At 47.2% G+C, this 230686-nt stretch carries 190 protein-coding genes, 12 tRNA genes, 9 rRNA genes, 2 other RNA genes, 1 pseudogene and 2 riboswitches (1 of these 216 cut by a window edge); of the genes and pseudogenes, 27 read left to right on the top strand and 187 right to left on the bottom strand.

Annotation, left to right across the window (positions count from 1 at the left end; translation table 11 throughout):
• The 9 genes from AC3ITG_RS01070 to AC3ITG_RS01030 form a co-directional block, all read right to left on the bottom strand.
• On the bottom strand, positions 1 to 1923 hold the 5' portion of the coding sequence (locus AC3ITG_RS01070; RefSeq protein ID WP_489252544.1) for a glycoside hydrolase family 3 C-terminal domain-containing protein. The gene continues 864 nt to the left of window position 1, outside the view; 1923 of the gene's 2787 nt are visible here — the first part of the coding sequence; it begins with the start codon at positions 1921 to 1923; the stop codon falls past the left edge of the window.
• Positions 1924 to 2146: 223 nt separating this feature from the next.
• Complete coding sequence (locus tag AC3ITG_RS01065; RefSeq protein ID WP_489252543.1) at positions 2147 to 3235, bottom strand: low temperature requirement protein A; 1089 nt, start codon at positions 3233 to 3235, stop codon at positions 2147 to 2149.
• Between the two features lie 60 nt (positions 3236 to 3295).
• Positions 3296 to 4258 carry a ring-cleaving dioxygenase gene (locus tag AC3ITG_RS01060; protein WP_489254389.1) on the bottom strand — a complete coding sequence of 321 codons (963 nt, stop codon included), beginning with the start codon at positions 4256 to 4258 and terminating at the stop codon, positions 3296 to 3298.
• Positions 4259 to 4326: 68 nt separating this feature from the next.
• On the bottom strand, positions 4327 to 4554 hold the full coding sequence (locus AC3ITG_RS01055) for a DUF896 domain-containing protein (RefSeq protein WP_489254388.1): 228 nt from the start codon (positions 4552 to 4554) through the stop codon (positions 4327 to 4329).
• Between the two features lie 201 nt (positions 4555 to 4755).
• Positions 4756 to 5772: an SPFH domain-containing protein gene (locus AC3ITG_RS01050; protein WP_489252542.1), complete on the bottom strand. Its 1017-nt coding sequence runs from the start codon at positions 5770 to 5772 to the stop codon at positions 4756 to 4758.
• A 71-nt stretch (positions 5773 to 5843) separates the two neighbouring features.
• Positions 5844 to 6623, bottom strand: coding sequence for a TPM domain-containing protein (locus AC3ITG_RS01045; RefSeq protein ID WP_489254387.1), 780 nt, complete (start codon positions 6621 to 6623; stop codon positions 5844 to 5846).
• Positions 6624 to 6646: 23 nt separating this feature from the next.
• On the bottom strand, positions 6647 to 7678 hold the full coding sequence (locus tag AC3ITG_RS01040; protein WP_379448649.1) for a TFIIB-type zinc ribbon-containing protein: 1032 nt from the start codon (positions 7676 to 7678) through the stop codon (positions 6647 to 6649).
• Positions 7679 to 7724: 46 nt separating this feature from the next.
• Positions 7725 to 8429 (bottom strand): PspA/IM30 family protein, encoded by a 705-nt coding sequence (locus AC3ITG_RS01035; protein ID WP_489254386.1) that lies wholly within the window; start codon positions 8427 to 8429, stop codon positions 7725 to 7727.
• A gap of 204 nt (positions 8430 to 8633) precedes the next feature.
• On the bottom strand, positions 8634 to 9587 hold the full coding sequence (locus tag AC3ITG_RS01030) for an alpha/beta fold hydrolase (RefSeq protein ID WP_489252541.1): 954 nt from the start codon (positions 9585 to 9587) through the stop codon (positions 8634 to 8636).
• A gap of 54 nt (positions 9588 to 9641) precedes the next feature.
• Between AC3ITG_RS01030 and AC3ITG_RS01025 the strand changes: the two genes are divergently transcribed.
• From AC3ITG_RS01025 to pdxA, 5 genes are all read left to right on the top strand, one after another.
• Positions 9642 to 9791 carry a hypothetical protein gene (locus AC3ITG_RS01025; protein ID WP_489252540.1) on the top strand — a complete coding sequence of 50 codons (150 nt, stop codon included), beginning with the start codon at positions 9642 to 9644 and terminating at the stop codon, positions 9789 to 9791.
• A gap of 180 nt (positions 9792 to 9971) precedes the next feature.
• The gene (locus AC3ITG_RS01020) at positions 9972 to 11654 is read left to right on the top strand and encodes a sigma-54-dependent transcriptional regulator (RefSeq protein WP_489252539.1); all 1683 of its coding nucleotides are present in this window, start codon (positions 9972 to 9974) and stop codon (positions 11652 to 11654) included.
• A 166-nt stretch (positions 11655 to 11820) separates the two neighbouring features.
• Positions 11821 to 12807, top strand: a complete 987-nt coding sequence (locus AC3ITG_RS01015) for a 2-keto-3-deoxygluconate permease (protein WP_063566472.1) — start codon at positions 11821 to 11823, stop codon at positions 12805 to 12807.
• 62 nt (positions 12808 to 12869) lie between these two features.
• Positions 12870 to 14165, top strand: coding sequence for a four-carbon acid sugar kinase family protein (locus AC3ITG_RS01010; protein ID WP_489252538.1), 1296 nt, complete (start codon positions 12870 to 12872; stop codon positions 14163 to 14165).
• Positions 14162 to 15163: a 4-hydroxythreonine-4-phosphate dehydrogenase PdxA gene (gene pdxA / locus AC3ITG_RS01005; RefSeq protein WP_489252537.1), complete on the top strand. Its 1002-nt coding sequence runs from the start codon at positions 14162 to 14164 to the stop codon at positions 15161 to 15163. The genes AC3ITG_RS01010 and pdxA overlap by 4 nt, the downstream gene beginning before the upstream one ends.
• Before the next feature lie 122 nt (positions 15164 to 15285).
• Here the strand turns inward: pdxA and AC3ITG_RS01000 are convergent, their stop codons facing one another.
• From AC3ITG_RS01000 to AC3ITG_RS00980, 5 genes are all read right to left on the bottom strand, one after another.
• The gene (locus AC3ITG_RS01000) at positions 15286 to 16416 is read right to left on the bottom strand and encodes a glycoside hydrolase family 88 protein (RefSeq protein WP_489252536.1); all 1131 of its coding nucleotides are present in this window, start codon (positions 16414 to 16416) and stop codon (positions 15286 to 15288) included.
• A gap of 33 nt (positions 16417 to 16449) precedes the next feature.
• A complete protein-coding gene (locus tag AC3ITG_RS00995) occupies positions 16450 to 18783 on the bottom strand; it encodes a helix-turn-helix domain-containing protein (protein ID WP_489252535.1) in 2334 nt (777 codons plus the stop codon).
• Positions 18784 to 18835: 52 nt separating this feature from the next.
• Positions 18836 to 19720, bottom strand: coding sequence for a carbohydrate ABC transporter permease (locus tag AC3ITG_RS00990; protein WP_062326636.1), 885 nt, complete (start codon positions 19718 to 19720; stop codon positions 18836 to 18838).
• A gap of 29 nt (positions 19721 to 19749) precedes the next feature.
• Complete coding sequence (locus tag AC3ITG_RS00985) at positions 19750 to 20676, bottom strand: ABC transporter permease (RefSeq protein WP_489252534.1); 927 nt, start codon at positions 20674 to 20676, stop codon at positions 19750 to 19752.
• An 80-nt stretch (positions 20677 to 20756) separates the two neighbouring features.
• The gene (locus tag AC3ITG_RS00980) at positions 20757 to 22334 is read right to left on the bottom strand and encodes an extracellular solute-binding protein (protein ID WP_489252533.1); all 1578 of its coding nucleotides are present in this window, start codon (positions 22332 to 22334) and stop codon (positions 20757 to 20759) included.
• 349 nt (positions 22335 to 22683) lie between these two features.
• Here AC3ITG_RS00980 and AC3ITG_RS00975 point away from each other — a divergent pair, with 349 nt between their 5' ends.
• On the top strand, positions 22684 to 23835 hold the full coding sequence (locus AC3ITG_RS00975) for a glycosyltransferase family 2 protein (RefSeq protein ID WP_413374467.1): 1152 nt from the start codon (positions 22684 to 22686) through the stop codon (positions 23833 to 23835).
• A 168-nt stretch (positions 23836 to 24003) separates the two neighbouring features.
• Here the strand turns inward: AC3ITG_RS00975 and AC3ITG_RS00970 are convergent, their stop codons facing one another.
• The 3 genes from AC3ITG_RS00970 to AC3ITG_RS00960 all read right to left on the bottom strand — a co-directional run bounded on the left by AC3ITG_RS00970 (position 24004) and on the right by AC3ITG_RS00960 (position 27943).
• A complete protein-coding gene (locus AC3ITG_RS00970) occupies positions 24004 to 24858 on the bottom strand; it encodes an aldo/keto reductase (RefSeq protein WP_489252532.1) in 855 nt (284 codons plus the stop codon).
• 169 nt (positions 24859 to 25027) lie between these two features.
• The gene (locus AC3ITG_RS00965; protein ID WP_489252531.1) at positions 25028 to 26272 is read right to left on the bottom strand and encodes a macrolide family glycosyltransferase; all 1245 of its coding nucleotides are present in this window, start codon (positions 26270 to 26272) and stop codon (positions 25028 to 25030) included.
• A gap of 417 nt (positions 26273 to 26689) precedes the next feature.
• Positions 26690 to 27943: a mechanosensitive ion channel family protein gene (locus AC3ITG_RS00960; protein WP_489252530.1), complete on the bottom strand. Its 1254-nt coding sequence runs from the start codon at positions 27941 to 27943 to the stop codon at positions 26690 to 26692.
• Positions 27944 to 28210: 267 nt separating this feature from the next.
• Here AC3ITG_RS00960 and AC3ITG_RS00955 point away from each other — a divergent pair, with 267 nt between their 5' ends.
• Positions 28211 to 28867 carry a hypothetical protein gene (locus AC3ITG_RS00955; protein ID WP_489254385.1) on the top strand — a complete coding sequence of 219 codons (657 nt, stop codon included), beginning with the start codon at positions 28211 to 28213 and terminating at the stop codon, positions 28865 to 28867.
• Positions 28868 to 28993: 126 nt separating this feature from the next.
• Here the strand turns inward: AC3ITG_RS00955 and AC3ITG_RS00950 are convergent, their stop codons facing one another.
• The 11 genes from AC3ITG_RS00950 to AC3ITG_RS00900 form a co-directional block, all read right to left on the bottom strand.
• Positions 28994 to 32926, bottom strand: coding sequence for an S-layer homology domain-containing protein (locus AC3ITG_RS00950; protein WP_489252529.1), 3933 nt, complete (start codon positions 32924 to 32926; stop codon positions 28994 to 28996).
• Between the two features lie 360 nt (positions 32927 to 33286).
• Positions 33287 to 33651: a transfer-messenger RNA gene (ssrA, locus tag AC3ITG_RS00945) on the bottom strand.
• A gap of 630 nt (positions 33652 to 34281) precedes the next feature.
• Positions 34282 to 34764 carry an SsrA-binding protein SmpB gene (gene smpB / locus AC3ITG_RS00940; RefSeq protein WP_062326656.1) on the bottom strand — a complete coding sequence of 161 codons (483 nt, stop codon included), beginning with the start codon at positions 34762 to 34764 and terminating at the stop codon, positions 34282 to 34284.
• A gap of 180 nt (positions 34765 to 34944) precedes the next feature.
• Complete coding sequence (rnr, locus tag AC3ITG_RS00935) at positions 34945 to 37710, bottom strand: ribonuclease R (protein ID WP_489252528.1); 2766 nt, start codon at positions 37708 to 37710, stop codon at positions 34945 to 34947.
• Positions 37711 to 38161: 451 nt separating this feature from the next.
• Entirely contained in the window at positions 38162 to 38395 is a 234-nt protein-coding gene (gene secG / locus AC3ITG_RS00930) for a preprotein translocase subunit SecG (RefSeq protein WP_053782964.1), read from the bottom strand.
• Between the two features lie 218 nt (positions 38396 to 38613).
• Positions 38614 to 39900: a phosphopyruvate hydratase gene (gene eno, locus AC3ITG_RS00925; RefSeq protein ID WP_024629499.1), complete on the bottom strand. Its 1287-nt coding sequence runs from the start codon at positions 39898 to 39900 to the stop codon at positions 38614 to 38616.
• Positions 39901 to 40139: 239 nt separating this feature from the next.
• Positions 40140 to 41684 (bottom strand): 2,3-bisphosphoglycerate-independent phosphoglycerate mutase, encoded by a 1545-nt coding sequence (gene gpmI / locus AC3ITG_RS00920; protein ID WP_413374459.1) that lies wholly within the window; start codon positions 41682 to 41684, stop codon positions 40140 to 40142.
• Positions 41684 to 42436: a triose-phosphate isomerase gene (gene tpiA, locus AC3ITG_RS00915; protein ID WP_063566490.1), complete on the bottom strand. Its 753-nt coding sequence runs from the start codon at positions 42434 to 42436 to the stop codon at positions 41684 to 41686. The genes gpmI and tpiA overlap by 1 nt, the downstream gene beginning before the upstream one ends.
• 33 nt (positions 42437 to 42469) lie before the next feature.
• Positions 42470 to 43651 (bottom strand): phosphoglycerate kinase, encoded by a 1182-nt coding sequence (locus AC3ITG_RS00910; RefSeq protein WP_489252527.1) that lies wholly within the window; start codon positions 43649 to 43651, stop codon positions 42470 to 42472.
• A gap of 149 nt (positions 43652 to 43800) precedes the next feature.
• Positions 43801 to 44808, bottom strand: coding sequence for a type I glyceraldehyde-3-phosphate dehydrogenase (gene gap, locus AC3ITG_RS00905; protein WP_024629503.1), 1008 nt, complete (start codon positions 44806 to 44808; stop codon positions 43801 to 43803).
• Positions 44809 to 44916: 108 nt separating this feature from the next.
• Entirely contained in the window at positions 44917 to 45942 is a 1026-nt protein-coding gene (locus tag AC3ITG_RS00900; protein ID WP_413374457.1) for a sugar-binding transcriptional regulator, read from the bottom strand.
• A gap of 483 nt (positions 45943 to 46425) precedes the next feature.
• On the opposite strand from AC3ITG_RS00900, the gene AC3ITG_RS00895 reads away from it, so the two are divergent.
• Both AC3ITG_RS00895 and clpP read left to right on the top strand, forming a co-directional pair.
• Positions 46426 to 46500: transfer RNA gene (locus AC3ITG_RS00895), tRNA-Arg, on the top strand.
• 179 nt (positions 46501 to 46679) lie between these two features.
• Positions 46680 to 47276: an ATP-dependent Clp endopeptidase proteolytic subunit ClpP gene (clpP, locus tag AC3ITG_RS00890; RefSeq protein ID WP_064641202.1), complete on the top strand. Its 597-nt coding sequence runs from the start codon at positions 46680 to 46682 to the stop codon at positions 47274 to 47276.
• Between the two features lie 285 nt (positions 47277 to 47561).
• Here the strand turns inward: clpP and AC3ITG_RS00885 are convergent, their stop codons facing one another.
• The 58 genes from AC3ITG_RS00885 to rpoE all read right to left on the bottom strand — a co-directional run bounded on the left by AC3ITG_RS00885 (position 47562) and on the right by rpoE (position 102498).
• Entirely contained in the window at positions 47562 to 48659 is a 1098-nt protein-coding gene (locus AC3ITG_RS00885; RefSeq protein ID WP_489252526.1) for a PdaC/SigV domain-containing protein, read from the bottom strand.
• A gap of 365 nt (positions 48660 to 49024) precedes the next feature.
• On the bottom strand, positions 49025 to 49780 hold the full coding sequence (locus tag AC3ITG_RS00880; RefSeq protein ID WP_413374455.1) for an SIMPL domain-containing protein: 756 nt from the start codon (positions 49778 to 49780) through the stop codon (positions 49025 to 49027).
• 147 nt (positions 49781 to 49927) lie between these two features.
• Complete coding sequence (locus tag AC3ITG_RS00875) at positions 49928 to 50197, bottom strand: HPr family phosphocarrier protein (RefSeq protein ID WP_017691248.1); 270 nt, start codon at positions 50195 to 50197, stop codon at positions 49928 to 49930.
• A gap of 256 nt (positions 50198 to 50453) precedes the next feature.
• The gene (whiA, locus tag AC3ITG_RS00870; protein ID WP_413374454.1) at positions 50454 to 51392 is read right to left on the bottom strand and encodes a DNA-binding protein WhiA; all 939 of its coding nucleotides are present in this window, start codon (positions 51390 to 51392) and stop codon (positions 50454 to 50456) included.
• 6 nt (positions 51393 to 51398) lie between these two features.
• Complete coding sequence (locus AC3ITG_RS00865) at positions 51399 to 52385, bottom strand: gluconeogenesis factor YvcK family protein (protein ID WP_063566496.1); 987 nt, start codon at positions 52383 to 52385, stop codon at positions 51399 to 51401.
• 13 nt (positions 52386 to 52398) lie between these two features.
• Positions 52399 to 53298, bottom strand: a complete 900-nt coding sequence (rapZ, locus tag AC3ITG_RS00860) for an RNase adapter RapZ (RefSeq protein WP_053782949.1) — start codon at positions 53296 to 53298, stop codon at positions 52399 to 52401.
• A 51-nt stretch (positions 53299 to 53349) separates the two neighbouring features.
• Positions 53350 to 54300, bottom strand: coding sequence for an ROK family glucokinase (locus AC3ITG_RS00855; protein WP_489252525.1), 951 nt, complete (start codon positions 54298 to 54300; stop codon positions 53350 to 53352).
• Between the two features lie 492 nt (positions 54301 to 54792).
• Positions 54793 to 55824, bottom strand: coding sequence for an AI-2E family transporter (locus tag AC3ITG_RS00850; protein WP_413374449.1), 1032 nt, complete (start codon positions 55822 to 55824; stop codon positions 54793 to 54795).
• A 160-nt stretch (positions 55825 to 55984) separates the two neighbouring features.
• Complete coding sequence (trxB, locus tag AC3ITG_RS00845; RefSeq protein ID WP_413374448.1) at positions 55985 to 56944, bottom strand: thioredoxin-disulfide reductase; 960 nt, start codon at positions 56942 to 56944, stop codon at positions 55985 to 55987.
• Between the two features lie 170 nt (positions 56945 to 57114).
• Positions 57115 to 58848: a tetratricopeptide repeat protein gene (locus AC3ITG_RS00840; protein WP_489252524.1), complete on the bottom strand. Its 1734-nt coding sequence runs from the start codon at positions 58846 to 58848 to the stop codon at positions 57115 to 57117.
• A gap of 193 nt (positions 58849 to 59041) precedes the next feature.
• The gene (locus AC3ITG_RS00835) at positions 59042 to 60796 is read right to left on the bottom strand and encodes a hypothetical protein (RefSeq protein ID WP_489252523.1); all 1755 of its coding nucleotides are present in this window, start codon (positions 60794 to 60796) and stop codon (positions 59042 to 59044) included.
• A 94-nt stretch (positions 60797 to 60890) separates the two neighbouring features.
• On the bottom strand, positions 60891 to 61763 hold the full coding sequence (locus tag AC3ITG_RS00830) for a carbohydrate ABC transporter permease (protein WP_413374445.1): 873 nt from the start codon (positions 61761 to 61763) through the stop codon (positions 60891 to 60893).
• Between the two features lie 62 nt (positions 61764 to 61825).
• Positions 61826 to 62722, bottom strand: coding sequence for an ABC transporter permease (locus tag AC3ITG_RS00825; protein WP_063566506.1), 897 nt, complete (start codon positions 62720 to 62722; stop codon positions 61826 to 61828).
• Positions 62723 to 62854: 132 nt separating this feature from the next.
• On the bottom strand, positions 62855 to 64456 hold the full coding sequence (locus tag AC3ITG_RS00820) for an extracellular solute-binding protein (protein WP_489252522.1): 1602 nt from the start codon (positions 64454 to 64456) through the stop codon (positions 62855 to 62857).
• A gap of 331 nt (positions 64457 to 64787) precedes the next feature.
• Positions 64788 to 67040, bottom strand: a complete 2253-nt coding sequence (locus AC3ITG_RS00815) for a helix-turn-helix domain-containing protein (protein ID WP_489252521.1) — start codon at positions 67038 to 67040, stop codon at positions 64788 to 64790.
• A 291-nt stretch (positions 67041 to 67331) separates the two neighbouring features.
• Entirely contained in the window at positions 67332 to 68279 is a 948-nt protein-coding gene (locus AC3ITG_RS00810; RefSeq protein ID WP_063566509.1) for a ribose-phosphate diphosphokinase, read from the bottom strand.
• Between the two features lie 81 nt (positions 68280 to 68360).
• The gene (gene hisJ / locus AC3ITG_RS00805; protein ID WP_489252520.1) at positions 68361 to 69185 is read right to left on the bottom strand and encodes a histidinol-phosphatase HisJ; all 825 of its coding nucleotides are present in this window, start codon (positions 69183 to 69185) and stop codon (positions 68361 to 68363) included.
• A gap of 11 nt (positions 69186 to 69196) precedes the next feature.
• A complete protein-coding gene (hisIE, locus tag AC3ITG_RS00800) occupies positions 69197 to 69925 on the bottom strand; it encodes a bifunctional phosphoribosyl-AMP cyclohydrolase/phosphoribosyl-ATP diphosphatase HisIE (protein WP_489252519.1) in 729 nt (242 codons plus the stop codon).
• Entirely contained in the window at positions 69918 to 70679 is a 762-nt protein-coding gene (gene hisF / locus AC3ITG_RS00795; protein WP_489252518.1) for an imidazole glycerol phosphate synthase subunit HisF, read from the bottom strand. Before hisF ends, hisIE begins: the two co-directional genes overlap by 8 nt.
• Before the next feature lie 68 nt (positions 70680 to 70747).
• On the bottom strand, positions 70748 to 71482 hold the full coding sequence (gene hisA / locus AC3ITG_RS00790) for a 1-(5-phosphoribosyl)-5-[(5-phosphoribosylamino)methylideneamino]imidazole-4-carboxamide isomerase (RefSeq protein WP_489252517.1): 735 nt from the start codon (positions 71480 to 71482) through the stop codon (positions 70748 to 70750).
• A 114-nt stretch (positions 71483 to 71596) separates the two neighbouring features.
• On the bottom strand, positions 71597 to 72217 hold the full coding sequence (gene hisH, locus AC3ITG_RS00785) for an imidazole glycerol phosphate synthase subunit HisH (protein WP_489252516.1): 621 nt from the start codon (positions 72215 to 72217) through the stop codon (positions 71597 to 71599).
• A 3-nt stretch (positions 72218 to 72220) separates the two neighbouring features.
• Positions 72221 to 72850 carry an imidazoleglycerol-phosphate dehydratase HisB gene (hisB, locus tag AC3ITG_RS00780; protein WP_063566514.1) on the bottom strand — a complete coding sequence of 210 codons (630 nt, stop codon included), beginning with the start codon at positions 72848 to 72850 and terminating at the stop codon, positions 72221 to 72223.
• Entirely contained in the window at positions 72843 to 74147 is a 1305-nt protein-coding gene (hisD, locus tag AC3ITG_RS00775) for a histidinol dehydrogenase (RefSeq protein ID WP_072735751.1), read from the bottom strand. The genes hisB and hisD overlap by 8 nt, the downstream gene beginning before the upstream one ends.
• Positions 74148 to 74254: 107 nt before the next feature.
• A complete protein-coding gene (hisG, locus tag AC3ITG_RS00770; RefSeq protein ID WP_489252515.1) occupies positions 74255 to 74914 on the bottom strand; it encodes an ATP phosphoribosyltransferase in 660 nt (219 codons plus the stop codon).
• 1 nt (position 74915) lies between these two features.
• Positions 74916 to 76109 carry an ATP phosphoribosyltransferase regulatory subunit gene (locus tag AC3ITG_RS00765; RefSeq protein ID WP_400349239.1) on the bottom strand — a complete coding sequence of 398 codons (1194 nt, stop codon included), beginning with the start codon at positions 76107 to 76109 and terminating at the stop codon, positions 74916 to 74918.
• Between the two features lie 476 nt (positions 76110 to 76585).
• Positions 76586 to 77113, bottom strand: coding sequence for an acyltransferase (locus AC3ITG_RS00760; protein WP_413374435.1), 528 nt, complete (start codon positions 77111 to 77113; stop codon positions 76586 to 76588).
• Positions 77110 to 77760, bottom strand: a complete 651-nt coding sequence (gene ppaX / locus AC3ITG_RS00755) for a pyrophosphatase PpaX (protein WP_489252514.1) — start codon at positions 77758 to 77760, stop codon at positions 77110 to 77112. Before ppaX ends, AC3ITG_RS00760 begins: the two co-directional genes overlap by 4 nt.
• 6 nt (positions 77761 to 77766) lie before the next feature.
• Positions 77767 to 78804, bottom strand: coding sequence for a prolipoprotein diacylglyceryl transferase (gene lgt, locus AC3ITG_RS00750; protein ID WP_079697259.1), 1038 nt, complete (start codon positions 78802 to 78804; stop codon positions 77767 to 77769).
• 126 nt (positions 78805 to 78930) lie between these two features.
• On the bottom strand, positions 78931 to 79869 hold the full coding sequence (hprK, locus tag AC3ITG_RS00745; protein WP_063566521.1) for an HPr(Ser) kinase/phosphatase: 939 nt from the start codon (positions 79867 to 79869) through the stop codon (positions 78931 to 78933).
• 262 nt (positions 79870 to 80131) lie between these two features.
• On the bottom strand, positions 80132 to 81256 hold the full coding sequence (locus tag AC3ITG_RS00740; RefSeq protein ID WP_063566522.1) for an ABC transporter ATP-binding protein: 1125 nt from the start codon (positions 81254 to 81256) through the stop codon (positions 80132 to 80134).
• Between the two features lie 103 nt (positions 81257 to 81359).
• On the bottom strand, positions 81360 to 82556 hold the full coding sequence (locus AC3ITG_RS00735) for a PucR family transcriptional regulator (RefSeq protein WP_489252513.1): 1197 nt from the start codon (positions 82554 to 82556) through the stop codon (positions 81360 to 81362).
• Positions 82557 to 82718: 162 nt separating this feature from the next.
• Positions 82719 to 82791 (bottom strand) — tRNA-Lys (locus tag AC3ITG_RS00730).
• Positions 82792 to 82798: 7 nt separating this feature from the next.
• Positions 82799 to 82884, bottom strand: a tRNA-Tyr gene (locus AC3ITG_RS00725).
• Between the two features lie 9 nt (positions 82885 to 82893).
• Positions 82894 to 82969 (bottom strand) — tRNA-Phe (locus tag AC3ITG_RS00720).
• A 20-nt stretch (positions 82970 to 82989) separates the two neighbouring features.
• Positions 82990 to 83067: transfer RNA gene (locus AC3ITG_RS00715), tRNA-Asp, on the bottom strand.
• Between the two features lie 9 nt (positions 83068 to 83076).
• Positions 83077 to 83152: transfer RNA gene (locus AC3ITG_RS00710), tRNA-Thr, on the bottom strand.
• Between the two features lie 5 nt (positions 83153 to 83157).
• Positions 83158 to 83233, bottom strand: a tRNA-Val gene (locus tag AC3ITG_RS00705).
• A 9-nt stretch (positions 83234 to 83242) separates the two neighbouring features.
• Positions 83243 to 83319: transfer RNA gene (locus tag AC3ITG_RS00700), tRNA-Met, on the bottom strand.
• Between the two features lie 47 nt (positions 83320 to 83366).
• Positions 83367 to 83458: transfer RNA gene (locus tag AC3ITG_RS00695), tRNA-Ser, on the bottom strand.
• Positions 83459 to 83543: 85 nt separating this feature from the next.
• Positions 83544 to 86469 (bottom strand): 23S ribosomal RNA (locus AC3ITG_RS00690).
• Between the two features lie 204 nt (positions 86470 to 86673).
• Positions 86674 to 86749, bottom strand: a tRNA-Ala gene (locus AC3ITG_RS00685).
• A gap of 22 nt (positions 86750 to 86771) precedes the next feature.
• Positions 86772 to 86848, bottom strand: a tRNA-Ile gene (locus AC3ITG_RS00680).
• A gap of 36 nt (positions 86849 to 86884) precedes the next feature.
• A 5S ribosomal RNA gene (gene rrf, locus AC3ITG_RS00675) occupies positions 86885 to 87001 on the bottom strand.
• Positions 87002 to 87103: 102 nt separating this feature from the next.
• Positions 87104 to 88655 (bottom strand): 16S ribosomal RNA (locus AC3ITG_RS00670).
• Together the 16S, 23S and 5S rRNA genes with 10 tRNA genes alongside form the textbook arrangement of a ribosomal RNA operon.
• A 359-nt stretch (positions 88656 to 89014) precedes the next feature.
• Entirely contained in the window at positions 89015 to 89284 is a 270-nt protein-coding gene (locus AC3ITG_RS00665; protein ID WP_413374432.1) for a pro-sigmaK processing inhibitor BofA family protein, read from the bottom strand.
• Between the two features lie 36 nt (positions 89285 to 89320).
• Positions 89321 to 89596 (bottom strand): DUF2508 family protein, encoded by a 276-nt coding sequence (locus tag AC3ITG_RS00660; protein WP_413374431.1) that lies wholly within the window; start codon positions 89594 to 89596, stop codon positions 89321 to 89323.
• Positions 89597 to 89894: 298 nt separating this feature from the next.
• Positions 89895 to 90494 (bottom strand): recombination mediator RecR, encoded by a 600-nt coding sequence (recR, locus tag AC3ITG_RS00655; RefSeq protein WP_053779059.1) that lies wholly within the window; start codon positions 90492 to 90494, stop codon positions 89895 to 89897.
• A gap of 34 nt (positions 90495 to 90528) precedes the next feature.
• Positions 90529 to 90840, bottom strand: a complete 312-nt coding sequence (locus AC3ITG_RS00650) for a YbaB/EbfC family nucleoid-associated protein (RefSeq protein ID WP_024628773.1) — start codon at positions 90838 to 90840, stop codon at positions 90529 to 90531.
• Positions 90841 to 90888: 48 nt separating this feature from the next.
• Complete coding sequence (gene dnaX, locus AC3ITG_RS00645; protein ID WP_489252512.1) at positions 90889 to 92637, bottom strand: DNA polymerase III subunit gamma/tau; 1749 nt, start codon at positions 92635 to 92637, stop codon at positions 90889 to 90891.
• A 173-nt stretch (positions 92638 to 92810) separates the two neighbouring features.
• Positions 92811 to 93078, bottom strand: an RNA gene (gene ffs, locus AC3ITG_RS00640) — signal recognition particle sRNA large type.
• Between the two features lie 149 nt (positions 93079 to 93227).
• Positions 93228 to 93425, bottom strand: coding sequence for a 50S ribosomal protein L31 (gene rpmE / locus AC3ITG_RS00635; protein ID WP_024628775.1), 198 nt, complete (start codon positions 93423 to 93425; stop codon positions 93228 to 93230).
• Between the two features lie 103 nt (positions 93426 to 93528).
• Positions 93529 to 94803, bottom strand: a complete 1275-nt coding sequence (locus tag AC3ITG_RS00630) for a radical SAM family protein (protein WP_489252511.1) — start codon at positions 94801 to 94803, stop codon at positions 93529 to 93531.
• Positions 94804 to 94902: 99 nt separating this feature from the next.
• Positions 94903 to 96228 carry a transcription termination factor Rho gene (gene rho / locus AC3ITG_RS00625; RefSeq protein ID WP_076292185.1) on the bottom strand — a complete coding sequence of 442 codons (1326 nt, stop codon included), beginning with the start codon at positions 96226 to 96228 and terminating at the stop codon, positions 94903 to 94905.
• Between the two features lie 469 nt (positions 96229 to 96697).
• Positions 96698 to 97951 carry a UDP-N-acetylglucosamine 1-carboxyvinyltransferase gene (murA, locus tag AC3ITG_RS00620; RefSeq protein ID WP_063567653.1) on the bottom strand — a complete coding sequence of 418 codons (1254 nt, stop codon included), beginning with the start codon at positions 97949 to 97951 and terminating at the stop codon, positions 96698 to 96700.
• A gap of 149 nt (positions 97952 to 98100) precedes the next feature.
• A complete protein-coding gene (fba, locus tag AC3ITG_RS00615; RefSeq protein WP_024628780.1) occupies positions 98101 to 98955 on the bottom strand; it encodes a class II fructose-1,6-bisphosphate aldolase in 855 nt (284 codons plus the stop codon).
• 260 nt (positions 98956 to 99215) lie between these two features.
• Positions 99216 to 99602, bottom strand: coding sequence for a response regulator (locus AC3ITG_RS00610; protein ID WP_024628781.1), 387 nt, complete (start codon positions 99600 to 99602; stop codon positions 99216 to 99218).
• A gap of 220 nt (positions 99603 to 99822) precedes the next feature.
• The gene (pyrG, locus tag AC3ITG_RS00605) at positions 99823 to 101427 is read right to left on the bottom strand and encodes a CTP synthase (RefSeq protein ID WP_076292186.1); all 1605 of its coding nucleotides are present in this window, start codon (positions 101425 to 101427) and stop codon (positions 99823 to 99825) included.
• A 492-nt stretch (positions 101428 to 101919) separates the two neighbouring features.
• Positions 101920 to 102498: a DNA-directed RNA polymerase subunit delta gene (rpoE, locus tag AC3ITG_RS00600; protein ID WP_489252510.1), complete on the bottom strand. Its 579-nt coding sequence runs from the start codon at positions 102496 to 102498 to the stop codon at positions 101920 to 101922.
• A gap of 463 nt (positions 102499 to 102961) precedes the next feature.
• On the opposite strand from rpoE, the gene AC3ITG_RS00595 reads away from it, so the two are divergent.
• Positions 102962 to 104116 carry a S8 family peptidase gene (locus tag AC3ITG_RS00595; protein ID WP_489252509.1) on the top strand — a complete coding sequence of 385 codons (1155 nt, stop codon included), beginning with the start codon at positions 102962 to 102964 and terminating at the stop codon, positions 104114 to 104116.
• A 242-nt stretch (positions 104117 to 104358) separates the two neighbouring features.
• Here the strand turns inward: AC3ITG_RS00595 and argS are convergent, their stop codons facing one another.
• The 7 genes from argS to speE form a co-directional block, all read right to left on the bottom strand.
• Positions 104359 to 106038 carry an arginine--tRNA ligase gene (argS, locus tag AC3ITG_RS00590; RefSeq protein ID WP_489252508.1) on the bottom strand — a complete coding sequence of 560 codons (1680 nt, stop codon included), beginning with the start codon at positions 106036 to 106038 and terminating at the stop codon, positions 104359 to 104361.
• The gene (locus tag AC3ITG_RS00585) at positions 106035 to 106460 is read right to left on the bottom strand and encodes a YwiB family protein (RefSeq protein WP_413374423.1); all 426 of its coding nucleotides are present in this window, start codon (positions 106458 to 106460) and stop codon (positions 106035 to 106037) included. Before AC3ITG_RS00585 ends, argS begins: the two co-directional genes overlap by 4 nt.
• Positions 106461 to 106725: 265 nt before the next feature.
• Positions 106726 to 107019: a DUF6171 family protein gene (locus AC3ITG_RS00580; RefSeq protein ID WP_489252507.1), complete on the bottom strand. Its 294-nt coding sequence runs from the start codon at positions 107017 to 107019 to the stop codon at positions 106726 to 106728.
• Positions 107020 to 107023: 4 nt separating this feature from the next.
• Positions 107024 to 108505: an alpha-N-arabinofuranosidase gene (locus tag AC3ITG_RS00575; protein ID WP_489252506.1), complete on the bottom strand. Its 1482-nt coding sequence runs from the start codon at positions 108503 to 108505 to the stop codon at positions 107024 to 107026.
• Positions 108506 to 108721: 216 nt separating this feature from the next.
• Positions 108722 to 109909 (bottom strand): WD40/YVTN/BNR-like repeat-containing protein, encoded by a 1188-nt coding sequence (locus AC3ITG_RS00570; RefSeq protein WP_489252505.1) that lies wholly within the window; start codon positions 109907 to 109909, stop codon positions 108722 to 108724.
• A 914-nt stretch (positions 109910 to 110823) separates the two neighbouring features.
• The gene (speB, locus tag AC3ITG_RS00565; RefSeq protein ID WP_489252504.1) at positions 110824 to 111693 is read right to left on the bottom strand and encodes an agmatinase; all 870 of its coding nucleotides are present in this window, start codon (positions 111691 to 111693) and stop codon (positions 110824 to 110826) included.
• 14 nt (positions 111694 to 111707) lie between these two features.
• Positions 111708 to 112535 carry a polyamine aminopropyltransferase gene (gene speE, locus AC3ITG_RS00560; protein ID WP_063567640.1) on the bottom strand — a complete coding sequence of 276 codons (828 nt, stop codon included), beginning with the start codon at positions 112533 to 112535 and terminating at the stop codon, positions 111708 to 111710.
• A 299-nt stretch (positions 112536 to 112834) separates the two neighbouring features.
• Here speE and AC3ITG_RS00555 point away from each other — a divergent pair, with 299 nt between their 5' ends.
• A complete protein-coding gene (locus tag AC3ITG_RS00555; RefSeq protein WP_489252503.1) occupies positions 112835 to 114913 on the top strand; it encodes a transglycosylase domain-containing protein in 2079 nt (692 codons plus the stop codon).
• Positions 114914 to 115058: 145 nt separating this feature from the next.
• On the opposite strand, the gene AC3ITG_RS00550 is transcribed toward AC3ITG_RS00555, so the two are convergent.
• Positions 115059 to 115562 (bottom strand): YwhD family protein, encoded by a 504-nt coding sequence (locus tag AC3ITG_RS00550; RefSeq protein WP_063567638.1) that lies wholly within the window; start codon positions 115560 to 115562, stop codon positions 115059 to 115061.
• A 102-nt stretch (positions 115563 to 115664) separates the two neighbouring features.
• Between AC3ITG_RS00550 and AC3ITG_RS00545 the strand changes: the two genes are divergently transcribed.
• The 5 genes from AC3ITG_RS00545 (at position 115665) to AC3ITG_RS00525 (ending at position 120768) form a co-directional block, all read left to right on the top strand.
• A complete protein-coding gene (locus tag AC3ITG_RS00545; RefSeq protein WP_489252502.1) occupies positions 115665 to 117656 on the top strand; it encodes a M1 family metallopeptidase in 1992 nt (663 codons plus the stop codon).
• A 10-nt stretch (positions 117657 to 117666) separates the two neighbouring features.
• Entirely contained in the window at positions 117667 to 118509 is an 843-nt protein-coding gene (locus tag AC3ITG_RS00540) for a hypothetical protein (protein WP_489252501.1), read from the top strand.
• Positions 118510 to 118761: 252 nt separating this feature from the next.
• Positions 118762 to 118899, top strand: a riboswitch (cyclic di-AMP (ydaO/yuaA leader).
• Between the two features lie 3 nt (positions 118900 to 118902).
• Entirely contained in the window at positions 118903 to 119373 is a 471-nt protein-coding gene (locus AC3ITG_RS00535; RefSeq protein WP_024628797.1) for a C40 family peptidase, read from the top strand.
• A gap of 391 nt (positions 119374 to 119764) precedes the next feature.
• Positions 119765 to 120259, top strand: coding sequence for a GNAT family N-acetyltransferase (locus AC3ITG_RS00530; protein WP_489252500.1), 495 nt, complete (start codon positions 119765 to 119767; stop codon positions 120257 to 120259).
• Between the two features lie 149 nt (positions 120260 to 120408).
• Entirely contained in the window at positions 120409 to 120768 is a 360-nt protein-coding gene (locus tag AC3ITG_RS00525) for a c-type cytochrome (RefSeq protein ID WP_063567633.1), read from the top strand.
• 331 nt (positions 120769 to 121099) lie between these two features.
• Here the strand turns inward: AC3ITG_RS00525 and rbsK are convergent, their stop codons facing one another.
• The 3 genes from rbsK to AC3ITG_RS00510 form a co-directional block, all read right to left on the bottom strand.
• Positions 121100 to 122086 carry a ribokinase gene (gene rbsK / locus AC3ITG_RS00520; RefSeq protein WP_489252499.1) on the bottom strand — a complete coding sequence of 329 codons (987 nt, stop codon included), beginning with the start codon at positions 122084 to 122086 and terminating at the stop codon, positions 121100 to 121102.
• A gap of 44 nt (positions 122087 to 122130) precedes the next feature.
• Complete coding sequence (locus AC3ITG_RS00515; protein WP_062329625.1) at positions 122131 to 122427, bottom strand: 4a-hydroxytetrahydrobiopterin dehydratase; 297 nt, start codon at positions 122425 to 122427, stop codon at positions 122131 to 122133.
• Positions 122428 to 122680: 253 nt separating this feature from the next.
• Positions 122681 to 122974, bottom strand: coding sequence for a hypothetical protein (locus AC3ITG_RS00510; protein WP_063567630.1), 294 nt, complete (start codon positions 122972 to 122974; stop codon positions 122681 to 122683).
• Between the two features lie 234 nt (positions 122975 to 123208).
• Here AC3ITG_RS00510 and motA point away from each other — a divergent pair, with 234 nt between their 5' ends.
• Positions 123209 to 124009 (top strand): flagellar motor stator protein MotA, encoded by an 801-nt coding sequence (gene motA / locus AC3ITG_RS00505; protein WP_024628803.1) that lies wholly within the window; start codon positions 123209 to 123211, stop codon positions 124007 to 124009.
• Positions 123996 to 124811 carry a flagellar motor protein MotB gene (motB, locus tag AC3ITG_RS00500; RefSeq protein ID WP_489252498.1) on the top strand — a complete coding sequence of 272 codons (816 nt, stop codon included), beginning with the start codon at positions 123996 to 123998 and terminating at the stop codon, positions 124809 to 124811. Before motA ends, motB begins: the two co-directional genes overlap by 14 nt.
• Positions 124812 to 124943: 132 nt before the next feature.
• Here motB and rluF read toward each other — a convergent pair whose 3' ends face one another.
• Both rluF and AC3ITG_RS00490 read right to left on the bottom strand, forming a co-directional pair.
• Entirely contained in the window at positions 124944 to 125645 is a 702-nt protein-coding gene (gene rluF, locus AC3ITG_RS00495; RefSeq protein WP_413374410.1) for a 23S rRNA pseudouridine(2604) synthase RluF, read from the bottom strand.
• 18 nt (positions 125646 to 125663) lie between these two features.
• On the bottom strand, positions 125664 to 128003 hold the full coding sequence (locus tag AC3ITG_RS00490) for a PAS domain S-box protein (RefSeq protein ID WP_489252497.1): 2340 nt from the start codon (positions 128001 to 128003) through the stop codon (positions 125664 to 125666).
• Positions 128004 to 128338: 335 nt separating this feature from the next.
• On the opposite strand from AC3ITG_RS00490, the gene tadA reads away from it, so the two are divergent.
• Together tadA and AC3ITG_RS00480 are read left to right on the top strand one after the other, a co-directional pair.
• Positions 128339 to 128839 (top strand): tRNA adenosine(34) deaminase TadA, encoded by a 501-nt coding sequence (tadA, locus tag AC3ITG_RS00485; protein ID WP_413374408.1) that lies wholly within the window; start codon positions 128339 to 128341, stop codon positions 128837 to 128839.
• A 34-nt stretch (positions 128840 to 128873) separates the two neighbouring features.
• Positions 128874 to 129443, top strand: a complete 570-nt coding sequence (locus tag AC3ITG_RS00480; RefSeq protein ID WP_489252496.1) for a GNAT family N-acetyltransferase — start codon at positions 128874 to 128876, stop codon at positions 129441 to 129443.
• Positions 129444 to 129528: 85 nt separating this feature from the next.
• Here AC3ITG_RS00480 and AC3ITG_RS00475 read toward each other — a convergent pair whose 3' ends face one another.
• From AC3ITG_RS00475 to AC3ITG_RS00455, 5 genes are all read right to left on the bottom strand, one after another.
• On the bottom strand, positions 129529 to 130623 hold the full coding sequence (locus tag AC3ITG_RS00475; RefSeq protein ID WP_489252495.1) for a hypothetical protein: 1095 nt from the start codon (positions 130621 to 130623) through the stop codon (positions 129529 to 129531).
• A 267-nt stretch (positions 130624 to 130890) separates the two neighbouring features.
• Positions 130891 to 131043 (bottom strand): small acid-soluble spore protein P, encoded by a 153-nt coding sequence (locus tag AC3ITG_RS00470; protein WP_091002006.1) that lies wholly within the window; start codon positions 131041 to 131043, stop codon positions 130891 to 130893.
• A gap of 23 nt (positions 131044 to 131066) precedes the next feature.
• Positions 131067 to 131243 (bottom strand): hypothetical protein, encoded by a 177-nt coding sequence (locus AC3ITG_RS00465; protein WP_175382032.1) that lies wholly within the window; start codon positions 131241 to 131243, stop codon positions 131067 to 131069.
• A 25-nt stretch (positions 131244 to 131268) separates the two neighbouring features.
• The gene (locus tag AC3ITG_RS00460; protein WP_064641367.1) at positions 131269 to 131610 is read right to left on the bottom strand and encodes a hypothetical protein; all 342 of its coding nucleotides are present in this window, start codon (positions 131608 to 131610) and stop codon (positions 131269 to 131271) included.
• Between the two features lie 193 nt (positions 131611 to 131803).
• Positions 131804 to 131892 (bottom strand) — tRNA-Ser (locus AC3ITG_RS00455).
• A gap of 208 nt (positions 131893 to 132100) precedes the next feature.
• On the opposite strand from AC3ITG_RS00455, the gene AC3ITG_RS00450 reads away from it, so the two are divergent.
• Positions 132101 to 132610 carry a YheC/YheD family protein gene (locus AC3ITG_RS00450; protein WP_489252494.1) on the top strand — a complete coding sequence of 170 codons (510 nt, stop codon included), beginning with the start codon at positions 132101 to 132103 and terminating at the stop codon, positions 132608 to 132610.
• Entirely contained in the window at positions 132589 to 133419 is an 831-nt protein-coding gene (locus AC3ITG_RS00445) for an S-layer homology domain-containing protein (protein ID WP_489252493.1), read from the top strand. Before AC3ITG_RS00450 ends, AC3ITG_RS00445 begins: the two co-directional genes overlap by 22 nt.
• A gap of 153 nt (positions 133420 to 133572) precedes the next feature.
• Here AC3ITG_RS00445 and serS read toward each other — a convergent pair whose 3' ends face one another.
• The 9 genes and pseudogenes from serS to AC3ITG_RS00400 all read right to left on the bottom strand — a co-directional run bounded on the left by serS (position 133573) and on the right by AC3ITG_RS00400 (position 145823).
• On the bottom strand, positions 133573 to 134856 hold the full coding sequence (gene serS / locus AC3ITG_RS00440) for a serine--tRNA ligase (protein WP_413374402.1): 1284 nt from the start codon (positions 134854 to 134856) through the stop codon (positions 133573 to 133575).
• Positions 134857 to 135122: 266 nt separating this feature from the next.
• Positions 135123 to 135713, bottom strand: a complete 591-nt coding sequence (gene pdxT, locus AC3ITG_RS00435; protein ID WP_489252492.1) for a pyridoxal 5'-phosphate synthase glutaminase subunit PdxT — start codon at positions 135711 to 135713, stop codon at positions 135123 to 135125.
• Positions 135714 to 135770: 57 nt separating this feature from the next.
• Positions 135771 to 135848, bottom strand: a pseudogene (locus AC3ITG_RS00430) (hypothetical protein); the annotation flags it as partial.
• Between the two features lie 295 nt (positions 135849 to 136143).
• A complete protein-coding gene (locus tag AC3ITG_RS00425; RefSeq protein ID WP_489252491.1) occupies positions 136144 to 137532 on the bottom strand; it encodes a D-alanyl-D-alanine carboxypeptidase family protein in 1389 nt (462 codons plus the stop codon).
• 431 nt (positions 137533 to 137963) lie between these two features.
• A complete protein-coding gene (gene guaB, locus AC3ITG_RS00420) occupies positions 137964 to 139421 on the bottom strand; it encodes an IMP dehydrogenase (protein ID WP_413374399.1) in 1458 nt (485 codons plus the stop codon).
• A 355-nt stretch (positions 139422 to 139776) separates the two neighbouring features.
• Positions 139777 to 139893 (bottom strand): 5S ribosomal RNA (gene rrf, locus AC3ITG_RS00415).
• Positions 139894 to 139973: 80 nt separating this feature from the next.
• A 23S ribosomal RNA gene (locus AC3ITG_RS00410) occupies positions 139974 to 142900 on the bottom strand.
• Positions 142901 to 143208: 308 nt separating this feature from the next.
• Positions 143209 to 144760, bottom strand: a 16S ribosomal RNA gene (locus AC3ITG_RS00405).
• Positions 144761 to 145265: 505 nt separating this feature from the next.
• Positions 145266 to 145823, bottom strand: coding sequence for a hypothetical protein (locus tag AC3ITG_RS00400; protein ID WP_489252490.1), 558 nt, complete (start codon positions 145821 to 145823; stop codon positions 145266 to 145268).
• Between the two features lie 77 nt (positions 145824 to 145900).
• Here AC3ITG_RS00400 and AC3ITG_RS00395 point away from each other — a divergent pair, with 77 nt between their 5' ends.
• The gene (locus AC3ITG_RS00395) at positions 145901 to 146500 is read left to right on the top strand and encodes a TetR/AcrR family transcriptional regulator (protein WP_489252489.1); all 600 of its coding nucleotides are present in this window, start codon (positions 145901 to 145903) and stop codon (positions 146498 to 146500) included.
• A 153-nt stretch (positions 146501 to 146653) separates the two neighbouring features.
• On the opposite strand, the gene AC3ITG_RS00390 is transcribed toward AC3ITG_RS00395, so the two are convergent.
• From AC3ITG_RS00390 to pth, 37 genes are all read right to left on the bottom strand, one after another.
• Positions 146654 to 147991 carry a TrkH family potassium uptake protein gene (locus AC3ITG_RS00390; protein ID WP_489252488.1) on the bottom strand — a complete coding sequence of 446 codons (1338 nt, stop codon included), beginning with the start codon at positions 147989 to 147991 and terminating at the stop codon, positions 146654 to 146656.
• A gap of 190 nt (positions 147992 to 148181) precedes the next feature.
• On the bottom strand, positions 148182 to 149699 hold the full coding sequence (gene lysS / locus AC3ITG_RS00385; protein ID WP_413373819.1) for a lysine--tRNA ligase: 1518 nt from the start codon (positions 149697 to 149699) through the stop codon (positions 148182 to 148184).
• Between the two features lie 121 nt (positions 149700 to 149820).
• The gene (greA, locus tag AC3ITG_RS00380) at positions 149821 to 150297 is read right to left on the bottom strand and encodes a transcription elongation factor GreA (RefSeq protein ID WP_053778901.1); all 477 of its coding nucleotides are present in this window, start codon (positions 150295 to 150297) and stop codon (positions 149821 to 149823) included.
• Positions 150298 to 150541: 244 nt separating this feature from the next.
• Positions 150542 to 151561 carry a tRNA dihydrouridine synthase DusB gene (dusB, locus tag AC3ITG_RS00375; protein ID WP_063568396.1) on the bottom strand — a complete coding sequence of 340 codons (1020 nt, stop codon included), beginning with the start codon at positions 151559 to 151561 and terminating at the stop codon, positions 150542 to 150544.
• 112 nt (positions 151562 to 151673) lie between these two features.
• Positions 151674 to 151877 (bottom strand): helix-turn-helix domain-containing protein, encoded by a 204-nt coding sequence (locus tag AC3ITG_RS00370; protein ID WP_063568397.1) that lies wholly within the window; start codon positions 151875 to 151877, stop codon positions 151674 to 151676.
• Positions 151829 to 152377, bottom strand: coding sequence for a 2-amino-4-hydroxy-6-hydroxymethyldihydropteridine diphosphokinase (gene folK, locus AC3ITG_RS00365; RefSeq protein WP_024633743.1), 549 nt, complete (start codon positions 152375 to 152377; stop codon positions 151829 to 151831). Before folK ends, AC3ITG_RS00370 begins: the two co-directional genes overlap by 49 nt.
• 9 nt (positions 152378 to 152386) lie before the next feature.
• Positions 152387 to 152749, bottom strand: coding sequence for a dihydroneopterin aldolase (gene folB, locus AC3ITG_RS00360; RefSeq protein WP_053778905.1), 363 nt, complete (start codon positions 152747 to 152749; stop codon positions 152387 to 152389).
• Positions 152750 to 152850: 101 nt separating this feature from the next.
• Positions 152851 to 153714, bottom strand: coding sequence for a dihydropteroate synthase (gene folP, locus AC3ITG_RS00355; protein ID WP_489252487.1), 864 nt, complete (start codon positions 153712 to 153714; stop codon positions 152851 to 152853).
• Complete coding sequence (locus tag AC3ITG_RS00350) at positions 153711 to 154595, bottom strand: aminotransferase class IV (protein ID WP_413373821.1); 885 nt, start codon at positions 154593 to 154595, stop codon at positions 153711 to 153713. The genes folP and AC3ITG_RS00350 overlap by 4 nt, the downstream gene beginning before the upstream one ends.
• A gap of 2 nt (positions 154596 to 154597) precedes the next feature.
• Positions 154598 to 155173: an aminodeoxychorismate/anthranilate synthase component II gene (gene pabA, locus AC3ITG_RS00345; RefSeq protein WP_079347471.1), complete on the bottom strand. Its 576-nt coding sequence runs from the start codon at positions 155171 to 155173 to the stop codon at positions 154598 to 154600.
• Positions 155174 to 155221: 48 nt separating this feature from the next.
• Positions 155222 to 156793, bottom strand: a complete 1572-nt coding sequence (locus AC3ITG_RS00340) for an anthranilate synthase component I family protein (RefSeq protein ID WP_413379843.1) — start codon at positions 156791 to 156793, stop codon at positions 155222 to 155224.
• Positions 156794 to 156934: 141 nt separating this feature from the next.
• Entirely contained in the window at positions 156935 to 157873 is a 939-nt protein-coding gene (cysK, locus tag AC3ITG_RS00335; protein ID WP_413373822.1) for a cysteine synthase A, read from the bottom strand.
• Between the two features lie 337 nt (positions 157874 to 158210).
• Positions 158211 to 159161, bottom strand: coding sequence for a peptidyl-prolyl cis-trans isomerase (locus AC3ITG_RS00330; protein WP_413373823.1), 951 nt, complete (start codon positions 159159 to 159161; stop codon positions 158211 to 158213).
• A 24-nt stretch (positions 159162 to 159185) separates the two neighbouring features.
• Entirely contained in the window at positions 159186 to 160076 is an 891-nt protein-coding gene (hslO, locus tag AC3ITG_RS00325) for an Hsp33 family molecular chaperone HslO (RefSeq protein ID WP_413373825.1), read from the bottom strand.
• Positions 160077 to 160171: 95 nt separating this feature from the next.
• Positions 160172 to 160942, bottom strand: coding sequence for a type III pantothenate kinase (locus AC3ITG_RS00320; protein WP_413373826.1), 771 nt, complete (start codon positions 160940 to 160942; stop codon positions 160172 to 160174).
• Positions 160943 to 160948: 6 nt separating this feature from the next.
• Positions 160949 to 161815, bottom strand: coding sequence for a carboxylating nicotinate-nucleotide diphosphorylase (nadC, locus tag AC3ITG_RS00315; protein WP_413373828.1), 867 nt, complete (start codon positions 161813 to 161815; stop codon positions 160949 to 160951).
• Complete coding sequence (gene nadB, locus AC3ITG_RS00310; RefSeq protein ID WP_489252486.1) at positions 161812 to 163431, bottom strand: L-aspartate oxidase; 1620 nt, start codon at positions 163429 to 163431, stop codon at positions 161812 to 161814. Before nadB ends, nadC begins: the two co-directional genes overlap by 4 nt.
• Before the next feature lie 36 nt (positions 163432 to 163467).
• Complete coding sequence (gene nadA, locus AC3ITG_RS00305) at positions 163468 to 164406, bottom strand: quinolinate synthase NadA (RefSeq protein WP_489252485.1); 939 nt, start codon at positions 164404 to 164406, stop codon at positions 163468 to 163470.
• Between the two features lie 297 nt (positions 164407 to 164703).
• Positions 164704 to 166749 carry an ATP-dependent zinc metalloprotease FtsH gene (gene ftsH, locus AC3ITG_RS00300; protein WP_489252484.1) on the bottom strand — a complete coding sequence of 682 codons (2046 nt, stop codon included), beginning with the start codon at positions 166747 to 166749 and terminating at the stop codon, positions 164704 to 164706.
• Positions 166750 to 166850: 101 nt separating this feature from the next.
• The gene (gene hpt / locus AC3ITG_RS00295) at positions 166851 to 167390 is read right to left on the bottom strand and encodes a hypoxanthine phosphoribosyltransferase (protein WP_024633729.1); all 540 of its coding nucleotides are present in this window, start codon (positions 167388 to 167390) and stop codon (positions 166851 to 166853) included.
• Positions 167391 to 167443: 53 nt separating this feature from the next.
• Positions 167444 to 168883: a tRNA lysidine(34) synthetase TilS gene (tilS, locus tag AC3ITG_RS00290; protein ID WP_489252483.1), complete on the bottom strand. Its 1440-nt coding sequence runs from the start codon at positions 168881 to 168883 to the stop codon at positions 167444 to 167446.
• Between the two features lie 44 nt (positions 168884 to 168927).
• Positions 168928 to 169875 carry a serine/threonine protein kinase gene (locus AC3ITG_RS00285; protein WP_024633727.1) on the bottom strand — a complete coding sequence of 316 codons (948 nt, stop codon included), beginning with the start codon at positions 169873 to 169875 and terminating at the stop codon, positions 168928 to 168930.
• Positions 169859 to 170611: a hypothetical protein gene (locus AC3ITG_RS00280; RefSeq protein ID WP_489252482.1), complete on the bottom strand. Its 753-nt coding sequence runs from the start codon at positions 170609 to 170611 to the stop codon at positions 169859 to 169861. The genes AC3ITG_RS00285 and AC3ITG_RS00280 overlap by 17 nt, the downstream gene beginning before the upstream one ends.
• Before the next feature lie 84 nt (positions 170612 to 170695).
• The gene (gene spoIIE, locus AC3ITG_RS00275) at positions 170696 to 173203 is read right to left on the bottom strand and encodes a stage II sporulation protein E (RefSeq protein WP_413373835.1); all 2508 of its coding nucleotides are present in this window, start codon (positions 173201 to 173203) and stop codon (positions 170696 to 170698) included.
• A 501-nt stretch (positions 173204 to 173704) separates the two neighbouring features.
• The gene (locus AC3ITG_RS00270; RefSeq protein WP_024633724.1) at positions 173705 to 174232 is read right to left on the bottom strand and encodes a S1 domain-containing RNA-binding protein; all 528 of its coding nucleotides are present in this window, start codon (positions 174230 to 174232) and stop codon (positions 173705 to 173707) included.
• Positions 174233 to 174431: 199 nt separating this feature from the next.
• Positions 174432 to 174767 (bottom strand): FtsB family cell division protein, encoded by a 336-nt coding sequence (locus tag AC3ITG_RS00265; RefSeq protein WP_413373836.1) that lies wholly within the window; start codon positions 174765 to 174767, stop codon positions 174432 to 174434.
• 12 nt (positions 174768 to 174779) lie between these two features.
• Positions 174780 to 175349 carry a spore cortex biosynthesis protein YabQ gene (yabQ, locus tag AC3ITG_RS00260; RefSeq protein WP_024633722.1) on the bottom strand — a complete coding sequence of 190 codons (570 nt, stop codon included), beginning with the start codon at positions 175347 to 175349 and terminating at the stop codon, positions 174780 to 174782.
• A complete protein-coding gene (yabP, locus tag AC3ITG_RS00255; RefSeq protein WP_053778920.1) occupies positions 175346 to 175630 on the bottom strand; it encodes a sporulation protein YabP in 285 nt (94 codons plus the stop codon). The genes yabQ and yabP overlap by 4 nt, the downstream gene beginning before the upstream one ends.
• Positions 175631 to 175809: 179 nt before the next feature.
• On the bottom strand, positions 175810 to 176088 hold the full coding sequence (locus AC3ITG_RS00250; protein ID WP_024633720.1) for an RNA-binding S4 domain-containing protein: 279 nt from the start codon (positions 176086 to 176088) through the stop codon (positions 175810 to 175812).
• Positions 176088 to 176360 carry an HU family DNA-binding protein gene (locus AC3ITG_RS00245; RefSeq protein ID WP_017691362.1) on the bottom strand — a complete coding sequence of 91 codons (273 nt, stop codon included), beginning with the start codon at positions 176358 to 176360 and terminating at the stop codon, positions 176088 to 176090. Before AC3ITG_RS00245 ends, AC3ITG_RS00250 begins: the two co-directional genes overlap by 1 nt.
• A 303-nt stretch (positions 176361 to 176663) precedes the next feature.
• Positions 176664 to 178157 (bottom strand): bifunctional methyltransferase/pyrophosphohydrolase YabN, encoded by a 1494-nt coding sequence (gene yabN / locus AC3ITG_RS00240; protein WP_489252481.1) that lies wholly within the window; start codon positions 178155 to 178157, stop codon positions 176664 to 176666.
• A 251-nt stretch (positions 178158 to 178408) separates the two neighbouring features.
• The gene (locus tag AC3ITG_RS00235; RefSeq protein WP_489252480.1) at positions 178409 to 180106 is read right to left on the bottom strand and encodes a putative polysaccharide biosynthesis protein; all 1698 of its coding nucleotides are present in this window, start codon (positions 180104 to 180106) and stop codon (positions 178409 to 178411) included.
• A gap of 190 nt (positions 180107 to 180296) precedes the next feature.
• The gene (gene spoVT, locus AC3ITG_RS00230) at positions 180297 to 180839 is read right to left on the bottom strand and encodes a stage V sporulation protein T (RefSeq protein ID WP_024633717.1); all 543 of its coding nucleotides are present in this window, start codon (positions 180837 to 180839) and stop codon (positions 180297 to 180299) included.
• A 318-nt stretch (positions 180840 to 181157) separates the two neighbouring features.
• Complete coding sequence (locus tag AC3ITG_RS00225) at positions 181158 to 182303, bottom strand: peptidylprolyl isomerase (RefSeq protein WP_413373839.1); 1146 nt, start codon at positions 182301 to 182303, stop codon at positions 181158 to 181160.
• Positions 182287 to 185814 (bottom strand): transcription-repair coupling factor, encoded by a 3528-nt coding sequence (gene mfd / locus AC3ITG_RS00220; RefSeq protein ID WP_489252479.1) that lies wholly within the window; start codon positions 185812 to 185814, stop codon positions 182287 to 182289. Before mfd ends, AC3ITG_RS00225 begins: the two co-directional genes overlap by 17 nt.
• A gap of 278 nt (positions 185815 to 186092) precedes the next feature.
• Positions 186093 to 186323, bottom strand: coding sequence for an anti-sigma-F factor Fin (locus AC3ITG_RS00215; protein ID WP_413373841.1), 231 nt, complete (start codon positions 186321 to 186323; stop codon positions 186093 to 186095).
• 98 nt (positions 186324 to 186421) lie between these two features.
• A complete protein-coding gene (gene pth, locus AC3ITG_RS00210) occupies positions 186422 to 186982 on the bottom strand; it encodes an aminoacyl-tRNA hydrolase (RefSeq protein ID WP_063567548.1) in 561 nt (186 codons plus the stop codon).
• 325 nt (positions 186983 to 187307) lie between these two features.
• Here pth and AC3ITG_RS00205 point away from each other — a divergent pair, with 325 nt between their 5' ends.
• Complete coding sequence (locus AC3ITG_RS00205) at positions 187308 to 187508, top strand: hypothetical protein (protein WP_024633712.1); 201 nt, start codon at positions 187308 to 187310, stop codon at positions 187506 to 187508.
• Positions 187509 to 187616: 108 nt separating this feature from the next.
• Here AC3ITG_RS00205 and AC3ITG_RS00200 read toward each other — a convergent pair whose 3' ends face one another.
• The 13 genes from AC3ITG_RS00200 to AC3ITG_RS00140 form a co-directional block, all read right to left on the bottom strand.
• Positions 187617 to 188570, bottom strand: a complete 954-nt coding sequence (locus AC3ITG_RS00200; protein WP_017691370.1) for a ribose-phosphate diphosphokinase — start codon at positions 188568 to 188570, stop codon at positions 187617 to 187619.
• A gap of 101 nt (positions 188571 to 188671) precedes the next feature.
• Positions 188672 to 190063, bottom strand: a complete 1392-nt coding sequence (gene glmU, locus AC3ITG_RS00195; RefSeq protein WP_489254384.1) for a bifunctional UDP-N-acetylglucosamine diphosphorylase/glucosamine-1-phosphate N-acetyltransferase GlmU — start codon at positions 190061 to 190063, stop codon at positions 188672 to 188674.
• 392 nt (positions 190064 to 190455) lie between these two features.
• The gene (spoVG, locus tag AC3ITG_RS00190) at positions 190456 to 190740 is read right to left on the bottom strand and encodes a septation regulator SpoVG (RefSeq protein WP_017691372.1); all 285 of its coding nucleotides are present in this window, start codon (positions 190738 to 190740) and stop codon (positions 190456 to 190458) included.
• A gap of 188 nt (positions 190741 to 190928) precedes the next feature.
• Positions 190929 to 191756 (bottom strand): pur operon repressor, encoded by an 828-nt coding sequence (purR, locus tag AC3ITG_RS00185; RefSeq protein ID WP_413373842.1) that lies wholly within the window; start codon positions 191754 to 191756, stop codon positions 190929 to 190931.
• A 98-nt stretch (positions 191757 to 191854) separates the two neighbouring features.
• Complete coding sequence (ispE, locus tag AC3ITG_RS00180; RefSeq protein WP_489254383.1) at positions 191855 to 192709, bottom strand: 4-(cytidine 5'-diphospho)-2-C-methyl-D-erythritol kinase; 855 nt, start codon at positions 192707 to 192709, stop codon at positions 191855 to 191857.
• Positions 192710 to 192858: 149 nt separating this feature from the next.
• Positions 192859 to 193035 carry a small, acid-soluble spore protein, alpha/beta type gene (locus AC3ITG_RS00175; protein ID WP_053778930.1) on the bottom strand — a complete coding sequence of 59 codons (177 nt, stop codon included), beginning with the start codon at positions 193033 to 193035 and terminating at the stop codon, positions 192859 to 192861.
• A gap of 220 nt (positions 193036 to 193255) precedes the next feature.
• The gene (gene veg / locus AC3ITG_RS00170; protein ID WP_053778931.1) at positions 193256 to 193531 is read right to left on the bottom strand and encodes a biofilm formation stimulator Veg; all 276 of its coding nucleotides are present in this window, start codon (positions 193529 to 193531) and stop codon (positions 193256 to 193258) included.
• Positions 193532 to 193684: 153 nt separating this feature from the next.
• Positions 193685 to 194581 (bottom strand): sporulation peptidase YabG, encoded by an 897-nt coding sequence (gene yabG, locus AC3ITG_RS00165; protein WP_413373843.1) that lies wholly within the window; start codon positions 194579 to 194581, stop codon positions 193685 to 193687.
• A gap of 59 nt (positions 194582 to 194640) precedes the next feature.
• Positions 194641 to 195543 carry a 16S rRNA (adenine(1518)-N(6)/adenine(1519)-N(6))-dimethyltransferase RsmA gene (gene rsmA / locus AC3ITG_RS00160; protein ID WP_489252478.1) on the bottom strand — a complete coding sequence of 301 codons (903 nt, stop codon included), beginning with the start codon at positions 195541 to 195543 and terminating at the stop codon, positions 194641 to 194643.
• 4 nt (positions 195544 to 195547) lie between these two features.
• A complete protein-coding gene (gene rnmV / locus AC3ITG_RS00155) occupies positions 195548 to 196093 on the bottom strand; it encodes a ribonuclease M5 (RefSeq protein ID WP_024633704.1) in 546 nt (181 codons plus the stop codon).
• A gap of 155 nt (positions 196094 to 196248) precedes the next feature.
• The gene (locus AC3ITG_RS00150) at positions 196249 to 197433 is read right to left on the bottom strand and encodes a resuscitation-promoting factor (protein ID WP_413373847.1); all 1185 of its coding nucleotides are present in this window, start codon (positions 197431 to 197433) and stop codon (positions 196249 to 196251) included.
• Between the two features lie 273 nt (positions 197434 to 197706).
• A riboswitch (cyclic di-AMP (ydaO/yuaA leader) is annotated at positions 197707 to 197960 on the bottom strand.
• Positions 197961 to 198201: 241 nt separating this feature from the next.
• Positions 198202 to 198972 (bottom strand): TatD family hydrolase, encoded by a 771-nt coding sequence (locus AC3ITG_RS00145; protein WP_489252477.1) that lies wholly within the window; start codon positions 198970 to 198972, stop codon positions 198202 to 198204.
• Positions 198973 to 199302: 330 nt separating this feature from the next.
• Positions 199303 to 200583 (bottom strand): HD domain-containing protein, encoded by a 1281-nt coding sequence (locus AC3ITG_RS00140; RefSeq protein WP_489252476.1) that lies wholly within the window; start codon positions 200581 to 200583, stop codon positions 199303 to 199305.
• A 318-nt stretch (positions 200584 to 200901) separates the two neighbouring features.
• Here AC3ITG_RS00140 and AC3ITG_RS00135 point away from each other — a divergent pair, with 318 nt between their 5' ends.
• Positions 200902 to 201156 carry an AbrB/MazE/SpoVT family DNA-binding domain-containing protein gene (locus AC3ITG_RS00135; protein WP_024633700.1) on the top strand — a complete coding sequence of 85 codons (255 nt, stop codon included), beginning with the start codon at positions 200902 to 200904 and terminating at the stop codon, positions 201154 to 201156.
• A gap of 291 nt (positions 201157 to 201447) precedes the next feature.
• Here AC3ITG_RS00135 and rsmI read toward each other — a convergent pair whose 3' ends face one another.
• The 12 genes from rsmI to AC3ITG_RS00075 form a co-directional block, all read right to left on the bottom strand.
• Positions 201448 to 202329, bottom strand: coding sequence for a 16S rRNA (cytidine(1402)-2'-O)-methyltransferase (gene rsmI / locus AC3ITG_RS00130; protein WP_489252475.1), 882 nt, complete (start codon positions 202327 to 202329; stop codon positions 201448 to 201450).
• A complete protein-coding gene (locus AC3ITG_RS00125; protein ID WP_413373853.1) occupies positions 202330 to 203109 on the bottom strand; it encodes a tRNA1(Val) (adenine(37)-N6)-methyltransferase in 780 nt (259 codons plus the stop codon).
• Positions 203110 to 203194: 85 nt separating this feature from the next.
• Positions 203195 to 203563, bottom strand: a complete 369-nt coding sequence (gene yabA, locus AC3ITG_RS00120; protein WP_024633697.1) for a DNA replication initiation control protein YabA — start codon at positions 203561 to 203563, stop codon at positions 203195 to 203197.
• Between the two features lie 28 nt (positions 203564 to 203591).
• Positions 203592 to 204392 carry a PSP1 domain-containing protein gene (locus AC3ITG_RS00115; protein ID WP_024633696.1) on the bottom strand — a complete coding sequence of 267 codons (801 nt, stop codon included), beginning with the start codon at positions 204390 to 204392 and terminating at the stop codon, positions 203592 to 203594.
• Positions 204393 to 204509: 117 nt separating this feature from the next.
• The gene (gene holB / locus AC3ITG_RS00110; RefSeq protein ID WP_413373856.1) at positions 204510 to 205481 is read right to left on the bottom strand and encodes a DNA polymerase III subunit delta'; all 972 of its coding nucleotides are present in this window, start codon (positions 205479 to 205481) and stop codon (positions 204510 to 204512) included.
• Positions 205482 to 205490: 9 nt separating this feature from the next.
• Positions 205491 to 205934 (bottom strand): YaaR family protein, encoded by a 444-nt coding sequence (locus tag AC3ITG_RS00105; protein ID WP_024633694.1) that lies wholly within the window; start codon positions 205932 to 205934, stop codon positions 205491 to 205493.
• 261 nt (positions 205935 to 206195) lie between these two features.
• Positions 206196 to 206525 carry a cyclic di-AMP receptor DarA gene (locus AC3ITG_RS00100; RefSeq protein WP_017691391.1) on the bottom strand — a complete coding sequence of 110 codons (330 nt, stop codon included), beginning with the start codon at positions 206523 to 206525 and terminating at the stop codon, positions 206196 to 206198.
• A gap of 62 nt (positions 206526 to 206587) precedes the next feature.
• The gene (tmk, locus tag AC3ITG_RS00095; RefSeq protein ID WP_489252474.1) at positions 206588 to 207235 is read right to left on the bottom strand and encodes a dTMP kinase; all 648 of its coding nucleotides are present in this window, start codon (positions 207233 to 207235) and stop codon (positions 206588 to 206590) included.
• A gap of 231 nt (positions 207236 to 207466) precedes the next feature.
• Positions 207467 to 208159 (bottom strand): LrgB family protein, encoded by a 693-nt coding sequence (locus tag AC3ITG_RS00090; RefSeq protein ID WP_489252473.1) that lies wholly within the window; start codon positions 208157 to 208159, stop codon positions 207467 to 207469.
• Positions 208129 to 208557, bottom strand: coding sequence for a CidA/LrgA family protein (locus tag AC3ITG_RS00085; RefSeq protein WP_489252472.1), 429 nt, complete (start codon positions 208555 to 208557; stop codon positions 208129 to 208131). The genes AC3ITG_RS00090 and AC3ITG_RS00085 overlap by 31 nt, the downstream gene beginning before the upstream one ends.
• Positions 208558 to 208651: 94 nt before the next feature.
• Positions 208652 to 210481: an aminotransferase class I/II-fold pyridoxal phosphate-dependent enzyme gene (locus AC3ITG_RS00080; protein ID WP_489252471.1), complete on the bottom strand. Its 1830-nt coding sequence runs from the start codon at positions 210479 to 210481 to the stop codon at positions 208652 to 208654.
• Between the two features lie 341 nt (positions 210482 to 210822).
• Entirely contained in the window at positions 210823 to 211008 is a 186-nt protein-coding gene (locus tag AC3ITG_RS00075) for a sigma factor G inhibitor Gin (protein ID WP_110002322.1), read from the bottom strand.
• Positions 211009 to 211601: 593 nt separating this feature from the next.
• On the opposite strand from AC3ITG_RS00075, the gene AC3ITG_RS00070 reads away from it, so the two are divergent.
• On the top strand, positions 211602 to 212126 hold the full coding sequence (locus AC3ITG_RS00070) for a hypothetical protein (RefSeq protein WP_063568461.1): 525 nt from the start codon (positions 211602 to 211604) through the stop codon (positions 212124 to 212126).
• 650 nt (positions 212127 to 212776) lie between these two features.
• Here AC3ITG_RS00070 and AC3ITG_RS00065 read toward each other — a convergent pair.
• From AC3ITG_RS00065 to gyrA, 6 genes are all read right to left on the bottom strand, one after another.
• Positions 212777 to 213214, bottom strand: a complete 438-nt coding sequence (locus tag AC3ITG_RS00065; protein ID WP_489252470.1) for a hypothetical protein — start codon at positions 213212 to 213214, stop codon at positions 212777 to 212779.
• A gap of 290 nt (positions 213215 to 213504) precedes the next feature.
• Positions 213505 to 213621, bottom strand: a 5S ribosomal RNA gene (rrf, locus tag AC3ITG_RS00060).
• A gap of 79 nt (positions 213622 to 213700) precedes the next feature.
• Positions 213701 to 216626: ribosomal RNA gene (locus AC3ITG_RS00055) — 23S ribosomal RNA — on the bottom strand.
• A 307-nt stretch (positions 216627 to 216933) separates the two neighbouring features.
• Positions 216934 to 218485 (bottom strand): 16S ribosomal RNA (locus tag AC3ITG_RS00050).
• A gap of 436 nt (positions 218486 to 218921) precedes the next feature.
• A complete protein-coding gene (locus tag AC3ITG_RS00045) occupies positions 218922 to 220040 on the bottom strand; it encodes an HD-GYP domain-containing protein (protein ID WP_489252469.1) in 1119 nt (372 codons plus the stop codon).
• Between the two features lie 217 nt (positions 220041 to 220257).
• Positions 220258 to 222813 (bottom strand): DNA gyrase subunit A, encoded by a 2556-nt coding sequence (gene gyrA, locus AC3ITG_RS00040; protein ID WP_489252468.1) that lies wholly within the window; start codon positions 222811 to 222813, stop codon positions 220258 to 220260.
• Positions 222814 to 223239: 426 nt separating this feature from the next.
• Between gyrA and AC3ITG_RS00035 the strand changes: the two genes are divergently transcribed.
• Entirely contained in the window at positions 223240 to 224166 is a 927-nt protein-coding gene (locus AC3ITG_RS00035; protein WP_413373872.1) for a YheC/YheD family protein, read from the top strand.
• Positions 224167 to 224254: 88 nt separating this feature from the next.
• Here the strand turns inward: AC3ITG_RS00035 and gyrB are convergent, their stop codons facing one another.
• From gyrB to dnaA, 6 genes are all read right to left on the bottom strand, one after another.
• Positions 224255 to 226165, bottom strand: coding sequence for a DNA topoisomerase (ATP-hydrolyzing) subunit B (gene gyrB / locus AC3ITG_RS00030; protein ID WP_413373873.1), 1911 nt, complete (start codon positions 226163 to 226165; stop codon positions 224255 to 224257).
• Positions 226166 to 226311: 146 nt separating this feature from the next.
• Complete coding sequence (gene remB / locus AC3ITG_RS00025; protein WP_017691405.1) at positions 226312 to 226560, bottom strand: extracellular matrix regulator RemB; 249 nt, start codon at positions 226558 to 226560, stop codon at positions 226312 to 226314.
• Positions 226561 to 226573: 13 nt separating this feature from the next.
• Positions 226574 to 227686 (bottom strand): DNA replication/repair protein RecF, encoded by a 1113-nt coding sequence (recF, locus tag AC3ITG_RS00020; RefSeq protein ID WP_024629510.1) that lies wholly within the window; start codon positions 227684 to 227686, stop codon positions 226574 to 226576.
• Between the two features lie 57 nt (positions 227687 to 227743).
• Entirely contained in the window at positions 227744 to 227959 is a 216-nt protein-coding gene (yaaA, locus tag AC3ITG_RS00015) for a S4 domain-containing protein YaaA (protein ID WP_024629511.1), read from the bottom strand.
• A 16-nt stretch (positions 227960 to 227975) separates the two neighbouring features.
• The gene (gene dnaN / locus AC3ITG_RS00010) at positions 227976 to 229118 is read right to left on the bottom strand and encodes a DNA polymerase III subunit beta (protein ID WP_079696977.1); all 1143 of its coding nucleotides are present in this window, start codon (positions 229116 to 229118) and stop codon (positions 227976 to 227978) included.
• A gap of 221 nt (positions 229119 to 229339) precedes the next feature.
• Positions 229340 to 230686: a chromosomal replication initiator protein DnaA gene (dnaA, locus tag AC3ITG_RS00005; RefSeq protein WP_024629513.1), complete on the bottom strand. Its 1347-nt coding sequence runs from the start codon at positions 230684 to 230686 to the stop codon at positions 229340 to 229342.

Below are 230686 nucleotides of genomic sequence, written 5' to 3'. Positions count from 1 at the left end.
ATTAGAGCCACCCTTCATGATCCCCTTCGTACAAGCAGCAGCAAATACGCCAGAAATCAGCGGATCTTCTGAGAAATACTCAAAGTTACGTCCGTTCATCGGACTCCGGCGAATATTCAATCCAGGCCCGAGCAGTGCATCCACCTGATTTCTCAGCAATTCCTGGCCTTCCATCACATACAGCTCTTCGACGAGTTCTGCATTCCATGTTGCTGCCAGCAAAGTTCCAATAGAAACTTGTGTAGCCTTCTCCCCGCTATCCATACGAATACCGGATGGGCCATCAGCAGTACATGCAACAGGGATTCCGTAATTGAACAGACTGTCACTCACGCCGCCAAATGCGGAAGCTGTACCCGATGTAACGAGTGGGCTGCTCATACCTTCGCCTCTTACGATGGCTGCCAGATCCTGATCACTCAATTGGGCGATAAACGCTTCTAGGCTGACTTTGCCATCCTTCACATCTCTCAGCTTGTAGCCCTGATTGCCGGTTTGCTCCAGCGTTTGCGGCAAGCTTTGTTCAATTCGTTCAGCCATGGATACTTGGCGTGTCGGTACATCTGCAAAGATCAGCTCGTAAGATCCATCATTTTTGCGCGCTCCCGGCTTCATTCTCGTAAAGCCTTCAGTCGGTGCCATTGCTTCTTGGAGCTGTTCCACGAGTTGAATCGTTTCTACGACGTACCCATCTTGGCCATCAATGCTGACATGCTCCACATTTTTGACACTGGTTCCCACGTACAAACGATATGTTCCTGCCTCAAGTACATAAGCTGATGCATGTCCTGTTACGCCAGCATCATCATAGGAAGCCATGGAATCCACAGGGAAGCTCACGGTCAGGCGCTGAGACTCACCCGGCTGAAGCAGATTCGTTTTGCCGAATGCCACCAGAGCTTTTGCAGGTTTCCCTAATTGACCTTGTGGGGCTTCAAAATAGATCTGCACTACTTCCTTACCGGCATAGGTTGTGCCCGTATTGGTTACGGTTACATTCACCTTAATGCTGTTTTCTCCGTCTTGGGAGATCAATTTTGCGTCTTCAGCTTTGGTTGTGAATGTGGTATAGGACAAGCCGTATCCAAATTCAAATTGTACTTTTTCGGGTCGAAACGTTTCGAAATAACGATAGCCTACGTAGATATCTTCTTGATAAAGGTTCTTAAACTCATTCCCGTAATTGCTTGTGGAAGGATAATCTTCAATGGAATACGCAATCGTATCGGTTAATTTACCACTTGGTGTAACATCTCCGGCCAGTACATCGGCGATCGCATTACCACCCTCCATACCGCCATGCCACGAGTAAATGACACTTTGGATCGGATGAACATAACTTTCATCATTCAACCAGCTCATGTCCATGATGTTCGAAACATTCAGTACGACGATCGTTTGTTCAAAATAATTTGTGACCTGCTTCAGCATCGCTTTCTCATCTTCCGTCAACCGGTAGCTGCCTGGTGCATCCACATTATCCTGATCTTCGCCTGCTGTTCGTCCAATCACCACGATTGCTTTGCTGGATTTACTTCTGGCTTGGGATACCACTTCGTCCGTTAAAGGCATTTCTTTCTGGTTCCAAGGCTCTGCCGCCCATACTTTTCCACCGTCATCAAACGGGTTTTCCTCAATCCATTTTTCATAGACAGCTGCCAATTCTTCATTGACCGTAAGTCCTTTTTTGCTACGAAGACCATCCAGCAAATTGGTTGTATACGCCACATGAACGCTGCCGCCTGAGCCTGTACCACTGCGATAATAGTTGACTTGAATCCGTCCAAACACTGAAACGTTTTCGTCTTTTTGAATTGGAAGCGCTTGTCCTTCGTTCTTCAAAAGCACTGCGCCTTCAGCGGCAACCGTGCGGCTAAACTCTGCAAACCCTTCCAATGGAACTCCGATTTGATGTGTGCTCAATGATTTCCCTCCTGATTGTCATCTCCATCTCCACGAAATCACTATGTATATTCGTTAATCTGGTAGATTCACTTGTATCTAGTCTCATATTAACAGATTCTATAGTAGAAAATAAATCAGGTTAAACGTTTTTTCATATAGTGGACATGATTTTACAATTATCTAACTTAAAAAGCCACGAACGTCATTCGTCCGTGACTTTTATACTTGTGCGACCTATGCATTAGGTCGTTAATTTGGCGTAGACAAGGAAGAACACCATGTTCTCTCCTACGATTGCATAATTAGGCACCCGATAGATCAGATCCACAACGATAAACGCGGCCATTATCCCCAGCATAAACACCAAGTGACGCGGACGTAGCCGCAGATGAGCATGTCTGTATCGGTGGAACACCAGCGAGGTGGACAGAAAATACAGCAGAACTGAACCAAATACAAAGGCCAACATGAAATCATAATTGAGTTCATCCAGGTATAACAATTGAATGGAAGCGGCAATCATGCTCATGGATATATAGATGAACAGATGGCCGTATATGATCGCTTGCCCGGCGGTCTGGATCTCTTTACTGACCTTTTTCTCAACATTATCAAAATACTGCCACCACATCGCAATCACGAATATGGATGTAAACGCCGCGAACAGAACAGATCGTACATCCCAGTGATCCATTTGCAGCACGGCAATGATACTGACGACCGACTCACCGAGCAGGATGAGAGTGAACAGAGCGAAACGTTCCAATAAATGATGCGTGTGTATCGGCACCTTCACCAGATTTTTGCGTCCGATGAGCGGGAGAATGATATCCACGGCAATTCCCACGTACAAAATCGCATATCGCAGCCACGAATCAAAGAACAGGGAACCTGTTGAGATCAATATGCCGATGATGAAGCATACGCCCAGATAACGGGCGGCTTTTTGTCGATGTTCGCTTTTGGAATTATGAATCATAAAATATTGAATGGCTGTAAGTGCCCTCGAACCGATATAACCCGCAAAGAAGGGAAGATAGTATTGATCAAAATCAACCGAGAGGCTCGCCGTCATCACCAGAACGGACAGGAGTTGAAGGATAAGAAAGACTCGATGGATGAAGATATCCTGACCATAACGGTTAATAAATAGGGTCTGACCGACCCATGCCCACCAGACAGGAATGAAAATCAAAACAAATTTCATCAGGTATTCAAACGAAATCACGCCGTGTTCGGCATGCAGCAGGACATGACCCGCTTTGGAGACCGCTGCTACAAAAAGCAAATCATAGAACAGCTCCAGCCAGGTAACCTTTTTCTCCATCATCCTTCAATGCTCCTTTAGTTGAACTCATATCAAAAATGATTACTTGTTCTGGGCTATTCTTTAACGTGCCATCATAGAATGCGAAGGCTCTAGCGTTCTTACCTGGATGGGCTGCAAATTGCCTTCGATTTGGGCGCGATATGGCTCAAACCACTCAGGCAGCATGAGTTTCTGACCAAGCGACTCCGCAGGCTCATCTTTCGCAAATCCAGGAGGATCGGTAGCAATTTCGAACAGGATTCCGCCAGCTTCTCTGAAATAGATTGCGTTAAAATATTGACGGTCCCGAACTGGGGTTGGCTGATAGCCGTACTGTTGTACAGCTTCTCTCCACTGCTCGTGCTCTGCAAAATCTTTGGCACGCCACGCAATATGGTGGACCGTCCCTGCTCCGCCTGCCCCCAGAGCCATCCGGGTGACAGGAACATCCACGACATTACCGATATCTCCGACGGACCGGAATCGTACATACTCCTCATCTTCATCTACTTTGGTGAATCCGAGTATTTTGTCCAGCGCATCCATCGTTCTCTGCGGATTGACGCTGAACAGCACGGCACCTCCAAATCCTTTGATGGCTTTGTCCGCGGGAATGCCTTCATGCACCCAAGTGCTGGCTGGACCTTCTTCACGTTCTACCAGCTCAAGACGCAAGCCCTCACTGTCTTCAAATTGCAGCAGCTCTTCGTTAAAACGACTTGTTTTGGTTACCTCAATGTTATACTGCTCCAGCCGGTCCTGCCAGAAGCCAATAGTCCCAGGTGGAATCACATATGAGGTGATGCCGACCTGACCGCCACCAATTTTACCTCGCGGTGATCCGGCTGATGGGAAGAACGTGATAATGGTACCTGGACTTCCGTTCTCATCCCCAAAGTACAGATGGTACACATCCGGTGCATCGAAGTTAATCGTTTTTTTCACAAGACGAAGTCCCAGAACTCCAGCATAAAAGTCGACATTGGCCTGCGGATCGCCCGCAAAAGCTGTAATATGGTGAATACCTGCAGTTTGAATGGTCATCATCATTTCCTCCTAGGATTATAGATCATTTATATTATCTTAATATTAAGATATTAAACCGAGCTGATTCAGCTATTATTTTGTTGGGCCTGTTCCTGTTTCAGTTTATCCGGAGTGACGTCGTCGCCGTTCGGATCATAGATGGTTACATTCAGCAGAATATCATTGATCGAACCGCGAAAGGTTTGCAGATATTCCTGGCGCAGACGAATTTGTTCCGCTTTCTCCATCTCCGTCAACCCTGCGGCTTTGGCTTTTCTTGAAAGCTCATTTATTCTGGTCAATGTTGGAATCATCATCTTGATCTCTCCTCGTAAATCGGAATTAAGATATTTGTTTTTCTCGGTGTAATTATATTCAAATTAAATATCTTAATTTAAAGATAAATGATTTATGACCCGTTGTCAACCGTTTTCTCCCATTTCAAAATAAAATGAAAAAAGGGCCTACTCCAAAGTTAGACCTTAGAGTAAGCCCTTCTTATATTTAGATATATGTTAACCCAACTTCTGACCACAGTTTGGACAGAAATTGGCTCCTTCATTCTTGGCGCCACAGTTCGGACAGAAATTCGGCTTTTTATTGTCTCCAGACGAAGAAGATGCACCTGCATCGCTGTTTTGATTAGCCGCAGGCTTTTGCTCCGAATTCTGATTCTGGTTGTTCTGGTTCTGATTCATGTTCTTCATCATTTCATTCGCCATGTTCATTCCCATCATCATGCCCGCCATATCTGAAGCAGCGCCGCCGCCCTTAACTTTACCGGATGAGATGCCATCAGTCATGCTGACCTGCTGATACTTTTGCAAATTGCCGATCATTTCATGTGAAGCAGTCTTCGTAATCATATCCTGAATCTCCTGCGGATAATTGAAGCTCATCACCTGGAAGCCTGTAATTCCGATCCCGATGTCCATCATTTGCATATCCAGATCTTCCTGAATTCCTTTGGCAATATCTGAAGCATTCGCCTGCAGGTTGAACATATCCTTACCCTCACGGCTAATCCATTTCATTAGCAACTGATCCAGCACAGACGTAATCCGGATCTTAACATCCTCGACCAGATAGCTCTGCTTGATACCCGCGATTTTATCGATCAATGTAACATAGTCGCTCACTTTAAAATTAAACGTACCATTCGCACGAACCGGCATCCCGCCTGGAAGTTGAGGAGTCGGAATCAATACCGGGCTTTGCGTGCCCCACCGAACCGTAAACTCCTTCGTATTCACAAACAGCACTTCAACCCGCATGCCGCTGTTGAATCCGAACTTGAATCCTTTTAAGGTAGACAGAAACGGAATGATCTCGGAATCGATATTAAACGACCCTTCGTCTTCGAAAATCCCTTCCACCTTGCCGTTATTCAGGAAGATCGCATCCTGTCCCGAACGGATAATCAATTTACTTCCCTTCTTGATCTCACGGTTACTCCACTTCCAGAAAATCATGTCATCTCTGAACTCTTCCCATTCCACCACATTCGAAAATTGATTTTTGAAAAATCCCATACTCGTTCCCATCCCTTCTATAGTAAGCATTTTGCATCATCATGGCATAAGCTAAGTTGTTGTTTTTCCTGCTAGAAAGATCTGCTGCTACCACTGTGCGAATGGCCGCCTCGGGTGGTACCTCCCCCACCTCCACCGCCTCCGCCACCGTTATTGTTGTTCTTCTCAATTTTGCGTTTGGTTACGGTAGTACGGATATACCGATCCTGACGATCGATCACACTGGAATTACTTGAATCCTCATAAGTAGCACGATTAACTGTAACTCGCCCACCGGAACGATAGGCCATTACCCCAACAGCAATACCTCCAATCGCTACTGACGCAACAAGTTGGAACCAAATATTGAAGAGGATATTATCTGGATTTACTCCCGGTCTAATTCCCATATATTCGTAGGACAGCTTGATATACTTTTCAAAAGCCAGTTTATAATTACCGTCCGTTACATCTGGTGCAATCTTAGCTGTGATTTTATCGGCTCTGCCGTTGTCGATATACTCTTTCCCTTTATAAAAACCAGCAAGATACATCTTACGGTTATACATATCAATTGTTAAAATAACTGCATTGCCATGAGCCTTATCGTAACCAAGCCCCTGATCATCGTAGAAATCCTCGGTCAGCAGTATTTCACTCTTTTGCTCCTCATTATTTGAGGTGTAAATAACGAAGTCCGTCTGCCTCTCCGCCCCATACTCATTCGCCAATGCATTCAGTTCACTTTTCTCCTGCTCGTTCAGCAGATTAGCCTCATCGTAAATCAGGTTTTTGCTGTCGGCTGCCGATACCACTGACATTGGGATCAATGGAGACACGAGAGTAATCACCAATAAAATGAGCGTTGCCATCCATGCCAGATTTTTTCTTTTTCTCAAAGGAATCCACCTCCCATCATCCAGGAGACCAGTTTCAATGACAACAAGGAAACGGCTGAAATTCCTGCGAACCATCCGGCAACTTTAGCTTTGCTAATAGGCGGCTTACCCACCACTTTCCCCGTCTGGCCATTCATGGCAAAGGTATACTGCGAACGATTGTAGTCATAGTAAACCATCCACACCGGGAGCAGCACATAGTCTGCATTTTTTAACGTAGTATCAATCTGTTTGTCCGTGTAGCTGACACTGTTATAGCCTGAAACCGTTGATGCAATATAAGAATCAATATAAGAGCTCGTTTTTTCCTTGGCGCGCGGGTATAATTCCTCATCCGTATAACTATATTTTTCCGCAATATACCCGGCGAGATACGGGGTTTTGAAAAGCTTTAACTGGTTATAAGGAAAAGGCTCCAGCTTATCCATCAGTTCATCTTTCATTTTCTCCGAAGCATCAATGGGCAGATTCACATAATTCAGCCGGATTCTCCGGTAAATATCGAAATGCTGCGTTTCCGTGTAATGGTAGTCACCCTGCGTGTAAGTTCTGATTTTTGTGCCACGGCCATGAACTTCGATTTTATTATGTAACTCATATAACCAGAAGGGCACGTACATCCCGGTAATGCTCTTGACCCGGTCAGCCGTCATGAATCCACTAGGTGTCAGCAAGCCGTTTCTGCACCACTTTTTGAACGCCTGCTTGGCCTCATCCTTACTGATCGAAAAGGGTAAGACCATGGCCGGTGCCAGATCTCCCGTCAGTCGATCACTCAGCACAACGGCGGCTCCACAGAAGCTGCATGTCGTTGCACTTGTCTCCGGCTCAGTCACAATATCCGCGCCGCAGCTGTTACAGTGATACTCCTTGACTTCATTCTCCGTGAACACCTGTTTCTTCAGCGGATCGGGGATCTGTTCGATATTATCTTGTCGTCCGCAGCTGGGGCAGGATAACGCTCCAGTTGCACTGTCAAAAAGCATTCCACTGCCGCAGTTGGGACACTTGTACTCGATTACCGGCATTTGCTCACCTCAATGTTTAACGAAATGTATGACATATTATATATCGTTATTTATCTTCCAATTTCTTCTGAATTGCTGCAAGCTCTTCCTCTGGACTCGGCGTCACCTGTCCATTATTACCCGCTTCGGCATTCATTTGTTGCTCCAACTGTGCAATTAGCACATCCAGATCTTCTTCCTGTACCCCAGCACGAAGTTCAGCCAAAGCCTCAGCTTCGTTAAGTGCCTGATTCGCCTTGTCTTCCATCGCCTTCAAAGTAGCACTAGCACTGGCAGCCGAAGCGTTCCGTTCATTGGCCTGTTGTTGCGCATTGGCAGCCGCCATCCTGCCCTTCAGCTCCGTATGCCGAGCTTCCAATTGCCCCATATCCGCAACCAGCTTCTCGTGCATATGCTTCATCACTTTGGCCTTGGCAGAAGCCCGATCATAGGCAGCTTGTAATTCATTCAGTTTCTTAGTCTGCGCTGCCTTCTTTTCCAGAAAACCGCGTGCCTTGTCTTCATCACCGGACTCCGCAGATTTCTCTGCATACCGCTGTAATTTCTTAATCTCTGCACTGCATTCGTCCAAAGCCCTCTTCGCCCTGCTCTCATCCGAGAGAACCGCAGCCGTCTCTGCCTTCACCTGACCCAGATCACTGCTCAAGCTCCGCATATATTCATTCACCGTCTTCTCCGGATCTTGCGCCCGAGCCAGCACATGGTTCACATTCGCTTTCATCACGTCCCTAAACCTCGATAAGATTCCCATCATTCGTTCCTCCTTCGATCAGTTCATATGTACTATAATACATGAATATGAGGTTGAAGGTTTCATTTACTGCCACTGCAACAATAAATCTGAAGTAATCCAAGCGTGACATAATCTCCTTACGTTATAAAAGAAAAGACGATCGCCTATGGCGTCGCCTCATTAACTAAAACTCTTCGAAATCATTGTGTTCATTTTCGGCATTTACAGTTCTTCTATAAATTTGATACTTTCCTCTGCAATTAGATCAGGATCAGCATCATGAACGTAATGACCATTATGTAATAACAAATAGCGACCATTCTTCACAGACTCAACGTAGTTTACTAAGTAATTTTTCCAGTTCTCGACAGGTAATTGCTCTCCATTAGATATAAAAAAATACATGGGCACATCCGGAATACCTCGTTCTAAAACTTGTGCTGCATTATTCCTAATCATTTTAACTTCTTCATTCATGTTCAGTGTCTGCGTTTTCTTATAAAATAATGCCCTATATATCTCCTCCTCTTGGGAGGACAACCGCTTCTCTTCAATTGCGGCGGACGAGTTAACGATGTCGGAAAAAAAACGAGTTATTCCGACACGAGCTCCTAGGCCTGTAAGACTCCTCATACCAGCTGAAGGTAGAGGATACTCTTCATAAACTTGTGGAATAGCAGGATCAAGACCAATGATAGCCTCAACTTCGTTTGGATACATTTGTGCCCAATATAGTGCTTCTATACCCGACATAGAATGCGGAAATAACACATAGGGCGGTGTTTCTCCCGTTAACATCAGAGCTGTTCTGGTTTCTTCCAACATCGTATCGATATCACGGGGGACCTTTGCAGTTGCACTGAAGCCGTAGCCTGCCTTCTCAACAACAGCAATCTTGTATTGATCCGACAATCTGGAATAGAGCGCCTTGAAATCCAATACAGGAGAAGATGTACCCCCACCTGACATAAAGACCAGTGTATGTTCTCCGGAACCTTCTGTATAAACATGCATTGGGTGATTATTAACATCAACCATTACACCTAGGGGTGATAGTATAGCCGATTCTTTCTTTAATTTAATTGTATGATTCATGAAACTAATCGCTATGAACAAAAGCAGGATACCCAATAAAGCCAAGGCACCATAGCCCATTCTTTTAAGTACAATTTTCATTACATTCCCCCAACATTCTGTCCCATTTCCAATTATTATAACATGTGTTCATAGATGTATACTTTACTAGGATTCTACGGGGAGGCTCTCCACCGCTGTGAAGAAGACATCCAGCAGATCGACGTCAAAATTAGCATGAACGTATTCGGCAATCTGCGCCAGTTGTGCTTCCTGTTTGATAAATTCGAATGCCGTATTCCGTGATCTTTACCACACTTCCAAGGAGGAGAGTACATTCAGATAATCTGTTTGCTTGTCAGCATAACTGAATCCGTCAGGAGCCAGGGATGCCATTCCTCTGCAAGTTGGCTATAATAAGGAAAGCCCTCTGGTCTGATGTACCAGTAGGAACCATGAATGATTTTTATAAAAGGCAGGAAAATTATGCGTACACGAGTTCATATTATTGCTCCTTACGAATCCATGACTACTATTATAGAAGAATGTATTCCGCTATTTCCCCAGTTAGCCATTCAATATAAGGTGGGCGACCTGATGAAAGGCGCCGAATTGGCGGCCCAGGCTGAACGAAACGGAGCAGAGATTGTGATTAGCCGCGGGGGTACCGCCCAGCTGATTAAGGAAGCCGTGACCATCCCCGTCATCGATGTGCAGTTGTCGGGATATGACATGATACGCTCCCTAACGCTGGCAAGCCAGTTCAACGGCCAAACCGCTATCGTTGGCTTTGCCAATATTACTTCAGGGGCACAGTCGATTATCGATCTAATGGAACTGCCTTTAAAGGTGTATACCATACGCAGCTCCGAGGATGTGGCACGGCTGCTGCTGGAGCTGAAAGCGTCAGGGTATCGTCAGATTGTTGGCGATGTTATCACCGTGAATACAGCTAAAACCTATGGAATGGAAGGGTTGCTGATCCAGTCTGGCAAGGAATCCATCCTCAGAGCGCTTGAAGATGCACAGTTGGTATATCGGTACTTGAGCAAAAATCACGCGATATCCATCATACTGAATAACCTGGTTACCAAGGAGCATCCAAATCTCATGATCTTGGACGACCAGAACGAGGTTGTATTCGAGAATTTGACTGATTTTGAACAGAATCCGCTGACTGAAAATCACATTTATCTCACCAATACCAACCTGGATTTCCACCAGTCCCAAGTTCAAAATGTGTTCATCGTGGATGATTACCAACTTACGGTGACAGCCTATGAAACGACGTTAAGTAACAAAAGCTATAAAGTATACTCCCTTGAAAAAGGACAGCCCTATGCTTTTGCACAATTCGGCATAACGGCATATACCGATATATCCATGGAACCGATCGTTGCCGAATCACCTGCCATGCAGACCGTATTGAAAAATATCCGGGCGGTTTATGAGAACCATGAACCTATTTATCTGCTAGGCGAAGCGGATTCGGGCAAGTCTTTTCTGGTAAAACATATTCATCAGATGTACTCCAGCGGTGGGCTGATGCTCCAAATCGATATTGCCCAGGTTCCTCCAGACCATTTGCACAAAATCCCCCTCTCCAAAGTTCGCAACGTGGAAATTAATCATTTGGAAGATGGCTCGAAGGATGAGGAATTGATCTCATTCATTCAGACCTGTCTACAGAGGCAGATCGGGGTATTTATCCTAGGGGAACAGGGATTGAATCTAAACAGAACGCTGGATATCGAGCTGAATACGATCATTATGCCGAGCCTTGTGGACAGACAGGAGGATCTTGCTCCACTGATTCAGCATTTCCTCAGCGATTACTACCAGAAGTATGGGACAGCTGCGGTGAAGATGAAAGAGGACGCGTTGCAGCTAATCAGAGATCAAGTGCCGCATATGACAGTGAACCAGTTGAGGCATCTTATCAAACAGGCTGCACTGAATGAACAGGATTACGTGATCTCAGCTGAGACCTTATCACATCTGCTCGGTGAACAACCCTCATCCAATACGATGAAGCTTAGTGGTACGCTGAAAGAAATCGAAAAAGAGATTATTCAATTCGTTCTACATGAGGAAAACAATAATCAATCCAAGGCGGCCGACCGCTTGGGGATTAACCGTGCCACCTTATGGCGTAAACTTAAAGAGTAACTTTAGGTTTACGCTTTTTTTACGATCATAAGTGTTGCATAATTAAACACTTATAACTATTACTTAAAATTTACAATAATTAAGTGTTGCTAAAATAAACAATATGGGATAACATAATCCCTGCAAACGCTTTATAAAAACGATTACTTCATAAGGAGCCACTACTATGAACATTAAAGCAACATTAGATCGTATTCCTGGCGGTATGATGGTTGTTCCCCTGTTGCTCGGTGCAACCATTAACACATTCTTTCCGAATGCTTTGCGAATCGGGGGTTTCACGGAAGCCCTGTTCGTAAATAGCTCAAGTACATTGATCGCCCTGTTCCTGTTGATTGCTGGTACACAAATTACGTTCAAGACAGCAGGTTCTTCGGTTGGTAAAGGCGTTACATTGCTTGTGTTCAAGTGGGCAGTTGGTGCAGTATTAGGTTTGATCGCCATCTATTTTGCGGATTCCAATGGTTTATTCCTTGGTTTGGCACCGCTTGCTATTATCGCTGCAATGACGAATTCCAATGGTGGACTGTACATCGCGCTGGCCGGACAATACGGCAAAGAGGATGACAAGGCGGCTTATCCGTTCCTCGCACTCAGCGATGGACCTTTTCTTACCATGGTTGCACTCTCTATTTTCGGTGCGATGGGCTTCGCCAACGGCATGTTCTCCCCGATGGCTTTTGTAGCCGTACTGCTTCCACTGATCGTCGGTGTTGTTATCGGTAACCTGGATCGCAACCTTGCTGAATGGCTGCACAAAGGCAGCGACAAGCTCGTTCCATTCTTCGCCTTTTCACTGGGTATGGGAATCAACTTCTCGTCCATCATTCAAGGCGGACTTAGCGGCATCATGCTGGGTGTAATTACTGTATTGATTACTGGCGGCGTCGGCTACCTGCTCTTCAAAGCCATTGGCTGGAATCCCATTGTCGGAGCTTCGGAAGGTTCCACAGCCGGTAACGCTGTAGGTACACCTGCTGCCATCGTGGCTGCCAATGCTTCATTTGCTCCAATTGCTGAAATCGCTACCGTGCAGATTGCGGCGAGTGTTGTGACAACCGCCATTCTGCTACCGATCTTCATCGGATTCCTTTCCAAAAGGCTGGAGAAATCAGGCGGTGTCGAGAAATACAATCAAAGACCGTCCACATAAATGCATTGAATTTAGCTGACCGGACTTATATTTAATTTTGATTTTCAAGGAGGGATGACTGCATGAAATTAGCCATTATTGCAGATGATTTGACCGGCGCCAATGACAGCGGGGTGCAGCTTGCCCGTCATGGATTAAAGACAAGCGTACTTTTCAACATGGACGAAGATAACATTCGTAATTACGATGCGGTCGTGTTTGATACCGATAGCCGTTCCATCACACCGGAGCATGCGTATCAGCGAGTTAGCCGAGCAGCCGAATTGCTGTTAAGGAACGGATTTGGCACCATTTTCAAAAAAATGGATTCGACCATGCGCGGAAACATCGGGATCGAGATCGACGCTTTGTATGATGTGGTCAAACCGGACTTCATGATGATCGCCCCAGGCTATCCCAAGAACAATCGCACCATTCTTAATGGCACGCATTATCTAAATGGCGTTCCACTGGCTGATACAGAGATTGCTAATGATCCGAAGACACCTGTGACCCTTTCGTATCTTCCGGATTTGCTCAAGCTACAGACCAATTATGAAGTGGGCGAGATTAAGGTTAGCGATCTTGAATCGGGTACAGATCATATGAAGACGCAACTGGAAACCTTTAAGGCAACCGGCATTCCCTATATCCTCGTCGACTCGACGGATGAGCAACACCTAGAGCAGATCCTTAATATCACCAGCGAGTTGGATTATACATTTGCCTGGGCAGGCTCGGCAGGTATCGCGAACTACCTTCCCACTCATTACGGCTTGGGAGCCAAGTCAGCGGAATTGATCATTCCGGCGAATCCGGGTCCGATCCTCACCGTTGTAGGGAGTGTGAACAAAAACTCTCGTGAGCAGCTCAAGCTGTTGCTACAGAAAACTAACGTATCATCCATCCCGTTCCATTCGTTCAAAGCCGTATCGGGATCGGCAGATCGTGAGCAAGAAATCGATCGTGTGTATGAGGAAGTGATGGCCAAAGCCGTGGAAGGCAATGACGTTGTCCTCTATTCAACCGCCGAACAGGTAGATATTGAACTAGCACGTGCTACGGGTGAAGTCCGAGGACTTAATCACACCGAGGTCAGCAATGAAATTGTACGGGCCATAGGTGAAATCTGTGCTAAGCTGCTGGAGAATGGGTACTTCAAAGGTGTATCCATGACGGGCGGAGATACAGCTAAACAAATCTGTATGAAGTGGAATATCAGCGGTTTCGAACTGCTCGATGAGCTTGAAATTGGTGTACCGATATCGAAATTTATTGGAATTGAGGATCTGCACGTGATTACCAAAGCGGGCGGATTCGGCAAGCCAGACGTCTTCATCCATGCGATTGAAAAATTAAAAGGAGGAGTTACCGTATGAAACCAACCGTTGGAATTACAATGGGAGATGCAGCAGGCATTGGACCCGAGATCATTATGAAAGCATTAGGCCATCAGGAGGTCTACAACAACTGCAATCCACTCGTCATTGGCGATGCAAAAATATTGGAGCGTGTCCTGCCTGTCATCGGATCGAGCCTGAAAGTAAATGCCATTCATGAACCATACGAAGCCAAGTATGAATTCGGTACTGTGGACGTTATTGATTTGGATCTCATTCCTGCAGATCTGGAATATGGAAAAGTATCTGCCGTTGCGGGAGATGCAGCATTTCAGTTTCTGGCGAAGGCCATTGATCTAGCGAAAAAACAGCAAATTCACTCCATCTGCACAGCGCCTTTGAACAAGGAAGCCTTGCACCTCGGTGGGCACCTGTATCCAGGTCACACCGAGATTTTGGCTGATTTAACGGATACCGAGGATTTCTCCATGATGCTGACTACACCCAATCTGCGAGTGATTCACCTTACGACGCATATGGGTCTGATTGATGCCATTGCGAGCATCAACCCGGAAAGAACATACACTGTGGTTAAACTGGCTCATGATACTTTGAAAAAAGCTGGCTTCGAAAATCCGCGTGTAGCTGTTTGCGGTATTAACCCGCATGCAGGTGAGAACGGATTGTTCGGTAATGGTGAAGAGGAAGAAAAGCTCCAGCCCGGCATCGAACGTGCGCAAAAGGAAGGCATTAACGTGGTTGGTCCACTTCCGGCGGATACGTTATTCTTCCGCGCTGGCCGTGGCGATTTCGATATCGTTGTTGCTTGTTATCACGATCAGGGACATGCCCCAATCAAAGTTATGGGCATTGAAGAAGGCGTGAACATTACGGTGGGTCTCAAGGGCGGTATTATCCGTACTTCTGTAGACCATGGAACAGCCTTTGACATCGCAGGCAAAAACATCGCCGATGATAAAAGCATGCTGGCCGCCATTCGTTCCGCCATTGAGCTTGCGCCAAAAACGCAAATTTAACAGCACGTATTCACATATAAAGATAAAAAAGCAGCGATTCTGTCATCACGGAAGAATCGCTGCTTTTTCTTTTTGGGTCAAAATATTTTAATTCATCGGCAAGGAACTTGTTCATAATCACTTTATTGACGATCATACCAATAGCCAGGTATGCCTCGTTCCAGACGCATCAACGCCTCAAGATAATAATAATCGCCCCAGATCGTATAATCGTCAGGTGAATCTCCACCTCTTACGGAGTATGAGCCATGCTTCAGCAGACCCTCCGCTGTATCGAAGCCCTGCGTGGAATAATGATTAATTAAGGATTTCATAGACGATTCCGCTGCTTTCCGAAAAGCCTCCCGCTCAGGATCGGCTTCATCAAGCTGTCCGGCAATTTCTAGCAAACCACAGGCAACAATAGCCGATGCAGAACTGTCCCGTTTCGGTTCAGGCGTCTGCGGGGCATCAAAATCCCAGTACGCTACTTCGTCCTCCGGAAGATGGGCAAGAAAATAACGGGCAAGACGTTTGGCTGTCTCCAGCATCTCTGCACTTTGCAGATAGCGGCTGCACAGTGCAAAACCGTATATTCCCCATGCCTGTCCGCGAGTCCAGGTAGAGCCGTCATTGTAGCCTTGATGTGTACCACCTCGAATGGCCTCTCCGGTAGCCTGGTCAAAATAAAAGGTATGATAACTAGAGTCGTCTCCACGAACGAGGAAACGGCGGCTTTTCAGCGCATGCAGCTCAGCAACGCGGCGATACTCCTCGTTATTGGTCTGCTCATACGCCCAGAACAGCAGCGGAAGATTGAGCAGGCAATCAATAATAATTCGCCCTCCGTTGTTCACATCACCTTTCCGCCCCCAGGCCTGAATCAGTCCAGCTTCCTCTCGCCAGCGTTTCATTAGCATATCGGCAGCTTCAATCGCAAGTTTTTTGGCAGCGGCATCATGCTCCACAATCCATTGTGCCTTAGAAGACAACGAATAGAGGAAGCCAATATCATGATGATCGAAAATGATTTTCTGTTCCATTCGCCGACGGAAGTTATCGACGCTATTCACGGCAGCCTCACGAAACCTCAGGTCCTGAGTATACTCCGTGCATAACCACAGGATGCCCGACCAGAACCCTGCCGTCCACTCTGTATTATCGTTAAGCACATAATGCTCATCCCCATTACTAACATGGGGAAAGCGTCCTTCAAACCGATCTATATTACGCCGAGTGACATTGAGTGCATCTTCAATAGCTTTTTTCCACATGGAACAGTTCCTCCTCTAGGCAAGTAATATTTTTCAACCCTCTTGCTGGACAAATCTGCTGTTTTGCTTATACTGGCCGGGTGTAATTCCCTCATATTTCTTAAAGACACGAATGAACGAATTGCTGTTCAGGAAACCCACCCGCTCGGATACGTCCTGGATCGTCAGTTCCTCTGCCTGTAGAATTTTCTTGGATTGCTCAATTCGATATTGGTTAATGTAATCGATCACGTTGACTCCGGTCTGTTCCTTGAAGTACTTGGAGACATAGGTTGGATGAAAACGAAACCGCTCGGATAAATGGGTCAAGCCCAAATTGACATCTGCATAACTCTCATGAATGAATTCCACCAGTTGATCCCTCAATTCCTCACTGCGGGACCGCTTGCGCTCATGCACTGTCTGGCATACCGTCTCCAGTATCCGCAGCAATTCGGACTCGATCTCCTCAAAGGTCTCACATGCAAACAATTGCCGAATCAGATCGTTGCGCTGTGTCATCTCGTTTTGATCATCCGTCTTGATCTGTTCCGTAGCTTTCAGAAAGGTACCGATCAACTCAAACATCAGACAGCGAGCCAGTTCAACAGACAAGGGCTCTCCTGCAAAATTAGTCATGAGAATTTCGTTCATCACTTCCGTGGAACGGGCATAATTGCCTGTAGCGATATAATTGATGAGCTGTCTCTCCAGATCGAGAGGGTAATACAGCTCCTCCTTGGGCCGACGAATCCGGTTCGGGTCAATAATTTGACCGATCCCCAGAATCAACCTGTATTCCAGCGCTTCTTCCGATTCACGGAAACAATCTGCGATCTCCGCAATACGGTGATGAACATGGCTAACGCCAACAGAGAAGTACACGCAGAATCGGGAGCCGATGAAACGCTGGGCTTCTTCGACTGCACGAATTAGCTGATGACTCGTATCCTCCTCACACTCCCGAATATTAATCAGGAACGCAATTCTTCCATCAATGTCCGCAGAGTATACATGACCGATTGAGCCGATCATCTCCTCCAGCACATTGGTCAGAATCAGGTGTACAAATTGATGTTTCTCCTCCTGGTCCTGCTCACGTACTCTAGAACGGAACAGTCCTTCAACATCCTCAATGTGTAGGAGCAATACGGCAAACGAATCCGTCTCGAACCGAATGCCCGAACGTTCCAGCGCCGAAGCAAACTCCTCACCCACCTGTACCCTTCCCTTCATCAACTTGGAGAGTAGGCTGCTCCGTACAACGCTTTGCTGATCCTTGAGCCTGTTCGCAAATTGATCCTGCTCTTCCCAGGCTTGCATCAGAACAGATTGCAAAATGCCATATTCATCGTCCGGCTGCTCCAGTTTCCACTTGACCTTATCCGAGATAATGTTCATGATCCTTCCCAGCGGACGGTAATTCCGTCTGGTGAACCACCAGGCTGCTACCCCACCGAGGATAAGTCCTGCGGCAACACCTCCAAGAGTAATATCGCGGATAACCGTCAGCTTCTTGGCATAGATTCGGGTAGGTATGATGGATACATACTTCCAGTCCTGGATCTTGGAAGAAATCTGCGATATGGTCACGGATTCTCCATTCCAATCGATCGTTTCCGTTCTTTTCCCAGCATCATCGAAAAGGTTAAGGTCCTCCCCATTCATGTAAGGGGTTTCAATTGATCCGGTAGAAAATAACGTCTGACCGTCGTGATCCAGAATGAACACGGTGCTCTCTTTTTCCAAACGTACATTATCAATGGCTTGCTGGAATCGGTTAGGGTCCAGGTTAACGACGAAGGTCGCAGGGCTGTCAGCGCCATTCTGGATAGGAAACGGCTGAATATAGACCAGCGTGTCTTCAATCCGTCGATCTTCACTCCGAACCTCCATCTTTCGGTACATGCTCTTACCGGAATCATGCATAAGCCGGGTCCACGCTTCCTCGGTTACATTGGTGCCCTGATAGAACATGTCATACAGATAATTTTTTTGAATGAGTGAAGAAGAGGACAACGCGATATCGGATTGTTTGATATAAATATACAGTTCACTAATCAAGCCGTTTCCGACGCGTGTAGATTTCAGGTTTTTGATCAGATCAATCCCCATGAATCTCCAGCGGGCATCCTGTTCAGACGCATGATTAATGAAGCTCATCAGTTGGGAGTCAGCCATTAATTGATTGCTAATGCTGCCAATATCACCAATCTGATTATCAATGGTTTCCTGTACCTGAGATAACAGCACCATATTAGAACGGTTAACTTCCTCTTCGAGCAACATGCGAGACTCGGCAAAAACAGCAGCACCGATCACAATCGGTATGAGCAGAATGACCATGTAAGAAATGCCCCAGGATAACAGGATGCTTTTTCTCTTCATGCGTCTCCTCCTCACATTGTGATATTTGGGCATGGCTTGGCATAAGACAACTCTATTCTTTGATTGCTCCGATCATAACACCTTTAACAAAGTATTTCTGCAGAAACGGATAGATGAACAATATAGGCAGGGTGGCTACCATGACGGTTGCGTATTTCACACTTTCCCCGATGGCCTCTTTGTCCATAGCGGTCGCTCCTGTCGTCATCGAGTCTGTACTGTTCTGAATCAGAATTTCTCGCAGCACCAGTTGAAGTGGAAACAGGTTCCGGTCCCGAATATACAGGATCGCACTGAACCATGAATTCCAGTGACCGACGCCGTAAAAAAGAATCATCACCGCAATAACGGGCATGGACAATGGCACTACGATCCGCCAGAGAATGAGCATCTCTCCCGCCCCGTCTATACGGGCCGACTCTAGTAGACTTTCCGAGATTTCCGCAAAGGAAGTCCGCATAATAATCAGATTATAGCTGCTGATCAAACCGGGTACAATCAGAGCCCAGAGGCTGTTCCCCATATGAAGCGTGTTATTGATCAACAGATAAGACGGTATGATTCCACCGTTAAAAAACATCGTAAATACAATCGCCAGCATAATCGGATTGCGGAGCATAAAGCTTTTGCGGGACAACGTGTACGCCCCCAGAATGGTGAACAGCAAATTAAGCGCCGTGCCCACCACCACAATGAATATCGTATTCCGGTATCCGGACAGAATGTTGGGGTTGCTCAGCACCAGCTTGTAGCTCTCCATTGTAATCCCTTTGGGGAAAAGCAGCAGACCTCTATGAGCCATGAGTTGACTTGAGTCGCTAAGCGATGCATTCAGCACATGCAGCAATGGATACAAAGTTACGATAATTAGCCCTGTCATCAGAATCGCGTTGGCACCGCCAAACAGCCGTTCTCCAATGGATCTTTTCATTTGCAAAGAAATCCCTCCCTTCACCTCGTTCTTGGCTAGAACAGCTTGGTATTGGATATCACCTTGGACAGGCGATTGGCACCAATTAACAGCGCAAAGTTAATGACCGACTGGAAGAGACCCACCGCGGTTGTATAGCTGAACTCGGCACTTTCACTAATCCCTTTGCGGTAGACAAACGTTGAGATCACATCTGCCGTATCATACACATTCGGATTATAGAGCAGAATAATTTTCTCGAACCCAATCTCCATCAATCCACCAATACGGAGAATGAGTAGAATCATAATCATCGGAATGATGCCGGGAAGCGTGATATGCCACACCTGGCGAAGTCGGCTTGCTCCGTCCACGTTGGCAGCATCGTAGAGCTCGGGGTTAATGCCGCTAAGCGCAGCCAAATAAATGATGCTGGAGAAGCCAAGCTCCTGCCAGATCGATGAGGCGGTATAAATGGTACGGAAATTGGCCGGATCGCTGAGAAGCGCGCTGCTCTGTCCACCAAAATAACCAATGATGGTGTTAAACAGTCCATCCCGGGATGAGAAATCAACAATCATGCCGCAGATGACGACAATGGAAATAAAGTGGGGAATGTACGAGATCGTCTGCACCGTGCGTTTGAAGATTTCATGCCTGAGCTCATTAAGCAGAAGGGCAAGAAGAATGGGAGCCGGGAAACCGAACAACAGTTGATAAAAACTTAGCAAAAGAGTATTCTTCAGAATCCGCCAGAAATAATAGCTCTGAAAGAAATCACGAAAATGCTGCAATCCGACCCAATCACTGCCCCATATGCCTTTGCCCACCGAGTAGTCTTTGAACGCAATAATGGCTCCGTACATCGGCAGGTATTTGAAGACGAGAAAATATAAAACGACGGGAAGAGCCATCCAATAGATGGCTTTATTCTTTTTGTAATTGAGCCATAACAAGGAAAGCTTGTGCGACACCTTCTCCATCCCCTTCCTTTTTCATTCAAAAGAGGGCGTCAACGGTGTAAAGCCGTAAAAAGGCTTCACCACCCGTGAACATCTCTTCCTTATCTGGCGTTATAACGGTCCAGGGCAGCTTGCTGAATTTCAATAGCCCGTTTAACGTTAAACTTGTTGATCTGATCAACAAACTTGTCAAAGTTCTCAATCGGCTCGACCCCAATGACAAATTTGACGAACATCTCATCCCGGTAAGTTCCAATATCACTCATGATTTTGCTGTACTCCGTGGATTCTTCTGTCGTCAGACTGGTAGGAGGAAGGCCTACCTTCAGTGTATTATCGCTGTATTTGGAGAACAGAACCGCCGCATCCTTCTGTTGTTGGAGCTGATAATATTGCTCGTTGTACCGATCGTCATCCTCCCCCACGAAGGGATAGTTCGCAATAAAATGTTTAGCCATGGCCTGAGCAACCGAAAGACCGTCCGGATTTTTCAAAATCTCATCGGTATAGGTCGGGTAACCGTCCTTCATTGTGTAAGTGAGGCCCTCCACACCAAAATTTTTCAGCATATGCCCTTCTTCACTGAAGAAATAATCGAGTGCTTTGACCGTTTCCTCTGGATGTTTGTTGCTATTGGTGAGCACAACGCCGCTACTGCTCCACTCCCAGGAACGTCCGGTAAACATCGGCTCATCACCCTTATTCAGCACCGGATACTGGGTTGCTGTCAGATTGGCATTCGGATCCGTTTCCTGCAGAGCGGGCAGGTAGCGGCCTACACCTCCACCGATGAAGGTGAAAAACGCACCAGCTTGACTGCTCAATATTTTGGCGTCGTATGTTTTCTGGTCATTAGTAGCAAAATCGGGATCAATCAATCCCTCCTGATACCAGCGATGGAACATCGTTAGAAATTCCTTATATTCCGGCTCAATTGGTCCATAGACTACCTTGCCATCTTTCATAAACGTGTTATTAGTGATGCCGTAAGCCTCTAGATATGTCGGTGCGGCTGGTCCCATAGTGCTCATTTTGGGTGGTGCACCAAACAACAGGGGCGCTGCTACGCCTTTTTTCTCCTTGAAGGCCTTGAGTACCGTCTCCCATTCCTCAATCGTTTCCGGTTTCTCCAGCTTCAGCTCATCCAACCAATCCTGACGGATGAACGTACCGCCGAAGGTTTTGTATTCCCCCAGACGCAGATGCGGTATTGCATAGATATCTCCGTTGTCGGCTTTTAACTGTTTGGCAACCTCGGGATTCTCCTCCAGGATTTTTTTTAAATTGGGAGCGTATTCATCAATGAGTTCGTTCAGCCGAATGATGATACCATCATTGAATAGTTTGGCGTAATCTCCATTTACAAACATGGCATCAGGCAGCTGATTCGAGGCAATCATGACATTGAACTGTTCGGTCTCGGCACCCACAGCGGGATGCTGGAATTCGATTTTGGTATTGGTTTTCTTCTCCCATTCCTTAATCGCCGTAATTTCATTCATGCTCTTGAGTGTGATGGAAGCATTGGTATTCATCGACATCCAGATTGAAATGGGGGTAGGTCCATCTCCTCCTGCTTCACCTGTACTTCCGTTGTCTCCTGAACAGCCCCCAAGAGCAGCAATGCTCAACATTAGGCAGATTCCAATTGTCAGTCGTTTTCTCCATGACCTTTTCATCACTTCACGTCCCCCCATTGAATGTATCGTGGATAAGCAGCCCTGTCATCGCTCTCCATAAAGTTACCGTTTGCCCGCTATATTGGCTATCCTCCATTCTTGCCGACATATCCAAAATTTGATATTTCCTTGTGTAGCGCAGGATTTACACATGAATGCAAGAGATCAAGATCATATTTCCAGATTGAACGGTAAGCAAAAGAAGGAGATCGATCAAGCCTGTTTCCAAAATCATAGGGTGTTTGACCAGTCGCTGCCACTTATATGGAATAAACTATTATCACTTCTTACTTGAACGTGTTCGATTTTTTCATAAGGAGCGTCCAACAACGTGAAGGAGGAAACAGGAATGGCGATCCGCTACAGCGTCATTATCCCAACCTATAATCGGGCTCATCAGTTATTGCTTACACTGGCAGCCCTCGAGACACAAACCTATCCGAAGCACCTTTTCGAGGTCATCGTAGCTGATGACGGTTCCACTGATGGAACGAAAGAACAGGTCCAGGCATTCCAGTCTTCATATTCTTTGACTTACGTATCCCAAACGGAGCAACGTGGCAGATCAGCGATTCGGAATTTGGGGCTACAGCATGCCAAAGGTCTGTATGTTATCTTCTGTGATGCTGACTTTCTGGCATTACCCGAATTTATCCGAACAGTGCGTCAATATCATCGTAAAAATCCCAGAGCAGTCGTTTCAGGTTTTCCGCATTCTTTTGCCGATGCTTATACCCACTACTATCCAGACTTCTCTCCATCGGAAAAAGAACATTGCCGTTCAATCCTTACCCCTTCAAACTTATGGCGTCCTGAATTTGACGCAGCGAATGAAATTATCCCACTGGTTACACCGGAAGATATCATTCATCAGACAGATGCATTGTCCAAAGTCATTTTCCCAACCAAAATACCGATTGGTGTCATCAAGCAATTTGCCAGCACCGATGTGGCTCCTTGGATGTTGCTTGTCACTCGGTGCGTATCCATTCGGCGTAGTCTATTGAATCGGGTCGGTGGTTTTAATGAACGGTTTGTACTTTATGGGCTTGAAGACTGGGATCTGGGCTACAGGCTGCATCGTTTGAAAGTGCCCTTCTACTGCATGAAAGAGGTCGTGGGTTATCATCAGGAACATCCCACTCATTTCCGAGGGGAAGTGCTCAACACAGAGAATCTGAAAATCATGCTTGAAACCTATGGATTCAATGATTCCGCACTCAATTTATTCTGCGTTGTACCGCCATCAGCTGACCTGGAAACCTACAAAAAAACGCTGCGAATCTTGCGCAGAGGCTTCCGGTCCAGAACAACACGTTCTTCCGCACGATTGTTAAAGAAAACATTACGGATTGCCGCCAAACACTTCGCGCTTCAAACAGATGTGGAAGCGTATAAAAAATCTCTCGCAAGAATACAGAGAAAAGCAAAAGGCAGAAGAAGTCGGGTGGCTCGCGTTTTACAGGATATGGCGCAGAGGTCTGAAAAACTGGTAGAGTAGTTAACTGTATCAATAACTTCGCCCATACTACTCCTGTTCCAATTGCATTCACTTTTTTAATACAACACAAAGCCCCCTATCTACATCTTTGTAGAATAGGAGGCTACGTTTCCTTCATGCTCGTTTTCCTCACCTTACGGTGAATCACACGTTTTCAAATTCAATAATTTAAAACTCTTCGTATTCGCTCGGGTCCTGATTCCACAACCGTCCATCCTCACGATTATAAGAAGAAATGACTTCCATCTCCTTCTCGCTCAGCTCGAAATCGAAAATATCGATATTTTCTTGCTGGTGTTGAAGAGAGCCTGATTTTGGGATAGGAATTGAACCAAGCTGGGTATGCCAGCGCAAAATAACCTGAGTACCCGTTTTGCCATGAGCTTCGGCAATACGAAGGATCTGTTCATCCTTTACGATATCTTGCACTGCATCATTGCCACGCCCAATGGGACTCCACGATTCGTTAACAATGCCATGCTGCGAATCCTTCTCCCGCTGATCGGCTTGGTCAAAGAATGGATGCAGCTCAATCTGATTCAGGCTTGGCGCTACTCCCGTCTCCTTAATCAGGCGTTCATTATGTTCCGGTAGGAAATTGCTAACTCCGATTGAACGGATATATCCGCGTTTTTTGGCCTCAATGAGTGCCTGCCACGCTTCCACATACATATCCTGCTTGGGATTCGGCCAATGAATCAGATATAGATCATAATAATCCAGATCTGCTCTGTATAGGGATTCTTGGATGGCTACAATCGCCTTTTCAAAGGCATGGTAACGCCCTGGCAGTTTAGATGAAATCAGCAATTCTTCCCTGGGAACTGAGCTCTGCTTAATGGCCTTTCCGACAGTCGCCTCGTTCTCATAGTTATACGCTGTATCAATCAGTCGGTAACCTGCATCCATCGCGGACGCTATGGATTTGACACCTTTTTCTCCTTTTAAGCTATAAGTACCAAAGCCAATGGCAGGTACTTTTAAACCATCATTCAACGTATATTCCGGGATTGTATGATTCATCTGTAAACTCTCCTTTGCGAAAGATATACTAAAACGATATGGAAAAGGTGATATGCCCTCTCGTTTATTCTACCCCTCCATACGCGGATGAATCAAATGAAAGAGCCACCACCCCGTTTAACGGGGTAGTGGCTTTCTCGTCTAGTTCTATTGGAGGCCAGTCGCCTCTTCATTCAAACGAAGAGATCGGCGTGGCGGATAACGACTGCTTGCCCATAAAGTTCTTAATGGCCATAGCAGCCTGCTTGTACCCGCCAGCATCGCGTAACGTTTTCCCAATAACCTCAGCATGTTCCTTGTAGGAGGCATTACCGAGCACTTCTAATACCGCGTTTCTCAGTACGTCGGGTGTAAGGTTATTTTTATCCACGATGACCCCTGCTCCCAACTCCTGCACCCGGCCTGCTACACGCGGCTGATCCGAGGTTAACGGGAGCAAAACCAACGGTACATTATAATACAAAGCTTCGCTTGTACTGTTCATGCCCGCATGTGTCAGAAAAGCATCTACACCCTGCAAAACCTCCAGTTGCGGGAGGTAGGGTCTGATGATGAAGTTGTCAGGAATGAGATCAGCAATGGGCTCCAAATCGGTATCCTTCCCTGAAGATAATATAAATTGCACAGGCAAATCCCGAAAAGCCGTAAAGCACAGCTTATAAAAATCAAGATCCTTATTTAAAATGGTTCCCATCGAAATATAAACCGCCTGTTTATAAACGGCATGCAGGGATTCGTTTGCAAAGGATGGTGCATCCTTGCGGGGTGTAATAGATGGGCCGGTGAATACAAAGCTGTCGTCCAGCTTGTCCCCCATGGGTTGAAAATAACGGCTTGTATAAACAATCTTCAGTTGTCCTGGGTGCCCTGAAAGATCCGCCAGAGAAGGAACAGCCACATTGAACTGGGAAGCTAATTGCTGGGACATCTCCATGATGCCGTTATATAGCTCTTTGACCTCCTCATCGTCATCCTTCAGTTGATTACCGAATCCGAGAGGCTCCACAAAAACAAAAGTGGTGGTTGAGCATACCGCTGGTATACCCAGCTTTTCGCCTAATATTTGTCCTCCCCAACCTATTATGGAGTCGAAAATTAAATAATCGTAGGTTTCATTTTCGATCAGATTCAGAACATCCGGAATAAACCGCTGAATAATTTTCTTCAAAACCATATATACAAATTGATAAGGGTGCTTGATTTCAAATGGCTTCATATCTGGGTTGTTGAGCAGGGTTGCCTCGTTGAAGGAGTATGCTTTAAATTGTGCGCCTAATGCTTCAATCTTTGTCCGATATTTTTCCGTACAACAGTAGACAACTTCATCTCCGTTCTCTATCAGTTCCTTGATTATTCCGAGCGTCGGATTGATATGCCCTTCTGCAGGCATCATTACAACTAATACACGTGCCACGAGATTCACCTCCATTAAATTTTCCAATCTTCAAAGCGGGACATTTTATTTCTATATAAATTGAACTAAAAAATAATTTACACTTGCCACTCCGATGACAGAATAACCTTCCGATCGCTGTTATCCCCAGATTTTTTTGGATTCCCTTTTTCAAAGGGGAAAATCCGGGGATAAAGGCGAACGCTCCGCTTCTTCAGGTTATTTCTGTCCTCTACGTTCTCGTGTAAACATTTAGTTGATTTTATATAGCTTCAAAAAGGAAGGCTAAAATAAAATCTGGAAATCATGCCCATATGAATATACTATTAATTATTTCCATTTTTGTAAATAGTATATATGTCACTTTTTGAACAAAAAAAGCACCTTTACGGTGCTTCCTCTGTTCATATTTATATTGGATCGGGTAAATAACCTATCTCAATATCCTCTCGAATATTGGGGGCTTTCTTTTAGTTGCACGATATCATGACCTGTTGGATTTTGGAAGGCACGAAGACCAAATGTCGGCGCAACGGCGAAGATGTGGTCAAAAATATCTGCTTGGACCGATTCATACACGCCCCAGGCGATATCATTGCTGAATGCATAGATTTCAAGTGGTAGTCCGTTATCTCCCGGCGCCAACTGTCTCACGATCAACGTCATATCCTTATGAATTTTCGGATGATTTCTCAGATATTGATGGATATATTCCCTGAATACACCCACATTCGTAAGCTGTCTACCGTTCACAATGCTTTCCGTATTAATGTGGTGTTCCATGTTGTATTCGTTAATTTCATTTAATTTTGTCTCAAGATAATCCGTAAGATAGTGGATCTTCTGAAATTCCCCAATCATTTCCTTGGTGCAAAAGCTTATGCTGCTTGTATCGATATAGACACTTCGCTTAATTCTTCTGCCACCAGATACCTGCATGCCTCTCCAATTTTTGAATGAATCCGAGATGAGCGCGTAGCTTGGAATCATCGTGATCGTTTTATCGAAATTCATAACCTTTACCGTGTTTAACGTAATATCGATGACGTCGCCGTCGGCATTATATTTGGGCATTTCAATCCAGTCACCAACACGCACCATGTCATTCGATGATAATTGCACGCCTGCCACCAGTCCCAATATGGAATCCTTGAAGACAAGCATCAGAACAGCTGATAAAGCGCCGAGTCCACTGAGAATAATCAAAGGATTCTGACCAATAAGGCTCGAGATGACGATAATGCCCCCAATGATGAAAAGAATGATCTTGGCTACCTGAATGTATCCCTTAATGGGTCTGATCTTGGAGACTTCATAGGAACGATATATGGTATCAAAGGCATTAAGCAGTGCATTTAATACCGTGATGGTTATGACGATCATATAAGTTAGAGCTGCTTTTTCAATCAAAGCTTGATAGGACGGGAAGATATAAGCTGAATAATAAATGATAATCGCCGGTACCAGATGTGAGAGGTTGTGGAACACTTTTTTCTCCACAATGATTTTATCCCACGTGTACCGATTGTTGTTGATGATCTGGATAATAATCTTCAGCACGATTTTTTTAGCTATAAAATTGGCCAGTATGGAGACCACAGCTATAAATACCACCATGATCATATTCGAAAGATATCCAATGGTTTGTTCACTCATGCCAGTTCCGTCTAGTTGATTTTTGATAAAGTCCATTGTATCCTCCTGACGCGGTTTATATTAACTTATTATTATAAATTACATTCTAGTACGAAGTAAAATTGCAATAAAATACAGCAATCGGTTGATGGGGTACAGTGTACATGCCCCTTTCATGAGTATCACGTCACACAAATGGGCTAATGTGCATAGACTGGGCTAAATATAAACCAGATTCTTGCATTGGAGATGTGAACATTGAGTAATACAAAAAATAAGGCTAAGACTCAGCAATTTCCCATGAAAAAGCTTTCTCCCGTAAGCATGGTAACGGAGCTTCCACCCGTACGCGGTAATTTAAGAACCTCTTCCTCAAATCCAAATAAGTCCATTCATAATGAAAAGGACACAACATCCGCTATCGATGCATGCGTAGACCGTGCTTTTCGTATTCCTATATTTTTGAGTACAACCAACACGGTAAATGACCCGCAAGAGCAATTTCTGAACCGTCTGATTAGGGAAATTGAAGATGCATTGCTCTTTCCCCGCACATTGCCTGTTAGTGAACAATACCCGGAAAACATTCTAACGAATATACGGCGCTTGGTTTTTTCAAGCTATGGTCTGCTCGCGATCAACTTCCGAAGATTTTTTGTTCAAATTCTTGAATCCAATGTAGGGGAGCCCCCAACGACCACCCCGTTCTGGGAAGGATCGACTTTTTCTCAAATCGAGCCTGCCATGGCTTTTCAATTCGGAATTCCAATCTTATTAGTTAGAGAAAAGGGAACTGACGTCAGTAATGGGATTTGGGCTGGAGGAATCACACCTCTCAACATATTTGTTGACTGGGATTCCGACACTCAATCGGTAGACGATTTCTTTAACAGTGTTCAATGGAGAGAAGTCTTTGCCAATTGGACGGCGGAGGTAAGGGGTAACTATTTGCTTCGCACGGAACCCCTGTTCAATAATTAAAGTTAGGTTCGCCTTTTATTGATCTCATAGATACCAAAAAAGAGACCTCAAAGGGTCTCTTTTTTGGTATTGTAGGCGAACCGTCATCAACCTGGTTCGGAATCCCCCTCTGTAATAACCAATCTGTTAAATGAATTCAGCTTTTTGAAGAAATCGCTGAATAATTGCTGCGGTTTCTGCTCTCGTAATATTTTGCAGTGGAAGCAGTTTTCCTTTGTAACCGCCGATAACGCCGATTTCAACGGTTAATGCTGCAGCTTGCTGCGCCCAAGTGGCCAATTGCCCGCGATCTGCGAATTGGTTGACTAGCTTTTGCCGCTTCGTACTGTCTATCTCCTTATTCAGCCCCGCAAGCTTCAATGCCCTAGATAGAATAACCATCGTTTCCTGTCTGGTGATCTTCTCATTTGGTTTGAAGAAACCATCGCCAAGTCCATCGATTAGCCCATAAGAATATCCGATCTGAATTGCTTGATGATACCATGCTTCCTCCGCTACATCCTTGAAATCAAACGTCTTGTTAGCTGAGTTTAAGCCTAATGCTCTGATAATAATAGCCATAAATTCTGCGCGCGTAATCTCGCTTTCCGGTAAAAACCGCTGCTCGTCAGCTCCATTAATGACGAGTCTTGAGGCTAAGTCATTGATACTTTCTTGAGCCCAATGTTTGGATATATCCGTAAAGGTTTTTTGATGATAAATAAGTGCATAAATGCTATTGGTCATACTATTAAGGATAGCGTAATCGCGCCCTCCTTCACGTATTACCTTCGTCGGAATATGAACAATTGTACCATCCGACATAAGCTTTACTCCTGTCGTAATGCGTTTAGGATCTATCCCTTCGGGAATTGCAACGCGCCTTTCTACAAAAGTATCGAATTGATTTAATTCTAATTCCTTGTTTCCGTATAGCCCTTTTATAGAAAAACGTACTGGCGGACCAACAAGAGAAACCTGTCCGTCACCCACCTTCTTGAATACAAATGCCGAATTAGGAAGAATAGTGATCTCTACCTTGATCTTCACATCCTTCAAAGGGATATCAGCTCCTAATTGATTACGCCATTTATTAACGCTAACTTGGGATAAGGGAACAGTATACACAACATTTTCTGTATACACTTGAATAGCTGCATTGTTGTTCTCTAAGCTTTGCAGAAGTGCAGCGTTCATCTCCCAATTGACGGTATCGGAATGGTTACGAACCTTAATGGTAATTACCGGTTTGTTATCCGATTCATTCAGCATCCCTTTAAGTTGGGCTTCTTCCAAGAAGACCGTTGTTACCTTTTTTCCTTCTACCATTTTAATATCAACTTTAGCCGCATTCTCTGTCTTAGTTCCCGTACTAATGACAACATCAGAACTAGAAGGGATATCTATGCTCCCTGTACCTCCAGAAGTGTTATCTATGCTCCCTATACTTCCAGAAGCGCCGCCGTTAGAACCACCAGAGATTTCTTGGTAGGTAATTGAAGCCATGTTTGCCACACTAACATTACCCGCAGCATCTCGAAATTGGACGTAAAGGTTCTTTAATCCCGAGCTACCCGTAAAGCTCCAATTTTTCGTAGGTAATACGTTCTCCCAATTCAACCATGTTAAATTATCACCAGAAAAACGCATATCTGTAACGCCGCTACCTGTGCCATCTGAAGAAGTCAAAGTTAATGTCACTAACTTGCTACTCGTCGTGGCTACACCACTATTTATCAAGATTGTTCCTGTAGGAATCGTTTGGTCCAGCTTAATAACGTCACTGATTGTTTCACTCATATTGCCAACCTTGTCTTTAAACTGTACATATACCGTCTTCTCACCGTCACCCGGTACAAGACTCCAAGTCTTTGTTATCGCTGATGGTTCCCAGCCGCTCCAGTCGCTTCCATTGTTTGAAAAACGCATCTCTTCCACACCACTACCATTATTTCCGTCGTTGCTAGTCAGAGTGAGTTTAGCATCCGTCGCATTTGTCCATTCCGCACCCGCTTGAATGATTACCGTCCCCGTTGGTGAGGTTGCATCAATTTGGAATTGAACGGTTGTTGCATTCCCTGCCACATCCGTTACAACAAGCGTATACGCACCATCCTGATCGATCTCCGTACCGCTAATATAAGGAGTTCCATTCAATTCCGCTGTTCCTTCGTTGAAACTGGGAGTTACCGTCTTATAAACTCCGCCCTCGCTTACCCCTGTAATTGTAGGTGCTACTGTATCGATCGTGAAACTAATAGTTGTCACGTTGCCTGCTGCATCCGTTACAACCAGCGTGTACACGCCATCCTGATCAATCTCTGTATTTGTAGCGAAAGCAGCACCATTCAATGTCGCTGTTCCTTCGTTAAAGCGGATGGTCACTTGCTCTTTATAACTCCCGCCGTTCGTTATTCCTGTTACTATAGGTGCTATCTTGTCGATCTCAAAAGTTATCCTCGTTACATTACCTACCGCATCCGTCACGACCAGGGTATACACACCATCTAGAGTAACCTGTGTACCACTAGAAAAAGCAGCTCCGTTTAAGGTCGCTGTTCCTTTGTTAAAGGTAATCACTTTGTTAATGTTGTATATTCCGCCGTTCGCTACTCCCGCCACGATAGGTGACGCCGTATCAATCTGGAAGCTCACCATCGCATTATTGCCTGCTGAATCGGTGACGATCAGCGTATACGTTCCATCCTGCATGATTTCTGTACCACTGGTAAAGGGAGCCCCATTAAGCAATCCGGTGCCTTCGTTAAATACAGGAGTAACTCTGCTGTTATATACTTTGTTATTCACTACATTCGTAATAGTAGGAGCTATTGTATCTACTGCAATCGTACTGCTGATCGTTGAGCTGCTCGAATTGCCGACTCTATCTTTATATTGTACATATACGGTCTTAGCTCCCTCGCCAGCGGGAAGGACCCATGACCTCCCGTTCAGGTCAGCGATACTGAACCAACTGGTCTGCCAAGTGCCGTTAATATTGGAGAGACGCACCTGCTCAACTCCTGAGCCGCTTCCATCCGAATAGGTTCCTTTCAATGTGACCGTCGATGATTTCGTCCATGAGGCACCATCATTAATGATCAGTGTACCTATTGGTGCTGTTTGATCCAATAGAATGGTCTGAGAAGAATTGGAAGATATCGCATTGTTGGAATCCCTCAACTGCATATAGATGGTCTTCGCCCCATCTCCTCCAGTTAGACTGAATGTTGCAGTATTGCTGAAGGGCAGCCAAGATGCCGCCGATAAATTAGCAGCGCTATTCGCAAATCTCATATGGGTAACACTATCACCTGCATCAGGATCTGAACCTGTTACGGATAGATTGACTGTGCTGGTACCCGTCATCGCTCCTTCCATAATCGTGAAGGAACCCGTAGGAGGGGTATTAACCGGTCCAGTCTCATAAGTAACGACTAGCTTCGGACGGAAAGCATTCACGTAAGTCTCCAAAGAATGAATGGAGAACCAGCCGCTATCTGCATCTGTCTCATTCCCATTGAGCATAAAGGTGATTTTACGATCTGAGATATCTGTGAAAGCATCTACAGCACTTTTCACATTAAATGTAATGGATTGATTCTGAAGATACGTACCCATAGGCACTTCCGCAGTACTTTTCGCAGTGAATTTATCTGCATAAGGACTATTCGTATCTAGCGAAGGGAAGGTTACATAGTTCAAATCATTCTCCGCAGATCCCCTGACTTCCATATACAAAGTATGGTCAGGATTTCTGATAACAGTAGCAACAGTCAAGACCAACTCTGCTGATACAACAATCCCTTCTGGCACACCCAAATCAAACGTTATGCCAGCCCTCTGCCGAACATTCCCGAATTCGTCGTTACTCCTGCCAATACTAAGAAAACCATCCCCATCATTATCATGAATGCCGTCATACTGAATATGACCGTTTAATTCCATGGTATCCTTCGTAGCTGTATAGGCCTTTGTTACTGTACCCCCTGCCGCTTCAGCTCTGGGTACCAAACCGGGTGTAATTAGCGTGAATACAATAACCATAGTCATAAATAGAATTGGAATTCTTTTTCTCACTGTTTCTCCCCTTTTCCTCAAATACACCAATATCAATTTTTCTGCCCAAACGGTTAAATCTAATAGCATCCTTTCTTGTACATTGGAGTTATGTAATGAATTAAGTCTGGTAATTAGATGAAATTAGTTTAGGCAGTACATTCAAATGGAAGCACTATCCCATTATAATGATGTGAGGAAGTTCACACTATTGAGGAATGTTATGGATTGCATACATTAACAAAGTTGAGCACTTAAACAACTCTTGAAATATGTAAGCGATTTCTTATCTTTTATACTGTTTATGTTAAGATTAATGATAAGATAACTAAAAAGCCACCAACCAGATTATCTGGTTGATGGCTTTTCTTGGTCTTGCTCTAATGGAGGCGAGGGGAGTCGAACCCCTGTCCGAAGATAACGACACATAAGCTTCTACGGGTGTAGTCACAGTTTTGATGTCACCCGAGTATCGCCCCGTAACCGGCTATACGTTGGGTCAGCCTGATTGTCTTCTTCAGCACACCCCAGGCGGAGATGTGACAGCGTATCCCACTACTTGTTAGCCCCTAATCCTGTCACATGGGCGATGCAGGTTAGAAGCACGCACACAGTTTCTTAGGCTGCGAAAGCGTAGTTTGTTTGTTGTTTGCCGTTTAATAGGCTTTAGCGTTGATGAAGTGGACGCGTCCCCACTACCCGCTACCCATGCTCGAACTATCCCCGTCGAATCCATAAACGCCCCCTCATATAAGAAGGGCTCCAGGATTAATCCGTGAATACGGAGCAAAGGTGCTGCACATCTTTTTCCTCCAAGGTAAAAAGATGCTTCTTTCAAACTCGGCATTCCTGTCTGCTACAAGAACATCATAACACAGGACCATTCACCGATATAGTATAGATTGCTGGAAGACGTTCCAGCAGGCTGAGCAACTGTGCAAGTTTAACCAACACACATATGATGCTCAAGCGTCTACATATTATACCGCGTCCCTCAAGGGAAGTAAAGTTGAGTACCGAAGTGCAGACAATTCATAAACATGAACAACTTTTCTTAACTATCTTACCCACGATCCGAACAAACTACGAAGCCATCAACCAACTTACTGCAACGATTCTTTCCAGCAATCCTCACAAAGCTACCCGGTACACCACTACTAACAATTTTTATTAGACAGGGTACGAGGCAACAACTGGTGTATCTCATATCAGACCTGGCACAAAAATCTGACAGCCCCTAACAAGGGACCTCTAATCAAAACAAAAAATCTCAAGCTCTACCCAATTATAGGCATACCTTGAGATCCCTTATTTCTAAAATAACCCGCCTATCACTAACTAACTTACCATGCGCAATTCAACACATAGCAACCCAATCAACGAGCAACCTTCTGCTTCTCACGCAGTACCCGTTGAATATCACGTTGTGCATCGCGTTTTGCAGCAGACTCCCGTTTATCATACTGCTTCTTACCTTTACCCAGTCCGAGCAATAGCTTCGCATACCCGTTACGAATATAGATCTTCAGCGGTACAATGCTGTATCCGTCCTGCTTCGACAGCCCAAGTAGCTTGTGAATCTGCACTTTATGCATCAGCAGTTTGCGCGTACGTGTTGGATCAATTGGATTATGACGGTTCCCTTGTTCAAAAGGGCTAATATGCATATTGTGAATATGAATCTCACCGTTTCGAATCGTGGCAAATGCATCACCAATATTCGCACGGCCGTTACGAAGAGATTTTATCTCCGTTCCGGTAAGCACCATGCCCGCTTCATACGTATCTTCAATGAAGTAGTCATGGGAAGCCTTTTTATTCTGTGCAAGCACTTTACTCTGTCCATCACTCTTGCCCATGTCCTCACTCCTTCTCCGTAAAATAAGCCGGTACCTATGCTCTACAGCAGCGTACCACACATTTCCTCAGGTACCACAAGCCAGACCTTAATTGTAGCAAGGACCGCTGTTAAAATCAAGAAAGAGGCGGTCTGCGCCGCCCCTTCTCATTACACTCACTCCATGCTTAGCGAAACGCGATTACTTTTTCTTCTTCCGTACAAAAGCCGCCGTTCCGTTGGCAGATGCACCTTTATTTTTCTTGCGCTTACGGCGTGGCGCTCCACCTTCCTGAACACCGCCTGGTGTAGCTCCTTCTCCGATAAACACACCGCTAGGTGAGGTGTTTTTGCGTCCACTACCGCCTTTGCCACCTTTACCGGATTTGAAGCTTCCTTCACTGCGACTGCTGCCGCTGTTCAGACCATTCCCTTGTGCACTAGCTGAAGTGCCTTCCTGGCCACCCGCTGTAGAGCTATAACCACCTTTGCCTGAGCCAAAACCAAAGCTTACCGCTCCCTTGATCCGGCCAGCTGATCCGCCAGCATCTCCAGCACGACGCTCACCTCTCGGTTTGCCGCCACCTTTACCACCTGCGCTTCCTGCTGTGTTCGAAGCTCCGCTACGACCGCCACGACCACCTTTGCTGCTCTCATCGGCTGATCTGCCACCACGGCTGCCTCCAGCACCAGTTGGGGCACCTTTACCACCACGCGAGCCACTGAATACACCGGAACCACTCTTCGCGCCACCGCGTCCTCCACCACCAGCAGGACGTCCACCTTTACCTCCACGTCCACCACCGAAGCCACCAGGACGTTCGCCGCGAGGTTTCATGTCGACCATTTCAAAGTCAATTGTGTACTCTTCCATGCTCACACGCGCCACACGAATCTTCACCTCATCACCGATGCGGAAGACTTTAGAGGTACGTTCGCCAATCAGAGCCATATGTTGATCATCAAAATGGTAATAGTCGTCCGTGAGCGCACTCAGGCGAATCAGACCCTCTACCGTATTCTCCAGTTCAATGAACATACCGAAGCTGGTTACACTGCTGATCATGCCTTCGAACTCTTCGCCGACTTTATCGAGCATGTACTCAGCTTTCTTCATTTTCTCCGTATCGCGCTCGGCTTCAACCGCCACACGCTCACGTTCCGAAGACTGTTGCGCTATATCGGCCATACGTCCAGCCAAATACTCCTGACGGTTCTCAGGCAAAGCCCCATTGTTCTCAATCACTTCCCGAATAACACGGTGAATGACGAGATCGGGATAACGACGGATCGGCGATGTGAAGTGACTGTAGAATTCTGCCGCCAGACCAAAGTGACCGGACATCTCAGAATCATACTTCGCCTGTTTCATGGAACGCAGCATCATTGTACTGATAACCGTCTGTTCCTTCGTCCCGTTAATATCCTCAAGCAGCGATTGAAGTGCCCGTGGATGAATCGCGTTGCCACGTCCTTTGACGTGGTGTCCGAAATTCGCCGCAAAGGCGAGAAAATTTTGCAATTTTTCCTGATCTGGATCTTCATGCACACGATAGATGAACGGAACCTTCAACCAGTGGAAATGCTCTGCTACCGTTTCATTGGCTGCCAGCATGAATTCCTCAATGATTTGCTCCGCAATCGAACGCTCCCGTTTCACGATATCTACCGGTTTGCATTCTTCGTCCACGATGATTTTGGATTCTTCAAAATCAAAGTCAACCGCACCACGGCGCATACGCATCGCACGAAGTTTCAAGGCGATTTCTTGCATTAAGTGGAACTCATCCACCAAATCCTTGTAGCGTTCCAACAGTTCCGGCTCTTCGCCTTCCAAAATCTTGCGGACGTTGGAATACGTCATCCGCTCTTTGGTTTTAATCACACTTGTGAAAATGTCATGTTTCACAACCTTCATCTGGTCGTTGAACTCCATCTCACAAGACAGGGTCAAACGGTCTACCTGTGGGTTCAAACTACAGATCCCGTTGGACAAACGTTGCGGCAACATCGGAATAACACGGTCCACCAGATACACGCTGCATCCGCGGTTGTACGCTTCCTGGTCCAACTTGGAGTTTTCCTGCACGTAATAGCCTACATCTGCAATATGAACGCCTAGACGATAGTTACCGTTAGGTAGTTTCTCCACATTGACGGCGTCATCGAGATCCTTGGCGTCCTCGCCATCAATCGTAACGATATTCAGCCCACGCAGATCACGGCGGCCTTGCTGGATAATTTCTTCTTCCGTAATGGCATCCGGTGCCTTTTCAGCTTCTTCCACCACTTCATCCGGGAATGCTTCCGGCAACTGATGTTTGCGGATCACGGACAGGATATCAATACCCGGTTCGTCCTTATGACCGAGGATCTCAATCACTTCACCCTCTGCTGCAGCTCGGCCCTCGGGGTAGCTGACAATCCGTGCAACAACCTTTTGCCCATCAACAGCTCCAGCGAAGTTTGTACGTGGGATAAAAATGTCACGGTTAATCCGCTTGTCATCCGGAATCACAAAGCCGTACACCTCATGGCTTTGGAATACACCGACGACCTGTGTCACCGCACGGGTAACAATACGGACAATCTCACCCTCCAAGCGGCCGCCAGAAGGTCCTTGGGAAGTCACTTTAACAAACACCGTATCGCCGTTCATAGCGCTTTTCATATCATTGGCGTGGATGTACACATCCGGGTGTTCCCGATCTTCAGGGATGAGGAAAGCAAACCCCTTCGCATGAGCCTGCAAACGTCCGCGCACCAAATCCATACGTTCTGGCATACCGTAGCGGTTATTGCGGGTCAGCAGGACTTTGCCGGATTCCTCCAGCATATTAAGCATAATTAAAAAGGCTTTGAAATCAGCCGCGTCTTCAATCTCGAAGTGCTGTTCCAGTTCCTGATAAGTCATTGGTTTATAAGCGGTTTCCCGCATGAAGTCGAGCAATTGTTGTTCTGTTATCATTAATATTCACCTCGGGAAACATAAAAGTGTAATCTTGTTTCATCTCTCTATATGTAGCAGTAACCTTACAGATGTAAAGCCCTTACCGCAGGCCTCACTATCTCATACCCTAGTATACACGAATTCAATCCGGCGCATCCGTACCCTGCAAAATAAACCAAGCATGCATGGCCCCTTGCATAACCGCGCTTTCATGCATCATAACAGCATTTATGCTACATGTGTTTTGCTCTCGAAAAGACAGAAAAGAATCGGCCCAGAACAGGGCGAATATGTAGGAAGGTAACCGAACGGAAGTGAGAAGAAATCGAAGATCAGAATCGTGTGGTTCATTGGAAAAGACTGGTCATGGATGAATTTATTAAAAAACCTCCGTTTCTTCTCGAAACGAAGGTTAGTTATTCAAGCGTTCATGCTCGAAACTATCGCGTTACATAAGGCACTCCATCTCTTACTTGGAGAAGACCGTAACTACGATAGACAAAATGAAGAATCCTGCACCCAGTACAACCGTTGCACGTTGCAGGAAAAGATCCAGTCCGCGCGCTTTCGTTTTACCGAAAAGATGTTCCGCACCACCGGAGATGGCACCCGCCAAACCAGCGCTTTTCCCGTGCTGCAGCAATACTACAGTGATTAGACCGATCGAAAACACCACGAGCAGCAATTTCAAAGCAATATCCATTCTTTCCACCTCCTACCCATGTGGGCATAACATCTCACCATAAAAACAGTTACTTTAATTGTAACACAGCTATTAACGTGATACAAGTAGTGGCATTTCCTCAATTACTGAGATACAGCCACCTTCTTCAATCCTTTCTATGCTTAAGCGATTAAAATGAACTTAATAAAAAAGACAAGCCGGTTACCCGGCTTGCCCGTGAGTTGTCGTAAGACAACTTATTTTTTGAGGTTGTAGAAACCTTTAAGACCATTGTATTGAGCCAGTTCACCCAGTTGATCCTCGATGCGGAGCAATTGGTTGTACTTCGCGATACGGTCTGTACGGGAAGGAGCACCCGTTTTGATTTGACCCGCGTTTGTTGCAACAGCGATGTCAGCGATTGTGCTGTCCTCGGACTCACCGGAACGGTGGGAGATTACAGCTGTGTATCCTGCACGTTTAGCCATTTCGATTGCATCGAATGTTTCAGTCAATGTACCGATTTGGTTAACTTTGATCAGGATGGAGTTACCGATACCTTCTTCAATACCTCTACCCAGACGTTCTGTGTTCGTTACGAACAGGTCATCACCAACGAGTTGTACTTTGTCTCCCAATTTTTCTGTGAGCAATTTCCAACCATCCCAGTCATCTTCGGACATACCGTCTTCAATTGTGATGATTGGGTATTTCTCAACCCATGAAGCCAGAAGGTCAACATACTCAGCGGAAGTGTAAGATTTACCTTCGCCAGCAAGTGTGTACTTACCATCTTTGTAGAACTCAGTGGAAGCTACGTCCATACCCAGGAATACGTCAACGCCTGGTTTGTAACCTGCTTTTTCAATAGCTTCGATGATTGTAGTGATTGCTTCTTCGTTCGAACCAAGGTTCGGTGCGAAGCCACCTTCGTCACCTACAGCTGTGTTCAGACCTTTGGAGCTCAGTACGGATTTCAGGTTGTGGAAGATTTCCGCGCCTACGCGAAGAGCTTCTTTGAAGCTTGGTGCTCCAACTGGAAGAACCATGAATTCTTGGACGTCGATGTTGTTGTCAGCATGCTCACCACCGTTGATGATGTTCATCATTGGTACTGGCAGTACTTTAGCGTTGAATCCGCCCAGGTAAACATACAATGGCAGATCCAAAGCGTCAGCAGCTGCGCGAGCTACAGCCATGGATACAGCCAGGATTGCGTTAGCACCCAGTTTACCTTTGTTTGGCGTACCATCCAAAGTAATCATCAATTTGTCGATACCCAGTTGATCCAATGCATCCATACCGATTACTTCTGGAGCGATTGTTTCGTTTACGTTTTTAACAGCTTGCAGAACGCCTTTACCGAGGTAACGGGATTTGTCGCCATCGCGAAGCTCAACAGCTTCGTGGGCACCAGTGGATGCACCGGATGGAACGATAGCGCGTCCGATTGCGCCGGACTCCAGGTATACTTCAACTTCAACTGTAGGGTTACCGCGGGAGTCGAGGACTTCGCGAGCGTACACGTCAGAAATAATAGTCATGAGTGATAATCTCCTTTTAATTTGGAATTTTATTTTAATACGTTCAGATAGTTGAGTTTCACCAGGCCACTCCGCATGCAGTACCGTCTTCCGATCGCTGTTATCCCCTGATTTCTTTGAACTTATTTTAATAAGTTGAAATCATGTGATAAAGGCGAACGCTTCGCTTCTACAGATCGGTTCTGCCCGCTTCGTTAAGGTTCAACTTAGGCCTTATTCAATAACCTATTAAAATTATATTATTTACGGGTAGCAATGACGGATGTACCTGTCATTTCAGCCGGTTTAGGCAATTGCATCAAGTCAAGAATCGTTGGAGCGATATCCGCGAGGATTCCGCCTTCACGCAGGGTAACGTTAGCATCTGTAACGATGAGTGGAACCGGGTTCGTTGTGTGAGCCGTGAACGGACGTCCTTGCTCATCAAACACCATATCCGCGTTACCATGATCCGCAGTAATCAGCACAACGCCGCCTTTAGCGAGAACTGCATCCACAACACGGCCCATGCATTCGTCCGTTACTTCTACTGCCTTAATCGTAGGCTCCAGCATGCCGGAGTGTCCAACCATATCAGGGTTAGCGAAGTTCAGAATGATGGCGTCATGTTTGTCTGCTTCAATCTCGCGAACACATGCGTCAGCTACTTCATACGCGCTCATCTCCGGCTGCAAGTCGTACGTTGCAACTTTTGGTGAGTTGATCAGCACACGAGTTTCGCCCGGAAGCTCAACATCACGGCCGCCGCTGAAGAAGAAGGTTACGTGCGGGTATTTCTCGGTTTCTGCAATACGCAACTGTTTCTTGTTGTTCTGTACCAGAACTTCACCCAGCGTGTTGTCGAGGTTTTTAGGCGAGTAAGCCACATAACCTTCAACGGTCTCGCTGAACAAGGTCAGGCACACGAAGTGCAAGCCCACAGGTAACTTCGGACCGCGGTCGAAACCACGGAAATCCTGGTTCGTGAATACTTGCGACAATTGGATCGCACGGTCAGGACGGAAGTTGAGGAAAATGACGGAATCGCCGCTCTCCACCAAACCTACTGGCTGGCCATCTGCTTTAACGATAACCGTTGGTTCAACGAATTCGTCAAATACGGATTTTTCATACGATTCTTCAACTGCTTTGAGTGGATCAGTGTATTTTGGTCCATCACCATAAACGATGGCACGATATGATTTCTCAACACGTTCCCAACGTTTGTCACGGTCCATCGCATAGTAGCGACCTTGAACCGTTGCGATTTGTCCTACACCGACTTCTTCGATTTTGGCAATCAGCTTCTGCATGAACTCTTTACCGCTATCTGGCATAACATCACGGCCATCCATGAAGGCATGAATGTATACGTCATTCATTCCTTCTTTTTTGGCGAGATCCAGCATAGCGAACAAGTGGTCGATGTGACTATGTACGCCGCCATCGGACAACAAACCATACAAGTGAAGCTTTTTACCGCTTTGTTTCGCTTCGCGAACAGCTTTAACGAGTGTCTCATTGTCGTAAAATTCACCGTCACGAATCGATTTGGAGATACGAGTCAAATCCTGGTATACGATCCGGCCGGCACCAATGTTCAGGTGACCTACCTCGGAGTTCCCCATTTGCCCTTCGGGCAAACCTACAGCTTCACCGCAAGCAGTGAGAGTTGTGTGTGGGAATTGGCTCATAAAACGGTCATAGTTCGGTTTCTTGGCTTGCGCTACCGCGTTGCCTTCCACCGTGTTACGAAGACCAAAGCCGTCCATAATGATCAGTGCTACAGGTTTTGGAGCTGTCATTACTTCGCCCCCTCAACAAGCGCGATGAACGAAGCCGGCTGCAAGCTGGCACCGCCAACAAGCGCGCCGTCGATGTCGCTTTGTCCGAGGTATTCTGTTACGTTCTCAGGTTTAACACTGCCGCCGTATTGAATACGAACTGCATCTGCTACCTTTTGGTCGTACAGATCCTTCACCAGCGTACGAATGTAAGCAATAACTTCATTCGCATCTTGGGAAGTGGAGGATTTGCCTGTACCAATCGCCCAGATTGGCTCATAAGCGATAACCACTTGTGCTGCCTGATCTGCGGACAGACCTGCAAAAGCAGCTTCCGTTTGCACTTTGCACACGTCTTTCGTTTGATCAGCTTCGCGCTCTTCAAGCGTCTCACCAAGGCAAAAGATTGGAGTCAATCCGTGACGGAATGCTGCATGCAACTTTTTATTGACAGTCTCATCGGTTTCCGCAAAATATTGACGGCGCTCCGAATGACCAATAATGACGTAATCCACACCCAGGTCTTTCAGCATCACGCCGCTGATTTCACCTGTGAATGCACCGTTGTCTTCAAAATGAAGATTTTGTGCACCAATTTTGATGTTTGTGCCTTTAACAGCTTCTACCAGGGATGGCAGATTCGTAAACGGTGCGCAAATAACAGTCTCTACGCCTTCAACTTCCGCTTTTCCTTTAACTTCCTGAATGAAGTCATTGGATTCGGAAACCGTTTTGAACATTTTCCAGTTACCTGCGATAATCGGTGTTCTCATGGTTTTCAACTCCTTCATGCTTTAGCTTAAAGCTTACTTGTCGTTCAATGCAACTACGCCTGGAAGCACTTTGCCTTCCATGAACTCTAGTGATGCGCCGCCACCTGTGGAGATGTGGTTCATTTTATCAGCCAATTTAAACTTCTCAGCTGCTGCTGCGGAGTCACCACCACCAATTACGGTGTATGCTTCTGTCTCTGCGCAAGCTTCCGCTACTGCACGAGTACCATGGGAGAATGGTTCAATTTCGAATACGCCCATTGGCCCGTTCCATACAACGAGTTTGGAGTTCTTAATAACATCAGCGTAGATTTCACGTGTTTTAGGACCGATGTCGATGCCTTCCCAATCTGCAGGAATGCCGTCGATGTCAACAATTTTTGTGTTTGCATTTGCACTGAAATCATCAGATACAACGATATCTACCGGCAGGTAGAAGTTTTTGCCCAATTTTTTCGCTTTTTCAATGAAACCGAGAGCAACATCCAACTTGGAATCATCCAGCAGAGATTGTCCAATTTCATGTCCTTGTGCTTTGAAGAACGTGTAAGTCAGACCGCCACCGATGATTACGTTGTCTGCAATGTTCAGCAGGTTGTCGATTACATCAATTTTGTCCTTAACTTTGGAACCACCGATGATTGCTGTGAAAGGACGCTCAGGGTTGGAGATTGCTTTGCCCAACACTTCAAGTTCTTTCTCCATCAACAGACCGGATACTGCTGGCAACAGGTGAGCGATACCTTCTGTCGAAGCGTGTGCTCTGTGAGCTGCGCCGAATGCATCGTTAACGAATACGTCAGCCAGTTCAGCAAATTGTTTTGCGAGTTCCGGATCGTTTTTCTCTTCGCCTGCGTGGAAACGAACGTTCTCAAGCAACAATACGTCGCCATTGTTCAGTTCAGCGATTTGAGCTTTTACTTTTCCGCCAACGGAATCATCCGCTTTAACGACTTTTTTACCGAGCAATTCAGACAAACGCTCAGCAGCTGGAGTCAAACGCATGGATTCAACAACTTCGCCTTTTGGACGACCCATGTGACTTGCCAAAATAACTTTAGCGCCTTTTTCGATCAAGTAGTTGATCGTAGGAAGTGTTGCACGAATACGTTTGTCATCTGTAATTTTACCATCTTCGAGCGGCACATTAAAATCTACACGGACAAACACCCGTTTTCCTGTCAATTCGATATCACGTACACTTTTTTTGTTCATCTGTATTTCCTCCGCACCCATGTATTTGTTGGACCAATCAAGAGCTGAAATCCCTTGTCAATCCTGGTGTTTTTGAGAAATTTGCAAAATGTTGATATATAAAGAGCGGAAACAATAGCATCTGTTTCCGCTCTATGTTATTGCAGATATTACTTAATCATTTTTGCAAAGTGCTCCAAAGTGCGAACCAGTTGAGCAGTGTAGGACATTTCATTGTCATACCAAGCTACAGTTTTAACCAATTGTTGGTCGCCAACAGTCAGAACTTTAGTTTGAGTTGCATCAAACAGGGAACCGAAAGTGATACCTTGGATATCGGAAGATACGATTTCGTCTTCAGTGTATCCGAAAGTTTGTGGATCGGAAGCTTCTTTCATAGCTGCGTTAACTTCTTCAGCAGTTACTTTTTTGTTCAAAACAGTTACGAGCTCAGTCAGGGAACCAGTAGCTACTGGCACACGTTGAGCTGCACCGTCGAGGATGCCTTGCAGTTCTGGAATAACCAGACCGATTGCTTTAGCAGCACCCGTTGTGTTAGGGATGATGTTTTCAGCTGCTGCGCGAGCACGACGGAAGTCACCTTTAGGGTGTGGAGCATCCAATGTGTTTTGGTCGCCAGTGTAAGCGTGAATTGTAGTCATCAAACCTTGAACGATTCCGAATTTGTCTTGCAGTGTTTTTGCCATAGGTGCCAGGCAGTTTGTTGTGCAAGATGCGCCGGAGATTACAGTTTCAGTACCGTCGAGGATTTCATGGTTTACGTTGTAAACGATGGTTTTCATGTCGCCAGTAGCTGGTGCGGAGATAACAACTTTCTTAGCTCCACCTTTCAAGTGTTTCTCAGCTGCTTCTTTAGTTGTGAAGAAACCAGTACATTCCAGAACGATATCTACGCCCAGGTCACCCCAAGGAAGTTCTTCTGGGTTACGGTTAGCCAATACTTTAACTTCTTTGCCGTTCACTTTGAAGAAGCCATCGTGTACTTCAACATCGCCATCGAAGCGACCTTGAGTTGTATCATATTTGAGCAAATGAGCCAGCATTTTAGCATCAGTCAAGTCGTTGATTGCTACAACTTCAATGCCCTCTACATTTTGAATACGGCGGAATGCCAAACGACCAATACGTCCAAAACCGTTAATACCTACTTTAATCATGAGTAAGTTCCTCCCAAGTTTTGATTAATTTTTTTTATGAAGCTTATATATTCAAGACAGACGGTGAGGTCCGTCAAGACAACAATAGTTGTGGTGCAAAATAAAACCTTATTCCATTTCGGCGACGATGACTTCAGCAGCAGCCTCATCAATAATCAGAATATCTTCCTGACCAAATCGTAGGACAGAATGTATGGCAGCAGCTTTGCTTTTGCCACCTGCAATCCCAATCACGACATCGGTTCGTTCAATATCCTGGAGTCGCATGCCCAGCGTAAGCATGGTATGTACCACCTCACCCTGATCATTAAAGTAATAACCGAAGGATTCAGATACGGCCCCTTGCTCCTGGAGTTCATCTATGATCTCTGTCGCAAGTTTACGGCGCCGTGCCATCTCTACGGCATCACCGATTCCGTGAATGACGATCCGCGATTTTCGGATCAGCTGCAGAATCTCCTGAACACTTGGGTCCTGGATTAGTGATTCGTAGGCGTGATCACTAAGCAAATCCGGTACATGCAGGAGTTTGTATTGGGCTCCTACCCGTTTTGCCATCGTGGATGCAATCGTATTGGCCTGAATTTCGAGGCTTTCTCCCAGCCCACCGCGTGCCGGTACAAACCAGACACCTTTCAGCACTGTTGGCGGAGTCAGTTGCTCTGCTACTTCAGCCGTTGTTGAACCGCCAGTAACGGCGACAACATCGTTATCACTCATAATATTACCCAGAGCCTTCGCTCCGGCTCTGCCCAGTTCCCGTTTGGCAAATGGAGAAATGTCCGAATCGCCAGGAACCACAACCACCTTTTGCAGACCGTAGGCTTGCTTGATGCGCTCTTCCAATTCGGACAATCCAAACAGCTCTTTGGCGACGGGTTCCAACTGCTGCAGCAATTCATGCCCTGCCTCACTGATCTTCATGCCTGCACTGTCAATTTCAATAAGTCCCTGAGCCTTTAACAAATCAGTCTCAGCCCTCAGAACCCGCTCGGTCATCTGCATGGAATTAGCTAACGTTCTTCGTCCGATCACATCCGATAACATGATCTGGCGCAGAATCGTATACCTCTTCTTCAAGACATCCATGAGATCAGGCAGAAGCTGCTTTTGCACTTCTAAAATCGTTCGCATGCTTTCCACTCCCGCAAGCTTCTCGTTCCAAGCTTTCTTTCATGGCCCCAAAACGTCCCGGGATAACTTTTTAAGTCCCACGTCTATTCTACCTAAAACTGACGCGACATGCAAGTGTTTCGAAGCGTTAATTCGACACGTTTCAGGCGTTTGTACGCGCCTATTTTCACAATGTCAATTTACTATGATCGAGAACAACCTGTTCGATACCATATATAGAAGAAAAGTAAAATTATCATCTACATATTGCTTGCTATTGTTTTTCATATGGCATGTCCAAAACCTCTTTTAGCATTTACCTATTTGCGCTCTTTATCCACTTATTTTCATCATGATCAATTTCAGGGTAATCCAAACCAAAACAGCGAACATCAGCTTGCAATTAAATTACTCATGAGCTATAATCATTATTGCTGTCACATATTTGAAACTTCTATTTCAAAACTGCTTTTATGCAACTATGTTTGCAGCAATAATCAATGTGCGCCCGTGGTCCAATGGATATGACGTAGGCCTCCGAAGCCTGAGATCCAAGTTCGATTCTTGGCGGGCGCGCCATTCTTAATTAGTAGCTCATAACCCTTTTAACCAATGAAACCGAATAGGTTTCTTTTTTTTCAAACTTAGTTTGACTTTCTTTGACTTTTTGTTTGAAATTGTTTATGATGTGGGTAATACGGTAACAGTTTATATATGAACACCAATTTAACATTTACATTTCCGAGGAGGTTTTTCACGTGAGTTATATTCCAATGGTCGTTGAACAGAGCAACCGCGGTGAGCGCGCCTATGACATCTATTCCAGATTGCTGAAGGATCGTATCATCTTCCTTGGCAGTGATGTAAATGACGTTGTGGCGAATGCCATCATGGCACAGATGTTGTTCCTAGCTGCGGAAGATCCGGAGAAAGACATTCACTTATACATCAATAGCCCAGGCGGATCCATTACAGCCGGTATGGCGATTTTCGATACAATGCAATTCATCAAACCGGATGTATCTACCATCTGTGTAGGTATGGCGGCTTCGATGGGTGCATTCCTGTTGAACGCAGGTGCCAAAGGTAAACGTTTTGCATTGCCTAACAGCGAAATCATGATTCACCAACCACTTGGTGGTGCGCAAGGTCAAGCTTCGGACATCGAAATTCGTGCCCGCCGCATCCTGAAAATGCGTGATACTTTGAACCGCATCATCGCTGAGCGCTCAGGCCAACCGCTGGAGCGTATCGAGAAAGATACCGATCGTGACTACTTTATGAGTGCTGCTGAAGCTGCTGATTACGGTATCATCGATAAAGTTATCGAAAACGTAGGTTCCCAAGGCATCTAAGCCGAGGCGAATCGCCAATTAAACGGATATACCATATAGCCAACTCAAACGGCATCGCCCAGTTGAGTTGGCTATATGAAAAAAGGACGCTCTCGTCAATATGACGAGGGCGTCCTTTTTTTGAAGATAATTTAAAAGTGCATGATAAATATTTAATCGATTCCCTTTAACTCTCATAGCGTTACGCTAGCAATAAGCCCAACACTAATACTAATACTAAAGGTACATTTACGAACCGAGCATACGCTATTAGCCAACATTTTAACGAAATGAAATTCTAATACTTTACTTGTTTGTTGTTAAGCCACTGAACGGCTCTGTGCCTTTAGGAAGTAATTCTTTGTATGTGAACGGGAATTCTGGGAAACCCTCCGCATAAGCTGTGTACTCATACAACTGGAAGAATACAACTACACCTGTTGGTGTTACATAGAAATCCTGATCTTTATTCAGACCTTTATAGCCTTCAAGGTAACCACCACGAGCTTTAAGCTGATCTCCCACTTTTTTGCTCACTGTCTCACGCACGGTTTTGTTATTTTGAATTACATCATCCAGACTCAATTCCTTACCGGAGTCCAGAGCAAAGGTATGACCTGCACGGAACGTCATGCCATGTGCGCCTGCATAGTCCTGATAACTTTGCGTAACGAGCCCAAGCACACCATTTTCGTTGTATGTTACAACATAAGAACTCTCAAATGCATATGGACGGTTCGCTGCTGCGTCACCAAATTCCTTGGTTTGTTTTTTGAAATCTGCTACAAAAGCATCGACTTCATCTTTCAGCACCTTGTTGATAGCTGTTTCTGCTTTATCGTTAGCCAGTCCGCTCACCTGAGGATATTGAATATCGACTTCAGCGTTCTTGATGCTGACTTTCACTGTTGCCGCTTTGACTGTCACGCTATTCTGCTTCACTTTGCTCAGCGTCAGTGTCTTGGCTTTGCCATCCCAGTTGCCCTGAACACCCAAATAATCTCTCATTGCAGAAAACGGAATATACAATCGGCCATTGATCAGCTTCGCTTCCACTTGTGGATAGTAGTTATTAATTCTAACACTCGGTGCCCCATCAATCAGGCTGATGGTCATCGTATTATTAGCTGCGGATAAGGAGTATTCCTTAGCCTTAGCATCATATTTCAAACTTCCACCTGCAACATCTTTCACTGCGGTAAGCGATACCCAAGTGGAGCCACCTTGAAGGAGTCCTTTTTGAGTAAGAGTTTTGCCTCCCGATTTCAGAGTTACCTCAGTAGGTGTTGTCACTTTCGTGGATACTGAAGCTGCCTGTACAGAACTATCCTGCCATACAGCCCCGCTCCCCACAATAATTCCTGCCGCCAGTAGTGCACTAGTCCATTTTTTCCATGATGTCATATATAAAACTCCTCTCTCGAATTCAAATTTGAGTGTCATTGCGTATGTATCCTGATTTGATCGTATGCCTCATACGCTCACCTCTTTATTATAATTAACCCAATTCCGGAAAGGTTTACAGCTCCAGTTACAATGTTGTTCGATCCAGATGCCTATAATGAAGGTTTTGTTACGAACAAATGGACAAAAAAGATACCAAAAAGCAGCAATTTATTTCGTCATATTTCATCTCTTCTTTTCAAACTTCATCAAAGTCCGCCTTTATAACAAAAAAGACGCTGTCCATCGGACAACGTCTTTGTCATTATTGCCTTTTGCCCGCTCAAGCATATCTTTAACGGACATCCGGCTATTATTTATTTCACTTATTTCATTTCATAAGTAATATTCAGCGTTGTGCTCACTTTAACCTGTCCTGTTTCAATTTCTGTGCTACCAGCAGAATCAGCTGACGATTTGGACATCAGAGCCTCACTTGCATAGAACACAGGTACATTGGCGTCACCTTGGCTCACAGAAAGAACAGCGCCCAGTTGACGTTTAACCGCTTTTGCAATAGCTCCAGCTTTCACATCAGCATTGGCAACAGCTTTCTCAATCACTTGAGCTTCAAAGTTCTCCGGTTTCTCTACCGTAAAACGTACATTCTCAATATTGTTGGCACCAGCTTGGGATGCAGCATCCAGGAGTTCACCAATCTTGTCCATCTCCCGGTAAGTTACAGTCAATGTGTGATGAGCTGTGTACCCTTTGATCTTCTGTCCGTCTTTTTCACTATACGTGTAGTTAGGCTGTACGTAGAACTGGCTGGTTTGAATATCATCCGCACTGATTTTCCACGTACTTTTCAGCAGATTGCTAACCTTTTGAATTTTCGCTGCATTCGCTTTTTGAGCAGAGGCTGCGGTATCTGCCGTACTGTTCACTCCAATGGAAAGATAGGCGATGTCGGGCTTCACCTGAATCTCACCTGTACCCACAACGTTAATCACGTTTTGCTGTACCCCCTGTACCTCAGCAGCATACGCATAATTACTAGGTGCAACCCACGCAGTACCTCCAACTAGCAATGTACCTGCGACCATCACCGCGCCCAGCGGTTTCATCCATAATTTACCCATCACGTTAGCCTCCTTAAGTTTTAACATCTCAAACTCAAATCGATTTGATACCTAACAGACGGGCTTAATTCCATAATGTTGCACTTGACAGTCATAAAACGCAAAAAAGCCCCTTTCGGGACTTCTTCATTGGGTTCAAATCATATCTTATTGGTTCTCAAGCTCTTCCTTGCTTACCAGACTAACTAAAGCGTTTACAGCCTGTTCGGCGTCCGCGCCCTCTGCACTAATCTGGATTTCCGTACCAGTACTGATTGCAAGGCTCATGATCCCCATGATACTTTTTGCATTTACTTTTTTGTCGTCCTTCTCGACGAACACTTCAGATGAGTACTTATTCGCTTCTTGAACGAACAGTGCCGCAGGTCTGGCATGGAGACCCGTTTTCAAACGGACAACTACCGGGTGCTTTGTCATGGAAACTTACCCCCTATTATGAAATCTGGACATTAAATACACAATTATATTTATAACATTATACCATATAACCAGAGCAGGACATAGAAGAAAAAACTCAGGGTGATTGGGATGTCATTATTATTACCCATTTTAGCCTTTTTACATCACCTCATTACACCTGAGCAGCTCTCCAAGATCCTTATGGGCTGACTTTATACTGACCTTTTGGCGAAAATCAAAAACAATCAGCTTTCCAGGCTACCCTACTCTTAATTTAACCGTAACGCTCGGTACGAACCTTCTCTGCCAGCTCATCAATCTTGCGGAGCCGGTGATTCACCCCGGACTTGCTGACTGTACCCTTAAGCAGTTCGCCTACTTCCTTCAAGTTGATATCCGGATGGGCGAGTCTGACTTCAGCCACTTCACGAAGCTTTTCGGGCAACGACTCCAGACCAACTTCCTTTTGCAACAGTCTGATGTTATCGATCTGTCTGACGGCTGCTCCAATCGTTTTGTTAAGGTTCGCCGTCTCACAATTGACGATTCGGTTGACGGAATTACGCATATCTCGCATGATACGCACATCCTCGAACTTGAAAAGGGCCTGATGTGCACCAATGATACTGAGCAGCTCAATGATTTTCTCGCCTTCCTTAATGTATAGGATGAATCCTTTTTTGCGTTCTATACAACGGGCATTGAGATGAAATTCATTCGCCAGGTCCACCAGGGCCTGACAGTGCTCCTCATACATGGACGCAATCTCCAGGTGGTAGGATGAACCTTCGGGATTGTTGACTGAGCCTCCTGCCATAAATGCTCCCCGAAGATAAGCACGTTTACAGCAGTTATTATTGAACAGTTCTTCACTGATCCCGGGAGTAAACAGAAATCCTTCGGAAACAATGTACAGATCTTTTAAAATCTCCTGTACCATGGTTGGAATCCGAACAATATATACATTGTTCTTTTTCAGCCGCATTTTTTTGCGGACAAGCAATTCCGTATGCACTTGAAAATGCTTTTTAAGCAGAGAGTATGCCCGTCTTGCAATGGCGGCATTCTCCGTCGAAATATCCAAGATGACTTTTTTATTCGATAACTGCACCGCACCAAGCATACGGATGAGGGCTGAAAGTTCCGCCTTTTCGCAGCACGGTTCGCTTTCGATCATCGTTAGTTCTTTTTTGGTCTGTGCTGCAAACGACATGGGACTTCACCTCTTCCGTAACATCCAATTTTGTACAAGTTGATAGATGTGATGGCTCAGCTTGTCGGCATCATGACGCAGATAAGTCCGGAATAGGACCAACGTATCCGCAACCACTTGATAGCCGGCACTCTTCAGCACATTCATATCCAGCACAACTGGTTTAGCTCCTTTTTCCGCATACTTATTCTGCACCTGCAGCGGAATATCACCATTATTTACAATGACATAGTCGAAAATTTGTTGTCCTACATGTTCATGTACCGCCTTGAGGTGGTCACTCACCGTGTAATTATCCGTCTCTCCCGGCTGTGTCATCACATTACAAATAAACATTTTTACTGCGTCAGCTTCAACGACAGCTTCAGCCAGCTTAGGTACAAGCAGATTGGGCAGAATGCTCGTGTAGAGACTACCTGGCCCAATCAGGATGGCGTCTGCCTGACGAATAGCCTCAACAGCCTCTGGCAACGGCTCCACGTGATCCGGTTCAAGGAAAACGCGTTTGATCCGTAAGCCAGCTTCAGGGATCTTGGACTCGCCCGTAACAATCGATCCATCCTCCATCTCTGCATGCAGTATAACGGCCTGCCCGGCTGCGGGCAATACCTCACCCCGAACGGCAAACACGCGGCTAAGTTCCCGCACAGCGGTCACGAAGTCGCCCGATATATCCGTCATTGCAGCCAAAATTAAGTTACCCAGGCTGTGGCCTGCAAGCCCCGCGCCTGTATTGAAGCGATAATTCAGCATATCCGACAACAACGGTTCTACATCAGCCAGCGCCGTAAGTACGTTACGAATGTCGCCCGGAGGCGGCATTTGCAACTCATTACGCAGGATGCCCGAACTTCCTCCGTCATCCGCCACCGTCACGATGGCCGTGATGTCCAGCGGCTTTTCCTTCAAACCGCGCAGCATCACGGATAATCCGGTTCCGCCGCCCATGACTACAATTCTCGGACGTTCTCTTCGTGGTCCGGCTTCTTTCATCCCTTCACCCTCTTCAATGACGGTCCCGGTCGGCGTCGCGATGGCTCACGGTGACAGCCTCAGTTTCGCTGCTTCCCAACATTTTGCCCAAATATTCCGATATTGCTACCGAACGATGCTTGCCTCCGGTACAGCCGATTCCAATAATAACCTGGCTTTTGCCTTCCTTCCGGTATTGCGGAATCAGAAAATGCAGCATATCCAGCAGTTTGGTCAGAAACGCCTGCGTCTCCGGCCATTTCATAACATATTCATATACATCACTATTCTGTCCCGTATTCGGACGTAAATGTTCAATATAATGCGGATTGGGCAAGAAACGAACATCAAACACCAGATCCGCATCGATAGGAATACCGTATTTGAACCCAAACGACGTAATATTTACCGACAGCATATGGCTTTCCAGATGAGAAAAGCGGGATATGATGCGCTCTTTCAGTTGAGCAGGCTTCATCGTACTGGTATTCAGTACCTGAGTAGCGGAATTTTTGAGTTCCTCCAGCATCTTACGTTCCAGCCGGATGCCGTCCAGCGGCATGCCCTCAGGAGCCAGTGGATGTCTGCGCCTGCTCTCCTTATAGCGCTGGACTAATACAGAGTCTGTCGCGTCCAGGAATAATATTTCACAATGAATGGTAAAATGATCTTTAATATAGTTCAGTGACTCGGACAAAGCCGTAAAGAACTCACGACCGCGAAGGTCGATAACCAGTGCGACCTTGCCAATTTTGCCGTTCGATTGCTCAATCAACTCCGCAAATTTTGGAATCAATACCGGTGGAAGATTATCCACACAGAAGAAACCAAGATCCTCCAGGCTTTGTACTGCAATCGTCTTGCCTGCTCCGGACATGCCCGTAATGATAATGAGCGTGGCGCCTGTGCCCGGTGAAACTTCACCTTCAAGCATAAATGTCCCCTCCTTATCATATTGCTGTCGGATTATACTGTTACGAGGTTACTAGGAACGCAAGAGAAGACCAGCCGCGCCAACAATCCCTGCATTATTGCCAAGCGTTGCTTCAAGAATATTAACCCCTTCTTGCAGCGGTTCAGGTGTCAGTTTTGCAAATACAGTCCGTACTTCATCAAACAAAATATTACCCGCTTTGGATACACCGCCACCGATAATGAACATCTCAGGGTTAATCACAGCCGCTACAGCCGCCATTGATTTGCCCAGATAGAACGCTGCACGATTGACGATACGAAGAGCAACTTCATCGCCCGTTTTAGCTGCATCAAATACTTCTTTAGCTGCAATCTTGTCCACGAGTGCCAGTGATGTATTATCTCCACGCTCTACAGCGTCTTTGGCCATACGAATAATTCCGGTTGCTGAAGATACAGTTTCCACGCATCCCATTTTGCCGCATCCGCACTGAATGGCTTCCAGATCAGGAACAACACTGACATGACCAAGCTCACCAGCCATACCGGAGAATCCTTGATAGATCTTGCCGTTCAAGATCAGTCCGCCACCAACGCCTGTACCAAGCGTATAACATACACAGTTGTCAACGCCCTTGCCAGCACCTGCCCAAGCTTCACCCAGTGCAGCCACGTTTGCATCGTTATCTATTTTGACTGGCTTGCCCAGACGTTCTTCCAAAATCGAACGAATGGCTACATTCCGAAATCCAATGTTAGGGGCAAGAACGATAATTCCCTCGCGTACATTGGTGAACCCAGCCACTCCTGCTCCCACACCTTCAAGCTGTTCCCAGCTGTAAGGTGATTCGGCAACGATATGACGGACATACTTCTCGATGTTGGCAATGACCGTGTCAACGCCCTTATCCACTTCAGTCGGTCCTTCATACGTATGCATAAGCTGACCGTGTTCATCACATATACCGACCTTGATTGCTGTTCCGCCGAGATCGACCCCAACGTAGATTTTCTCAGACATGCTACAAGCCACCTTTATCTATCTATAATAGTTTAATCCTACGTACCAACTATAATTGAAGGATACGCCTGGGTCAAGACGATAAGACCTTTGCTGTGATTAGCTTCCCCGCTATTGTGAACAACATCACAGGCTATTTTTGAATACGTATACAACCTCATTTGTCTCTATCAAAAACGCAGGCTTCATTCCTTCCTCCATAGAGGAGGAAGCCTCAACTCATGATATTGCATATCCACTCGTTCCATGCGTAAAAGATGACAATTGTCACCTGAATTTCATGACAATCCTTACTAATCACGTCTCAGACAGTTCGGTAAGATGGAAATATCTTATAGACCAGAACAAGGACGTGGAGCTTCTCACCCGTGGTTCAGTTGTTGCTATCCTCAGCTCTAACGGCGCAAAAAACGCCTTCCCATAACAGGAGGCGTTTCTCTACTTTTATGAACATTACCTAAACCTATCCTTCAGCAGCTATTCAGCTACTGGTCACAGCTTCGTTTCCACACGTACGGGCTCTTCCGTTTTTTCCATCTTGTTGACGTCCAGAATATCGAGCAGGAAGACAAAGATCGGAATACCAATGATAAGCCCCCAGATCCCCAGGAAATGTTGAGACAGAATCAGTACGATAAACGTGTAGAACATCGGTAATTTGGTTTTGTGCGCCATCAGCTTCGGATTCAGGAAGTACGTCTCCAGCGCATGAATAATGATGATCATAATGATCACGATCACGCTGAGCTGTAATCCTCCCAGTTGATAACCGATCAGACACAGCGGAACTAGTGAGATGATAACCCCCGCAACGGGTACCAAACTCAGCATGAACACCAGAATGGTCAAGGCGAACAAGTACGGGAAACCAAGTATCCATAATCCCAGAATCGTCAAAGCTGTATTAAACACAGCAATCATCAATTGTGCCTCGATTACTTTACCAAAAGAAGATACAAACTTATCTCCGAGATAGGCCACTTCATTATAGAACCAGCCGATCTTGCTTGTTTTGAACTTGGAGGTAAACTTGGAAATCTCCCGCTTCTGCAACAAGAAGAACAGACTCAGGATGATGACCAACAGAATGAACTCCAACCATTTGCTTAACGCAAAAATATACTTCAATGCATCGTTGGTATAGTTTTTGATATCGAACGATTGAAGATAACCTGCAATTTTGGAAGCAAAATTATCCCCGTCTGCGGTATCAAGAAATTTCATGATCTCATTCGTTAACTGAACGACCTGATCCACAATTCGTGGTGAATACCTTGAAATGCCCAGTACAATGGCTGCAATAACGATAAGATAGAGCAGAATGACTACGACTTTATAGTTAACCGGAAATAAACGATTCAACTTCTCTGTGATAAAATGCTGCAACCTGTTCATGACATACGTCACCAGGAATAACAGCAAAATCATGTGCAGCATACTCCCCATGCTGAAAAGCACCAAACAAAACAACAGCAGAATGAGAAATCGCCGTACTGTTGCATTCTTTAACCAATCTTTTATCATTTCCCCCAAAGTCTTCACCTCACAGCTAATATGCCCATTATGTATACGATCTCATGCCCAATTTGGTTTCAAAAAAAGAGAAGCCTTCCGGCTTCTCACATCATGAGACTTCCCGTTGTCTCTTCTACTTAATTTATGCCAAACCATACCCTTTTCATGCTTACTTATCCAGTGTTTCGCTCCAGTCATGCACAATACTGCCTTCAAGGAATTTCTCGCAGTCCATTGCGGCCATACACCCTGAACCTGCTGCTGTAATGGCTTGACGATACTTCGTATCCTGAACATCACCGCAGGCGAACACACCCGGAATGTTGGTCTCGGTTGTACCCGGTTTAACGACAACATAACCATGTTCATCCAAAGTAATCTGGTTGCCCAGGAACCCCGTATTCGGTGTATGTCCAATTGCAATGAATACGCCATCCGCTTCAAGCAATTCTTCCTGTCCGGTCTCGTTATTACGTACCTTGAGCCCTTTAACGCCCAGAGCCTCAGGCACAACTTCGAGCGGTGTGCGGTTCAAAGCCCATTTCACCTTCTCGTTGCTGCGAGCCCGATCCTGCATAATTTTCGATGCACGTAATTCGTCCCGGCGGTGAACCAAGGTAACGTCTGTTGCAAAACGGGTCAGGAAGCTGGCTTCCTCCATCGCGGAGTCTCCACCGCCGACAACAACGATCTTTTTACCACGGAAAAAGAATCCGTCACATGTGGCACATGTACTAACCCCACGTCCCACATTCTCCTGCTCTCCCGGAATACCGAGATAACGGGCCGATGCACCAGTAGAGATAATGATCGATTCGGCTTCCAAATCACCGATACCTCCAACTTTAACCTTGAAGGGCGGTTTGCTGAAATCCACTTCTTCCACCCAACCATTTTTGAACTCTGCTCCAAAACGCTCCGCTTGCTTGCGCATATTGTCCATCAGTTCCGGACCCATAATGCCTTGCGGAAAACCAGGGAAATTCTCAACTTCCGTTGTCGTCGTCAATTGACCACCCGGCTGAAGACCTTCGATAACCAGTGGGTTTAGATTAGCACGAGCCAGATATATCGCTGCTGTCAGACCCGCAGGTCCGGTTCCGATCACAATCGTTCTGTATTTAGACATATAGATACAGCCTCCTTAATAAGGTTGAGAGTGTGTTGAGTGGCGAATAACTTGCTATGATGATATTCTACAGGCATGTCGAGACCTATTCGTTAAGTTTACCCGTTTTCCAGGCCTATGTATCCTTCACGCAATGAAGTCTATCCCAAAGCGAGAATTTCAAGGAACATTTACTGGACCGGTGGGTTGGAATTGCACACTTTATTGATTTGCCGTGCATATTTGCTGACTGTGGCAGCTGATATGCCGTACCGGTCGGCTATGCTTTGGTAGGTAACCGGACGACTATTAATTTTTGCCGCCAGATATTCCAATCCTGCAGCCAAGCCTTCAATTTGCTTCGTGCCAGGCACCTCCGGGTGTACACGAGATACATAGTCGGTCCACAGCCGCTCCATTTCTTGCTGCAATTCGGCTTTGGCTTCAGACATCTGTAACGCACGGTCCACGACCGCCTGCCAATGCGATGAAGGTTTCGTTTCCGTTTGTTCCGTCATCGACTCGATTTTCGGAATAGTGCGTTTGCTCAACGCAGTTAACGGTCGTAGAACAGGAGAATCATCCTGCTTAGCTCCTTCTGAATCAAGACCGTTTAATACAGAACGAGCGGCTTCCACCAGTTCCTGATCTTCACCAGGTTCCTGGATAAAGGATTGCAGGGCCTGTTGTACCTCATAATCACCAATCATGCCAAGAGCATGAATGACCTGGAGCTTGGTTGCCCGATCCCCATGTCGCAACGCCCAGAAGAAAGAGGATCGGATCAAGGGATCATTTTTCATCTCTTTAGGTATGCCGTTGCCATAGTTCTCCCATTGTCTGAATTGCTCGTCAAATGGCAGATGATAGTGATAACTTAGTTTCTCCGGATCTTTTTCTCCCTGTCTCACAGCCTCAAGACCGGACAGATAGTACCGGGATACTTCCGAACCCGGATCCAGCTTGCCCACATGACGCCACAGACGTTCAGCGGAATCGTAACGATCGGTATTATAAGCTGCAACTGCTGCATAATGTGCAAGAGCCGGATCCGCAGCGGTTTCTTCATCCTTCAACAGCCGACGGAAATGTACATAAGCCGTATCATGTTGTCCCAGGATACCCATCGTGGTAGCCAGTTTGTAGACCTGTTCGTGCTGGAAAGGCACGATGACACGCAATTTTTTGATCAGAAGCAGCACTTGGTCGGCTCGATTCTCGTTCTGGTGGAAAATCGCCAGATTACACAGTGCATGCAAATTACCTGGCTCCTGCTCCAGTACCTCGGCAATCGTCTCTTTCGCTTTGGGAAACAGCCCCATATAATAATAGGCAAGCGCCAAGTTGTTGCGAGCAGCCAAATAATCAGGATAATCGGGTGACATGTCTTCCAGCAGCTCAGCCGCCTGTGCAAACTTCCCTTGTTCCAACAATTCCCGCGCCTGATCGTGTTCAACGACACCCTTACGTGATTTGATCCGGTTCAGTTTGGCTGGTCGATCCAGCTCGTAGTACAGAAGCTCCATCATCTCTTCGGCTTCCGTCATAAACTGACCTTGGGTATCCTCCTCCAAATACGTAACAAGCGCTTGCTCAGCTTCTTCAAACCGATCCATATTCGCATAATTGTTCGCCATGTAGAAATAACATTCCGTCATGGACGGATCTACCACGTCGAGCACATGCGCAAGAACGGTATTGGAAGCCTCGTAATCCCCCTTCTCTGATAATATACCCGCCATATTACAATGATTCACCGGATTTTCCGGCTCATATTCAACAGCTTTACGAAAATATTTTAATGCCTTGTCGACGTGATTACGGTCCAGCGAGCGGACAGCTCTCTCAAAAAAGAAAGAAGCATCCAAGTGAATCGGTATTACATTGGCAAGGTGTCCCTCAGCCCGCAGTAGCTTGCCCTTCATCTTCCAAGGCACCTCCTCTTTGCTTTCATTCATACTCTCCAGTATACCACATCTTAAGGCCCACTTCTCAATATGTAGTTTCATGTCGTTTATGCCAAAAATGCGCAAAAAAGATGACACCCCCTCATCCCTTTCGAATGAAATGTCATCTTTTTGCTTCATGTACTCTTCCTTATAGAGAGATTCATCAGAATTACAGCTTTAACGCCATGGATGGCGAAAGAGAGATATGAACTGTCTTGTGGAAAGGGGTCATAAAGTTAACCAGTACAACCTTACACTTATTAGGCAGCTTTGCCTCACGTACGGTTGCTGCCAAATGCCCTACCTCGCCTCCGGTCAGCTCAATCCAGTCATCTCCACAGGAATAACGCAACGTGCCGCTCTTCCACAGATAATGGCCTTCACCTGTCTCAAGCAATTCCCCATGGGAAAGCTCGCCCTCGCTTCCGAACACGAAAGAAAGCTGCACCATAAGCTGCTCCGGCTGCTCTCCCGCCAGTTTCAGGGTCCAGCCATTTTCCGTTCGTAATACTTCCGTCTGTACAAGGAACGTCTGTTCATGGGTGAGATCTCGACTCTGATGGGGCAACATATACCACGGACTGATAGCTGTTCCCGCCGTCTCAGGCAGTTGACTATCCGGGATCGGACCGTAATAGCCTTTCTTCTGTTCGCCCGTTAGAAGGTAACCTGCTGGCAATCGAGACATGTACTGCATCGGCACATATCCTGGATTAAAATAGGAGGCCAACTGAACGGCCAGTAGACGTACGGCACCATGACGAAGGGCAAAGAATGAAGGCACCTCCGTCATTACAGTCGCACTTGTATTACCGGAACGAATACGTGCTACAGGTGCGCCGAAGTCCGTATGCAACCGGCTGTGTGAGATGTGTCCATGATGACCTGCCGAATCCATTCGCTGTAAATAGTCCTCCCGCACAAATCGTTCGTTCAGTATGATCTCGTACAGCTCAGGCAGCTGTTCGCGTGTCTTACCTGCCTGTTGCTGAAGCTCAGGCTCCAGCAGCAGCCGGACGAGCGCATTGACCGAGCAGACGCCGGGATCTGTTAACATTTCTCCAGCCCAATCCGCCATGCCGGCAAAGATCGGATCATCGTCCAACCGGGCCATAATGGCATACGGCAAGTAATACGGTGATAAATCATGTACGCTCCCCAGATCCTGGCGCCCTGAGTAATCCGTAACAACCTCACCTGTTGGATGTACCAGATACACCATCATGCGAAGATTGAGTCTCACCGGGTCCAGCAATTCAGGGCGGTTCAACAGGCGTGCCGCGTGAATCAGCATGATGTTGCTAACCGCGTTGTAGATTCCGTTGCTTCGTTCAGTCCACTCCCCATCAGGCGTAATATCCATACCTTCAGCCAGCCACTGCTCTGCACGCTGCACAGCTTCCTCCAGGTCAAACAATTGATGCAGGAAACCGAGCGCCGCGCATAGCACCCAGCGATGATTCGGCGTATGACAGCCTCCAGTCAGCAAGACTGGAACAGTTCGTTCCAGAAACAGGCGCATATTGTCCAGTACAGGTTGCAATGGCTCCCAGTCCTGCTGCTGAAGAAGTTGATATAACTGGGCATATCCCACGACAAGAAATGCGGTATCCGGCGGAGAATGGGAATTGGTCCAACCGGGGGAGATAGAGCCGTCTCCATGCTGATTACGGAGTGCGTACTCCGATGCAAGCTGAAGACGATTTAACAGATCTTCATCCCGATAATAGATCGAATCCGGATTGGCGAGTGCTGCTCCCCAGTAACACATGTCTGTAGGTGTTCCGGTCGTATGGTTGACCCAAGCGATACCTGTAGAGGGATCAATCGTTCCTCCAAAATAGCGGCTGTCCGGATCAAGCACTTGCCGGGATATCCCTTGTTGCACTGCTCTGTCATTGCTTTCCACCAGTTGTCTGTACATGTCTAGTCCCTCCAAACAAATGCCGATGTGCGGAATATTCGGCGCAGTAACTCTGTCATTTGGTTAATCACGATTGGCTTAAGAAAACCTACGATCAGCCCTTAACTGCTCCAAGCATGGCACCGCTAACAAAATATTTTTGCAGCCATGGATAGACGAGCAGAATCGGTACGGTTGCAAAAATAACGGTGGCAGCCTTAAGACTTTCCGGGGTTAATGGAGCGCGATTGGCACCTTCCATCTGTGTGAGCTCACTCACCATGTTGTTTTGCACCATTTGGAACAGTTTGAGCTGAAGTGGGTACAGCTTAGGATCATTAATGTACATCAGGGAATCCTGGAAGCCATTCCAGCGTCCAACAGCATAGAACAACGCTAAAGTTGCCATGACCGGCATCGACAGCGGCAATATGATTTTCAACAGTGTGTGCAGATGTGAACTGCCATCAATTTCAGCCGACTCCTCCAGACTTTCTGGTATACCATTGAAAAATGAGATCAGGATAATCAGGTTAAATGGACTGACCAGACCTGGCAGAATTAGCGCCCACGGCGAATTAAGTAAGTGCAGGTCACGAATGAGCAAGTACTCGGGAATGATCCCCCCGCTAAAGAACATCGTAATGATGATCACGTACATGAAGAGCTTGCGGCCCTTCATTTTTTTCTTGGTCAATGGGTATGCAGCTGCGATTGTGAACACCATGCATAACACTGTTGTCGCGATCGTCAAGAGGGTTGTATATCCCAGGGAATACAGCATCGAATGATCCGAGAACACCTTGACATACGCATCCCAATTGAACTCCTTAGGAAAAATGGTGACTTCACCCGATGTAATGGCACGATTGGAGCTTAATGATATGGCAATCGTGTGCAGAAACGGAGCGAGACAGAACACGACGAACAAGCTAATAAACAGGATGATAACGGTATCAAAAATCCGGTTTGAGGTGCGTTCACTCATATGCGCACAACTCCTTTACTGATGGTATACATATAAAGCAGCTTAGCGTACCTTCTGTTCTTTTAAAGAATTCCTTCACCTGTTGTCTTTTTCGATATATAGTTCGAACCGAGTACAAATATAAGTCCAACGACTGCCTGGAACAGTCCAACGACGGTTGCCAGCGTATATTGCCCCGATTCCAGCCCGACCCGGTATACAAAGGTACTGAGCACATCGGAATATTCACGTACTGCCGTATTTCCGATAATATAAGGACGATCAAAGCCGATGCTGACCATGTGACCCAAATTAAGAATGAGCAGAGTTACGATGGTGGGCTTGATGCTTGGTAGGGTTATATGCCAGATTTTCTTCAGCCGCGTCGCTCCATCAATCTCTGCCGCTTCGAACAGTTCCTTATTAACACCCGTCAGCGCAGCCAGATATAGAATAGTTCCCCAGCCTGCACTTTGCCAGACACCAGTGAACAGGTAGGTCACGAGCCATGGGTTTTTTTCCGTCAAAAATGGTATCGGATTTAAACCCATACTTTCAAGTACACCGTTTACCATACCGGATTGGTTACCGAATAACTGGTACACAATTCCCCCTATAATGACCCACGAAATAAAGTGAGGGATATACAGAATCGTCTGCGATATTTTTTGAAACCATTTAAACCGGATTTCATAGAGCATGATGGCTAATATAATGGGAGCAGGAAACGAAACGATCAGATCAAGAAAATTCAGCATAAAGGTGTTGCGCAACGTGGTGTAGAAATCTCGCATCCCGAATACCTCACGAAAGGCATCAAAACCGATCCACTCACTGCCGTTAATACCTTGAAACAGATTAAAATCCTTAAATGCGATCTGAACGCCATACATCGGTCCGTAGCGGAACACCACGAAATAGATGAGGGGCAGTGAAATCAACGCGTATAATTGCCAATACCTCTTCAAGTATGCGGTCAAGTCGGTCTCCTCCTAACAACGAAGAAACACTGTGCCGCCTTAACCTCAGCCGACGGCACAAGTCCCTTCATGAATGATGCGATATCAAGCTTGTGTTCTTTGGATTCGTACGTTCATACATATCTCCGACTACTATTTCGCAGCAAGCTCCTGAACCGCTTGATCCAGTTCCTTCTTCAGTTCTGTGCCACCCAGGGACATGAAATCATTCATTTCCCGTTCATACACTGCGTCGAACTCTTCCGGTTTAGCCATTGCTGTTTTTACGATAATGACATTAAGCTTATCTTTGAGCGCCGTGCTGTACTTCATCTCTGCCTGAATCGGTTTGTCAAAAATGATGGGTCCTACCGTGTCGGTGTTGGCAATATCAATCGACTGTTTGAGCATTTCCTGATTATTTTGCGGGAAGCCCATGATCCACGCTTTTTCGTTGGTAGCCTGATCACCGATATTTTTACCGTTTGAGATAATAGCTGTATCCCCTGCGTTGAACAGACGATCCTTCGCTTCCTGTGAAGCATCCTCTTTGACAACAGGAATTCCGTCTACCAGATCATAGTTCTCTCCTTCCACGCCGCTGTAAATATCAATCAGGTTATTGTCTGATGCCATCCAATCCAAATATTTAATTGCTTCCACCGAACGTTTGCTGCTCTTCGGAATCATGATGTACATGCCGTTTGAGCCGTAACGGGATTTGATATGTTTGTTGTCTACGTTAGCGTTGGTATATGCATCGACCGGAAGCACTTTACTGCCCTGCGCATTTTTAAGCAAATTATCCAGTGTGCCATCTGCATAGAAGATGGCGTCGACATCCTCAGACCAATAGCCAATGTTGCCGTTCTGTACATCCTTCACCAGTTGAGCCTTATCTTCATCCAAACTGAAGTCCTTGCTGATCAAACCTTCATTGTATAGCTTGTTCATGAACTTCATGGCATCCTTGAAGCCTTCATGGAGAGGCAATTCATAACGTTGGGCATAAGTCAGATCCCCGCTGATTGGCTTGATAAATGAGTAGATTAGAGTCTCGAACTGAGCTGGCGCCAGTGCCATTCCCATTGGAATGTTTTTGCTACCAAGTCCACCAGGGTCCTTCTCTTTAAATGCTTTCAAAGTGGTATACAATTCATCCGTCGTCTTCGGTACTGGCAATCCCAGTTTATCCAGCCAATCCTGACGAATATAAGAGCTATATCTGCCTGTGATGGCACGTTTGCCAGGAACTGCGAACTGCTGGCCCTCTAATTGACCAAACTTAAGGGTGTCCTCGCCAAGGAATTTTTTCAGGTTTGGTCCGTATTGATCAATCAACTCTCCCACATCAGTCAGACCGCCTTGTTCGGCGTAACGATAAAATACACTTGAGTCATATACAAATACAATATCCGGAACATCCGTATTACTCGCCATTAGGACATTCAGCTTTGTTACTTCCTCCGAGCGCTGAATCGGTACGAATTGTATATCAATGTTATTCGGGTCGCCGAACCGTTCCTGTATCAGTTTGGACAAATAGTTATTCGTAATGGTATAAGGGGAAGGACTATTGCCGCGATCAAACACCTCCACTTTTAAAGTGACATGCTCGCCATTGCCTGATGCACTGCCTTCTGATTCCTGATTCGATGCAGATGAACAGCCGGCTAGCAAGGAAACTCCCATTACCATAGTAAGCGCCAATCCCATCCATTTCTTTAGACTCCCTTTGGTTGCTTTTCCTGTCATTTTGTCATCTCCTTAGCATTGCGTGAATGTTTAAAGCTTGCCCAGAGTATTCCACATCTTTCCGTGCTCTGGCAATAAACTCGTTTCGGAAACGCTTACATAAGGATAATGGTTTATCCCGAGCGACGATTTTCGCAGACTGACTATATTCGTAAAGGGGCCACAAATAGCGTAAATCAAGGGTTTCTTGCATAAGCGCAGACTTTAAGCGGAATACAGGTTTACACTATAAGCAAAAAAGGCGGACTCCTGCATTGCTTCTCCTGAGAGAAGCCTGCATGAATTCCACCCTGTGCTTAGCACGATATAATGCGTAGCATGGGCCTTTGAATTACGACTCGGGATCGTGATGTTCACGTTTCATACGGCGATAGTCTCCCGGAGTAATACCCTCAACCCGTTTAAATACACGTCCCAAGGTAATTCCATTGGCATACCCCACCTTCAAGGCAATGTCCTGCAGGGAAAGATCCGTACTCCGCAGAAGACGCTCCGTTTCCTTCATCCGTAATTCTGTAAGGAAGTCTACAAATTTCATATTGAACTCTGTCTTGAACAAATAACTCGCATGTTTGCCGGTTATCTGGAATCGATCACTCAGATGTTTCAGCGAAAGATCAGGATTCGCAAACTGTTCTTCGATATAGTTTTTCATTTCATTGACCATTGCTTTGTAGCTCTTGGTTTCAGTTACCGACACATAAGTTCTGAACAGATCCGTTAGGTCATCTAAAAGAATGTCTTTCACACCTTCAAGTGTCTCCGCTTCTTTTATCAGCATCAACCACTTGTTTATGTTTTCCTCCGATAATTTCTCCTGCAGCTGTTCAGACATGACCGCTACTTCCCGGCTGAGCATCTGTAGCATCGCCTGAATCAAGGAGTGAATCTCATCATCTGGCAGCTTATCACGTTCAAAAGCCGCGAAGGTCTCCTCCAGTTGATCACGCCACTGACTGCTCGACATCCTAAACCGTTTAACAAAATCAGCAATCATCTGCAAATAAGTATAGGTATCAAGTAGCTGCTGCTGGGTTTCTCCATACCCGGCCAGAGCGACATCACCGTCCCTCAGCAATCTGCGGTGCATCACAGTCTCAGCCGCCACGTATGATTCACGAATAGCCTTGATGCCCTCTGCGATCGGTCCGATACCGAAACTCAATGATATACGCAGATTCTGCTCAACCCAAGATCGGCATTCCTCCGCAACTAAGCGAATCTGCTCAGTCATGTCCGAGCTGCCGTCTTTGGACAGGAAAAGGATCGCAATCTGATCCGGGCTGACCCATTCCGTCCAGCATTGCATACCCGCATTGCGCGAGAGCTCTTGCAGAACATTCATCAACGCAAATTTGAGTGTATTCTGCTCACCTCTCGTAAACCGTTCCTGGAATCCCTTCTCATATCGGTTGATTTCGCCAACCACAACAGCGAAGAATGACGAAGTATCCACGCCAGTTAACGGGGAAAGATCCTTTAATCGCTCTACCGCATGATCCAGATTCTCCCCATTCAGCAGATCGTTAAAAAGTTTGCTTCGTTGCAACAGAACGTTTTCCCTACTCTTTTTGTCCGAATCCATCATATGGTTTATTAGGTTTTCCAACACGCCATCAATCAATTTCATCTCATCGGTCCGTGAACCCGATTGCTCCAGCACCCGAATCTGATGCGCCTCAATCCGATTCATAATAATCTGAATCGGTTTATAGTTGCGACGAGTGATATAGATAATATAGACGATCGCACAAATGACGGTAACAACCGCAATAACCACCCATACATAGGAAACCACCGATACCCAAGCATACAGGTTCCCCTCCTTAATTCCACTGGAGATCGTCCAACCCAATCTTTCCAGCGAAAGGGTGTTCAGCTCTTGTCCTTCTGCAGCACCTTCACGATCTGAATGCGCATCGTATACAACCTGACCGTCACGGTCAAGAATGCTCATGAAGGAAAGCTGTCCATTAACCATACTATCAATGCTCTGCTCAATGCTGCTCATCTTGATATTAATGACAAGCGCCCCCTCGGAGCCGAATGGCAAGGGCATATCCTTATCCACCGTCAACACCCGAATAGGCGTACGCTGATTAACTCCTGCATCGTATTCCCTGACAGGTTGCCAGCCTGAAGAAAGAGAACCGGACTCGATCCGGTCGATCCACGCCTTGTCTGAAAAGCTATCTACATCCTTGGAGCCGCTTGATGTTAAAACGCTTTCATTTTTCTTGTCATACAAATAAATCGATTGGATCCAAGGGTTGGAACTCGTCAGCTCACGCAAGCTTTGTGCAATGCTATACACGGTCTCTTTGCCCACCTGGTTCTGGCTATTAAAATAATATTTATAGGCCTGCTCACTCTGCACCGCTTCCATAACCGACAACTCAATATCCCGGATCGTCCGGTCCAGACTGTCCACCAAATAGCTGGAGGAGATACGGTCTGCTTTCCTTGTTTCTTCCCTGGAGATGTCATTAATGAAAACAAAAGCGATAAAAATGAGTACGGTCATGGTAAGAAAGAAAATAGGAAAATAAGAAAACAGTAAACGATAATACCAAGTCCGGGACAATAGACCCCACTCCTCACTCCACGACACCGTTGTATAATAGCCGTGGTTCTACTGTTCATCACATCAGTTACATCTCTGGGATTGAATTCCCCATACACGCAGCCATAAAATCAATTTTAAGTTATTATAGCACAAGCCCCCAGGTAGCAAATCAGTAACGACTCTCTCCTTTTCCTTAACTCATCCGCATCTCTATCCTAATCCAACATAAAAAATAAAAACCGTGCTGAGCAGCAAACTACTCAAACACGGTACAGTACACCTGGATTCACACAAATCTGTGCTGCATGATTAAATCCCTGAATCTTTAAACAACGTCGCCATGGAGCCACCATCCACAATAATGCGAACAGCACGGGCAAGCATTGGAGCTACGGGCAACACTTTGAAGCATTCGGGATGGTCATCCGGCAGTGCGATGGAGTCTGTGACCACCACCTCGGCTATAGACGGGTGATTGAGTTTACTTAGTGCTCCGTCCGAGAACAGGCCATGTGTTGCGCATACATATACGTTTTTGGAGCCTCGCTCCTTCAACCCTTCAACAACATTGAGAATTGTCGTTCCAGTATCGATCAGATCCTCAATAATAATCGGAGTTCGACCCTCAACATCCCCAATGACATGCGTAATGATCGATTCATTGTGGCTTGGCCGCTTCTTGATCATAATGGCAAAAGGGGAATCCAGACGATTCGCCAGTTTCTCCGCCATCGAAGCTCGTCCCGCATCAGGGGAGACAACTACTGGATTTTCAATCCCTTTACTCAGCAAATAATCACTGATGAGATCCAATGATGTCATGTGATCCACAGGAATATTGAAAAATCCTTGAATTGCCGCTGCATGCAGATCAATGGTAACCACCCGGTTTGCTCCGGCGGTAGTTAACACATCCGCAACCATCTTGGCCGAGATCGGCTCACGCGGAGCAGACTTGCGTTCCTGACGGGCATATCCGTAATAAGGAACAATAATATTTACCGTACGGGCAGAAGCCCTTTTGGCTGCATCAATCATGACGAGCAGTTCAACGAACAACTCGTTAATCGGATGAGATAATGATTGTATCAGAAACACATCACAGTTGCGGATCGTCTCTTCGTAGTGAACGTATATTTCTCCGCTCTTGAACCGGGACAGTTTGATCTTGCCTAGTTGTACACCCAGCTTGTCGCATACCTGTTCTGCCAGCTTAGGGTTCGATGAACCGGAAAAAATACGTAACGAATGCTGCATAATGCCCTCCCGAGGGTTGAAGTCCCAATATAATCCTTTATCTAAAAAGGTTATTTCCTACCCTCATTATACTCCACTGCCTTATACATTTAAAGAAAGGAACGAGCGCTGTCGGCCTTCAAAAACGGCTACCTCCGTACAGCCCAGCTCACGCAAGAGCGCCTCGGCCTCAGGCAGATAATCCCCCAGCTTCAGCGGATCATGTGCATCGGAGCCAAGCGTCAGCGGAATCCCCAATTGAATGGCCTCCGTTAACATCCGGCGACCAGGGAACATCTCTGCACATGGCTTCGATAATCCTGATGCATTGAGCTCCATGGCACAGCCACTTTTCGCGATAGCTTGCAGCGCTGCGTTTTCAAGGGCTATACGCTCTTCAGTCTGCTCTGGTGCCGGAGTGAAGCCAAAGCGTTTGATTACATCCGTATGACCCATAATATCGTACATTCCCGTAGCTGCTGCTTTGCTAACAGCATCATAGTACTGACGATAGACTTCCAGTACGTCTTTGCCTTCCCAATGATGGGTCTGGCGAAAATCCGTAATGTCCCATTCCCCGAGAAAGTGAACCGATCCAATCACATAGTCCCATGGGTACCGCTCAATAATGGCCCGAATTTCTGTCTCCCAGCCTTCAATATAATCGCCTTCGAGACCGACACGTACATCGATCTGACCACGGTACCGCTCCTTCAGAGAAAAACACTCTTCCACATAACGCGGCAGCTCGTCCATGGGCATCGCCATCTCAGGATAATAGTGAGCAGGGTCTACATGCAGCAAAGGCATGTGATCCGAAAGCCCAATCTGCGACAGCCCAATCTCTACTCCACGCTGCACATAAGCCTCCAGCTTGCCAACAGCGTGACCACACCGCTCATGGTGTGTATGATAGTCTATACGCACAGGTTCGCCTCCTAATCGCGGCGAGGCCGCTCGTGGCGACGGCTCAGCTCTGACATGATGTCATCCAGCGGCAGCTTGCGCTCTTGCAACAGAACCAGCAAGTGGTACATCAGGTCACTGACCTCAAGACGAAGCTCGTCATTGTCTTTATTTTTGGCGGCAATGATCGTCTCGGACGCTTCTTCACCGATTTTTTTCAGAATTTTATCAACGCCTTTATCAAACAGGTACGTCGTATATGCGCCTTCCGGACGCTCACGTTCACGCTCTGCAATGACCGATTCCAGTTCAGCCAGTACTTCAAAACGGCTTTCGGAGCTAGCACTTGCAGTAGTTGCATTAGAATCGCCTGAAGCCTGGTCTGCGGATTGCTCTGGCAAGCCCACGATTTCATTATGGAAACACGTCACTGCTCCGGTGTGGCAAGCAGGTCCTTTCGGCTTCACCTCAACCAACAAGGTGTCACCATCACAATCGTATTTCAATGAAGTGATTGTCTGTACATTGCCTGAGGTTGCGCCCTTATGCCACAGCTCTTGACGCGAGCGTGACCAGAACCACGTTTCACCGGATTCCAGCGACAATTTCAGGGATTCCCGATTCATATAAGCCATCATCAGAACTTGACGCGTCTCTGTATCCTGCACAATGGCAGGTACCAAACCATCGCTCCAACGAATGTGTTCCACAACCTGTTCCAAGGATAACTGCTCCTTGATCTCATTGCTTACGTTAGTCACGGATCTCCACCCCTTGCTCTCTCAAATGTTGTTTTAACGCCGGAACGGCGATTTCTTTGTAATGGAATATTGTTGCCGCTAGTCCTGCATCCGCTTTGCCTGTAGTGAACACATCATAGAAATGGGATTCCTTGCCCGCACCGCCCGAAGCAATCACCGGAATACATACTGATTCGGATACCGCTGCAGTCAGCTTCAGATCGAATCCGTCCTTCGTTCCGTCCGCGTCCATGCTTGTCAGCAAAATTTCTCCAGCGCCTAAGGTCTCCGCCTGTTTAACCCAGTCCAGCGCCTTTATCCCTGAAGGTTTACGTCCACCATGCGTATACACTTCCCATTCGCCCCAAGCCTCATTATACTTGGCGTCTATTGCAACGACGATACACTGGGAACCAAAGCGGCGTGCTCCGTCTGCAATCAACTGAGGATTAAGCACAGCTGCCGTATTTACCGCAATCTTGTCCGCTCCTGCACGCAGAATGCGCTTCATGTCTTCTACTTTGGAGATCCCCCCACCTACGGTAAAAGGAATGGCGATCTCGCCTGCGGTTTGCCGCACCACTTCTTCCATCGTTTCGCGGCCTTCCACCGAAGCGGAGATATCGAGAAACACCAGTTCGTCCGCACCCTCGCGGTCATACAGCGCCGCCAGCTCCACCGGATCACCCGCATCGCGGAGATTGACGAAGTTAACGCCTTTGACAACCCGGCCGTCCTTCACGTCCAGACAAGGAATGATTCTTTTTGCCAGCATGCTCCTCCTCCTCTCTCCTGATGATCGTTATCGTGCAAATGTTTAATTGATTATATATAGTCCTGCTATTATTTATTTACCGCACGTACCGCTTCGGACAGATCAATACTGCCAGTATACAGCGCTTTGCCCACGATTGCTCCTCCGACACCATCTTCCGCATGCTTGCTTAAACGAAGCAGATCATCCATGACACTAACTCCCCCGGAAGCAATCACCGTACGGCCACTCGCCTTCGCAAGAGATACGATTGCTTCCACGTTAGGACCCTGCATCATGCCATCACGAGAGATGTCTGTGAAGATAAAGGTTTCTGCACCAAATGCAGCCAGCTCCTTCGCCAGTACCTCAGCCTGAACTTCCGATGTCTCAAGCCATCCACGTGTCGCCACATAGCCGTTACGTGCATCAATACCAATAGCAACTTTATCTCCATACCGACCCAGTACTTCTTCTGTAAAAGCACGATCCTCAATCGCAGCTGTTCCGATAATAAGGCGACTCACGCCGAGACCCAGCAAACGTTCTACATCAGCCACTGTACGAAGACCTCCACCTACCTGAACAGGCACGCTCACGGCCGAAGCAATACGCCCGATCAGCTCATCATTCACGGGATGACCTGCTTTTGCACCGTCCAGATCCACCAGATGAACGTATGTACCACCTTGCTTCTCCCAGGAAAGAGCAACTTGAACAGGGTCATCGTTATATACCGTCTCCTGATTGTAATCTCCCTGCACCAGTCTTACACATTTGCCGTCCCGGATATCAATTGCCGGATATATGATAAAAGATGACATACAAGGCCTCCTGAATATATTCATATTTGTGCTCTAGGCTACATTCTATATAAGTTTAGCTACGTATTATTTTAGAAGGATGAAATTAAAAAACCATATGATCCCAAATTATGATTACGCCTTCGATCCAGTCAACGCCAGGAAGTTTCCAAGCAGCTTCATACCCAGCTCTCCGCTCTTCTCCGGGTGGAACTGCATACCGAAATTGGAGCCTCTGCCAACAATCGCCGTAACCGGATGTCCGTAATCCGTTACTGCCAATAGATCGCTCTCTACGTCCGTACGTGCATGATATGAATGGACAAAATAGACATGACCTGCCTCAAGCCCCGCGAATAGCGGATTTTCCGGGTGCAGGAACTGCACTCGATTCCAGCCCATATGTGGAACCTTTAATTCTCCCGGTGCGAATCGCACGACTTTACCCGGCAAAATATTCAATCCATCATGCTCGCCATGCTCCTCACTTGAGCTGAACAACAGCTGCATGCCCAGACAGATGCCGAGAAGCGGTGTTGGTCCAGCTGCCGCTTCCTTCACCACAGCGTCCAATCCACTCTCTCGCAAGTGCACCATGGCATCGCCAAATGCACCTACACCTGGCAGAATCACACCATCTGCACCAAGAATCGCGTCCCGGTCACCTGTGACCAGCGCTTCGTAGCCAAGACGTTCGACCGCTTTGCCGACGCTGTGCAGGTTCCCCATACCGTAATCGACAATTGCAATCGCCATCGTCTACAGCACTCCCTTCGTGGAAGGCACACCTGTTACACGTGGATCAATCGTTGTTGCCTCATCCAGTGCACGTCCCAGTGCTTTGAAGATCGCCTCGATCATGTGGTGTGTATTTTGTCCGTAGTGTACGATAACGTGCAATGTAATGCGCGCTTCCAGCGCCAGTTTCCACAGAAACTCATGTACCAGCTCGGTTGAGAAGCTGCCCACTTGCTGAGATGGGTATTGTGCACGGTACTCAAAGTGAGGGCGGTTGCTGACATCGATGACTACCTGAGCGAGAGCCTCATCCATCGGTACAAATACACTCGCATAACGTTTGATGCCCCTCTTGTCACCCAATGCTTCACGAAGAGTCTGTCCCAGACAAATCCCGATATCCTCCACCGTGTGATGGTCATCAATATCAACATCGCCGCGCGCCTGTACGTTCAGATCGAATTGTCCATGCTTTGTGAACAGATCGAGCATATGATTCAGGAAAGGTACGTCCGTTTCAATCTCGGATTGCCCGGTTCCATCTACGGCAAAAGAAAGCTGAATGTTCGTTTCATTTGTTTTACGGTCTACCTCTGCCTGACGTACAGCACCCTTGTTCTGAAGGTCCAAACCATTATTCTGCTTATCCATTATCCGATTCCGCCTTTCCTTCCTGTTCTAACCGTACAGCGATCGCACGGGCGTGTCCTTCGAGCCCTTCATGCCGGGCCAGCTCTATAATCGCCGCTCCATTTTGGAGTAACGCTTCCTTGCTGTAATAGATCAAACTCGATTTTTTGATAAAATCATCCACGTCCACAGGTGAACTGAATCGGGCTGTTCCATTTGTCGGAATAATGTGATTCGGTCCCGCAAAATAATCCCCTACCGGCTCCGAACTATACGGGCCGAGGAAGATTGCTCCGGCATTCTCGATCCGGCCAGCGTAAGCCATGGGCTCCTGCACCATGATCTCCAGATGCTCCGGTGCGAGCCGGTTCACCACATCGATTCCCTCATCGATGGAATCGACCACAATAATTGCGCCATACTGCTCCACGGAAGCAGCAGCGATATCACGCCGCGGCAGCACTTCTAGCTGCTGCCGCACTTCGGCCTGCACGGCTTCCGCCAGCACGGCCGAGGTTGTGACGAGAATGGCCGATGCCATCTCGTCGTGCTCCGCCTGCGACAACAAGTCGGCGGCGACATATACCGGATTCGCCGTATCATCGGCGAGTACCACAATCTCACTCGGCCCGGCGATACTATCGATATCGACTGCGCCATAAACCTCGCGCTTCGCGAGCGCCACGTAAATATTGCCCGGTCCACAGATCTTGTCGACCGGGGCAATACTCTCCGTGCCGTAGGCGAGGGCGGCGATCGCCTGAGCGCCGCCAACCCGATACATCTCGCTTACGCCTGCTTCCGCAGCAGCCACGAGAATGTACGGGTTAATACCTTCACCGCCATTTGTTGACGGCGGCGTCACCAAAACAATCTCCGGCACGCCAGCCACCTGTGCCGGAATCACATTCATCAGCACCGACGAAGGGTACGCTGCTTTGCCGCCAGGTACATAAACGCCGACCCGCTTCAGCGGTCGGATTACCTGGCCCAGCAGACTGCCGTCCGGCTGCCAATCCATCCATGAGTTGCGCTTCTGCTTCTCATGAAACGCACGAATGTTAGCGGCGGCCTGACGGATCGCCGTCACGAAGGAAGGCTCCACAGCTGCATAGGCTGCTTGCAGCTCTTCCTGCGGCACGCGAAGCTCCGCAGCCGTCAGCTTCGTGCGATCCAGCTGCTCTGTGTAACGCAGCAGTGCTGCATCTCCTTCCCGGCGAATGTCGCTGACAATGCGCCGTACCGCTTCATTTTGCTCAGGTGTACCGTATTCCACTTCCCGCTTCAAATCAAACTCCCGTGCAGGTACAATTTTCATGAATACAACCTCCCTATCCCTGTATTACCTGTGGTACCTCTAATATCCGTTTATGCTATATGATCAATCATTGATTAGTTACTTCTGCTCCATCTTACATGCTTGATTTATCCCCGAAAGATCCCCGAAGACACCTCATTCGAGGCTGGAATTTTCCGTTGGAGAGCATCGCATAATGCTTGAATCCGTGCATTCTTCATCCGATAGCTGACCCGATTGGCAATAAGGCGGCTTGTGATATCCAGAATACCCGTCATTTCCACGAGTCCATTCTCACGCAACGTCTGGCCAGTCTCCACCAGATCGATGATTCGATCTGCCAAACCGATCAGCGGCGCCAGTTCGATGGACCCGTTCAGTTTGATTACTTCCACCTGCTGTCCTTGCTCGCGGAAATATTGGGAAGCGATTCTCGGGTACTTTGTTGCCACTCGCTGCTGAATGCCAGGTGTCCAGTCCGGTAGTCCAATAACAGACATGCGGCACTGGGCGATTCCCAAGTTCAACAATTCGTATACGTCCCGATTTTCCTCAAGCAGAACGTCTTTACCCACTATGCCAATATCCGCTACTCCATACTCCACATACGTTGGCACGTCTACGGGCTTCGCCATGATGAACTCCATCCCCGCTTCCGGCACTTCGATGACCAGCTTGCGCGTATCGTCCACGTCTTCCGGAATATCAAGCCCTGCTTCACGGAACAGTTTGGAGGCTTTCTTATAGATTCGGCCCTTCGGCATAGCTACCTTCAAAATATCCGACATCTTAGCGTCCCCCTCCATTTTCAGATCCGTACGTGATAACCTGCTCAGCCTGGATTGACTTGTTGCCTGTTAGAGCCTCTGCCCCATCTTTAGGAAGGAGGTATGTTACTACATTCTGACCAATGCTGCGTAGTCTCGCCGCCTCTGTTAGAGCCTCAGCCCGGTGTTCCGAAGTATATTGAATAAGTACAGGCTTCTTCTCTTCCATCGTAATTCCATGAACACCATCGATAATACGGTTTGTTTTGAGTGCAAATCCTGTAGCCGGTAATGAACGGCCAAACTGCTGTAACAGATTATCATATCGTCCGCCACTGCATACCGGGGATCCAAGCTCTGCCGCATACCCTTCAAACGTCATGCCTGTATAATAGGAGAAATCACCAATCATCGTCAGATCAATCAGCACATGCTCAGAAACACCGTACGCTTCCAACACTTCGAATACTGCACAGAGATGTGCAATGGACTGTGCTGCTTCAGTACTTGAACTCAGCTCTGCTGCGTGTGTACATACTTCTTTACCGCCACGCAGACGCAAAATAGCTTCAAGCTGCTCCTTCAGTTTCGGTTCCAGATACAATGCTTCAATGGATTGGCGATAGCCGACATAATCACGTCCCAGTAATCCTTCTTTCAACTGCTCCTGTTGTACCGTTTGGCCCGGAATGACTTCTTCCAGTAACCCATTCAGAAATCCCATATGACCCATCGCAATTTTAAAGGAAGAAACACCCGCTGCCTGCAAAGAAGCGATCGCAAGTGCTACAACTTCTGCATCTGCCTCTGGCGAATCATCACCGACAAGCTCTACACCTGTTTGGAAAAATTCCGCCTCACGCCCCGCTTCCTCTTCAATGGAACGAAACACATTCGCATGATAGGACAAACGCAGAGGAAGCTCCTCATCCTTTAATAGAGAAGAGACCACCCGTGCAATCGGAGCTGTCAGATCTGATCTTAGTACGAGCGTAGTCCCGCGACTGTTCAATAATTTAAACAGCTTGCGATCCGATGTGGAACTCGCTACACCTACGGTATCGTAGTATTCAATCGTTGGCGTAATGATTTGACGGTAACCCCAGCGTTCCATGCATTCCAGTACATTCCGCTCAATCGTTCGCAGCTTGGTCACCACATGTGGTGTATAGTCACGAAAACCTGTCGGTTTTTCAAAGCCTTTTGGTTTGGACATTGGTATTATTCACCCCGAGTCAGTAATTTAAGATTGGTAGACGTTCTATTTCAACAGGATTTATGTAGTGTAAATCCCCATTCTATCTTGTAACCTGAATTCTTATTGTTGCTGCCAGGCAGCCTTCAGAAAATGTTTAGTACGTGTTCATTTATCTTAACTATATTCAACTTCCATCTTGTTTCTTTAACATGGTAAAGTGCTAACAAACTAAAGTATATGGGATATGATAACATGAATGGCCATCCATCGTCAACAATACAGCCCCTTTGGGGTGCTTGTACTACATCCTCCATTTTGATCCCATTGCTGAGCATTAGTCTAATTATTTGTATACGAAAAAAGCTGCCATCAGCAGCTTCCTTATTCCAGTCAGTTCGACTTATTGCTCTTCCCCTGACTGAACCAATTCAGGTTAATTTCCGTATCCTTTGTTGATGATCTTTTCAGATATGTCCGTAGGCCGTCTCCCAAAATCATTTGTTTTCATCAGCCTTTACAACGATCTCCTCCGCTGAAGCATTCGAGCGAGACAGATCACGAAGTGGATTCCCTCCAACAAAAGCCCCCGGAGCTACATCCTTATGAACAACTGCTCCTGCAGCTACAACCGCACCGTCTCCGATGGTCACACCCGGCAGGATGGTTGAATTTGCACCGATCAGTACATTTTCCCCGATAATCACCTCACCGAGTCTGTACTCTTTAATAAGATACTCGTGAGCCAGGATCGTGGTGTTGTAACCAATCACGGAATTTTCGCCCACCGTAATTTTCTCCGGAAAGAACACATCAACCATAACCATCAATCCAAATGCCGTATGTTTACCCACCTTCATGCCGAGCATGCGACGATAGATCCAGTTCTTGACCGATAGAATCGGGCAGTACCGTGACAACTGAATCCAGATAAAATTACGCACGCCTTTCCACGGACTCACTGTCTTGTAGATATGCCAAAGTGCGTTATGGCCTTCTACGGGATAGCGGGTTACTTTTCTCATGAACGTTCCGTTTCAATCAGCTTAAGCAAGTCCTTCATGTCGTGCAAAATATAATCCGGGTTATAGCCGCTCAATACAGCCTCTCCCTTAAGTGACCAAGCTACGCCTGCCGCCAGCGCACCCGCGTTCTGTGCCGATTGAATATCGACTGGGCTGTCACCCACCATTAAAGTTTTGGAAGGATCTGCACCCAACTCTTTGATCGCCTTTAGGACCGGTTCAGCATGCGGTTTGGGATTTGTTACATCGGTAACCGTCACAATCGATTTCATATACTTCAACAGGTCGAAGCGCTCCAGCACCTTAAGAGTAGATGGACGAATCTTCGTCGTGACAACACCCATCACGATTCCTGCCTCATGAAGAGCTTCAACAACCTCAATCACGTGAGGAAACGGCTGAACCATCGCCTCATGATGAACGTCGTTGTACGCTCGATACCCTTTGACATACTCCGCAACATCCTCTTTCCCAGAGAACGTACGCATCTGATTCTCCAGTGTTCCTCCCATATGTGGGATGATCTGTTCGCGTGTCCAAGGGGTTGATAATTGCAAATCCTCCATTACATGAAGGAAAGAGTTGATTATTAGTTCATTCGTATCGATAATCGTTCCATCCAGATCAAACAAAACCGTGTCAATCATGTTGCATTACTCCTTTTTCTCTTCAGCTTGCTTCAGATCCTCTTTGGTCGAGACTGGAGTTACCGTGTCCTCTTTGCCTGCAACCGGGCCTGTTTGCACCATATCATCCGATGATTCTGAAGGAACCTTGGAAGATACAATCGGATCGCTATAACGTACATCTGCCTTGCCTGTCATTCTTCTCACGACGATGAAGACTACCGCAACAATAATGATGCCAATAGCCAACAGCTGCGAAATTCTTACGTTACCGTAGGCTGGATCAAGATATCCTTGCTCGAAGCCCATAGCTGTCATCGGAGACCATAACCCATTAACCATGGAGGCAACCCATTGCGGAGCCTGAAATCCCAGACTGTCGGTACGCAGCGCTTCGATAAAGAATCGACCGATCGAGTACCAGATAAAATAGGACATAAACAGCTCACCAGCACGCAGGAACTTCTGACGACGAAGCACCAGCAAGATGACCAAACCAACAAGACTCCACATCGATTCATACAAAAATGCAGGATGATGGAATACACCTTCCACATTCATCTGATTAACGATAAAGTCTGGCAGATGAAGCTTGTCTCTCAAAAATGATTCTTCCACAGGACCGCCATAGGCTTCCTGGTTTACAAAGTTACCCCAGCGTCCGATCATTTGTCCAACGATCAGTCCGGGTGCACAGATATCCGCCATGCGCCAGAAATTATACCCTTTACGACGGAAGAAAATGACTGCACATATGATCGCACCAATCAGTGCGCCATATATGGCGATACCACCATTCCATATTTTAAAGACATCCCAGAAATTATCCTTATAATCGTCCCATCGAAATGCCACGTAGTATATGCGGGCACCAATAATGGCAGAAGGTACACCAAGCAGAACCATGTCCATGAACACTTCCTGCGGAATGTTGTACCGTTTGCCTTCCCGGATGACGAGCAGCAAACCTACAAGTGCCGCTGTACCGAGAATAAGCCCGTACCAGTGAACCTTTAACGCTCCGATGGAGAACGCAATCGGGTTCAACAGTAATAATGTATCCATTCATTCACACTCCTATAAATTGACTCATTCACAAGCATAACCAATTGCTGCATGTCTCCAACACTCTATAAAGAAGTAGAACACATCAACAATTGGCCTTTAATCATATAATAGGTCCTTCTCTTCTTAGTCCATGTCTTCCATATCTTCAGAGATCGTTGCTGTCAGCTTGTTCGTAAATTGCAGCGCAGCATTCAGACCCATCTGTTTCAAGCGATAGTTCATTCCCGCTACTTCAATGATAACAGCCAAGTTCCGTCCCGGACGCACAGGAATCGTTACAAGCGGTACATCTGTATCAATGATGCGTGTCGTTTCTTCATCCAGACCAAGACGATCATATTGCTTATCCTGCTGCCAAGCTTCCAGACGGACAACCAGTGTAATCCGTTTGTTATTACGAACCGCGCCCGCACCGAACAATGTCATTACGTTGATGATGCCGACGCCACGAATCTCAAGCAGGTGACGGATCAATTCTGGCGCAGTTCCGTGCAGCTGGAAGTCTGATGTCTGACGAATTTCTACCGCATCATCGGCGATCAATCGGTGACCACGTTTCACCAGTTCCAGTGCAGTCTCACTCTTACCAATGCCACTGCTTCCAGTGATTAACATCCCTACTCCATACACATCACAGAGTACACCGTGAATCGTTGCGGTAGGCGCCAGTTTCTTCTCCAGAAATCCAGTAATCCGGCTGGACAGAATCGTTGTAGCCATGTTGCTGCGAAGCACAGCAAGGTTCTGTTCTTCACTGATGTCAATCAGTTCCTGTGGCACTTCAAGTCCACGGGTTACTACGATACATGGCGTTTCTTCCGTACAAAGGCGCTGCATCCGATCACGGCGCTCATCTTCCGGCAACATTGCAAAAAAGGCCAGCTCTGTTCTACCAAGCAGCTGTACCCGTTCTTGTGGATGATATTCAAAATAACCGGCCATTTCCAGACCAGGACGGTTCAAATCGTCTACAGTAATGACTCTCTTCAATCCGTGGGATCCAGAAACAACTTCCAATTGGAACTGTTGTACCAATTCAGATACTTTCACTTTTTTCGCCATTTGTCTCTTCCTTTCAGCATTCGCTGCCCTCTATGTACATCAGCATTAGCGTCATTCCATTGCATTAATAGCGCATTCATGTTGTTTGTTACAGCATCTAACCTTCAAATAATCTTAAATGAATTCCGGGATGAATGCAATCTTGGCTTGCACCCGTGTATGAGTAAAAAGCCCCTTCCAGCAATAACGGAAGGGGCTCAGATTACAATGTATGATTGCGTTAACTGATAGATTCCATCGTTACCGATGAATCTCAGTACTATTAGTCTTGAAGAAGAACGTTTGCTTCAGTCTCTTTGTCAAAGATATGAACTTTGTTCATGTCAATTGCCATTTTGACTGTGGAACCGTCACGAGTGTTGGAACGTCCGTCTACACGTGCGATTGTAGTGTCGTTACCTACACCGCTCAAGTAGAGGAGCATTTCGTGGCCCAGGTTCTCTGTTACATCTACGTGTGTAGAGAATACAGAGTTCGGGGATGCTTCCAGGAATACTGGCTCTTCGTGAATGTCTTCTGGACGAACACCCAGAATGACTTCTTTACCAATGTATCCTCTTGATTTCAGCACTTGTGCTTTACCTTGTGGGATTTCAACGTCCACACCAGGAGCTACGAAATGCATGCTAGCACCTTGCTCAGCCAATTTACCCGAGATAAAGTTCATTGTCGGGGAACCGATGAAACCAGCTACGAACAGATTAGCAGGGAGGTTGTAAAGCTCTTCCGGAGAAGCTGCTTGTTGGATGATACCATCCTTCATAACAACGATTCGATCACCCATTGTCATTGCTTCGATCTGGTCATGCGTTACGTAGATAACGGTTGTTTCCAAACGTTTCGCAAGTTTAGTGATCTCAGCACGCATTTGACCACGCAGTTTCGCATCCAAGTTGGAGAGAGGCTCATCCATCAAGAATACTTGTGGATCACGGACGATCGCACGTCCCAGAGCGACACGCTGACGTTGACCACCGGACAATGCCTTAGGTTTACGCTCAAGCAAATGTTCAATATCCAGGATTCTAGCTGCTTCACGTACACGTTTATCGATCTCATCTTTTTTCACTTTACGCAATTTCAGACCAAACGCCATGTTTTGGTATACGCTCATATGCGGATACAAGGCATAGGATTGGAATACCATCGCGATATCGCGGTCTTTAGGAGCAACATCATTAACGACACGGTCGCCGATATAGAGTTTACCTTCAGAAATTTCCTCAAGGCCTGCGATCATACGCAGTGTTGTTGATTTACCACAACCGGACGGACCTACCAGTACCAGAAACTCTTTATCTTTAATGTCCAGGTTAATATCAACTACTGTAGCTTTATCAGAACCCGGGTATTTTTTGAAAATATGCTCTAAACGTACACCAGCCATGATTGTTGCCTCCTCAGAGATCATTTTGTAATCGAATACATTTTGTAGTTTTATATTAACCCATTTACATGATGTTTGACTATTCGCAAACTGCACAAAAATATCAAAGCTTTTTCGTCACTTTGTACATAAGCAATAAAAGTCGCACCAGAACAGCACTTTCGAAGTTCCTGACATCATATCCAATCTCCTGTTTGATCTTATCCAAACGATATACCAAGGTATTTCGATGAATGAAGAGTCGCTTTGCCGTCTCGCTGACATTACAATCAAGATTGAAGAAGGTCTCCAGCGTAGCCAGTGTCTCACTATCACTAAACAACACAGTGCCTTTCCCCGTTTCCTGTATAAAACGTAGACGCTGTTGCACAGGAATGCTATCTACCAAACGTTCGAGGTGCAGATCCCAAGGGAGATGGATGTGTTGTGCGACATGGAAAGCCCTGCCCAAGTGAACACTCTCTTGAAGAAGTGCCGTGACAGGAGATAGCTGCTTTGCAGGGATACACGGTAAGGATGCAGACAAATGAAATACACCCGCCCATTCACTGGCAACCAATTCATAGAGCCCCTGACAAAAGGCATTCAGTAAATCCTTTCTGGCTTCCGTCGTATCCTCTTCAGCTTCGCCTGTGACAATCTGTTCATCACCCAGAAACACCCACTCCTGCGCTCCCACAGGAATCAGTATAATCTCTTCACCGAAGTAACTTTCGAGTAACTTGTTCAATTCCTTCGAACGAATGCGATGAGCATCAGGTGTCTCACATTGCAGCAAAAATGGGATTTTCTCTGTACTCAATTCTCCATCCAGTGAAAAATGATCCGGAATAGGTTCCTGCTGGACACTTTGCTCAACCTGTTTCCGAAGCCACTGTCCCAATTCAGCAAGCTGTTGTTCTCTATCGTTCTCATATATCACAGGCTGTTCTTCATCTAGCGATTCCCTATGACTACTAATGAGAAGTTCAATTAAATGCTGTACTTCCAGCGTAACGGCATCAACAGAGCATCTCCAATATAAGAAAGTACCTTCTTCCTCGTTCATCCCAACTTTAAAATATATATGGTCTTCTGTACGCCAACTGCTTACATCCGTAGCCAAATCATCCATCATCTCATCATCACGTAAGAAACCTTCAGCCTCTTTTGTAAGAGTATTATGAGCCACTGGAACAGTTCTACGGTGAGTTGAGTTTAATCCATATTGATTCCATTCTTCTATAGTTATCACGGATTCGTCCAATGTAGTACCTATAATTGCTTCGATTTGTTGTTTTAGATCAGGTATGAGCTTCATATAATGAACGCCACCACTCTGCTTTTTTCTATTATTTTATCATATCTTGCACAGCATCGCCTTTTTCAGTCTTTATCAGCGTTCCCAGATTATTAATTTATTTATCTATAACAAAAAAGAGTGATTAATCAAATTAATGATCAATCACTCTTTTTCAAAAGATGAGTCATGAAGGGCTCGAACCTTCGACACCCTGATTAAAAGTCAGGTGCTCTACCAACTGAGCTAATGACTCGAAAAACTGGTGGAGGATGATGGATTCGAACCACCGAACCCGTACGGGAGCAGATTTACAGTCTGATGCGTTTGGCCGCTTCGCTAATCCTCCAGGATTACATGGTGGCTCGGGACGGAATCGAACCGCCGACACGAGGATTTTCAGTCCTCTGCTCTACCGACTGAGCTACCGAGCCTTATTTAATTTTTAGATTAATGGCGGAACCGACGGGATTCGAACCCGCGATCTCCTGCGTGACAGGCAGGCATGTTAGGCCAACTACACCACGGTTCCAGGCATTAATGGTGCCGGCGAGAGGACTTGAACCCCCAACCTACTGATTACAAGTCAGTTGCTCTACCAGTTGAGCTACACCGGCGTATATGGTGGAGGCTGAGGGGATCGAACCCCCGACCCTCTGCTTGTAAGGCAGATGCTCTCCCAGCTGAGCTAAGCCTCCTGGGTAATATGGTAGCGGCGGAGGGGATCGAACCCCCGACCTCACGGGTATGAACCGTACGCTCTAGCCAGCTGAGCTACACCGCCATATTAATAATATTGATCTTGATTGCTTGTCCATCTTAAGGTAAAGATGGCGGAGAGAGAGGGATTCGAACCCTCGCACCGCTTACGCAGTCTAACCCCTTAGCAGAGGGTCCCCTTATAGCCACTTGGGTATCTCTCCAAATAGACAATCATGAAAAATTCTTACAAGGATTGCTCCCTGAAAACTAGATCCGAAACGAAATTTGCGATTTACAACTTGCATATTGGATAAGCCCTCGACCGATTAGTACTGGTCAGCTCCATGCATTGCTGCACTTCCACCCCCAGCCTATCTACCTCGTCGTCTTCAAGGGGTCTTACATACTGGGAAATCTCATCTTGAGGGGGGCTTCACGCTTAGATGCTTTCAGCGCTTATCCCTTCCGTACATAGCTACCCAGCGGTGCTCCTGGCGGAACAACTGGTACACCAGCGGTACGTCCATCCCGGTCCTCTCGTACTAAGGACAGCTCCTCTCAAATTTCCTACGCCCACGACAGATAGGGACCGAACTGTCTCACGACGTTCTGAACCCAGCTCGCGTACCGCTTTAATGGGCGAACAGCCCAACCCTTGGGACCTACTTCAGCCCCAGGATGCGATGAGCCGACATCGAGGTGCCAAACCTCCCCGTCGATGTGGACTCTTGGGGGAGATAAGCCTGTTATCCCCAGGGTAGCTTTTATCCGTTGAGCGATGGCCCTTCCATGCGGTACCACCGGATCACTAAGCCCGACTTTCGTCCCTGCTCGACTTGTAGGTCTCGCAGTCAAGCTCCCTTATGCCTTTGCACTCTTCGAATGATTTCCAACCATTCTGAGGGAACCTTTGGGCGCCTCCGTTACTCTTTAGGAGGCGACCGCCCCAGTCAAACTGCCCACCTGACACTGTCCCCGCACCGGATTACGGTACCAGGTTAGAACCTAGATACGATCAGGGTGGTATCCCAACGGTGCCTCCACAGAAGCTTGCGCTCCTGCTTCAAAGGCTCCCACCTATCCTGTACAGATCGTACCCAAATTCAATATCAAGCTGCAGTAAAGCTCCATGGGGTCTTTCCGTCTTGTCGCGGGTAACCTGCATCTTCACAGGTATTAAAATTTCACCGGATCTCTCGTTGAGACAGCGCCCAAGTCGTTACGCCATTCGTGCGGGTCAGAATTTACCTGACAAGGAATTTCGCTACCTTAGGACCGTTATAGTTACGGCCGCCGTTTACTGGGGCTTCGGTTCACAGCTTCGGATTGCTCCTAACCGCTCCCCTTAACCTTCCAGCACCGGGCAGGCGTCAGCCCGTATACTTCGCCTTACGGCTTCGCACAGACCTGTGTTTTTGCTAAACAGTCGCTTGGGCCTTTTCACTGCGGCCCCCTCGTGCTATTCACACTACCGGGGCACCCCTTCTCCCGAAGTTACGGGGTCATTTTGCCGAGTTCCTTAACGAGAGTTCTTCCGCGCGCCTTAGAATTCTCTTCTCGCCTACCTGTGTCGGTTTGCGGTACGGGCACCATCACCTGGCTAGAGGCTTTTCTTGGCAGTGTGAGATCATGACCTTCGCTACTATAATTTTCGCTCCCCATCACAGTCCAGCCTTACGATGTGCGGATTTGCCTACACATCAGCCTCACTGCTTAGACGGACATCCATCAGTCCGCGTCACTACCCTGCTGCGTCCCCCCATTGCTCATAACGGCTTACGGTGGTACAGGAATTTCGACCTGTTGTCCTTCGACTACGCCTTTCGGCCTCGCCTTAGGTCCCGACTTACCCTGAGCGGACGAGCCTTCCTCAGGAACCCTTAGGCTTTCGGCGGATCAGATTCTCACTGATCTTTTCGTTACTCATACCGGCATTCTCACTTGTATAATGTCCAGCGCTCCTTACGGTACACCTTCAACCCTTATACAACGCTCCCCTACCCCTGATGCAAAGCATCAAGCCATAGCTTCGGTGGTGTGTTTAGCCCCGTTACATTTTCGGCGCAGAGTCACTCGACCAGTGAGCTATTACGCACTCTTTCAATGGTGGCTGCTTCTAAGCCAACATCCTGGTTGTCTGTGCAACTCCACATCCTTTCCCACTTAACACACACTTGGGGACCTTAGCTGATGGTCTGGGCTGTTTCCCTTTTGACAATGGATCTTAGCACTCACTGTCTGACTCCCGGAAGTAAGTCTATGGCATTCGGAGTTTGACTGAGCTTGGTAACCCTTGCGGGCCCCGCACCCAATCAGTGCTCTACCTCCACGACTCTGTTTTCCGAGGCTAGCCCTAAAGCTATTTCGGGGAGAACCAGCTATCTCCGAGTTCGATTGGAATTTCTCCGCTACCCCCACCTCATCCCCGCATTTTTCAACATGCGTGGGTTCGGGCCTCCAGTGCGTGTTACCGCACCTTCACCCTGGACAGGGGTAGATCACCCGGTTTCGGGTCTACGTCCACGTACTCAATCGCCCTATTCAGACTCGCTTTCGCTGCGGCTCCGGCTCTTCACCTTAACCTTGCACGGGAACGTAACTCGCCGGTTCATTCTACAAAAGGCACGCCATCACCCCTAAAACGGGCTCTGACTTTTTGTAAGCACACGGTTTCAGGTTCTATTTCACTCCCCTTCCGGGGTGCTTTTCACCTTTCCCTCACGGTACTGCTTCACTATCGGTCGCTAGGAAGTATTTAGCCTTGGCAGATGGTCCTGCCGGATTCATACGGGGTTTCACGTGCCCCGCACTACTCGGGATACATCTCGGAGGGAACAGACTTTCAAGTACAGGGCTTTTACCTTCTTTGGCGGGCCTTTCCAGACCTCTTCGCTTAACCGGTTCCTTTGTAACTCCATGTGAGACGTCCCACAACCCCAAAGAGCAAGCTCTCTGGTTTGGGCTTCTCCGCGTTCGCTCGCCGCTACTGACGGAATCACTATTGTTTTCTCTTCCTCAAGGTACTTAGATGTTTCAGTTCCCTTGGTATGCCTCTACATAACCTATGTATTCAGTTATGAGTAACTGGAAATTACCCCAGCTGGGTTTCCCCATTCGGACACCCCCGGATCAAAGCTTGCTTACAGCTCCCCGAGGCAGTTTCGTTGTTCGCCACGTCCTTCATCGGCTCCTAGCGCCTAGGCATCCTCCGTGTGCTCTTAGTAGCTTAACCATATTTGCTCCGGTTTCGACTGCTCGCTTCCCTTGTTTTGCTTGCGCAAAGCCAAAAGTCGCTCTCACTCTATACCATCGCAATGCAGTTTTCACTATTTATTGAAACTTGTTTAACACAAGTTCAGCTTAAAAAGGAATGTTCTAAATCGCAAAATTTCGTTTCGATATCTAGTTTTCAAAGAACAAGCTTGTAAAATCTTGTTGGTGGAGCCAAGCGGGATCGAACCGCTGACCTCCTGCTTGCAAGGCAGGCGCTCTCCCAGCTGAGCTATGGCCCCATATTAGATTTTAAGGTATACATGGTGGGCCCTGGTGGACTCGAACCACCGGCCTCACCCTTATCAGAGGTGCGCTCTAACCAACTGAGCTAAGGGCCCACATTATATATCATATTGAAACCCTAATGGGTTTACGCTTGGCGACGTTCTACTCTCCCAGGACCCTGCGGTCCAAGTACCATCGACGCTGAAGGGCTTAACGGTCGTGTTCGGGATGGGAACGTGTGGAACCCCTTCGCTATCGCCACCAAACGTTTGAGAGTTTGAGCTCTCAAAACTGAGCAACGAGTGAGTAGTTTTGCAGATCAAGTCTGCGTATTTGAATGTTTCCACGCGGGAAACGATTCTCCATAGAAAGGAGGTGATCCAGCCGCACCTTCCGATACGGCTACCTTGTTACGACTTCACCCCAATCATCTATCCCACCTTCGGCGGCTGGCTCCTTGCGGTTACCCCACCGACTTCGGGTGTTATAAACTCTCGTGGTGTGACGGGCGGTGTGTACAAGACCCGGGAACGTATTCACCGCGGCATGCTGATCCGCGATTACTAGCAATTCCGACTTCATGCAGGCGAGTTGCAGCCTGCAATCCGAACTGAGACCGGCTTTTTAGGATTCGTTCCACCTCGCGGCTTCACAGCCCGTTGTACCGGCCATTGTAGTACGTGTGTAGCCCAGGTCATAAGGGGCATGATGATTTGACGTCATCCCCACCTTCCTCCGGTTTGTCACCGGCAGTCACCTTAGAGTGCCCACCCGAAGTGCTGGCAACTAAGATCAAGGGTTGCGCTCGTTGCGGGACTTAACCCAACATCTCACGACACGAGCTGACGACAACCATGCACCACCTGTCTCCTCTGTCCCGAAGGAAAGATACATCTCTGTACCGATCAGAGGGATGTCAAGACCTGGTAAGGTTCTTCGCGTTGCTTCGAATTAAACCACATACTCCACTGCTTGTGCGGGTCCCCGTCAATTCCTTTGAGTTTCAGTCTTGCGACCGTACTCCCCAGGCGGAGTGCTTAATGTGTTAACTTCGGCACCAAGGGTATCGAAACCCCTAACACCTAGCACTCATCGTTTACGGCGTGGACTACCAGGGTATCTAATCCTGTTTGCTCCCCACGCTTTCGCGCCTCAGCGTCAGTTACAGCCCAGAGAGTCGCCTTCGCCACTGGTGTTCCTCCACATATCTACGCATTTCACCGCTACACGTGGAATTCCACTCTCCTCTTCTGCACTCAAGTCACCCAGTTTCCAGTGCGATCCGGGGTTGAGCCCCGGGATTAAACACCAGACTTAAATGACCGCCTGCGCGCGCTTTACGCCCAATAATTCCGGACAACGCTTGCCCCCTACGTATTACCGCGGCTGCTGGCACGTAGTTAGCCGGGGCTTTCTTCTCAGGTACCGTCACCTTGAGAGCAGTTACTCTCCCAAGCGTTCTTCCCTGGCAACAGAGCTTTACGATCCGAAAACCTTCATCACTCACGCGGCATTGCTCCGTCAGGCTTTCGCCCATTGCGGAAGATTCCCTACTGCTGCCTCCCGTAGGAGTCTGGGCCGTGTCTCAGTCCCAGTGTGGCCGATCACCCTCTCAGGTCGGCTACGCATCGTCGCCTTGGTGAGCCGTTACCCCACCAACTAGCTAATGCGCCGCAGGCCCATCCCCAAGTGACAGATTGCTCCGTCTTTCCAGTTCTCTTCAGGAGAAGAAAACAACTATTCGGTATTAGCTACCGTTTCCGGTAGTTGTCCCAAACTTGAGGGCAGGTTGCCTACGTGTTACTCACCCGTCCGCCGCTAACTATCAGAGAAGCAAGCTTCTCTTCAAGTCCGCTCGACTTGCATGTATTAGGCATGCCGCCAGCGTTCGTCCTGAGCCAGGATCAAACTCTCCAATAAAGTATTGAAAAGAGCGATATGCTCATTTTGAAACTGACGAGATTAAAAATCTCATTTGTGCTCCAGTCGATTCAAGCCAAGGCTTGTCTCGAACTTTCGCGTTCATTCTGCAAGCAGAATGTTTACTCACTCGTTGTTCAGTTTTCAAAGATCAAACTTGATAATTTTCTTGCTTTTTCGTCACCATTTTCTCTCAGCGGCGACTTTTATAATATACCATACTTCGTTTGTTTCAGTCAAGCTTTTTTTGAAATTCTTTTTTCGAGTCCTTAGCGAACTCATTCATTTCGTCAAAAGCATTTAACCAAGCAAGCAAAGCAACGAGATATAATGTACCATATAAACATTCAGGGAGTCAACTACCCAAACAAAGAAATTTTCAAACCCAATAATAACCCAACACCCGGTAATCCCAGAATGCTTACAGTACCTATTGTGGCAGGGTTCAGCGGAATGTAGGTTCCGGTGATCCACCCTGAATAATTAACAACATATATCCCCACCGCAGCCAGTACCAGATGAATTCCGAATGATGTAAAAAAGGATAGCCCAATTCGTTTTCTAAATAGGATGATTATCAGCCCTAGTAACGATACAACAAGCACACAGCCTAATATAAGACTCTTCATACTCAGCACCCCCATAATTGAATATCACACCTCCACCTACATGCCCATCCCCCGATCACCTATTACTGCCTTATTAATCCCTACACGTTTAGCGCGCTTCAAATGAATCTGATATTTACGCTCTGCGGCCTCCAGCACATAGATCGCATAATCGATCTCATCCTGCCCCTGCGCCTCTTCAAACTGTCTGACCGCCCGTTCCCACTCCGCCTTGGCTTTCTGTATGTCTGAATAAATCTGGTCCTCTTCCATCTCCTTAATCATTCTTTCACGCTTCTCCACCGATCTTCCTACATTTCGCCATATAAACATAAGCCATCCCCTTCCTGATCAGCACAAGCATATTCTCATACATATCAGGGAAAGGACAAACTTAGAACTGTGCTAAATAATTTAATGAACAGTTAATCTGCTCTCAACTCAATTCTATGGATCAATATCCATACATCAGTAGAAATGAGAGACTTCACATTTGACCCACGTTAGAAAGAGTATTAAAAACAAAAAAAGAGAGCCTAAAGGGCTCTCTAAGTAATCCAAACTTATCTATTCTTTTCTTTTAGGAAATCAATCATTATAGGCGCATGCTCTCATTAAGAAACACGCACTGCTATCTCATCTCCCTGCGCCCTTCCAGCGCCTTGGAAAGAGTCACTTCATCCGCATACTCCAGGTCGCCCCCAACAGGCAAACCATGGGCAATCCGAGTCACCGAGATCTCAAACGGACGGACCAGACGGGAAATATACATCGCCGTGGCCTCACCTTCGATATTCGGATTTGTAGCCAGAATCAGTTCTTTAACTCGCTCATCGCTTAAACGGGTCAAAAGTTCCTTCAGACGGATATCATCCGGACCTATTCCCTCCATAGGAGAGATTGCACCCTGCAGCACATGATAGTATCCGTCAAATTCCTTGGTACGCTCCATAGCCACCAAATCTTTGGAATCCTGAACTACACAGATTACCGAGACATCCCTGGATTTGTCCTGACAGATCCGACACGGGTCAGTATCCGTAATATTACAACACACCGAACAGTAATGAAGATTCCGCTTCACACTGACGAGCGCTTTGGCAAAATCAATAACGTCATCTTCCTTCATCTTAAGCACATGAAAAGCTAGTCGCGCTGCAGTCTTGGGGCCAACACCCGGCAAACGGGTAAAGGCGTCAATCAGCTTCGCTATCGGTTCGGGATAATACAATCGATTGCGTCTCCTTTGATAGGATCAATTTAAATTAAAATAATCCCGGAATTTTCATGCCACCTGTGAATTTACCCATATCCTGGTTCGCAATTTCATCAGCTTTGGTCATTGCGTCATTGACTGCTGTCATAACCAGATCCTGCAGCATTTCTACATCTTCTGGATCAACCGCTTCTGGCTTGATAGTGATAGCCAGCAATTTCTTATGTCCGTTAACTTCAGCAGTTACAACACCGCCACCGGAAGTGCCTTGGACTGTTTTGTCCGCCAGTTCCTCCTGTGCCTTCAGCATTTGCTCCTGCATTTTCTTCACTTGTTTCATCATTTGGTTCATGTTATTCATGATTATTCATCTCCTTTGTTATAGTTATCGCGCCAGGCGCATGTATATCTATTCTTTGATCACTACAAGGTCCTCACCAAAGAGCTGGATGGCTTCATCAATCCAAGGCTGCTTGTTGCCTGAACCGCCGTCTTCATGCTCAGGTTCAAGCTTAAAGTCCTCCTTTGGCGTTTCAGTAGCCCCTTCCATCGCTCCGGTCCAATCTTTGAGCATCATCGTCACAAGACGCGCTGAACGTCCAAGTTGTTCAGACAGCACCCGTTCAATCACTTCGCGATTAGCCTGCTTCTCCGTAGTTTCACGGTGGATGTTGTTCTTAAACGCCACCAGAACATTGTCTTCCAGTAGCGATACTGGTTCACCATCCATAAACCAGGCGTGAACGGTTACTTTCTCTTCTTTTACGCGCTGAAGAATCTGTCCCCACTTCTTGCTGACCTCCGCAAACTCAGGAGATCCCTTACGTGCAACATACTGATCGAGCTGTGCAGGCAGCTTCGCTGGCGAATTACCTCTCGACACCGGAGCTCTTGTTGCTGGACGTGAAGGAGCACTTGATGCAGCTTCTCCCCCAGACAAACCACCCTTAAGCGCACGATCCAGCTTTTTCTCCAGTTCAGCAAGCTGTTGCTTTAGTCGGTTGATCTCCCCGCCATCCACTGGCGCGGATACAGCAGAAGCAGCGCCGGCCGAACCCGATGACGCCCCTTGAGTAGGAATACTGCACAGTTTAAGGAGAGCTACTTCAAACAGTGTCTGCGGCTGTACTGCATATTTCATCTCACTCTGGTACCGGTTAAGAGTATCAATCATCTGGAACAGCTGTTCCTTGGTGAATGATTCCGCCATATCACGGAATGACTCGGGATTAAGCACCCGATCCGTCAGTTTATCTGCATCCGGCACCATCTTAATCATAAGCAAATCACGGAAATAATAAAGCAGATTTTCCATGCACTTGTCCGCACTCTTACCTTCATGCATGAACCCTTCGATCATTTGCAAAATATGACCTACGTCGCCCTTGAGCAAAGAAGCAGCCAACTTTGCAAACTGTTCGGAAGGAATGCCTCCGGTCATATCCATAACCTGCTGATAGGTTACCCTTCCATCTGTATAGGAAGAGATCTGATCCAGGACACTGAGTGCGTCCCTCATTCCCCCATCAGACAGACGAGCAATATACTGGAGTGCGTCCTGATCAGCTTCCATACCTTCCTGTTCACAGATCAGCGTAAGTCGTGCTGTCTGTTCTTCCAGGGACACCCGGCGAAAATCAAATCGCTGACAGCGAGAAATAATCGTCGCCGGAAGACGATGGGGTTCTGTTGTTGCCAAAATAAACATCACATGTGGCGGAGGCTCTTCCAATGTTTTGAGCAGCGCATTGAATGCCTCTGTCGTCAGCATGTGCACTTCGTCAATAATATACACTTTCTGCCGGACTTCAGTCGGGGCGTATTTCACCTTTTCCCTAAGATCACGGATTTCTTCAACGCCACGGTTGGATGCGGCATCAATTTCCTGCACATCCATCACAGCGCCAGTCGTAATCCTGCGGCAAGCTTCACACTCGTTACAAGGCTCAGGTGCAGGCCCGCGCTCGCAGTTTACAGCTTTGGCCAAAATCTTGGCGGCACTCGTCTTCCCTGTTCCTCTGGGCCCGCTAAACAAGTAGGCATGGGAAGTCCGCTGTTCACGAATCGCGTTCTGCAAGGTCTGAATAATATGCTGTTGTCCCACCATATCTTGAAACGACTGGGGACGCCAAGCCCGGTATAACGCGATATGCTCCATGATGCGTTACCTTCCTTCCACTTCGCATTCGAGTCCTTTGTCGTTCCCCCATTATACTATATTCCGGGGTGAATCCAAACTTTATCTGACTCATCATGCATGGTTTTTTTAGACATATCAAAAAGACCTCTGCATACATACAACTGCAAAGGTCTCTACGTTTTAATGGTAAGCCGTGCACCTGCTATCGATATTTGCGATCCAAGCGGCACCCCTTAACAATAGCTCGGGCTAGGCGACCCTCCGGCACAAGAGTGATCTCACTTATGGCTGCTTCCTTCCGGACCTGACCAGGTTCATGAGTACTCATTGCGGAGGACCCAACCGTCAACACCACGTTAAGGGACCAAACCTCACATCGACAAAACCTCTAGCAGGAATTCAACCTCGCTGTAGCGGATTGCGAGTTACAGGGCACCGCTACCTCCCCATCTAGCACGGTAAGAAATAGTATAACTTAAGGTTGTCTAAATTGCAACCAGAGTCAAAAGGGCAGCAATACAATCACCTAAAAACATATAAAAACCTCTGCCGGAACGGCAGAGGTGATTTGGATGTAATAGTCAGACAATCCCCAAGGAATTGCTGAATTAGATTCCGTATTTTTTCTTGAAACGATCAACACGGCCGCCAGCATCGATAAACTTCTGTTTACCGGTGAAGAACGGGTGGCACGCGGAGCAAATCTCTACACGAAGTCCGTCTTTAACCGAACCAGTTTCAAAAGTATTCCCGCAAGCGCAAGATACTTGACCAATCGTGTATTTAGGATGAATTGCTGCTTTCATTACCTTTCACCTCTTTCCGCCCTGAGCCTCAAGCGGACCCAGAGTAAATGGCACAACATCGAAGATTATAACACGGCCCAATGCCGGTTGCAATCCATTATTGTCAAGAGGTGATCAGACGTTTGGGACGTGCCATTCCAGCTGGGGGAACGTGCGTGTAGGAGCCGATAACGACATCAGGCAGCTCTTCCTCAAAGATCTCAATCATTTGCTTCATGCCCAAAATATCACCTTGAGCTGGAGGAATCAATTCCAGATAGCTCTCCGGGTCTATATTAAGATTACGCATTTGAATAAGACGCAACTCGGTTCTGCGAGCAAACTCAATCATCGCTTCAATCTCTTCCTCACGATCCGTTACTCCCGGGAAGATCAAATAGTTGATCGACGTATATACACCCTGGGAAGCAGCGTATTTCATCGATTTTTCTACATTGGCCAGTGTATATCCGCGAGGTTTGTAGTATGCATTATAGTGATCATCCAGTGCACTGATTGTACTTACACGCATTAGATCAAGCCCCGCATCAACAATACCTCTCATGTGATCATTCAAACCTGCATTGGTGTTAATGTTGATATATCCCATGTCAGTTATGGAACGCACTTCGCGGATGGCTTCAATAATCAATTTGGCCTGCGTGGAAGGCTCCCCTTCACAACCTTGACCAAAGCTGATAATCGATTCCGGTGTTTTCAAGTGCTCCAGCATTACTTCAACGATTTCGTCCACGCGCGGACGGAAGTTCATCCGGGTTTGCGGAGAAACGAAGCCACTATCATCCGGTTGCTCGGAAATACATCCGAAACAGCCTGCGTTGCAGGAATAGGATACTGGAACTCCGCCTTCCCAACGATTCAGGAAGGTGTTGGATGAAGTCAGACATTCATACCCAAGCGCACAATTGGACAAATGGGTATAGAGACGGTTTTCGGGGTATTGCTTCGTTAAACGTTTAACACCCGCGCGTACGTCATCCCGATCACAGTTCAGCGGATTCCATTGATCTGGGTGATCCGACATCCGGGCAGTGACGTAAAACTGACCATCTTTCCACACAACAGCCGAGTAACCGAACAAAGGCAGTTTGTACTCCTTATCGGTTTTTACATACCCCGGCAGACACAACCGAGTGAATCCTTGCGGAAGCAAAGCCCCAACTGCCTGTGTATCACTAGGCATTGGCAGCATTTCGCCAGTCTCCGGGTCCATACCAATCGGACGTGTACTCGGCAGTCCAACCAGCGTTGCACCTTCCGGTAAAGGAATCAGCTCATCCTCCATAATTTCAACGATCATATCTCCACTGCGGGCAAGCCCGTACAGGGATGGGTGATCAAATACATTACCTTTTTCATCTGCGTATACTAAATACATGATGTTCTCCTCACATCTAATGGGTTAAAGCCAAACGACGAGTATATTGTTAATCCAGCAGCAACGCTGCAAAATTCGAGTTAAATCAAAGACGTAAATCTAGGTGGTTGTACCGGATGCCGCAGTCTGTCTTGGCGAGCGCCGAGTCGTAGTCGATCCGGAGTTGCTGGTCGGACTGCTGCCAGCTGTATCAAACGCCGCTAGGAACTCAGCATTCGTTTTGCTGTTACGCAGTTTCTTCAAAAATCCTTCGACAAAGTCGTGGGAATCGTTCATGTTTTTACGAATCGCCCAGATTGTATCAAGTTCTTCCTTGCTCAGCAACACTTCTTCGCGACGTGTACCGGAACGACGAATGTCGATAGCCGGGAAAATACGACGCTCGGCCAGCTTACGGTCCAGATGAAGCTCCATATTGCCCGTACCTTTAAACTCTTCATAAATGATATCATCCATACGTGATCCCGTATCAATCAAAGCTGTAGCCAGGATCGTCAGGCTTCCACCCTCTTCTACATTCCGTGCAGAACCGAAGAAACGTTTCGGACGATGGAATGCTGCCGGGTCAATACCACCACTAAGTGTCCGTCCGGACGGTGGGATGACCAGGTTGTATGCACGAGCAAGACGCGTAATGCTATCCAGCAAAATAACAACATCTTTTTTCGCTTCAACCAGACGGAGCGCACGTTCCAGCACCAATTCCGCAACTTTGATATGGTTTTCTGGCAGCTCATCGAACGTAGAAGCCACGACTTCCCCTTTAACCGAACGCGACATATCCGTAACTTCTTCCGGACGTTCATCAATCAACAGGACAAATAGTTCAATTTCTGGGTTGTTGGTTGAGATGCTGTTGGCGATTTCTTTGAGGAGTAGTGTTTTACCCGCTTTGGGAGGTGCTACGATCAATCCGCGCTGTCCCAGTCCTACCGGGGCGAGCACATCCATAATGCGTGTGGACAAATGGTTGGGGGATGTTTCGAGAACCAGTTTCTTCTGCGGGTACAATGGGGTTAATGCCGGGAAGTGAAGTCTTTCCGCAGCTGCCGATGGATTCTCACCATTTACAGCGTTGACTTGCAGCAAACCGAAGTATCGCTCGTTTTCTTTAGGTGTTCTACACTTACCTGATACGAGGTCACCTGTTCTTAGGTCAAACTTGCGAATCTGTGAGGCTGAGATGTAGATGTCTTCCGTACTTGGCAGGTAATTGATCGGACGAAGGAATCCGTAACCTTCAGGTAGAATTTCGAGCACACCCTGCATGAACATCAATCCACTCTGTTCAGCTTGTGCACGTAATATAGCGAAGATCAATTCTTTCTTTTTTAAAGTGCCGTAGTAGGGAATTTGATATTTTTTGGCCAGTTTGTAAAGGTCCGTTAGTTTCATTTCTTCCAAATCGGAAATTTGTAGATCCATATAATAACCACCTATTCAATTAATAAGTCCGTGAAATGGATAGTTTCGCTTGATGTTCCGGCTATAAGAGCAGCATCGTTCTGCATTTCTCTTCTGTCCATTGTACGGAATGTAACCGTTATAATGCAAATACTTGTCTTTGAGTGTAAGTTTCCGGGCGGGATAGCCAACTTTCGGCAAGATCCGCTAGTGAGTGAACACGAATACATGAGGCGTTCGATCCGGGCAGACCGGCTATGGAGCGCAGTTCAAACAAAACCGGGGTTTGGGGAAAAGGAAATGATGTTCTTAAAGCCATATGAAGTCTGACTCAAAAAAAGACCCTCCGGTAAAGGAAACAGGAACATTTCGTCTTATCCCGGAGAGACTGAGAACTCTATTAAAACAGGTTTACCCAATTACTGAAAGGATATGCAGTTCTGTTAAAATAATCGCTTTATTGCCGTGAAAATCGTCATGCAATACAGAATTAATCGGTTTCTCGCCACACATCTGCACCTAGCAGACGCAGATTGGTTACTAGATGGTCGTACCCACGATCAATAAACTCCACGCCTGTCACTTCGGTCACACCTTCACTGACGGTGAGACCTGCGATCACCAGCGCTGCACCAGCGCGAAGATCGGATGCTTTTACCTTGGCCGCATTCAATGCACTGCCTTCAATAATAGCTGAACGCCCTTCCACACGGATTTTTGCGCCCATGCGTACCAGCTCAGGAACGTGCTTGAATCGGTTGCTATATACAAAGTCGCTGAGGACACTCACACCCGTTGCCTGTGTCAACACACTGGTCATCGGGGACTGCAAATCCGTCGGAAAACCGGGATATACGAGCGCCTTAACGTCTACATGATTGTAGCTTGGTTTACCAATGACACGAATACTTTCATCCAGTTCTTCAATGCCAACGCCCATCTCCAGTAACTTTGCCGTCAAAGCCTCCAGATGTTTGGGAATGACATTGTCAATCAGAACGTCGCCACGCGTCGCAGCCGCAGCGATCATATACGTACCTGCTTGTATACGGTCCGGAATGATAGAATGACGGCAACCCTTAAGCTCCGACACACCTTCAATACGGATCGTTTCGGTACCGGCACCTTTGATGCTGGCACCCATTGAATTCAAAAGTGTTGCTACATCTATAATCTCAGGCTCTTTAGCCGCGTTTTCGATAATTGTAGAGCCTTTGGCACGAGTAGCCGCCAGCATGATGTTAATGGTTGCACCTACACTGCTTACATCAAGATAAATCTTTGCTCCGCGCAGCTCTTTGGCATGCAAATGAATGGAGCCATGTTCGTTCGTTACGGTTGCGCCAAGCGCTTCAAACCCTTTGATATGTTGATCAATCGGACGAGGCTCAAAGTTGCAGCCCCCGGGTAAACCAATGGTTGCTTCTTTAAAACGCCCAAGCAGTGCCCCCATCATATAATACGAAGCACGAAGCTTCTTCACGGGACCATTCGGCATGGGAATGGATTTAATATCGGAAGGATCGATCTTCATCTGACTGCCTTCCCAGTGTACACGAGCTCCGAGTTCCTCCAAAATTTCTGCATAAACCGCCACATCACTCAAAAGCGGCAGGTTGTCCAGCACGACTTCTGACTCGGCAAGCAATGCTGCAGGAATAAGCGCGATGGCGCTGTTCTTGGCGCCGCTTATAGTTACAGTTCCCTGTAACGGACGTCCGCCACTAATCATCAATTTTTCCATAAAGCTTAATGTCCCCCTACGTGTTTTGCAGCCGGTTAACGGCAATACGTGCTGTTGGCTTTCGATGTAGAAATAAGGCGTGAAAATGGAAAGACACCGGCTAGGCGGTGTTCTTTCCACTTACACTGTATGGAACTGGTAAAGAAAAATTACGCTTTGTTGTTGGAACCAAACTCGCGAATTTTACCTTTAACGGTTTCTTTGATTGCATCACGGCCTGGTACGATGAATGTACGTGGATCGTAAGCATCTGGTTTAGCTGCAAGCACTTCGCGAACCACTTTGGAGAACGAAATTTGGTTCTCAGTGTTCACGTTGATTTTGGAAGTTCCCAGGGAAATCGCTTTGTCGATATCATGTTTAGGGATACCTGTACCACCATGCAATACCAATGGAACGTTAACTGCATCGCGAACTTCTTCCATTTCTTTGAAGCCCAAGTTAGGCTCGCCATGGTAAGGACCGTGTACGGAACCAAGAGCTGGAGCCAATGTGTCGATACCTGTTTCTTTAACGATACGTACACACTCGTTCAGGTCAGCGTACATGATACCACCGATAACGTCGTCTTCTTGTCCACCAACAGTACCTACTTCGGCTTCTACAGAAACGCCTTTAGCGTGTGCATATTCAACAACTTTTTTAGTCATTTCGATGTTTTCATCGATGGAGTGGTGGGAACCGTCGATCATTACGGATGTAAATCCAGCATCGATCGCTTCTTTACACTTATCAAAGCTGGAACCGTGATCCAGGTGAATAGCAACTGGAACCGTGATTTTCATGTCGTGAATGAGTCCTTCTACCATTTTAACTACTGTGTAGAAACCGCTCATGTGACGCGCCGCGCCTTCGGATACGCCCAAGATTACTGGGGATTTCTCTTCTTCAGCAGCAGCAAGAATCGCTTGAGTCCACTCAAGGTTATTGATGTTGTATTGACCAACTGCATATTTTCCTTCGAGTGCTTTGTTCAACATGTCTGTCATAGATACTAATGGCATGGTTTCAATCCTCCTAGGGGTGTTGGGTTGTGTCTATGGTTTTTAGCCGAAATCACATACGGGCTTATTATACCACATCCCATGTCAAATACTAAACAAGCATTTGCAAAAATGCTGTGCTTTGCAGCACAGTTTTCATAGACACAGCATGACGACGTCCCCATTTCCAATATTCCCCGGACGCTTGACCGAAATACCCTGCATACCCACCCGTTAACTCTTAGAGCTTCACACGCAAAAAAATCCTGTATCTACAGGATTCAGCTGCACTTATTCGCAGTATCATTTCGAAGCTGCATATTGACTGCCACACGCATTTCATCGATATCAAACGGTTTCGTAAAGTGCATGAGCGCTCCAAGATCCGTAGCTTCTTTGATCATGTCCAGTTCACCATAGGCCGTCATCATGATGACTTTGATATCCGGATCAATTTCCTTAATATGTTTCAGAATTTCCAGGCCATCCATGCCAGGAATCTTCATATCAAGCAGCACAAGATCAGGTTTGTCATTATTTACTATCTCCAGGGCAATCTTCCCATTAGGCGCTTGGAACGTATTATATCCTTCGCTGCTGAACACTTCCATTAACAGGATTCGAATACCGTTTTGATCATCAACAATCAACACTTTTTTATTTTCCACTGAGTAACCTCCTAGAATTAGGAAAGCATGTACGTCTGAATCTGGATAACAATCCCATAGTCGTCATGATAAGTATTCTACCTTACCCATTGAAATCCTGCTTACATCCCAAAATGCCAAAAACCATTTTCACTTAACTTTACCCACTAAAAAAGGATGCCCCCGGCACCCTTATCGGCCGCCAAGAACATCCATTTATTTATAACTTAATGATCAACACTTATTTTCCAGCGCTCTCCAGAGAAGCTTTTACAAACTCACGGAACAACGGCTGCGGACGGTTCGGACGGGAAGTGAATTCCGGGTGGAATTGTACTGCCAAGAACCATGGGTGTCCTGGAAGCTCCACGATCTCAACCAGACGTCCATCCGGGGATGTACCCGAGATAACCAAACCGGCTTTTTCAATCGCTTCACGGTATTCATTGTTGAACTCGTACCGGTGACGGTGTCTCTCATAGACCAGTTCATCATCATAACAAGACATTGCCAAGGAACCTTCCTGAAGCTTACAAGGATACAGACCCAGACGCATTGTACCACCCAGGTTTTCGATATCTTTTTGTTCAGGCAACAGGTCGATTACCGGGAACTCTGTAGCTGGATTAATCTCGGAGCTGTTCGCTCCAGTCAAACCAACGATGGAACGTGCATATTCAATAACGGAAACCTGCATACCCAAGCAAATACCGAAGAACGGAATTTGTTTCTCACGGGCATAACGAATCGCCGATACTTTACCTTCAATACCCCGATCACCAAATCCGCCTGGTACGAGGATCCCGCCTACGCCGTTCAGCAGATCGCCCACATTCTCATCCGTGATATCTTCGGAATGAATCCAGCGGATCTTCACATCAGCATTGGATGCAAATCCTGCATGAGACAAGGATTCAACAACACTCAAATAAGCATCATGCAAAGCTACATATTTACCTACAATGGCAATCTCCACTGTATGCTTCAGCTTGTTGATACGGTCAACCAGCCCTTCCCACTCGCTCATATCCGGTGCAGGAGTAGTCAGCTTGAGGTGGTTTACCACGATCTCGTCCAAACCTTCTTCACGCAGGTTCAAAGGCACTTGGTACAATGTGTCTGCATCGCGGCATTCCACCACGGCGTTTTCATCAATGTCACAGAAGAGAGCGATTTTGGCTTTCATGTCTTTGGACAGCTCATACTCTGTACGGCATACAATGACGTTCGGCTGAATTCCGATGCTGCGCAATTCCTTCACACTGTGCTGAGTCGGTTTGGTTTTCACTTCACCGGCAGCCTTGATGTAAGGAATAAGTGTTACATGGATGTACATGACGTTGTCACGACCTACATCACTCTTGATTTGACGAATAGCTTCCAGGAAAGGCAAGCTCTCGATGTCACCTACTGTACCGCCAATCTCTGTAATTACAACATCCGAACCCGCTTCACGTCCTGCGCGGAATACGCGCTCTTTGATCTCGTTCGTAATGTGTGGAATTACTTGTACCGTTCCGCCCAGATATTCCCCGCGCCGCTCTTTGCTGATGACGGAGGAGTATACTTTACCAGTCGTGACGTTGCTGTTTTTGGAGAGGTTGATGTCAATAAAACGTTCGTAGTGGCCAAGGTCAAGATCCGTTTCCGCGCCATCATCCGTTACAAAAACCTCACCATGCTGATAAGGACTCATTGTTCCCGGGTCGATATTGATGTATGGATCAAACTTTTGAATGGTTACCTTCAACCCTCTGTTTTTCAGCAATCTGCCCAGCGAGGCAGCCGTTATCCCTTTGCCCAGGGAGGACACAACTCCGCCCGTCACGAAAATATACTTTGTCACTGTTATTACCCTCCTAATATAAGTACAGAAATTCAGGCGATATATGGTATTATCGTAACCCGTTTCCCAGGTAATCATCGTTAAAAAGAGCAATGGCAGAAATTCCCTGCATCTGCGAACTGCTCTTTCATGCGAAGACCGTGTGTAAACAACGTTGTTCTACAGCGTAGAATGGTGCAAACCTTCCGGGAGCCAACTACCGGGCCCGTCCCTAAATAGATATCATTGCATCGATCCATTTGGTGTTTTGGATATACAAAAATAGACCACGGATTGTTGGCCGGGAGCATGCGGAATTCAAATCATTTTGCAAAATTCTGCCTCTAAAAATACAAAAAAAGTACTCCCGCAGGACGGGGCACTTTTTATAAAAAACATAAATATTTTGTCGCTCATTCATAAGCCCATGCAATAGTTTACCCGTTACCCCGTCTGCTGTCAAGGCTGACTATGCGGGGAAAACAGGTAAACTATCGACGTCAAAAATGACTGTTACTTATCGGAATCGTCGTCAAATTCACCCTCGTCTTCGGACTCGTCTTCATCGTCTTCATCGAGGTCTTCCTCTTCCAACTCGTCATCTTCAACTAGAACTTCTTCTTCGCCATCTTCTTCGTCAAAGATGTCTTCTTCTTCTTCTTCTTCATCGTCATCATCATCTTCGTCCTGATCATCATCAGAATTATCGAAGTCTTCGTCGCTGTTGTAGCTGTCTTCCTCTTCCCCGAAGTCCTCATCTTCCAGATCATCGTCTTCATCGTTGATGATGCGCGGACGCTTCGCACCCGTCATGGTATCTTCCGATCCAGCTACCGGATACCAGCGCTTCAAGCCCCACAGACTTGTACCGACGCAAGCAAAACGGCCATCGATATTAATCTCGGTATATAACTGGGCGATAAACTCGTTGATTTCTTCATCAGTCATTCCGCGCTGTTTAGCTACCTCATTCATCAAATCACGGTAGTAATACGGCGTATTGGCCGCTTTCAGCACCATAAAGGCGAGGTCCACCAAAGGAATCTCTCTGACCTTTTCTTTATCAATTTTCAAATTGAGCGAGGTACTCACTGACAGACACTTCCTCTCACACAAAATTCACTTTATATCCCTACGAACTGGAATGTTACATATAACATATCCATTAACAAACCTAAGTAAAACCTATTTAGCCTCAAAAAGCAAGTTTTTATGTATGGATGTCTCATAAATCCAAGAAGCGACTTCAAACGAGCAATGTACAGACCCGTAAGAGACCGCTAACTCGCGGGCATATCGTCCTTTTTGCAAAAAAAGCATGATCATATAAAAAAGACGGAGTCCCCTCCGCCTTCTGACTGTATACCCTTGAAGGATCGCTCCTCACCAGGGTCCCCGCGAGAGCCCTCTAGCCCTCCATCCATCATATGTCCCTGCGCCCGTTTTGACACGAAGAGAATGTGTTTTTGTAAAAAAAGGGCAGGTTCCCCATGCGGCGGGATCAATGCATTCATAGAATACCTCAGCATGTTCATCCCGAAGGGGGCTGCCCATTATGGACTATACTGGTTTTCTACATCAATTGGTTGAAGGAATGCAACGTCCCGAACCAGAACAGGGGCGGCGATACCTGATCCGGTTCGCCAATCCGAAGCAATATGAAGCCTGCCTCGTGGAACTGTCGCGGATGAGGAATGAATTTACGGATCTTGGTATGGTACGCTCCTCCCGGCTGGCCCGCTCCATTATCGCCCCGGTGCATGACCTAGAAGAATTATCTCGCTACAGCAATGAGATTACGGTAGAAGAAGATGTATCCATCTCACTACATGCCACCGCGCTTCACAGTAAACCGAGCAGTGCTCAGGGCATACCTTGGGGCGTCAAACAGATTCACGCTCCCAAAGTATGGTCCGTATCCACGGGACATCGAATCAAAATCGGCGTGATCGACACAGGTGCGGATTATCAACACCCGGATCTTCGCTATTCACTGGCACGCGGAATCAATCTGTTAAACCGCAGTCTGCTTCCTCATGATGATAACGGTCATGGCACCCATATTGCCGGAACCATTGCCGCAGCTAACAGTACGGCAGGTATTATTGGCGTAGCCCCTCGCTCCCTGATCTATCCGGTGAAGGCATTCGACCATAATGGTTCGGCCTTCGTGTCAGACATTGTGCTTGGCATCGATTGGTGTGTACGCAATCGGGTCGATATTATCAATATGAGCTTTGGCATGAAAACGCGTAGCAAAGCATTGCTTGATGTCGTGAACCGTGCCTATCAGGCCGGGATTGTCATTATCGCTTCGTCAGGGAATGACGGCAAACGTCGCAGCATTGATTATCCGGCACGTTATCCGCAAACGATATCGGTTGGGGCAACCGACAAAAACCGGCGGATTGCCTCGTTCAGCAACCGAGGTGCATACGTCGATGTATATGCGCCAGGGGACAAAATTGTTTCCTCCTGGGTGCAAGGTAAGCACCATGAGATGAGCGGCACCTCCATGGCGACATCGCACGTCAGTGGCGCCATAGCGCTCTTGCTTGCGAAGCATCCCGGCCTGTCGCCAGCCGAGATCAAAACGCTCGTAAAGCGCGCAACCGTTCCGCTGCGCGCACGCAAGACCACCACCGCGAAGAGCAAAATACGCGGTGGCGAGATTGACGCCCTCAAGCTAATGCAGGAGGGTGGAGGGTAAAGAGCGCTTCCTGCCGCAGGGAGCCGTTCCGTGAAGCATCGCAAAGCGTAGCACTGCTGCGCGGTGTGATGTTTCACGGTGGTTGCCCAGGGCGGCAGGCGGCGCTGGCTCTGGGTGCCTCGGGGCCATGTGAACTCGGCCGCGGGCACAGCAAAAAGTCTCCATGTCCACGCTGCATTGCAGGCGTGGTGCATGGAGACTTTTTGTAAAGCCAGGGCGGCAAAGCACCGCCAGGCCTCGAATTACATTTTGTCCGGTGCGGATACGCCCACCAGACGAAGCGCTGTTGCGATGACGGTGCGTACAGCACCGATCAGCGCCAGACGCGCCTGGGTTTGTCCCGCGTCTTCAGTAATGACGCGCTCTGCACGATAGTAACTGTGGAACAGGGATGCCAGTTCATATACATAACGAACAATACGATGCGGTGCATATCCCGTAGCAGCAGTCGCGATTTCTTCAGGCAGTTCACCCATTTTGCGAAGAAGGTCATATTCATGCTCCGTTGTCAGCTTCGAAAGATCGATCTGTGCCAATGGCAACAGCTCAATGCCTTGTTCTTCTGCCTGACGGTATACGCTGCATACCCGAGCGTGAGCGTATTGTACATAGAATACTGGGTTTTCATTAGACGTCGAAATCGCAAGGTCCATGTCGAAGTCCAGATGAGAGTCCATGCTGCGCATGGTAAAGAAGTAACGAATGGCATCAATGCCTACTTCATCCATCAGATCTTCCATAGTTACCGCTTTGCCTGTACGCTTGGACATCTTCACTTTTTCGCCGTTTTGGAACAAGCTCACCATCTGTGCAATCAGAACGACCAATTTCTCAGGATCGTTGCCCAGTGCTTGCATGGCCGCTTTCATCCGTGGAATGTAACCATGGTGGTCTGCTCCCCAGATGTTAATCATCGTGTCGTATCCACGCGCATATTTATCACGGTGATAAGCAATGTCCGGTGTAAGGTACGTGTACGTACCGTCATTTTTGATCAAAACACGCTCTTTATCGTCACCATACTGCATGGTTTTCAACCAAGTTGCTCCGTCTTGCTCATAGATTTCATTACGATCACGCAATTCGTCAAGTACACGCAACACTTCTCCGTTATCATACAGTGATGTTTCGCTGAACCAGATGTCGAAATTGACGCGGAAGCGATTCAAGTCACGTTTGATCTTGTCCAATTCTTTTTCCAAACCGAAGTCACGGAAATAAGCGGCACGGTCACCTGGATGCATGGACAGCAAAGAATCGCCTTTCTCAGCCACTAGCTCCTTGGCGAATCCTTTGATATCCTCACCGTGATAACCATCTTCCGGCATCTCTGCGTCTTGGCCCAGTTCCTGCAAATAGCGAGCTTCAATGGAACGAGACAGATTAAATACCTGATTACCCGCGTCATTAATGTAGTATTCACGTGTTACATCATATCCGGCATAGTCGAGGATGTTGCAAAGCGCATCACCCACAGCCGCTCCACGCGCATGGCCTAGATGCAGACTGCCTGTCGGGTTGGCACTGACAAACTCCATCTCGACCTTGCGCCCTTCACCAACATTGATTCTTCCATAATTCTCACCCTGCTCATGTACAAGCCCCAGCACAGGATAGAGATAACTCTTGTCCAACTTAAAGTTAATGAATCCCGGCCCAGCAATTTCCGCTTTCTCGATTCCAGCTTCAGCCAGGTTGAGATTGGCAATAATCTCTTCTGCAATCTGGCGTGGATTACGCTTGGCAATCTTGGTCAGTTGCATAGCGGCATTGGTCGCCAAATCGCCGTGTGTTTTCTCGCGTGGTACTTCAAGGGTGATGGTCGGCAGATCCTCCTGCGCAACAATGCCAGCAGTCACAATGGCATTGCCGATGGCTGTACTTACCCGTTCGTTAATCATATCTAATGGATTACGTGTCATGAAATTGGTTCCTCCTGTATATGCAAACTAATCGCGAAATGTCCGGATTCTTCGTCAAAGCGGTAAAAGTCGTAGCTCCACGCTGCGCGTGCGCTCAATCCCTGAATGGAAAGTTCCAGCTCCTGTGTATGCGTGGACAAGGCAAACGACATATACGGCGAGCGGTAAAAACCAGGGAGCTTGCGGTTTAATTCAAAGGTTTGCTCCGATTCCACCTCGCCGTGACGTATAATCTTGATGGATTGTCCGCCCAGCTTCAATGTTGTTCGGGTAATACCGCCCTCGGGTCCAGCCTGTGGCTCTTCATAACGAACATAGAGCACAGCCCCCTTCAATACGGCTTCACCCTGCATTTCCTGCAGTACATCTTCACCTTCATAACGGCTGTGCAGCCGGATCTGAACCGGTCGCATGTTCGACATGAATGTTAACCTCCATTATATTCGAGGCGACGCAAAATCAGGCACGGCCGGTGAGAACAGCCCTTCCTGTATTGTTGTGCCGCTATACGCGCTCATATTCCCGGATAGCTCGCTATCCTACACTCTACTGTATAACTATATCCAGTTCACCCGCTCAATTCAAATCCAAATTCAGAGTTTTTGCCCATCAGCACCAAAAAAAGCAGAGCCACACCTGTAAAGTGCAGCTCTGCCTTGCTTCATTAATAAAGAAATACGTTCTGGATCAGGTCCATTGCGGCTCATATGGAAACGGACAGGTCGACTCTACCAGCTTGGCGCGCACCTGTACGAGACAGCCACAATAGCGGCAAGTCGTATCGTATTGTAACCCTGGACAATCAGCGCAGATGGATAACCGACGCTCATATTCAGCGTCCTCAACGGCCGGACGTGAGCGTGAGGCCAACTCCACGAGCCGGGCTATCTTGGCTTCACTAATCTTCACATCATATTGATCGTTACATCCCTTGCATGGTTCCCGTTTCCCAACACTTCTACTCTGCACGGATGAATCCATCTGATCATCCCTTTATAGCGACCACACCAACAGAGGCCGGAGGCAGTACAAAACGCAGTTTGTTATTTTCCAGCGTAACACCCTTCCATTCTTCAGGCTTAACCCGATCCGGCTGTTCAAATGTGTTGAATGCACTATAATCTGCATGGTGCAGAATTCGTCCCGATACAGCAGAAGCGTCCGTTGTTTCAATCTGACAAACCACTTCAAGCTCATCCGTATGACTAAGGTTACACGCCGTCACATGAATAACGCCATCATTGTTGCGAGAAGCTGACAAACTCAGTTGAGGGATGGTCTCTTCCCCGAAAGTGTATCCAGGGCTCTCGTAATTCAGTTCCAACCGCTGCGCATCCATGTGTACCTGATACATATCAAACACATGATATGTAGGCGTGAGGAGCATCTTCTCGCCTTCTGTCAAAACCAACGCCTGAAGAACATTAACAATCTGGGCCAGATTGGCCATATGAACTCTTTTATTATGTTGGTTGAAAATATTCAGATTAATCCCTGCGAGTACTGCATCACGCATCGTATTTTGTTGATACAGGAAACCTGGATTTGTACCTGGCTCAACGTTGTACCACGTTCCCCACTCATCCACGATAATACCAACTCTGCCCTCAGGATCATATTTGTCCATAATCTCGGAGTGCTTCACAAGTAACTCTTCCATATATAGCGTCTTTTTCAATGTGGTGAACCATTCGGCTTCTCCGAAACCTGTAGCCTGACCTTTATCTGCCCACTCACCTGTTGGAATGGTGTAATAATGCAGGCTGATTCCATCCATAAAACGACCGGCCTCCCGCATTAACACCTCCATCCAGTGATAGTTGTTGTCATTGGGGCCGCAGGCGATTTTATAAATTTCATTCCCGGAATAATTGCGTACATATGTAGCATAACGACGGTACTCATCTGCGTAGTATTCCGGACGCATATTACCGCCGCAACCCCAGTTCTCGTTCCCCACACCAAAGTATTTCAGCTTCCATGGCTCTTCACGGCCATTGCTCTTCCGCCAGTTTGCCATCGGTGATTCCCCATCAAACGTGATGTACTCCACCCATTCCTGCATCTCCTGCACCGTACCGCTGCCCAGATTGCCACTGATATATGGCTGGGTATCAAGTAACTCACATAGTCTCAGGAATTCATGCGCACCAAAATGATTGTTCTCTTCTACCCCGCCCCAGTGCGTATTGATCATCCGTGCGCGCTCACTTTTTGGACCTACGCCATCTTTCCAGTGGTATTCATCAGCAAAACAACCTCCAGGCCAGCGAAGTACGGGAATATGAAGTTTTTGCAGTGCAGTAAGCACATCATTTCGAATGCCTTCCGTATTGGGAATAGGGGAGTCCTCTCCCACCCAGATGCCTTCATAGATACAGCGTCCCAGATGCTCTGAGAAATGACCATATATATTGCGATTTATTAATCCTTGTTCCGAATCAGCCTTTAAAATAACATCAACCATAATTTCAACCTCCTCAAAAGTATTGTTATCGCTTACAATAACGTGTTTCTGAACAGGATTCAACCGTTTTTATTCAAGCAAAAACAAGCCCCTTCCAGCTTCATTTGTCCGGAAAAGACTTGTTTGTTTGCGCTGGCCTCATCAGGCCAAATAAGTTAAGATTTATACACTTTTAGATTGAAATCGCCTTAAAATTATTCCATGGCATGACGCCATTTACTCGTTTTCAGCGGGCAATAACATTTTTTGCTTCCATGTTGTTCCTCCATCTGTCGTCTCATAAATTGCAGGAGAATTGTCGCTTGTTACGACGAGCCAACCTGTTTTGGCAGAAGGAAACGAAATGCGGGAGCTATAACCTGGATCTTTCAGGTCGATATTTTTCCACGTGGAACCTGCATCATAAGAACGTCCGATCCCCACTTTGCCTGCCGCAGGCGATCCTGCGGAGAGATAGGCCGTCTGATTACCGACCAACGCCATGTTCCCTGGGTGACCCCCTGGGTCTGCGGGGCCTTTTCCATTCCCTGTGCTGCTTGTACCTGGGGCCGGGCCACCACCTGCTGTGGATTGAGCGAAGACCTGTCTCCAGTTCTTGCCCTCATTTCCGCTCGCGTAGAGAGAATACGACTGCTGGGACATCCCTGCGTCGCCATACAGAAGGGCCCATACCTGGTTACCGCTTGCGTATAAGTCTCCACCGCTCCAGGTTGCTGATGCTACCTTCAGCGATTGCGTCCAGTTCTTGCCGCCGTTACTTGTCTGCATGATACGGTAACCCGAACCAGGAGCCACTACAATGGCATAACCTTGCTTCTGTGTCGTGAACACAGCTCCGCGTGTATTGGCTGGTGTGGAGATCGGGCTCCATGTTGCACCGCCATCCTTCGTCAAATAAGCTTCATTATAGGTGTATCCAAAGCCTTCGTTTTTATTGCGAAAATCAATTCGTTTAAATTGTATGCCTTTAGTATCCATCCGTGTCCAGTGCGCGCCACCATCCGTTGAGCGGATGAGATACGTCGTTGGAGAATCCTTCACCTGTGCCAAAGCAAATCCATTTACATTATTCGGGAAATCAAGTTGTGTGAACTGCCATTGGCCTGTATAGATGGACTGCCAAGTGCAGCCTGAATTCGATGTACCAATGAGGAATCCCTCACCAGCAGCCCGTCCGGTTGTACTGTTTAGAAAATCGATATCCGTAAATTGCAGTCGTTGGTCTTCCACACCACTGCCTTTTTTCAACGTAGCTGTTAATCCGTGATCTCCATTTCCACACGTTGGAGAGGATGCAGCGTTAGCGCCGGGTAGAGTATGTACCGGTCCCAGTCCCCAAGCCAATGTTACCGATAGTGCGAGTGCGCCAATCCGTTTCCATGTCGTTCTGCTCTTTGTTGTCATTGTGACACCTCCTTCTATGTTTTTACCCCATTTCGCAGGATTTAACGTAACAATTTGTTTAATTCGCGTGACATTATTGCAATAAAAAAACCACTCATGCCCACATTTTTTATCTCATGGGCATGAGTGGTTCATCATTAATCTCTGATAAGAGCTGAGTTAAATGGGATATGTCTTAAAAGCAATGATCACAAAAGTGATACTTAAAATAAGACACAGGACAAAATGCAGTTTATTGTATTTAAGTGTCTTGATGCTAAAGGCGGCATATAACATGGCGAGATTAGCCAGTATTAACGTTAAATTGATGAACAAGGTCATTGTTAATATAAGGTTGATGATAAATATCATAAGTACCGCTATGAACCATTTGGGATACATACTCAATTGAGCCCGGATTGCATGCATAACAAAACCCCTCCCTCTATTTCCATATTATACATAAATGTTAAGATAGATTCATCCCAAATACGTGTTTTCGCTTAACGTGCGGGCGGAATCATATATACAACAAATGGTAGGGATACGGGAACGTACGTGCTACAATCAATGTTATGGACTTTGAATTGCAAGCGAAAACCCACCTCATAAGGTCGGAAGCCTGACGGTGGGTTTCGCTTGAATAGCAATATTTAATTCTTGCACGCCGTGGCAATTCACAGCCTTTTGGGGTCCTAAGAGTCTTTACCGTTGGCGCGGTGAAGGCTCTTTTTAGTATATGGTCGAACCCAATCACCATATACTTCACGAATGTAATATATCAATTAATATACTACTGAATACTGTTGATGTCAGTATAACACAGTCCAGAAATGAGGTTCAACAAGTTAAGTTCAGGAGGCAATCACAAAAAAAACGCCCCCTCCTATGCAGGCTTCAACCTGACACAGACAGAGGACGCTGTTATTTTGCGATTACTTCACGAATCCAAGCAGCATTTCACGGATCATCTTCGCAGCCACAATTTGTGTCTGTTCCGTTGGATCGTAAATCGGTGCCACTTCAACTAGGTCACAACCCACCACATTTACATCTGATCCTGCGATCATGTGAATGGCTTCAAGCAATTCCTTGGACGTAATGCCGCCCGCTTCTGCTGTTCCTGTACCTGGAGCCGCAGACGGATCAAGCACATCGATATCGATTGTAACGTACACCGGACGGTTACCCATTTTCGGAAGAGCTTCCTTCATCGGAGCTGCCACTTCAAACGGATAGAAGTTGATGTTCTCCCGTCCGAATTGGAACTCTTCACGGGAACCGGAACGAATTCCGAACTGATAAATATTTTTGCCGCCCATCAGTTCAGCTGCTTTACGCACTGGCGTCGAGTGAGACAATGGCTCACCTTCATAGTTTTCACGAAGGTCGGCATGTGCATCAATATGGATCAGGATAAGGTCGGAATATTTTTTGTACATTTGCTGAATGACAGGCCAAGTAACGAGGTGTTCCCCGCCGAGACCAATCGGGAATTTGTCGTCAGCCAGTAGGCCACCGATATATTCTCCGATGACTTCGAGACTGCGTCCTGCGTTACCGAAAGGCAAAAGCAGATCCCCAGCGTCAAAGTAAGTCATATCCACAATACTTTTATCTAGGTAAGGGCTGTACTCTTCAAGTCCAACCGACGCCTGACGGATATGGGAAGGACCAAAACGGGACCCTGGACGGAAGCTGACGGTGTAATCCATCGGCATACCATAAATGACTGCTTTGGAGTTCTCGTAATCCTCTGAACTGCAAATAAATACGTTGCCTGAATAAGCTTGATCCAATTTCATCTAATTATTCCTCCTTATTTCGTAAGGTCTTCCACGAATTTAGGAAGAACGAACGCCGCTTTGTGCAGACGTGGAGAGTAATATTTCGTATCCATCTCTGGAATCTGCGTCTCGTCCACCTCAAGCGGATTATGTTTTTTACTACCCATTGTAAAAGTCCACAGACCACTTGGGTACGTAGGGATATTACAGCCGTACACATGTACGATCGGGAAGATTTCTTTAACGTCTTTGTTTACCTTTTGGATCAGATCCGCTTTGAACCACGGGTTGTCCGTTTGAGCAACGAAGATCCCGTCTTCTCTCAGCGCTTCATAGATACCTTGGTAGAAACCGCGCTCAAACAGCGGCGCAGCCGGACCTACAGGCTCTGTGGAGTCAACGATGATTACATCGTATTCATTTTTATGCTCTATAATATGCATGTAGCCGTCGTTCACCAGCACTTCAACGTTAGGCTCGTCCAATTTACCGGCGATTTCAGGCAGATACTTTTTGGAATATTCAATCACTTTCCCGTCGATTTCGACGAGAACTGCTTTTTCTACATCAGCATGCTTAATGACTTCACGGATAACTCCGCCGTCACCGCCACCGACAACCAGCACCTTTTTCGGGTTCGGATGTGTGTTCAGCGCAGGGTGAGCCGCCATTTCGTGATAAACGAACTCGTCTTTCACCGTTGTCATCACCATACCGTCAAGCAGCAACATATTTCCGAATTCTTCGGTCTCTACCATAGCCAGATCTTGAAAATCCGTCTTTTCGCTTACATAGGTCTGTTTAATCTTCGCGGTGATTCCGAATGCGGGGGTCTGTTTCTCCGTAAACCACAATTCCATAATCTCTACCTTCTTTCCGTAAAGTTTATATAGATTAAATTGACCAGAGCGTACATAGCGTCTGACTAATCAAAGAATCAAATCACTGCCAATGGGTACTGTTCGACCTTCCTTGCCTATTGTATGTTGTGCCGAACCGTTACTTTTCATTACCCTTTTGCATTATACGCGATTGACGTTTATACTGCAAAACGGTTTTTTTCTGCAAATAAAGCTATATTTTAAACCGCTAAACGGGCGGATTGAATATCCGTGTCACTGAATTCCCATACTGGAAAGAAAAGAAAGGAGCCCGTTCCATGACCCAATCAAGCCAAAAGACCCGCAAACGCGGGTTCCGCATATGGAAAGTCATCAAAAGCCTGACTCTGCTCGCTATTCTCGGCCTAATCGCCATGGCAGCAGGGTTGGTCTACTTGTACGCCACCAGCCTGCCGCTGGCCGACTCGGATCGCAATTCCAGGTTGCTGGACAGCCAGGGCGAAGTCATTGCCGCTTTCTCTGCGGGCGGCAAAGACTCGGTACCTGTACAGTTGGGAGATATCTCACCCGATTTGGTCAACGCTACTCTTGCTGTAGAGGACCGCAAGTTCTATGATCATGTCGGCTTCGACATTCGAGGAATGGGACGGGCTGTACTCGTAAACCTGGAACATATGCAGATGTCTCAGGGCGCAAGTACACTGACCCAACAGCTCGCACGTAACTTGTATTTGTCGCATGAAAAGACATGGACCCGCAAAGCCAAGGAAGCCATGTATACGGCACAATTGGAGATGAAATACAGCAAGGATGAAATTCTGCAGATGTACCTGAATGAAATTTATTACGGTCACGGTGCCTACGGGATCGAAGCAGCCTCGCGGATGTATTTTGGCAAATCGGCGAAACAGTTGACGCTCGCCGAAAGTGCCATGCTTGCAGGAATTCCAAAGGGGCCGACCTACTATTCTCCATATAATCATATGAAGAACGCCAAGGACCGGCAGAAGGTTGTATTAAATGCCATGGCTGACATCGGTAAAATTACGCAAGCGGAATCAGACAAGGCTTATGAGGAAATGCTTTCGTTCAAACCGGAAAGTGAACGCAAAACCGTGGAAAGTGCACCTTATTTCCGCGATTATATCCGGAATCTAGCCATCAAGGAGCTGGGGATCAGTGAAGCGATGCTGGATCATGGAGGATTGAATATATACACCACGCTTGATCTGCGTGTACAAAAAGCGGCGGAAGACGCCGTAGCTAAGGGCATGGACGCCAAAAGCGAGCTCGAAACCGCTCTGGTATCGATCGATCCCCGTACCGGATACATCAAAGCGATGGTGGGCGGCAAAAATTACCGCACCAATCAGATTAACCATGTACTGGCGACTACACGCCAGCCGGGATCTGCTTTTAAACCAATTATGTATCTGGCTGCCCTGGAATCCAAACAGCTCACCAGTGCGTCCATGTTTAAAAGCGAACCTACCCTGTTTCATTATGACAATGATCGGAAGACCTATAAACCCGGCAACTTCGGGGATAAGTATTTAGGTGAGATTGATCTGAGACAGGCTATCGCCGCTTCGGACAACATCTACGCGGTAAATACGATTATGCAGATTGGACCTGAACAAGTGGTGAAAATGGCCAAAAACCTAGGGATTACGAGCAACATGAGCCCGGTACCTTCCCTTGCACTCGGCACCTCACCTGTTAGTCCACTGGAGATGGCTTCAGCATTCTCCGCTATCGCCGCAGGTGGGCAGCGAACACCTCCTGTAGCCATTCTGCAAGTGACAGATGCCGCAGGACGAGTAATCTATGAAGCACCTCAGACCAAGGCCGAGAAGGTCGTTGAACCCGCTGCCGCTTATGTATTAACACGGTTGATGGAAAGTGTGTTCGAAAATGGTGGGACGGGTAATCGAGTATCTGCAACCATTAAGCGACCTGTCGCCGGCAAAACGGGGACAACAAATACGGACGCTTGGCTAGTCGGCTTCACCCCAGAGCTCTCAACGGCTGTCTGGGTCGGTTACGATCAAGGCAAAGCCATTTCCACATCCGACGGGCGTCGTGCGGCACCTATGTTTGCCCAGTTCACGGAACAGGCTCTCTCCAGTGTTCCACCAAAGATTTTCACCGTACCGGATAACGTAGTCAGTGTATATATCGATCCCGAATCCGGAAAACTGGCTGGCAATGGCTGCGCCGAGAAACGGCTGGAAGTTTTTATTGATGGCACGGAACCGACTGAGGTCTGTCGCAGCGCTTCAGATGATTCGGGTTCAGAGAACGATAAAGACAGTCGCGAAGTGCAAAACCAGCAGGGAATACAGGAAGAGAAGCATTCATGGTGGAAGGATTTCAAACGCTGGTGGGTGGAATGACCAAAGTGACGTAAATACGTAATGACGTAATTGCGTCATCGCCCGTAAAATTCAATTTTAGCATAAAAGCAAAAGCCCCGAACCGATCATCTCGGTCACGGGGCTTTTGCTTCTTCTTTTTTGAACAGCTTTAAACATTCATTAATTAGGCAAGCGCTTCTTTCAATTCATCTGGAGAAGCGTTCCACCATTCTTCGTTATGCGTAGTCAGCAACGTCTTGAGTGCCGCGCGATCTTCAGGTCCAAGATCATCCAGCATGAACCGGCGCTTCATGGCATAATCCATGCGATTCACATGATCGGCCAGCAGTTTCCATCCACGACGCGCTTCTGTATCAATCCACATCTCACACGCAGTTGCTCCACCATAGAACTGCCCCTGTTCGTTACGGTCCACAGCTACCCATACTAGCCATACTTGGCGTCCATTGGGCACATCCTCACGATTAGTCGAGAACTTGATATTGCGCTCCACTTTGCTCTTCGCATGCATCGCGCCCACATCAATCTTTGCTTCACCGTTATCAATAATAACGGGGGAAAGGTTATTCAGATCAATGGAGCCTGCACCGAAGCCTTTGTGTTTGCTTTTTGCACTAACGATATTCAAGGCAATCTGTTTTTTGCCGTTTTGCTCGTTTTGGTCCATGTTTTATAGCCTCCAAGGGTTGATACAAATATTTTAACTAATAATCGCCCCAATGCAAACATATACATGCTGTAGATGCTTGTCAACGGGAGGTATTTAACGATGATTCCACGACGCGCCAAGAGCTGGCTCACCGCAATTATAGCCCTGTGTGTAATTGCCGGGGGGATATGGCTTGGTCTGGGTTCCACACGCTCCATTCATTCTGACTTGCCTGCGCTCGCCCCGGAATCGGGCAAGCCTACAGCACCCGTCAAAACCCAAACATCTCCGGAAAGTATACAGACACCTACCGCTGAAGTGTTCAGCAACCGCGTAGTGGAATATCACATGGATGTGAAGCTGGTAGACGGGAATGTACTGCAAGGGACACAGACGATAACCTGGACACATCCAGGTAAGAAAACCGTCAGCGAGCTTTATTTTCACATGTATCCCAATGCCTTCTCTTCTGCTGACACCACTTTTATGAAAGAATCCGGGGGAAAGCTTCGCGGTGATGTCATGCCCACGAACGGTTACGGTTCCATGCATATTACAGAAATGAAAACAGAGGACGGGCTTTCTCTCTTACATCGGATGCAGTATGTGCAACCGGATGACGGAAACATGAAAGATACTACCCTCATTAAGGTACGGCTGCCCAAACCCGTTAAAGGCGGTGAAAGCATCACGCTTCACACCCGATTTGAGGTCAAGCTACCGAAAATTTTTGCCCGCATGGGAACAGCAGATAATTTTGTTATGGCAGGTCAATGGTTCCCTAAACTTAGCGTATATGAGCCAGCAGGCACACGAGGTCGGACAACCGAAGGCTGGAACCTGCATCAGTATCACGGCAATTCAGAGTTTTACGCAGATTTCGGTATCTATAGTGTGCGTATTCGGGTACCGGAAACATACAAAGTAGCTGCTACTGGATTCCCGACCCAGCAAGCTGTTGTGAAGAACGGCGAAAAAATATATCAGTTCTATGCCGATGATGTGCATGATTTTGCCTGGTCAGCCTCTCCTGATTTTGTTTATGCGGAAGAACCCTTCTCTGCTCCCAATGTGCCAGGCGTTCGAATCAAGCTGTATCTCGACCCTGCTCATGAGGATCTGAAGGAACGTTATTTCTACGCCGCCAAAGCAGCGCTATCCAATTATAGCAAGTGGTTTGGCCCTTATCCGTATTCCACATTGTCCATCGTTGTCCCGCCCAAATCAGGGAATGGCGCAGGAGGAATGGAATACCCTACCTTAGTCACCGCCTTCGGTGCGGATGATTCAGCTCCTGGTTACGATCTGGAACGCACAGTTGTGCACGAGATTGGGCATCAGTATTTTTACGGCATGGTCGCGAGTAATGAATTTGAAGAGGCTTGGTTGGACGAAGGATTCACCTCCTATGCGGAAGATAAAGTGATGGAACAGGAATACGGACTTATCCCGAATCTGCCTGTACAATCAGGTCTTATTACTTCTCCAGCTTCACTGACACAGGACTCCTGGAAGTTTGATTCTCAGAATCAATATGCAGCGAACGTATACACACGAGGCAAGCTTGTATTACTCGGGATAGAACAACAGGTTGGTGCCAAAACGATGGAACGTGTTCTCTCGACCTATGTAAAGAAATACCGCTTCAAACACCCAACCTCGTCTGATTTTCAAAAGGTAGTGGAGCAAGTAACCCGTACATCCTGGACCGATTATTTTAATCAATATGTATACGGAGACGGCATGGCTGACTTTGCGGTGGAGAAGATCGCAATCAATCCTATCCTGAAAGACGGTCAAACGTTGTACGAGTCGTCCATTACAGTCCAGAAAAAAGGCAGTGAATATAAGAAGGTGCCTGTTCGAATTATGTTCGAAGATGGGAAAACCATGACGAAAGAATGGGATGGCAGCGAGGAGCGCATTACCTACAAACTGACCTATACTTCTCCTGTTTCCTGGGCTATGACTGATCCGCTATACACGATTGTGCTGGAGAACCATCATATGAACAATTTTCTGAAAGCTGGACTGGATGAGCCAACCAAATCCCGCTGGAGCATGAGCGCAACCAAACTTATAGAAGCCATATTCGGAAGTCTGTCATGGTGAGGTGGATACAGTGAAAGCGAAAATACGTGAAGGCTGGTTTCTCGTCCGTCAACATATGTTCATTGCGGCACTCTTATTTCTGTATCAATTAGTATGGGGATACTTTCTTTATCGAATGGTACAGTCTGCTGTGGTTCCGCTGCTCCTGCGTTATCCTGACCCTGATGCAGGGGAACTCAGTACGATTTTATTTAAAATGGAGAGCCAACTCAGCCTGACAACGAATCCGGAGGTCCATCGCTATCTATGGATTCTAGGGGCTATGCTACTGCTGCGGATGCTGATCAGCCCTCTCATTCAGGCAGGGCTGCTCTACTCGCTCCAGCATTTTAACCATTCGGAAGAACGCATTCCATTCATCCGCGGCATCAAAAATTTGTGGAAACCGATGTTATTGCTCCACACCATTCGTACCCTATTGCTGCTGCTACCGGCTTATTGGCTCGCACCAAAGCTCTATTCCATCTTTATGGAAGGTTTTCATTCCCTCCATCTGCTCTTGCCTGGTATTCCCTATGTTGCTGGTTGGATTGTGTACGGTTGGGTTATCCATCATGTCCTGCTCTACATGCAGTTTGGTATCTCAGCTCCTGATGGGGAAGGCGGAGCACGTGGTACGTTTCAAGCTCTATGGATTGCACTACGCCAGGTCATCACTCTAATTGGCATTGCCGTCCTGCTGGGTGGCCTTCATCTCCTGGTCTTTGGTGCCTTTACTTCAGCTTCATGGTTACTAACGGGCTTAACTGGTCTTATACTACAACAGACGTATCCACTTGCCCGGTGCTTGCTGAGCTTATGGAAGATATGCGCCCATTTCCGGTTATGGCAGTCCAACTCGGTCAAGGATTAAATTGAACGGTTAAAAATGGTTACCATCTCTATGTAAAGTTGTATTCATCAAATGCCATTAAACAAGCAAACCTCGACCTTTCCCCGTCAAAGGTCGAGGTTTTTTTTGTTAATTTTGTTGTTAAACGTTGCCAAAGTGATATACCTCTGTTACAATAATCGCAGTGAGTTTTTAGTAACAACTTTGTAATCTTTACCTTCATATTTGTAACTACTTAAAATTTAATCGTCATTACTTGATTTCGCAGGTGCATAACTAGCATAGCCAAATTCCTAGCACCTGGGAAGCGGGGGAACCAGTTATGGGTGAATTGATCTTGCAACAGAGGGATCATAGGGGACCTTCAACCGAATCCTTAAGCTAACCTCGCAGGCATTGGAAGGGGTATATCTCTTGTTTAAGAAGAAATTAACTGCGGCTGTACTCAGCCTCACATTCGCATTATCGCTTGGAGCAGGCAGCGCATTCGCAGATTCAAAAATGGACCAAGTCATTGATTCAGCAATGGGAACTACATACAAAAGCGGAGGAACAACGCTTAACGGCTTTGACTGCTCTGGATTCACAAGTTATGTATTCGACAAGCTGGGTATTGATCTGGCTCGCCAATCGAGTTCGCAATTCGACATGGGCGATTCGGTATCTCGCATGGAAATGAGACCAGGTGACTTGGTATTCTTCAATACAACGGGCAAAGGGGTCTCGCACGTAGGGATCTTTGTAGGGGATGGGAAGTTTGCACACTCCTCTTCTTCTAAAGGAGTTACAATCAGCGCATTAAGTGAAAGCTACTGGGCTAACCGCTATGTTGGCGCTAAACGGATTATGAGCACGGACGCATATGAGACATTGGCCATCGACTAGGGACAAGCTGAGCAACGTCATGCTGTAACAATAACACTACTGTAACGAAGCATAATAGAACCGTCTGGCACATTCTCCGCAGGAATGTATCCGGCGGTTTTTTTGTGCTTCGTTTCCTTTAACGTACTAGGGATAGCTGTCAAACCTAACTTCAACTTATTTAGAGCTATTTTTCGTTGCTTCGTCCGTGCTCTTATAATGTTTTTACCCATCCCACTATAATATAAACGAAATTACCGGAACTTTTGTTTCACTTTTTTTCTAAAACGAGGACTTGCCAAATGAACGCCTCTTTTGTAGAGTGAAAACAAGCTTAGATATGGAATGACATATGTATATGGACGGATCAGAACATTATAGCTTGTTCACAATGAGAGGAGCGTGCAGTTGTATGGATGAAGCCCCTGTGACGTTTCACGTTGTGCCCATGCAAGAAGGACATGCGGAACTAATCTGCGATTGGCAGTATGACCCGCCTTATAATATTTATAGCTGGCTGCCCTGGGAGCAGATGAAAGCACTTGAAGTGGAATTCGGAGATCCCCAGCTACGGAAGGAACAATATGCAGTGGTGCTGGGAGAGGATCATCAGATTTGCGGTTTTGCTCAATACTTCCCACTTGAAAGCGTCACCCGCATTGGACTCGGCATGCACCCCGATCGATGTGGTCATGGTCAAGGGACAGCTTTTGTCTCAGCCATTGTACAGGAAGCAATTCGCCGGAATCCTGCAAACGAAATTGATCTGGAAGTTCTGACCTGGAATGACCGGGCCATTCGTGTCTATCTCAAAGCCGGATTTGTTACGCAGGATACATACGAACGACAGACACCGAGCGGTTTGAAACCTTTTCACTGTATGGTCTATGAAGGTCCACGTGAATAAATAGGGCTTGAAATCACCCTAAAAAGTCCCCGGTATGTGATTAGTTCAAAAAATTACCACAAAATGCTATGATGTCACTACAGGTTCCGGTATAATGATATGGATAGTTTCAAATTAGGTGATCTTTCATTCTGGAGGGGACATAAGGGATGCACAAATGGATCATGAGCGGGGTATTTTTTGCAGCGTGCGCTTTAGCTATTGTACTAATGTTTACGCTTCCAGGGAAAGAGGAAGTTGCAGAAGAAGCGAAACCGACGATGCCGCAAGTTACAATGGATGCAGGACAGGCTGAGGCACTAGTCAAAGCAAACTGTATTACCTGCCACGGTGATCAGCTTCAAGGGGGCATGGGCCCTAGTCTGCAGAAGATTGGCAGCCAAGACGATGTGGAGAAGATTTATACGACCATTGTCAAAGGTAAAAGCGGCGGTATGCCTTCGTTCAAAGACAAGTTGAAGGATGAAGAAATCGCGAATATTGCGATGTGGCTGGCGGAGAAGAAGTAATCCAAGATGTTCAAGGCGATAAGTTTGTGGCGGGTTGCATGTGTAGTGCGTATGGTGGATTCAATCGCCTCCTGCTCTTTGCGCATGCTCTAAACCACGCTGACGCTAGATGCACAACGAACTCACCCCGTATTTGTATTACAGGGTTGCTGGATTTATCAATGGTCATACAGAGAAGAGGCTCTTACTCTCCCGTACTGGGAAGTAAGAGCCTCTTGGTCATTTCAGGGATGCTCCGATGAAAACATACACCACGTTATGGCTATCTCTAGATGCATTGGCGTATCCTATCCTGCCTGCTGGCCTCTGATTCAGCTAAAGCATGCATAGATTACTGGGTCTTTGCCTTATGCTCGGCAAGGAAAGCCTGCACCTCAGTTGCGGACGGCATCCCGGACTGGGCGCCGAGCTTCGTCACGGACAACGCGGCTGCGCCCATGGCGAAGCTTACCGCCGCGTCCAGCGTCTCTCCGCGCGCGAGGGCTACTCCCAGCGCGCCGTTGAAGCAATCGCCTGCGCCGGTCGTGTCGACGGCGCTTACGGCGTAGCCGGGCGCACGGCACGCGCCGGCACGCCCTGCCTGTACGCGGCCGCTAGGCGCTGCCGCGTACACAGCCCCCTCGGGGCCGAGCGTCGTGACGACAGCGGCCCCGAGGGATGCGGCGAGCTCTGCGACCGCCGCATCCACGTCTTCCGGCCGGAGATCATCCCGGCCGGTGAGCACGGCGAGCTCGCTGCGGTTCGGCGTGATGACGTCGACGCACCGCAGGAGCTCCTGGGGCAGACCCGGCACCGCAGGCGCCGGGTTGAGCACCACCAATGCGCTGCCTTCAGCCGCCAGTTGGGCGGCGCGGGTGACCGCAGGCAGCGGGATCTCCAGCTGCAGCAGCACCGCTGCGGCTGCAGTCAGGCTTTTTACCGTATCAGCCTCTTCCAGCATCGCAGGCACAACCTGCCCATTCGCTCCGGGAATGACAATAATCCGGTTATCTCCTTTGGAGAGCCAAATGGAGGCCGTACCTGTAACGGAATCATCCAGAATGCGAACCTGCGAGGCATCCGCCCCGCTTTCCGTTAGACTGTGCAGCAGCCGTTCACCAAAACCATCCGAACCAACCGCACCAACCATCGTTGTCTGTCCGCCCAGTCGTGCAGCTGCAACCGCCTGATTGGCGCCTTTGCCCCCGGCCAGATAGTGCAGTTCCTCCCCAATCACCGTCTCGCCTTCCTCAGGAATGATGTCCGTCTTCACCACCAGATCCATATTAAGGCTGCCTACGACAGCAATAAGAGGTTTGTTGTGATTATCGTCTGACATGTATGCTTCACTCATTTCCGGTAGTGCGATATAACCGATCCAGGTTATTCCGACCTCATTTTCTCAAAAGCCTCGTTATATTGTTGCGCTTCTTTAATATCTACAGATGTGATGCCACCTTCATCCCATGATGTGAGACGCAGTGTGACTGTTGTATAGTCAATCGTAATGAAAGGGTGATGATTGAACGCTTCCGAAATCGCTGCGACCTCGTCCACAAATGCAATCCCTTTCATGTAGTTGGAAAATACGAACTTGCGGACAATCCATCGTCCCTCTTCCAGTTCCCAGCCTTCCAGCCTTCCCAGATGAGCTTCGACTTCCTCTTGCGAAAAAACCATACGTTATCTTCCTCCCCATATGATGGCTCATCACAGACAACTGTCCATGCTGCCACCGAAACCTTTGGTGCTACCCATAGCAACCCAAACGCATAGGTCCACCGCCCTGCGGTTCGCCCGTTTCATGACTATCATCTTACCACGGACAAGCCTCAAATTCCAATAGTACAAATGGCGCTAGATCCACTAACCATAAGGCTTTAGGGAGATTCTCCAACTCGGTTTTCCATGCCAAATATCTTATGCGAGCATACTAAATGAGCGGTACAAAAGTCAGTTCTTCTTCCCCAATTAAGATATGAATTCGGTGCTGATCCTTGTCATGAATGACCACTCCACTTCCTACCGGAATGACCGACTCCTCACCCAGTGCATAGAACAGATCTTCCGCCAATGCCTCATCCACTTCGAGTTGCTCTGTTACACCAAGGCGTGACCATTCTTCCTCATCCATCTCAAAGAAAACATAGCGGTCCGGTATTCGGCCTATAGCCTCTGTCAAATCTGTCAATATTCCTTCATAATCTCGTCCATGCTTTACGCCCATTGGCTTTTCACTCCTATTTAGCCCCTAAGGAGCAGATTTGATCTTATTATACCTGAAAATAACCCTTAAAAAAAAAGGCCATCTGGTCGATAAATACTATACATGACCGTTTTAACTGTTTCTGCAACCCTAAAGGATGCCTAACATTAAACGGATTGCGGTGTAACGTTCGTCCGGAAGCCCGAATAAAGCCGCTTGAAAGGATTCAATTTTATCTCATGGATGAGGTGTATGATGGAAATTTCAACGATTATCGGACTAGTTTTAGGGCTGGTTTCACTTGTAGTGGGTATGTTCCTGAAGGGTGCGCCCCTTATCAACCTGGTTAACAACCCAGCAGCCTACGTTATTATTTTTGTTGGTACGGCAGCAACTATTTTCATGGCATTTCCTATGTCTGAAGTTAAAAAAATCCCCAAGCTATTCGGGGTACTGTTCAAAAAGCAACAACTGATTGACCGTGTTTCTCTAATCGGCACATTTATGGACTGGGCTTCCACCACCCGTCGTGAAGGTTTGCTTGCACTTGAATCAAAAGTCGAAGATATTGATGATCAGTTCCTGCGCGGCGGTATGCGTATGATTATTGACGGCAATGATCAGGAATTTGTAAGTGATGTACTCATGGAAGATATTCATGCTACAGAAGAGCGCCATCGTGGCGGTGCCTTGATCTTCGCCCAAGCGGGGATGTATGCACCAACGCTCGGGGTACTCGGGGCCGTTGTAGGTCTCATCGCAGCGCTTGCCGATCTCAGTGATATGGAAAAGCTCTCGCATGCGATTGCAGCGGCGTTTATCGCGACACTTCTCGGTATCTTTAGTGGTTACGTGTTGTGGCATCCGATGTCCAATAAACTGAAGCGGATGTCCAAAAAAGAGATGGAAATCAAGCTGATGATGGTTGAAGGCTTGTTATCCATACAATCTGGTGTATCCACCATTGCCATTAATCAAAAATTATCTGTATTCCTGACACCTTCCGAACGTAGACAGTTGGAAGAGAAGGAGGGCTCATCAGGTGAAAAAGGCTAAAAAACACGAACCGCATGAAGAACATATAGACGAGAGTTGGTTGCTTCCCTACTCCGACTTGATGACGTTGTTGCTCGCTCTGTTTATCACATTATTCTCTATGAGCTCTATAGATGCAACGAAGTTTGAACAGATGGCTTCCGCACTGAGCAGCGCATTGAACGGTGGTTCGGGTGTACTGGATCATACCTCTATGAACCCTACAGAATCTACTACAGATCTGGGTAAGAGCAAACAGCAGCCTGAAGATATCAAGAAGACACCGGCTCAGATTACAGATGCGCAGATGGCTCAGAAAGAACAGGAAGATCTGGAGAAACTCAAGAAACGGCTTGATCAATATATTCAGAAAAACGGGCTTTCCGATCAGCTGAATACGAAGCTGAATCAGTCTGAGCTCAAGATCACGATCAGTGATAACGCCCTGTTCTCCTCAGGCCGGGCTGATGTTAAACCCGAGTCACGCTCGCTGGCCAAAGCCATCTCGAGCATGTTGCAGGAGTTCCCGGAATATGAAGTCGTTGTGTCTGGTCATACTGATAATGTTCCCATTTCGAACAGCCAATATAAGGATAATTGGGATTTGAGTGCCGATCGAGCACTGAATTTCCTCAAAATTCTGTTATTGAATGAGGCGCTGGACCCTTCGAAGTTCACACCTAGCGGTTATGGAGAGTATCACCCAGTCTCTAGCAACCAAACGGATGCTGGACGAGCTCAAAACCGTCGGGTAGAAGTTTCGATTATCCGGAAATATCAGAGTAACAACACGGCCGTGAAAGCAGTCGGACAAGGTAACTAAAGAGTCATTCGTTGTAGCAAACTAATGCTTAAGTCACTCTCCTTCATTACAGGAGAGTGACTTTTTTCTATCCACTGATATTAAAAAGCGCTGCTTCCCTTGAGGGAAAGCAGCGCCTTCGATAATCATCATTTATTCCATATTATAATCTAGCAGACTGCTTAATTCCGACTTTTCTGCGGGTGTCAGTTCTCTCCAGGTCCCTGTGGCCTGTTCACCGAGATGAATGTTCATAATACGAATCCGCTTCAACTTCCGAACCTCATAGCCAAATGCACTGCACATCCGGCGAATTTGACGGTTTTTTCCCTCCGTCAGAATAATGCGGAACACCCGCTCTGATATACGAGTCACTGTACAAGGCAGCGTCATTTCGCCAAGGATCTTGACTCCTGTGCTCATACCTCTCAAGAAGCTCGGCGTTACCGCACGATCCACGGTGACAATATATTCTTTCTCATGGCGTCCTTCTGCCCTTAGAATTCGATTGACGATATCACCGTCATTGGTCATCAGAATCAAACCTTCCGAATCCTTATCCAGACGACCTATCGGGAAGATGCGCTCTTTGTGCCCTACAAAATCAACGATATTCCCTTGAATGTGCTGCTCGGTTGTACTCGTTATTCCGACAGGTTTATTGAGCGCAATATATACGTGTTTTCGTTTTTCCTTAATAGGTTGACCATTAATTCGTACATCATCGCCATCTTCTGCTTGACTGCCCAGCTCTGCCGTCACTCCATTAATCGTTACTTTCCCGCTTTCCACCAATCTGTCGGCTTCCCGACGGGAACAAAAACCTGTTTCACTGATAAATTTATTAATACGCAAAAGGTAATCTCACCTCGTCTAGTTCTCTTCGTCTATAGGTTCATTGTCCGTCTTATGCTCTTCCTCTATACTCTCCGGTTGCTGTTGGGAGGCAGGCAGATCGATAATGACGGTCGTCCCCTTGTTCATGACGCTTTTGATATCCATCATGCCCTTATGTGATTGAATAATGCGCTGGCTGACCATCAGGCCAAGCCCTGTTCCTGATTCCTTGCTTGTAAAGAATGGTTCCCCCAGCTTAGGCATCAGTTCTTCTGGAATTCCAGTGCCTTCATCCTTAATTTCAATCCGAACCCGATTATTCTCTTCGTCATGATTGAGTTTAATTCGGATATTACCTCCGTCTGGCATGGCCTCCATGCCGTTCTTCAGCAAGTTAATGAAGACCTGCTTCAACTGATTCTCTTCACAGTGTACCATAGCTGAATCGGATGAAGCATTCAGTACAAATTCCACACCATGCAGATGCGCCTGGCTGTCCAGCAATGATATAACATCTCCCAGAATGAAGCGAATATCCCGTTCCTGAAAATGAACCGCCTGTGGTTTGGCCAGTATCAGAAACTCACCCACAATGAGATTAATTCGATCCAACTCGGACAGCATCAAGTCCAAGTGTCGATGATTAAGCTTGTTCGTCTCTTGTTGGAGCTGAAGAAACCCACGCAGGGTCGTAAGCGGATTACGTATCTCATGCGCAACCCCTGCTGCCAGCTGACCAACCGTCGTCAGTTTCTCGGAACGTCTGAGCAGTTCCTCCATACGGTTACGGCTGGTAATATCTCTTGATACGCTGATCAGTGCTGTAATCTCGCCTGCTTCATCCCGGACCGGTGCTGTACTCACGCTGACTTCGACACGGCTGCCGTCCTTCTTCATCCATGTCGTTTCATTGGACGTAATTGACATGCCCTCAATCAACTGGGCATGCTGCTTTTCCATTTCCTCTTCAGTACCAGGAGGGATAATTTTCAATTTGCGGCCTTCCACTTCACGACTGCGCCAGCCGTACAACTGCTCAAAGGCACGGTTTACCCGCAGTACATTTCCATCCAGATCCGTAATATGAATCGCATCTGCCGTTTGGTTAATGATCGATTCCAAATGCTCTTTTACCGCACGATTTTCTTCATACATCTGTTTCAGGCGATTCGTATAATGACCCAAATTACGAATCATGGCATTAATGCGATTCGCTAATTGGCCCAGTTCATCTTTCCTTCTCACTTTCAGACGGAAATCAAAATGGCCGTCAGCCACATCATTCACTTTGCCCAAAATAGATTGAATAGGACGCGTAATGTATCCTGCGAGCAAATAGCTGCCAAAGATCACAATCTCCAGCAAAACAAGCGAAATCGAGGCATGGCTAACCAGCTGTTCCGATACCATGGAGGATATTTGCTTATAGTCCATGACAATACTAATCACATAAGATGATTCATTGGGGGTGAATATAGGAATGAAACTTTTGAGCACCTTCTGTTCATGAGTTTCACTGACAAAGGATACATTCTGCCCAGTGCGAATTGCCCGTACAACCGCCTTGTGATCCTCTTCTGCGGTACCATATTGATATGTACCGAAACGAATTGGCCTGTTATTCAACTTGTTGTGGTTCGTATCCCTTCCGTCATTGCTCATGCTTGAGCTACCGAAGGTCAATGGATTGATGCCTGTAATCTCCAGAATCGAAGGATTAACTTCACGAATCTTATTCAATATCTCGTCTGGACCAGAGATCTTCACATAGCCGTCAACAGCGGCATTATTATAGAAGGGATTGATTATGTAATTCCTCTTCCCATCGTGATAGTAACCCCAGATATCAACATCTGACGGATTTGATGTAGAGTATTCGAATCCATCCGACCAAAAATGATCCAATTTCTGTCCCTGTGAAATAGTAACCTGATGATTTTCGAACAGCTGTTTAAATGCCTGATACCAGTACGTCATGGATTTGGTAGACAATCCAATCTCCTTTGGATCGGAAGACCGGGTAACCACAATATCATCAGCCGTTTGCTCCATCAATGAAATGTGGGAAACACCGACTTTTTCGCTCATACGAACCAGGTCTTCATTTGTGATATTATTAATATTCGGGTCCAGTTCTTCCGCTGCCATTACTGAGGCTAGCCATAGATTGTTCCCAATTTGTCGTTTTACATATTCTGAACTGGACTGACTCTGTTCGACAGCGATTGCAATCTGTTTGGCCGTAAGCACCATTTTGGTTTCGCTGTCCTGCCTTAGATTCTCTTCTGTAGTATAATAACTCAGTGCTATATTTAAAACCAAAATGACGAGCACTGAGCACGACATAATCATAGATAATTTCGTTTTAATAGACAACTTTTTCGTTCACCTCTCGGCTTGTACCCTCTGGCGATATATGGCAAAACCTATATCCATCATAACTGTTGTATGCCTATTTGAAAAGGATAATTGACCCTTGTCCAAAAGTTACCGATTGGCTGAAAAACGCGAAATCAATTGTATTTTGTCTTTTCCATGCCTACAATGGGAATAACCACTAAAACTTATACACAAATCCACAGGCATGTGGATAGTATGTTCATAACTATGTGAGCAACTCGTTGGTTATCCACAGACTTATACACAACATGTTAACAAACGAATGTTTGTTCGCCGCACAAAATGCTCTTTGGAAGGAGTTTTACATTTTAATGAAGGATGACGTTCTCCAACCTGATCTTGCGCATCTCTCGGAGGAGGCTCAGCACGAGCACTGGATGCGTGAAGCCATTGCTGAAGCGTACAAAGCAGAAGCACTCGGGGAAGTACCGATCGGGGCTGTAATTGTTCAACATAATCGCATTATTGGTCGTGGATATAACCTGCGTGAGACGACACTTGATTCCACAGCACACGCGGAGATGGTAGCCATCCGGCAAGCCAGTGAAGCCATCGGTGCATGGCGACTGTTGGATTGCAGTCTGTACGTCACACTGGAGCCCTGCCCCATGTGTGCAGGTGCCATTGTGCAATCCAGAGTGCCTCGAGTCATATATGGTACCGCTGACCCCAAGGCCGGATGTGCAGGAACGCTGATGAATCTGCTACAAGAACCTCGTTTTAATCATCGAACCGAAGTGGTTGCTGACATTCTGCAACCAGAATGCTCCACAATGCTGACTCAATTTTTCCGGCGTTTACGCAAAAAATAGAAACTTACATCCATCTGGAAAGGAAGTGCATTCCATGCCGCTTACACTATATGACACACCAAAAGGAATAAGTCTCCGATTACTTACTCCACAAGATACGGAGGCGTATCTTGCTCTTATTCAAATCACACGTCTTCCCTACCAAGCTGTAGAGCCTATCCGGGATGATGGATTCTATACGCTGCATTCGCAAAGCAGACGCATTCAGGATAGAATTCAGGCAGCCGAAGAAGGAACAGGATATCAATTCGGAATTTTTACGATCGATGATGGTATTCTGATCGGTCAGGTTAGCTTGAACAATGTCGTTCAGGGCGTCGCCAATTATGCAGACATGGGATACTTTATCCATCCAGACTACCAAGGCGGCGGACGGATGACTGCAGCGGTGAAGCTCGCTGTGTCCTACGCCTTCCGTGCTCTGAAGTTAAATCGTGTTCAGGCGGCCATTCTGCTATCCAATACCGGTTCCAAACGTGTTCTGGAGAAGAACGGCTTTCAGGCTGAGGGCATTGCTCGTAAATATCTCAAGATTAACGGAGAGTATCAGGATCATCAGATCTACGCAGTGCTGGCCGAAGACTTGGGTGAATCTTTACAGTAATTGAACAGACTATGGAACAACATACAAAGAGCCGCCAGACCCTAAGGTCGAGCGGCTCTTTGCTTTTACTAATGAATCTGAGAACTTAGTATCCGTAAGATGCGTTCATTAGTTCTTCAAACTGATCCATTGTAATAACGTCTTCGCCAGTAGGAATATTGATTTTGAATGCTGGCTTCTCGTTAATTTTGGTGTATGTGTTCGAACCAGTGAATGCAAGTTTTACTTCATCCTTGGTATCAGGTTGTTTAATCAACAAATCAGCAACCAATTTTTGATATACCGGGAAATCTTTTTTGTCCAAAGCAAAATCAATGTGGAACTGGTTAATGGTTAGTGTATCTTTCAATTGGTCTAGATCTTTAGCCATTTCAGCTTGATCTGCTTCAGTAATTTTCAGATCCTCTTTGGCTTTGTCGATATCTGCCTGACTCATTTGCAACATGTCACGGTATTCTTCTTTAGAGATGATATCCAGTACTTTTGGCAATGCTTTGGTTACCAGGACAGTAACGGCTTCTTTCACATTGTCATTGTTGACCGAAAATTGAACGACTTGCTTGGCATCCAAACTTTCAGGAAGCTGAGCATCCTTCACATCCAGGTTTTTAAAGAATTTATCCTGATCGTACTCGCTCAGAACCGCATCCATAACTTCATTGCTCAGCTTTTGTGTTTTCGCTGCATCCATAGCATCCGGATTCCATTCCGTTCCTTCTTGCTCAGCCAGTTCTTTCAGATCCAGCTCCAGGAATTTATTAACAACCGTTTCCGGAATCGGGAAGAAAGGAATATTTGGTACCTTAACATATAACTTCTCCGCGGTCATAACCATTGGAATGGTAAATGTCATACCCATATCGCCTTTAAGCTCAATACCTACCGTCATTTCGGTCTGCATTGGTTCGCTTTGGTATACGCCAGTTACATTCAACTGAGCATCCTTCAGCATGCTCATAAACTGAGACATCGTTGGATCCTGTTGTGACTCGTCTGCAGTTTTATAGCTCAATTCATTAATAGTGAAGTTAGAACTCATCTCATACGAAGTCAGTTTGGAAGCATTGGCTGCCGCCGTCTTCAATGCCTCTTTTGGCTCTTGCTTGCTGCTACATGCTGTCAGTGCCATGGATACGGTTAACAGCAACGTAAGAAGAAGCGCCCCCATACGTTTAGTCATTTGTTTCTCTCCTCTCGTGATAACCCCCAAAAAAATAATTCAATATCAATGATATACCATTTATTCTGAAACGGAAACACGATTTGGGAAATTTGTGAGCTTTACTCTCTAAATTGGCTACAAAGACCTATGTAAGCTTTAGATATCAATGGTGTGCTCCTCTAAATCATGTATGAACGCGCAAAAACCCCGGTTTGTTAACCGGAGTTATAGGGTATGGTTATGCATTAAATATGTGCTAAAGAGAGGAATGATTGTTCCTTTGACTTAGCCTTGAGGATTATGATGATCCACATGGTTCTGGTTTTTCACTTTTTTGGAGCCTGACAACGGTTCCTGCATGGAAGAATGCTTTTCAGGTTTTCGGTGCTGCACAGCAGCCTGAGCTTCAGGCACAGGTGTTGTTTTGGGTTTACTCATGTTGTTCCCCCCTCTTCATTGGATTAGGAATGGGATGGGTCCATATCTTCCGTTTTGTCATGATTCATGGAATCCTGATGCCGACGGTCATTCGAGTCCTGTTGAATTTGCTGGGCATGGTGACTATTCACAGGTGTCTGATCCAGATCTGCAACTACATTTTGCAGGTTTTTATCTGTTCCAGCTTTGGCTTTGCTCACGTATTACCACTCCTTTGACGTTTGCCTAATGTCTGGTTTTGGGTTGCAACGACTGGGCACATTCATGAATATGACGCGTGTAATCCTGAGCCAATTCCTGAATGGGCTCTGTTCGCTCATCCGTCGTCCTTCCATCGCGCTCCACATCAATCAGTTGCACACTGACTTCACGAGAATCCACATAGGCACACTTGAAATCAAAAGAGTACATCTGGTGTCCCGCTGTTGCGATGTGAATTCGAATAGCCTGTTGATCAGCCTCGTCAGCCATCACCTGAGCCCGATCTCCGACATTTAGAACTTCAGGCAACCTTTCCTGCCAAGCACCGACAAGCTCCGTCTGATCTATGTTTAATTCGCGGTTCATCTTACCACCTCCACTCTTATATAAAGTGCGGCGATTCGAATGTTTTTATACATCACGCAGATAATGAAACAAACTGATTTTCTGTCGTAAAAATGCTCTGGAAATACAGCGTGTATGCGGATGCCCTAGATGTATAAATAAATGCAAAAAAGGACCCGAGCTTATCGCTCGGATCCTTATCATAATTGTAGTATGGCGGAGAGGGTGGGATTCGAACCCACGTGGAGTTGCCCCCTAACGGTTTTCAAGACCGCCCCGTTATGACCGCTTCGGTACCTCTCCAGGACATTAACTTTTATAAACTTGCCACGAAATTGATCATACCATAATTGTATGCCAGAAAGCAACCTTTTTATTGTTTTTATATATTAGATACATCAAAAAGGGAATTTCCACCTACTAAGTAACGGTAAACAGCGCTACCTGACAGAATCTGTTCAGCCCTGCCCTGTATAATCGAATTTAGACTTTTTCATTATGGGGTGGTTGATTGTTTATAGGTGTGTATCGTAAAAATGACCCTTTGAACACGTTGCCTGAGGAGCGAATCAGCGAATTGATCTCGGAGGGAATGAAAGAAGGCGCGAATGTTTTCTTTTTTGATGCCAGCAGCATTGATATGGAACAGGAATTGATCCACGGTATCTTCCAGGAGGGTAACGGATGGGTGCAAAGGAATGTGCCTCTCCCTGACGTGGTGCTTAATGAAGCGCCTGAGCCTGTTAATAACAGACCGGAATGTGAGAATTGGCTGCGCCGCAGGGTTCCCTTTACAACATTTCTGATTCACGGAAAATACGACATTCAGAGGAAGCTGGCCCCCCTCTTCAAAGATCACCTCATTCCGACGGAGTGCTTGCAGGATCTAGATCAATTCCTTGCTTTTTTGGATGTTCACGGAGACGTTTTAGTTAAACCTGATCAAGGGCGCCGAGGCAATTCCATTTCCACAGTCAAAAAGATAAACGATCGCTATGTATGGCGTCACCATCCGGCCTAAAATTGTTGGTACAGCCTTTACGTTTCAATGTACAATGGGTGGCTGGCGAACAAAAGCTCAAGCTAGATCAAGAAGAATTAAACAATGTGACCCGGGTAATCAACCTCGGTACTAAAGATCTTGACCCACAAACAGCAACCGTTCTCGGTTTCAATGAAGAAACGCGGACATATTCCTACGTGCCAGCCTATTTCGTCCAAGATAAAGGACAATGGGAGGTAAGAATACGAGACATGCAATACAGCACTTATGTTATCGCTTCGAATGAACAAATAAATCCCCTAGACAATAATTCATTAATAAACAGCATCGAATACATGCAGAGCAAACAATTGCTTGCTTTACATCAATTCAAGACCGGTGAACCCATCACACGCGGAGAGGTCGCCCAATTATTGGTTTCTGCCTTAGGAGCAAACGGAATCGCAGCTAAGGATACCACTTTCCGGGATGTGACTGAGGAACAATCGTATGCGTCAACCGCAGCACATCTAGGACTTGTTAAAGGCTATGCTGATGGAACATTCCGTGCCGATCGCCAGGTTACCCGGGAAGAGCTGGCTAGCATGATCCATCGAACAATTCAGTTTGCAGGAGGAGATTCTGTCGCTAATGCCTCAGCTAAGATATCCTATCTGGACCAAGACTCTATCTCTCCTTGGGCCACAGCCCAAGTCCAGGCTCTGACATCGCTCAATTTGCTTCAAGATACATTCGGGACATCCTTCGAGCCGAAAAAAGCAGCAACCACAGACGAAACACTTATGATCTTGGTGCGCACCCTGCGCTCCATTGAGTATGTGAACTAATATATTATGTGTTCGTATAGGCGATAATCATGGCTAATGTATAGTCGTCATAAACAATAAACTACAAAAAACCGTCTCCTTGTGAAAATGGCAAGTTCTAAACTTCCATTTGTCAGGAGACGGTTTTTTATTTCATTCATTTAGTTGAACATCTTAGGAGCGACGGGCAATCACGCTGACTCCGCCCATGTAAGAACGCAGTGCTTCAGGAATAACCACTGTTCCATCTTCTTGTTGGTAGTTCTCCAGAATAGCAGCTACTGTACGCCCCACTGCCAGTCCTGAACCATTTAACGTATGGACAAATTCCGGTTTCGCTTTTGGCTCTCTACGGAAACGGATATTAGCTCGACGTGCTTGGAAGTCTTCACAGTTGGAGCAAGACGAGATTTCACGATACGTATTGCTTTCCGGCAACCAGACCTCAATGTCATACGTTTTGGCAGACGTGAAGCCCATATCTGCTGTACACAACGTCAGAACACGGTAAGGTAGCCCCAATAATTGAAGCACACGTTCCGCATTATGTGTCATGTTCTCCAATTCCTCATAAGAGGTCTCAGGAGAAGACAGTTTCAACAACTCAACTTTATTGAACTGATGCTGACGAATCAAGCCACGTGTATCCCGTCCAGCAGAACCTGCTTCGGATCGGAAACATGAGCTGTATGCTACAAAGTGTTTAGGCAACTGGTCAGCATTCAAAATCTCTTCGCGATGATAGTTCGTTACCGGAACTTCAGCGGTAGGGATCAAATAATACTCGGTGTCTTTCAGCTTAAACAGGTCTTCCTCGAATTTCGGCAGTTGGCCAGTTCCAAACAAGCTGTCACGGTTAACGATGTATGGAGGCAGAATCTCTTCATACCCATGCTGATCGCTGTGCAGATCCATCATAAAGTTGATCAAAGCACGTTCCAGACGTGCACCAAGCCCTTTATAAAAGGTAAAACGGGAGCCTGTTACTTTGGCAGCCGCTTCAAAATCAAGAATGTCGAGGTCCTGTGCGATTTCCCAGTGTGCTTTTGGTGTAAATGAAAATGACTTTGGCTCTTCCCAACGACGAATCTCCACATTATCATCTTCGGACGCACCAACAGGCACACTCTCGTTAGGGATGTTCGGAATCGCCATAGTCAGATCGTTGATCTTCACTTCCAACTCACGCACTTCTTCATCCATTGCTTTGATTCGATCGGAGACTTCGCGCATCTCAAGGATCAACTCATCCGCATTTTCACCACTCTTTTTAAGCTTGGCAACTTCTCCGGATACCGTATTCCGGCGACTTTTCAGGTTTTCACTCTCTTGCAGCAACTCGCGACGCTTGGCATCCATGTCCGTGAACCCGGCGATTAGATCCAGCGATTTGCCACGTTTCGTCAACGCTTCTTCAACACGTGCGTACTCATTCCGCAATATTTTCACATCAAGCACTAAATACCCCTCCTAAATAACACCACAAAGTAGAAACCTTCCTTATTAACTCCTGCCAAAACTTTGCAGCCCGTGTAACTTCATCATTCCTCAATGGTAAAAAAACAACCTATGACATCCGGCGCTACCCTACGCTGCGATTCCCGCTTTGGAAGCAGATACGGGCAACATCAGGTATCTGACCAGACAGCACCTTGCCAGCAAGCCTTGTGAGCCTCTGGAGGACCGATCCGGTTCACCGGCAGATCATAGGTTGTTATCAATCACTATTGGTTCTGTACAGGCTGTTTATACGACCTAGCCATGTCCACAAAGTAAGCATGCAGTCGATAATCATCTGTCAGCTCAGGGTGATAGGAGCAAGCCAGCAGATGCCCCTGGCGAGCAGTAACAATCTCATCCTTGTAAGTGGAGAGAACTTCTACCTCTTCTCCTACACTCTCAATCAGGGGTGCCCGTATAAACACAGCCCTTACCGTCTCCTCAATGCCTTTTACGGGAAGATCCGTTTCGAAGCTTTCCCTCTGCCGTCCAAATGCATTTCTGGAGACGGTCATATCCATTAGCTCCAGATGAGCTTCCTCTTGTCCTGCAATATGTTTGGCCATAACAATCAAACCAGCACAGGTGCCGAATACAGGTTTACCCTCAGCAGCGAATGCACGAATGGCCTCCATGAAACCATATTTGCGCATCAGTTTGCCAATCGTGGTACTCTCACCGCCAGGAAGAATCAACCCATCCAGCTCATCAAGTTGCTGAACCTGTTTGATAGCCAATCCTTCTGCTCCGGCCCGTTCAATACTACGAATATGCTCGGTGACTGCCCCTTGAAGTGCTAAAACGCCGATCTTCATATAAAATCCACCTTTCTCTTACCAGCCGCGATCCTGCATGGGCTCGGAAGGTGCAAGTTTGGAATTGGTACCGATCATGGAAGCACCTTCGCCAATCCGGCGCAACGCTTCACCCAAGTCCTTGGCGCCACATAATGTCCGATCCGCGCTTTGGCACCTCTTTTAACGCGTGCTATTCCCGTTTCCATACCCCAACCCTACCGTAATGGATGGGTCGTTCTTGTCCATGAACAGGATGTGGAATATGCAGTGTCAGTTAGAAGAACAATAGACTTTTTAACTGATTCATACGTAGAATTCTAACTTGATATTTTACCGGAAAAATTGTAAATATACAATCCATCCGGTCGGAATTACTTGTATTTTGTCAACGGTCTAACGATACTATATTAAAAATGTAATATTATCCCGTTTTCTTTCACTTTGTCTATTAGAACAGGTTTTTGATGCCATCAAACAAATCAACGAAGAAATCTTTCACTGCACGGAAGAAGAGACGGAACCAACCGCCTTTTTCCGCTTCTTCTGCGGTGATGAGGTTCACTGTTTTCTCTTGTAGCTCAATTCCCTCTGCTTTGTACGTATAAGTAACCGTACCAACCTTGGTTCCGGCCTTGATTGGAGCAACCAACTTATCAGCTTCAGTTACATTCGCTTTAAATGTTACGTCCAGGTTTTGAGTACCTTTAGGTACAACGAAACTTACTGCATTATCCGTCACAACAGGTACTGTTGTTTCCTTCCCTTTTTTCAAAGGTACAGCTTCCCAGCCTGTGACTTTAGTTTTGGCAGCAACCGCCTGTTTAACTTCAAAATTGTTGAACCCGAAGTCCAATACTTTCTTCGTTTCTCTGAAACGCGCCGGCTCCGAATCAGTACCCATAACAACACTGATCAGACGCATGCCATTACGCTCAGCCGTACCGGTAAAGTTATTCCCAGCGTTCGTGGTATGGCCCGTTTTCATCCCGTCCAGACCCTCATAGGCATAGCTTTTGAAGTTGGTTATATTTTTATTCGCTTCCAGCATCCAGTTATAGTTAATAATTGGATCCTTGTCATTGGGACGGAATTTATAGGATTGAATTGTTGTAAAATCTTTGTAGTCCGGGTGATCCATAATGATATATCTGCACAAAATGGCCGCATCCCGTGCCGACATGACGATTTCTTTATCCTCAGTTGGGCGGAAGTCCGCAGGCATATCTGCACGATCCAGTCCTGTGGAGTTGATGAAGTAGCTATCTTTCATTCCCATACGCTTCGCTTCATCATTCATCATTTTCACAAAAGCTTGCTCGGAGCCAGCGATGTGTTCAGCCAAAGCCACTGTAGCATCATTGGCAGAACCAACAGCCATAGCAATGTACAGCTCCTTGACTGTATGTTGGTCACCTTCTGCGAGGAAAATCCGTGATCCAGTACTTTCCGCTGCGTTCTTTTTAACTGTAACGACATCATCCCAGTTTAATTTCCCCTGTTTGACCTGTTCAGCCACAATATACTCGGTCATCATTTTCGTCATACTGGCAGGCGGCATAGCTTTATCGGCATTAACATTGAGTAGAATCTGACCCGTTGAAGCCTCCATCAGTATGGCTGACTTAACATCGAGTCCTAGTGAGTCTGCCGAAGGAATGTCCACGGATTTTTCTGTCTTCGTTGTTGTCGCTGCTGCGGTCAACACCTGCCCTGAATCGTTTGCAGCAGCCATAACAGGCATTACCGCGGACATGCAGAGCATATTAATCAGCATAACCGAGGCTACGCTTTTTTTGAGCATTTGACTTTTTTTCTTATTCATTTGTTTAGCTTTCAATGATGAATACTCCCTTCGGTCCGAAGCTTTCTATTGTGTGCTTCAGTGCAGCTTGAGCTGCAATATTTTCTTAGTCCCTAACAAGTGGAGATGATGTGTGAAGTGTGTCGTATATGCGCTGTATCGAAAGAGCAATGTCATTGCTCCTAAAGTTCGAATCGATTGTCACTTAGTTAGCATTAAATGAAATGCTTATGTAAAAGGACGTCCGCGCTTCTTTTTTCGCTGGGCAACCTTCAACCTTTGTCTATCACTCTAAATTCATTGTCAAAAGCAGTTTCATAGACTCACGTCAAAAAACCGCCGCAACGCCCTAATCCATTAAAGGATCATCACCGCTTGTTCTATTCTATCACAGGGGTATCCGCAAAAAAAGACAGGCCCGGCGAAAATCGCCAAGCCTGTCCTGGAAATGATTAACACAATTCAGATTACAACGAGTAGTTAGGGGCTTCTTTCGTAATCTGTACATCATGCGGATGGCTTTCACGAAGCCCCGCACCTGTAATACGAATAAACTGAGTGTTGTTACGAAGCTGTTCCAAACTGCTTGTACCACAGTATCCCATACCTGAGCGTAGACCACCAATCAACTGATGAATCGTATCAGACAATGGACCTTTGTAAGCAACACGTCCCTCAATTCCTTCCGGAACCAGTTTCTTGTCATCATCTTGGAAGTAACGATCTTTACTTCCTTGTTTCATCGCAGCCATTGAACCCATACCGCGGTAAACTTTGTAGCTACGTCCTTGGAAGATTTCCGTTTCTCCCGGGCTTTCTGCCGTACCTGCAAACAAGCTTCCCAGCATAACTGCATGAGCACCTGCAGCAAGAGCCTTGGTAATCTCACCAGAGTACTTTATACCACCGTCAGCAATGATTGGTACGCCATATTCACGTGCTACATTTGCACAATCGTATACTGCTGTAACTTGAGGAACACCAATACCAGCAATTACACGAGTGGTACAGATGGAACCTGGACCAATTCCCACTTTGACAACCGACGCCCCAGCTTCGATCAATTCACGAGTTGCATCGCCTGTAGCAACGTTACCTGCAACAATTGTCAGGCTTGGGAAACGTTCGCGCAGCTGACGAACCGCATCAATGATATTAATGTGATGTCCGTGTGCCGAGTCTACCGTTATCAGGTCCACACCGGCTTCAACCAATGCATCTGCACGTTCAAAGGTGTCTTTGGAAATCCCGATCGCTGCTCCAACCAGCAAACGTCCTTGTGCATCTTTAGCTGCGTTAGGGAATTGAATTGCTTTTTCGATATCTTTAATAGTAATGAGACCTTTCAGTGTGTTGGACTCATCTACTAATGGAAGTTTCTCGATTTTATGCTTCTGGAGAATACCTTCTGCTTCTTGCAGTGTAGTACCTACAGGCGCAGTAACCAAATTCTCACGAGTCATGACTTCGCTGATTTTAATGGAGAAGTCATGGATGAAACGTAAGTCACGATTTGTCAGGATACCAACAAGCTTTTGATCTCCTTCAACAATCGGTACACCGGAAATGCGATATTTTGCCATAACCGATTCTGCATCAGAAACCAGATGTTCCGCTGTCAATGAGAACGGGTTGGTAATAACACCACTCTCCGAGCGCTTAACCCGATCCACTTCCTCCGCTTGCTGCTCAACAGACATATTTTTATGGATGATACCAATACCGCCTTCACGGGCAATGGCAATAGCCAATGTCGCTTCAGTAACAGTATCCATACCAGCACTAATCAAAGGAATATTCAGTTTTACGCTGTCACTCAAACGAACAGATACGTCCACTTCTTTAGGCAGTGTCTCGGATTTCCGGGGCACCAGCAGTACATCGTCGAAGGTGAAACCTTCCTTACCAAATTTATCTTCCCACACGCGGGCGTTCCTCCTTATGTTGGCTCAGCTTTACGGTCCAAAACCCGAAGATCTCAGGCTGTATTTTATGCCGAAAATACGTTTTCTGAAAAATTTATTATTGCCATCTTAGCAAAGCGTTATTTAGACTGTCAAGGGAAACTCCCTGGTTATATTAGGTGTATTGCCTGATGCATACAACTGTATTTTCCATACGGACAGGTTCATTTTATATATATAAAACGCCACTCATATCGAGTCGCGCTTATCTATGTTAAGTCATTTAGTGCACTGTCTCTAAAATAATAGCTAATCCTGCATTTTTGCTTTTAAACAAATAAAAACCACCACCGAATAACATCGGCAGTGGTTCTTTGCTTGGCGGCGTCCTACTCTCCCAGGACCCTGCGGTCCAAGTACCATCGGCGCTAGAGGGCTTAACGGTCGTGTTCGGGATGGGTACGTGTGGAACCCCTCCGCCATCGCCACCAAACGCATAGCTTAGCTTACATCTCAGAGTTTATTCTCTGAAAACTAGATCCGAAACGAAATGTGCGATTTACAACTTGCATATTGGATAAGCCCTCGACCGATTAGTACTGGTCAGCTCCATGCATTGCTGCACTTCCACCCCCAGCCTATCTACCTCGTCGTCTTCAAGGGGTCTTACATACTGGGAAATCTCATCTTGAGGGGGGCTTCACGCTTAGATGCTTTCAGCGCTTATCCCTTCCGTACATAGCTACCCAGCGGTGCTCCTGGCGGAACAACTGGTACACCAGCGGTACGTCCATCCCGGTCCTCTCGTACTAAGGACAGCTCCTCTCAAATTTCCTACGCCCACGACAGATAGGGACCGAACTGTCTCACGACGTTCTGAACCCAGCTCGCGTACCGCTTTAATGGGCGAACAGCCCAACCCTTGGGACCTACTTCAGCCCCAGGATGCGATGAGCCGACATCGAGGTGCCAAACCTCCCCGTCGATGTGGACTCTTGGGGGAGATAAGCCTGTTATCCCCAGGGTAGCTTTTATCCGTTGAGCGATGGCCCTTCCATGCGGTACCACCGGATCACTAAGCCCGACTTTCGTCCCTGCTCGACTTGTAGGTCTCGCAGTCAAGCTCCCTTATGCCTTTGCACTCTTCGAATGATTTCCAACCATTCTGAGGGAACCTTTGGGCGCCTCCGTTACTCTTTAGGAGGCGACCGCCCCAGTCAAACTGCCCACCTGACACTGTCCCCGCACCGGATTACGGTACCAGGTTAGAACCTAGATACGATCAGGGTGGTATCCCAACGGTGCCTCCACGCAAGCTGGCGCTCACGTTTCAAAGGCTCCCACCTATCCTGTACAGATCGTACCCAAATTCAATATCAAGCTGCAGTAAAGCTCCATGGGGTCTTTCCGTCTTGTCGCGGGTAACCTGCATCTTCACAGGTATTAAAATTTCACCGGATCTCTCGTTGAGACAGCGCCCAAGTCGTTACGCCATTCGTGCGGGTCAGAATTTACCTGACAAGGAATTTCGCTACCTTAGGACCGTTATAGTTACGGCCGCCGTTTACTGGGGCTTCGGTTCACAGCTTCGGATTGCTCCTAACCGCTCCCCTTAACCTTCCAGCACCGGGCAGGCGTCAGCCCGTATACTTCGCCTTACGGCTTCGCACAGACCTGTGTTTTTGCTAAACAGTCGCTTGGGCCTTTTCACTGCGGCCCCCTCGTGCTATTCACACTACCGGGGCACCCCTTCTCCCGAAGTTACGGGGTCATTTTGCCGAGTTCCTTAACGAGAGTTCTTCCGCGCGCCTTAGAATTCTCTTCTCGCCTACCTGTGTCGGTTTGCGGTACGGGCACCATCACCTGGCTAGAGGCTTTTCTTGGCAGTGTGAGATCATGACCTTCGCTACTATAATTTTCGCTCCCCATCACAGCCCAGCCTTAACGATGTGCGGATTTGCCTACACATCAGCCTCACTGCTTAGACGGACATCCATCAGTCCGCGTCACTACCCTGCTGCGTCCCCCCATTGCTCATAACGGCTTACGGTGGTACAGGAATTTCGACCTGTTGTCCTTCGACTACGCCTTTCGGCCTCGCCTTAGGTCCCGACTTACCCTGAGCGGACGAGCCTTCCTCAGGAACCCTTAGGCTTTCGGCGGATCAGATTCTCACTGATCTTTTCGTTACTCATACCGGCATTCTCACTTGTATAATGTCCAGCGCTCCTTACGGTACACCTTCAACCCTTATACAACGCTCCCCTACCCCTGATGCAAAGCATCAAGCCATAGCTTCGGTGGTGTGTTTAGCCCCGTTACATTTTCGGCGCAGAGTCACTCGACCAGTGAGCTATTACGCACTCTTTCAATGGTGGCTGCTTCTAAGCCAACATCCTGGTTGTCTGTGCAACTCCACATCCTTTCCCACTTAACACACACTTGGGGACCTTAGCTGATGGTCTGGGCTGTTTCCCTTTTGACAATGGATCTTAGCACTCACTGTCTGACTCCCGGAAGTAAGTCTATGGCATTCGGAGTTTGACTGAGCTTGGTAACCCTTGCGGGCCCCGCACCCAATCAGTGCTCTACCTCCACGACTCTGTTTTCCGAGGCTAGCCCTAAAGCTATTTCGGGGAGAACCAGCTATCTCCGAGTTCGATTGGAATTTCTCCGCTACCCCCACCTCATCCCCGCATTTTTCAACATGCGTGGGTTCGGGCCTCCAGTGCGTGTTACCGCACCTTCACCCTGGACAGGGGTAGATCACCCGGTTTCGGGTCTACGTCCACGTACTAAGTCGCCCTATTCAGACTCGCTTTCGCTGCGGCTCCGGCTCTTCACCTTAACCTTGCACGGGAACGTAACTCGCCGGTTCATTCTACAAAAGGCACGCCATCACCCCTAAAACGGGCTCTGACTTTTTGTAAGCACACGGTTTCAGGTTCTATTTCACTCCCCTTCCGGGGTGCTTTTCACCTTTCCCTCACGGTACTGCTTCACTATCGGTCGCTAGGAAGTATTTAGCCTTGGCAGATGGTCCTGCCGGATTCATACGGGGTTTCACGTGCCCCGCACTACTCGGGATCCGTCTCGGAGGGAACAGACTTTCAATTACAGGGCTTTTACCTTCTTTGGCGGGCCTTTCCAGACCTCTTCGCTTAACCGGTTCCTTTGTAACTCCATGTGAGACGTCCCACAACCCCAAAGAGCAAGCTCTCTGGTTTGGGCTTCTCCGCGTTCGCTCGCCGCTACTGACGGAATCACTATTGTTTTCTCTTCCTCAAGGTACTTAGATGTTTCAGTTCCCTTGGTATGCCTCTACATAACCTATGTATTCAGTTATGAGTAACTGGAAATTACCCCAGCTGGGTTTCCCCATTCGGACACCCCCGGATCAAAGCTTGCTTACAGCTCCCCGAGGCAGTTTCGTTGTTCGCCACGTCCTTCATCGGCTCCTAGCGCCTAGGCATCCTCCGTGTGCTCTTAGTAGCTTAACCATATTTGCTCCGGTTTCGACTGCTCGCTTCCCTTGTTTTGCTTGCGCAAAGCCAAAAGTCGCTCTCACTCTATACCATCGCAATGCAGTTTTCACTATTTATTGAAACTTGTTTAACACAAGTTCAGCTTAAAAAGGAATGTTCTAAATCGCAATTTTCGTTTCGATATCTAGTTTTCAAAGAACAAGCTCCATGCAAAAGCAAGCTGTTTGAGAGTTTGAGCTCTCAAAACTGAGCAACGAGTGAGTAGTTTTGCAGATCTAGTCTGCGTATTTGAATGTTTCCACTCGGGAAACGATTCTCCATAGAAAGGAGGTGATCCAGCCGCACCTTCCGATACGGCTACCTTGTTACGACTTCACCCCAATCATCTATCCCACCTTCGGCGGCTGGCTCCTTGCGGTTACCCCACCGACTTCGGGTGTTATAAACTCTCGTGGTGTGACGGGCGGTGTGTACAAGACCCGGGAACGTATTCACCGCGGCATGCTGATCCGCGATTACTAGCAATTCCGACTTCATGCAGGCGAGTTGCAGCCTGCAATCCGAACTGAGACCGGCTTTTTAGGATTCGTTCCACCTCGCGGCTTCACAGCCCGTTGTACCGGCCATTGTAGTACGTGTGTAGCCCAGGTCATAAGGGGCATGATGATTTGACGTCATCCCCACCTTCCTCCGGTTTGTCACCGGCAGTCACCTTAGAGTGCCCATCCGAAATGCTGGCAACTAAGATCAAGGGTTGCGCTCGTTGCGGGACTTAACCCAACATCTCACGACACGAGCTGACGACAACCATGCACCACCTGTCTCCTCTGTCCCGAAGGAAAGATACATCTCTGTACCGATCAGAGGGATGTCAAGACCTGGTAAGGTTCTTCGCGTTGCTTCGAATTAAACCACATACTCCACTGCTTGTGCGGGTCCCCGTCAATTCCTTTGAGTTTCAGTCTTGCGACCGTACTCCCCAGGCGGAGTGCTTAATGTGTTAACTTCGGCACCAAGGGTATCGAAACCCCTAACACCTAGCACTCATCGTTTACGGCGTGGACTACCAGGGTATCTAATCCTGTTTGCTCCCCACGCTTTCGCGCCTCAGCGTCAGTTACAGCCCAGAGAGTCGCCTTCGCCACTGGTGTTCCTCCACATATCTACGCATTTCACCGCTACACGTGGAATTCCACTCTCCTCTTCTGCACTCAAGTCACCCAGTTTCCAGTGCGATCCGGGGTTGAGCCCCGGGATTAAACACCAGACTTAAATGACCGCCTGCGCGCGCTTTACGCCCAATAATTCCGGACAACGCTTGCCCCCTACGTATTACCGCGGCTGCTGGCACGTAGTTAGCCGGGGCTTTCTTCTCAGGTACCGTCACCTTGAGAGCAGTTACTCTCCCAAGCGTTCTTCCCTGGCAACAGAGCTTTACGATCCGAAAACCTTCATCACTCACGCGGCATTGCTCCGTCAGGCTTTCGCCCATTGCGGAAGATTCCCTACTGCTGCCTCCCGTAGGAGTCTGGGCCGTGTCTCAGTCCCAGTGTGGCCGATCACCCTCTCAGGTCGGCTACGCATCGTCGCCTTGGTGAGCCGTTACCCCACCAACTAGCTAATGCGCCGCAGGCCCATCCCCAAGTGACAGATTACTCCGTCTTTCCAGTTCTCTTCAGGAGAAGAAAACAACTATTCGGTATTAGCTACCGTTTCCGGTAGTTGTCCCAAACTTGAGGGCAGGTTGCCTACGTGTTACTCACCCGTCCGCCGCTAACTATCAGAGAAGCAAGCTTCTCTTCAAGTCCGCTCGACTTGCATGTATTAGGCATGCCGCCAGCGTTCGTCCTGAGCCAGGATCAAACTCTCCAATAAAGTATTGAAAAGAGCGATAAGCTCATTTTGAAACTGACGAGATTAAAAATCTCATTTGTGCTCCAGTCGATTCAAGCCAAGGCTTGTCTCAAACTTTCGCGTTCATTCTGCAAGCAGAATGTTTACTCACTCGTTGTTCAGTTTTCAAAGATCAAACTTGTTTCATTGCCGGGTGTTGTTCACCTCAGCAACTTTTATATCTTATCACATCCGAACCAACTTTGCAAGCTCTTTTTTTAAGTTTCTTTCGAAGCTTATTTGTTTCGCTTGCCGCACCGTGTTTCTCGTGTTTTCTTGGCCGGAATTAGAATATACCATGTACAGATTCGTAACGCAAGCTTTATTTTCAATAAATTATATTTAGTCTCTCGTATAGCTATTCACCTAATGCCGGGCTTATTTAAGATCCCATCAACCCTTATTAAACACTCTCTTCCCAGAACATGCGGATCACCTTTCCTCCACGGATAATCCGCATGTTCCTTCCGCCCTATCCAATTATATGTTACTTCACTTTCTCCACAGGCATCTTTCGCGGCCATAAGCTATAACTGAAACTGATTATAAAATCGATCCCCAGTATGATTCCCCATACTCTTATGAGATTAGAGAATGCCGCAGTACGCTCCGCATCCCCAATCCACCAGATCATCGCGAGCAAGAACGAGCTACCTATGCCCCAAGCCAATAGATGTCTAAGCCATCCCACTCTTTCACGACTAGCATGCTCACTGCCATACACCTTACTACTCCGAGGATTATCTCCACCCTTAAACCAGTAAAGGAAATAACGATCAGCCCAAGCGATCATCTGATGACCATAGGCAATACTCACACCTACATATATAGCTGCAATACCATGAACCACACTTGCTGTAGCACCCCGTTGAAGATCCATTACCGTCGCTACCATAAGAAGAACATCCACAATGGGCGTTGCCATTAACAGCGCGATCCCTGTCCGTTTCATCCCAAGCAGATAACGCACACTCAGACCTGCGGCGACAAATACCCAGAAGGCAATCTCACATCCAATAATAAAATAGGCAATCAAATGTTCCACCCCTTTTATAACACAATTGTATTAAATATAATTTAACACGTTTGTATTATAATAATCAACAATGATATAATCTTTTTATGCCTAAAATAGTTGATCACGAGAAACAACGTCTGCTCGTAGCCGAAGCGGCTTGGCGTGTCATCCGAAGAGATGGCATGGAACAGGCCTCCGTTCGAAATATTGCGGTAGAAGCTGGAATATCGGCCGGGTCTATGCGCCACTACTTTTCAACCCAATCAGAACTACTCCTATACGCAATGAATCTGGTATCCGAACGGGTATCGAATCGAATCACACAGATGTCCTTTGATGCATCTCCTTTGGAGAATATGAAGCTTCTGTTGTTAGAACTCTTGCCAAGTACGGATGAAAAAATAGCCGAAATGGATGTGTGGTACGCTTTTACAGCCAAGTCCAAGACTGACCCTGTTCTCAAAGAGCATGCCGACAAAGTCTATGATGAACTCAGACACGCGATGGCTACAGTTATCACCTACCTAATGGAGCTCAATCTCTCCCGTACAGACCTCGATAAGGAGCTGGAGATTGAACGGCTGTACGCACTGGTCGACGGTTTGGGAATTCATGCGATTCTTCGTCCTGACCAGATGAACACCAAGATTATGGAGAATATCCTTACCACGCATCTTGCAACGTTATGCAAGGATGCAGAATAACATTCGGTTACAAAATTAAATACAGCTCTTATCCTTCGCACAACCGTAACCAAGTAATTACTTCTATGAAACAAAAAAACCGTCAGGCATTAGTTGTAACTAACCTATGTATCCACAATAGGGTTAGTCCTAGATGCGTGACGGTTTTTCCTTTTATCCAATAATAATCCGGCCCTCCGGATGGCGATACAGCTTCTTCTCTTTACGTGGACGAAGCGCATATGCAATGGTGAGTGGACCAATACGTCCGATAAACATCGTGAAGGCGATAATCACTTTTCCCCATACCGTTAATTCATGTGTTACTCCCACCGACAGACCTACTGTCCCAATTGCCGATGCCGCCTCAAACATGAGTGAAAGGAACGGTGCATCCTCTGTCGTAAGTAGTAGCATTACTACAACCATGAATATGATCAAGGAAACCATAATAATCGTCAATGCTCTCATCAGCAAATCTTTCGGAACACGCTGACGGAAAAATACAATATCTTTATTGCCACGAATCATGGCATACACCGCTCCAATCATGATCAGGAACGTTGTCGTCTTGATCCCACCCCCGGTTGATCCCGGAGATGCCCCAATAAACATCAACAGAATGAAGAAGAACTGGGTAGCCTGCCTCATCTGGGTAATATCAATGGTGCTCGTACCCGACGAACGTGTAGAGACCGATTGGAAGAACGAGGCGTATATCTTTTCACTCCAACTGAGAGACGCCAGTGTGTGCCCATTGGTGAACTCAAATACAAACAGTACAATTGCTCCGATACCAATCAGTGCACCTGATACGGACAATACCAGTTTGGACTGCAACGATAACCGACGACGCTTGCGGAACTCAAACAAATCATTCAGCACCACAAAGCCGAGTCCACCCGATACAACCAGCACAGAAGCTGTCAGGTTAAACAACCAGTCCCCTGTATAATACTGAAAACTGTTGCCAAACAAATCGAAACCACCATTATTAAATAATGAAACCGAGTGAAAAGCACCATAGTATACCGCCTGCCAAAAAGGCATCTCCGTTGCCCAGCGTAGTGCCAATATAACAGCAGCCACCCCTTCAATGGTAAACGAAAAAATGAGAACTTTGCGAATAATACGTACAATGCCTTCCATACTGTCAGCGTTGATAGCCTCTTTCAACAGAAGCCTGTCCTTTAGCGAGATACGCTTACCCAATACTAACGCAAACAACGTTGCGATGGTCATGAAGCCAAGTCCACCTAGCTGCATAAGCACCATAATCACAATTTGACCAAACAGGTTGAAGGTCGTCCCTACATCCACTACGACCAGCCCAGTCACACATGCGGCAGAGGTAGACGTAAACAGCGCATCAATAAACGCCAAATGCTCGCCGCTTTGATTGGAGATAGGTAGCATGAGCAGAATCGTACCGATCATGATAATAAGCATAAAACCACCAACCAGAATCAATGGGGGTGATAGGAATTTAGCAATGTGAAGCCTAAACTTCATGGAGGGCACCTCTTTTAACATAATACAAGCAGGTAGGCGAACAAATTCTGTCACCACACTTTGGTAACACATGTTGTTTCGACGAATCTGTCACTTCGATGCCTATGTAAACCTAAAGAGGAACTTGCCACCAGCATCATACTGAACGGCAGGTTCCTCTTCTATTATGAACGAGTTAAACGTTCCTTATTTAATCCTGTGTACGAGGACGCATGTGCGGGAAGAGCAGTACGTCACGAATGGACGGCGAGTTGGTCAACAACATGATCAGACGGTCGATACCGATCCCCAGTCCACCTGTTGGTGGCATACCATATTCGAGCGCACGGATGAAATCATCATCCATTTCGTGTGCTTCGTCGTTCCCGTGTTCTTTCTCCAGCAATTGTGCCTCAAAGCGCTGACGTTGATCAATTGGATCATTCAGCTCCGTAAAGGCATTTGCATGCTCACGTCCAACGATAAACAGCTCGAAGCGGTCCGTGAAACGTGGATCTACATCGCTCTTCTTCGCCAGTGGAGAAATCTCAACCGGATGCCCCATGATAAAGGTTGGTTGAATCAACGTCTCTTCTACAAAATGTTCGAAGAATGCATTCAGAATATGACCAAATGTCATATGCTTTTCAACCGGAACTTTATGTTCTTTCGCCAAACGATGAGCTTCCTCGTTCGTCATGTGCACGGAGAAGTCCACGCCTACAACTTCCTTAACCGCGTCTACCATCGTTACACGGCGCCATTGTGGTGTAAGATCCACTTGATAGTCTGCATATTGGATAACTTGCGTACCAAGCACTTCCTGTGCGATGTGAGCAACAAGATTCTCAGTCAAACGCATAATATCCTGATAATCAGCATATGCCTCATAAAGTTCAATCATCGTGAACTCAGGGTTATGACGTGTCGACATTCCTTCATTACGGTATACACGGCCGATCTCATATACCTTCTCCAGACCGCCTACAATCAGACGTTTCAGGTGAAGCTCAATCGCAATCCGCATGTACAATTCCATATCAAGCGCATTATGATGCGTGATGAATGGACGCGCAGCGGCACCACCAGCGATGGTGTGCAGCGTCGGAGTTTCGACTTCCAGATAGCCCAGAGAATCCAGGTAACGGCGCATCGACTGAATGATTTTGGAACGAGTAATGAAGGTCTGTTGCACTTCACGATTCATAATCAGGTCAACGTAGCGCTGGCGGTAACGTAGCTCTACATCCGCGAGTCCATGATATTTATCCGGAAGTGGGTAAAGTGACTTGGACAATACTTCGAGATTTTGAACTTTAACCGAAGTTTCACCTGTCTTGGTTTTGAAGATTACCCCAGAGACACCTACAATATCGCCGAGATCGAGCAGGCTGAACGCGGCGTATTTGTCTTCCGGCACAGTATCCTGACGAACATAGATCTGGATTCTGCCGCTCAGGTCCTGAATATGTGCAAAGCTCGCTTTACCCATTCCCCGCTTCGCCATAATCCGTCCGGCAATACTGACTTCGATGTGCTTCTCTTCCAGCTCTTCCTTGGTCAGTTCTTCATACTTCTTCAGAATGGAGCCGGCTTCTTCCGTACGTACGTATTTTTGGCCAAAAGGGTCGATCCCCAATTTGCGGAGCTCGTCCAATTTGTCGCGGCGAATTTGTAAAAGCTCACTTAGTTCGGTTTCGGTTTCCTGATTCAAGACTTCATCCGTCATGATCTATATTCATCTCCTTATTTACATTGCAGGCATCTTCAGAGGTATTCTGCCTCAAATGTTGAAAAAAGCTTCCCTAAGGAAGCTTTTGTCTCCGTACCCGACTGCTTCATTGCTTATATTACTTTTTGATGTCTACAATTTTATATTGAATTACGCCAGCAGGCACACTTACATCAACAACCGTACCTTTTTTCTTGCCCAGAATGGCTTTGCCAACAGGGCTTTCGTTCGATATTTTGTTTTGCAGCGGATTGGACTCCGCAGAACCTACAATCGTATATTCGGTGATATCACCGAATTCCAGATCTTCTACAGTGACTGTTGCACCCACGCTTACAGCTTCGGTATCGATCTCGTCGCTGTTGATAATCCGTGCGTTCCGAAGCAATTTCTCCAAAGTAATAACGCGGCCTTCAATGAAAGCCTGTTCGTTCTTCGCGTCTTCGTATTCGGAGTTTTCACTGATATCTCCATACCCGATGGCTACCTTAATCCGTTCAGCCACTTCGCGGCGCTTCACTGATTTCAGCATTTCCAGTTCTTCTTCAAGCTTCTTAAGTCCCTCTGGTGTAAGGATAACTTCCTTATCGCTCATCTCAACCGATTCTCCTGTCATGGGAATAATTTGATTGCACGGCAACGGAACCAGTGCTGTTTACAGAGCTCCGCCCGCATACATCTTCAAAACTATATGAAGTTCTCCGGAGAAACAGAACGTTCCTCCTGATGCACTAGCCTTATGACGCACATGGCGAATTTATACTGTGAAATTATAGGGTAACGGTCTCGAAAAGTCAATGTTACGCCCCCTATAGCTGTAAACGTTTTACAGCAGTAGATCAGGATGCATTTTCGGCTACTGCTGGTTCTGACTCCAGATTGCCTTCCATATGCAGCTGGCCTACAAAGTTCTCCAGAATGTGCACCATCTCATCACGTTTGGTTTCTTCCATAATAACGTCCTTGATGCGGGCAGATCCTTTCAGACCTTTCAGATACCAAGCCAGGTGTTTACGCATCTCGCGAACAGCAACAGCCTCACCCTTCAGTGCAATCAGACGATCCATATGCAAAATGGCAACCCGAATCTTCTCTTCCCCATTCGGGTCAGGAAGCAGTTCGCCGGAACTCAAGTATTGAATGGTCCGATACAACATCCATGGGTTACCCAGGGCGGCACGACCGATCATAACTCCGTCACAACCCGTTTCATCCAACATGCGACGGGCATCTTCCGGTGAAGATACATCTCCGTTCCCGATAACCGGGATGGAGACAGCCTCTTTGACATTTTTGATGTGTGACCAGTCCGCTGTACCTGTGTAGAGCTGCTCACGTGTACGGCCGTGTACACTTACCGCTTGTCCACCAGCGCGTTCAACCGCAAGTGCATTCTCAACCACGTAGATATGCTCGTTATCCCAGCCGATCCGCATCTTGACTGTAACTGGCTTATCTACCGCGTCCACAACAGCGGATACCATTTCATAAATTTTGTTCGGATCAAGCAACCAGCGTGCACCTGCATCACAGCTCGTCACTTTGGGCACAGGGCATCCCATGTTGATGTCGATGATGTCAGCATTGGTTTCTTTGTCCACAATTTTGGCTGCTTCTACGAGGGCTTGACGATCTCCCCCCCAAATTTGCAGGCTCAGCGGTTTCTCACGCTCATCTACAAACAACATCTCACGTGTACGCTTGTTACCATGCACGATGGCTTTGCCACTCACCATCTCCGCACATACGAGGCCTGTTCCGAATTCTTTTGCGATCAGACGGAAAGCCGGATTACACACGCCAGCCATCGGCGCAAGTACAACCTGGTTTTTCATTTCAATGTCACCAATTTTAAGCATGGTAGTCGTTCCACTCCTTTTTAAACCGACTCTTGCATGAATCCTGGTTGTGTTTTAGTTTGTATAAGATCAACGAATAATGACGATGTTTTCTTTTTAGTAAAAAGCGGTCTTAGTTCCCCTGTAATTCCTCAATGCTGATCGACAATACCCCAGCAATTAGATTCAGCTCCCGTTCAACTACTTTGCGGTTGCCTCGTTCAATCATACCGAGAATGGCCAGCGATATGCCCGTCTCAGCAGCGAGTTCCTGTTGTGTTAAACCTTTCAGCTTCCGGAAAGCCCGGATTCGATTGGCCAATTGCACGTTTTCCAAAGCTGTATTCCATCCTTTCCATCCAGTACAGACAACGATGATTGTACAAAGGTATACAAACCTGAATGCTCATCTTCGGTTACGATATCAGCCAGTGGCACCAATACAAACGCCCGTTCACCCATCCGTGGATGCGGCAATTGCAGCCGTTCGGTATCACTCGTCTCTCCATCCATCCAAAGCAGATCCAAATCGACTGTACGAGGGCCCCAACGGATATCACGAACCCGCCCAAGCCGTGTTTCAATATCCAGCAGTTCCGTGAGCAGCTGCTCTGGCAAAAGTGTAGTCTGTACCGCAGTTGCCATATTCAGAAACGCTGGCTGGTCCACATAACCTACCGGCTCCGTCTCATACAGCGCAGAACAGCGCAGGACGGATATATGAGGATGTGCATCCAGCAACGTTAACGCCTCAAGCAGCGTCTGTTCCCGGTCACCCAAATTAGCCCCTAAAGCAATATAAGCCTCTGAAGATTCAGAGGTCGAATGTGCAATCATGATCGGTTCTCACTTTCTTGTGCGGCGAAGCTCTACAGTTACGCCCCCAAAATGAATATCGAAAGGCGGATGCGGCTTCGTCACCTTGACTGTCAATGCATTGATAATAGTATAAGTGTCTAGTAAAGAAGATGCAATATGTTCGCCCAAAGCTTCAATTAACTGGAATGATTTATTTTCAACGATCTGTTTTACCAGCTCATGGATCTCCGCATAATTGATGGTTTTGGTCAAATCATCGTTACGCCCAGCCTCGCCCAGATCCATATCGATCTCCAGATCAATATAATAACGCGCCCCCAGCTTCCGTTCCTCGGCAAATACGCCGTGATATCCGTAATACTCCATTCGATGCATTACCATTCTATCCATAAGTTCGCCTGCCCTCTATATATAATGAATTCATGGTTCGATGTTTGTTCCTATTGCAAAACGCTGCGCTTCTACTGGACGGGTCACCGAACCCGCCAGGATCATTTCCTCCGCAAGCCTGGAGATGCATACAGCATGGCATCACTCATGTCCACCGTGCGCCGAATCGGTTTCACATCATGGACACGGACCATCTGGCATCCTTGGGCTATGCCAAAGGCAACCGTAGCCGCTGTACCCTCCAGCGCATCATCCGCCTGTACCTGTAAGGTGTTCTGGATAAACCTTTTACGCGAGGTGGCAAGCAGAACGGGATACCCCATCTCATTGAGCAGCCCGAGCGATGACATGAGCACCAGATTTTCGTTCAGATCTTTCACAAAGCCAATGCCCGGGTCCAGAATAATCTGATCGGGTTGTACTCCGGCCTCTAGCGCAATCTGTATACTCTCCTGAAGATCACTGACTACATCAACCAAATATTTGGTATAGTCTCGTTCTTGCCGGTTGTGCATTAGGATCAAAGGGCATCCAAGTTCTGCCGCAGTACGAGCCATCTCCGGGTCAGCCTTGGCACCCCACACATCATTGATGATGTGTGCTCCAGCCTGAATGGCCTGGCGAGCGACATCCGCTTTATAGGTGTCCACCGATATCGGAAAATGTGGAGCCTGCCGCCGCAGTGCTTCAATGACCGGAATGATCCGGCTGAGCTCTTCATCAGCGCCAACGATATCTGAACCCGGACGTGTGGATTCCCCGCCAATATCAATGAGATCCGCGCCGTCTTCCATCATCTGAATGGCGTGAGCCACCGCTCGCTCCACACTGGTATAACGTCCCCCATCCGAGAAGGAGTCCGGCGTGACATTCAGAATGCCCATAATAAGTGTACGTGTGCCCAGTTTTAGCGCTGCTGGCCCCCACGCATAATTCCGTTCATAAATGACTGGTGTAAGTGTCATGAAGTATACCCCGCTTTCTGCCGGTACATACCCAGTAGCGCTTCTGTAACCGGGCCTATATGTCCGCTGCTGATTACCGTTTCCATTCCATCCTGATCCCTCAACGCAGTAACTGGAACAAGTTCAGCAACAGAGCCTGTCAAAAAGATCTCATCTGCCTGTAATAGCTCCTCCCAAGGAAACAAACCTTCCTTGCAAGGCATTCCTTGCTGAGCTGCAAGCTCCAGTACAACGGCTCTGGTGATTCCCGGCAAAATGCCAGTCGCAAGTGCTGGCGTATAGAGTACGCCCTGTCTCACCCAGAACACATTGCTGACAATCCCCTCAGCTATGTAGCCATCTCGGGTTAATTGCAGACCTTCCGCTCCTTGCACATGCTGCCCGTATCCGTTCAGTTCCCGTTTCGCCAGAATGCTATTCATGTAATGCAGCGATTTGAACCGAACTTCTCCTTCAGGCGTGTTACGGGGCGTCGACAGACGTTGAAGCATTTTACCATTTTCATATAGAGATGGAGAGGGTTCAGGTAGTGCTTTTGCCAATACGATATGATTGGGTTTCACATAATCCCCCGAAGGTAGCCCCAGCGGGGCTTCGCCCGCAGATACCGTATAGCGCACATAGGCATCCTGGAGTTCATTAGCAAGCAACAGGTTTTTGATCCATTCCGTCACCTCCGCTGCTGTTGCTGTGAAAGGAATGCCCAGTTCACGGCAGCCTGAAGCCATCCGCTCCAAATGACTTTCCAGCAGAAAAGGAACTCCCTGATACGTCCGGAACGTCTCGAACAATCCGAGTCCGTACAAAAAGCCGTGATCCGTCACCGGAACCACGGCTGCCGCCATATTGACCAATTCTCCGTTTATCGCGGCATATTTCATCTCTATACCTTTACCTGCTGAGACAGGAAGTTACGCAGCATTTGATGACCGTGATCCGTAATGATGGATTCGGGATGGAACTGAACACCTTCAATCGCATATTCCTTGTGACGCAAGCCCATAATCTCGCCTTCCGCCGTCTCGGCAGTAATCTCCAGACAATCTGGCAGACTGCTGCGTTCTACGATCAGGGAGTGATATCGCGTTGCCGTGAAGGGCGATGGTAATCCGGTAAATACGGATGTTCCGTTATGGTGCATCTCCGATGTTTTGCCATGCATCATGCGGTCGGCACGAATAACATTGCCTCCGAAAGCCTGTCCAATCGCCTGATGTCCCAGACATACGCCGAAGATCGGAATACTGCCCTTGAAGTGATCAATGACCGCCAGACTAATGCCAGCCTCATTCGGAGTACAAGGACCCGGTGAGATCAAAATATGATCAGGTGCCAATGCCTCGATGCCTGCCAGATCAATCTCATCATTACGGCGAACTTCCACCGTCTCCCCCAGTTCACCCAGATATTGAACCAGGTTGTACGTGAAGGAATCATAATTGTCGATAACCAGTATCATGTCTTTGTTCCTCCTGCTCTTCCGTCCACACAGAGGACGGCTGCTTGATTATTTTAATTTAACAGCTTCAGCTTCCTCGCTGTAACTCACAGCCCTCATCATGGCTCTTGCCTTGTTGCGGCACTCCTTATATTCCCGATATGGATCTGAGTCGATAACGATGCCCGCTCCTGCCTGTACATATCCCACTCCATCTTTAATGGAAAGTGTACGAATGACGATATTCAACTCCATATTGCCACTGTAGTCCATCCACCCAATCGAACCTGTATACGGTCCGCGACGCACAGGCTCCAGTTCTTCAATGATTTCCATGGTGCGAACTTTGGGAGCACCCGTAATCGTTCCACCTGGGAACGTCGCTGCGATCACATCAAATACGGATAGTCCGTCTGCCAGCGTTCCCTCGACTTGAGAAACCAGATGCATGACATGCGAATACTTCTCGATCGTCATTAGTTCAGGCACGTGGACCGAGCCATAAGCTGCAATTCGTCCGATATCATTCCGCTCCAGATCGACCAGCATAATATGTTCTGCCCGTTCCTTCTCACTGTTCAGCATCTCAGCGGCCATCAACTCATCCTCAGCTTCATCCCGCCCTCTTCTCCGTGTGCCTGCGATTGGACGAGCGCTCACCTTGCCATGATCCACTTTGACGAGCAACTCAGGTGAACCGCTCACCAGTTGAAATTCCGGACTACGCAGCATTCCCATGTAGGGAGAGGGGTTCACGAGACGGAGCCATTCATAGATGTGCTCTGCACTGGACTTCAGACGTTTCTCCTGTCGCAGGGACAGGTTCACTTGAAAAACATCCCCCTGCCGGATATATTCCTGCACCGTGCGTACTGCCTGCTCAAAGTCCTGTTGGGGAAAGGAGGTATGCCACCCTTCCGTTTCCCGCTCCGAATCCAATGATTGCGCAGTGAGATGAATGTGGTTATGGCGATGCTCCAATGCCTGCTGCTGCTCTTCCGCCTGGGCAAATCCCAGAATATGCAGCCAGCGCTGCTGCATGGCTGCTGCTCGCTCTTCTGCTTCTGCGAACAACCTGCGAAGCTGAGCTTCATCCTGATCCGGCTGTACAGCCAGATGAACCATGCAGAACAGCGCCTGCTGTTCATGGTCATACGCCCATATTTCTTCAAAACGCATCCACCAATAATCCGGAAGAGCCGGATTGTCTTCTGCCAAAGTTGGCAGCTTTTCCAGGGATCTGGCTATGTCATAGCTTAGATACCCTGCACAACCACCACCAAAGTCTGGAGCCCCGCTCACCTTTGGTGCACTGTATGGCGCAGCCCACCTTTTTAATACTTCAAGCGGTTTCCCACAGTCAGTCCGGGTACCGCCTTGAATAAGATCATGAATAACAGCTTCATTGCCCTTGCCGGAAATAACGGATACCGGGTTTAATCCCAGAAAGGTATACCTTCCGCCTTTACCATTCTCCAACACCATTGCATAGGGTGACGCCTGCTGCCAGGCTGCTTCCCACGTTAACGGTAAACCGCCATGATACGGTCCCTTATCCGACTTGATCATATACGGCATCATGGTCCAACCTTTTCCGGCCCACTCTGTCCAGTCGGCGTATGTTGTCATCAGGTGTGTCATTGCGGTTTGCCGCCCTCCATCTGTCGCTAGTTCTATTGTCTGATAGTATACTAAAGCGCCGCTGCTTTTAAAAGCATTCAGCAAAAAATCCTCCACACCCGGCATGCGGGCAAGGAGGATTTGTTTCATCAATTGTTAAGCTTAAGCTTCGAAGTTGTAAAGTGGCGTACTGAGGTAACGTTCGCCGTTACTTGGCACGATAACTACAACGCGTTTGCCTGCGCCCAACTGTTTAGCTACTTGCAGACCTGCGCGGATGGCTGCACCGGAAGAAATACCGGATAGAATACCTTCTTCCTTCGCTACCTGACGAGCCGTCTCGAACGCATCATCATTCTCGATGTGAATGATCTCGTCATAGATTTCCTGATCAAGAATCTCAGGAATAAAGTTAGCACCGATCCCTTGAATTTTGTGAGGACCCGGTTTGCCACCTGCCAAGATTGGCGAAGCTGCTGGTTCAACGGCAACGATTTTAATCCCAGGGTAGGTTTCCTTCAATACTTCACCTGTACCTGTAATCGTTCCGCCTGTACCGATTCCTGCAACGAAAGCATCCAACGTACCGCCTACGGATTGAATGGCTTCAACAATCTCAGGGCCAGTCGTTTCACGGTGGATCTTCACGTTGGCTTTATTTTTAAATTGCTCAGCCATGAAATAAGATGGATTTTCCTTAAGCAATTCCTCAGCTTTTTTAACTGCACCATTCATACCTTCGGCTCCCGGTGTGAGCACAAGCTCAGCTCCATAGGCGCGAAGCAGGTTACGACGCTCCATGCTCATCGTTTCCGGCATAACAATAACAGACTTATAGCCTTTGGCTGCAGCCACCATAGCCAGTCCAATTCCTGTGTTACCACTTGTTGCTTCGATGATGGTATCACCCAGTTTCAGCTTGCCTTCTTTTTCCGCTTCTTCCACGATGCTAATCGCGATACGGTCTTTGACGCTTGAACCTGGATTCTGGTATTCCAGTTTCACGAATACTTCAGCACTGCCTTCAGGTACGATACGGTTCAGACGAACAAGCGGAGTACCTCCGATAAGTTCTGTTACGTTATTAACTACTTTAGCCATATGAATGCCCTCCTTAGTGGGATGAATACTACTTAAGTCCTGTTGCCATATACATGTGTGGCCGAGCAGCCTCTAGATGTTATAGAAGAACTACGGAAATCCGTCTGAGTTCATTCCGTCTGCAATAAACCGGACAGAACCTGGGTTTCCGAAGATTTCTTTGTTCATATAAATGGTTTTATTCCGAGTAAATGAGTAGGTTTTTGATTATTTTTATCTTATCAACGTTACACCCTATTGTCAATATGAGTACTCAAAAAATACTCCGCCCTGGGCCCTAAGGCTGTAGACAGAGTATTTTTATCAAGATGCAGCAGGACATTCGTTTGCAGGATAATCAGGATGCCGGAATTTCAGTGATGATGACAGCTTCATACTTGTTGCGAAGCCTTTCCTCCACCTGGGGCAGGGGATCAGCCTGGCTGAGAGCCAGCTGCATCCAAATCTCTTCGCGGACCTCTTCTGCGGGTTGCACCTGAGGCTCTTGTTTGTCGTTCATTTTAATGATGGCGTAGCCTTCTTCCACCTTCACCGGCCCTGCAATATCGCCAACGTCCAGTTGAGCTGCAAGTTTGAGGATTTCTTCGGACTGAAACGGATCGTTTTGCTCGATCCATCCCAGACGACCGCCCGAATCACGGGAGTAACTGTCCGTCGATTCATTACGTGCGGTTTCTTCAAAGTCTGCTCCCTTGTCGAGCGCATCCAGAATTGTTTCGGCCCGTTCCTCTTCCTTCAATACAATGATAGACAGATCATATTTCTCTGGGGAAACATAGTCTTCATGGTGTTCGTTCCAGTAATGCTCGATATCTGCATCCTTGATCTGTATACCGCTCGTCGCGATTTTCTCAAGTAAAAGTCGGTATCCTGCCTCCAACTCGAGGTCTTGCCTGGATAAACCCAGTTGGGACTGCATCTCGTCAAAATACGCCTTCTCCGAATCATATCCATCCATGGCCGCGGCAAGTTCCTTCGCAATTTCTTTGGGAGTCACCGTCAGATTACGATCGAGCGCTTCCGCATATACGGCTTTTCGATTGAGCATCTGGAGCAGCAGTTCACTGCCATAGCGCCGTTTCAACGCATCGGTCCATTCCTTGTTGGTGATGACCTCCCCATTGATCGTTGCTACCGCACTTCCCTCTTCCTGATTGGCATCCTGAGGCGAATCTGCTCCTTCACGTCCATTCCGTAAGCCTTGCACAACCATAACCGAGCCCATCACCAGCATTCCAAGCGTCAAGACAATTACAGCCGTCCATAACCCTTTTTCCTGTCTTGTCATTCCGCGTCCCGTCCCCGCATAAAATCAGTTCTTGGCTTGCTCTAGGATGGTCTCAAGTTGTTCCTTGTTGAAATCGTAAGCCTCATTGCAAAATTGGCAGACCACTTCAGCCTGGCCTTCTTCCTCAATCAATTGTTCCATTTCGGATTGACCCAGACTGATCAACGTTTTCTCTACCCGCTCACGTGAACACTCACAGTGGAAATGAATATCCATTTCGTCCATGACCTGTACATCAGGCAGTACGCGACGAAGCAGTGCTTCCAGTTCAAGCCCCTCAGCCAGCAGAGACGTCACTGGCGGCATTGTACCAATGGCGTTTTCAATCACCGTAATCTCATCATCCGTCAAACCTGGAAGCAACTGTACAATGAATCCACCGGCTACAATAACCGAATTGTCGGTATCCACCAGTACACCAACTCCTACAGCAGAAGGCGTCTGCTCCGATTTGGCAAAATAGTACGTAAAGTCTTCGCCAAGTTCTCCCGAAATAATCGGTACACTGCCGCGATAAGGCTCTTTCAGCCCCAGATCCTTGGTTACGTTCACGAATCCTTCTGTTCCGACTGCGCCAGCAACGTCCAGTTTGCCCATACTGTTGGCCGGCAGATGTACATGCGGATTGCTTACATAGCCACGAACTTCACCCTTTGCATTAGCATCAGCAACAACTTGTCCAATGGGACCGTCGCCTTTGACTTGAATAGTCAGCTTTTCTTCTCCCTTAAGCATAGCACCCATAATGGATGCTGCTGTAACCGTACGCCCCATAGCTGCTGTAGCCGTGGGAAACGTATCATGTCTTCTGCGCAGTTCCTCAACCAGTTCCGTCGTCTGGACAGCAAAGGCCCTAACCCGTCCGTTCATTGCTGTACCGCGAATTAACCGGTCTTGTTTGTTGTTGTTTTCCAAGTCATTCAGCCTCCTTTGGCGTAATCGCCAGTTATAGAAAAAACGGCATAACATATAAGACTGTAATCTCAGCCCGCTGTTTGCCGTCTCTGTTCTTACCTTTCCCGGTTCCGCTCATAAACGATACGCAGCCCTTCAAGCGTAAGCAGCGGATCCACTTCATCGATGCTGCGTGTTTCTTCTGCAATCAGCTTGGCAAGGCCTCCGGTTGCAATCACTCTAGGCTTGGCTCCCATTTCCTCGCGAATACGCTCCACGATGCCGTCCACCTGCCCTGCATAACCATAAATAATGCCGGACTGCATCGCATGAATGGTGTTACGACCAATGACTTTCTTGGGCTTCTCCAATTCAATGCGAGGTAGCTTGGACGCCCGTTCATAGAGCGCTTCGGTTGCAATATGGATGCCGGGTACAATAGCACCGCCCAGATAATTTCCTTTCTCGTCAATACAGTCGAATGTGGTCGCTGTACCGAAATCGACCACAACCAGAGGGCCGCCATACTTCTCAACGGCTGCTACTGCATTAACAATGCGATCCGCGCCAACTTCACGAGGATTCTCATACCGCAGGTTCAGACCGGTTCGGATACCAGGCCCAACGAGTAGCGGTTTTTTGCCTACGTATTTCTCACACATGGCTTCAATCACATTCACCAGCGGCGGAACCACGGATGAGATGATCACACCTTCAATGTCGCGTGTTGAAATACCCGACATATGAAATAAATTATAAATCAATACGCCGTATTCATCCACTGTCGACTGCCGGGATGTACTCAGGCGAAAATGGTGGAGCAACTCCCGGCCTTGATACACGCCGAGTACGATATTGCTGTTGCCCACGTCTACCACAAGAATCAAAGAGGTTCACCCCTCTTTCTTTTCGTTTAAATCCAGGCTGATATCCAAGCTCTCAAAAGAGTAGGTTAACCTGCCAACTGAAATTACATCCACTCCGCTCTCTGCAATACCACGAATGGTATTTAGCGAGACGTTGCCCGATGCCTCAACTTTCACATGCGGAGCCTGCTCACGAATAAGAGCGACGGCCTCACGCATCCGATCTGGGTGCATGTTATCCAGCATAATGATATCTGACCCAGCCTGCAAGGCTTCTCTGACCTGTTCCATGTTTTCGGTCTCTACTTCAATGGTCATTGTATGCGGAATGACGGCTCGAGCACGCTGTACCGCTTCAGTGATCCCGCCTGCCCCCTTGATATGGTTATCCTTAATCATGACGGCATCATAGAGGCCGAACCGATGATTTGCTCCGCCACCAACCCGCACTGCATATTTTTCAAGCAAGCGGTGTCCCGGTGTTGTTTTACGAGTATCGACCAGTCGTGTAGAAAGGCCATCCAACGCATCAACATAAGTACGTGTACGGGTAGCGATACCAGACATGCGCTGAAGCAGGTTAAGAGCCAGACGCTCTCCTGTCAGCAAGCTATGTGTGCTTCCTTCTACCTCAGCCAGAATCGTACCATGTGTAACTACATCACCGTCTTTTACCATTGGTGTGAACGCAAGACCCGGATCCACTACCTGAAACACGAGTTCTGCTACCGTAATTCCTGCAATGATTCCATTGTCTTTGGCATGTATAACGGCCTTGGACTGACTGCCGGCGGGAATCGTCACATTTGTTGTGACATCCCCTGCACCGACATCCTCGCGAAGCCAGTTTTTGATTGATTCGATGAGTCCTTCATTATATCCGTTCAGTATCATGACATCAATTCCTCCACAATCGCTTGTTCTCGCCGCTGCAGACTATGCTTCTGCCATACGGCATCGTCACGCTGCGGGAAATCCTCACGGTAGTGGGCTCCCCGACTTTCCTCGCGGTGTAATGCTCCAGTGGTAACCAACCAGGCACAGGTCAAAAGGTTGGCATATTCCATCTCTTCTTTGTGAATAAACTTCTGATCAAAAAATTGCAGTTCTTGTTGCAGTTTCTCTATTGCTCCTTGCAGGTTAGCGCCATTCCGGCGCAGCCCCACTTGACGAACCATCATTTTTTGCAGACGCAAGCGTCTTTCGGACACTGGTTTCTGATCTTTCTTTATGATCCTGCGAATACTTGTTAATGTGGGAACCCTTGTCTGTAGTGGAGCAAGCGGAGGAAGGGATTGAATACGCTCCACGATTCTCCGGCCAAATACGATCGCTTCAGACAGAGAGTTGCTCGCCAGGCGATTGGCTCCATGCACTCCAGTAGAAGATACCTCACCGCAGGCAAATAACCGGCCAATGCTGCTCTCCCCACTGAGATCCGTCTTCACTCCGCCCATCATGTAATGTGCAGCAGGAGCGACCGGAATCCAGTCTGTGGTCATATCCAGTCCGTATCGCATACAGGTCTCAAAGATGGTAGGAAACCGATGTTTAATCATCTCCGGTGGTTCATGAGTGATATCCAAATATACAAAGGTACTGTTTGTCGACTCCATCTCACTGACAATTGCCCGGGCGACGATATCACGTGGTGCCAGTTCAAGCTGTGCATGATACCGTTCCATGAAGCGCTCGCCTTTCACATTGCGTAAATAGGCTCCTTCGCCACGTACAGCCTCAGACACCAGGAAACGTGGTGCTCCCGGATAACAAAGGGAGGTCGGGTGAAATTGGATAAACTCCATGTCCCGGACAACCGCTCCGGCACGATAGGCCATCGCCACGCCATCTGCTGTAGCCACTTCCGGGTTAGTGGTGTATCGATACAACTGTCCAGCCCCGCCAGAGCACAGTACGGTTGCCTCTGCCTTCACAAATACTTGCGAACCATCAGCCTTCTGAACCAACGCACCTACACATTCTCTCTGCTCTGTAATCAGGTCAATGACAAAATGCTCATCCCACACTTCAATTCCCGGATGTTCATTCGTCTGTGCAGCTAGTGCACGCACAATCTCATATCCCGTTGCATCCCCATTGGCATGCAAAATACGGCGGTGGCTGTGCGCACCTTCCTGCGTCAACGCCAACTCGCCGTTCTCCAGATCAAACAAAGTACCCAGTCGAATCAGTTCTTTCACTCCGTCCGGGCCCTCGTTCACCAATGCTTCTACTGCTTCGGAGCGGCATAGTCCCGCTCCTGCAACAAGTGTATCCTGCAAATGGTAGGCAGGTGAATCATCCTCAGCAATAACCGCAGCAATCCCCCCCTGCGCATACCGGGTGTTACTTTCCAGTAACGACTTCTTCGTGATCATCAACACACTGCATTGTTCACTAGCCTTGATCGCAGTAAACAAACCAGCAATGCCCGAACCAATAACCAGCACATCCGTCTCCACCATCGGCAGCGCGGACAGATCAAAATCCACTAAATATTGCGGTATCATGTTATTTCACCTGTCTTGGAGCAAGAGTAGCGCATGCTACTTCACCAGTAACATGCGCTCTAGTGATTCTCTGGCCTTGTCGGCAACCGCTGGCGGTACATAAATTTGCGGCTTCATCGTTTCCAGACATTTAACCAGCTTTTTCAAGTTGTTGACCTTCATGTTCGGACATACGAGGAACTTGGTAGCAAAGTGGAATTGTTTATCCGGGCTATCGAGACGCAGTTGGTATCCTGTACCATCCTCGGTACCTACGATAAATTCTTTAGCGGACGAGTTCTTACAATATTCCAGAATGGCGGTTGTGCTACCTACGAAATCACCCATCTCTACAACCTCAGGACGACATTCTGGGTGAACAACGAACTCGGCATTTGGATGCTTCGCTCTCATCTCAACCACGTCTTTGACCGTCAGCATATCATGGGTATTGCAGTAACCTTCCCAGATAATCATTTTCTTGTCTGTATGTTGTTGCACATAATGTCCCAGATTTTTATCCGGTACCCAGATGATTTCATCGGAATCAACAGATTGAATGACTCTGACAGCATTGGCCGATGTACAACAGATGTCGGTCTCTGCCTTGATCTCAGCTGAAGAATTGATGTACGTTACAACTTTGGCATTCGGGTGCTGTGCTTTCAATTTACGTAAGCCTTCAACGTTCACCATGTCTGCCATTGGGCAGCCTGCACGCTCGTCGGGGATGATAACCGTTTTGTTAGGGGCAAGAATTTTAGCGCTTTCACCCATAAAATGAACCCCACAGAAAACGATAACATCCGCATCGGTTTGTGCTGCCTTCTGAGCTAGCAGAAACGAATCTCCCCGGAAGTCAGCGACCTCCTGCACCTCGTCACGTTGATAATAATGGGCAAGAATAATGGCATTACGTTCCTTCCTCAACTCCATCAGCCGCTCGCGCAGCTCCCGGTTCATCTCAGCCTTGCGCTCTAAAGCCAGAGCTTCCACCTGTGATCCTCTCCTTATCGGGACAGCCTCATACGCTGTTTCATATGGCAAATCCAAGTCGTTATTTTCGCTTGAGAAACGAATCACAAGCGGTTTAACACCTAATGTACACAACGTTCACGACTCTGTCAATAAATGAAAACGCCCCAGAACAAGGGCATAACCACCCATTTCCTACGTAGTTCGCCCTAAAGCTCCCGGTTATCGTTATCTATACAATTTGAACGAATACATAAAAAAAAGAGAGCCCGAAGGCTCTCTTTGTCATCTGCCACTAAAGACTGATGGTGTTATGAATTAAGACGTTGGCTTCGTTCCACCATCATCCGGGTCATTGCTGTTTCCTTTGTCCAGATTCGGAGCTTCGTTAGGAATATCTCCGGCTGGTGGTTCAGGCGTTTCATCTTTGCCTTGGATACGGACACGGACATCACCGATGTTGTCGATGATCGCCTCTCCGCTTTCGTTTGGCGTACCTTCACCATCATTGCTGTTCTCATCTTTTGGAGTCAGGGAACCTGTCTCGATCAATTCCTTGATCTGATCCATTTCCAATGTCTCCACTTCGAGCAATGTTTGTGCGATCAGATGCATCTCTTTCGAATGTTTTACGAGCAAGTCCTTACATTTCTCGTAACAATCGTTAATGAAGCGTTGCATTTCCTGATCAATCTCATATGCGATGGAATCCGAGTAATTCTGTTCATGACCGATATCACGGCCAAGGAATACCTGTCCTTGTGAACTTCCGAATTGCATAGGACCCAATTTCTCACTCATACCGTACTCCATAACCATACTGCGAACAATACCTGTCGCTTGTTGGAAGTCACTGTATGCGCCAGTACCAATTTCACCAATGAACAATTCTTCTGCAACACGGCCCCCGAGGAGTCCCGTTACTTTGTCCAACAGCTCCTGCTTGGTTACAAGCATACGATCTTCTTTTGGCAACATGATTACATATCCACCCGCGCGTCCACGCGGAATAATGGTAACTTTATGTACCATATCGGCATGTTCCAGGAAGTAACCTACAATGGTGTGACCTGCTTCGTGGTAAGCAATGATACGTTTCTCACGATCACTGATGACACGGCTTTTCTTCTCCGTACCTACGATGACACGGTCAATCGCTTCGTCTACCTCACGCATGGAAATATCTCTGCGATTACGACGTGCCGCAAGCAATGCCGCTTCGTTCAAGAGATTTTCCAGATCCGCACCGGAGAAGCCTGTTGTACGCTTCGCAATAATATCCAACTTCACATCTTTGGTCATCGGTTTGTTGCGGGAATGTACTTTCAGGACAGCTTCACGGCCTCTCACGTCAGGGCGATCAACCGTGATTTGACGGTCAAAACGTCCTGGACGCAGCAAGGCAGGGTCCAGAATATCAGCACGGTTCGTTGCAGCAACGATGATAATACCTTCATTGGCTCCGAATCCGTCCATTTCCACGAGCAACTGGTTGAGTGTTTGTTCACGTTCGTCGTGACCACCACCAAGACCAGCACCACGCTGACGTCCTACAGCATCGATCTCATCGATAAAGATGATACATGGGGCGTTTTTCTTCGCATTTTCAAACAAGTCACGAACACGAGATGCACCGACACCGACGAACATTTCAACGAAGTCAGAGCCGGAAATACTGAAGAATGGTACACCCGCTTCACCAGCAACAGCACGAGCGAGCAAGGTTTTACCTGTACCCGGAGGACCTACAAGCAATACGCCTTTAGGAATCCGTGCACCTACTGCTGCGAATTTACGAGGGTCCTTGAGGAAGTCCACGACTTCAACAAGCTCCTGTTTCTCTTCGTCAGCACCCGCAACATCTTCAAACGTAACCCGCTTCTTCTCTTCGTTATAGAGACGAGCACGGCTTTTACCAAAGTTCATTACTTTACCGCCGCCGCCTTGAGCCTGATTAAACAGGAAGAAGAACAGCAGGAACATAATGATCAAAGGAATAAAGGAGGTCAGCAACGTCAACCAGATGCTGTCACCTTTCATTGGTTCCTGATGATATTGGAATTTGTTAGCGTCGCTTGCAGCTACAAGCTCACTAATCGCCTCATCCGTAGGAGGAATATACGTTGAGAAATTTTCTGATTTGGCTCCATCAGGCTTCTCCTTGTATTGACCGGTCACGAGGTACGTCTGACCGTTGAATTGAACCGTCAATTCAGAGACGTTATTGGCCTTAATCGCCGTGCGCAACTGATCATATCTAGGATTATCGGTGGCTTCGCCGCCATTGCTGACGAACTGGACTATCCCCACCACAACTAAAAAAAGAATCAAATAAAAACCAGAATTCCGGATGAACCGATTCATCCCCTACCTCCTCTCGAGACACTTTAATTATTTTAACATAGCCCGACATAGCTTCTCAACAGAAGCCACCAACAGATATGGGCTTGGAACTAGCTTAAGCATTAGTTGCTGTAAACTTCAGGTTTCAGAATCCCGATGTAAGGGAGGTTCCGGTACTTCTCGGCATAATCCAGGCCGTAGCCAACGATGAATGCGTCCGGAATGTCAAAGCCGGTGTAATGAGCTTCAAGTTCGACTTTGCGACCTGAAGGCTTGTCAAATAGCGTAACCACACGGACGGATTCAGCACCGCGGTTCTGCAAGAGTTCGATCAGATAACTGAGCGTGAGTCCACTATCAATAATGTCCTCTACAATCAGAACCTCGCGTCCCTCAACGGATTCATCCAGATCCTTAATGATTTTAACCACGCCAGATGATTTGGTGGAAGCACCATAACTCGATACTGCCATGAAATCCATCTCAACAGGTACCGTAATGTTCTTAACCAAATCAGCCATAAATATAAACGCACCCTTGAGCACACAAATGACCAAAGGATTGCGATTTGCATATTCGGCACTTATTGTTGCGCCTAATTCCTTGATTTTACTCTGAATTTCTTCTTCACTGATCAATACTTCCTGAATGTCGTTCTGCAACTGTGCGAACCTCCTAAGTTATACATATGAAAGCCTTACCTGAACCATAACCACTACCCCTGAATCGCTGAATCGCCTACAGTCATGTACAGGATTGCGGAAGTATCCTCCCTGACAGGAGCTACACTAGACCGGCGAACACCCGGTAACCAGATGATATTGCCTGCTCCATCACATACCACGGGAACCCGTGAACGGACAGAAGGGGGAATTTTCTCATCGATGAAAATATTTTTCACCTTTTTGCTTCCGTTTAATCCCATCACTTTCATGGTATCTCCAGGTAACCTTGAACGCACAACCAGCGGCATAAGCAGTTGATCCGCATCAAATGCGGCATGATCCGCCGATTCCGGTACATGATAGTCCTCGGGACTCATCGGAACGAGCCGAACATGCCGGTCAATTTCCGTGAGAGAAAGCTCATAAGTTCCGCTCCATTGAGCAAGACGATATTCGTAAGATTGATCCTGTACGTCAGTCCGTATGCCGAAAGAGATCAGATCATACTCCCGGGTGCAGGCGAGTGTCTGTCCTATATCCAGGCTCCAGGTCGTCGCGTCAGGCTGAATAACCTTGCGGCGAATGGTCTCAATACGGGTAAAGTCGACAAAATCACTGTCCAAAGGCAGATAATTCAATATTAGTTTAATCAACCTTCGTTGTAAAGCGACATGTAACTTCAAAAAGGAAGGCACCTCAAAGGTTTGCCTTCCGCCGTTCGCCTGCACTAGACACCTGTATGCGTCATATGCACCTTGTTCCATGAAATCGTCTTCATCGCCCACAATTTCGGCAAGTCGATTCAAAGACGGCGTCAACTGTCCATTATATTGCCCCAAAAAAGGGAGCACATCCAAGCGAATGGCATTACGCCGATATTTACGCAGGGAATTGCTTTCATCATTAAAATACAGAAAACCCTGGGTATTACAAGCTTCTACAAGGTCTGTCTTGTTTATACGAAGGCATGGACGAATAAGTTCCACATTTTTTTCTCGCCGTTTAAACTTCATTCCCGCGAGTCCGGAAAGACCACTCCCACGCAGCAAATGGAGCATAACCGTCTCTGCCTGATCGTCGGCATGATGGGCCAGTGCAATGCTCGCCGCATCGTATTTAGCAGCCACTTCATGCAAAAACTCATATCGCTTATTGCGCGCGGCTTCCTGAGAACCTTGACCGGTAAGCTTCATATAAGAAGGTACATCGGCCTTTACCCATTCAAATGCAATGCCAAGCCGGTGCGCAAGTTCCTTCATCATCTCGGCTTCGTGATCTGATTCAATCCGAAAACCATGATGTACATGGGCGCAAATCAATTCAAGCGGGACATGCCTGGTACTGATCTCATGCATGATATGCAAAAAAGCTACCGAGTCCGGTCCGCCCGATACTGCGACGACAATCCGATCCCCGGGAACCCATAACTGATGCTCTTCCGCTGCATCCAGTACGTTATTCACCAGCTTGTTCCAGCGTAAAGCCTCCATACCTGTTCCTCATTCCTTACGTTATGTATATGCACTCTCACAGGTCAGAATCGCAGTGCATAGATGAGTACCCCAATAAGTAATATAACGGATACAGCAAATGCATTTTTGAGCCAACGCGGTGTTGTACTTTTGGAACGGCGACGAAGAGGAGAAGGGCGTGCCATCATCTCTTTCCAGACCTTAGCCGCGTGTCCGGCATCCTGAAATTGACCTCGTAATGCCTGAATAGTCCAGTTTCGAAAGGGGCGAAGACGTTCGCTGCGCTCCACGAGAGCTGTGAGCTGGTTCACACTTCGCAGTTGAGGTAATCCTTCTGCAGCTAGCGCTTTAAGTGCATCAGCTTCAAGTACATGAATCAGTAATAGCGCAAAAGCAAACACATCATAGGTACCATCTGCTGTTCGGCTGCCCGCATTCCAGAATCCGCGATCATACCATTCAGTGAACTGCTTGACGCTCCGGCCGATAGAAGTCACTCCGCCATAGTCGATAAGTTCTACCTGCCCATAATCCGATACGAGTACATTTTGAGGTTTGAGATCGCCAAACACCCATCCAGCCTGATGCAATTGAGCCAGCTTCTGCAATAGTCTGAGTCCAACCAGAAGTGTCCAGTCCGTTCCCTGACGCCGAATGAAGTGGTGCAGAGACTCCCCACGAACGTAACGCATCACATAAAAGGGAATATCGCGACCACGAATGGCGTAATCATCCACATCTTTCAGATAAGAAGGAATGCCACTCTGCCGAAGGGCCTCATGATTACGCTGTAATTGAAAAGATTTGAGCACATTAATTTCCGATTGCAGATCTACAGGGTCAAATCCCATTTTAAGCGCATAATGTTTGCCATTCTCACCCCGCTGGACAAGAAAAACGATGCCGTTGGCTCCTTTGCCCAGCAGCTTCCGAATCGTATAACGGCTGCGATTCCATTTCCCTGTGATGACTGTTCCTGGCGGGAAAGAGGCGTCAGACAACGTTGTCACCGAGCATCCCTTCTCTTTCAATGCGATAGTTCCCTTCTATTTCCTGCTGTTCCTCCAGTGTACCATAACGGTAAAAATCAATCACCCTTTGAATCGCAGGACCTGTCGGCGTCGCTCCCTTCATTTGCAAACGTCCAAACAGCGAACGAACACGGCTCGGGTCAACTGTCCAGTCGATGTCCATGACAGCTTCTTCTCCGCTATGTCGCCCAGGAAAATGAAAGACGGAAAGATGGCTCTGACCCATACGTGCCTGCAAGCTAAGCATTAAATCGCGAATCCCTTCCTCCACAGCAGCAAGCTTCGGCTTCATACTGGCACTTACGTCAATGAGAAGCACGACCTGAAGTGGTGTTGTCTCGGCCATATCATCCATCACTTCAACGACCTGCGCACGTTTTGCCGGTTCAAGGTCTGTTACCGTTTTCGGCTCATGCTCTCCCAGAATTTGTGTTAACTCTCTATTAACCGCCTGTTGAATGGTCTGAACCACCGTTTTTCTTGTCATCATCTGCATCGTATGGGCAAGCTGTCTGGTGCCTACGATCTGACTGATTCCACCTCCGGCTTTGGCAATATCCTCGATCTCCCGACTGCCCATCTCACCAATGGTTCCATAATCAATAACACCGACCACGTTAACGGTAATTCCCTCTTCTCGCGCTTCCGCCGCAGCCAGCACCGGACTTGTGCCTACATTTGAACAACCGTCGGTGATCAACAGGATTTGTTTCATCCGATATCCCTCCGTTTTGGGTTACTCTCCAACTCTATGACTAGCATTGCCAGAATGAAGAGACTTCAAACAGAGGAATATGCATTAACTGACGGTACGCGGACGTTCCATCCGGCTTATTCCGGGTACTCTCAATGTGGCCCACTCCGGGCGATAATGTTCTATTTTGCCTACAATTACAGTCATATCATCATAGATCTCATGTTGCTGATAACGAATAACACTTTCAAGTAGGCAGTCTGCTACTTCCTGAGGATCATCACTATCAATTTCCTGAATGAGCCGCTTCATCCATAGTTCTTTATTGACGGCATACCCCGGTGCATCATAGATACCATCTGTCATCATAATTAAAACATCCCCTGGCTGAAGCTGTACGGTTACCAGATCTACCTCAATATCTTTGATAATTCCAATCGGCAGATTGCTTGCCGAAACCTGGATAACCTCCTGCCCTCGTTTAATAAAACTTGGAGTCGATCCGATTTTCATAAACGTGGTCTCTGCCGTATATTCATCGATCAGAGCCATATCCACCGTTGCATACATTTCTTCAGGAGAACGCAGCAACAGAACGGAATTCACCGATTTGATCGCCAGCTTCTCATCCATGCCCGACTGTAACAATTGCTCCAGTATATTTAACGCAGCACTGCTCTCCATGCGTGCCCGCTCCCCATTACCCATGCCATCGCTAAGTGCAACCGCAAAGGTACCGTTACCCAGTTCAACCGTGCTGAAGCTGTCTCCGGACATCACATCTCCCCCTTTGGCGGCAGCAGCAACACCCGTTGTTATCTCAAAAGTTTTGGCAGAGCCAAATGTGACTGTCGCCAGCCCTTGGCGAGGGTCGAGCATCGTCTCATTCAAGACGGCAATATGCTCGTCCAGTACATCTGAGATCAGCGGAGCGATCATTTTCCGGCACTCGTCAAATCCGCGTGTATAGGCATGAACAATCTCAATTTCCACATTCCCCGCTTCCAGATTAATGATTTCAATAGAATGTATGGACAGACCTAACGATTCAAGTGCATCCCGAATCTGTTCCTCCTGCTGTACCATCTCCTCACTTTCCCGTTGAATTTCTTTCGCCAGGTCCTCCATCACCTGGGATACACCCGATAATTGCTCTGCAACCAGTTGTCGACTATCTATAATCTGACGTTTCCATTGCATGTTATGTTGATGCAGACCATACTGGGCGCGCATCACTTCAAGTACCTCCTCCGGTTTCGCACATACCCTATTCCATTCCACCGGAATCTGCTTGCCTGACATCTCCGGGTTGGCTTCAATGGAACTCATCACGTCCGTCATGTATTTATAGGTTTGAATAAACTTCGCATCCCAGCATTGATCCTTCTTAAAGCAACCCGAACATGTGCCTTCGGCTACAGCATTCATGAAATGCTCCATCCCGCCTTCGTTCTGTACCGGCTCCCCCGCGCCGGACATCTGATCGAAGCTGCGCGACAACTGACGGAATACCTGAGAGAAGCGGGTAACCCGTTCTGCGGTGACATCCCGTATTCTCTTCGCATATTCATGCTGCGACTTCGTATGATCCTGCGTGCCAGGAACATATTTGGATATCGCCGTCAGCATGCTTTTTGGCGTTAACATAAACAGAACAATGGCTGCACATGTCTCCCATAAGGAATTCATGACATCTCCCGGACCACCCAGATATATGGATAGAATAGAGGAACCCAGTAGCATACCTAACGCGACCGCTGCACGTTTTCCTTCCCGGAGCATACCCGCCAGCATGCCAGCAAAAGCAAGCAGACTCATCTGATATACCGCCGACATATCGGCCAAACTCAGAATGAGACCAGTAATGACCCCAACCGAGGCTCCGAGGGGGGCTCCGCCCACCAGCGCAAAGATCAGAATGAGATACCGGGAGAGCATATGCTCTACAGACAGGGACTGGATCGTCCAGCCCACCGCCCCCGTCATTACGGAGGCCAGTAAGATGATCAGACAGAGGATCTCCTCGTTCTTTAGGTTGAATTTTTTTTTGCGATACGTGAAGATCGGTATAGCCTGTATGAAAACCAGGGTGAGCACGAAGCTGAGTATAGAGTCCATCGTGAGCATCAGCATGGCGTACCAACTGAACGATGGCCCAATGACGACAGCGAATAACTTGACCATAAAAGTAGTCGTAAACACCATCGTTGGCGCATAAGATAATTCAGCGCGGTCATAAGATTCCAGTCCTCTGAACAACAGATAGAAGATGGCGATCTCCGAAGCAACAATCAGCGGTACTGGGAACGGGGCGAAGAGACTTCCTGCGAGCAACGCAGCCCCTACCGGAATAATGTAATCCCTGCGCATGAAAGCAATAACCGCAAAGTAAGCAATCGCAAAGGGCGATAATTCATTCAGAATCATAGCCTTGCCCAGCAAAAATCCCATAAAGGTGAGAAGCAGCACCCATTTACGTGCAGCAACGATCTGGACGGCCTTGCGGGAGCTAATCCACTGTTTGAGACGTACCGACAGCTCCTCCCGAGCTTCTGTACCTCCTTTACCAGCTTTCATTCCCGGAAATTGAATGACATTCCACTTTTCCATCATCCTCAAGGCACCCCATTCGATTAATTTAATTTTCGTGTTTCGTTCTCGATGGTTCTGATTATAGATAGAATAGAAGACGTAGTTTGTCACAATTGGTGGGTAGGGTCCAAAAACTTTACGACAAAAGAAACAGACGCGGCGCGGTGGTGCGGAACCCCCGGCCTTATTGTGGTTTCATCCATTTGCCACGACCCTTGCCGACAAGACACTTGTCTGATTTTGAACCGGACGCGCTTCGTCATCGCCACGATTTGAGCAGGATACCTGTGGAATGCCACGGAAACCTGTCGGTAAAAAATGGTAGACGACAAATGTTCTTATGTACTTTTTTTCCTGTGCAGAAAAACTGGGGATATGGAGCTTCACTTTACAAAAACGGCTATGAATCCGGTTAAATGTCTATATCTGAATGGTTAAACTCCAAAATTAAAAACAAACGCAAAAAACCGCCAGCCCCAAGGCTAACGGTTTTTCTTATATTTTAAATCAGGTTGAACCAGATTACACGCGTTTGGCTCCACGGCCACCACGTTTGCCTTCTGTGTTCTTCTTCAGCGAAGAGATCCGTTCTTCGCTATCTTTCAGGAAGCGTGACATTTTATCCTCAAATGAAGGTTTGCCTGCTGCGGGCTTGAAAGAACGGCCTCCGCGGTCACGGTTAAAACCACCACCACCGCCGCCACGGCCTTGGCCACCACTTGGGCCTCCACCGCTGAATCGTTCGCGATCTCCTCCACTGCGTTCCGGTCTAGGAGCTCTTGGGGGTCTGGACTGTGTTTGTTGCTCAACCGGTTTGTCAACAGCTTGCTTAATGGAAAGCCCAATCTTGCCATCCTTGTCAACGTTGATGACCTTAACGGTAACGAGGTCATTAAGCTTCAGGTGGTCGTTGACATCTTTGACATAATTGTCGGCGATTTCCGAGATGTGAACGAGACCCGTGACACCTCCTGACAGATCCACAAATGCTCCAAAATGCGTGATGCCTGTCACCTTGCCCTCTAACTTGGTGCCCACTTCAATTGCCATAGAATAAAATGATCCTCCCTTAAAAATATACAACCCGATTTTTTTGAATGCCAAAATCAATGCTGTGCTAATTTAATTATACCTTATGCCGCAAACCAAGGTCAACTAAGCACTACCCCCTAAGGTAGCCTATTTTTTCCGGTATAACGGCTTCAGACATATAGATAACAATCCTTGCTCGATAATGAGCCAAATTACATCAGTTCCCTGACTCTTCAACCTGAATTGGTGTTTCCTCAGGCAGATAGTATCCTTTTTTTCGAGCCAGCTGTCCTATGTATTCGGGATCCTTCAACCGACTGACTTCGTACTTCAATTGATCCAGCTTCTTCAACGTCTCTTCCTTTGAAGATTGCTGGGCAGCCAGATGAGAACTCTTGTCCGAAATTTGCGCAGTCTGCACAAGGAACGTATATCCTGCCCAAATGATAAACACAACCATAAAGGTCATCCATAGCATGAGACGCCTTTTGGCACCTGCAGATTTTCCTTGGCCTGCTGGAGCTTTTGATTTGCTCATAGGTGTTTTACCCATTATCGGACCTCCTTAAAACCAGCGTTTCCACATTGCTGCGATACTTGAACCCGCACGGATCAGGAAGCGTGGCGTAACCCAATGTTTCAGGATTGGCCTAAACATCCAGCGGAACAACTTACCGAAAGGTACCAAACATTGCAGCACCAGCTTACCCAGGAATAACAGTATGGCGAGTACGAAACCAAATAATACGCGCACTAGCTTGTAAAGTCCTTTAGCGGGCATAACGATCAGGATGTTAAGGATATGTCCACACCAATGAATCAGCGTTCTTGCGAGTTTAATTAACATTACCACAAAACGCTGGGTTGTAACACTTAAAAGCCAAAAATAGAAGCAAACCCCTATAATCAGCCCCAAAAAGACATAAAACCGCAGCTGTCCGTGGTTCCCGGCGTACAGCATCCGGAAGACGAACAGCGCGGAAGCGACCCAATACAACAGATCTAGCGTGTGGACGCTCCATCTCGGGAACCGCAGCTGACCGGACAGTACCCGGTAACTGTCGTAGGCCATCCCCATCACGGCTCCCGACATCAGCATCCACATCAATGTGATCCATTGAGTATCCGGACTCATCGGAACATCTTGCCGAACAGGCCTTTACCGTTTTTGGACTGAGAACCGGGGTCCAGATATTGAAGAGAACTGACAGTGCCCTCGATGGATAACAAACCGTCCTCCAGGCTCAGGTTTTTGATATGTAAATTGTGCCCCCGGATGGTCAGATGCCCAAGTTCAGTTTGCAGCAAAAATTCCTCACTGTCGAAGCTCTCCACATTGGAGACACCCGTCAGATCCAGCAGTTTCCGATTCTGCATGCTCAGATGATGCTGTTTCGTCTTACTTTGCTCAACCATGGCATGTACCCCTCCTTCTTAACCCTAGCTTATGGATCAGAAGTGCAGAATAGAACCAAGGTTGGATGAAAGCAAATATCCGGATAACGGTTGAACACAAAAACGCCCTTCCCTATATGGGAAAGGCGTTTCTCTTCATTTTGCAATGAATGTGTAGAAAAGTATATCAGGCATCCCTGTTACCAGTTCAGACCGTTATCCTTGGCGATCGGCTCTTCCTTAACCAAGGTGTAGAGGCTGCTCGCCTCATCCTTCTTGGTACTCTCGGCAAGACGCTCCACCTTCACGGTGACCAGCTTTTGACCGAACTGAACCGTAAGCTCATCGCCCACTTTGACAGCGGCGCTTGGCTTCGCTTCACGTCCGTTCACCAGCACACGTCCCTGTTCGGAAACGTCCTTGGCTACGGTGCGGCGTTTGATCAGCCGGGAGACCTTCAGGAATTTATCAAGACGCATTATTTTACGGCTTCTTTAAGTTTGTTGCCTGCTTTGAACGCAGGAACGGTGGACTCAGGAATCACGATTTCATTCCCTGTTTGCGGGTTACGTCCGGTACGACCGGAACGTTTGCGGGTCTCAAAAGTGCCAAAGCCGATCAGTTGTACTTTGTCTCCGCTGGCAAGTGCATCTGTAATTTCTCCCAAAAAGCCGTTCAATACGGACTCAACGTCTTTTTTAGTCAAACCGCTTTTGGTGGAAATGTTGTTAATCAGATCTGTTTTGTTCATTTTTAAAAGCCTCCCAAATTGAAAAAAAAGTATCTGCGAATCCGTGACAACAGATCTGCTGCTGCTGGCTCCGCGCAAGGTTACTACACATGTATTCTGGCTTGGCATCTGAAATCCTGCCTCGGTCTTCGACTTTTTTTCACTTTTTGTCGGTCCTGCCCAAGAACAGTCTAAGTCCAGTACCCGAAACACCTCTCCGTTAATCACACGGTTTCTCGTGCAACCCGCCCGAGATGCTTCGACGACACGATACGCATGATGCAACTAATGATATCGGATCAGCGACCAAAATGCCAGGACCCTTTACAATCCAGTCTTCTTCGCTGCCTGCCAGTATTGCTCCATTTCATCGACATTACTGTCTGACGGAGTTCTTCCCTGTTCACGCAGACGCTCCTCGATATACTGGAAACGCTGAATGAATTTCCGATTGGTGGCGGCAAGCGCCTCCTCTGGGTCTGTATCAATAAATCTCGCTACATTGGCAGCTGCAAACAATAAATCGCCCAGTTCCAGCTTCCGTTCTTCCGCAGACTGGTTATGCTGCACCGCTTCTTTTAGCTCTGCCAGTTCTTCCTCAATCTTGGCAAAGACACCATTCACGTCATCCCAATCGAAGCCAACTTTGGCCGCTTTTTTCTGTAATTTATAGCCCTTCATCAAGGCAGGCAAGTCACGGGGAATACCGTCCAGCACGGAAATCTGCTGCAGATCCTGTCCCTTGCGCTTTTTCTCCTCTGCCTTCATCTGTTCCCAGTTTTGCAACGCTTCATTCGCGTTCTCTGCCTGTTGTTCGCCGAATACGTGCGGATGACGGAAAATCAGCTTGTCGTTCAGTCCTTCGATAACGTCGTACACGTTAAACGTGCCAACCTCTTCTTCCATCTGGGAGTGCAACAAAATCTGCAACAGGAGATCACCCAGCTCTTCCTTCATGTGATCAGGATCATCTTCGTCAATCGTTTCAATGACTTCATAGGTTTCCTCAATCAGGTTTTTGCGAATCGACTGGTGGGTCTGCTCCTGATCCCATGGACAGCCGCCTGGACTGCGAAGGATATTCACGATTTCATGCAGTCGTGCGAAGGAGCGCCGACGAAGCGCGACATCCGTATTTTTCGGCACATATATCAATGAGAGATTACCGTACCCTTCAATCCGGTCCAGATCATGCAGCGGCACCTTGTGTATGATCTCCTGTCCCTGTACACCCAAGGCATGTCCGACAAATACCGGATAATCATCAGGGTAAACGTCCATCAGGCACAGTTTTACGTCAGAAGCGGTAAACACATCATATACTTGTCCAATCAAGGTATGAAGCTGCGGTTGCACCAGTTCCGAATTCAGACTGCTGGCATCGAGAAGCTGAAAACCTTCAATAGGATCGAATCCAAGACGAATAAACGCTTCATCCAGAAAGCTTTCCCCACCCATAACGCGCAGCGAAATGCCCATTTGTGGGCAGCGCTCCTTCAACAGGCGTACGCTCGCTTCAGCGACCATGGGATGCCCTGGCACGGCATAAACGATCTCAGTACCCGGCTCGCCCTTGCGTGCGGCCTCAATCAGTCGATCTGCAATTTCGTCGTACACTTCCGGAAAAGAATCCTTCGCCTCATAGATGGCATCGAAGGATGTCATCTCCAACCCTTCCTGCTTGAGATCATTCAATACGGGATGATCCATTGTGCGTACATACAGCGTCGCTGCATGTTTCATTTTTTTGATGATTCCTACCGTCAGCTGATCTGCATCTCCAGATCCAAGACCGACTACTGTCAAAGCTGCACTCATCTTTATAAACCTCCATCCGAACTATCCCGTTCCGACTCCCCATCCTTGGTCAACCAATCTTGGATGGGTCATACATAGTACAGAACAGGGCTCTATAATTACACGTATTATACCAGAATTAGACGTTATCCTATAATTGCATTTGCATATGACACGGTGTGACTCATTCAACCTCCGCTGCTCCGCTTTAGAATGCGAGAGCCGGGGTGAATGGACGGCGTGGCGCTAAGTGTAGCAGCGCAACGCGAGGGTTAGCGCAGCACACGCAGTCTGCGCAGCAGCTTGGCCAGTAGCGGCCCCAGCTTGGGCACGGCCGCCAGCTCTGCGGCGGTCAACAGCCCCGTCCGGGCCGCGGCCAGCAAGAACACGGCCGAGCCTGCGGCTATGCCAAGCAGGCTCACGCCCATCGCGGCCAGCCGGCGATCGGCCGCGATACCGATGCCGCCGAGCACTGCTTCGGCGGCCCAAGCTGTGCCTACCGCCGCCAGGCTCATGGCGGCGATCACCAGCGCCGGCTTCGCCAAGACGGCGCCGGGGGCCGGGCGCAGGGCGACAAGTCGCGCCAGCAGCGCCACATTCAGGCCAGCCGCCAGCATGTAGGCGACTGCGCCTGCCAGGGCCGCGCCGCTGATGCCCAGCGCCGGCACAAGCATGACGTTCAGCAGCGCCTTGATGCCTGCGGCAGCCAGCATGCTGAACGCGGGCGCGCGCACGGCGCCGAGGCCTTGCAGCAGCGCCGCCGCGATAATGCTGACTGTGCTGCCCGCAGCTGTCAGCGCCATGTACCGCAGGGCTTCGGTGCCTGCGGCATCGCCGTACAGCATGCGGTTAATCGGCTCAGCCAGCACCGCTAGACCTGCGGATGCCGCCAGGCCGATCAACCAGAACCAGCGTAGCGCGAGTCCTGCTTGCTGCCTCACGGCTTCCGGCCCGCCTTTCAGTCGAGCTTCGGCCATCGCCGGAATAAAGAGCACAGACAGCGACGTGGCAAGCATCGTCACCAACTGAACCAGCGGCAAGCCCCGGTTGTAAATTCCGAAGGACACCATGGATTGAAGCTCATCCAACCCTTCTCGTCTTAGCAGTCGGGGTACCGTAAAGGTATCCACCAAATTCATCAATGGCACAGCCAGTGATCCGAGACAAACCGGAATGGCATAGATCAGTAGCGTCCGCATCCACTCACCGTTGGATCGCCGCTCCTCAGACAGAAGGCTCCCCCCGCTTCGGTGTTCTTTGGTTTTCTCCAGTTGCCCAGCTGTCTCAGTACTTTTCATAACAGCGAGCCTTTCCCCATTTTTCCGTCGATGATGGTACACATACCCAAGCATCGTAACTAACCCGGCAAACCCACCTGCCACTGAGCCAATCATGGCTCCAGCTGCAATGGTCTCCAATGAAGCGTCACGCCCCATGAGCCACAACAATAGAACAATCATCACCGTGACCCGAACAGTCTGCTCTACCACTTGGGATACCGCCGTAGGCACCATTTGCTGCAACCCCTGAAAATATCCGCGCAATCCTGTCATCACCGGTACAAACAACAATGCCATTGAAGCTGTCCGAATGGACGGTACGACACTTCCGTTTCCAATCAGATCTCCAATAAGCGGTGCACCTATATACATCAATAAGGCCAGCGCCAGTCCAATCCCACTGAGCAGCATCGAAGATAAGCGTATAATCCGTTTACCCTCCTCCGGTCGGCCCAGAGCATTCTGCTCGGCTACGAATTTGGATACAGCCACAGGCAGCCCGGCAGCAGCAACGGTAATGATGAGCATATAGAACGGGTACACCGTATTATAGATGCCAAAAACACCGTCTCCCCCAAGATTCTGTAGCGGAATCTTCTGAAAAGCACCAATGATTTTGGATATAATGGCGGCAAGCCCAAGCACAAATGCGCCCTGAAGCAATCTTGAGCCTGTAGACAACTGTTTCATATGTCCCTCCTGCGTATTGTCCATGCATTTATTCCTTCAAAGTATACCTAGCTATTATACCTGTCCAAAGGCGCACAGACTAACCCTTCAAGGTTTCCTACCCTTCAGGACATCATCCAAGCTGTCTACAGCTTCCCTAAAATGCAAAAACTCCTGTATGCCCTCAGGGCACCAGGAGTTGATCTGCTATTTATTGCTCCATCTGTTTGCCAAGGAACCCGGCAGCCGTCTCGGACATTTTAATTTCCATCTGAGACATCTTCACCGATTCATCCTTGTTGAAAAGAATAACCGTTCCGATGGGGTCACCACCTGAAATGATCGGGGCAATAACAAAAGACGATAACGTCTCGTCATGATCTTTGCTAAGCTCATAAGAACCATTGTTGGTCTCCAAAATCGTCTTCCGGTTTTCCATACAACTCTCCAGCAGTGGACCTACCTGCTTGTCCAGATACTCTTTCTTGGAGCCACCTGCCACCGTAATAATCGTATCACGGTCAGAGATCATCGTTACATGGCCTGTACTTTCATACAGCGATTCTGCATATTCTTTGGCAAAATCACCAAGTTCGCCAATCGGCGAGTATTTTTTAAGAATAACCTCTCCATCGCGGTCCACAAAAATCTCAAGTGGATCGCCTTCACGGATACGTAACGTACGGCGGATTTCTTTCGGAATGACCACTCGACCGAGGTCATCTATACGGCGGACAATACCAGTAGCTTTCATTTCACATGTTGCCCCACTTTCTCGAGAAGATTTTTCAACTACTGTTCCTTAATGGGTAGAGGAAAGTCCCAGAACGTTTAGTGTGATATCTTGACCATAGTATTCATCTGTTCCCATTTCCTTATACATACTTTGGAGAATATAGTTGTGTAAACTTCCATAGAAAGCGACCATGTACCCACTTTGCTCCATAGATACAAGGAAAAGCAAGAGGGAGGCCATAAGTCCCCCCCTTGCTTTCTGTATGGTTGTCCATATTCGAACCGTTCAGTGTATCACCCAGACAAACGTATTTGCTGAATGTATACACTCGCTATCTTACTTACCGCTTGTATCTGTACCTTCACCTGTTGTTGTATCCTTGTCGGTTCCAGTTGTTCCTTGATCCGTTTTGGTATCTGTACCCGCATCGGTTTTTTCGCCCTCAGTACCTGTTTCCGTTCCTGTACCGGTTGTACCTTCAGTCGTGCCTTCTTCAGCCTTGTCTGTTTTCGGCAGGTTTACTTCTTTTACGATTTTGTCCAGTTCGCTGGTCATGAATGTGTCAATCTCAGCAGCGGCCAATTGGCTTTTGAGTGTTTCTTTTTGTTCAGCAGTCAATTTTGTGTAGTCCGCTTCTGTACGTTTCTCTACTTTCATGACGTGATAACCATATTCAGTCTCTACAGGATCACTGATTTTGTTCAATGGCAGCGTTTTGGCCGCTTCCTTGAACGCATCTACCCAGCTGGCTACAGGTGTGTCTTCATACAAGCCGCCGTTTTCTGCAGAACCTGTATCTTCGGAGTATTTCTTCGCAATTTCAGCAAAGTCTGCTCCGCCATCCAGTTTGGCTTTCACTTCTTTCGCAAGTTTCAAAGCATCTTCTTTTTTACGCTCTTTTTGCGTTTTTGGATCAGTAAAGTTGATCAGTACGTGACGAACAGACGCTGTTGTGAACTGATCTTTATTTTTCTCAAATTCAGCTTTAATCGCATCTTCAGTAACGCCAGTTTCTTTGTCCTTGATTACGGTCATGATGCGAGTCATGTAATCCTTGATGTTCTGGTCTGTAAGATTCTGAGCTTTCAGCATCTCAGTCCATTGGTCAGCTTGAACAGAAGCTTTCATTTTGTCGAATTGCTCTGTCGCTGTTTTGGCACCCTCGGTTTTGGCTGCATCACTTGCTTTTCCACTCAAATATTCATATGCAACTTCCTGTTTCACCAGGTATTCCTTGAAATCATCCATATCCATCATTTGTGCATATTCCGGATAGAGGAATTTCATGACCCGTTGCTCCATATCAAATTCATTGGCTGTAATTGTACCACCATCATACGTAGCGACTACAGCACTTGTATCCTTTGTTTCCGGTGTTTTTGCTTCTTCCTTCTTGCCACATGCAGCAAGCAGTGATAAGGACAGTACTGCTACCATACTCACAGACAGTACTTTCCCTACTTTTTTATACTTTGCTAACATCCTTTAGTTCCCCCTTTGATTTAAAAGCACTTTTCATGGACTCCAGAAATTTTTCTACCAGCCCCATCAGTTGCTTGTCCCCAAGCCCTTTGCCCTTGACATGAATAAGCATATGGGGTCCTTGTTCAAATTGTACACGTCTTTCGAACTGATTTCCAATGTGTGCGATTTTTGAGAGTTCAAATGCATGTTCTCGGCCTTCGTAGAACTTCACTGTAAGATCATCTCCGCGTTGGGAGATTGATTCAATACCGTAGATCTTTCCATAGACTTTAAGTCTGGCCACCGCCAGCAGATTGATCACGGCTTCCGGAAGATCACCGAATCGGTCAACCAATTCGTCTTCCAGTTCCATTGCATCGTCGAAGGAGGAAATAACCGCCACTTTTTTATAAATTTCAATCTTCTGAATACTGTCATAAATATAATCAGACGGCAAGTACGCATCGATACTGAGATCCAGTGTTGTGTTCCACTGGTCGGATGGCACCGGCGCTTCGCCAAGCATCGTAACTTTGCGTTTGTTGATTTCCTCTGCCAGCATCTGAGAATACAAATCGAATCCGACAGACGCAATAAAGCCGTGCTGTTCAGCTCCGAGCAGATTCCCCGCTCCGCGGATCGACAAATCGCGCATCGCGATCTTGAATCCCGAACCTAGTTCGGTGAATTCCTTGATCGATTGCAGACGTTTCTCAGCGACTTCAGTCAGCACTTTGTCCCGTTGGTACGTGAAATAGGCATACGCAATCCGGTTGGAACGACCCACCCGTCCACGCAGCTGATACAGCTGGGAAAGTCCCATTTTGTCCGCGTCATGCACAATCAGGGTGTTAACGTTTGGAATATCCACCCCGGTCTCAATGATGCTTGTGCTGACGAGTACGTCATATTCACCATCCAGGAAGTCCAGAATGGTCTTCTCCAGCTCCGTTTCCGACATCTGGCCATGCCCCACACCAACCTTGGCTTCAGGCACCAATTCGGAAATTTCGGCAGCCATCTCCTGTATTCCCTGCACACGGTTATACAAGTAGTAGACCTGACCGCCACGAGCCAATTCACGTTCAATCGCTTCGCGAACAAGCGCCTGACTGTGTTCAACAACATACGTCTGTACCGGAAAACGATTTTCTGGCGGTGTCTCGATAACAGACAGATCCCGAACACCCAGCATGGACATGTGAAGGGTACGCGGAATCGGCGTCGCTGTCAGTGTCAGCACGTCCACGTTTGTTTTGAGCTTTTTCAGTTTCTCCTTGTGCGTTACACCAAAGCGTTGCTCTTCATCTACAATTAACAGGCCAAGATCCTTAAAGACTAGATCCTGTGACAATAACCGATGGGTACCGATGACGATATCGACGGTGCCTGCCTTAATGCCTTTGGCCGTCTCGTTCTGTTCTTTACGTGAACGGAATCGGCTAAGTACATGAATGTTGAATGGATAACCGGAGAAACGCTCACGGAACGTTTCATAATGCTGCTGTGCCAAAATGGTTGTAGGGACTAACACAGCAACCTGTTTCCCCTCAATAGCAGCCTTAAATGCAGCTCGAATCGCAACCTCGGTTTTGCCGTAACCGACATCTCCACACAATAAACGGTCCATCGGACGATTTTGTTCCATATCCTTTTTGATTTCTTCGATTGCACGCACCTGATCACGTGTCTCATCATAAGGGAACATGTCCTCGAACTCCTGCTGTTCCGCAGAGTCTTTGTCAAAGCCAAAACCTTTTGACGTCTGGCGTTCCGCATAAAGCTTGATTAGATCATCAGCAATATCCTGTACAGATGTGCGGACTTTGTTTTTAACCCGTGTCCACTCATTGCCGCCCAGCTTATATATTTTCGGCTCTTTCTCTTCCGAACCGACATATTTCTGAATCAGATCAATCTGCTCAATCGGTACAGACAGTTTGTCTCCACCTGCATAGAGAATATGCATGTAGTCCTTGTGAATACCGCCAACCTCAAGTGTGCCGATCCCTAGATACTTACCAATCCCGTGATTCTGGTGAACGACATAATCGCCCACTTTCAGCTCACTATAGGATTTAATTCGTTCAGCATTGTCCACATTGCGAATCGGTTTGCGTACTTTGCGCTGCTTCTGTGAGAACATCTCGCCTTCGGTAACGACAGCCAGATGGATGGATGGCATTTCAAATCCGGTTTGCAAGTTGCCAATAAGCATCTTCGGCTCAGGGATATCATAATCCATGAGTACCCGGCGCATTCGATCAAGTCTTTCCTCACCGTTAGCCAGCATCAGCACCTGAACTCCGGCTTTCTGCCAGCGCTCCATCTCTGCTTTGAGCACGTTCATCTGACCATGAAAGTCCTGCATTCCACGGCTGATAAAGTTGAGGATATTTTGCGGCTGAGTATGAGGAACCTGACGCAAAAAGATGGACATAAACAGCGTCTGGAATGGACGTTCATAGATCAGATCATCCCCATCGGCTGACAGATGCAGGTCTGGAAGTGTCTTCCCGTTTTGCATCAAATGAAGATTCCACTCCGACTCATCCCGGTCAAGCTGTTTCGACGTCTCTGCGAGCCTTGCTGGCTCGTCGAGTACAAGCAACGTATCTTCTGGCATGTAGTCGTAGATCGTCTTGTTTTCCGGATAGAGCGGTGAAATATATTTATACATTTCGGAGAAATAAACATGCTCCCGCAGAAGTTCGATCTCGCGATGAATTTCTTCTCGCAGACGCAGCTTCGCCTGCCGGTCCGTCATTTTCTCCAACTGTTGGTCAAGCAAAATAACGGCTGCATCCGCAGCCTTCTCCATACGTTCGCGATCTGCAATTAACTCTTTGCACGGCAGTACCGTCACTTCGTCAATTCGTTCAATGGAACGCTGGTCTGCAGGATCAAATGTCCGGATGGAATCGATCTCATCGTCGAATAATTCCACACGATACGCAATGGACGACGTGACTGGGTAGAAATCAATAATTCCTCCACGTACACTCATCTCGCCGCGTGATTCTACACGCTCTACACGTTCATATCCGAGCTTCACCATCTCCAGCAGGAATGCATCCAACTCGAGCGTATTGCCTTGTTTAATTGTAATCTGAGCATTAGCCATCACTTCTGGAAGTGGAACATAGCGCCGTACCCCGGAAAATGGGATAACAACAACGCCCCTGAATCCCTGGGCGCAACGGACCAACACATCAATACGCTGACCCAATGTTTCCGGACTGGAAACAGCAGCTTCAGCGGCAACAAGTTCGTTGGCAGGATAGAGCAGCACCTGATCCGGTGAAAGCGCTTCCTGTAAATCTTCTGCGATTTTTTGAGCTGAAAACATATTATGTGTCACAACGAGCAGGGGTCTGTTCATTTCCTGATGTAGGGCAGCCAGCATAATCTGACGCGCCGAACCGGATAAGCCCGAAACCAATTGCTCCTTCATACCGGATGTAATTCCGGCCGTAATGGACCCGAAGTCCGGATCTTTGGAAAAAGCCTGTATAAGTGCTTGTAACAAAAGGGGCACCTCTCTTATAACTTACTTGAGTATCTCACGCCTACGCGCAGGTTCACCACATTAAAAATTGGATACAAATTCCTTTTTGTCCTGTTTCATCATAAAGGATTAATCGCTACTTTGCCACATCCGTTTGATGTGGCTGGGGGCTAATTTGGATATAGTCTGGTTTCATCCCAACTGAAAAGAAGCCTCAGCAGGCTGCCAAGGCTATAAAGGTGGAGCGGTATTCCGCAGCCGCCATCATCTGTCATAAGTTCTTGTTGCGGGCGAGATAGTTATTGAAGCGGACTCGCAAGCAGGCTCAGCTCAGGATTGAACTCAAAAGCTTCTTTGCAATAATCACATGTAATCCGAACGGTTATATCGCCACCGGAATTATACGCTATTATATCCCTCCGCTCGTCGGGGGTCAAGAAATGAAAGCCCAATTGCGCTTCCGTTATCCGGGCAGAATCGATTCGTCCAATAAAAGTACGGCAATGCCTACACACATAATTCACTGACATGTCTATGCCTCCTGAACATGGTTTATACGTCCAGTATGCCCATTAAGACTGAATCGAACCCGAATCTTGATCATTTTTCCAGTGTCACTTGCAGCGGTTCACCCGTTGAACTTGGCCATCGTCTGCTCAAACGTATGATCCAGACTATACTCCAGTGCATCACAGGTCTGTTCGATCGTTTGATCGAGCGCTTCCTTTTCGTTCTTCATAAACTTCGACAGTACGTAGTCTACAATGGCATGTCCCGGTTCTGGTCGGGATATTCCCATCCGTACCCGGTTAAACTGCTGTGTACCGGTATGCTGGATAATGGATTTAATTCCATTGTGACCACCTGCACTGCCCTGGTAACGCAATCTGACTTTGCCTGTTTCCGTGTCCATGTCGTCATAGACGACAATCAGGTCTTCCAGACTAACTTTATAAAAGTCCATATAAGCCCTTACCGACTCACCGGACAGGTTCATAAACGTCATTGGTTTAATCAGCACCGTTTTGACGCCACCAATTACACCTTCTCCAATGAGCGCCTTGCATTTGCTCTGCGTTATGGAGATATTATGACGCTCTGCAAGTCGATCAAGTGCCATAAAGCCGATATTATGACGGGTTTTAGCGTAGTTCGGGCCTGGATTTCCGAGGCCGACAATCCACTTCATCTTGTTCCCTCCTTCGGATCAGCCTAAGGTGAAGCATAGACTTCGAATGTTATATTTCATATAATATCAACAAAGTGAGATTCGAATTGGTTATATAAGTTGAACGATTATTACACCTAATCACACCGATTGCAGTACCATCTTTCGATCGCTCTTATCCCCAGATTTTCTTTATTCCCTTGATCCAAGGGAAAAATCCGGTGATAAAGGCGCACGCTCCGCTTCTTCAGATTGGTTCTGCACTCTCCGTTTTGGTGTAAACGCCAGTTTCAACTTATATCATGTTTACAGCTTTTATTCATCAACCCAGGAAGGTGAGCGGGTTTTGCGCGAAGACAACGGACAACTGACTCAACATAGCGATTTTATCTATCATCTGGAATATCACGTACCTGTACAGGTATATGACCGCGACACCCATATTGAGATCGGACTAATCACACGTTTCGATAATCAATTTGTCGAAATTGCCGACACTCTTTTTCATCGGCGCCGGTTCCGTTTTATCTCCCGCCCCGGATACTAGAAATTCGGCAGGCACTGTTTCACTTCCAATATAACGGCACGCCGACAGGGGTTACATTTTCCATTGATACGGAAAACGTAACCCCTCTACTACTTTATGCAGACATCCTTATTCAATTTCAAACAGCTTGCTAATTGACAATTCCTCATGAACCCGGATAATGGCTTCTCCGAGCAAAGGTGCTACAGACAACACTTTAAGTTTGCTTGTCGGGTTAGCATGCGTAATCGGAATGGTATCCGTTACGATAACTTCCTTCAGCGGTGCATTCTCCAAGCGTTCCATCGCAGGTCCGGACAATACCGGGTGAGTACAGCAAGCGTATACTTCCTTCACGCCGCCTTCCATCAGAGCATTCGCTCCCAATACAATCGTTCCCGCCGTATCAATGATGTCATCGATCAGAATTGCTGTTTTACCTTCGATGTTACCGATAATGTTCATCACTTCGCTGACGTTCGGCTCTGGACGACGTTTGTCGATAATTGCGAGAGGTGCATTCAGGAAGTCCGCCAGTTTCCGAGCGCGTACTACGCCGCCGTGGTCAGGCGATACAACAACCGGATTTTCGATCTGTTTCGAGCGGAAATATTGAGCCAAAATCGGCACGCCGAGCAGATGATCGACCGGAATATCGAAGAATCCTTGAATCTGCATTGCATGCAAGTCCATCGCGATTACACGGGTTGCACCCGCTTTTTCGATCAGATTGGCAACCAGTTTGGCTGTAATCGGGTCACGCGAACGGGCCTTACGGTCCTGTCTAGCATAGCCATAGTACGGAATAACGACGTTAATCGTCTTGGCAGATGCCCGTTTAAGTGCATCAATCATAACGAGCATTTCCATCAGGTTGTCATTAACCGGCAAGCAAGTAGACTGCACGATATAAACGTGACAGCCCCGAACACTCTCAGAGAGTTTCACTTGGATCTCACCATCACTGAAGCTAGTTGTGTGAGATTCACCCATAGGAATTCCGATATAATCAGCAATTTGATGGGCAAGCTTGGGGTTAGAATTGCAAGTAAATATTTTTAATTTCGAATCAAAATAAGTCATAAAATAAAAACCCTCCGTGCTGGTTCATTGGAATCTATAAGCGTCTGCGACATGTCGGCACCCCCCGATGTTCGGGAGGCAATTCTTAATATCAATATCCCTTATTCGGGTTTGGCATTTTGTTTCTTGGCTTTGGCACGACCGCGAATTTTCTCCGCATACCCAGGTTTGTTCTCCTGGCGTGGGCGAGCAATCGCGAGATCGTTGTCGGGAACAGAATGGGTTACGGTAGAGCCCGCGACAACATATGCGCCTTTTCCTACCGTGACAGGTGCAATCAGATTGACATTGCTGCCTACGAACGCATCGTCTTCAATCGTCGTTACAGCTTTATTATATCCATCATAATTCACCGTTATTGCCCCGCATCCAACATTTACGTTTTTCCCTACTTTAGCATCCCCAATATAACTGAGATGAGATACTTTGGAGCCTTCATCAATTGTAGCATTTTTCACTTCAACAAAGTCACCAATTTTTACTTTGCGGCCCAGTTTGGTACCTGGACGCAAATAAGCAAATGGACCTACGGTTGCTTCTGATCCAACCTCGGCCTGTGACAGTACAGAATGCTTGATTGTAACTCCATCCTGAATAATACTGTCTTCCACATCAGCCTGAGGACCAATATGGCATGCCTCACCAATGGTGGTCATACCTTTGAGTATGGTACCCGGATACAATACCGTATCTGATCCAATGGTAACATCTGCCCCGATATATGTCGATGCCGGATCGATGATCGTGACACCGTTCAACATATGTCTCACCGCCAAACGTTCACGCATGAACGCTTCTGCTTGTGAAAGAGCAAGTCGATCATTAACTCCAATGGATTCCGCGATGTCATCTGACATGTAAGCTTCCACCACTTCTCCATCATTACGGAAAATGCCAACCACGTCAGTCAGATAATACTCTCCCTGAGCATTCTGGTTCGTCACTTTCTCCAGCGCAGCGAACAACTTGGCATTATCGAAGCAGTACGTACCTGTGTTGATTTCGTTCACAGCATCTTCCTGCTCCGTGCAATCCTTCTGTTCCACAATGCGCTGTACAGAACCATCTTCTCCGCGAATAACGCGGCCGTACCCTTTGGGTTTGTCCAGTTTAGCTGTTAGTACCGTTGCTGCTGCTCCACGACTCTCATGGAGCTTCATCAGTCCTTCCAGCGTCTCGCTGGTCACAAGTGGTGTATCTCCACAGACCACAATGGTCGACCCTGCTTCACTGCCGAGCAGAGATTTAACCTGCTTCACCGCATGTCCTGTTCCCAATTGTTCAGCCTGAAGCACGTACTCTGCTCTGGAACCCAAAAATGACTGCACCGCTTCGGCACCATGACCGACCACGACGACGCTGCGTTCAACGCCTGCGCGAAGAGCTGCATCCAGCACGTGACCCACCATTGGTTTACCGCATACGGGATGCAGTACCTTGTACAATTTCGATTTCATCCGTTTGCCTTGCCCTGCCGCAAGAACGATTGCCATTCTTTTCAAAATTTACGACCTCCTGTTCTGAAAAACCCATCGTTTGACCTTACCTGTATATATCCGATGAGTAACGTTCAGCCGGCTTTTGCCGGTCTTGTTCATCGCCTGCTGTCTCTGTAATCACGCGTAACAACGCGGACACCAACAAATCGTGACCTATATGTATACGCCGTGTACCTGCGAGCTTAACCGATTCCCATGATTCCTAAGATGCCGCCCTGTTACCAAGCGCACGCTGCGCTTTTTGTTCTTTCAACATTTTGCAACATTCAAGCCGCGAAAATGCTCTTCTGTGAATAAACTCAATACTGAATATATCTTATTCCGGTCAAAAAGAAAAGAGAGCCATAAGACATGGCTCTCTTTTCCTTCGAACCCCAATAATGTTCTCAGGCACCTTCTTCAATGACTTCTTCCTCAGTTGCTGCGCGATCATACTCAGTCAAAACAGCTGCTTGAATCTTCTCGCGAGTACCGGAAGAGATCGGGTGGGCGATATCACGGAATTCTCCGTCAGGAGTCCGCTTGCTCGGCATAGCAACAAACATTCCGTTATTGCCATCGATGACGCGAATGTCATGAACGACGAATTCGTTATCGATGGTAATGGATGCGATAGCCTTCATTCTCCCCTCAGAGTTAACACGGCGGAGTCTGACATCCGTAATTTGCATGTGTGTGTTCACCACCTTTTTCCATCAGAACTTGGTGTATAATTCCACACAGCCTATACGAACTCCTTCTTTTTATAACCACAAAAATGTCCTAATTTCAGGAATTTTTTTATTTAATACACAATTCGACAACGTTAGTGCCAGGTCGATGGAAAAGAACCTTTCCCGACATGTAATTCGTCATGATTCTACAGGTCAAAATAGTTGCCAGGCTTGACGGAAATGTGTCTGCTCTTCGCATCAACCGCCGTCAGCTTCGCCAGAGATATGTAATCCGTCAGCAGTCGTTCTTCCGAATCAACTGATCCAGATTCTACTAATACGCCTACCCCGGCTACCGTTGCATTAAACTCGGCCAATAGGTCGATCATCCCTTGGACGGTTCCTCCAGCTTTCATAAAATCATCTACAATGAGCACTCTGGAGTGCTCACGCATTGCCCTGCGAGATAGGGACATGGTATGTAGGCTTTTATGGGATCCGGATACATAATTGATACTTACGGCCGATCCTTCCGTAGCCTGATGGTCCCTGCGCACGAGCACTACAGGCAGGTTGAGCTGGGCTCCGGTCGCATAAGCAAGCGGAATTCCTTTAGTCTCGACCGTCATCACCACATCAATATCCTTATTGCCAAAGGCCGTTGCAAAAATCTTGCCGGCTTCATTCATCAATGCGGGCTGTCCAAGCAGGTCGGACATGTACAGGTATTCACCAGGCAGTATCCGATCGGACTGCGCGAGCTGGGTAGAAAGTCGTTCTGCAAAAGCCAGTGCCAGTTCTCTGGACACCTTTGGAATCCACTTTACTCCCCCGGCTGCTCCAGCCAGTGTATGCAGTTCTCCCGAACCACCTTCTTCGAATACTTCCTTGATAATCGCCAAATCTTCACTGATCGACGACTTCGCAGCTCCATAGCGTTCGGCAAATGTAGTCAACGGAATAACCGTATGCGGTCTAGACAATAAGTACTGCGTCATTTCAACCAGCCTTGCGCTTCGTTTTAATTTCTTCACAGAGATCCATCCTCACGATCACGGAAAACATCCAAATCCGAATAATTATTTAAAAATATACCACCTTTATACGTGTTTGTACATTATAAAAGCGAATTTTAAGTTAGCATACGTACGGCATATACTTCTTTACAGAAGCCTCGAAGTCCATTGTAGATCCGGGCAACCTTGGACTCCTTAGAGACCAGTCCAAACACAGTTGGACCGCTGCCTGACATTAATACTCCGTCTGCTCCAAGCCGAATCATGGCATCCTTCAGATGCTGAACTTCCGGATACAGCTTCAACGTTACGTCCTCAAGCACATTGCCCATCTGCCCGCATACTTCGGCAAAGGATTGGTTGCGAATGGCCTGCTCCATTTTGACAGCACTCGGATGACGAACAATCTTGTCGCTGCGGAAACGTCCATAGACGTCGGCTGTGGACACATTAATCGGCGGCTTGGCCAAGATCACCCAACATTGCGGGGGATTCGGCATCGGTGTCAGCTTCTCCCCACGGCCTGTGGCGAGTGCTGTTCCGCCTGTAATGCAGAAAGGCACATCCGAGCCCAGTTCAGCTCCAAGTTCCTGCAGCTCTTGATCCGGGATGTTGAGACGCCAAAGGCGATTCAATCCACGTAGCGTTGCTGCTGCATCACTGCTGCCACCAGCAAGTCCGGCGGCCACCGGTATTTTTTTGTCCAGATGAATATGAACTCCGGTTCTCACGTCATAACGATCTTTGATGAGCCTGGCTGCCTGAAAAGCCAAGTTCTTCTCATCCAGGGGGATATATCCCGCCTGACTGGAGATAAAGATCGTGTCACGAGGCAGCTCAGACATTTCCAATCGATCGGCAAGATCCACCATCGTCATGATCATCTCAACTTCGTGGAATCCATCTCTTCTTTTATGTAAAACGTCTAGCATCAAATTGATTTTAGCAGGCGCTTTTTCGTAAATTTTCAAGGCGTTCACCCGTCCTCACCTTTTCCCTAAGACAACTTAACATATTATATCAAAATGGGGCTGTCAAGTCATTTCTATTCCGCATCCATGGGGAAAAAGCGAGGTCATTCCTGCCGGATTGCCCCGCTCTCCAAACCGATTGAACCGGATTACGATTTGCGTGCCGCTTCTTCCGCAAGTTGAATGGCCCGTTTCACCATATTGCCCGCATCCTTCGCTTTGATTCCACCCCAACCTTCCTGCTGGACGGTATCATAGAACCCCAGGTCTTTTGCCAGTTCATTCTTGAGTTCATCCGACATTACACTTCTTCTTCTCCGACTCATGGTTCATCCTCCTCGAAATAGTTCATTCATGATAAGTCCATTCGTATCCGGGACTATTTGCCCCCAGGTCAAGGAAAATGCCTTGAACCTGTCCAAATAGTATGCCGCTTCTTCGCCAGACTCATTCCTGATCATATATGGCTTCAGATGAATCGAGCAGAATTTTTAAAAACAAAAAAAGCGACCTGCCCAAAGGGGCAGAATCGCCGTAAATCGATACTTACGTCTCCATGTAGGAGCTATGCGTCTGGCTGCCTGGATCAAATACCATGACTTCCACCGATTCCGTAAGTATATCAGCATAACTGTAGGATACTCGCTTGAAAGTTTCTTGCTCCTCATCAAGCTTGACAATAAAAACAGAAGGGTACGTTTCTTCCAATACACCCGTACGCTCAATGGTCTTACGGCGGCCACCATTAGCCCGCAGCATAATTTTCTGACCGATATGTGCATCGAGATTGCGTTTGATATCCAATAGCGTATTTTTAGCCATTGTCGACGACCACCTCTTTTCTTGTCCATTATACCGGATTTTACAGTCATTGTCAAATCAAAACTAATTATTATATCAGTATCAAAAAGTTGTTGTCAATGAATTTTTTTGCAAACAAAAAAAGCCCCTAAATGGGACTTTCTTCTGCCATCTTCAGACGGCTGATGGATTCACTTTTAACGTGGATAAATCGTTCAACCCGGGCAGACCTACCCGATAACTTCCCCGTGTCTCTACGCCGCCCACACCCTGGCTACCACTAATCGTGTTATGCAAAATGTCATTCATGTTCACCGTTTCCCTCACCGACGTGAAGGCTGCCTTGGCTGCCACATAGACTGGGTCCAGGGCATGAATGAGAATTCGGCCTGGTGAACTGGCAAAGTTCGCTCCAGCCCGCAGCAAGGCCTCAAAATGGGACTGACACGCGCCAGCTACAATCGTGAGCGCATCGAGATGACGTTCATATTGCCTAGCCACCTGAATAGCTGATACGAAGTTTTGCGAATTCTTGTAGCTTCCCAGACTATATAAGTCATAGGGCTGACGGGTCTTAAGTACCCCATCATGGCCAGTAATGACGACGATATCCGGACGCACTTTGGGCAGCAGACGATATAAAGTATCCGCCATGGCAGACTCGTGAACATATTGCCCCTCTGCAGGAACACGTAGCTGCTCATAAAGGTTCATGCTTTTTTTTAGATAATTGGGATCGCCATCCAAGTGCAGCACTTTGCCTGGCATCTCGAAATAAGCCGGGTCTTGTTGAACAGACCATTCCTGAACTATACCTTCACGATTACGCTCGGCCTGTTCCATTCGATTCTGCTGCAGGCGTGAGAGCGTCTGATGTGCCTTCACATGGGCCTGCCTAGTCTTAGCACTCTGCGGTTCATAAGGAACCTGTATCAAATCGGCCACAGGGGAATCGGCTAACAGCCGGAACTCGGTCCCTTTAATAATGGCACCGTCCGACTGGAGGCCTTCCACCCGGAAAGTCACATCTCCACCGTATGACTTTCGAACGACCAAGTCTCCGATATTCATCAACATAATCACCTCTACCCCATCGTATGGGCAGAAACCCGGATTGGTTCATCCGAATTTTACAGAGCTGCGCGTACCCCGGCTTCCCACATTACGGTACTGAGTGTGGCATATTCCTGCAGACTCAAAGTTTCCCCTCGTCTCGAAGGCTGAATGCCGGCCTGCTCCAACAGCTGATCAGCCTGTTCTCTGTTCTCCTTCGTGAAGAAACGAGCTTTCAGATTATTAGAGATGGTTTTTCTACGCTGCGCGAAGGAAGCCTGTACCACCTCGAAGAAATGTGCCTCGTCGGGAACTTCAACCGGTGGTTGTTCTCTCACCTTTAACTTGATTACAGCCGATTCCACATTAGGCTGCGGAATAAATACTGTGGGCGGAACAATACAGACCAATTCCGGCATACTGTAGTACTGAACCGCAATGCTCAGACTGCCATAGTCCTTTGATCCTGGTGCAGCTGCCATGCGTTCGGCCACTTCCTTCTGGATCATGACCACAATGCTGTCTACTGGCAGCTTCTCTTCGAGCAGCTTCATCATGATTGGCGTCGTTACATAGTAAGGCAGATTGGCCACAACACTCACTTTATCTACCGTGCCAAAATCGGTGCGGAACAACTCAGCTAGATCCAGCTTCAGCACATCCCCGTGATGCACACGAACGTTCGGATAAGGCTGCATCACTTCACCCAGAATCGGGATCAATCTCTGATCAATCTCTACAGCCGTTACAGGACCGGCTACCCGAGCCAGACGTTCTGTGAGTGCGCCAATACCTGGTCCGATCTCAAGTGCGCCCTTGGACTCGTCCAGATCAGCTGCATTTACAATTTTGTTCAATATATTTTGATCGATCAGAAAGTTCTGACCCAGGCTCTTCTTGAATGAAAATCCGTGTCTTTGAATAATTTCTTTGGTTCGTTTGGGTGTTGCAATCTCTACGGTTTCTTCCATGCCTTTCATACGCTCACAATCCTTCACGTTCAATTTGCGATAATGCTTCGGAGAACTCTTCCCGGGTAATCTGGAATACACTCAACCGCTTGTGAAACTGCTTGCCGTTGCAATAACCAATGCCCAGCAAATTGCCCATCTCCATACGACGTGCAGCGGCTTGTGGGTGCACAATCAGTCCCGCCGCAATCAGATCCTCCCAATCGATCAGACTTGGTGCGCCTTCATAAGACGTGTGTACACGTGCTAATGCATGACGAATCGCCTCCGGTGAGGCGTTCTCCACTCCGATGTCGCCTTTCCTCGTAGCATCCGCCTCAGGGATGAAAGCATGCTTGCAACCAGGTACTTTATTGGCGATGATTTTACGAATACGTTCACCTGCATGATCCGGGTCTGTCAGTACGATGACACCACGCCTCTCTTGAGCAAGTGCAATCCGCTTTAGAATGCGCTGGTTGATGGCCGACCCACCGGTCTCGATCGTATCTGCCTGAACTGCACGTCGAATGGCTACAGTGTCGTCACGACCTTCTACCACGATCACTTCTTTTATCATGTTCCATTTCTTCCTTTCTAACGCAAAAAGAAGAGGAATATCCTCTTCTCTGCCAAACGGCGGGGGAGACTGAATTCAGACCCCTCCGCCGCATATTCCGCATGAATCATTCATGCTTATATTTTATAGCATTCCCATTTCAAAGTAAAACGATTTTAGTTCGCTTCCGGCTTCACCGGACCAATCACATATACCGTCTTGCCTTTCTTCCGTCCGAAGTTCAGGGCATGCTTCACACTATCATAATACACATCAATTTTGTTGCCTTTAATGGCACCACCTGTATCTTCCGCACGACGGAAGCCAAGGCCCTCGATATACACCCACCAGCCAATCGGAATGATTTTGGGATCAACCGCAATGGTACGTCCCTCAGTTACCCGAGTACCTGATGCTGTTTTTGTGCCGATACCGGGTTCTTCAGAAGAGTATGCCGTCATGGATACATTTTTCAAAACTTTTGAATATTTAAAAGAACTGCCTGAGACGGTAATTACTTTGCTGCCCGAGGCAGCGGTTTTCTTCGAGTTCGTAGTTGTTGCTGTTTTTGTCGTGGAAGTCTGCGCCGATACCGTCTGAATCACTGGCTCTTTCACAACAGGTTTGGCTTTAGTACCAACGGCGATAACTTTATCGACGCGATTCGTTGCGACCGATTTACCCACCATTTTTTTGGAGACCAATTCTCCATCCTGGAACACCTTTTCAATATGCTGTACAAGTGTGCCTTCTTTACCGCTCACAACGACACGATTGTCGCCTTTGTACAAGCTAGGATCAGCCGTTTTGATCACTTTATAAGCAATCGGCTGTTCCACTTCCACCGTACGCTTTGTCACCCGCACTACACGGATTTTCATATCCGCTTCAATAGTGGTTCCAAGCGCCGGATACACTTTGTCTTCACTTGCAATCTGAATACCTGATTTTTTAATCGCATCTTTTACCGATGAATCGGTTGTATACAGAGTCTTGGTGTCTCCGTCTGCCGTAATATTAACTGGAACGGCCCGCTCAATAACGATGCGGTCTCCATCTGTGATCGCCCCATTCAAGGGCATGGATACCTGATCGTGAGGGCTGACTGTGATTGACTGCTCCTCCAGCATTTCCTGAAGCATTCCTGTACGAGTCTCTACCGCTTGAGCTTTGCCATCAATAACCAGTGAAATTTGTTTCCCGGCCTGACCGTAAACGACTAACAAGATCATGATTGTAAGCGCAATTGAGAAAATCGCGATCAATGCCATTTGACGCAAGTTCTCATGCTTCCACCGCAACGCGAAAGACTTACTGGATGATCGTGACTCATGGGTCTCTTCTGGTTGGAATGTGCCCACTTCTCCGTCCTCCTTCATAGCCTCGCCGTCTAAAGTAATGCATGATGTCTTTGACGCGACTATACCAAATTTTCTACAGAACACAGATCGGACCAACATAATCCGGTTCTGCACCATGAATCAATCTTCGCAACATGATGTCATCCTCCTGAATACTTACCGTATGATGACAGTATTTCTTTTATTCAAAAACAAAAAAGCCAAAGAAAGAGTTTAAGAGGAACTCTTTCGCGGCTTCCGAATGATTCTGAATATCGGAAATTCATGCACGAGGTTGCCTCTCTTTTTCCGCTTGCGAGGTTAGCTGTCGGGTTCGGGCGAAAGAGAGCCGCCCTATCTCCGGTCATCCGCTCATGGCGGACGCCCTTGAATTCACCCCGAGACCCAAAGAAGAAATCAAATACGGCTTCGCAGATTCATACGCTGCTTTTGGGTCAGCGCATGTTGCGCATCGGCTGCAAACACCGATGTTTAAGCCCTATTGGTTCCCCCGCTCTCCGTTAACGGAGACTCAGCGAGACTGATTCATGAAAGTAATGTTGTTTCATCGGAAAGTGTCCCTTTGTTCATCCCCCGAACATCTGTCCAATTTTCCGCACAACAATTCACTGAAAAGATGATATCCTGTTTCTATGCATGTTGTAAAGCGTTGTTCAAGTACGTTTTTCTAAATATTTGGTTAAAATATTGTAATATTCTTGATTTATTTGGATCAAAAAGCAAATTAACTCCGCCTAACTCACTTTTTCACCTGTTTTGCTCGATATTTTAACGAATCCCAAATCGTTCCATGGCATTTTTGGTCGTTATTGTTGCAATTTCCTCTACCGAAATGCCTTTAATTTCCGCAGCTGCTTCTGCAACCAGACGTACATGCGCTGTCTCATTTCGTTTTCCACGATAAGGGTGCGGTGTCAAATAAGGAGCGTCCGTTTCGATGAAAAATCGGTCCATAGGAACCTTCTCAAGAACCTCTTTGGGCTGCTTCGCATTTTTGAACGTGATTGGCCCTCCGAAGGAAAGATGAAAGCCCAAATCCAGGCACATTTTCGCTGTTTCCCAGCTGCCAGAGAAGGAATGCATAACACCGCCTACTTCCCCAGCCTTCTCTTCACGCAGAATCTTTACAATATCCTCATGCGCATCCCGGTTGTGAATGACAATTGGCATATTTAACTCACGGGCAAGACCAATCTGTTGTCGTAATACGCGATGTTGAACCTCTTTCGGTGAAGTGTCCCAGTAATAGTCTAGACCAATTTCACCAATGGCTACCACTTTTTCATGCTTGCATAAAGATGCAATCCATTCCAGATCACCCTCCTGCATTGTGATTGCATCCACTGGGTGCCAACCTACCGCAGCATATATAAAATCATAGGTTTCAGCCAGCTTCATCGTGGATGGAATGGTCTCCCGGTTAAAGCCCACGTTTATCATACGACCAACGCCAGCATCCACGGCACGCTGAATCATTTCCTCGCGGTCCTCGTCGAATTGTGGTGCATCCAGGTGTGTATGTGTGTCGAACAACATCATGCTGTATTTCTCCCTTCATGTCGAATAAACGACTATCTCTTTTTTAATCCATCCTGCACATCTTAACCAGAACATAAATATTACTAAATTGGATCATGTTTTTTATATTTCGTTCCATTAGTTTATTGAACACAACATGTAGAACGAACAAGTTCCTTCATATCTATATGTGCTTATTTTTAGCAACTCAGTTTGTATTCTAATTGCTCAGATTACAAAATTATGTCGATCTACATGTACTCTCCATTAAAGCAGATTACTGTATCATGAAAAATAGCTCTTTTCGAAAGCTTTTTTGCATCATGATTTTTGAACAGCATTGCACATCATTTAATGTGAGAAATAGGGGCGTATATGGGACGGTAATACATGAACAATTGCATCCACCTTATTTTGCGGATAATACAAATGATGCTTTCCACGATGAAGACCACTAATTGAACGGACAATGTCGGACACCTCTGACAACTCATGTAACTTGTCTTGTCGATCAAGCAGCAAAATCTGCTTGTCCGTGGATTCATCCGGACGAAACACATCATACGGATTATCCGTTGGAAAATCAATTTCTAGATCATACTCGGGATTGAGACCGGCTACAGTGAAGGCTTCCCGAATCTCTTCAATCATGTTTACGTCGATCTGTTCAATCTCTACATACTTATATAATTTGCGATCTATAAATCGTTCGCATAACTCACTTAGAACAGCATCGTCCTCTTTGCGCCACTGCATAAATGCCGTCTGAATCAAAGCTTCGTCCAGTTGCAAATATTCATCCACCGATAGATCTCCATTGAATAACTGGGGCAGTGGATCAATCATGAAGCGGAATTGAAAACCTTGCTGTATGAGACTTTTTGCCCGCTTAAATATTTGCCGCAATATAATTTCCGAACTCCGGGTAACCGGATGAAAGTAAATTTGCCAGTACATCTGGTACCTGGACATCAAGTAATCCTCCACGGCGTGCATGCCCGACTCCTTGACCACAATTCGTCCGTGATATGGACGCAGCATACGCAGGATACGGTCAAGGTCAATCGTCCCATAATTTACACCTGTAAAGTAGGCATCCCGAAGCAAGTAATCCATGCGGTCCGCATCGAGCGGACTGGTAACCAAATTAACAACAATAGGTTGCTCATACGTTTTTTGAATAACAGAAGCCACCTTCTCGGGAAAATCAGGAGCATACCGTCTTAAGATCGCCCCTACTTCGGTATCACCTGTAATGATCCGACAAGTCCAATCCTCATGATTCATATTGAAAGCTTCTTCTATAGAGTGAGAGAATGGCCCATGTCCAAGATCATGGAGCAATGCTGCGCAAAGGGCTACCGTCTTTTCCTCCTTTGGCCAATCTGAATAGTGACTTCTTTCGAATTGGGAAATAATCTTACGCGTAATTTCGTAGACGCCCAAGGAATGTGAGAAGCGGCTGTGCTCTGCACCATGGAAAGTAAGAAACGATGTTCCCAATTGACGGATTCGGCGTAAACGTTGAAACTCGGGCGTGTTGATCAACTGCCATATAATCGGATCTTGCACATGGATATAATTATGTACCGGATCTTTAAACACCTTTTCTTCCGTTAAACGCTGTTCCATGTCTCTTCACTCCTTTAAATATCGTTTGTATTTGTCGCTTTCCAGTATAATACTACCAAAGATTCGACACGATTTGACGAATCTTGTCGAATAAGGTAGTTTTGTCGTTTTCCAAATCGACAAAGCTGACATTGATGTTTAAATACGAAAAATGGCTTCCAATCCCTTACCCCTCGTAATCTTATCAAAAACAGCCTTTATTTTAAGCTAATTTTAAGGTTGACTGTTTTGGGAATCGTTGGTATGATGAGTATCATAAAACATAAAATAATGTCGAATAATGACAATGATCGTTAGCTGAGAGGAGCACTGATTATAATGATGAAATCAACAGGTATTGTAAGAAAAGTGGATGAACTGGGACGGGTAGTTATTCCAATCGAATTGCGCCGTACGCTTGGTATTGGTGAAAAAGATGCTCTTGAGATCTATGTTGACGGCGAGCGCATCATGTTAAAAAAATACGAACCAGCTTGTATCTTCTGTGGCAATGCAGAGAACGTTACTTATTTCAAAGGTAAAATTGTTTGTAACGAATGTATTTCCGAAATCCCTGCACCTGTGACAAAATAAGAAGTATCAGGTATAATGGTCTTATTAAATTGTTATTTCTAACCTTTTTATATTCCTTGATCGCCTTCCCGGTGTGAACCCCACCGCTGGAAGGTATTTTTTTGCTTTATTATTGGTTTTCATTACCCAAAAAATCGAGCTACGAGTCTGTTTAACTCCAAAAAGAAGAGCGGTGACGTTCGTAATATATTTTTTTGCCCGCTCTGCTCGTTTTCATATTCCATTAAGGTTGGATCTAAGGTCCCTTTAAGTTTATGTTCCCTATTCCAGCATATTTTTGTTGATTCGTTATTAGATTAAAGCGTTATATACATCTCGTTTCGTCAAACCCCGATCCGTTGCCGTTTTCTTCATCGCATCTTTACGACTAAGTCCTTCATTCTCATAATGGCTCACATGATCCTCCAAAGACAGCAGTTGCCACCAAGCTTCCCGCTCCGCCCTACGCTCCTCTTCCCTGATACCTTCTACAAGCAAACAATATTCCCCAAGTGGCGGATGTTCCTCAAGCCATTCTATGCACTCTTGGATACTGCCTCTTGCGAACTCCTCATGACGTTTCGTCAGCTCACGCGCCAGTACGATCGACCGATCACCCAGAATCTCTTCGAGATAGGCCAAAGTTTTGCGAATACGGTGAGGGGACTCATAAAATAGCAACGTACCGTTGGACTCATTAAAAGCTTCCATCACTTTTCGCATGTCTTTTTTCTCCCGCGGCAAAAAACCGCCGAATGTGAAACGCTCCGTCGGTAAACCGGATACGATCAGAGCTGATAACGCGGCATTGGCTCCAGGGATGGGAATGACCGTAATTCCGGCATCAAGCGCAAGTTTTACAAGATCGGAACCAGGGTCCGAAATGGCCGGCAGACCGGCATCACTGACGAGTGCCAAATTTTTTCCTTCTATTATATAGCGTATTAGTTCAGGCCCACTGGCTGCCTTATTATGCTCATGGTAACTGAACAACATCGATGGTGTAATTTCAAAATGGGTAAGCAGCTTTCGGGTCTGACGAGTGTCCTCCGCTGCAATGATGTCACAGCTCTGCAATGTTTTAATTGCTCGAAATGTCATATCGCCCAGATTACCGATTGGTGTTCCTACCAAATATAGTTTACCGGCATCATCCAACTGCTCCGCGTAGCTCTTCTGAATATGCAATGTCATCTATAACCCTTCTTCCGTTGTACGTTGTGCATGCTGTGCACCGTAATATATGTCCATGATTTCTTCGCAGTATTTCCCCTCTTCATTGTAGACAATCAGTGGTGGAAGCATGCGTACCTCCGGTTTCCCATCCTTGAGTGCTTCAATCAACACCATATTGGCTTCCAAATGAGCACGGGGATGTACCATCCGAATTCGCTTCGGTTCAAGTTTGTACTCACGCATCAGAGAGATGATCTCTCCTAGACGCTGCGGGCGATGAACCATGGATACTTTACCGCCATTGCGCACCAGTCGATTGCAGGCCTGAATGACTTCCTCCAGCGTACACCCGATTTCATGGCGTGCCATTGCCTGATGAGTGTTCATCTTGAGATCACTTCCATTCAAGGGCATATACGGAGGATTAACCGTTATAGCATCGTATGCAGCATGGCCCGTTTCCTTCACGAGTTCACGCAAATCACCTTCATGAATCGTAATGGATTCTTCCAATGCATTCAGCTGAACGCTGCGACGTGCCATATCCGCCAATCGTGGCTGAATTTCAATGCCTTCCAGACGCGCCTGCGTTCGTGTGGTTAACAAAATGGGAACAACCCCATTGCCTGTACACAAATCAAGCACACGACCACGTTTCGGTACTGAAGCAAATCGGGCCAACAATACGGCATCCATCGAAAAACTAAACACTTCATCACTTTGAATAATCTTCAAATCATGAGAGAGCAAATCGTCGATTCGCTCCGAATCTTGCAATTTTACTGATATTTCTGTCATATGATACACTCATCCTCCGGTACTCTATATCTCAGACAAGGTTCTTAACCTTGAAAAAAAACCGTAGGGGATCCCTACGGCCACTTCATTTATTCAAAAAAGACAGGCAGAACAGACAATCGCCTTCCGTCCGCAAATGTCCATAATAGACATTGCAGATATGGAATCCTTCGTGATACAACCGAGCCAGATTATCATACCCTTCACCTACAACATCTTCACCAGTAGCTGGACCCGCAGGCCTTGCTACCGGAGCGAGCGCCGATGCGATGGGCAAATCTGCCGGGGCCTCACGCTTCAGCAGTTTGCGTAACTGCTCATTCTCGATGGTAAGCCGCTGATTATCTTCAAGCAGCTCTTTAACAATCATTTTTAACTCTCCTAAATCACTGTGCAACTGACCCAATTGGGTTTCCATTTCATGAATGTGCGTAAACAGATTTTTCTTTTCCAAGTTTCCACCCCGAAGCAACCTTTATGGTTTACTTGATAACGACGTCATCCAGCGGAAGTTCTTTGACTTTACTGATGTCGAACAGTTGAACATGGACTGTGCGATTACCGGCATTGATGCCGACAACTTTTCCTTCACCCAAAGAGGTGACGACCAACTTGCCTACAGCCGGCAATTCTTCTCTCACACTTTCATAGTTATCATGCTCAAATTTCAGACAACACATGAGTCTTCCGCACAACCCGGAAATTTTCGTCGGATTCAGTGACAGGCTCTGATCTTTAGCCATCTTGATTGATACCGGCTCAAAGTCTCCCAGCCAGGAAGAACAACATAATACTCGGCCGCAAGGTCCGATTCCTCCAAGCATCTTTGCTTCATCACGTACACCGATCTGTCTCAGTTCGATCCGTGTCCGGAAAATGCTTGCCAGATCCTTGACCAGCTCCCGGAAATCCACTCTTCCTTCAGCTGTAAAATAAAAAATAATTTTATTGCGATCAAACGTAAATTCCACATCGACCAGCTTCATTTTGAGGCCGTGGTCTTTGATTTTATTTAAACAAGTACCGAATGCTTCTTTTGCTGCACGCTTGTTCTCATCTACGACACGGGCATCTGTCTCGCCCGCCACCCGGATGACCTTTTTGAGCGGCAACACCACATCAGACTCGCCCACTTCTTTCTTGCCAACGACAACCTTACCGTACTCTACCCCCCGCGCTGTCTCCACGATAACGCAGTTTTCTTTTTCAATGGGAAGGTCCAGGGGATCGAAGTAATAAATTTTGCCCGCTTTTTTGAAACGGACACCCACTACACTATACAAAAAATTAACCCCCTCGTAAGCCAATCCCACTTCGTCTGAAGCCCTGTCTTCTTAGGGAACCCGCCGAAGTTATAACCGTTTGCATATGATTGGAACAAAATCTGTCCTCTCCCAGTCTTATGCCAAACCGATCAAAAATTGCTCCAGACAAAGCTGGCCATTGACATTGAAACGCAATTTTTTTCTGCATGCTGCGGCCATATCCATGTAGGAAACCCACTGCTCGGTGCTGCGGGTATGGGCCAACTGAGACAGCATGTCCAACTGATCTATAAAAACGATATGTTCATGCCTACCATACTGGACATACAGCATATCCCTGAACCATAAATGGAACAGGCTAAGCATCGTATCCAGGTGTTCTGAGAGTCCGGTTTTAAAAAGCTTCTGCTGTGCAGAGATCAATGATGTACTTCCTCTACCCAGGGACTCCTTCCCTAATTGTAACATTACGTTTCTAATTTCTGCAAACCAATTCTGCTGGAGAATTTCTCTACATGCTTCCAGTCCTGACGCTAAATGGACGGCAGAGCGAGCCAGATTGGCAGGGTGCCCTTCCACAATCAGCGATTGCAGCATCTCTTCCGGATTCAGTGCACTGAAAGGAACCAATTGAGAGCGTGAACGAATGGTGGGCAGCATCGCCTGTCCATTATCCGTAATCAAAATGCCTACCGCGGGCACCTGAGGTTCTTCCAGAAACTTCAGCAAGCTGTTGGCCGCTTGGACAGTCATCTTCTCGGCCTGTTCGATAATATATACTTTGGGATGCCCCGCCTCTGAACGATATGAAAAGATACGCTGCAAATCCCGAATTTGATCAATTTTAATGTTATTTCCATCCGGTGCAAGCATGGTTAGATCAGGATGATTTCCATGTTCCACCTTACGACATTCAAGACACTGTCCGCAGGCATCATCTTCAAGCTCTGTACAGAATATTGCTTTGGCAAATGTGATCGCCGCCTGCAATTGTCCACTGCCGGATGGTCCGCTAAACAAATAGGCATGACTTATGGCATGACGTCTCAAACTGCTCTGTAACATCTGCTTGGCTGCCTGCTGACCCATAATTTGTTGAAAGGACATACTTCCTCCTCAGAAGCTTAAATTAATAAGCATTCCCCGAATTTCTCCTACTTGCTGTAATAACGTAATCTTGCCTTCCTCTGTTTCTAAAAGCTCATCAGCCATAGATAATAAGGCAGAGTCTATCTCATCAATTAACTTGTAACGCTTCCCTCTTCCCCGACGATCCCATCCTCGAGTCTCTTTCATAGATACACCGCGACGGACCGTTTCCTCCAGAAACCTCTTTACAAGCTGCTTGTATGCTTTCAATTCTCGAATTGTCATGGAACGAGACAAACGGTCACCCTGCATCTGTATCTCACTTAATCGGCGGGTAAGTTCAGCCTGTGATGCCCGTTCACCCTGGTGATTCATCATATCAGAGAAATTTTTGGATTGAACCGGTTTGGAGCCGGAATCGGAAGAACTGAGTCCACTCTGCATCGGTCGGAATCCAGGGTTGATTTTCATGGAAACGCCTGCTTTCTATCTTAGTAGGCCAATCGCCCATCAGCACAGTGCGCGTTGCGCCTGTGCGTGGAGGAGACCTTATATATGTGCTACATCATACTCTATATATAATAGTAGTTAAATATCACCATATGGATCTATTCGTTGTTAGTCAACCTCTGTCCGAAATAAGATCTTTCCCTGATCGAAAAGTTTTTTCCGGACAGAGAACGCGATTCTTGATTACAAGAAGGACGCTCAATTTTATTTATAATGGCATCATTAAAAGTGTTCGAATCGATCTACCGGAAGAACAAACACGGTAGCTCCGCCTACTTGAACTTCGACAGGTAGCGGCAGGTAAGAGTCGGTTGTTCCGCTCATCGGAGTGACCGGAGTCACGAGCTGTTCACGAACCTTACAGCTGCTGCGAATGACGTTCATTACGGACTCGACCTGACCATCATCGACACCGATCATAAACGTCGTGTTGCCTGCCTTCAAAAATCCACCGGTACTGGCCAATTTCGTAGCCCGAAAATTTGCTTTGACCAATGCGCTGGATAATCGGTTGCTGTCTTTATCCTGTATAATCGCAACAATCAGTTTCATCCTGCATAACCTCCTTCAGATAATAAGCACCTTATGAAATGCCCTGTCTATATATTAGACAATTACTCGTCAAAATCCTTCAAAATCCCTGTCTCAAGCGACAAAATCATTGCTGCCAAGACCTCTTCTTGCTTTTGAGAAGCATCGATGACCTTGATCCTGTCAGGAAACTGTTCCTTCAACAAAAAATAGCCTTCACGCACTTTGCGGTGGAACTCCAGACTTTCGAGATCAAGACGGTTAACTTCACGTCCATCGTGGGCATCAATGCGGGCGAGTCCTGCTTCCGGCTCGATATCCAGATAGAGTGTGACATCTGGCATCAGTTCACCTATTGCAAACCGATTAATGGCCCAAACATTCTCTACGCCAAGACCACGAGCGTATCCTTGATAGGCCAGACTGCTGTCGACAAATCGGTCACAGATAACTGTCTTCCCTGCCTTCAATGCAGGCTCCACCTTCTCCGCCAGATGCTGGCTTCGTGCAGCTGCATAGAGCAGCGCTTCGGTTCGTGCATCCATTACCGTATGAAGAGGATTGAGGATGATGGCACGTATTTTCTCCGCAATTTCAATCCCGCCAGGTTCCCGAGTAACTACATATGGTATACCCTGTTCTTCAAAGTAAGAACCTAGCTCACTGATCATCGTTGTTTTGCCGGACCCTTCTCCCCCTTCCAACGTAATGAATTTACCTCTGCCCTGCATATGCTTCCCTGCTTTCTATATCGATAATTGCTCCTAATTGTGCTGCGATAATTTATGCCCTCGATCCTCTCTTACTCCAGACTATGAAATAGCCCGCCTAGAGGTGTATATTCATCACTAACGGATTAGGTTGGTTCGAGTATGGTACGAGCTTCTTTCTATAATACCATACATGATCTCGCGTTAGCGGCCAGCTATTCTCCAATATTTCCGATAAGGCACCTGGCCTGATCAGCCGTAAATCATCCATACCCATAGAGGGAGCATGACAGAGCCGGCAATAGCACTGACAATCATGGATACGGAACTCAGCGCTACCGCATTCTCTCCATACTCAAAGGATCTTGCCATACCCAGTGCATGGGAAGCCGAGCCGAGTCCGATCCCATACGCATTTTTGCTGTTTACTCTGGCCCATTTTAAAATCATGGGTCCCAATAATATCCCCGAAAATCCAGCTATCATCACAAATAACGAAGTGAAGGATGAATTTCCTCCCACCTGATCAGCTAGTTGAATGGCAACGGGTGTCGTAATGGATTTAGGCAATAATGCGATAACGATATCTTGCGGATAACCCAGCAGCAGTGATATGGCAGCCCCTGTGGACATGCCAACGATGCTCCCACCTAAGGTCCCCCCCAATATCGGGATAATATTCCGTTTCAGTACATCACGGTGTTTCGCCAAAGGGAATGCCAGGGAAACTACAGCCGGCCCCAATAATTCCTGTATCCATTTGCCACCAAGCATGTACGTATCGAGCTTAATACCGGAAATGAGCAGAATCAGTACGATTACAGTCGTTGCCGTCAATACGGGCATAAGAATCGGCCACTTCAACCTTCTATATAAATGAGTCGCCGGAATATATATAGCCACGGTCAGGGCAATCATTCCGATTCCGAGGATGAATGCGAGCATGGGATCGCCTCCTTCTTGCCTTGATGCGTCGATCTCCACGCCATGAGCCATTCACTGATTTTCGCAGACAACAGACAGGTAACCAATGTACTAACGATCAACCCCAGAACAAGCAGCACGGTATTGGCTCTAAAAAAATCAAAATGATTGATAATGCCCACCGTGGGAGGGATAAATAATAATTGCAAGTTCGATTGAAGCCAGGATGACCCTTCTTCGCCCCAGCTTATTCTGATCCATCCCAGTTGAATGACGATGAATAAAAGCAGCATCCCGACAATACTTCCTGTTAACGGCAGATGCAGTACAGCCTGAATCAGGTTTCCTATCCAATAAAAACCGTACATCAGTATGACTTGCAGGACTATTCCCGTATATTTTTTTAGCGGAATATCCAAAGTTTGTTCCCTTCTTTCTTATGTCCAGACAACAATGATGTCCTAACTTGTTTGAGCATTTTGCATAAATCCAAAGAGCGTCTTCTAAACTCAATTATTCCCTGATGATTTTCAATGATTGCAGCGAAGTATCCGATACACCATGAAACCTTGCTCCTTCATCTCTCAGTAGCTTAATACGTGCAACCATGGACGCACTTATTCGCTCACCAGCGTACACAAGAGGTATGCCGGGCGGATACGGAATGACCATTTCCGCAGAGCGAAGACCTACACACTTATCAATGGATACCTCTGTCGTATCCTCCTCCATAATCGGCTGCAACGTAAACGGGATGGGCTCCGAGAAAGGAGTTCCTTCTTGAAAATTGTTCCACGTGGAAATATAATTTTCAGAATCTTTTGTAAAACGCTGTGATTGCTCACCAAGAGATTGGCTCTGCTCCTGTTCAAGGCTGATTTGCCGTAAAGCCTGCAATAGGTGCTCGGCATCGCGCAGCGTTGAGCCCAGACTGAAGAGCAGGACGACGTATCGTTCGTCGCTCATCTCGGGCACGCAGCCGCACGCTTCCAGCTGCTGCTGCAGCCCATAACCGCTCAGCACCCCTGTGCCGTCATAAATGACGGCCTTGAACGGGTCCTGAGCGGTGTAACCCGCGGCTGAAGGCAACTCCGCCGCGGGCACTGCTTCTGGCCGCCCCGGTGCACCGGCGGCCTCGGACTTACCGCCAGCTGCCGGCTTCGCCCCGGCTGGCGGCTCTTGCTGCAGCAGCTGCCCCGGCTGCAGCAACTGAAAGCGCGGCAGCTCCGCAAGGCCGCGCTTAAAGGCGTCCACGGCGGCAAGCCCCGCCGTGAAGGCATTCGCGCCCTGCATATGCAGCAGGCGGCGCGCCAGATCAAGCGAAGCCATCACTGGGTACGATGGGCTTGAGCTTTGCACCATGGCCAGACGCTGACGCAGCAAGGACCGGTTTAACCGTGGTCCTTGAACGTGTAGCATGGCTCCCATGGTGAAAGCAGACAGCATCTTGTGGGTCGACTGCACCACACCGTCTGCTCCGCAGGACAGTGCAGAGGCTGGCAGCTCCGGATGCTGCCCATAATGCGCGCCATGCGCTTCATCCACGAGCAGCGGCATGCCTGCCTCATGGCACACCTCAGCGATGGGCTTCAGATCAGCGCCCATGCCATAATAATTGGGCAAAGTCACAAGTACTCCCTTTGCCTCAGGATATGCTAGGACAGCGGCCTGCACCGTCTCAAGCGACGGCATCACCGCAAGTCCACTCGCTGAATCGACCCATGGCTCCAGGAATACAGCCCTTGCGCCTGCCAGCATCAACCCGTGAATGACTGACTTGTGCACATTACGCTGTACCAGTACAAGACTATTAGGTTCATTACATACGGTCAGCAGCAAAGACAAATTACCAGACGTACTGCCTCCGACAAGGAAGAAGCTCTCCTCTGCTCCAAAACAATCCGCTGCCAACTGCTGTGCCTCCAATATGACCCCCTCAGGATGATGCAAGTCGTCCGTCCCTGAGATTTCCGTCACATCCATCCGCATCATCTCCAGAAACGCACTCACCGGTACAACATCTGCTGCAGATCCGTCAGTACTATTCCCTCCATGAACCATCAGACCGCCAATTTCAATGCCATACCCTTGTTCCTCAGCTTGTCTGAAGCTCTCTTCCCCATCAGTTACTGTCCGTCCCAGACTTTGTTTTCCCTTTGCCTCACCCTCATTACGGTGAATTTCACCAACTTCTCCATCTGACTGCTGCTGGTCCGCTTGCTCCAGTAACCCGCGATAGACTTGTCCATTCTTGTGCCCAGGTACATGAAAAGAACGCTGCCCTGAATCACGATACGAAAGCAACGCCTCATATAAAGGTGCGGTATTTGATTTATGCTCCATTGAATAATCATCCTGTACATTCATAAATTTTGATATTGTTCGTACCAATGCTCTCTCTATAACAACAGAGCTCTCCACGCATGTTTCTATCCTACGATCTGCTGTATTCAAAACGTGTAGGTAAAGCACTTCTCCTTTCATTATATCAGGAATTGTCCAGCCCCCGTGCAAACCACCGTTTCCACCAATGCAGCATCATCATATCCAGTCACCCCATGGGTGCTTATCATGTCCATTTTCCCCTTCTTATTTACGGGATAGAAACAGAAAAAGGCCCCTAGGGCCTCTATGCACATCGATACAAATCAATGTGATGTATCACTAATATGATTTAACGCTCTTTATGCGTTCTTTTGCACCCAAATCTGCTTCATCTGATGAATAAAATAATTGTACTTGGCATCCTGTGCATCCGTATGAACCATTTCTGCTTCGCAAGCGTCACATATAAATTCAGATACAATAAAAATGCCTTCTTTTTTGGTCTGTTCGCAGATAATGCATGTGTGTTCGGCGTGTCCTTCCATCAACCATCCCACCTTGTTTTACGTATTACTATCAGTATTGCACAGTTTCTATTATTTTAAACCTTTTCATAGTGCTTTCTTTCTATAAAATATATATATTCGCCTACCCCTCTATGGGTGTCTGTACCGAAAACAAACATAAGAAAAATGCCATTCGTTCTATACTTCAGCGAGACAGCCTGCATTTGTTACCCATTCTCCTTACCTTATAACGTAGCTAAAACCTCGCAGACCTGCAATTTCTTCTATTATATGAAAACCATGAATGGACAGCCATTACAAGAAACATCCCCGCACTTCATTGTATTTCCCATGTGATTATCTGCTCCTCCTACAGCTATGAAAAACTTATATTCTATAATCTTAAAAAAACTTGGATTTTCAGCCGATATATAATACATCACCATTCAGAGCCTGACAGCCAGATCGTTCGAAGGTATACTTGTATATGATTAACCTACTTCCATATCTTGTACATCAATCTGGAGTCCATACAAGGTTCATATATGCAACTCTGCGTCAAATATCCTTATGAATGAAAACGAATACCTTTTACAAATGAACGTGATCCCAGAAGGAGGATTTGTAATCGTATGATCGCCGAACCGGAGAATAAAGCAACCTTTTATCAATACCGGCTTCTGAAAAAAAAGGCCATTGCCCGCAGCGTAATCTTCAGCTATCTGTCTTTGCCTGTAATTATGCTTTTGTTTAATCTATTGGCATTCTCCTGGACTGGCCTCTTCTACTTTATCCTGGCAGGGCCGATTACTTTGTGGATTCATTATGTCATCGCCAGAACCATATTACTGCTGGTCCGTACCTCCTATGCACGTCGTTGGCGTTGGAATCTCAAAATGCCTTGGTTCGGCTATATTCCAGACCAACATTTCAGCTACCGCATGTTCGTCCGGGTTCACCTCAATATGAGCTGGATTGGGCTATGTATCATTACCGTTTGTTTAATCTGGTCACCCTTGTCCTTCACCCTATCGTTGATTTTCTGGCATCTGTGGCTGCTTGTGCCGCGTCTATATGTTGTTCTTGTTCTTTCACGCGAACGTAAGGATGGGCTTATCAAATTAAATGAACAAGATGTCTCCTACTACCTGCAATAATTGTTCTTCTATCCTTTACCTATTAACCTTGCCTAACGCAATGTATAGTTGAAACCAGTAATACATAAATCGCTAAAGCTCGTCCATACCTTCTATTCAAACTGACGCAACCACTCCTTTGGCACTCTTCCATGATTACTGCTCATGCTTCCAAACCTTAAAGGTTATCCACAGTGGATAACCTTTATTTATTTCGCCTCCCTTTCCCCTTTATCCACAGCATGGGTATAGTTAAACTGGTTATCCCCAACGCTGTACATTCATTTTCGTTCTGCCACGCCCTAGCTTGTTGAATACCGTTTCTTATATTGAGTACGTATTAGGCTCATAATCGACCTCCTTTCGATATCTTCTCCCTCTTCTATGTTTACTTGCTCTATAGACGACTGATACAAGCCTCTACAGGTACCTACTATCTTTGCTATCTATGCCTCATGTCTCCTGTGTGAGTGCTGTAAGCCTGCCTCTCTACAGCTCCTGGTTAAGTCACCACCAAAAGAAAACCTCCGAACGATCCATTGCTCATCTAATATGGTTCATGACAGACAAAAATAAATACAAAAAGCCCCCGATCACTGATCGGGAGCTTTACTATCATACGGACCATTACACCGTTAATTGTCGAACCATTACATCAAAACACAACTCATTCAATCATCATCATCAAGTGATTTTACTGTCGTCTGGGTAGCTTCACTTTTCGGAACCATCACCGTGAAGAACCCATCATGTACAGCTAGATGTACAGTATGCCCTTCTTTAGCAAATACACGTAGGGAACTTGAGTCATTGGATGTACTCTTGGCTTGCTTTTCTGTCCAGCCCCAGCTTTTAATCTCGTCTAGATACACCTCAGGTATACTAGTGTTCTCACTAATACCAGATAGCGTATATCGAACATAATCCATATCCGAATTGTTTTCAGACTGGTCAGATTTATTCGCCACTTTAGGAACCGGGAAACCCTTCTCGTTTACCGCTCCTTCATAAGAAGTCCATGCAGATCCTGCTTCACCGCAACCTACAAGCACGCCTATCAGGCCCAGCAAGAGAAACGAATGAAGAACTAGTCTACGCCAACTTATCACACACACCCTCCTTTTCACAGCTGCACATTCCAGCTCTGTGGTCAGGTACTTTTAGCATATTTAACATAGTCCTATTATACTGGTTTCGAATGCGTTTTCCGTAACAAAAATGTTACCTTCATTTCAAGACTTTTTTAAGGTATTCCCTTACACTCTTTTGAAAGTCAATTCACCATCTATTCAAATCAGCTTCCAAATCCAGAATTAATCCATCCTCAACTAGCTATTCCTGCATTTTTGCTTATAAACAAATAAAAACCACCACCGAATAACATCGGCAGTGGTTCTTTGCTTGGCGGCGTCCTACTCTCCCAGGACCCTGCGGTCCAAGTACCATCGGCGCTAGAGGGCTTAACGGTCGTGTTCGGTATGGGTACGTGTGGAACCCCTCCGCCATCGCCACCAAACGCATAGCTTAGCTTACATTCAGAGATCATTCTCTGAAAACTAGATCCGAAACGAAATTTGCGATTTATAACTTGCATATTGGATAAGCCCTCGACCGATTAGTACTGGTCAGCTCCATGCATTGCTGCACTTCCACCCCCAGCCTATCTACCTCGTCGTCTTCAAGGGGTCTTACATACTGGGAAATCTCATCTTGAGGGGGGCTTCACGCTTAGATGCTTTCAGCGCTTATCCCTTCCGTACATAGCTACCCAGCGGTGCTCCTGGCGGAACAACTGGTACACCAGCGGTACGTCCATCCCGGTCCTCTCGTACTAAGGACAGCTCCTCTCAAATTTCCTACGCCCACGACAGATAGGGACCGAACTGTCTCACGACGTTCTGAACCCAGCTCGCGTACCGCTTTAATGGGCGAACAGCCCAACCCTTGGGACCTACTTCAGCCCCAGGATGCGATGAGCCGACATCGAGGTGCCAAACCTCCCCGTCGATGTGGACTCTTGGGGGAGATAAGCCTGTTATCCCCAGGGTAGCTTTTATCCGTTGAGCGATGGCCCTTCCATGCGGTACCACCGGATCACTAAGCCCGACTTTCGTCCCTGCTCGACTTGTAGGTCTCGCAGTCAAGCTCCCTTATGCCTTTGCACTCTTCGAATGATTTCCAACCATTCTGAGGGAACCTTTGGGCGCCTCCGTTACTCTTTAGGAGGCGACCGCCCCAGTCAAACTGCCCACCTGACACTGTCCCCGCACCGGATTACGGTACCAGGTTAGAACCTAGATACGATCAGGGTGGTATCCCAACGGTGCCTCCACAGAAGCTTGCGCTCCTGCTTCAAAGGCTCCCACCTATCCTGTACAGATCGTACCCAAATTCAATATCAAGCTGCAGTAAAGCTCCATGGGGTCTTTCCGTCTTGTCGCGGGTAACCTGCATCTTCACAGGTATTAAAATTTCACCGGATCTCTCGTTGAGACAGCGCCCAAGTCGTTACGCCATTCGTGCGGGTCAGAATTTACCTGACAAGGAATTTCGCTACCTTAGGACCGTTATAGTTACGGCCGCCGTTTACTGGGGCTTCGGTTCACAGCTTCGGATTGCTCCTAACCGCTCCCCTTAACCTTCCAGCACCGGGCAGGCGTCAGCCCGTATACTTCGCCTTACGGCTTCGCACAGACCTGTGTTTTTGCTAAACAGTCGCTTGGGCCTTTTCACTGCGGCCCCCTCGTGCTATTCACACTACCGGGGCACCCCTTCTCCCGAAGTTACGGGGTCATTTTGCCGAGTTCCTTAACGAGAGTTCTTCCGCGCGCCTTAGAATTCTCTTCTCGCCTACCTGTGTCGGTTTGCGGTACGGGCACCATCACCTGGCTAGAGGCTTTTCTTGGCAGTGTGAGATCATGACCTTCGCTACTATAATTTTCGCTCCCCATCACAGTCCAGCCTTACGATGTGCGGATTTGCCTACACATCAGCCTCACTGCTTAGACGGACATCCATCAGTCCGCGTCACTACCCTGCTGCGTCCCCCCATTGCTCATAACGGCTTACGGTGGTACAGGAATTTCGACCTGTTGTCCTTCGACTACGCCTTTCGGCCTCGCCTTAGGTCCCGACTTACCCTGAGCGGACGAGCCTTCCTCAGGAACCCTTAGGCTTTCGGCGGATCAGATTCTCACTGATCTTTTCGTTACTCATACCGGCATTCTCACTTGTATAATGTCCAGCGCTCCTTACGGTACACCTTCAACCCTTATACAACGCTCCCCTACCCCTGATGCAAAGCATCAAGCCATAGCTTCGGTGGTGTGTTTAGCCCCGTTACATTTTCGGCGCAGAGTCACTCGACCAGTGAGCTATTACGCACTCTTTCAATGGTGGCTGCTTCTAAGCCAACATCCTGGTTGTCTGTGCAACTCCACATCCTTTCCCACTTAACACACACTTGGGGACCTTAGCTGATGGTCTGGGCTGTTTCCCTTTTGACAATGGATCTTAGCACTCACTGTCTGACTCCCGGAAGTAAGTCTATGGCATTCGGAGTTTGACTGAGCTTGGTAACCCTTGCGGGCCCCGCACCCAATCAGTGCTCTACCTCCACGACTCTGTTTTCCGAGGCTAGCCCTAAAGCTATTTCGGGGAGAACCAGCTATCTCCGAGTTCGATTGGAATTTCTCCGCTACCCCCACCTCATCCCCGCATTTTTCAACATGCGTGGGTTCGGGCCTCCAGTGCGTGTTACCGCACCTTCACCCTGGACAGGGGTAGATCACCCGGTTTCGGGTCTACGTCCACGTACTAAGTCGCCCTATTCAGACTCGCTTTCGCTGCGGCTCCGGCTCTTCACCTTAACCTTGCACGGGAACGTAACTCGCCGGTTCATTCTACAAAAGGCACGCCATCACCCCTAAAACGGGCTCTGACTTTTTGTAAGCACACGGTTTCAGGTTCTATTTCACTCCCCTTCCGGGGTGCTTTTCACCTTTCCCTCACGGTACTGCTTCACTATCGGTCGCTAGGAAGTATTTAGCCTTGGCAGATGGTCCTGCCGGATTCATACGGGGTTTCACGTGCCCCGCACTACTCGGGATCCGTCTCGGAGGGAACAGACTTTCAATTACAGGGCTTTTACCTTCTTTGGCGGGCCTTTCCAGACCTCTTCGCTTAACCGGTTCCTTTGTAACTCCATGTGAGACGTCCCACAACCCCAAAGAGCAAGCTCTCTGGTTTGGGCTTTTCCGCGTTCGCTCGCCGCTACTGACGGAATCACTATTGTTTTCTCTTCCTCAAGGTACTTAGATGTTTCAGTTCCCTTGGTATGCCTCTACATAACCTATGTATTCAGTTATGAGTAACTGGAAATTACCCCAGCTGGGTTTCCCCATTCGGACACCCCCGGATCAAAGCTTGCTTACAGCTCCCCGAGGCAGTTTCGTTGTTCGCCACGTCCTTCATCGGCTCCTAGCGCCTAGGCATCCTCCGTGTGCTCTTAGTAGCTTAACCAATTTGCTCCGGTTTCGACTGCTCGCTTCCCTTGTTTTGCTTGCGCAAAGCCAAAAGTCACTCCCATTCGATACCATCGCAATGCAGTTTTCACTATTTATTGAAACTTGTTTAACACAAGTTCAGCTTAAAAAGGAATGTTCTAAATCGCAAAATTTCGTTTCGATATCTAGTTTTCAAAGAACAAGCTCCATGCAAAAGCAAGCTGTTTGAGAGTTTGAGCTCTCAAAACTGAGCAACGAGTGAGTAAGTTTTGCAGCTAAGCTGCATATTTGAATGTTTCCACGCGGGAAACGATTCTCCATAGAAAGGAGGTGATCCAGCCGCACCTTCCGATACGGCTACCTTGTTACGACTTCACCCCAATCATCTATCCCACCTTCGGCGGCTGGCTCCTTGCGGTTACCCCACCGACTTCGGGTGTTATAAACTCTCGTGGTGTGACGGGCGGTGTGTACAAGACCCGGGAACGTATTCACCGCGGCATGCTGATCCGCGATTACTAGCAATTCCGACTTCATGCAGGCGAGTTGCAGCCTGCAATCCGAACTGAGACCGGCTTTTTAGGATTCGTTCCACCTCGCGGCTTCACAGCCCGTTGTACCGGCCATTGTAGTACGTGTGTAGCCCAGGTCATAAGGGGCATGATGATTTGACGTCATCCCCACCTTCCTCCGGTTTGTCACCGGCAGTCACCTTAGAGTGCCCATCCGAAATGCTGGCAACTAAGATCAAGGGTTGCGCTCGTTGCGGGACTTAACCCAACATCTCACGACACGAGCTGACGACAACCATGCACCACCTGTCTCCTCTGTCCCGAAGGAAAGGTACATCTCTGTACCGGTCAGAGGGATGTCAAGACCTGGTAAGGTTCTTCGCGTTGCTTCGAATTAAACCACATACTCCACTGCTTGTGCGGGTCCCCGTCAATTCCTTTGAGTTTCAGTCTTGCGACCGTACTCCCCAGGCGGAGTGCTTAATGTGTTAACTTCGGCACCAAGGGTATCGAAACCCCTAACACCTAGCACTCATCGTTTACGGCGTGGACTACCAGGGTATCTAATCCTGTTTGCTCCCCACGCTTTCGCGCCTCAGCGTCAGTTACAGCCCAGAGAGTCGCCTTCGCCACTGGTGTTCCTCCACATATCTACGCATTTCACCGCTACACGTGGAATTCCACTCTCCTCTTCTGCACTCAAGTCACCCAGTTTCCAGTGCGATCCGGGGTTGAGCCCCGGGATTAAACACCAGACTTAAATGACCGCCTGCGCGCGCTTTACGCCCAATAATTCCGGACAACGCTTGCCCCCTACGTATTACCGCGGCTGCTGGCACGTAGTTAGCCGGGGCTTTCTTCTCAGGTACCGTCACCTTGAGAGCAGTTACTCTCCCAAGCGTTCTTCCCTGGCAACAGAGCTTTACGATCCGAAAACCTTCATCACTCACGCGGCATTGCTCCGTCAGGCTTTCGCCCATTGCGGAAGATTCCCTACTGCTGCCTCCCGTAGGAGTCTGGGCCGTGTCTCAGTCCCAGTGTGGCCGATCACCCTCTCAGGTCGGCTACGCATCGTCGCCTTGGTGAGCCGTTACCCCACCAACTAGCTAATGCGCCGCAGGCCCATCCCCAAGTGACAGATTGCTCCGTCTTTCCAGTTCTCTTCAGGAGAAGAAAACAACTATTCGGTATTAGCTACCGTTTCCGGTAGTTGTCCCAAACTTGAGGGCAGGTTGCCTACGTGTTACTCACCCGTCCGCCGCTAACTATCAGAGAAGCAAGCTTCTCTGATAGTCCGCTCGACTTGCATGTATTAGGCATGCCGCCAGCGTTCGTCCTGAGCCAGGATCAAACTCTCCAATAAAGTATTGAAAAGAGCGATAAGCTCATTTTGAAACTGACGAGATTAAAAATCTCATTTATGCTCCAGCCGATCCAAGCCAAGGCTCGTCTCTAACTTTCGCGTTCATTCTGCAAGCAGAATGTTTACTCACTCGTTGTTCAGTTTTCAAAGATCAAACTTGTTTCACTGCCGGGTGTTGTTCACCTCAGCAACTTTTATATCTTATCACATCCGAACCAACTTTGCAAGCTCTTTTTTTAAGTTTCTTTCGAAGCTTATTTCATTCGCTTGCCGCACCGTGTTTCTCGTGTTTTCTTGGCCGGACTTAGAATATACCATGTACAGATTCGGAACGCAAGCTTTATTTTTAATAAAGTTATCTCTTACATTAAGCTAATAAAAAAAGCCTCTCCATATTGGAAAGACTCCTATTCTTATATTTGAACTGAAGATTGAGCTAGCCAATGACTTCCTGGATATGTAGCTGCCTTTGCTGCATCAGATTGATGATAGTTCCCTCTATTGATACCATCGGCCGTGTAGGATGATCCCGATCAGAGAATATGATCTCACCAATTTGATTATTGCTAAGCTTCACTCGAATACCGTTATGGATCTGTGTGGAACGCTGAACGAATACATTCACGATGGCAGGATCCAATTTGCCAAAAGCCTCACTCTGAATTTGTTCAAGTACCAGGTACGGTGACTGCGCCTTACGATAGATCTTCTCCAGAGTCATGGCGTGGAAGATATCAGCGATAGCTACAATCTTGGCATAGATATGAATCTGCGTGCCGCTGAGCTGTAACGGGTAACCCGATCCATCCACTTTTTCATGATGCTGCAATGCTGCGAGTCTAGCTCCCTCATTGATGGCCTTCGCCTGTTTCAGCACCTGATAGCCATATTTCGTATGCTGTCGGATCTCCGCCTGCTCTGACGCAGTTAACGTAGAGGGTTTATGAAGGATCTGTGGATCCACTTTGTTATTACCAATATCATGGAACAATCCTGCAAAAGCTACCTGCATCCAGTCTTTGGACGGCAGATCCATCCACTGGGCCAACTGATAAGATGTAATGGCACTCAATACGGCATGGTGATACACATAATCATGTTCTTGAATGACTCGTGGACTGAAGGTAAGCACGTTATACTGTTTGAGATGAACAAACAATGCTTCCAGCTGTGTCCGTAACTCATATACAGGTAATTCAGCCGCCAGGGAGGATAGAAAAGCATTTTTGGTCAGTCCAACCATCTTTTCATACTCTTCATGTAAAGACGGTATTGCGGGTGATGAGACTGCGCTGCTGCCTTTCCCTGCCCGTTCTCCGTTCTTCTCATTACCTGCATGGCCTGAAGACGTAGATGAATCCTTAGAACCTGTACTGCTTGTCCCTGTTCTCTCTTGCTCGATGTCCACTTGATGAATCATAAAGGCTCTGAGTACTTCAACATCTTTGGGCAAAATGACTTTGCCCTTCTGAAACAGAACATTGCCACGAAGCGTTTGCACGTCATTTCCCAGTTTAAGTCCTGGTTTGACTTCAGACAGGGTGATTAATCCCATGTTTATTCCCCTCACTCATCATTCTTCTATAATGATAACAAGACCATAGTCCCGGTTTTTCACGTTAATTCCCATTATATTACTCAAAAATCAGGCTGTACATCCCAGATTTCGAGGAGAATGGTCCTGGAGCTGTGAAAATAACAAAGGGCCCCCATATGGGAGCCCTCCAACTTCATTGCAATCATAAAATGATTTTAGTTATAGAAAATTGATCCTACGCTTCGGAACCTGAATCATCGCCCTCAACTTCAGCATCGGAAACCGCGCCCTCATCCAGAGTTGACTCTAGACCTTCAGAATCAGCAGCTTCTGCACCTTCAAGCAATTCTTCGTCGTCTGGTTCTTCCTCATTCTTGTCAATTCGGCTGACTGTAGCTACAGCATCTTCATCGCGAATATGAATCAGCTTCACACCTTGCGTGTATCGACCCATAGTGGATATACCTTCCATACTCATCCGAATTAACGTACCGCTGGAAGTGATGATCATCAGATCTTCTTCTGTCTTAACCATTTTCAGGCTGACTACCGCACCGTTCTTATCTGTGACGTTAATGGTTTTAATCCCTTTACCGCCACGAGTCTGCATCCGATAATCGCTGACAGGGGTACGTTTACCGTAACCTTTGGCTGTGACAATCAGAACATCCAGTTCCTGATCTACAACGTCCATACCGATTACGACATCCTGCTCATCCAGTGTGATCCCTTTAACCCCGGTTGCACTCCGTCCCATGGAACGAACATTTCCTTCCGAGAATCGGATGGACATCCCGTGAGCTGTACCCATAATGATCTCTTGCTGTCCATCTGTCAGCTTAACATCAATAAGGGCATCATCATCACGCAGGGAAATCCCGATCAGACCGCCTTTGCGAATGTTGGTGTAATCCTCAAGTGGTGTCTTCTTCACAACCCCTTGACGGGTAGCAAAGAACAGAAACTTATCACTTTCGAATTCCTGAACTGGAATCACGGCATTGACCGATTCACCCTGCTCGATCTGAATCAGGTTGATAATCGGCGTTCCCCGTGCTGTACGTCCAAGCTCTGGAATCTCATAAGCTTTGAGACGGTACACTTTACCTTTGTCGGTAAAGAACATGAGGTAATTGTGAGAGTTGGTCACAAACAGATGCTCAACAAAGTCGGTATCTTTGGTGTCCATTCCCACAACCCCACGTCCGCCACGCTTCTGACTGCGGTATGTGGATACCGGCAGACGTTTCACATAGCCTGTATGGGTAATGGTGATGATAACCTCTTCACGCGGAATCAGATCCTCGTCCAGAATGCTCTCTTCACCTACAGTGATTTCGGTACGACGATCATCGCTGAAGCGATCACGGATTTCTTGCAGCTCCGTGCTGATAATTTCGAGCACCAGGTGCTCGTTGGCCAAAATTTCACGATATTCCTTAATTTTGACCATCAGTTCGTTATACTCATTTTCGATGCGCTCACGTTCCAGACCTGTCAGGCGTTGCAGACGCATATCGAGGATAGCTTGAGCCTGATCATGACTGAGTGAGAAACGCTCGATCAGACCTTCTCTGGCTGCATCTGTATTGCTGGATGAACGTATCAACGCAATAATTTCGTCGATATGATCCAGCGCGATACGCAAGCCTTCCAGAATGTGCGCGCGTGCTTCCGCTTTTCTCAGTTCGAACTGTGTACGTCTACGTATAACCTCAATCTGATGCTGCAAGTAGTGATACAACACTTCACGCAGATTCAGAATCTTAGGTTCTTTATTTACAATCGCGAGCATGTTAATCCCAAAGGTGGACTGCATCGCTGTATGCTTGTACAAATTGTTCAGCACCACACCCGGGTTCACGTCTCTGCGAAGCTCAATCACAATCCGCATACCGTTACGGTCAGACTCATCACGGAGATCCGTAATACCATCAATCTTTTTATCACGTACCAACTCAGCAATTTTCTCAACGAGTCTTGCCTTGTTCACCTGATAAGGAAGTTCCGTAACGATAATCCGTGCTTTGTTGTTGTTTTCTTCGATGTTGGTTTTGGCCCGCATCGTTACTGAACCACGTCCGGTTTGATACGCCTGGCGAATCCCGGAGCGTCCCAAAATATAACCGGAAGTTGGGAAGTCTGGTCCGTGAATATAATCCATCAATTCCATGGAAGTGATGTCCGGATTTTTGATCATAGCCTGTACGCCGTCAATTACCTCTCCCAGGTTATGAGGAGGAATGTTGGTCGCCATACCTACCGCAATCCCGCCGACACCATTGACAAGCAAGTTAGGGAAACGAGCTGGCAGAACGACAGGTTCACTTTCTTCACCGTCATAGTTCGGCTGGAAGTCAATCGTATCCTTGTTGATGTCTCTGAGCATTTCCATAGCAATCTTGGACAACCGGGCTTCCGTATAACGCATGGCTGCTGCCATATCGCCATCCACCGATCCAAAGTTACCATGTCCATCTACGTGCATGTAGCGCAGGGAGAAATCCTGTGCCATCCGTACCATCGTTTCGTATACGGCAGAGTCACCGTGTGGGTGATACTTACCGATAACTTCGCCGACGATTCTGGCTGATTTTTTATGTGGTTTATCGGGTGTCATGCCTAGCTCGGACATTGCGTACAGAATACGCCGGTGAACCGGCTTCAATCCGTCACGCACGTCAGGTAAGGCACGGCTCACAATAATGCTCATCGCATAATCCATAAACGATTCACGCATCTCGACGCCAATATCCCGATCTTTAATCTGCGAGTTCATTTCTTCCGCCATGCTGGACCTCCTTCTTGTCCTTCAACAAACATTCCATTCAATCATTCAAAAATTAATTATATGTGAAGAGCCTAACAAGGCTAAAACCGCACAAGGACGCTACTCTTTATTATATTACTTTCACAAAAGGTAAACAATTAAACGTCCGCTGGGCAATAGCCTTTCTTCCGGGAACTTCAGAGAGTCTGGGGATTCGCCCTGCCTTCCTCCCCATTTGCACATACAATGCTAGAAAAAGCGACAAATGTACTGTGTATATTCAGGCTCAGACCGTTCCCGTTCTACGATCAAACTACATCTGTGCAACAAAACCGCACAAAACGCCATATTTCTCTATTATACCACTGAAATCATCTCTTGTCCTTTGATTTCTCCGCGTCTGCCACTCTTATAAACCCCATTAAAACACGAAAGGACTGATGGCTCTTGGGCATCCAGCGTGTCTCCAGCAAATGGACCAAGACTGCTGTGTTACAACGCAGCCGTAATGTGAATGGATATATACCGGTAACACGACAATATAATCGCCAGACCCTGGAACGGATGACTGAATTATTCGAGTCAAACTATATCAAACCGGATCGGGGAACCTACGGAAATGGCGTTATGCGTGTGAAAACCATCCGTATAAACCCACACACGACTACCGATTCAAACACATCGGAAAACCCTGCTGATCCACTCTCCACTTCCACAGCTGAAGTCGGTGCCGATATCTCTGCTGAGGACCCCCTGACGACGTATGAGCTTCGGTATGGGACGGAGGAGAAATACTTCCATTCCCTAGATGAGCTGGACCTGGCACTCACTGAACGTATCCAGAAGCGGGACTACATCATTCAGCAAGGCATTCCGCTGATGAAACATGATGGATTGCCTTTTGACCTGCGGGTACTGACCCAGAAAAATCTACAACGCAACTGGGAAACGACAGGTATCCTGGGAAGAGTTGCTGCACCGGGCAAGATCATTACCAACATTCATGGCGGCGGACGATTGGCCACCTTTAATGAGTTGGTACGCCCTCATTTTGACCAAGAGCGGTTCCAACAACTGCGCAGTGAGCTATATCGTTTAGGTATTCATACAGCGGTACAGCTACAGAAGTCATTTCCAAGACTCAAAGAGATTGGTATCGATATCGCACTGGACGAAGATGGACGGCCATGGATTATTGAAGTCAACACATTGCCGGGCATCTATGCTTTTGGCCTGTTGCCTGATAAGGAAACGTACCGGAAGATCCAGCGTTATGCGAGAGCGTACGGCAGATTACCCTCCAAAAAGGGGAAAACATCCCGTAACTCCTCCAAAGCCCAGGCTTCCTCTGCCAAAAGCCGCACACATCGATAACAGGCACTCCAGAGTCCAACCTAAAATTTCTATGCTATAACCCCATAATGTAAAAGAGGCGCCCTCGCAGGCGCCTCTTCGAATATCGTTAGATGTCGAGGTTTTTCACGTATTTTGCATTTTCCTGAATAAAGTCACGACGAGGTTCAACATTATCTCCCATCAGGGTGTCGAACATAGCATCGGCCAGCATCGCATCGTTGATCGATACTTGAAGCATGGTCCGGCTCTCAGGGTCCATCGTCGTTTCCCACAATTGTCCGGCATTCATCTCACCGAGACCTTTATAACGCTGGATATTGAACTTCGCATTTTCGCCGAGAGTTGCGATAATTTCATCGCGTTCCTTCTCGGAACCAGCATAACGAATCACTTTATTGCGCTCAATCTTGAACAATGGCGGTTGGGCAATGTATACATAACCCGCCTCAATGATTTTACGCATATAGCGATAGAGGAATGTCAGAAGCAATGTCCGAATGTGGGCACCATCGACGTCAGCATCCGTCATCAAAATAATTTTGTGATAACGTGCTTTGGCAATATCGAAGTCATCACCAATTCCGGTACCCATTGCGGTAATGATCGCTCTGATCTCCGCATTACCCAAAATACGGTCAAGACGTGCTTTTTCCACGTTCAGGATCTTACCACGCAGTGGCAAAATCGCTTGGAAATGACGATCTCGTCCTTGCTTCGCTGATCCACCGGCGGAGTCACCTTCGACGATGTACAATTCGCTGATTGAGGCATCCTTGGATGAACAGTCGGCCAATTTACCTGGCAAAGAGCTGACTTCGAGTGCACCTTTACGACGCGTCAGTTCACGGGCTTTACGAGCTGCTTCACGTGCACGGGCAGCTTGCAGTCCTTTTTCCAAAATGCGACGGGATACGGAAGGATTCTCTTCCAAGAATTCCTGCAGCTTCTCAGCAAACAGGGATTCGACAATTCCGCGCACTTCACTGTTACCCAGCTTGGTCTTCGTCTGTCCCTCAAATTGCGGTTCAGGGATCTTGACTGAGATGATCGCTGTTAGACCTTCACGTACATCATCCCCCGACAGGTTACCTGTGCTGTCTTTAATTACGCCCGCTTTGCGCGCATAATCATTGATAATCCGGGTAAGGGCACTTTTGAATCCGGATTCGTGCGTTCCACCCTCATGTGTGTTGATGTTGTTCGCAAAAGAGTAAATATTCTCGGTGTAGCTGTCATTGTATTGCAATGCAACTTCAACCTGAATGTTGTCTCTTGATCCTTCCACATAAATCGGGTTTTCGTGCAGCGCTTCACGCTTCTGGTTCAGGAAGGAGACATATTCGATAATACCGCCCTCATACAGGAAAGAGTTGGTTACACCTGTACGTTCATCGGTTAAAGTCATGCCAATTCCCTTGTTCAGGAACGCGAGCTCACGAATACGAGTCAGCAAAGTTTCATAGTCATAAACTCTTGTTTCCGTGAAAATCTCCGGATCCGGATGGAACGTAACCGTTGTTCCCGTATCCTCCGTTGTACCGATCGTTTTCAGATCATACTGCGGAGCACCGCGACGGTATTCCTGTTGATACACATGGCCGTCAACCTTAACTGTAACAACAACTTTCGCTGATAGAGCATTGACAACAGATACACCTACACCATGTAGACCACCGGATACTTTGTACCCGCCACCGCCAAATTTACCGCCCGCATGCAGAACAGTCATTACAACCTCAAGCGCAGGACGTTTCATTTTGGCATGTTCGCCGACAGGAATCCCCCGCCCGTTATCGACTACAGTGACGCTGTTATCTTCATGAATAGTAACTTCGATATGATCACAATAACCTGCGAGTGCTTCGTCAATACTGTTGTCCACTACTTCCCAAACGAGATGATGCAGACCTTTGGCACTGGTGGAACCAATATACATCCCCGGTCGTTTACGTACGGCTTCCAGCCCTTCAAGTACCTGAATTTCATCTGCACCATATGAAGGTTGATTCATAGACATGCCTTTCACCTACTTCTATAGATTCAATATCGTAAATATGCGTTAACTAAGAATGCATGCTGAAATGAACATATCCCCGTAATTCCAGTAAGCAATCTAAATAAAGACAAGCAGCAGAAAGTACAATAACTCGTACGGCCGATAGGCTAGAGATCAGGAAAAATGTGAGCTCGCTTCTTTAGCGTAGCTGAGGAAATAGGCGAGTAGTACACAATGTTTTTGGTCACGACAATGGACTTGGCTTCCTCTTCACCAATATGCTCCACTGTTTTTTCCTGCTCGGCATGCGTGACGTACTGCTTGGAGATTTTTGAGGATTTTTCAATCGATATATCAAAAATAGCGACCAATTCGGAAGAACGGATAATCTTCTCACCGCCCAGATGAATGTACATAAGCCCTCACTCCTTAGCGTTCAACCTGTCCGGCATGAACGTGATAAATACTGGCATCTTTGAGCTTGTCAACGTTTAAGCTCTCGATTCCGGTAGCCGTAATAAAGGTTTGCACCTTGCTCTGGAACGTTTCGATCAGCTGCGTCTGACGAAAAGGATCCAGTTCAGACAGTACATCGTCTAGCAGCAGGACCGGATATTCTCCGATTTCTTCATGAATCAGTTCGATTTCCGCAAGTTTAAGGGACAACGCCGTTGTGCGCTGCTGCCCCTGCGAGCCATACGTTTGTACTTCCCGATCGTTAATGAAAAAGGACAGGTCATCCCGATGCGGCCCACTAAGCGTTGTGCCTCGGCGAATCTCCTGCTCTTTCATTTGTGATAATTTTATCATAAATTGGTCCATTAAGACAGCTTCATCTTCCTCAGCGGCTTCGCTGAAGGAAGGAAGGTAGGCCAGACGCAGGACTTCTCCGCCTCCGGTGATGCCCTGATGAATCGTTTCAGCCCACTTTTGCAGTTTCTTTATGAATTGTTTCCTTTTTTTGACGATTTTAACACCATGCTCCACCAGTTGTTCATTCCACACCTCAAGCATGGTCTGGGCTGAAGCGTTCTGCCCCCATAATTGCTTGAGCAGATTATTACGCTGGACGAGCACTTTTTGATATTGCTGCAGATGATACAGGTAGCCTGGAGCCACCTGTCCAATCTCCATGTCAAGAAACCGGCGGCGGACCCCCGGTGTGCCTTTGACAATCTCAAGATCTTCCGGTGCAAACATCACCACATTAAGCGCTCCGACAAAATCACTCAGCTTGCGCTGTTCCAGTCCGTTGATCTTTGCTTTTTTGCCTTGTTGCGACAAAGATAGCTCGAGCTTGACCGATCCGTACTTTTTGTCGACCTCTGCTGCAAGCCTGGCACGTTCTTCACCGAAACGAATCAGTTCCTTGTCGCGGGATGTACGGTGGCTCTTGGTGAGTGCAAGCACAAAAATGGCTTCTGCAAGATTGGTCTTGCCTTGGGCATTTTGCCCGATCAAAAGATTCACAGGACCAAATGAATCTAGTCTCAGATGTTCATAATTGCGGAATTGCTGCAGATCTATGCTGTTCACAAACACGCGGTAACCTCCCTTTTATCCCGTCCGTCAGGAGGCAGCAGGATCTAACTGGTCTTCTTATTGTGCGACAACTTCGAACGAACCTTCTCCGTCCACCTCAACGATATCCCCAGGGTATAACTTTCGCCCCCGGCGTTCCTCAGGCTCTTTATTCACACGTACGAGTCCGTCCTGAAGCAGTGCTTTGGCCATACCTCCGGTTGGGATGCAATCGGCCAGTTTCAAAAATTGGTCAAGCTTAATATATTCCGTACGAATCGCTACTTGGTTCACTATGATCTTCCTCTCGTTAGTTGGTCGTCCGGTAAGGCAATATGACGTACAAGCTGTGACTGTCGTCCAGCGGTTTCAGGATGATGGGGCTCATGACACCAGTAAAAGCGATCATCAGCTGTTCACTCTCCACCACTTTCAGCACATCCAGCATATATTTGGAGTTGAACGAGATTTTCAGCGGTTCGCCGTTAAAGTCGGCAGGTTCGATTTCTTCTCTTACTTTCCCCAGCTCGGAAGAGCTCGATGAAATTTCGATCGATCCAGAATCCATCGTTTGCATCCGCACAATGTTTGTTTTTTCTTCACGCGACAGCAAATAAGCCCGATCAATGGATTCACTTAATTTTTTTGTATCCAAAACGAGTTCTGTTTTGTACGAAGTCGGAATAATTCTAGAAGTATCCGGATAAGTTCCGTCCAAAATGCGCGAATAGAACAGAACACGGTCGATTTTGAACAATACCTGATTGTCAGCGACAACGATATCCACAAGTGTATTTTGATCCGGCACGATTTTGCTGAGTTCGTTCAGCGTTTTACCTGAGATCACCACATTGTTGAATCTCACACCTTCTGCATTATCCAGCATTGCTGAACGAGTAGCAAGACGATGACGGTCAGTTGCCACAAATTTCAGTTCATTGTCACCCAAACTCCAGAGTACACCTGTCAAAATCGGCGTAGTTTCATGTGTGGAAATGGAGAACACAGTTTGTTTAATCATATTTTTGAGCAAATCTCCTGGAATGGAGACGGTTTGGTTCTCTTCGATGCTTGGCAATACTGGGAATTCTTCTGGATCAAGACCAACCAGTTGAATTTCGGTAGCTCCTGCGGAGATAAAGGTGTTGAAGTTCTCTTTTACCTCCATGTGCACCTCTTGGGAAGGCAGCTTTTTGATGATCTCGACAAAAAACTTGGCTGGCAGTACAACACTACCAGGTTGTTCCACCTGAACAACACTTTTATCACCATCTTCAAGCGGGATGAAGGATTGAATTGAAATATCGGTGTCGCTTGCTGTCAATGTCACACCTTGATGATTAACGTCGAATTTGATACCGCTCAGAATTGGGATCGTCGTACGGCTTGAGATGGCTTTGGATACTTGCTGGATGGATTCGTTCAAGTAGCTTTTCATTATGCTGATTTTCATGGTTTCACTCCTAGCGGGTTTTTTGGGTGTAGAGGTGTTGAAATGTGTTTTTCAAAAGGCCGGAGGCCGAGCTTCGAAATCGCTTATTTGGAGATGATATCTTTTAGATCTTTATAGTAATAATAGTAATAGGGGCACTGAATATGTGGATAAGTGGGTATAAACCCATAAACCCAAGCCTATCCACATGTGTATACGTTGTGCACAGGCTTGGGACTTATTCAGGTTGGATTCTTAATTTTTTCGGTTAAGTTGTTGATAACTTTATAGAGATCCTGATCGACTTTAATCGCCTGGGAGATCTTTTCGTGCGCATGTATGACCGTGGTATGATCTCGCCCTCCAAATGCTTCACCGATTTTGGGCAGAGAAAAGTCTGTAAGTTCACGAGAGAGATACATAGCAATCTGTCTTGGGAACGCAACGGCCTTGGTCCGTTTCCGTGCTTTGAAATCTTCAAGCTTAAGGCTGTAATACTCGCCGACCTTTTGTTGGATGTCGTGAATAGTGATCATTTTCGGACGACTGGAAGGAATAATATCCTTCAGTGCTTCAGCTGCTAGATGAGTGGTTACATCTTGATTAGTCAGCGAAGAATAGGCAACAACCCGAATCAGGGCCCCTTCCAGTTCACGAATATTGGTATCAATCTGGTTGGCGATGTACATCATCGCCTCATTCGGAATATCCAGGTTTTCCGCACGAGCTTTTTTACGCAAAATAGCAATCCGTGTCTCCAGATCAGGAGGCTGGATATCCGTAATTAACCCCCATTCAAAACGGGAACGAAGCCGTTCTTCCAGGGTCGGAATTTCCTTCGGCGGTCTGTCGCTGGAGATGATGATCTGTTTCCGTTCCTCATGCAGCGCATTAAACGTATGGAAAAATTCCTCTTGCGTCGATTCTTTTCCAGCCAAGAACTGAATATCATCAATGAGCAGAATATCGACACTACGGTATTTGTTACGGAAACTCTCCCCGCGATTATCACGGATCGAGTTAATGAATTCGTTCGTGAATTTCTCAGATGACAAATAAACAACTTTGCTGCCCGGATCATGCTCCAGGACGTAATGTCCGATCGCATGCATCAAGTGAGTTTTGCCAAGACCTACCCCTCCATAAAGAAACAGAGGATTGTATGCTTTGGCGGGCGCTTCAGCGACCGCCAGCGATGCGGCGTGGGCAAAACGGTTGCCCGGCCCAATGACAAATGTATCGAATGTATATTTCGGATTGAGCATGCTGAGTACCGCTTCTTCCTGAACAACTGTAGGCGTTGGCGCTGGCAGTTGAGGGTCCGGTTCAGCAGGCTTGTTCTCCTCGATGACAAATTTCACATCGACCTGTTTGCCAAGCAGCTCATATACCGTCGATCCGACCAGTTTGGTGTAACGGCTCTCCAGCCATTCGACGGCAAACGTGGTTGGTGCGGATATGACGATCGAACGATCATTCAGCTTGGTGGCTTTGGTTGCTTTGAACCAAGTGTCAAAGCTGGGTTTGCTGAGCTTGTTTTGTATGATTGATAAAATTTGCTGCCATAAATCAGAAGTATGGCTGTCCAC

The organism is Paenibacillus sp. GL_099_B, assembly GCF_057835695.1.
Note: the sequence above shows the minus strand (reverse complement) of the source record. Positions and strands in the feature narration are given on the sequence as shown.

Bases quoted from the DNA above. Each gene is read 5' to 3' on its own strand.
- AC3ITG_RS00330 (WP_413373823.1), bottom strand. From the start codon at position 159,161: ATGACAAGACAGGAAAAAGGGTTATGGACGGCTGTAATTGTCTTGACG.
- rbsK (WP_489252499.1), bottom strand. From the start codon at position 122,086: ATGTCAGACGATAATCACAACAAACCTCTTATTGCTGTCGTAGGCAGC.
- trxB (WP_413374448.1), bottom strand. From the start codon at position 56,944: ATGTCTAAATACAGAACGATTGTGATCGGAACCGGACCTGCGGGTCTG.
- AC3ITG_RS00080 (WP_489252471.1), bottom strand. From the start codon at position 210,481: ATGGAGCATAAATCAAATACCGCACCTTTATATGAGGCGTTGCTTTCG.
- veg (WP_053778931.1), bottom strand. From the start codon at position 193,531: ATGGCTAAAAATACGCTATTGGATATCAAACGCAATCTCGATGCACAT.
- AC3ITG_RS01010 (WP_489252538.1), top strand. From the start codon at position 12,870: ATGAAATTAGCCATTATTGCAGATGATTTGACCGGCGCCAATGACAGC.
- AC3ITG_RS00510 (WP_063567630.1), bottom strand. From the start codon at position 122,974: ATGGGCGTAAAGCATGGACGAGATTATGAAGGAATATTGACAGATTTG.
- AC3ITG_RS00145 (WP_489252477.1), bottom strand. From the start codon at position 198,972: ATGATGTTGTTCGACACACATACACACCTGGATGCACCACAATTCGAC.
- AC3ITG_RS00910 (WP_489252527.1), bottom strand. From the start codon at position 43,651: ATGAACAAAAAAAGTGTACGTGATATCGAATTGACAGGAAAACGGGTG.
- AC3ITG_RS00880 (WP_413374455.1), bottom strand. From the start codon at position 49,780: ATGGGTAAATTATGGATGAAACCGCTGGGCGCGGTGATGGTCGCAGGT.
- AC3ITG_RS00265 (WP_413373836.1), bottom strand. From the start codon at position 174,767: ATGGGTAAAACACCTATGAGCAAATCAAAAGCTCCAGCAGGCCAAGGA.
- AC3ITG_RS00970 (WP_489252532.1), bottom strand. From the start codon at position 24,858: ATGAATCATACAATCCCGGAATATACGTTGAATGATGGTTTAAAAGTA.
- AC3ITG_RS00075 (WP_110002322.1), bottom strand. From the start codon at position 211,008: ATGGAAGGACACGCCGAACACACATGCATTATCTGCGAACAGACCAAA.
- dusB (WP_063568396.1), bottom strand. From the start codon at position 151,561: ATGCTTAAAATTGGTGACATTGAAATGAAAAACCAGGTTGTACTTGCG.
- hisH (WP_489252516.1), bottom strand. From the start codon at position 72,217: ATGGCGATTGCAATTGTCGATTACGGTATGGGGAACCTGCACAGCGTC.
- tilS (WP_489252483.1), bottom strand. From the start codon at position 168,883: ATGGAGGCTTTACGCTGGAACAAGCTGGTGAATAACGTACTGGATGCA.
- nadB (WP_489252486.1), bottom strand. From the start codon at position 163,431: ATGATACCGCAATATTTAGTGGATTTTGATCTGTCCGCGCTGCCGATG.
- gyrB (WP_413373873.1), bottom strand. From the start codon at position 226,165: ATGTCTATGAATCAACCTTCATATGGTGCAGATGAAATTCAGGTACTT.
- AC3ITG_RS00955 (WP_489254385.1), top strand. From the start codon at position 28,211: ATGGTAACGGAGCTTCCACCCGTACGCGGTAATTTAAGAACCTCTTCC.
- speE (WP_063567640.1), bottom strand. From the start codon at position 112,535: ATGGAATTGTGGTTTACGGAGAAACAGACCCCCGCATTCGGAATCACC.
- AC3ITG_RS01035 (WP_489254386.1), bottom strand. From the start codon at position 8,429: ATGGGAATCTTATCGAGGTTTAGGGACGTGATGAAAGCGAATGTGAAC.
- AC3ITG_RS00985 (WP_489252534.1), bottom strand. From the start codon at position 20,676: ATGGAGAAGGTGTCGCACAAGCTTTCCTTGTTATGGCTCAATTACAAA.
- AC3ITG_RS00595 (WP_489252509.1), top strand. From the start codon at position 102,962: ATGGACTATACTGGTTTTCTACATCAATTGGTTGAAGGAATGCAACGT.
- AC3ITG_RS00200 (WP_017691370.1), bottom strand. From the start codon at position 188,570: ATGACTTATTTTGATTCGAAATTAAAAATATTTACTTGCAATTCTAAC.
- yabP (WP_053778920.1), bottom strand. From the start codon at position 175,630: ATGGTTGAGCAAAGTAAGACGAAACAGCATCATCTGAGCATGCAGAAT.
- AC3ITG_RS00995 (WP_489252535.1), bottom strand. From the start codon at position 18,783: ATGAAGAGAAAAAGCATCCTGTTATCCTGGGGCATTTCTTACATGGTC.
- smpB (WP_062326656.1), bottom strand. From the start codon at position 34,764: ATGGGCAAGAGTGATGGACAGAGTAAAGTGCTTGCACAGAATAAAAAG.
- AC3ITG_RS00865 (WP_063566496.1), bottom strand. From the start codon at position 52,385: ATGAAAGAAGCCGGACCACGAAGAGAACGTCCGAGAATTGTAGTCATG.
- AC3ITG_RS00100 (WP_017691391.1), bottom strand. From the start codon at position 206,525: ATGAAACTGATTGTTGCGATTATACAGGATAAAGACAGCAACCGATTA.
- rpmE (WP_024628775.1), bottom strand. From the start codon at position 93,425: ATGAAAGCAGCAATTCATCCTAAATACACGATTGGTCAAGTATCTTGC.
- yabG (WP_413373843.1), bottom strand. From the start codon at position 194,581: ATGAATATCGGAGACTTGGTCGTTCGAAAGTCATACGGTGGAGATGTG.
- AC3ITG_RS00475 (WP_489252495.1), bottom strand. From the start codon at position 130,623: ATGACTAAACGTATGGGGGCGCTTCTTCTTACGTTGCTGTTAACCGTA.
- AC3ITG_RS00445 (WP_489252493.1), top strand. From the start codon at position 132,589: ATGGCGTCACCATCCGGCCTAAAATTGTTGGTACAGCCTTTACGTTTC.
- AC3ITG_RS00900 (WP_413374457.1), bottom strand. From the start codon at position 45,942: ATGCGAACGATTTTAGAAGTGCAAAAGCAGCTTCTGCCTGATCTCATG.
- AC3ITG_RS00735 (WP_489252513.1), bottom strand. From the start codon at position 82,556: ATGAAGCTCATACCTGATCTAAAACAACAAATCGAAGCAATTATAGGT.
- hisG (WP_489252515.1), bottom strand. From the start codon at position 74,914: ATGTCGGATATTTTGAAGGTAGCTATGCCGAAGGGCCGAATCTATAAG.
- AC3ITG_RS00390 (WP_489252488.1), bottom strand. From the start codon at position 147,991: ATGAAGTTTAGGCTTCACATTGCTAAATTCCTATCACCCCCATTGATT.
- AC3ITG_RS01015 (WP_063566472.1), top strand. From the start codon at position 11,821: ATGAACATTAAAGCAACATTAGATCGTATTCCTGGCGGTATGATGGTT.
- AC3ITG_RS00875 (WP_017691248.1), bottom strand. From the start codon at position 50,197: ATGACAAAGCACCCGGTAGTTGTCCGTTTGAAAACGGGTCTCCATGCC.
- lysS (WP_413373819.1), bottom strand. From the start codon at position 149,699: ATGACGGATGAAGTCTTGAATCAGGAAACCGAAACCGAACTAAGTGAG.
- spoIIE (WP_413373835.1), bottom strand. From the start codon at position 173,203: ATGATGGAAAAGTGGAATGTCATTCAATTTCCGGGAATGAAAGCTGGT.
- AC3ITG_RS00235 (WP_489252480.1), bottom strand. From the start codon at position 180,106: ATGAAACAGTTGTCTACAGGCTCAAGATTGCTTCAGGGCGCATTTGTG.
- pabA (WP_079347471.1), bottom strand. From the start codon at position 155,173: ATGATACTGGTTATCGACAATTATGATTCCTTCACGTACAACCTGGTT.
- AC3ITG_RS00570 (WP_489252505.1), bottom strand. From the start codon at position 109,909: ATGACAACAAAGAGCAGAACGACATGGAAACGGATTGGCGCACTCGCA.
- hisF (WP_489252518.1), bottom strand. From the start codon at position 70,679: ATGCTGGCAAAAAGAATCATTCCTTGTCTGGACGTGAAGGACGGCCGG.
- AC3ITG_RS00270 (WP_024633724.1), bottom strand. From the start codon at position 174,232: ATGGCAATTGAAGTGGGCACCAAGTTAGAGGGCAAGGTGACAGGCATC.
- ppaX (WP_489252514.1), bottom strand. From the start codon at position 77,760: ATGATTGACACGGTTTTGTTTGATCTGGATGGAACGATTATCGATACG.
- AC3ITG_RS01060 (WP_489254389.1), bottom strand. From the start codon at position 4,258: ATGACCATTCAAACTGCAGGTATTCACCATATTACAGCTTTTGCGGGC.
- AC3ITG_RS00835 (WP_489252523.1), bottom strand. From the start codon at position 60,796: ATGTACAGACAACTGGTGGAAAGCAATGACAGAGCAGTGCAACAAGGG.
- AC3ITG_RS01025 (WP_489252540.1), top strand. From the start codon at position 9,642: ATGTATACTTTACTAGGATTCTACGGGGAGGCTCTCCACCGCTGTGAA.
- AC3ITG_RS00250 (WP_024633720.1), bottom strand. From the start codon at position 176,088: ATGCGTCTTGATAAATTCCTGAAGGTCTCCCGGCTGATCAAACGCCGC.
- argS (WP_489252508.1), bottom strand. From the start codon at position 106,038: ATGACACGTAATCCATTAGATATGATTAACGAACGGGTAAGTACAGCC.
- AC3ITG_RS00175 (WP_053778930.1), bottom strand. From the start codon at position 193,035: ATGAGTCGGAGAAGAAGAAGTGTAATGTCGGATGAACTCAAGAATGAA.
- AC3ITG_RS00045 (WP_489252469.1), bottom strand. From the start codon at position 220,040: ATGGGATTAATCACCCTGTCTGAAGTCAAACCAGGACTTAAACTGGGA.
- secG (WP_053782964.1), bottom strand. From the start codon at position 38,395: ATGGATATTGCTTTGAAATTGCTGCTCGTGGTGTTTTCGATCGGTCTA.
- AC3ITG_RS00760 (WP_413374435.1), bottom strand. From the start codon at position 77,113: ATGAGAAAAGTAACCCGCTATCCCGTAGAAGGCCATAACGCACTTTGG.
- AC3ITG_RS00340 (WP_413379843.1), bottom strand. From the start codon at position 156,793: ATGACACACCTGATGACAACATACGCCGACTGGACAGAGTGGGCCGGA.
- AC3ITG_RS00125 (WP_413373853.1), bottom strand. From the start codon at position 203,109: ATGACAGAAATATCAGTAAAATTGCAAGATTCGGAGCGAATCGACGAT.
- AC3ITG_RS00460 (WP_064641367.1), bottom strand. From the start codon at position 131,610: ATGAACCGCGAATTAAACATAGATCAGACGGAGCTTGTCGGTGCTTGG.
- rsmA (WP_489252478.1), bottom strand. From the start codon at position 195,543: ATGAAAGGCATGGAAGAAACCGTAGAGATTGCAACACCCAAACGAACC.
- AC3ITG_RS00525 (WP_063567633.1), top strand. From the start codon at position 120,409: ATGCACAAATGGATCATGAGCGGGGTATTTTTTGCAGCGTGCGCTTTA.
- AC3ITG_RS00740 (WP_063566522.1), bottom strand. From the start codon at position 81,256: ATGGCTGGTGTACGTTTAGAGCATATTTTCAAAAAATACCCGGGTTCT.
- AC3ITG_RS00575 (WP_489252506.1), bottom strand. From the start codon at position 108,505: ATGGTTGATGTTATTTTAAAGGCTGATTCGGAACAAGGATTAATAAAT.
- hisA (WP_489252517.1), bottom strand. From the start codon at position 71,482: ATGTCATCTTTTATCATATATCCGGCAATTGATATCCGGGACGGCAAA.
- AC3ITG_RS00550 (WP_063567638.1), bottom strand. From the start codon at position 115,562: ATGGACCAAAACGAGCAAAACGGCAAAAAACAGATTGCCTTGAATATC.
- gpmI (WP_413374459.1), bottom strand. From the start codon at position 41,684: ATGACAGCTCCAAAACCTGTAGCACTGATCATTATGGACGGCTTTGGT.
- AC3ITG_RS00810 (WP_063566509.1), bottom strand. From the start codon at position 68,279: ATGCAGCATTCGTTACGTATTTTTTCCGGTTCATCGAACCCTAAGCTG.
- AC3ITG_RS00580 (WP_489252507.1), bottom strand. From the start codon at position 107,019: ATGGATTCATCCGTGCAGAGTAGAAGTGTTGGGAAACGGGAACCATGC.
- glmU (WP_489254384.1), bottom strand. From the start codon at position 190,063: ATGGCAATCGTTCTTGCGGCAGGGCAAGGCAAACGGATGAAATCGAAA.
- AC3ITG_RS00350 (WP_413373821.1), bottom strand. From the start codon at position 154,595: ATGAAATATGCCGCGATAAACGGAGAATTGGTCAATATGGCGGCAGCC.
- AC3ITG_RS00630 (WP_489252511.1), bottom strand. From the start codon at position 94,803: ATGTATTTAGTATACGCAGATGAAAAAGGTAATGTATTTGATCACCCA.
- holB (WP_413373856.1), bottom strand. From the start codon at position 205,481: ATGTCCTTTCAACAAATTATGGGTCAGCAGGCAGCCAAGCAGATGTTA.
- tmk (WP_489252474.1), bottom strand. From the start codon at position 207,235: ATGCAGGGCAGAGGTAAATTCATTACGTTGGAAGGGGGAGAAGGGTCC.
- yabN (WP_489252481.1), bottom strand. From the start codon at position 178,157: ATGAGTGCAGCTTTGACAGTAGTCGGTCTTGGATCTGGAGATGCAGAT.
- rapZ (WP_053782949.1), bottom strand. From the start codon at position 53,298: ATGCTTGAAGGTGAAGTTTCACCGGGCACAGGCGCCACGCTCATTATC.
- ftsH (WP_489252484.1), bottom strand. From the start codon at position 166,749: ATGAATCGGTTCATCCGGAATTCTGGTTTTTATTTGATTCTTTTTTTA.
- AC3ITG_RS00515 (WP_062329625.1), bottom strand. From the start codon at position 122,427: ATGGTTTTTTCGCAAGAGGAAGTCGAAGCTCATCTGGGAAGGCTGGAA.
- pdxA (WP_489252537.1), top strand. From the start codon at position 14,162: ATGAAACCAACCGTTGGAATTACAATGGGAGATGCAGCAGGCATTGGA.
- rnmV (WP_024633704.1), bottom strand. From the start codon at position 196,093: ATGATAAAAGAAGTGATCGTGGTAGAAGGTCGTGACGACACTGTAGCC.
- speB (WP_489252504.1), bottom strand. From the start codon at position 111,693: ATGAAATTGGATCAAGCTTATTCAGGCAACGTATTTATTTGCAGTTCA.
- gap (WP_024629503.1), bottom strand. From the start codon at position 44,808: ATGATTAAAGTAGGTATTAACGGTTTTGGACGTATTGGTCGTTTGGCA.
- AC3ITG_RS01055 (WP_489254388.1), bottom strand. From the start codon at position 4,554: ATGATTCCAACATTGACCAGAATAAATGAGCTTTCAAGAAAAGCCAAA.
- gyrA (WP_489252468.1), bottom strand. From the start codon at position 222,813: ATGGCGGAAGAAATGAACTCGCAGATTAAAGATCGGGATATTGGCGTC.
- AC3ITG_RS00245 (WP_017691362.1), bottom strand. From the start codon at position 176,360: ATGAACAAAACAGATCTGATTAACAACATTTCCACCAAAAGCGGTTTG.
- AC3ITG_RS00530 (WP_489252500.1), top strand. From the start codon at position 119,765: ATGGATGAAGCCCCTGTGACGTTTCACGTTGTGCCCATGCAAGAAGGA.
- eno (WP_024629499.1), bottom strand. From the start codon at position 39,900: ATGACTATTATTTCTGACGTGTACGCTCGCGAAGTCCTCGACTCCCGC.
- AC3ITG_RS00975 (WP_413374467.1), top strand. From the start codon at position 22,684: ATGGCGATCCGCTACAGCGTCATTATCCCAACCTATAATCGGGCTCAT.
- AC3ITG_RS01050 (WP_489252542.1), bottom strand. From the start codon at position 5,772: ATGGGATTTTTCAAAAATCAATTTTCGAATGTGGTGGAATGGGAAGAG.
- folP (WP_489252487.1), bottom strand. From the start codon at position 153,714: ATGACACTTACACCAGTCATTTATGAACGGAATTATGCGTGGGGGCCA.
- murA (WP_063567653.1), bottom strand. From the start codon at position 97,951: ATGGAAAAATTGATGATTAGTGGCGGACGTCCGTTACAGGGAACTGTA.
- AC3ITG_RS00545 (WP_489252502.1), top strand. From the start codon at position 115,665: ATGATTCCACGACGCGCCAAGAGCTGGCTCACCGCAATTATAGCCCTG.
- hprK (WP_063566521.1), bottom strand. From the start codon at position 79,869: ATGGCGAAAAAAGTGAAAGTATCTGAATTGGTACAACAGTTCCAATTG.
- AC3ITG_RS00135 (WP_024633700.1), top strand. From the start codon at position 200,902: ATGATGAAATCAACAGGTATTGTAAGAAAAGTGGATGAACTGGGACGG.
- tpiA (WP_063566490.1), bottom strand. From the start codon at position 42,436: ATGAGAACACCGATTATCGCAGGTAACTGGAAAATGTTCAAAACGGTT.
- AC3ITG_RS00850 (WP_413374449.1), bottom strand. From the start codon at position 55,824: ATGATAAAAGATTGGTTAAAGAATGCAACAGTACGGCGATTTCTCATT.
- AC3ITG_RS01045 (WP_489254387.1), bottom strand. From the start codon at position 6,623: ATGGCAACGCTCATTTTATTGGTGATTACTCTCGTGTCTCCATTGATC.
- AC3ITG_RS01030 (WP_489252541.1), bottom strand. From the start codon at position 9,587: ATGAAAATTGTACTTAAAAGAATGGGCTATGGTGCCTTGGCTTTATTG.
- AC3ITG_RS00225 (WP_413373839.1), bottom strand. From the start codon at position 182,303: ATGTTAGCAAAGTATAAAAAAGTAGGGAAAGTACTGTCTGTGAGTATG.
- AC3ITG_RS01065 (WP_489252543.1), bottom strand. From the start codon at position 3,235: ATGATGGAGAAAAAGGTTACCTGGCTGGAGCTGTTCTATGATTTGCTT.
- spoVT (WP_024633717.1), bottom strand. From the start codon at position 180,839: ATGAAAGCTACTGGTATTGTCCGCCGTATAGATGACCTCGGTCGAGTG.
- AC3ITG_RS00820 (WP_489252522.1), bottom strand. From the start codon at position 64,456: ATGACAGGAAAAGCAACCAAAGGGAGTCTAAAGAAATGGATGGGATTG.
- whiA (WP_413374454.1), bottom strand. From the start codon at position 51,392: ATGTCGTTTGCAGCACAGACCAAAAAAGAACTAACGATGATCGAAAGC.
- spoVG (WP_017691372.1), bottom strand. From the start codon at position 190,740: ATGCAAATTACGGATGTCAGACTCCGCCGTGTTAACTCTGAGGGGAGA.
- dnaX (WP_489252512.1), bottom strand. From the start codon at position 92,637: ATGGAGCATATCGCGTTATACCGGGCTTGGCGTCCCCAGTCGTTTCAA.
- lgt (WP_079697259.1), bottom strand. From the start codon at position 78,804: ATGGATACATTATTACTGTTGAACCCGATTGCGTTCTCCATCGGAGCG.
- pdxT (WP_489252492.1), bottom strand. From the start codon at position 135,713: ATGAAGATCGGCGTTTTAGCACTTCAAGGGGCAGTCACCGAGCATATT.
- remB (WP_017691405.1), bottom strand. From the start codon at position 226,560: ATGTACATTCATCTGGGCGGTGAGAAGATTATCCGTTCTTCCGAATTG.
- AC3ITG_RS00090 (WP_489252473.1), bottom strand. From the start codon at position 208,159: ATGCTCGCATTCATCCTCGGAATCGGAATGATTGCCCTGACCGTGGCT.
- rsmI (WP_489252475.1), bottom strand. From the start codon at position 202,329: ATGACATTGCATATTCAGAAGAGCTACGCGGAGCAGTTGGATGATGCC.
- AC3ITG_RS00585 (WP_413374423.1), bottom strand. From the start codon at position 106,460: ATGTCGAACATGCGACCGGTTCAGATCCGGCTGCACAGCCGTTATGAA.
- tadA (WP_413374408.1), top strand. From the start codon at position 128,339: ATGAAGGATGACGTTCTCCAACCTGATCTTGCGCATCTCTCGGAGGAG.
- rnr (WP_489252528.1), bottom strand. From the start codon at position 37,710: ATGATAACAGAACAACAATTGCTCGACTTCATGCGGGAAACCGCTTAT.
- AC3ITG_RS00470 (WP_091002006.1), bottom strand. From the start codon at position 131,043: ATGAGTAAACCCAAAACAACACCTGTGCCTGAAGCTCAGGCTGCTGTG.
- folK (WP_024633743.1), bottom strand. From the start codon at position 152,377: ATGATTGCACATTCGACCTCTGAATCTTCAGAGGCTTATATTGCTTTA.
- AC3ITG_RS01000 (WP_489252536.1), bottom strand. From the start codon at position 16,416: ATGTGGAAAAAAGCTATTGAAGATGCACTCAATGTCACTCGGCGTAAT.
- AC3ITG_RS00395 (WP_489252489.1), top strand. From the start codon at position 145,901: ATGCCTAAAATAGTTGATCACGAGAAACAACGTCTGCTCGTAGCCGAA.
- AC3ITG_RS00765 (WP_400349239.1), bottom strand. From the start codon at position 76,109: ATGTCCAAACCAAAAGGCTTTGAAAAACCGACAGGTTTTCGTGACTAT.
- folB (WP_053778905.1), bottom strand. From the start codon at position 152,749: ATGGATAGAATGGTAATGCATCGAATGGAGTATTACGGATATCACGGC.
- AC3ITG_RS00980 (WP_489252533.1), bottom strand. From the start codon at position 22,334: ATGAAAAGGTCATGGAGAAAACGACTGACAATTGGAATCTGCCTAATG.
- AC3ITG_RS00830 (WP_413374445.1), bottom strand. From the start codon at position 61,763: ATGAGTGAACGCACCTCAAACCGGATTTTTGATACCGTTATCATCCTG.
- hisD (WP_072735751.1), bottom strand. From the start codon at position 74,147: ATGAAAATTGTACCTGCACGGGAGTTTGATTTGAAGCGGGAAGTGGAA.
- hisB (WP_063566514.1), bottom strand. From the start codon at position 72,850: ATGGATAAGCAGAATAATGGTTTGGACCTTCAGAACAAGGGTGCTGTA.
- fba (WP_024628780.1), bottom strand. From the start codon at position 98,955: ATGCCATTAGTATCTATGACAGACATGTTGAACAAAGCACTCGAAGGA.
- AC3ITG_RS01020 (WP_489252539.1), top strand. From the start codon at position 9,972: ATGCGTACACGAGTTCATATTATTGCTCCTTACGAATCCATGACTACT.
- dnaN (WP_079696977.1), bottom strand. From the start codon at position 229,118: ATGAAAATCAGCATAATGAAAAGCTACTTGAACGAATCCATCCAGCAA.
- AC3ITG_RS00280 (WP_489252482.1), bottom strand. From the start codon at position 170,611: ATGAAACAAATCCTGTTGATCACCGACGGTTGTTCAAATGTAGGCACA.
- pth (WP_063567548.1), bottom strand. From the start codon at position 186,982: ATGAAGTGGATTGTCGGCCTCGGAAATCCAGGCCCGAACTACGCTAAA.
- AC3ITG_RS00840 (WP_489252524.1), bottom strand. From the start codon at position 58,848: ATGAAGGGCAAGCTACTGCGGGCTGAGGGACACCTTGCCAATGTAATA.
- AC3ITG_RS00885 (WP_489252526.1), bottom strand. From the start codon at position 48,659: ATGACATCATGGAAAAAATGGACTAGTGCACTACTGGCGGCAGGAATT.
- AC3ITG_RS00650 (WP_024628773.1), bottom strand. From the start codon at position 90,840: ATGAATAACATGAACCAAATGATGAAACAAGTGAAGAAAATGCAGGAG.
- AC3ITG_RS00215 (WP_413373841.1), bottom strand. From the start codon at position 186,323: ATGTCAGTGAATTATGTGTGTAGGCATTGCCGTACTTTTATTGGACGA.
- motA (WP_024628803.1), top strand. From the start codon at position 123,209: ATGGAAATTTCAACGATTATCGGACTAGTTTTAGGGCTGGTTTCACTT.
- yabQ (WP_024633722.1), bottom strand. From the start codon at position 175,349: ATGAGTCCGGATACTCAATGGATCACATTGATGTGGATGCTGATGTCG.
- AC3ITG_RS00665 (WP_413374432.1), bottom strand. From the start codon at position 89,284: ATGAAGAGTCTTATATTAGGCTGTGTGCTTGTTGTATCGTTACTAGGG.
- AC3ITG_RS00555 (WP_489252503.1), top strand. From the start codon at position 112,835: ATGACCCAATCAAGCCAAAAGACCCGCAAACGCGGGTTCCGCATATGG.
- AC3ITG_RS00855 (WP_489252525.1), bottom strand. From the start codon at position 54,300: ATGTCTGAGAAAATCTACGTTGGGGTCGATCTCGGCGGAACAGCAATC.
- AC3ITG_RS00960 (WP_489252530.1), bottom strand. From the start codon at position 27,943: ATGGACTTTATCAAAAATCAACTAGACGGAACTGGCATGAGTGAACAA.
- AC3ITG_RS00070 (WP_063568461.1), top strand. From the start codon at position 211,602: ATGATCGCCGAACCGGAGAATAAAGCAACCTTTTATCAATACCGGCTT.
- AC3ITG_RS01040 (WP_379448649.1), bottom strand. From the start codon at position 7,678: ATGCCGGTAATCGAGTACAAGTGTCCCAACTGCGGCAGTGGAATGCTT.
- nadC (WP_413373828.1), bottom strand. From the start codon at position 161,815: ATGATACTGAACGGATATAATGAAGGACTCATCGAATCAATCAAAAAC.
- AC3ITG_RS00660 (WP_413374431.1), bottom strand. From the start codon at position 89,596: ATGTTTATATGGCGAAATGTAGGAAGATCGGTGGAGAAGCGTGAAAGA.
- AC3ITG_RS00140 (WP_489252476.1), bottom strand. From the start codon at position 200,583: ATGGAACAGCGTTTAACGGAAGAAAAGGTGTTTAAAGATCCGGTACAT.
- cysK (WP_413373822.1), bottom strand. From the start codon at position 157,873: ATGGCTAAAGTAGTTAATAACGTAACAGAACTTATCGGAGGTACTCCG.
- rho (WP_076292185.1), bottom strand. From the start codon at position 96,228: ATGGATCTACAAATTTCCGATTTGGAAGAAATGAAACTAACGGACCTT.
- AC3ITG_RS00105 (WP_024633694.1), bottom strand. From the start codon at position 205,934: ATGAAAATCAACCCTGGATTCCGACCGATGCAGAGTGGACTCAGTTCT.
- greA (WP_053778901.1), bottom strand. From the start codon at position 150,297: ATGAGCGATAAGGAAGTTATCCTTACACCAGAGGGACTTAAGAAGCTT.
- AC3ITG_RS00480 (WP_489252496.1), top strand. From the start codon at position 128,874: ATGCCGCTTACACTATATGACACACCAAAAGGAATAAGTCTCCGATTA.